The organism is Clostridium sp. LBM24168 (genome assembly GCF_052953915.1).
Genome location: NZ_CP196861.1, coordinates 1,730,144 through 1,960,829, shown reverse-complemented (window position 1 = coordinate 1,960,829; position 230,686 = coordinate 1,730,144). Strand labels below are relative to the sequence as shown.

Here is a 230,686-nt window from a genome sequence, read left to right as displayed (position 1 = left end):
ACCCTGTCATTGAATTTTATATTCTGGAGCTTGTTTCCCTCAAATGCACAGTGAAAATATATGGAGTTATTAAAGTATACGTAATTCAGAGGTACGGCATAAGGATAATTGTTCTCGCCAATGGTTGCAAGTACACCGTATTCACCGTGTTTTAATATTTCCTGAATATCACTTTCTTCCAAAGTCCTTTCTGATCTTCTCATTTTACTAAACATATTGTTGTATTCACTTCCCATCTTTTAGTATAGATAATTACAAATTAAATTTTACCATATTTTCATTTTTACTTCACTGCGGTTATGATAAAATAATAATGCAGGCCTTTTGTGGTATAATCATAAAACTAAATAGAAAAGAGGTTTTAGTACATGAAGTTGAAAAATATTGTAGGCAGGTTATTGCTGGTGTTTATGGCTCTAACTGTAATGATACCTTTATATCAGAATAAAGTTTACGCAGATTCCTATAAGGTAGTTACATTGGGAGGGGACCTTACAGACAGCCAAAAGGAGGATATGCTTAAGTATTTTGGAGTAAATAGACAGGATGCAGATGTCATAGAAGTTCACATTGACGAAGAGAGAAAGTATTTAAGTGATGTGGCAAGCAGTGACCAAATTGGGACAAAGTCCATATCCTGTGCCTATGTAGAGCCAACTACAAGTGGAGGTTTGAATGTTTCAACAAATAATATATCATGGGTAAGCAGCAGTATGATAAAAAATGCTTTAATTACGGCAGGTGTAAAAAATGCAAATGTCAAAGCGGCTGCACCTTTTAATGTATCAGGCACCGCAGCACTTACAGGAATTTTAAAAGGATATGAGAACAGTAGTGCAGGTAAAAAAATCGATGAAGACAAGAAAAAAGTTGCAAATGACGAGCTTATGACTACAGGAGAAATCGGGGATAAGATAGGCAAAGACAAGGCAGCCGGACTAATTAATGATATAAAGACACAGGTTGTAAAAGAAAAACCAAAGAGTTCAGAGGACATGAAGCAAATAGTTCAAAATGTAACCAATAACTACAATGTTAACTTGAGTTCAGAGGACATGGATAAAATAATTTCACTTATGAACAAGATAAATGGTCTCAATTTGAATTTTGGTGATATAAAAGGACAGCTTGGGGATGTAGCAGACCAGCTTAAAGGTACTTTGTCCAGTCCTGAGGCTCAGGGATTTTTTGCTAAAATTATAGAAGCAATCAGAAACTTTTTCTCTAGCTTGTTTTAAAGTGTATAGATAAAAAAATATACTGCCATGTGCAGTATATTTTTTAGTGCCTAATTTACTACGTTTACAGGATTGCCATTGATAAATGATTCTATATTGTCAGTCAAAAGTTCAATGAGTCTCTGCCTGGATTCAATACATTTGCAACCTATATGGGGAGTAAGTATAACATTTTTCATGGAAAAAAGAGGGCTTTTTGTATCAAGGGGTTCAACTTCCTGGACATCCAGAGCCGCGCCTGCAATCTGACCGTTTTGTAGAGCCTCTATTAAGTCGGGCTCATTTATTATAGGTCCTCTTGCAGTATTTATTATAAAGGCAGAGGGCTTCATGAGTTTTAATTTATTTTTGTCTATTAAGTGTCTCGTACTGTCTGTAAGAGGGCAGTGTATAGTAACGAAGTCACTTTTTTTAAGAAGTTCTTCCAAATCCACAAATTTTACATTTTTAATTGGTTTTATACTCCTGTTGTAGACTAATACATTCATATCGAGATTCAGGGCTGTCTTTATTACGCGCTGGCCTATGGAACCGGCACCTATTACACCCAGGGTCTTGCCTTTTATTTCGAAGTGGGGAACTTGAAGATCTTTGGTAAAATTGTCAAAATTGTTTTGTTTTATCATGACCTGTTGAAGGGCAAGGGATGAACTTAAATTCAGCATGAAAGTAATTGCAAGTTGTGCAACTGCATCAGTACTGTAGCCCGGCACATTGCATACTGTTATGTTTTTCCCTTTTGTGGATTTTATGTCTATATTGTTGTAACCAGTTCCAGCTTCACATATGAGTTCTACTGAAGATGGAAATCTGGAGATAAGGTTTTCACCAAGGGGAAGTTCTTTGGTAACAACTATATTTTGTCCCTTTACTTTTTCCAGAATCTCATCTTCACTGCTTGTATCATACTTTGTAACTTTAGTAAATCTGTTCAATCCGGAAAAATCAATTTTGTTGTCAAAATTCAGTTTTTTGGAATTCAAGAACACTGTATTTTTCATGATATACCTCCTAGTATTTATATTTTAATTTAAGTATAGCCTCCATAAAAAGCAATGTCAAAATATCTAGATAGTGTTATTATGATAATAATGAATATCAAATTTGAAAGGGGATGTTTATAATGAAAAGCTTAATAATTTATACATCTACGGAGCATAAGAATACTGAAAAAATTGCAAGGGAGATAGGTGCTGGATTGAAAGCCGATGTAATTGAAGCCGAAGAGGCAGATATAGGTAAATTGAATCAATATCAATTGGTTGGATTTGGATCAGGAATATTTTATGGTAAATTTCACAAGAATATTTTAAAATTAATTGACGAAATGCCGCGATATGAAAAAAAGAAGGCATTCATATTCTCTACAAGTGGACAGGGAAAAGTGGAATATAATGATTCCCTTAAGAAAAAACTCGATGAACATGGATTTGATATTATTGGAAGCTTTGCTTCAAAAGGCTTTGACACCTATGGTCCCTTTAAATTAATAGGAGGAATAGCTAAGGGAAGACCAAATGAAGATGACTTGAAGGCAGCAAAAGAATTTGCAGCTAAATTAATTAAGGAATTGGGGGAATAAATTTGGGAGTTGAAAACTATAAAATAGAAACTTTTATTCCGGAAGAATATGTCGATAGGCTGAGAGAGAGTCTAAACGCAGTAGGAGCACTGAGTATAGGTGGAAATTATGACAGCTGTATTTCTGTTTCAAAAGTGACAGGATACTGGAGGCCCCTTGAAGGAGCTAATCCTTTTGAAGGTGAAATTGGAAAGGTGAGCATGGAGGAAGAGTGTAAGGTTGAATTTTGCTGTAAAAGTGATCTTGCGAAAAAGGCAGTGGAAACCATAAAACGGGTTCATCCATATGAAGAACCTGTTATAAATATACTGCCTTTGTTGACAATAGCTAATTTATAAGTATACAATATAGGTGAATCTTTAGTTATAGATATTCTGTTTCTGAGGAATAAGTAAAAATCTATGCCAGATTGCAAAGAATTATCTGAGCAAAATGCTGATAGAACATATTTATGACAAAAATGTATTTGGGGAAAAGGTAGTCTTTGTATATTTGTTATATATTTGACAACCTGCCTGCTGTTTAATACGGATTTTGTGTGAATTGGTTAAACTTTCAGCATTTATTTAGAGAGTTTAATTTTTTTTTATTGGGAGGAAATCAATGAAGATGGATGAAAAATATCTCAACCCTAATTTTAAGGATTTTATCGATGATGATAAAATCTGGGAACAGTTAAATCAGGCAAAGAATCCGGAAAAAAGTGAAATAAGGGCAATATTTGACAAGGCCAGAAGCAAGGTGAGACTTGAACCGGAAGAGACAGCGAAATTACTTCAAATAGAAGATAATGATCTGCTTGAAGAGATGTTTGCACTTGCAAGGCAGATAAAGGAAGAAGTATATGGCAAGAGGATAGTTTTTTTTGCACCGCTGTATGTTGGTAACAAATGTATAAACAATTGTCTCTATTGTGGATTCAGAAGGGACAACGGTGCAATAGAGAGAAAAACTCTTACCATGGACGAGCTTAGAAGTGAAGTAGAAGTACTTGAAAAGGCGGGACATAAGAGATTAATACTTGTATATGGTGAACATCCAATGTATGATGCAGATTTTATAGCCAAAACTATAAAAACTGTTTATGACACAAAAGTCGGAAGAGGAGAAATAAGAAGAGTCAATATAAATGCTGCACCTATGGATGTGGAAGGATATAGGAAACTCCATGAAGCCGGAATAGGAACATTCCAGATATTTCAGGAGACCTATCATCATGATACTTATAGAAAACTTCATCCACACGGAGATGTAAAGGCAAATTATGACTGGAGGCTTTACGGACTTGACAGAGCTATGGAGGCAGGAATTGATGATCTGGGCATAGGTGCATTGTTTGGACTGTATGACTGGAAATTTGAAGTCATGGGACTCTTGTATCATACAATTCATTTTGAACACATGTTTGGTGGGGTTGGTCCACATACTATATCTTTTCCAAGGATAGAACCTGCACTTGATGTGCCATTTACACTGGATCCAAAGTACAGGGTATCTGATAATGACTTCAAGAAGTTAGTTGCAATTCTGAGACTTTCAGTACCATATACCGGAATGATTTTAACAGCAAGGGAAAGTACGAAAGTAAGGGAGGAAGTATTGCCGCTTGGAGTATCGCAGATCGATGCAGGATCAAGAATTGCAATTGGAGGATATACCCAGTATGATAAAGGATTGATACCTGAGAAGGAACAGTTTCAGTTGGGAGATATGAGGAGCCTTGATGACGCTGTCCAGGATGTATGCAGGCAGGGATGTATTCCTTCATTTTGTACGGCAGATTATAGATGTGGAAGGACAGGATCCCACTTTATGAGTATAGCGAAAAAATCTTTAATTCACAATTATTGTATTCCAAATGCCATATTTACTTTTAAAGAATATCTTCTGGATTATGCATCTCCTGCCACGAGAAGTGCAGGAGAGAAGGTTATAAATCAGACTATAGGGGAATTTGATGAAGTAAAACAAAATATAATAAAGAAGAAATTGCAGCTCATTGTAGATGGACAAAGGGATGTGTATATATAGAGTGGATTTTAAAGAATTTATAGCACGTAATCTTGAAGAAATACTGGAACATGGGAATATAAAAGAGATGTTTAAGCTTCTCTGCAAAAATACGGCGGAGTTTTATAGTGGAACCCAGATAATATTTTCAGAAAAATTTATGAAGAGGATTGCCTATGTGACAGGAGCCGGAGAGGAAACATTTATGCCCCAGGAAAAGATTGAGTTAGATGACAGATATGTAATATTCCTACAGGGATTTGAAAATGTATCCCGGTATGAAAAAGATACACTGATATCTATTTTTAAAATAGCTGTAGCATATTCAAGGTGCTCAGGTGAAAATAGTTAGTAAAATAGAGATTTTATGTATAATTAAGGAGAGACAGAATAAAATCTGTCTCTCTTAGCAGCGTATAGGATTATAAAGTATAAAAAGATACGAAAATACATCAAAAAAAGTAAATTTATGTTGGATTTTCTTCATAATTAGGGCTTTTAGTTAGATTTTCTATGAATATCACCACTTTTCTCTTATCTTTTTCATTTAATCTTCGGTACGTCTTTATAAGATTTATTTCCAGGTTTGTTAATTTAACATCGATAATAATACCTTCAGGAATTTTGACAAACATGTTTCCGACGCCATCTATAAGCCATTTCTGTGAAATGCCATATGTATTTTCTATATTTATTAATGCTCTGCTGGATGGCTTGTATCGACCTTTTATCCAGTCAGTTACATTTCCTGGAGAATATTTTATAGATAGAGCAAAATCTTTTTTTGTAGTGTTGAAGTACTTTAGAACATGCTCCAACCTTTCACCTAAAGTATGCATTGAACAGATACCTCCTTTACATTTACTGATTTCAGTATTATAATTACACTAAGATATGGTATTATATCATAATTTTAACACACTTCTAATTTAAAATATAAGTATAGCACAACTATTTCAACACTATAAATTAGCAGTACACTTTTAAAATAATTGTTGATTTATAAAGTTAGGGGGGTGATATTATCAGAAGTAAAAGAAAAACAACTTTATTTGGCATTAAAGTAAAAAAGAGGCTCATAGACCTCAATATGACTCAAAGGGAGTTATCCAGTGAAATAGGGGTAAATGAAAATTATCTTACAGATATTTTAAATGGAAGACGTTCTGGGAAAAAGTACAGGAATCTAATTGTAGAAAGATTAAATATTGATAGCAGTAGCAATTCAGAGGACAGCTTTTAGGATATTATTGTAATCGTTGCATCATTCATATTTGTAGTTAGCATGTCTAGAGTACATACAAATTAGGTTTGCATAGTCTCAACTATATATAATAATATACCTTCTATATACTTTAGAAGGTTTTTTAATAGTTGGATATTGACTATGGTAAATTGACAGGATCATAAATATTTGTTATATTTGATTAAAACAACAATATAATAAGTTATAGGTAACAAAGTTATAAATTACTTTGGATTAAAAGGGAAGCCAGGTGAAAATCCTGCACGGTCCCGCCGCTGTAAAAGAAGAGCCTTTATTAAAATACCACTGGGAAACCGGGAAGGTTATGGAGGCAATGATGCTTAAGTCAGAATACCTGCCTATGATAATGCACAATTAACTCTACGATGTATAGGGGGTGTCTGGAATGTATTTTTATAATTTCTGGTACTTTTTATCCTCTTGACTATTGGGTTAAGAGGATTTTTTGCGTTTGACAAAAATTTAAAGGGGGTGGATTATGGGGAAAATTGTTATTTTTAAATGGAGACACAATTACACCCGCAGTAGTAGACTGCATCATCATGGTGAAGGGTTTCCAATAGACTTTTATGCTTATAATTCCAAAATGAAGGAATGGAACTCTACTTTCAAGGTACTTTTTTCTATTTTGACATTGGTGCTCTGTGTTTCGTTGGACAACCAATATGTATCGGCTGCTGTCATTATTGCAATGGCTTATCTGACAGTTGTAAAAGGGGGGCTTCCAATATATGAGTATCTCTCGATATTGACCATTCCCATTGCTTTTATTATACTTGGGACTTTCCCAATTGCCATTGATTTTTCAAGGCAGCCAATAGGACAATATAACCTGTATCTTGGTTTCTGCTATGCATTTACCTCCCGGGAAAAACTCAAGGAAGTGCTTTTTTTAATCCTGAAGGTATTTGCATCTGTTAGTGCCCTGCAGCTGATGGCGTTGTCTACTCCGTCTTCCGAGATCATCTATGTATTTAAAAAGGCGCATGTGCCGAAGATTATTGTAGAATTGATGAATATCATCTATCGTTACATTTTCATTTTGATGGAAGTTTATACTAATATGAAGAACTCTGCTAAATCACGTGAAGGATATTATGATTTTAAGACTTCCTGTGCCACCTTCGGAGGTATTGTAAGCAATATATTGATTGTTTCCCTTAAAAAAGCAGAAGCCTATTATGATGCAATGGAAGCCAGATGCTATGACGGGGAGCTTGTATTTTGGAGGGAGGATAAAAGTGCAGATATAAAGCATATTGTCGCAGCGGTATTATTCATATTTTTTTTGATTTTGCTTTGGGCTTTTACATAATAGAAAGGGGCAGCTATGAAAGAAATAATATTGAAGGTTGAAAATCTATGCTACACTTATGGAAATGGAAATCATGCGTTAAATGGAATAGATGTAGATATTCATGAAGGTGAAAAAATTGCCGTCATTGGATCAAATGGATCGGGTAAATCCACATTTTTTTTGAATGTAAATGGAGTCCTTACTGCAGAACATGGGAAAATTATTTATCGAGATACAATTATAGATAGAAAGAATTTAAAAGAGCTCCGAAAAAATATTGGGATTGTATTTCAGGATGCAGACAATCAAATTATAGCATCCACAGTTATGGCGGAAGTTGGATTTGGACCTATGAATTTAAGGCTTCCTCAAGAAGAGGTAAAAAGACGTGTTGAAGAAGCACTAAAATATATGAATATTTCGAATTTAAAAAATCGTCCCCCCCATTATCTGAGCGGCGGTGAAAAGAAGCGTGTTACAATTGCAGACATAATAGCTATGGAATCAGAAATTATCATATTTGATGAACCAACGGCAGCACTGGATCCTCTAAATACAATGATGCTGGAGGAAGTTCTGGCAAAACTTTCTGAAGAAGGAAAGACGATGCTGATTTCCACTCATGACGTGGATTTCGCATATAGATGGGCTGAAAGAATACTTGTATTTTTTAAAGGAAAGATCATCGCAGATGGAACACCACTGGAAATTTTCAAAAACATGGAGGTATTAGAAAGGGCAAATCTAAAGCAGCCGACAATGCTTGAGGTATATGAACTGCTTGTAGAGAAACGTATCCTGGAAGATAAGAAAGATTATCCTAAAAATACACTCGAGTTAAAAAAAATACTTGAAAAAAAGGGAGGAAAATAGAATGAATCTGAAAGAAAAGAAAATTGTTGCGATTACAGCAGTCTTTGCGCTGGTTTTTGGAATAACTCCGGCGGCAAATGCAATGCACATTATGGAAGGATATCTTCCGCCGAAATTCTGTATTATATGGGCTGTTATATGTATTCCATTTTTAGTATCAGGTTATTTTTCAATCAAGAAAACACTGTCTGAAAGCCGCAAATCCATTACTATACTCGCAATGGTAGGTGCATTTATTTTTATAGTTTCGTCTTTGAAGATTCCATCAGTAACAGGAAGCTGTTCCCATATGACGGGTACGGGACTTGGTGCAATATTATTTGGGCCTACCACAGTAGGAATTTTAGGTATTATTGTATTGATTTTTCAGGCAATACTGCTTGCCCACGGTGGATTGACCACTCTTGGTGCTAATACGTTTTCCATGGCTATTGCAGGGCCACTGCTATCCTATGCAATTTATAAATTGTGTCAAAAGTTGAATGTGAATAAACATGTAGGTATTTTTCTTGCAGCGGCAATTGGAGATCTATTTACATATTGTGTAACCAGTTTTCAGCTTGCACTTGCATATCCGTCTTCAAATGGTGGAATACCGGCATCAGCAGTTAAGTTTCTCGCAGTATTTGCACCTACACAGGTTCCTCTGGCGATTATTGAAGGTATTTTGACTGTTGTCATAGTCATGTGCCTTGAAGTATATGCAAAATCTGAGCTGACAGGTATTGGATTCCTAAAAGGAGGGAAAAATTAATGGATAAAAAAACGAAAAAAAAGATTATAATCCTACTGCTTATTGTTGCATTAATTGCCCTTGTGCCGCTCTTTACACTAAAAGGTGCTGAATTTGGAGGCTCCGATGATGCAGGAAGTCAGGTGGTTTCACAGATCAAAGGCAGCGAATATAAACCCTGGGCCACTCCTGTCATGGAAAAGTGGATTGGTGGAGAACTGCCTGGGGAAATTGAAAGCTTGCTATTTTGTGTGCAGACAGGAATAGGCGTGGGTGTTCTTTTCTTTTTCCTGGGAAGATTTGTGGAGAGAAATAAAAAGGAAAATAACAGATATACAAAGTAGATTTGCATAATTTTCATTATATATATATAATAATTTTGAAGTTTAAACTTTACTATATTACCTTCTATGTATTTTTAGAAGGTTTTTTTAATAGTTGCGATTGTGCAGTGAACAATTTTGGAGGGAAAAATATGGAGCATATGAATGCAGATGGTGAAGTCTATGACGTTAATTCTCTGACTTCCCTTGAAAAGCTGGAACCAATCAGGGTAAGACCTGGAATGTATATAGGATCGACAGGGAGTAAGGGGCTTCATCATTGTATATGGGAAATTTTAGATAATTCTATAGATGAGATTTCAAATGGCTTTGGGAATTGTGCAGCAGTTGTTTTGAATAAGGATGGAAGTGTAACTGTAGAGGATAACGGTAGGGGAATTCCTACAGGAGTCCATCCTGTGAAGAAAAAGACAGGGGTTGAGATGGTATTTACGGAGCTTCATACGGGAGGTAAATTCAACAACAACGTATATAAGACTTCAGGAGGTCTTCATGGAGTTGGAGCTGCTGTTGTAAATGCCTTGTCCAGATGGATGGAGGTTGAGGTCAAACAAAATGAATACCTCTATAGGCAGAGATTTGAATATGCCTATGACAGGTCACTTAAAAAGAATATGCCAGGGACTCCTGTGAGCGGACTTGAAGTGATTGGAGCTTCAAAATCTACAGGGACTAGGGTTACATTTATGCCTGATGACAGAATTTTTTCCACAGTTGATTTTAAACTGGATATAATAGATCAAAGGTTGAGAGAGCTTGCATTTCAAAATAAGGGAATAACTTTGAAACTTGTTGATAACAGGTCACATGAGCCGGTTATAAGAGAATATCATTCCAGCAGGGGACTTCTTGATTTTATAGATTACTTGAATGAAAGTAAAACTCCGATTCACAAGGAACCCATACTATTTGAAGGAGAAAGGCAGATAAATGGAATAAGCATGCAGGGAGAAGTGTGCGTTCAGTTTACCGATTCAACTACGTATAATATAGCAAGTTATGTAAACAATATCCCAACCACGGAGGCGGGAACTCATGAAAGTGGTTTCAAAAATGGAATGACCAGGGCATTTAAAGATTGCGGGAAAAAATTGAATTTATATAAAGATGGGGATTTTGAGGGCGACGACCTGCGTGAGGGAATGACAGCCATAATTAAGGTGAAGATAAGTAATCCTGTATTTGAAGGGCAGACAAAGACAAAACTAGGAAATACAGAAGCTTATACAATTATGAATGATCTTTCATATACTGAATTTTCAAAGTGGATAGAGGACAATAAGGATATGGCCTCTGCAATAATAAACAATGCACTTCAGTCTGCGGCGAGAAGGGAAAAGATAAAGAAAATAAATGATGCGGAGAAAAAGAAAATAGGCAAAGGAGCCGCCCCTCTTGCGGGGAAAATTGCAGTTTGTACGTTGAGAGATGCCTCAAATTGTGAATTCATAGTGGTTGAAGGTGATTCCGCCGGTGGATCTGCAAAACAGGCAAGAGACAGGAGATTCCAGACGATAATGCCTTCCAAAGGAAAGATAATGAACACCGAAAAGCAAAATCTGGAAAATGTGATTGGCAGTGAAGAACTTAAAATATTCAATGCCGCTATAGGTACGGGTATACTTGAAAATTATAATGAAAAAGATTTAAAATACGATAAGATAATAATACTGAGCGATGCTGATGTAGACGGCTATCATATAAGAACCTTGTGGATGACTTATATATACAGATATATGAGACAGCTTATTTCAAACGGGCATCTTTATATAGCTCTTCCTCCCCTCTATAAAGTGTACAAGGAGAGTAAAACGAAGCATATTATAAAGTATGCCTATAGCGACGAGCAGCTTTTGGATGCAAAAAAGGAAGTGGGCTCTGGTGCACTTATTCAGAGATATAAGGGACTTGGCGAGATGAATCCGGATCAGCTTTGGGAGACAACTTTAAATCCGGAAAGCAGGACACTTCAGCAGATAACCATAGATGATGCTGCAAAAGCGGAAAAAATGGTTTCACTTCTTATGGGAGATGTAGTAGCACCGAGAAAAAAATACATGTATAAATATGCACAATTTTAAAATAGTATATTCATTAATTGTAAATTGAGAAAAGATTGCAAACTGGAAAGAAAGGGCGGTTAGATTTGACTACGAAGACAATAATTCCAAGAGACAACAATATAATAAAGATTTCAATAGAGGAGGCTATGCCGGACAATTATCTCCCATATGCAGTTGAAGTGGCCAAGGACAGGGCGCTTCCAGATGTCAGGGATGGCCTGAAACCGGTCCACAGGAGGATAATATATGGAGCGTATATGCTGAAGGCCTTTCCAGACAGGCCGTATTACAAATCTGCAAGAATAGTTGGGGATATTCTAGGTAAGTATCATCCTCACGGGGATTCTTCCGTATACGATGCAATGGTAATACTCGCTCAGAATTTTACTACGAGAATGCCGCTTATAGATGGACATGGAAACTGGGGAAGCCAGGATGGAGATAATGCTGCTGCCATGCGTTATACAGAAGCAAGACTTACGCCAATTGCCATGGAAATGGTAAAGTATATAGAGGACGATGTAGTAAATATGGTGGACAATTATTCTGGTTCTGAAAAGGAACCTGAAGTACTTCCGGTTGGATACCCGAATTTACTTGTAAATGGTGCTTTTGGCATAGCCGTAGGGCTTGCAACTAATATACCCCCTCATAATTTAAGGGAGGTAATAGATGCATCGGTGGCCCTTATAAACAAACCTGATCTGGATATAGACGGACTTATGAAGTATATCAAGGGTCCGGATCTTCCTACAGGTGGAATAATAATAGGCAGGGAATCTCTAAAATCCGCCTATAGTACTGGAGAAGGAAAAGTTACGTTGAGGGCAAAGACATCCATAGATAAATTGGAAAATGACAGATTTGCAATAATTATAACAGAATTCCCCTATAGGAGAAGCAAGGCAAAGCTCCTTCAGACAATTTCGGAAATGACTGCAGATAAAAAACATTCCAGAATTCTTGATACAATTTATGATATAAGGGATGAATCAGATAGAACCGGAATCAGGGCTGTAATTGAATTCAAAAAATCGGTAGACCGTGACGGAGTGGAAAAAATTTTAAAATATCTTTTTAAAAAGACAGACCTCCAATGCAGTGTTTCTTTTAATATGGTGGCACTTGCAGATGGGAAACCGATTGTACTTTCACTGAAAAGGATACTGCAGTATTTTATAAAATACCAGAAGGATATACTCGTAAGGAGAACTAAAAAGGAACTTTCCGCGGCTAAAAAGAGATTTCATATAGTTGAAGGATTTATAAAAGCCATTGGAATTATGGATGACATCATAAAGAGCATAAGGAGTTCAAGCTCAAGAAAGGATGCTTCCAATAATCTTGTAGAAAGATTTGGTTTTACGAAAATGCAGTCGGAGGCGATACTGGAGCTGATGCTTTACAGGCTTACGGGGCTTGAAATAGTTGAATTTGAAAAAGAACATAAAAAACTATCGAAATACATAGATAAATTGGAACTTATACTGTCTAGTGAAGATGAACAGCTCAGGGTTATAAAAAGTGAATTGAGAAAAATAAGGGATAAATACGGTGATGATAGAAGAAGTTCTATTGTGGAAGATGACAGCAAGGCAAAAATACTACTGGAGGAAATTATAATCGAAGAAGATATAGTTGTTACGATGTCAAATGAGTGCTTTATAAAGAAAGTATCGCGGAAAAGTTATAGCCGTTCCAGCAAGAGTATTGATGAAATAGATTATAGAGAGGGAGATTATAACAGATTCCTTGTAGATTCGAACACAAGAGATACAATTATGTTTTTTACAGACCATGGAAACATGTATCAGCTGAAGGGAATGGATATACCGGAGTTCAAATGGAAGGAAAAAGGAGAAAAACTTGATAACATCATAAAAGGGCTGGATACTTCCCGGGAGAAGATAGTTTCTGTAATAAATCTTAGAAATGAGGATTACGGAAAAATTTTCATGCTGTTTACAAGCACAGGTGGTATAAAGAAAACTTCAGTACAGAAGTTTAGTACTACATATACGAAGCTTTCCGCTATCAAGCTTAAAAAAAATGAAAAACTTTTAGATGTTAAATTAGTCCTGCAAGGCAGAAAAGAAAAATTCCTCAATATAGTTACAAGTCTGGGGCTCGATTTTACAATACCTGAATTGAAAGTCGACCTTGAGGATAGAAATATAGTAAGTACAAGTATGTTTGCCCTGCCTTCGAAAGATAGAGTTCTGAAGGTGGATTTTGCAGAAAGTCAACATATTGAAGCTTTCTACGTATCCATAGATAAAAATGGAATATTAAAATCATCTTCAAGTGGCAGAAAGACTTTTGGAGTACATACAGATTCTTCCTGTACTTTATTGGTATTTGAAGAAAATGGAGAAGTATTCTCAATACCTTCAGTTATGCTGCAAAATATTAAAGACCATATAAATATAGAAGATCTATTTGGAATCCGCCAGAGATCAGGTATATTGAAATTGTTGTCCGTTAATAACTTCAATAGAGGATACATGTATTTCTTTACGAGGAATGGAATGGTTAAGAAAACAGAACTGTCCCAGTTTGAAGGTATTAGAATAAGAGAGACTGCGTATAAGTTTAAAGGTGAAGAGGATATTCTAACAAATGTAGAATTTTCAACGGGTGAGAATTCGGATATAGTTGTATTTACGCAAAATGGAGCAGTTATTAGATTTTCAGGTTCCGATATAAATCCTACCGGAAAAATTGCATCTGGTTCAATAGCAGTGAATTTAAAACTTCCGGATAAGATAATCTACTCTGCCGTGATTGACTGTGGCAATAAGGCTTATTTTGATGTTCACTGCAAAAGTGGAAAAGAACTTAAGCTGGGTATTCATGATATCAAGCCACAAAGCAGGGGCGGAAAGGGCAGGATGATTGTTGAAAATGACAGCATTAAAAATGTCCATTTAAAAAGTTTGTAAAATATAAATGATATACTATTGAAATGTGTCAGCATATATATTATAATTAACTCATGTTAATAAAAGGCGGAGACAAGAGAGCCATTGCTAAACAAGCTATACATATAGCTTGTTTAGCAATGGCTCTCTTCTTAATTATCTTTATATTTTATGTAATCGATTTATAAAGATAATTAAACATAAGAGAGCTTGCCTTAATAGATAATTCAATATGTGGGAGGGGAATAGTAATAAAATGACGACAAAATTAATAGCGGAATTTATTGGTACTATGATTTTAATCTATCTTGGGGACGGGGTATGTGCAAACTGCACTCTTACAAAGAGCAAAGGACAGAATGCAGGCTGGATGGTAATAACTACAGGGTGGGCATTTGCAGTTGGAATACCTGCATTTATATTTGGAAACGTCAGTGGCGCACACTTTAACCCTGCACTTACAATAGCACTTGCTGTAATAGGAAAATTCCCGTCATCTGAAGTATTTGGCTACATATGCGCACAGATGCTCGGTGGAATAGCAGGAGGAATACTTGTGTGGCTTACTTATTTGCCACACTGGGAAAAGACAGAAGATAAAGCGGCAAAGCTTGGCATATTCTGTACGTCACCAGCTATAAGAAAACTGCCTTTTAATTTCTTGACTGAGTTTCTTGGAACCGCAGTTCTGGTATTTGGAATTCTTGGAATAGGAGTTCAGAAGGTTGTGCCGGGATTTGGAGTATTCTTTGTCTCTCTTTTGATATGGTCACTTGGACTGTCAGTAGGAGGTCCTACAGGATATGCCATAAATCCTGCAAGGGATCTGGCGCCTAGAATTGCCCATGCCATATTGCCTATAGCAGGTAAAGGTGATTCAGATTGGAATTATTCCTGGATACCGGTGTTTGGTCCAATAACGGGAGGGATAGTAGGAGCACTTTTATTTGTTGCAATATTTTAAATATTTTAAATATAACACGTAGTCCTTGTTTGCTGCAATTGTGATATTATTATTAGGAACGGTGTTTGAATAAATTAATTTGAAAGAGGTATATGTGGATGATTAAACTCAAAGAAATGCTCATAGAAAATCCGGTTATAGCTGCTATAAGAGATGAAAAGGGACTTGATGCTGCAGTGAAAAGCAATGCAGGTATAGTATTTGTATTATATGGTGATGTACTCGGAATAAAATATATATGCTCCAGGCTAAAGGGAAGCAACAAACTGGTGTTTGCCCATATGGATTTGATAGATGGACTTAGGGGAGACCAGTCGGCTGTTAGGTTTATAAAAGAATTTGCAGGAGCAGATGGTGTGATAAGTACAAAGTCTTCAAATATAAAATATGCAAAACATCTTGGTTTATATGCTATACAGAGGATGTTTGCAATAGATTCACTTTCTCTTAGAACCGGAATAAGGAGTATTCATGAGACAAATCCTAATGCAGTGGAAGTTATGCCAGGGGTGGCAAATAAAATAATAAGTGTGATTGAAAAGGAAATAAAGGTACCTATAATTGCAGGTGGACTTATAACAAAAAAGAAAGATGTCATAGATTCTCTGTCTGCAGGAGCCGTAGCGGTATCAACAACAGACAGTGAATTGTGGAATCTATAAAGTGATTGTGTCACTGCCGCAGTAGGTGGTGTTAAAATAAGAAAACGTTATAAAATAAAGGAGGTAATAAAATGGCTAAATATATTATGGCGCTGGATCAGGGAACTACAAGTTCAAGATGTATATTGTTCAATGAAAATGGGCTTCCAGCAAGTATTTCACAGAAGGAGTTCAAACAGATATATCCGGAAGGAGGATGGGTTGAGCATGATCCCATGGAAATATGGGCTACTCAATTTGGAGTTGCAACGGAGGCACTTTTAAAGTCGAATATAAGTGCAGAGGATATAGAGGCAATTGGAATAACAAATCAGAGGGAGACTACGATAGTATGGGATAGAAGAACGGGGCTTCCAATATACAATGCAATAGTGTGGCAGTGCAGGAGAACTTCCAATTATTGTGATGAACTTAAGGAGAAGGGAATTGACAAGATAATAAAGCAGAAGACGGGACTTGTACTTGATGCGTATTTCTCTGCTACCAAGATAAAATGGATACTGGATAATGTTCCTACTGCAAGAAGGGAGGCAGACAGGGGAAATCTTGCATTTGGGAATATTGATACCTGGCTTATATGGAACCTTACTAAAGGCAGGCTTCATGTTACGGACTATACAAATGCATCCCGGACAATGCTTTTCAACATACACGAACTGAAATGGGACAAAGAACTGCTTGAACTGTTCGACATACCTGAATCCATGCTCCCTGAAGTAAAGCCCTCCAGCTGTGTTTACGGGAACAGTGATAAGTCTCTCTTCGGAGTGGAAATCCCAATAGCAGGAGATGCCGGAGACCAGCAGGCTGCGCTTTTTGGTCAAACATGCTTCAAACCTGGAATGGCGAAAAATACTTATGGAACGGGATGCTTTCTGTTAATGAATACAGGAGAAAAGGCAGTTGAATCAAAAAATGGACTTCTTACTACCATAGCCATAGGTATGGATGGTAAGATTCAATATGCCCTTGAGGGAAGTATATTCATAGGTGGAGCTTCCATACAGTGGCTCAGGGATGAACTTAGAATGTTGAAATCAGCACCTGAATCCGAAAAATACTGTGAAGCTGTAGAAGATACAGGAGGAGTATATCTTGTACCTGCATTTGTAGGCCTCGGGGCCCCGTACTGGGATCAATATGCAAGAGGAATACTGGTTGGAATTACCAGGGGAACGAAAAAGGAACACTTTATAAGAGCTACAGTTGAGTCACTTGCATATCAGACATATGATGTACTAAAGGCAATGGAAGAGGATTCAAAAATAGAACTTAAGTCACTTAAAGTTGATGGAGGGGCCTGTGCAAACAATTTTCTCATGCAGTTCCAATCCGACATATTGAATGTTCAGGTTGACAGGCCCAAGGTAATAGAGACTACAGCACTTGGTGCGGCATATCTTGCCGGCATTGCAGTAGGCTACTGGAAGAACAGGGATGACGTAATCAAAAACTGGGCCATATCAAAGAACTTTACCCCGGGTATGGATGAAGAAAAAAGAAATAAGCTTGTAGAAGGATGGCATGATGCAATAAATAGGTCCATGGGGTGGGTAAAAAACAAATAAAAGCCAGAAAAGATCCTGTAGAATACTGCGGGATTTTTTCTGGCTTTTGAATTTGTAAGTGTAGATGATAATCATTATAATGATAATATCAGATATTTGATTGAGGAGGATATTACATTGAAAAATGCAGTAGTTTTATTGGCTGACGGATTTGAAGAAATTGAAGCTCTGACATCCGTTGACATTTTAAGAAGAGGGGATGTAAACTGTGTAATTGCATCTGTTGATAATAACAGGGAAAAGACTAGTTCCAGAAACACAACTGTGGTAACAGATGAAATACTTAAAAATATAGATTCAGACAAATATGATGTTGTAATACTTCCTGGAGGTATTCTGGGGGCGACCAATTTGAGAGACAATGGAGATGTAGTGGAACTTGTGAGGGAATTTTACTCAAAAGGTAAATTTGTGGCTGCAATATGTGCTGCACCTATAGTTTTGAAAAAGGCAGGTATTATTGATGGAAAGAAGGTAACTTCAAATCCAAATTTCAAGGATGAGCTTGGAAAAGTTGATTATAGGGAGGATCTTGTGGTTCAGGATGGAAACATAATAACGAGCAGGGGTGCTGCAATGTCAATTTATTTTGCATTTAAGATACTTGAAAATATTACAGATAAGGTGACACTGGAAAGAGTGGAGAAATCAACTCTCATGAATCTGGTAAAACAGTATTATGGTGAATAAAATGGAATACTGTATTTTAAAAAATGGAATGAAGCTTATATATGAACATAGGAAAGGTGAAATAACCTCCCTGTGCATTGGATTTAATGCAGGAGCACTTGATGAAACAGACAGATTTAATTTTGGAACAGCACATGCTCTTGAGCATATGATATCTAAGGGTACCAAGCACAGAAGTGAAAATGATATAAATAATACATTTGACAGTATATTCGGATTTGAAAATGCCATGACCAACTATCCATATACAATATATTACGGAAGTTGTTTGAACCAGGACGTTGAAAAGGCTATTGAGCTGTATTCCGATATACTTCTGAATCCACTTTTCCCTGAAAACGGATTTGCAGGTGAAATGGATATAATATCTGAGGAGTTAAGGGAATGGAGAGGGGATCCATACCAGAGCTGTGAGGATGTTCTCTTTATGAATTCCTTTAAAAAGAGGAGAATAAGAGAAACTATAATAGGTTCTGAATACAGCGTAAAAAATATTGGGTTAAAAGATATAATTGATTTTTACAATTGCTTCTATGCACCGGATAATTGTGTAATAAGCTTTTCATCTTCTCTTGATTTTAAGCATATACTCCATCTGGTGGAGTATTATTTTCAAGAATTTGAAAATAAAACTTCACTGCCGATAAACAGGGGAAATCTATATGAAAAGAATCTGCCAGGCATATATAAAAGCAGTACTAATAATACATGTGGGGCTAAAATTCAATATATTTTTGATATAAGTGATTTAAATTTCAGAGAGTTTAAAGCACTTATGTTGTTTAATTGTGCTTTTGGAGAGGGAACGAGCAGTTTCCTGTTTGACGGTATAAGAACTAAAGATGCTGCGGCTTATGAAATAGGAAGTCATATAAAAGGTGAGACCGGCATAAAACTTCTATCTATAAGCATGGGTACATCTGTAGAAAAAATTGACAAATCCATTTACAGCATAAATAGTATTATCGATAGAATTAAAAATGATGAAAATCATTTTGGAAGCAGTATTATGAAGGATTTGTCAAGGAGGATAAAGATAAAGAGAGAACTTAAAGTGGAGAGGTCAGTTCAGCTCTGCAAGGAGCTTACTACCTATGAATTGATGTATGGAAGCTTTAAAAAATTCTATGAAGAAGCTGAAAATCTTGATACTATTTCAAAAAAAGAAATATATTTGGTAATAGACAAGGTTATGAACAATCCGTCTATACAGATATTATATTAGAGGGCGAATATCAAATAATAAGGTGGGGATTTTTTGGAGAAAAGATGGATGCTTAGGGTACATAAAATAGATAGAAATGTTTCCCGGGAAATAGGTATAGATGAGATTATGCAGTCCATACTTGCAAATAGAGGAATAACCTCAAAAAGTAAAATAATGGATTTTATGAATCCTACCATAGATAAATTGCATAATCCAATTTCTATGAAGGACATGGAATTGGGTGTAGATATAATATGTGATTCCATAGCAAGAAAAGATAAAATTGCAGTTTATGGAGATTATGATGCAGATGGAGTAACAAGTACCTATATACTTTACAGTGCACTCCGCCGATGCGGGGCTGATGTAAAATATCACATACCGGACAGGATCAAGGAAGGCTATGGAATGAATTTGGAAAGAATAGAAAAATTGAGTTCGGAAGGTGTTTCTACAATTATAACCTGTGACAATGGCATATCTGCCTTAAAAGAAATTGAGAGGGCACATGAACTCAATATAAAGGTGATTGTAACGGATCATCATGATGTGCCACCTGTAATACCTTCTGCGGATGCAGTTATAGATCCGAAACAGAAAAACTGCCGCTATCCTTTTAAAATGCTTTGTGGGGCAGGAATTGCATTTAAGTTTGTTCAAGTGCTTTATAAAAAAATAGGTATTGACATGAGGGAAGCCTTGAAATTTATTGAATATGCTGCAATTGGTACAATTTGTGATGTGGTGGATCTTCTGGATGAAAATAGAGTCATTGCAAAACAGGGAATCCAGGCATTAAACAGTACTCAAAATATAGGAATCAAGGCACTTTTGAAGGAAAATTCACTGGAACCAGGTAATATTACAGCCTATCATGTAGGATTTATACTGGGCCCGTGCATAAATGCAGCAGGAAGACTTGAGAGTGCAGAGACAGCTTTGAAACTTTTGATGGCAGAAAACTCTGAAGATGCGATTTTCCTTGCAGGTAAGCTGAAAGAACTTAATTCGACAAGACAGGATATGACCACCAAAAGTTTTGAAGAAATAGCGGACATAGTGGAAAACTCACAGTTGAAGTATGATAAGGTGATTGTAGTGTATAAGGAAGACGTACATGAGAGTATTGCCGGTATTACAGCTGGAAAGCTTAAAGAAAAATACAATCTCCCTTCTATAGTTATTACGAAAGGTGACATATTCGACAAAGGATCTGGAAGATCCATAGAAGGATATGACATGTTCAGTGAGCTTTCCAAATGCAAAGAGCTGATGGAAAATTTCGGAGGACACAAAATGGCCGCCGGAATGTCCATAAAAAGGGAGAATGTAGATAAACTTAGAAAAAAATTAAATGACAATTGCAGCCTTACAGAGGAAGATATTATACCCAAAATAATAATAGACAGGAGACTGCAGCTTGAAAACATAACCTCAGGGCTTATAAAAAATATAAGCCGCCTTGAACCCTTTGGTAGCGGAAATCCGTCTCCTGTGTTTGCCGAAAAGAATATAGAGGTTTTTAAAGTATACCTTATGGGAAAAGATAAAAATACAGTCAAATTGTTTTGCAGGTTGAAAAACAGCCTGAATAAGATGGATGCCCTGATTTTTGACGGGACAGAAAAATTTAAGGATATTGTAGGAAGATCATGGGGCATTGATAAGCTCCATAGAATTTTGGCAAATGATTTTAAACGTATTTATATGGATATCGTATTTTTCCCTGTTTTTAATGAATATAACAATAACAGGAATATCCAGATCATAGTGAAGGATTTTAGAATTTCAACCAATTGATTTTCGGGAGGAATAAATTTTGAAAAAGATAATATTAACAGGTGGAGGATCAGCCGGGCATGTAACTCCAAATCTGGCCCTTGTACCAGGATTAAAGCAGAAAGGTTATAGTATAGAATATATAGGAACCAAGGATGGAATTGAGAGAAAGATAATAACTGCACAAAAAATAAAATATTATGTCATATCCAGTGGAAAACTCAGAAGATATTTTGATATAAAAAATTTTACGGATCCATTTAAAGTAGTAAGAGGGGTATTTCAAGCCTTGCTCATAATCAGGAAAGTAAAGCCCAATATAGTGTTTTCAAAGGGAGGGTTTGTTTCCGTACCAGTGGTAATTGCTGCATATCTGAGTAAAGTACCTGTTATAGCACATGAATCTGATATTACTCCGGGGCTTGCAAATAGAATTTCTGCACCTTACTGTAATAAAATATGTGTAACTTTTCCAGAATCTTTAAATAAGATAAAAGATGGAAAGGGTATCTTGACAGGAACGCCCATTCGCAGGGAAATTATAAATGGAAGCAAGATAATAGGTAGGAGAATATGTAATTTTAAGGATGATAAACCTGTTATTCTTATAGTCGGTGGAAGCCTGGGGTCAAAGTTTATAAACAACATGGTGAGGAACTCTCTTGATGTTCTTCTTCGAAGGTACAATGTAATTCATATATGCGGGAGAGGAAATATTGATAAAAAAATGGAAGGCAAAACAGGGTACCTGCAATTTGAATATGTAAATGAGGATATGCCGCATATATTGAACATATCAGACATAGTTATATCAAGGGCGGGTGCAAATGCTATATTTGAACTTCTTGCCTTGAAAAAACCCAATATGCTTATTCCACTGTCAAGAAAATCCAGCAGGGGAGACCAGATATTGAATGCTGCCTCCTTTGAAAAAAGAGGCTATAGTATGGTATTGAGCGAAGATATATTGGAACAGGATATGTTTGTAAAAAAGATAGATGAACTCTATTGCAACAGAAATAATTATATAAACAAAATGGCCAGAAGCAATATTGGAAATGGCTCTGATAGAATAATCGAGGTGATTGAAAAATATAGCATAAAATAAATTGAAACTACATATTTTATAAAATATTATTTTGTTAAATAATATTTTATGCTATAATAACTATACAGATAAATTTAACAATAAATTTTAAATAAGTAAAATATATAGTTAAAAAAATATTAATATTCCTTTTGTAGCTAAAGGGGATATTAATAAATATGTTGAAAGGTGGAGATGTTTACATGAAAAAAGTTGCGATAATATACTGGAGCAATGGTGGAAATGTAGAGGTTCTTGCTGATACTATTTCAAAGGGAGCCAAGAGTGCCGGTGCCGAAGTGGTTTTAAAACAGGTTCAGGATGCAAAAGTAGAAGATGTGACTTCTGCTGACGCAGTTGCTTTTGGAAGTCCTTCAATAGATAATAATAGGATCGAGCAGAAAGAATTTCTCCCTTTTATTAAAGAATTTAAATTGTTGCCTTCAAATAATAAAAAGACTGTATTGTTTGGTTCATATGGTTGGGACAAGGGAGTCTTCTTGAAAGATTTTAAAAAGATTGTAACAGACTATGGATTTGAAGTGGTAGGTGAACTTGCAGTCAATGAAGCACCTGATGACAAAGAACTTGCAAAAGCTGAAGAATTAGGCAAGTTACTTGCAGATTAGTATTTATACTTAAATAAAATTAGTTTTATATTTAGTGAACTATTTATGCTTTTTTAACAGGCTGAATACGTTCACTATTTTAACTAATATTTATGAAAAATATATATGATATAAATGATACAGTATTCTTATACGCCTGAAATTACTATAATATTATTGGTATACAAAACAAAAATAACTAATACAGCATAAAATTATAATTTACAGATTAAGTTTTTTGTTGTATAGTGAAAATATAAACTTAATAATTAAGGTGTTTTTATAATTTGCTAGATATATAAAACTAAGTATTAAAAAAGGAGAGGAATTTTTTATGGGAAGAAAAATGAAAACTATGGATGGAAATACAGCTGCAGCACATATTTCCTATGCTTTTACTGATGTAGCAGCTATTTATCCAATAACTCCATCATCACCAATGGCAGAACATGTAGATGAATGGGTAGCCCAGGGAAGAGAGAATATATTCGGTCAAAAGGTAAAAGTAATGGAAATGCAATCTGAAGCAGGGGCAGCTGGTGCTGTACATGGTTCACTTCAGGCAGGAGCATTGACTACTACTTATACTGCATCACAGGGCCTTTTGCTTATGATACCTAATATGTACAAGATATCCGGTGAACTTTTACCAGGAGTATTTCACGTATCTGCTAGAGCACTTGCAACAAATTCACTTAATATATTTGGAGATCATCAGGATGTTATGGCCTGCAGACAGACAGGATTCGCACTACTTGCAGAAAGTTCAGTACAACAGGTTATGGATCTTTCAGCAGTTGCCCATCTTGCAGCTATAAAGGGAAGAGTTCCATTCTTGAACTTCTTTGACGGTTTCAGAACTTCACATGAAATTCAAAAAATTGAAGTGTTGGAGTATGACGAGCTGGCAAAATTAGTGGACAAAGATGCTGTCAACGAATTCAGGAGAAGAGCATTGAATCCTGATCATCCAGTAACCCGTGGTACAGCTCAAAATCCAGATATATACTTCCAGGAGAGAGAAGTAGTAAACAAATATTATGATGCAATTCCAGAAATAGTTGAAAATTATATGGCTGAGATAACTAAATTGACTGGAAGAGAATATCACTTGTTCAACTACTATGGTGCAAAAGATGCTGACAGATTGATAATTGCAATGGGTTCAGTCTGTGAAGCGGTGGAGGAAACCATAGATTATTTAACTTCAAAAGGAGAAAAAATTGGTCTGTTGACAGTTCACTTGTATAGACCATTTTCAATAGAGCACTTCTTTAAATATATACCAAAAACTGTTAAGAAAATAGCAGTTCTTGATAGAACTAAAGAGCCAGGCTCAATAGGAGAACCATTATTCCTGGATGTTAAAAATGCATTCTACGGAAAAGATTGGCAGCCAGTAATAGTTGGTGGAAGATATGGATTGGGTTCAAAAGATACACTCCCATCAGATATTGCAGCTGTATATGAAAACTTGAAAGCTCAGAATCCTAAAGACGGATTTACTATAAGTATAGTAGATGATGTTACAAATACATCACTTCCAAGAGGAGCAGAAATAGATACTACACCAGTTGGAACTAAGGCTTGTAAGTTCTGGGGACTTGGATCAGATGGTACTGTTGGAGCAAACAAGAGTGCTATAAAGATCATAGGAGATCATACAGACATGTATGCTCAAGGCTACTTTGCATATGACTCAAAGAAATCAGGTGGTATAACAGTTTCTCATTTAAGATTTGGTAAATCACCGATAAAGTCACCATATCTTATAGACAAGGCTGATTTCATAGCAGTTCACAATAAATCCTATGTTCACAAATATAATGTACTTGAAGGACTTAAAAAGGGCGGTAACTTCTTGTTGAATACAATCTGGACTCCAGAGCAATTGGAAAAGGAATTACCAGCTTCAATGAAGAGATATATAGCAAACAATGACATAAACTTCTATATATTAGATGCTGTTAAGATAGCTCAGGCAATTGGACTTGGCGGAAGGGTAAACATGATATGCCAGGCTGCATTCTTTAAAATTGCAGATATAATACCAATAGAAGATGCTGTTAAGTACTTGAAGGATGCCGTTGTAACTTCTTATGGCAAGAAGGGACAAAAGGTTGTTGATATGAATAATGCTGCTATAGACCAGGGTGTTGGAGCAGTAGTTAAGATAGATGTTCCAGATTCATGGAAGGATGTAGAGGATGAAGCAGCTGCAACAAAAGAAGTTCCGGAGTTCATAGAAAAGATAGTTTATCCTATGAACAGACAGGATGGAGACAAACTTCCTGTAAGTGCCTTTGTAGGTATGGAAGATGGTACATTCCCACAGGGAACTGCAGCTTATGAAAAAAGAGGAGTTGCTATAAATGTTCCAGAATGGGATGTTAGCAAATGTATTCAGTGTAATCAGTGTTCATTTGTATGTCCTCATGCAGCAATAAGACCAATCCTTACTACCGATGAAGAATTGGCCAAAGCACCAAAAGAGTTTCAGTCTAAACCAGCATTGGGAGCTAAGGGACTTAACTTTACAATAGCAATTTCACCTCTTGATTGCGCAGGATGTGGAAACTGTGCTGATGTATGTCCAGCTAAGGAAAAAGCTCTTACAATGAAACCGGCAGATACTCAGCTTAAGAATGCAGAAGCTTGGGATTATGCAATGTCAGTATCACATAAAGATAATCCAATGAGCAGCAAATACAATGTAAAGGGAAGCCAGTTCGAGCAGCCACTGCTTGAGTTCTCAGGAGCCTGTGCAGGATGCGGAGAAACTCCTTACGTTAAACTTGTAACTCAATTATTTGGTGACAGAATGATGGTTTCAAATGCAACTGGATGTTCATCAATCTGGGGAGCATCTGCACCAGCAACTCCATACACTACAAACTATAGAGGACACGGTCCATCCTGGGCTAATTCATTATTTGAGGATAATGCAGAATATGGGTTGGGTATGTTCCTTGGAGTAAGTCAGACAAGAGAAAAGCTTATAGAAGATGCTAAGAAAGCTTCAGAATCAGGAGTAAGTGCAGAATTGAAGGCAGCTCTTGAAGATTGGGCAGCAAATGCAAGTGAAGGTGAAGGCACAAGAGAAAGAGCTGATAAATTGGCAGCTTTGCTTGAAAAAGAAAAAGGAAATGACATTTTATTGAATAGCTTGTATGAGAATAAGGACTTCTTCGTAAAGAGATCCCACTGGATATTCGGAGGAGATGGTTGGGCTTATGATATAGGATATGGCGGATTAGATCATGTTCTAGCATCAGGAGAAGACGTAAATGTTCTTGTGCTTGATACAGAAGTTTACTCAAATACAGGTGGACAATCATCAAAAGCAACTCCAGCAGCAGCTATAGCTAAGTTTGCAGCAAGTGGTAAGAGAACCAAGAAAAAGGATCTCGGAATGATGGCTATGTCCTATGGCTATGTTTATGTTGCTCAAGTATCTATGGGAGCAGACAAGAACCAGACATTGAAGGCAATACATGAAGCAGAAGCTTATCATGGACCATCTCTTGTAATAGCTTATGCACCATGTATCAACCATGGATTGAAAGCAGGCATGGGAAAGAGCCAGAGAGAAGCTAAGAAAGCAGTTGATTGCGGATACTGGGCACTTTACAGATACAATCCAGAATTTAGGGGAACTGGAAAGAACCCATTTGCACTTGATTCAAAAGAACCAACTGGAGATTTCAAGGAATTCTTGTTAGGCGAGGTAAGATACGCTTCACTTAAAAAACAATTCCCAGATCAGGCAGAAGCATTGTTTGAAAAAACTCATAAAGATGCAATTGAAAGACTCAACGGCTACAAGAAACTTGCAGCAGAATAATATAAAGTATGTAAAAAACCGGGTAGATTTTCTACCTGGTTTTATTTTTTTAAAAAAAGCTTTTAATATTTATAGATTAAGGGTAAAATTAAAACATAACACTAAAAGGAGGTCCAATATGGATAAAGAAAAAATGAAGGACTATAATGAGACTGAAGGAAGCTGCAACTGCGGACAGGAGCATGTACATGATGAAGGGTGCAGCTGTGGCTGTGAAGATCATGAACCGATAATGGTGGATTTGGAAGATGAAGATGGAAATGTAGTTCAGTGTGAAGTTGTGGATGGATTTGTATATAAGGAAAATGAATATGCCATAGTTGAAAATTCTAAAAACGGCAGTGTATACTTATTTAAAGTTGTTGGAGAAGGAGATACAGGAGAACTTGTAATTCCAGATGACAAAGAATTTGATGAAGTGTCGGAATACTATGCATCCTTAAGTGAATAAAAATCATTAATTGAATAAAATGTGGAGATAAATCTGGAGTTTGTATGAATTTATCTCCATTTTATGTATATTAACTATTTCCACTGGAGTACTTTTATTCCCTTTGTGTCTTTATGTCTGAAATTTATGAGATATGGATTTCCCACAAGCTTTAACAGGGGAAGATCTGAAAGGGAATCCGAAAACATATAGGAATTTTCAAAATCCACTTCTATATTGTGTGCCTGAAGGTAATTTTTAAGTCTGCGAACTTTTTCGTCACCTTTACAATTTTTTCCCACTATTTTGTTTGAATATCTTCCATTGGATTTTAAAAATTTTGTTCCTATTATCTTGTCAACTTCTTTTATATTATACAATGTATTTAAATAGAATTCTGCCGAAGCAGAAATCAGATAAATTTTAAACCCTCTTGATTTCAATTTGCGCATTTCAGAAATAGCATCTTCATAAAATATTTTGCTGAGCCTTTTATTATAGAATTCATTTACAAGTGAATTCATTTCTTTCTCATCGATTCCATTTATAAAGCCTATGAAGATTTCTTTGGTTCTTTTTGTATTCATAAACCCTGTTATAAATAAAATTGAGGATATTAATGATATAGGAACATGTAGTATTAAAATAGGATGCTTTTTTATCATGAACAGATAGAATTCCAGAAGTGTCTCCCTTTTAGTTATAGTAAAATCTACGTCAAATATTGCAAACCTTTCCAAAATAAATCTCCACCTCAATTATGTATTGTTAATAGCCTTGAGCATAACTCTAAGGCACTCATTTCTCTAGCCCGATAAGGGCTATTTTTTTCTATCACTAAAATTTATATCATAGGATTTCCTCAACTTTTGTCGAATTTTTAAAATATCACATAATAAAAACACTAAAAGGAGGAAATCTCTATGTACCAACGTCAAGAAATCTTTAATATAATTGAGCTTTTCACTTCACAAAACACAATAAACTTCTACACAGATATTTTTGAAAATATTAATTTATCTTCATTACCCGATAGGGTTCCTTCCAAATACGGACCTGTCGGTTTCTCAAGACACGCTCTTTTCAGAGCTTTTATAGTCATGAAATGTGAGAAGTTTGCTCAAATTACTGATCTTAAAGATTTTTTAGAAAATAATTTAATCATTGCACAACTTTGTGGCTTTGACATTCTTAAACCACTTCCTTCATACAGGACCTTTCAAAGGTTCATAAAGAATATCGAAAACTCTTGTTTGAAAGAAATTATGAAACATCAGGTAAATACTCTCAAGAAACTTGGCTTTATAGACAACAACTTTATATCTGTTGATACAACTCCAGTTAAAGCAAACACTAAACTTAATAACCCTAAATGCTTCGCATCAAACAAATTTTCAAAGAAGAATAATCCAAAGTCTGATAAAGATTGTAAACTTGGAGTACATACTGCAAATAATTCCATGAACGTTAAAATCAATGATAACTCCAATAAATCAAGTAAGAAATATGAATTTTACTGGGGTTATAAAAACCACGTTATCTGTGATGCAATATCCGGACTCCCTATAGATGAATATACAAGTACTGCTGATATCAATGAAATTTCTACCTTGACTAAATTTCTTTCAGGTACAAATAGCTGGTTTTCACTTAATGGAAGTTATGTTGTCGCAGATAAAGGCTATGATTCAAAGTTAAATCATAATTTTATAAAAAACAACTTGAAAGGTCTTGCCTTTATTGCCATTAACAAAAGAGGGAAAAAAAATCCTAAATTAACTTCCACTGGCAACATTATTTGTCAAGGCGGTCTAGCCATGCATAAAGATGGACGACAGTATTTTGATTCATACATCAAGCAAAAATTTTGCTGCCCATTTAAAAAATCTAAAGATGATTCACTGTGTCCCTGCAAACATGAAAAATATTTCAATGGCAGGAAAAACAGAGGATGTATCCGTTATATCAGCAAAGGTACTGACTACAGGGCTTCAATTAATCATGAGTCTAAATTTTTTAAAACCATCTACAGCCTGAGGACAGAATCTGAAAGATATAATTCCAGATGGAAAAAGCTTAATAACGAAAGAGCTTATGTCAGAAATATAAATTCTGTATCAAACTTAAATACTGTAGGACATATATGCCTTCTGACAACTGCGATAGCAGCTATAAAATCTGGTAACTCTGATAAAACCAGATCCCTATCGGGATTAAAAAGAATAGCTTAATTTAAAACCTATTATTTTTTAGCATCAACTTTTACCCTAGGGATACTCTGCCAATTTTTATATTGTAATTAATTGTAAAGTATATTTTTCATAAAAAGCTGTAATTTTTATTCTTCAATCAATAATATTTCCTTTTTCTTGTATTTAATTTTTTAGTTATGTTCATGTCTATATTGTTAATCGTTAACTGTATTGTGTTAATTATAACATAAAATTTTGATTATGTGGAAATTATAGCGGTGATAATGATAGAATATAATAGGATGAATATGCAAATGTCTTTATGACAAAATAATGCAGAGGTGATATTGTTGGAAAATAACTGTAAGTTTTTTTTGCTGAATGATAAAATTAAGGATTGTAAGGAATTTAAGGATATATATGTGACAGAAGGTAAATCATTATATGAGGTAATACGTATTGTAGATGGTAAACCTCTATTTTTAAAAAAGCATCTTCATCGCTTGGAAAATTCCGCTAGGGTATCTGATTTAAAATTATGGATTTCCATGGAAGATATAAAGGAAAGAATACTTAAGCTTATAAATGTAAATAATTGTATTCGGGGAAATATGAAGCTCGTATTTAATTATAATTATGAGAATAATTTTCTGCTGTATTTTATCAAATATTATTATCCTAGTATAGAAGAATATAAAACGGGAGTGGATACAATTTTATTTTTTGGAGAAAGAGAGAATCCAAATGCAAAAATTATCAACCTGGACTTTAGAAAACAGATAGACATTCGAATAAAAGAGAGAGGTGTATTTGAGGCTATACTTGTGGATAGAAATGGAAATATAACAGAGGGAAGCAGATCAAATGTGTTTTTTGTAAAAGACAGGAAATTGATAACTGCTCCGCTGGAACAGGTTTTGCCCGGTACTACAAGACAGGTCGTAATGGAAGTATCCATTAAGATGGGAATTGATACAATAGAAAAAAAAGTAAGCTACAAAGATATAGATAAATTTGATGCTGTTTTTATATCAGGAACCTCTCCAAAAGTGCTTCCTGTAAAATCAATAGATGACTTAAAATTTTCTTCTTCGGAAAATAGAATTGTTGCTCAGATAATGAGGGCATATGATAAACAGGTACATGATGATATAAAAAGTTTTAAATTATGATATTTATAGGGGAGAGAAAATTATGAAAAAGGTATTTCATGGGAGTTCACTGGAAAATTGTATTAACGATGCACTCAGCCAATTGAATATAAAAAAGGAAGAGCTAAAGTATACAGTTCTGGAAAACAAAAGGGGCTTTTTTAAGAAAAAGGTAATAATAGAAGTGGAAATTGATGAGGCAATTGCTAACTCAAAATCATCCGAAGATATGTCTGAAACAACAAGTGAAAATAATGGAACTGTAAAAGTTGAAGGTGGAAATATAATTGTAAAGGATCCTAAAGATGGTGGGAGTCCTGCAGTTATAAGAAAAGGGGAAAATATGACACTCGTTGTGGACGGAACTGAAATAAAAAATCAGGCAGAGGTATTTGTCGGAAATAAAATAGAAGTGGTTTTTGAAGAAAATGAACCTCAAAGACAGCTTAATATATATACATCAGATGATAAAATGGAGGCATATGCGGAAGTCATCTACAGTCCAAGGATTATATATGGCTTGAAGGATGAAAAGGAGAGAGAAAAGCTTACACTTCATTCGAATATAGTACAGAAAACAGATCCGCCAAAATATACGCAAAAGGATGTAAAGGAAGAACTTTCAAAAAATAATATAATTTATGGTATAATAGAAGAAAATTTAAAAGAGGTTATAGAAGGCGGAAACAAAAGGATAGTAATAGCACAGGGGAAAAAAGCCGTAGATGGTGAAGATGACTATATAGAAACTAAATTTGAGGTATCTTCATCTTTCAAAGAGGACAAGGTTGGAAATGTAGATTTCAAAAGCATAGGTCTTGTGAATGCCATGAAGAAGGGTGAAGTTGTAGCTGTATGTCACAGCGGAAAGAAAGGCGAAAATGGATCGGATATTACAGGAAAGACAATAAAGTGTAAAAATGGGAATAAGATCAGTATAAAAGCTGGTGCGGGATGTAGTATGAAGGATGATTGTACTGTGGTGGCCGCAATTGATGGCAAACCTTCCAGAAAGGGAAATGTTTTTTATGTATATCAAGTTCATGAGCTGAATAATGACGTGGATTTGAAAACGGGAAATATATGCTTTATGGGAGATATAACTGTTCACGGAAGCATAAAGGAAGGTATGGGAATAGAATGTGGCAACAATCTTGTCATAGACAAGGATGTGGAGAGATCCGTTTTGAGTGCAAGAGGAAATATAGTTGTAAGAGGCAGTATAGTCGCTTCAAAGATATGCGGCGGTGGTGAAGATGTAAAGAAGATAAAGTCTTTGGAGCATTTGAAAGATTTCAGCAATAATATGAGAGATCTTGTAACTGCTGTTAATGAGATAAAGATGTACAATTTATTTGGTCAGGAAAAAAAAGATGGTGAAATTATAAAAATACTTTTGGAGAACAAATTCAAGAATGTAGTGAGATTATGCATAAACTTGATTTCAGATTTGAATTTCCAATCAGAGTCCGAAAATCACGAGGAAGATGATCTTGTAAGACTTATAAGGTCAAAGCTTATGGGAATTGCACCTGTAAATATAGAAAGCTGTACGGAATTAAATGAAATAGCGGATTGTGCAGATTCAAAAATAGAAGAATTAAAAAATACACTTAAACTGCCGGTAAAGGTAGTCATAGCATATTGCCAGGATTCCAGCATAGAGAGTTCCGGTGATGTAATTATAACAAGCAGAGGTGAATACATTTCCAATATTACTGCCAATGGCTCAATTGAATTCCTTAAGGAAAGGTCAGTCGCAAGAGGAGGCTATTTAAAGGCAAAAAATGAAATAAAGTGTAGAATTGTAGGGAGCGTGGCAGGAGTTACAACTAGGATTGAAGTTGAAGATCAAGGAAATATATGGGCTGATATCGCTTATCATAATACCGTCTTTAAGGTAGGTGTAAGGGAGCTTGTTTTGGATTCCCCAAGTAAAAATGTACATGCCTACCTTAAAGATGGGAATATAGTAGTAGATAAATTTGTACTATAAATTTTATTTATACAATGAGGAGGTTTATAAAATGGATGAAAAAGAATTAAAAGTATTAATATTTAGCATAAATGGAGAATTCTATGCTACAGATATAATGGAAGTGGAGAGAATATTGGGTTATGAAGAAACTACTAAAATCCCTGATTCACCGGATTTTGTAGAAGGAGTCATAAATTACTCCGGAAATATACTTCCTGTTGTATCGCTGACAAAAAAATTTGGATTGGAAGATAGTGAAAACAAAAAGGATTCCAAGATTATTGTAACCAAGCAGGATGAAAATAAAATAGGTATTGTGGTGGACGTTGTTTCAGAAGTAAGAGATATAGATCCATCAACTATAGAAGTCCCTCCTGACATTGTATCGGGTATATCCAAAAGATATGTAAAGGGGCTTATAAAAATAGATGAAAGAATAATAATATTTTTGAATTTTTCAACGATATTAACTGAGGAAGAAAAGCAGCTCATACAATAATAATTGGAAGGTGCAAATATTATGGGTATAAAAGAGATAAAAGTTGGAATTGCAGATATGAATACTGCATCTTCTCCTGATGTGATTATGACTATCGGTCTAGGCTCATGCATAGGAATAGCTATGTATGACAGGGCTAAGTCCATAGGCGGGTTGGCACATATAATGCTCCCGGATAGCACGCAATTCAGCGCTGTAAAAAATCCTATGAAATTTGCAGATTTGGCTATTCCAATGCTCATAGAAAAATTGGAGAAACTGGGTGTGAAAAAGAGGAATCTAGAGGCCAAAATAGCAGGAGGAGCCTCAATGTTTAATTTTTCTGACAAGAGTATGGTAATGGATATAGGCAATAGAAATGGAAAATCGGTGAAAGTTGCTCTGGAAAAGTACTCTATTCCTATACTGGCAGAGGACCTTGGTGGAAATAAAGGCAGGACAATGATATTTGATACTTCCAGTGGAATTGTAAAAATACGTACTGTAGGATTGGGTATCAGGGAATTGTAATATATATTTTATATTAGTGGAGTGATAGTGACTTGAAAAAGATAAAAGTTTTAGTGGTAGATGATTCAGCGTTAATGAGAAGAATTATTTCAGATATGATAGGTGAAGAATCCGACATGGAAACTATAGGGACAGCAAGAAATGGAGAAGATCTACTGGATAAATTATCCAAGAAATATTCCGGAGTAAATATGCCGGATATAATAACACTGGATGTAGAAATGCCAAAAATGGATGGTATAACTGCATTGAAGGAAATGCACAGGAGAAATATAAATATACCTACAATAGTGCTCAGCAGTATTTCAAAAGAGGGAACAAAACTCACCATGGAATGTCTTGATGCAGGTGCTCTGGATTTTCTTCCGAAACCTTCTGGAAACATTTCTCTTGATATAGATAAAGTCAAGGATGAGTTAATTAAAAGGATAAAATTGTCCTACCATATATCTTCAGATGCTTCACAAAATCAGTCTGATTTAAAAATTCAAAATATAAAAGAAAAGAAAAGTATATCTAGCAACACAGCAAATAGTTATAAATCTGAGGTAAAGAGAAACATAGAAGCTATTGTAATTGGTGCTTCCACAGGAGGACCAAAAGCACTCTACTCTGTTATAACAAAACTTCCGAAAAATCTTGGAATACCTACATTTGTAGTGCAGCACATGCCGGTAGGATTTACAAAGGCATTTTCAGAGAGACTGGACTCAAATTCATATCAAAAAGTGGTGGAGGCTTCAGATAACATTAATATAATACCGGATACCATATATATAGCGCCAGGTGGATTTCATATGGAGATAGGGCAGGACAGAAAAATACACCTGAATAAAGAACCTGCCATATGGGGTGTAAGACCTGCGGTGGATAAACTTTTTATATCAGCTTCAAAGGTATACGGAAAGAATTTAATAAGCGTAGTTCTGACCGGTATGGGAAAGGATGGAGCAGAAGGAACTTCTGTAATAAAAGATAATGGAGGAATAACCATATCTGAAGATGAGTCAACCTGTATCATTTATGGAATGCCAAAAGCAGCTTATTCTACAGGAAAAGTTGATATGGTTTTGAAGCTGAATGAAATAGCTGACAAACTGGTAAAATTAGTATCAATTAGGAGGCAGACTTTATGATTATGGATATGGAGTATTTCAAGCAATGGGTTTTAAGGGAGTTTGGTATAAATTTGTCAGCTTATAAGCCCAATCAGCTGCACAGGAGAATAAACAGTCTTATGTCCAGGGTGGGAGCGGAAAGTATAGAAGAGTACATAAATTTATTGAAGAAGGATGAGCCGCAGAGGCAGCGATTTTTGGATTTTATTACTATAAATGTATCGGAATTTTTTAGAAATCCCGAGATATTTGAAGAATTGAAATCTAAATTAAAAAATGAACTTATAAAAAACAATAACTCCATAAAGATATGGAGTGCAGCCTGTTCAATAGGTGCAGAACCCTATTCTGTGGCCATATATCTAAAAGAATTGTCTCCACGGACGAGACATACCATAATTGCCACTGATATAGATAATACAATAATTTCAAAGGCAAAAAGAGGAGAATATCTTCAGCAGGAAGTAAAAAATGTTAAAAAAGAATATTTAGATAAATATTTTATAAAAAATGACGATAAATATATCATAAAAGACAGTATAAAAAATATGGTCGTTTTTAGAAAACATGACCTTATACTGGATAGATATGAAAAGGACTTTGATCTCATAATATGTAGGAATGTAGTAATATATTTTAATCAGGATATAAAGGATAAAATTTATGAAAAATTTAGTCAATCTTTAAAAAAAGGAGGATTATTATTTGTCGGAGCCACTGAAAGCATATATAATTATAAAGAATATGGTTTCGAAAAGGCCTCTACCTTTATATATAGGAAGCTATAAGGAGGGAATCAAATGGACACATCGCAGTACATGTCTATGTTTCTGGAGGAAGGAATGGATAATTTGCAGACTTTGAATGAGTCACTCCTTCAACTTGAACAGGAACCTGACAACATAGATAAGGTAAATGAAATTTTTAGGGTTGCGCATACTATAAAGGGAATGGCTGCCACTATGGGATTCAACAAGATGGCAGAGCTCACACATAAGATGGAAGATGTATTGTCTGAATTTAGAGAAGGTGAACTCAAGGTAACTCAAAATGTAGTTACGACTTTGTTTAAATGCCTTGATACCCTCGAGCAGATGTTGAAGAACATAGAAGACGGAATTGATGATGAGACTCCAATTGAGGGAATTATGGAAGAACTTGAAAAGATAGCTGATGGCAGCCGGACAGATGCAGGTCAAGTTTCTGAAAAAGCTGCTGACCAGAAGTCAGTTAAGGAGAAGGAAGTACCTAAAGGCGAGGGACATACTCCAATAGTAAAATTGAACGAGTATGATATAAATGTTATAAAACAGGCGAAGGACAAGGGATATGATGCCTACCAGATAAGAGTAAAATTGAGTGAAAATACCCTCCTGAAGGCTGCAAGAGCATTTCTCATATTCAAGAGCCTGGAAGAAGTTGGGGAAATAATAAAATCAGTTCCCGGTACAGAGGATCTGGAAAATGAAAATTTTGACCTGGAGATAGATATAGTAATATTGTCTACAAAGACACTAGATGAGATAAATAAAATTCTTGTGGGAATATCAGAAGTAGAGAGTGTGGAAGTTCAGAGTGTAGATATAGAAGCCGAGAAGGAAAACAAAATAAAAGAGGAAAGTAAAAAAGCTTCTCCGCCAAAAACTGTAAAGCCAAAACCTGCTGATGCGGGAAAGCCTAAAAGTCAAAAACCTCACAAAAGAGTTCATCAGTCGGTGAGAGTCGATCTTGAAAGACTCGATAAATTCATGAACATGGTATCTGAACTTGTAATACACAGGACAAGGCTTGAACAGATAAGCAGTAACTATAAATCCGTAGAATTGAATGAAACACTTGAGCAGGTTGCCAGAACTACATCTGATCTGCAGGATTTGGTCATGAAAATAAGAATGCTGCCGCTTGACACCGTATTTAGCAGATTCCCGAGACTCATAAGGGATCTTTCCGTGGAACTTGACAAGGAAATGGAGCTAGTAATACAGGGAGCCGATACAGAGCTTGACAGAACTGTAATAGATGAAATAGGGGAACCTCTCATACATCTTATAAGAAATGCAGCTGACCACGGAATTGAATCCAAGGAAGAAAGACTTAAATCAGGAAAGAATCCTGTGGGACAGGTAAGGCTTATTGCATATCAGGAAGGAACCCAGGCAGTTATAAAAGTTGAAGATGATGGAGCAGGTATAAATGTTGAAAAGGTAAGGGAAAAAGCTGAAAGTATAGGTATAAACACCAATGGAATGTCAGAAAATGACATCAGGAATCTCATATTCATGCAGGGATTCAGCACAAACAAGGAAGTAACCGACATATCTGGAAGAGGAGTCGGTATGGATGTTGTAAAGAACAAAATATCTTCCTTAAATGGTACGGTCGATCTTATAAGTGAAGAAGGAAAAGGTTCCTCCTTTATAATAAGGCTCCCACTTACATTACAGATAATACAGGCACTTCTTGTAAAGGTTGGAGATGAAACCATGGCAATTTCTCTGGGATATGTAGACAGAGTTATAGACTACAGTGATGATCTCATAAAGATGTCCAATAATAGGGAAATCATAATTTACAATGAAAATGTAATACCTTTTATAAGATTGAATGGAAGATTGGGATTGAAAAAATCAAAGGAAAGCAAAAATTATATAGTAATAGTAAAAGTTGGTGAGAGAACGGCGGGACTTATGGTGGATTCACTTTTCGGACAAAAAGAGATAGTTATAAAGCCGCTTGGCAAGACACTTAAATCCATGAAGGAATATATTGGAGCTACAATACTTGGTGATGGGCTTGTAACACTTATATTGGATGTTGCAGCTCTTGTTTAGGGAGGGTATAATTGTATGAGCTATGATAATCTTACCCCGCTGCAGATAGATGCTTTAAGAGAAGTAGGAAATATAGGAACAGGAAATGCTGCCACAGCACTTTCGCAATTATTGAACAAAAAAGTGGATATGACAGTGCCATCTATAAATATAGTACCTTTTAACAACATATTTAAAAATGTAGCTGAAGATGAGCCTGTTGTGGGTACACTGGTTAGAATCCTCGGCGACACTCCGGGAAATATACTGTTTATATTTGAAAAGAAAACAGCTCTTAATATGATATACAAGCTAACCGGAGAAAAAAATGAGGAACTCACAGAAATAGGAAATTCTGCCATATGTGAAATAGGAAACATAATATCAAGTTCATACATGAATGCAATAGCCAAATTCACGGGACTTTTCATAACACCTTCTGTTCCAGCGGTTACCTATGATATGTTGGGGGCAATACTGTCCACCACTTTTATAGAAGCAGGACAATTTGAAGAGCATGTTCTTGATATAGAAACTCTATTTATAGAAGATAATTCAGAGATAAATGGACATTTTTATTATATACCTATGCCGGGTTCACTTGAAAAGATACTTGGAAGCCTGGGAATAGGATGATAATATATTAGTTAAGTAGTAAATAATTTTGGAGGGAAAAAAATGGCAAAAGTATTAATTGTAGATGACGCAGCTTTTATGAGGATGATGATTAAAGATATACTGGAGAAAAACGGCTTTGAGATTGTAGGAGAGGCAAACAATGGCATTAAAGCTGTAGAACTCTTTAAAAAAGAATCACCGGATGTGGTTACAATGGATATAACCATGCCGGATATGGATGGAATTGAAGCCGTAAAGGAAATAAAGAAAATGGATCCGAAGGCAAAAATCATAATGTGTTCTGCCATGGGTCAGCAGACCATGGTCATGGATGCTATAAAAGCAGGAGCGAGAGATTTTATAGTAAAGCCATTTCAACCTGATAGGGTGCTTGAAGCAATAAACAAGGTACTTGGTTGATGGCACTTGATTCATGAATTTGAAAGTACGATGCTGTATGTGGAGGTATAGTATATGCAAGTAGTTATATTTAAATTGAACAACGAGCAGTTTGCCGTAGAAACTTCAAAAGTTCAGAGCATAAATGATTCTATGAAAATAACAAAAGTGCCAAGGGCACCTGCCCATATAAAAGGAATAATAAATTTGAGGGGAAATGTTATATCCATTCTGGACATAAATCTTCTAATGGATGTTCCCAAACAGGAAAACAGTAAAGAAAGTGAAGAAAGTATAATAATACTTGAAATGGAAGAAGAATTGGTCGGCATAGTTGTGGATCAGGTAGATGAAGTGTTGGATTTAGAAGAAAGTATGATTGAAAAAGTAGCTGATGAAAATAAAAAGGCATACATAGATGGAATCATAAATTTTAAAGACAGAGTAGTTACACTAATTAATATTGACAAGCTTTTTTCAAATTAGAATTTCACAGGAAATGAGGGAAAATAATGGCAGATGTATTATCACAAAGTGAGATAGACGCCCTTTTAGCTGCCTTATCTGCTGGAGAACTTACTCCAGATGAAGTACCTAAAGAAGAGGAAAAGCAAAAGATAAAACCTTATGATTTTAGAAGTCCCCAGAAGTTTTCAAAGGAGCATATAAGGACTCTTGAGCTTATCCATGATAACTATGCCAGGATAATTTCTAACTATTTGACCGCCCAGGTAAGGAGTAATGTAAAAGTAAAGGTAGAATCTGTACAGCAGATTACTTATGAAGAATTTATTCATTCGGTACCAAACCCGACTATTTTGACCATATTCAAGATGCCGCCTTTGAGTGGATCGGTATTATTTGAAATAAATCCTCAATTTGTATTTGAGGTAATAGATCTGCTCCTCGGAGGAAATGGGGTTGGAAAATTCAAGGCTAGAGAATTTACGGACATAGACAAAAATATCATAAATGTTGTAAATGCCGGACTTATATCAAATTTAAAACTTGCATGGGAAGATGTAATAGAAGTAGAAACAGAAGTAGAGGGAATTGAGACAAATCCTGCATTGAACCAGACGTTGGCACCTAATGATCCCGTAGCGCTTATAACTTTCTCGGTGGAGATGGGAGGAAGTACTACATTTATCAATATATGCATACCATATCTGAGTATAGAGAAGGTACTGGATAAATTGGTAGTACAATACTGGTTTCAGGACAGTGATGAAGCTGTACTCAGTGAATCACGTCAGAAGCTGAGAAATAGGCTGAATATAGTTGACATGAAGCTCTCCTGCGTTCTTGGAACCGCAGACATTACTATAAGAGAATTCTTAAACTTGCGTGTAGGTGACGTTATTACATTAAATGAAAAGACCAAGAGCCCTGTAAAGTTGATGGTGGAAGATAAGGTATATTATCATGGGAAGCCCGGTACTATTGGTAAGAACATGGGCGTTGAGATACTAGATATAATAGATAAGGATGTGGAAGATTATGAGTAACGGGAATGATAATGGAGGTAACGGATTTCTTTCCCAGGAAGAAATAGATGCACTCCTAAATGGAGGGGAAGACAAAGGGAATCCGCAGGAAGATAAAAAAGAAAATGACAATGAAGTCCCACAGCTGTCGGATGTGGAGAAGGATTTACTTGGAGAAATTGGAAATATATCTATGGGTTCAGCCTCCACAGCACTTTCTACTATAATAAATCAACCGGTGAATATAACTACTCCTGTAGTTACGGTAACAAATCTTGAAAATTTGAAAAGTGAGTTCAAAGTACCTAATATAGCACTTGAGGTTAAATATACAAGTGGTATAGTAGGAGAAAATCTGCTCGTAATGGAAGTGGGAGATGCTGCTGTAATTGCAGATTTCATGATGGGTGGAGATGGAAAACTGGAGGAGGAGAACCGTAAAAAACTCTCCGAAATTCAGGAAAGTGCCGTATCCGAGGCAATGAACCAGATGATAGGTTCTGCTGCAACTTCAATGGCTACAATGTTTATGAGGGAAGTAAATATATCACCTCCCGTATCAAGAATATGGACGGATATGACAGAACCTCTTTCAGAATCCATATCTGATAAGGAAACAATTGTAAGGGTGTCCTTTTCATTGAAGATAGGTGAACTGGTAGACAGCCATATAATGCAGATACTTCCGATTAAAACTGCAAAGAAGATAGTTTCCATAATGATGGGACAGGAAGAAAATTCACAGGGAAAGGCAGAGAGTGCAGCATCCAGTGAAAAACCGGAAGCTAAAAAACCGGAAACTGAAAAACCATCGGCTACAATAAAACAGGCGGTTGAACAGCCGTCGCCACAGTTACAGCCAAAGCAGGAAACTATATATGAAAAACCTATAGAAACACCTTCCCGGGGTAGAGAGCAGAATTCAAATCCGGTAGATGTTCATCAGGCAGCTTTCCAGCCTCTTTCGAATAGTAGTGACACAGAGGTCGTGCCTAAAAATATAGATCTTATAATGGATGTACCACTTCAGATTTCAGTAGTGCTTGGGAGAACGAGAAAAAAGGTAAAAGATATACTGAATATGGGAACCGGATCACTTATAGAACTTGACAAACTAGCTGAAGAACCGGTGGAGATACTGGTAAACGGCAAGAGAGTAGCCTATGGAGAAGTAGTTGTAATAGATGAAAATTTTGGGGTGAGAATAACAGGTATAGTGAGTGATGAAGATAAAATAAGATCTCTTGGAGCGGATATTAATTGATAATTATATTTGAATTACAGTATATTTAGAAATGAATTCTAAATATACTGTTTTTTAATTGCAGGTATAAATGTTGAAATTATTTAATCGATAATACTAATATCAACAGCTAAGTTAGGAGTGTATTTTTATGAAAGTCAATGGGATCAGTTCAAACCAAATGGTAAACCCATATAGTGAAAACAAAAGAGGAAGGGATATAAATCATGAAGTGAGGGGCAAGGATTCCATTTCAATATCATCTATTGGAAAGAGTCTCAGCTCTTATTCACTGGATGGAAAGGCTATAGATTCCAAGGAAAAGGTTGAAGGCATAAAAAAAGCAATATCCAATGGTACTTATAATGTAGATGCGAAACTTGTAGCACAGAAGATAATAGATACGATGAAGGGAAGGATATAGTCCGGGAGGTGAGTTATATTTTGAAATTGGAGGAAATCATGCGGGAAGAATTCAAGGTACTCCAGCTGCTTTATGAAGCTCTATTGGAGCAGAACAAGTACCTTATAAAAAAGGAAGTATTTTCTCTGGACAAAATAGTCAAGGTTATAGATGCAAGAAGCAAGGATGTAGCAAAGTGGGAGATAGAAAGAAGAAAGATAACAAAGAAAAGACCCATGAGGGAGATAATAGCAGAAAAAGGAGGTAAGGATTTAGAAAATTTGTATAATAGCATAGTGGAAGTACTGAGAAAGATGCAGTTTCAAAAAGATACCAATGAGGTCCTCATAAAACAGTGGCTTGGATTTACGAACCAGATGCTCAGAGCACTGAATCCGAACAGGGGACCCAATACCTACAATGCACTTGGTAGAAGCAGATAATTGATAAAATAAGGAGTTGAATTAAATGCCCGGTTTATTTTCTATATTCAATACGTCGAAAAGTGGACTTTTTTCACAGCAGACTTCAATAAATGTAACATCCCACAATATAGCAAATGCAAATACAGATGGATACTCGAGGCAGAGGGCGGATCTTGTTACAACCACCCCATATACCATGCCCAGTATGAACAGTGCAGCTGTTGCAGGACAGCTGGGTACAGGGGTTACGGTAGCCTCAATAGATAGAATAAGAGATACCTTTATTGATTACCAGTACAGGATAGAGAATGGTGTCAACGGCCACTTTACAGGAAGGGACAAGTACCTGAGTCAGGTGGAAGGCATACTGAACGAACCTACGGATACCGGATTATCCAGTTTGATGGGAAAGTTCTTTGATTCCTGGCAGAATCTTAATACATCGCCCTCAAACAACACTACAGTGGTGGCACAGCAGGCGCTTCAGCTTACCGATGATATGAATCATACTTATTCACAGCTTACGGATCTCATAAAAAGTGCCCAGGATGGAATAAAAACAGATGTTCTGGAGATAAACCAGATGTTGGACCAGCTTACACAGATCAATCAGCAGATAAGGGACGTAAATGTATCCGGAAATAACCCAAATGATCTTATGGATAGAAGAGATCTGCTGCTGGATCAGCTGAGTGAAAAATTTGGGATAAATGTGGATCAAAAGAGCTATGACGGTATAGATGTAACCACTACGAACAGTTCCCTTTATGGAAGCGCCAGTGACAATGGACTGGCACCGAAGGGAGCGGACGGCAAAGCTCTTAATATAGTTCAGGCTGTGAAGCCAGATGATGTAAATGTGGCAACTTTTTCCTACGTGAGCACTGTAACTCCGGATACTGTAGATGAAAACGGAACTGGAACCTATAGAGTTGCCTATTATAAGAAAGGGAATATGCAGTCGGACGCCAACAAGGTTGAAATTACTGTGAACATGACTGCAGAACAGGCAAGTGACCTTTTGAAATACAGGGTGCTTTGGGCAGACCACAATGGAAATGCATACAGTGTAGATGGAGATGGCAAAATACAGGGGACTTCACCTTCAACTTTCGAACAGCTTTCAATATTCAAACCTCCTACGGGGGAACTGAAAGGATACATGTCGGTACAGGATGATATACAGGGTTATCAATATCAACTTAACAAGCTTGCAAAATCCCTGGCACTTTCGGTAAATGCAATAATAAGTCAGAGCAGTGAATTCACGGCTGATGACAGCGGGTCTCCAGAAGGAGGTATAAACAACTTCTTTGTAAATGGAGACTACAAGGACAAGAGCGGAACTGATTACACTGCGGATTATGAAAATGATATAAATGCATCCAATATAACTGTGAATCTTGCAATAATGCAGGATCCCTCTAAGATTAAAACTGATGTGAAATATGATTCACAGGGTAATTCTCTTTCAACGGATACGGATGGAAAGAGGGCACTGGCAGTTGCACAGCTGCGTGATACTCTCCTCAACATACAGAATATAGATGAAAACGGGGAAATTACCTCAAGAAAAAGTTTTGTGGATGCAGCAGGTATTTTCAAGGCGGATGATACCCTGAATGGGGTATACACACTTGTAAGTACATCAGGAGGATCAACTCTTGACAGCTATTTCAGAGGAGTAATAAATACAGTAGGTACCCAGGAACAGACCGCAAAAAATGAGATGCAAAACGGTGCAATACAGCTTGCGAACTATGAGCAGTCAAGGGCTTCCATATCCGGAGTTTCCATAGATGAAGAAATGACCAATCTGATACAGTTCCAGCACTGCTATCAGGCCAATGCAAAGATGATATCAACGGTAGATGAGCTTCTGGACGTAGTAGTGAATGGACTGAAACGATAAAGGTGGTGTAAATTTTGAGAATAACAAATAAAATGATGTCAAACAATTTCCTTTTTGACATGCAGTTTAATTTAGGTAACCTGAGCAAGATTCAGCAGCAGATGGCATCCATGAAGAATTTTTCAAAGCCCTCTGACGATCCCTTCAATGTACTCAGATCAATGCAGCTGCAGACGGATATAAATGCAAATACACAGTACAAGGCGAATATAACCACTTCGCTTAATTTTATGAATACTACTGATACTGCACTGGATAAGATAGGAAAAGTAATTTCAAACATAAGGGAAAAATTGAATGCATCAGGTGATGCAGCTTATGGTTCAGATGAAAGAGACAAGATAAACGATGAAGTAAAACAAAATGTGGAACAAATAGCACAGCTCTTAAATACGAGTTTTGATGGAGAATATATTTTTTCAGGAACAAGGGGACTTTCAAAGCCCGTTAAGATTACTACAGATGGGTCCATTAAATATTCTGATAAAGATGGAGCTGAGCTGGTAAATCAGAATTTGGATCCTGTGCAGACAAGCAGTATTGATTTGAACAATTGGAAGGGCAACAATATAACTTTTACTCTTGACCAGGAGGATCCACTTGAGGATATATCAGCAACTGTTTCCATCCCGGCAGATCCTACCGAAGAGGGTGCAGAACCTAAAATAAATTCTGTGGATGATCTTGTAAAAAATATAAACGACCAGATACAGTCAGGTGCTCTTAAAGACAAAGTAATTGCTGTAAAGACAGATGAGGGCAATATAAAATTTCTGACTGTAAACAATAGTGATGATATAGAAATAACCGATACCTCCATAGATGACTTGTCATCATTGACAGATAAACAATTTTCAAGTGTTGAAATGGACAATATATCCTCCAAAAGAAAAATGGAAGTATCACAGGGGGTTGTAATAGAATACAATGCATGTGCTACAGATATATTACGATACGGGACAGGTGCTTATAATGATACGGCAGCACTTCTCGACAGGATAGTCCATCATTTGGATGGACAGGTTATTGATATGGAAAGCAGTGTAGAAGAAGGTACTGAAGGAGCTGTACTGGGATCGGACGGAAATTGGCACAGCTGGAAGAAGAATGAAGCAGCAGCTACAAGAGAGCTTATTACTACTGATCTTTCAGAAATAGATGAATCTGCAAAACAGCTGCTTAAAGTAAGATCCGAAGTAGGTGCCAAGGCCAGCAGGATGGAGAGCCTGGCGGATCAGAATGATGATACCAAGATAAATATGACAGACATACTCTCAAAAACAGAGGATATTGACATAACTCAGAAGACAATAGAGTACTATACCATGTCTACAGTGTACATGGCATGCCTTCAGACAGGTGCAAAAGTAATGCAGCCTACACTTATGGATTATATTAACTAGGGTGAAGATAATGGAATTAAGGACAAAATATCATGGAACAAGGCATTATGAAGAAAAAGATGTAATAACTTTTGAAAAGGGAATTCCTGGATTTGAAGACTTAAAAAAATTCATCATATTTCCTGCAGAAGAGAACAACTTGTTTTATATATTTCAGTCAATTCAAAATCCTGATATAGGGATTGTGCTTATATCTCCATTTAACGTATTGGACAATTATGAATTCGAGCTGGATGGTGATAAGCTGGAAGAACTGAAAATAAAAAGTCACAAGGATGTGCTTGTATTAAATACAGTTACACTTGATCGAAAACTTGAAAATATAACAGTGAATTTAAAGGCTCCTTTAATTATAAATATAAATTGTAAAATAGGGGAACAAATAATACTGGATAATGAGGATTATTTAATAAAGTACCTGCTTTTTAAGGAGGGAGCATGATTTGCTGGTTATAAGCAGAAAAAAGGGAGAATCATTTCTGATAGGCGATGATATAGAAATTACTGTTTCAAAAATTGAAGAAGGCTCAGTAAAGCTTTCAATATCGGCTCCAAGAAATGTAACCATACTCCGGAAGGAACTTTATAAGGAAATAGAAAGTGAAAATAAAAGTGCAGCATCTTCTGATGCAAGTATGCTGAAAAAGTTAAAAAATAAAAAATGAAAATGTTGTGATTAAACAAAGGAGTGTTTATCATGGGAATCAATAATATAAGTCAGGGAGGACAATTACCAGTGGATAATACATCAGCTGCGTATGTAGAGGAAGGTTATTCAGCTGGCAGTATCAATGGCAAAATAGCAGAAAAAGTGTTTGTAAAGGAAAATAAATCTACTAAACCGATAACGGAAGAAAATGTAAAAAAGGCTGTGGATAAATTCAATGCATTATTGGAGGAAAATCCTACCCATCTTGAATATGAAATATACGGAAAATTTAAGGATACTGTAATAAAGATAGTTGATGACAACAGCAAGAAGGTAATAAAGGAGCTGCCTCCGAAGAATATAATAGACATGGTTGAAAAGTTCTGTGAACTGGCAGGCTTCTTCGTTAATGAAAAAGCTTGATTCAATGTACAATTGTGAACTGTGAATGAGCAAGGGGGTGTTTTTGTGGAATTCAGATTGAATAAAATAGACCCGGAAGTTCGCCAGAGAATAAAAGAAGTTACGAGATCGGGAAAAGTTCACAACAAATCCGAAATTATTATAGACAGGGACTACAAGGATGGGCAAAAAAGACAGCAGGGGGATTTCAAGTCTGAACTTTCCAAATACAGAGGTAAAAACAGCAAAAAGCATTTACTTGTGGAAGCAACTAAGGTAGAGGAAGTAAAGGTGAATGCTTTTAAGGAGGAAAAGGGGTCAACTTCAAAGACCGACAACAGGGGAAGTATTATAGATGTAAAGAAATAAGGGAGGCTGAGATCATGTATGCACAAAATGCATATAATTCATATAAGACCAACAGCATAAACTATGCTTCAAAGGATCAGCTGCTTTTAATGCTGGTGGATGGGGCTGTGAAATACGCTAAAATAGGCAGGCAGGCAATTGCAGATAAAGATATAAAAAAAGCACATGAAAATATAACCAGAACTGAAGACATATTTTATGAACTCATTGCTACGCTGGATATTTCAAAGGCTCCCCAGTGGGGAACAAATCTTATGAATGTATACAGGTTTATAGTGGAAAAGCTTATTCAGGCAAATATGAAGAAGGATTTAAAGATAATGGATGAAATTGTTCCACTTGTTGAAAATGTAAGAAATATGTGGAATGAAGCTTATAAGGCATCTGTAGGAATGAATAAAGTGCACAATTAATTATAAATTAAAAAAGGAGGAGATATAATGACAAGTGTAAACAGCACATCAAGTACAGCTGCAAGCAACATGCTGAGAATTACAGGTATGGCTACAGGTCTTGATACGGATTCATTGGTAAAAGCTATGACCTCAAATATCCAGAGCAAAATAGACAAAGCTACACAGGATGAGCAGATTGCGGAGTGGAAGCAGGAAATGTACCAGGATATTATAAAAGATGCAAAGGGACTGCAGGAATACTTTGATCCACTTTCGGACAAGTATATTCTGGGAGACAGCAAATTCAATCCTGTGGAGATTACTAACTCAAGTGAAGGCACCGTGGGAATTACAGCATCCTCAAAAGCACAGGCGGGAAACTACAATATAACTGTAGCAAAACTGGCACAGTCAGCAGTTGTAGAAAACCAAGCTGTCAGTAAGGCAGATAGTACTTTGTCTACTAAATTAACAGATATTAATGGAAGCTTAAATGGGAAAATTATTACTTTTAATATTAAGGGCAATGATGTTAAAATTGACTTAACAACTAATCCGGATATGACTATACAGGGTGTACTGGATAAAATTAATAATGATTCCAATATAACGTCAGCAGGAGTAACAGCAAGTTTTGATGAGCTTTCAAAGAAATTTGTGTTCACAACTAATGATACTGGTTCAAGTGAAAATCTCCAAGTTAAAGTAAGTGATAATGACAGCAGCGCTGATTTAGTAAGTTCATTAGGATTTACTGAAGGAGCTAATTATTCAGATTCAGGGCAGAATGCTGAGTTCACAATAACCTACCCAGATGGAAGGACGGAATCAGTTACCCAGCAGAGCAACAGTTTTACGGCAAATGGAGTAACCTATAGTTTGAAATCTACTGGAAGTGCATCAATATCCATAGAGAAGAACAATACAGATGGAATAGTGGACAATGTAAAAAAATTTATAGATGACTACAATGCACTGGTAGACAAGATACAGGGAAAGCTTACGGAGAAAAAACAGTATACCTACAAACCTCTTACAGATGATCAAAAGGAGGCTATGAGTGATTCTGACATAGAAAAGTGGAATGAAAAAGCACAACAGGGTCTGCTTAGAAATGACAGCAACCTTGAACAGCTGCTTTCAGATCTTAGAGGAACCTTCTTCAATACAGTGTATTCCGATAAAACTGATAATAAAGATACATCTGTGAAAAACTCATATTATATGGGAACTTATGGAAGTAATGCTTTAGGCCTGGATACATCTTCTGATCTGGATGACTATGGAAAAATACAGATAACGGATGAAACCAAGCTGAAAAATGCTATATCCAATAATATAGAAGACTTTACCAAATTCTTTATCGGCACATCTTCCAAAGAACTCGGAGAAGATGAAAAATACATTGGCTCGGATACCTATTATGAAGATGGGCTTTTTACAAGGATGGATAAAATACTGAGAAATTATGTAGGAGATCCTGGAGTTGGAACAGATGGAACATCTTCTCTTAAAGGTACTCTCAACATATATGCAAACAAGCAGTATGATTACGGTATTTCAGGATATTCAAGCCGAAATACGCTGCCGGATCAGATATATGAGCAGGCTTTGAATATAACTGACCTTCAGACGAAACTGACGGATGCAGAAGACAGGTATTACCAGAAATTTTCACAGCTGGAAACTACCATGAGCCAGTTGAATTCCCAGATGAGCAGTTTTTATTCCCAAATGGGAATAAGTCAGTAATATTTTGGGGATGATTTTATGAATATAGAAGAGCTGTTTCAGAAATATAAAAATATATCTTTAGCTGTAATTTCAGCAGTAGAGAATGACAATATGGATTCAATGGATGAGCTTGTTTCAGAAAGGGGAAAAGTTCTGAAATTGATATCTGAAATTGATGTTGAAAAAAAGGAACTTAAAAAGTTGTATGAAAAATACGATTTGTTCAGCCTTGACAGGAAGATAAATGAAAAATTTCAGCAGGAAATGGATGATTTGAAGCAAAAGATACGCAGAGTAAAGATATCAAAGGAGGCTTCAAAGAGTTATAATAGCGTAAATGCAAAGTCGGTTTTCCTAAGCAGAAAAATGTAGATGAAAAAATATGTGAAAAAATGATTGCAAGAGGTAAAGTTTGCTGGAAGAATTACGATAAATTTTATGTAAAGATGAAGATGTATAGTCTTTGAATCTCAAATAAAATATGGACATGGATGTCCGGATAAAAATCAGGGAGGAATAAAAAATGATAATTAACCACAATTTAAATGCAATGAATGCACACAGACAGATGATGATCAACAATAATGCAACAGGAAAATCCATTGAAAAATTATCTTCAGGACTTAGAATAAACAGAGCTGGAGACGATGCAGCAGGATTGGCAATATCCGAAAAAATGAGAGGACAGATAAGAGGACTTAACCAGGCTTCAAGAAATGCCCAGGATGGTATCTCCTTAATCCAGACTGCTGAAGGTGCATTAAATGAAACTCACTCAATTCTTCAGAGAATGAGAGAGCTTGCAGTACAGTCTGCCAATGAAACAAATGTATCAGTAGATAAGGAAAATCTTCAGAAGGAATTTTCACAGCTGCAGAAAGAAATAACAAGAATAGCCAGCCAGACTGAATTCAATACTAAAAAATTATTAACTGGAGCAGCTTCAGGCGTTGATTTGCAGATTGGAGCTAATGAGAATCAATTTATTACTTTAACAATAGCTACAATGACTGCATCAGCTCTGTTAGTAGATGCTAGTAAAATGTCTATAGGTTCAGCTAATACAGCAACAACTATTTCTGGTTATATCACAGACATAGATACTGCTATAAATAAAGTATCCGGAGAAAGAGCTAATCTTGGAGCTAACCAGAACAGGTTGGAACATACTGTAGCTAACGTTGACAATGCTTCTGAGAATCTGCAGTCAGCAGAATCAAGAGTTAGAGACGTTGATATGGCTAATGAAATGGTGAACTACACAAGATCAAATATACTTACCCAGGCAGCTCAGTCAATGCTTGCACAGGCTAACCAGGCTCCACAGAATGTATTGCAGTTATTGAGATAGTTTGAATATCGATATTTGATTAGGTAACAGAATAAGGGACTTTACATGTAAATATGTAAAGTCCCTTATTTTTATTACGATAATAAAGTAAATATAACTTGGAGAGGATCAGATGAACGATATTACTAAAAATACTTTAAAAAGTTTGAATACTTACAGTAATAATGATAATATAAAATGCACTGTTGAGAAAAGTAAGGATTACAAATACGTAGTAAAAGTTGAAAAAGACAATAAAAAAATGTATATAGGGAGCAGATATTCCGTTTTCAGGGATGTAGACAGTTTTATAAAAGAATTGGGAAAAATCAATCCAGAAGCCACAATTATAATTTTTGGTATTGGAGCTGCGGAACATTTAATTGGATTGAAAGAAAAATTGGAAGAGAAAAATAGGGTATTGGTAATAGAGCCGTACATCAATATTATCCATGAACTTAGAAATTTATCCAATTTTAACATTTTTGAAGATGAAAGGTTTACCTTATGTTTACTGAATGACGTGTATTTAAATGAAATATTGTCTACATTTGTAAATGTGATTAGTTTAAAAAATATCAAAATTGCACTATTCTCTAATTATACAAAAATTTTTCCTGAAGAGTCAAAAGAATTTTTTCATAAGCTAAATATAATATTTACCAAGGTATCCATAGACAGGAATACAAGCAGATATTTTTCTGTACAATTTACAAAATGCTATCTAAAAAATATATGTCAGATAATTAAATCCTCCAGTATAAATGAATTTAAAAATGTATTTACAGATAAACCGGCTGTAGTGGTTTCCGCGGGGCCTTCATTGTCCCAAAATATTCATGAATTAAAAGAAGTACAGGATAAACTTATCATAATTACAGGGGCAAGAAGCCTAGAGGCATTATTGGATAATGGCATTAATCCGAATTTTATATGCCTGGTTGATCCTGGGGATATAAATTGTAACTTCATAAAGGATAAATTGGATTTGAAGGTTCCCATGGTTTTCCATGAATATTCCAATTATAAGGCAGTTGGCATTTACGGCGGTGGGAAGATATTCTTTTCGTCACACTATATCACCCAAAATATGATAAATAGAAAAATTGATTCTTTAACTGCAGGAGGGTCTGTGGCACACACCTGCACCTCTATGGCCCTGTATATGGGCTGTAATCCTGTGATATTCATAGGACAGGATTTTGCCTACACTGGAGAAAAACTTCATGCGGATATATCTGCCCATGGTGAGAGAAATAAAGTAGATGACAGCAAAGAGTATATTGAAGTGGAAGATATTTATGGTAACAATGTAAAAACTGATAAACTGCTTAATAACTATAGATTGAATATGGAAAATATTATAGAATTCAACAAAAGCACCATTTTTATCAACAGCACTGAAGGCGGAGCCAACATGAAAAATACTTTAGTTATGTCACTGCAGGAAACCATTGACAAATACACTCTGGAAATTATTGATAAGAGCACAATAAAAAATATATTAAACAATACGGAAAATTACAATGAAGATAGATCAAATGCAGTAAATTATTTAAATGATACAGTAGAAACCTTAAAAGAAGTAAATGAGAAATGTGTGAAAGCGCTGGATTATAATAATGATCTATACATGTACTATAAGGATATAAAAAAAATCAATGTAAAAAATATTACAGGAAAGCTGGATGACATCGACAGCTTTATAAAGGAGAAAAGAAATAATATAGGTATGATAAATTTTCTTCTTTTTGATGTAGTGGAAAAAGTTTTGACGAAGCCTGAATATATGATTTCAGATAAGGATAAGAAAGACAAAAAAGCAGGAAAAGTATATAAAAAGAGCAGGGAACTCTATGAAGGAATAAAGGATAAAATTGACTTCTTTATGCCGATGTTGGAGAGTACAATAGAGGAACTTCAGAAAGAAAAAGTTGACAATTGAAGAGGTAATATTCTATTAATAAAGAAAGGGAACAACATGAATATAGTATGTATAGTACAGGCAAGGACAGGTTCTACAAGATTGCCAGGTAAAGTGCTTAAAAAAATTTGCGGGAAAACTGTACTTGAGCATGTTATTGGCAGATTAAAAAGAGTAAGGAATATAGATAAAATAGTGATTGCAACCACCACTAAGAAACAGGATGATATTATAGTTGAAATTGCTGAAAAATCCTTGGTTTGTTATTTTAGAGGTTCGGAACAAGATGTTCTGTCAAGATATTATTATGCGGCAAAACAGTATGATGCGGATATAGTAATAAGAGTTACAAGTGACTGTCCTCTTATTGACCCAGAGGTTATAGATAACATGATAGAAAAATTTAAAAACTTAAATAAAAAAGAAAATATAGATTATTTAAGTAATAAGATAAAGCCAACATATCCAAGGGGTCTTGATGTAGAAATTTTTACATTTGATGCATTAGAAAAATGTTTTAGAGAAGCAAATAAAGATTATGAAAGGGAACATGTAACACCTTATATTTATTTGAATCCTGATAAATTTAAATTTAAAAATTACGAGAATAAAGAAGATTATTCTACGTTTCGATGGACATTGGATACTAAGGAAGATTTAGAGCTTATAGAAATAATATATAATAATTTGTATAAAGAAAATAGCCTTTTTTATTTTGAAGATATTTTAAAATTTGTATTAAGTAATCCAGAGATTTCGAAAATAAATAAAAATGTTATGCAAAAAGAACTTGGAGAATAAGGGGAGGAAAATAAATTATTTATGGAATATTGTAAAAAAGTTTTGATTACAGGTTCAAATGGTATGCTTGGAAAAGACATTGTAAACATATTTCTGGAGAATAATAAATTTGATTTATATGGTATTAATAGGACAGGAAATATCTTTACAAATAAATATAATTTAATACTGGGTGATATTACAGATTTTAATAAGCTTAATGACATTTTGAATGATATTGTCCCTGATATAATAGTACATTGTGCAGCAAATGTTAATGTTGATAAATGTGAAACTGATAAAAATTATTGTTATAAATTGAACTCTGAGGCTGTAAAATTTTTGTCCAGTTATAATAGTCCTAAAACAAAATTTGTATATGTCTCTACTGACTCAGTTTTTGATGGAAAAAAAGGTGATTATATGGAGAATGATGAAACAAATCCGTTAAATTACTATGCTTTTACTAAAAGAGAAGGAGAGAGATTTGCTTTTAATGAGAATGAAAATTCTATAATTGCCAGGACAAATATATATGGATTTCATACGAATAAAGGAAATTCTCTTGCGGAATGGGCGATAAATAATTTGTCTAAAAAAAATAGGATTTCGGGATTTGATGATGTATTTTTTAATCCTGTATATACAAAACAATTTGCTGAGATATTAGTAAAATTACTTGATGTTGATTATAAAGGCTTGATACATATTGGTTCAAATAAATATATTAGTAAATATGAATTTTTAATGTATTTATGTAGAAGGTTTAATTTTGATGATACTCTAATAAAAAAAGGATTTGTAGATGATGTAGATTTTAATGCTGAAAGACCTAAAAATGCAACATTAAATGTATCAAAACTTGAAAAAATTACAGGATATTCAGTTAATATTAAGGATGGATTAGAATCTTTTTATCATGATTACAATAATTTTAGGGAGGCATTCTATGCATAAAATTAAAATAGGAAATAGAATTATTGGATTAGGAGAAAAGCCTTATTTTATAGCAGATATTGCTTCTAATCATGATGGTGATATAAATAGAGCTTTTAAACTTATAGAACTTGCAAAAAGAAGTGGTGCGGATGCTGCTAAATTTCAGAATTTCAATGCTGCCCATATAGTAAGTAAAAATGGATTTGAATCACTTGGAGGACAGCTTTCACATCAATCTTCATGGAATAAATCAGTTTATGAAGTATATGAAGATGCCAGTATTCCACAAAAATGGACTGAATTACTGAAAAAAAAATGTGACGAGGTTGACATAGAATATATGACAAGCTGCTATGATTTTGATTCTGTAGATTTAGTTGATCCATATGTAAATGCATTTAAAATTGGTTCAGGTGATATAACCTGGATTGATATGTTAAAATATACTGCTTTAAAAGGTAAACCTATAATTATTGCTACAGGTGCATCTACTGTTGAAGATGTTAAAAGAGCAGTTAGTTCTATTGAAAATATAAATAAAGATATAGTTCTTATGCAGTGTAATACAAATTATACTGCAAATAAAGAGAACTTTAAATATATAAATTTAAATGTGTTAAAGCAATATAAAAGTTTATTCCCAGATGTTATTTTGGGATTATCAGATCATACATATGGAAATACTACAGTGCTTGGTGCTATTGCACTTGGGGCATGTGTTATAGAGAAACACTTTACGGATGATAATGATAGGAAAGGACCGGATCATAAATTTTCAATGAATCCCAATACATGGAGGCAGATGATAGACTCGTCTTTAGATCTTTGGAATGCAATGGGTGATGGATTGAAAAAGATAGAAAAAAATGAAGAAGATACAGTTAAAATTCAAAGAAGAGCTTTGTATTTTACAAGGAATGTGAAAAGTGGGACAGTTTTAAGAAAAGATGATCTGTTTCCTGTTAGACCAATTAAAGAAGATGGAATACCTCCTTATAAAATAGAAGATGTTATAGGAAAAAAATTAATTCGGGATGTAAAAAAAGATGATTACGTTAAATGGAAGGATATAAAATAATTGTTAAAAGGTAAAAAAGTCTATTTGACTGCAGTGGAGAGAAAGGATTTAGCTCTTTTTATGAATTGGAGAAACAGAGAGGACTTTAGAAAATATTTTAGAGAATATAGAGAAATAAATTGTGATATGCAGAATAATTGGTATGAATCTAAAGTGTTAAATGATTCTTCTACTATTATGTTTTCTATAAAAAGAATTGATGATAATAAATTATTAGGTTGTTGTGGATTATGTTATTTAAATTGGATCTATAGATATGCAGAAATATCTATTTATATAGGAATGGATAATGTCTATATAGATAATAAAGGATATGCAGAAGAAAGTTGTAAATTACTCTTTGAGTATGGATTTAATAGTTTGGGTTTAAATAAAATCTGGACAGAAATATATGAATTTGATACTTTGAAAAAGCAGCTTCTTGATAAATTTAATTTTCATTTAGATGGTGTACTTAGAGAAAATTATTTTTATAATGGAAAATGGTATGATTCATTTATACTATCTTTATTAAGTAGAGAATTTAACAATTAGAAAAATATCTTTTCAATAAGTTGTTGTTAATGGAGGAAAATATGGGATACTATACAGGGAAAAGTATACTGGTTATAGGTGGAACGGGAACTATAGGCAGAGGGCTTGCAAAAAAGCTGCTAATTCAGAAGCCAAGAGTAATAAGAATTTTTAGCAGAGATGAGTATAAACAATTCATTATGGAAAAAGAGCTTGACCATATATCGGAATTCAGGTATTTAATTGGCGATGTAAGGGATTATGAAAGAGTAGAAAGGGCAATGAATGACATAGATGTGGTATTCAATCTTGCTGCCATGAAGCATGTACCTTCCTGTGAATATAATCCCACAGAAGCCATCAAGACAAATGTGCAGGGGATGGAGAATGTTATAAAGGCAGCTGTATACAATAATGTGGATTCTGTACTTTTTACAAGTTCCGATAAAGCCATAAATCCTACCAACACCTATGGGGCTACAAAGCTTCTGGCTGAAAAGCTGGTTCAGGCTGCCAATTTCAGCAAAGGTAAGGTTGGAACAAGATTTGCAGCAGTGAGGTTTGGCAATGTCATGGGCTCTCGTGGTTCGGTTATTCCATTATTCAAGAAACAGATATTTGAAAATAGACGTATAACTGTTACTGACAGTAATATGACTAGATTCATGATGACCTTATCCCAAGCTGTTTCATTGATAATGGATGCTGCAGAAAAATCACATGGGGGTGAAGCCTTTGTGTTGAAAATGCCAGTTATAAAGTTGTTAGATTTGGTACAAGTAGTGATAGAAGAAACCTGTAAAAAATTTAATATTGATTTAAACAATGTAAAAATAGAGAATATAGGCTTGAGGGCGGGAGAAAGAAAATTTGAGGAACTTATGACGCATGAAGAATCGGAAACTGCCTATGATTTAGGCAGTATGTATGTAGTAATACCTAATACTTATGCAGATGAATTAAATGGATATTATAAAATGGAAAAAAAAGCTGCTGTAGGAAGTTATAATTCATCTGATGCCATGCCAGTAGAAAAGGAAAACGTGAGGAAGCTTTTAGTAAATGAAGGTTTAGTTTAACTGAGGGCTGATGTTTAATAAATATAATAATAAATTATAAAGTGGATACTAAGGTGGAATAAATGTTATGGAAAACATACTTAGAGAGATAGATAAAAATATAAATCTGGAAGATAATTTTAGTAAACTTATAAGCATGTGTAAAAATGACGAAAATACTTTAAATAGACTTTTTAAATTAATCGATGATGATATTGTAGAAAACAAAGTAGATGTTCTAAATACATTAGGTGCATTGTGTTATTCGAGAGGGATATTTGAAGTAGTTATACCGATTTTAGATAGAGCACTTAGATATGACAATAGTAGTTATGCTGTTTTGATGAACTTGTCAGAAGTCAGTTTTGATATAGGTGAGTATAAAATGGCTTTAGAATATTTGGGTAATATAAAAGAAGAATCTGAAGAAAGAGATGATTTAATAAAAAAAGTTGAAGAAAAGTACAATTTTCAAAGAAAGATAAAATTTGCTTTAAGGAGGATAGAGAACTCCATATGTGAGAATGAAGCTATTGAGTATATACTAAAACAATTAGCTGATAATAAAATTGATGACAGATATATAATAAATATAGTAAATAGGGATATAATTAAAAAAGTTTATATCCTTAATTATGTTGCTATGAAATGCTTTGATTTTAAATTATATCATTGCGTAATGCCTTTGTTGAATAGAGCCATAGAAATAGAACCAGGGGATGTGGAGTCTATATATAATATTGGACGCATATTATATACTTTTGGAGAAAAAGAGAGGGCAATTAAATATTTGTCTAAAATTAAAGGTATAAATTCGGAAATCGATAAATTTATTATGAGTATTGAAAGGTAAATATAAAATGGATGATAAAAAAATATGTTTTATAACCTGTGTAGATGATGAAGTGCAATATAATGAAAGCCTTCTTTATATAAAAAACTTAAATATACCGGATGATTATGGAATAGATACTATTTCTGTAAAAGATGCCGATAGTGTTGCTTCGGCTTATAATAGGGCAATGAAAAGTACCGATGCAAAATATAAAGTATATTTGCATCAGGATACCTATATAATAAATAAAAATTTTATCTATGATATGTTGAAAACTTTTGATAAAAATGAAGATATAGGAATAATAGGTGTAGTAGGGGCCAAATGTATGCCTACAAGTGGAATATGGACTGAATCTCGTCATAAATATGGACAAGTTTATGATAGCCACACAGGAGATATGGAATTAGCATCATTCAATACATCAGATGATGATGTCTATGTAGATGCTGTTGATGGATTGATAATGATAACACAGTATGATGTAACTTGGAGAGAAGACATATTTAATGGATGGTGTTTTTATGATTTATCGCAATGTGTAGAATTTTCGATGAAGGGGTATAAAATTATTGTACCAAATCAAGAGAAACCCTGGTGTATACATGATTGTGGTTTTTTGAACAAGAATAATAAATATGATGAATATAGAAAAAATTTTTTAGATGAGTACTCAAAAAATATTTTTCCACTGGTCAGCATTTTAATTCCAACCCATAACAGACCGGAATATTTTAAAATTGCCTTGGAAAGTGCTATAAAGCAGACATATAGGAATGTTGAAATCATTGTGTGTGATGATTCAGATGATGAAACAACATATAAGTTAATTCAACCTTATTTAAATAGATATAATAATATTATATACGATTTTGAAAGAGGAAGAGATGGAGGAAAAAATTGGAAAAAATGTTTAGAGTTATGTCGGGGTGAGTATATAAATTTTTTGATGGATGATGATGTTTTTCATATAGATAAAATAAATAGGATGATAAACTACTATATTCAATATCCGAATGTTTCTCTTGTGACTTCGTATAGACAGGTTATAGATAAAGATGGAATTAGAATGTCACCCACATATTCAACCAGAAAATTATACGAAAAGGACACGATTGTTTCTGGGAAAACAATTGGTAAAATTGTATTATTAAATGTATTAAATTTTATAGGAGAACCAACAACAGTTTTGTATAGAAGGAAATATTATAGGGAGCTTGTTCTTTATTGCAATAATGAAATTATAAATTGTAATTTAGATATAGCAAGGAGCTTGCTTGCTCTTAAAGATGGAGATTGTATATATATAAGTGATCCGCTAAGCAATTTTAGAATTCATGAAGGGCAATCACTAAGTGATACAAAAATTATAATCTTAGCTACATTGGAATGGCATAGTATAATTTTTGAATATTATAAAAACAGCAATTTTTATGATAGTGAAAAGGAATTTATACAATCATTGTTAAAATGGGTACAATTAGCAACCATGAGATTAATGTATTTTAGAAGTAGTGATAAAGTTTATGCTAATAAATTATTTAATATGCTTAGTAATGCGATAGGAATTATTTTAAATGTAAATAATTAAATTGGAAAAGCGTGGTGTTGACATTGAAAGTTGTAATTTTGGCTGGTGGATATGGAACAAGAATTAGTGAAGAATCAATTTTCAGACCAAAGCCAATGATTGAAATTGGAGAATATCCTATTATTCATCATATCATGAAATGCTATTCATTTTATGGATTTAATGAATTTATCATATGTTGTGGATATAAAGCGAATATAATAAAGGATTATTTTGCAAATTATTTTCTTCATACCTCAGATGTGACTTTTGATTTTCGCTTTGGCAGTAATATGCAAATTCATGAAAATATAGCAGAACCTTGGCGTGTTACAATTGTGGACACGGGACTAGATACACAAACCGGCGGGCGTATTAAGCGTATACGCAAATATACTGAAAATGATACTTTCTTATTAACGTATGGCGATGGAGTTTCAAATGTTAATTTAGATGAATTAGTCAAATTTCATAGAAATAATAATGCCATGGTTACACTTACAGCAGTCCAACCTTCAGGCCGATTTGGTGCATTAGACATTGATAATGATGGGATAATAAATTCTTTTAAAGAAAAGCCAAAAGGTGATGTTGGCTGGGTAAACGGAGGATTTTTTGTATGTGAACAGGAAATATTTGATTATATAGACGGCGATAATTCAATTTGGGAACACGAACCTCTTGAGCGCATAGCAAAGATTAAGAAACTTATGGCTTTTAAACATCATGGATTTTGGAGTCCCATGGATACAATGCGTGATAAAAGTTATTTGGATAGGCTATGGAAAACAGGTAATGCACCGTGGAAAGTTTGGTAAAGTTACTTGGTGAATCATATGATTAAATATATGCTAAAAAAATTAAATTTTAAATGTTAGGAGAAAAAATATGAGTAGAGTATTTTTTATTGCAGAAATTGGTATTAATCATAATGGGGATATAAGTTTATCTAAAAAACTTATAGATTTAGCTGTTATTGCAGGATGTGATGCTGTTAAGTTCCAGAAGAGAACAATTGATAAAGTATATACTAAGGAATATTTGGCAAGTCCCCGCGTTAGTCCATGGGGGAATACGCAAAGAGCACAAAAAGAAGGATTGGAATTTAATGAGAAAGAATATGATGAGATTGATAGATATTGTAAGGATAAAGGAATAGAATGGTTTGCGTCGGCTTGGGACATAGAGTCACAAAAATTTTTAAAAAGATATGATCTGAAATATAATAAAGTTGCATCAGCAATGCTCACAAATTATGAAATTCTTGAAGAAATTGCAGGAGAAGGAAAATATACATTTATTTCAACTGGTATGAGTACATATGATGAAATAGATAGAGCAGTAGAAATATTTAGAAAGTATAATTGTCCTTTTGAATTAATGCATTGTAATAGTACATATCCGATGAAAGATGAAGATGCCAATTTGTTATTAATTAGTAAATTAAAAGAAAGGTATAATTGTAAAGTTGGATATAGTGGGCATGAAAAAGGAATTTTGGTTAGTATTTGTGCAGCTGTTATGGGAGCATCTTCTGTTGAAAGACATATTACACTGGATAAAAATATATATGGATCAGATCAAGCAGCATCTATTGAACCATATGAGTTATGTAAATTGTTAAAAGATATTAGAAATATTGAAAAAATATTAGGTGATGGAGAAAAAATTTTAAGTGAAGAAGAGTCAAAGGTAAAAAAGAAATTACGTGGATAGATAAAAATTAGTAACTAATATTGAAAGGTAAAATTTAGCATGATAAAATTGATAATTTTTGATATAGATGGTGTTATAACTGATGGAACATTTATTGTGGATGAAAGTGGAACTGAACAAAAAAAAATTAATTTAAAGGATGTTGATGCTATTTTTGAGTTAAAATCTCGAAAATTTATTTTGGCAGCTATAACGGGTGAATCATCTCCAATAATAAATTATTTTAAAAGCAGATTTCCATGGGATTATTTTTACAGTGGAGAAAAAAATAAAGTAGATTGTATAAAAGAAATTCAGAGTAAATGTAAAGTCAATACAAATGAAATTTGCTATATAGGTGATGGAAAATATGATGTAGGTCCATTAGAATATGTTGGATTAGCAATATGTCCTTTAGATTCCATAGATAAAGTAAAAAATGTTTCAGATATAATTCTCCAAAGTAAAGGTGGACAAGGATGCTTATGGGAGTTAATTTCTATTTTGGAAAGCTATAATGATAAGAATAGTTCACATAATTATTTTTATAAAAGATTAGAAGAGCATGAAGAAATTTTTAAAATTATGGCATCTGATATGGAACTCATAGATGATGTAATGAAAATTGGTGATAATATTGTACAGCTGCTAAAAAATCGTGGCCAATTGTTTTTTTGTGGGAATGGAGGAAGTGCAGCAGATGCACAGCACATAGCAGCAGAATTTATAGGTAAATTTTATAAGGAAAGAAAAGCCTTAAATGCTGAAGCCTTGACAGTAAATACTTCAACGTTAACTGCAATAGGTAATGACTATAGTTATGAAAGAATATTTGTAAGGCAGTTAGAAGCTAAAGCCAAAAGAGGAGATATTCTTATTGGAATATCAACTAGTGGAAAATCTAAAAATGTTATTGAAGCTCTAAAATATGCTAAAAAAATAGGAATGATTACTGTTATGTTAACTGGAAACCATGTTAATAGTGAGGAGCTAAATGATATTATAAATTATATAATAAGAATTCCATCTAATATAACACCTAGGATACAAGAGGCTCATATATTTATTGGACATTTAATAGCTGAATATGTTGAGCATAAGTTTTTTGAAGGAGAAAAAATAGATGATTAAATTATCGGATTATGTATTTAAATTTATTGAAAGAAAAGGAATTAAACATGCTTTTATGCTTCCAGGTGGTGGTGCAATGCATTTAGTTGATTCTATAGGAAAGTCCAATATAGAATATATATGTTGTGGACATGAACAGGCGGCGGCAATTGCAGCTGAAAGCTATGGACAACATACAAATGACATAGGAGTGGTACTGGTGACATCTGGACCAGGAGCTACCAATGCAATTACAGGTGTCACAGCCGGGTGGCTGGATTCAACTCCTATGTTTATTATATCAGGACAAGCTAAGCGTTCCGATTTAGTTGGAACTACCGGTGTCAGACAGATGGGTTCCCAAGAAGTTCAGATAATTGATATGGTTGGGCCGATTACTAAATATGCAGTTCAGGTATTGGAACCCAATAAAATTAGGTATTATTTAGAAAAGGCTTATCATGAAGCGACTAATGGAAGGATGGGACCTGTCTGGCTGGATATTCCCTTAGACGTTCAAGCAGCAATGCTTGATGAACAAAATCTTATTGGATATAATAGCAAAAATATAGAAAAGGATATAGATAATATTTCTAGTAAAGCGCAGGCGACATTGAGATTATTAAAAGGCTCAAAGTGTCCGTTGGTGCTGGCTGGAAATGGTATAAAACTTTCAGGAGCAGAGAATGAATTTTATAAATTTGTAAATAATTACCATATACCGGTGCTGACTACATGGAAATCAATTGATCTATTAGATGAAGATAATGAGTTTTATGCAGGGCACCCAGGTATTATGGGTGATAGGGGAGCTAATTTTATTCTTCAGAGCTGTGATTTGCTAATTATATTGGGAAGCAGGGTTGATACTAGTATTACTGCATTTAATCACAAAAATTTTGGAAAAAATGCAAAAAAGATTATGGTCGATATAGACAAAAATGAAATTAAAAAAATGCAGATGGATATACAAATCAAATGTGTTTGTGATGTTGGAGATTTTATAAAAGAATTAGATAGTAATTTTGACAGTGAAAAATTGGAATATAATAATGAATGGCTTACTTATTGCAATAATATAAGAGCAAAGTATCCTGTAGTTACGGAAAAGCATAAATGTGTAAAAAATTACGTAAGTGCTTATTATTTCATTGATGAGTTATGTAAGCAATTGAATTCAGATGATATTATTGTTCCGGAAAGTTCAGGTGCTGCAGGAGAAATAACATACCAGGCATTTAAGATAAAAAAAGGTCAAAAAATGAAAAATGCAGCAGCACTTGGTTCCATGGGATTTGGCTTACCTTATTCAATTGGAGCATGTCTTGCTAATAATAAAAAAAGAACTATATTAATAGATGGTGATGGAGCTTTTCAATTAAATATTCAAGAATTGGAAACTTTGGCAAGATTAAATTTACCGATAAAGATATTTATTTGGAGTAATGATGGATATGCAAGTATAAGGGCTACACAGAGAAATATGTTTAATGGACATTATGTAGCAAGTGAGAGAAATAGCGGACTTACAATTCCTAATTTGATTAAGATTGCAAATGCGTATGGAGTTAAAACATTTCAAGCAAAAAATAATAGTGAGATGGTTAAAATTTTGCCAAAGGTTCTAGAAAGTAATGGTCCGGTTTTGTGTGAACTTATGGTATTACCGGAGGAAACAGCATCACCACGAACTAAATCTATAAAAATGGAAAATGGAAATATGATTTCTAAACCCTTAGAAGATATGTGGCCATTTCTAAATGATGTTCGAAAAAATTTATATTTATTTGTAGAATAGAAGCATTGTTGTTTAGAGGAAAGGAATGGTCATAATAATGAACAGCAGAATTGATATTAATAAAATTTTAAAAGAATATATAGGAAATAGAAAAATTATTTTATTTGGTGCAGGAAATAGAGGAAGGCAAGTTTTAAAAATTATAAAGAAAAATGAAATAGGAGATGTAATTTGCTTTATAGATAATAAAGTTACTAAAAATGATATTTTTTCTGTACCCATATATAAGGCAAATCAACTTACTAAATTAAATAAGAATAGTTTTAAAATAATAGTTTGTACTAATGATTTTAGAGTATATTTGCAAATATCTGAACAGCTGTTAGTACTAAACTTTAGTGAATATGAAAATTTTATAAGTAGTAATATTTTAAAAAGTGAATTTATTAGTGATGAGAATAATCCATATGAAGATATATATCCAGCAGCTACTTATGCTCCGTGGTTAAGAGATTCACAGTTTATTGAATGTTTTAAAAATATAGAAAATAATACACTTGTAGATATATATAGATGCTATGAGCTTTGGCATTTAGTAGAACAAGTATATAAATTGAGTGAAGGAATTATTTTAGAAATTGGAGTTTGGAGAGGTGGAACAGGAGTTTTAATGGCAAAAAAAGCTAAATTATTAGGCATAAAGGAGAATGTTTATTTGTGTGATACATTTAGTGGAGTTGTAAAAGCATGTGAGATAGATAATGATTATAACAATGGAGAGCATTCGGATACATCAGAAGAATGTGTAAAAGAACTTATAAATAAAAATAATGTATTTAATAGTGTTGTAATAAAAGGAATATTTCCAGATGATACTAAGAATTATATTAATGGACAAAAAATAAGATTGTGTCATATAGATGTTGATGTTTATCAATCAGCAAAAGATATAGTGAAATTTATATTACCTAATTTGATTATAGGTGGAATAATTGTTTTTGATGATTTTGGATTTAAAGGATGCAATGGGATAACTAGACTTGTAGAAGAAATTAAAAATGAAAACAATTTAATAGTTATTGAAAATTTGAATGGGCATGCAATTTTTTTAAAAATAAAGTAAATTGATATTTTTATGTATAGAAATATCAATATTATTATTGTATAAATAATATAATTTTATAATATAAAATTTGAAAGGAATTTTTTTTATGAGTAAGGAAAATATTGTGAATATACTTACAAAAATTACATCAAATAAATTAATAAAAAGTAACGTAATGATTTATGGTACTGGTACTATAGCAAAAGGAGTATATGAATTTTTAATAAATAGGAATTATAATATAAAATGTTTTTTAAACAAGAATTTTGAATATCCAGATGCAGTTTCAAATTTGGAGGATATAAAAAAAATAGACGATGATTCTATAACGGCTAACATGAAAAATGATTTTACAGTTGTGGTTGCAATATTTAATCCCTATGCTGATGTATGTAATATAATAAAGAATTTAAGATACTTAGGATATAAAAATATTATTACTTTTGCAGAATTAATTGATATCTTTGAAGGAGAAATCGAAGGAATATTTTATTTGAATACAAGTAAAAATTTTATTAAAGATAAGTCATATATAGTAAAGGCTTCAGATTTATGGAGTGATGATAAAAGCGGTAAATTATATGAGTCTTTAGTCAATTTTAGAATTACCAAGGACTACAAATACTTAATAGATAAAGATCCTCTTGAACAGCAGTATTTCCCAAATGATATAGAAAATATTTATACTGAAAAAAATATAAGATTTGTTGACTGTGGAGCATTTGATGGAGATACAATACATTCTTTAATTAGTAAATTTAAAAATGTACAGGCTATTGTTGCATTTGAGCCTGATATTGAAAATTATAAAAAGTTGATTGAAGTAATAAATGATATTAGATCAAAACATATTTTAGAAGATATCAGTGCCTTTCCCTGTGCGGTATACTCTGATGCTATACAAGTAAAATTTGACATGAAAAAATCTGAAGGAAGTAATATATCAGATTCAGGAAGTAATATTGTACAATGTATTTCAATAGATGATAGTATAGGAGGTATTAAACCAACCTTTATAAAAATGGATATTGAAGGGGCAGAATATGAAGCTCTATTAGGAGCAAAAAAGACTATTTGTAGCATAAAGCCTAATTTGGCGATTAGTTTGTATCATACTCCAAGTGATTTATATAGAATACCATTGTTAATAGATAGTTGGAATTTGGGTTACAAATTTTATTTGAGAATTTATAGATATAGTGCTCATGATTTAGTTATGTATGCAGTTAAGTAGATAGATGGGAGATAATTTTATGAGGGAATTCATGGATAAAAGAAAAGAAAATAGTAATTTGCTCAATATTTTAAGTAATGGTAAAAAAAATGTTATTTTTGGAGCTGGATCAGTTGGAAGTATGTTTAGAAATGTGTTAGATGATTTAAATATTAGTGTATATTCGTTTTTAGTTAATAATGGTCATAGAACTAAAAATATGTACTTAGGAATTCCAATTTATGAATTATCAGATTTTCCATTAAATAAATTTGAGTGCAATGTATTTATAGCAATTCGAACAATAGATGAGTCAATTATAAATCCTATTAGATTGAAAATGGATAATAATATAATATATGTTGACTATGTGAAAGATTTAGCTTTTTTGGAGAGTGTGTATTATACTAATTATTTTAAAGAAAATGGTATAGATATATCTAAGGATGTTTTAAATATAAATGGATTTAAAATGATAAACCCATTTATAAAAAAAGTTGACTATATGTTAGCAAGTTTATTCGAACTAGGGGATATAATGCTTCCTGAAATAATGTCTGATGATTCTAAAATAGATGAGGGTAATTATGAATATGGGGATGTAACTTTAAATGAAAATGATATTGTTTTTGATTGTGGAGCAAATATTGGGTTATTTTCTGCAGTATCAGCATTTAAAAAATGTAGAGTATATGCATTTGAACCTTTTCCTAAAACACAGAATTATTTAAAAGAGATGATAGATTTATATCCTGGACAGATTTATATTTCTAAATATGCATTAAGTAATTATATAGGTTATAGTAATTTTAATATATTAAGTGATTATATAGGTGGAAATTCTATGCTTGATATTGAATTAAATTCAAAGGATTATGTTATAAAAGTTGAAACAATTACAATAGATAAATTTATTGAGGAAAATAATATAGAAAAATTGGATTTTATTAAAGCGGATATAGAAGGTGCAGAACGATATATGTTAATGGGGGCTAGAAAATCAATTAAAGAATTTAAGCCTAAAATTTCAATATGTACATATCATTTGAAAGATGATCCTGAAGTATTGGAAAAAATAATAAAAGAAATTGAGCCTAAATATGTAATAGAACATAAATGGAAAAAATTATATGCACATGTTCCTAAAGAATAGAGGTTAATTTAAATGAAAAAAATATTGATAACAGGTTCTAATGGATTTATTGGTAAGAATTTATCAGAAGGCTTGATGAATAATTATAAATTGTATACCCCTAAAAGAAATGTACTTAATTTATTAGATACAGAATTAGTAGAAAAATATTTAAAAGAAAATGAATTTAATGTAATAATTCACTGTGCAAATCAAAACGCTACGAGAGATACTTCTGTATCTAATTATGAAATATTAAATAGAAATTTAACAATGTTTTTTAATTTGGAACGATGTAAAGATTACTATGAAAGAATGTATTATTTTGGATCAGGAGCAGAATATGATATGAATAATTATGTTCCCATGATGAAAGAAGATTATTTTGGAAAATTTATACCGACTGATCCTTATGGATTTTCTAAATATGTAATGTCTAAAGCCGTAGAACAAAATAATAATATTTATGATCTCAGGTTATTTGGAGTATTTGGTAAATATGAAGAATGGGAACATAGATTTATATCTAATGCTATTTGTAGGTGTATTTATAATTTATCAATTACTATAAATCAAAATGTGTATTTTGATTATCTATATATTCAGGATTTAATAGAGATAATGAAATGGTTTATTGAAAATAAGCCTAAGATGAAACATTATAATGTATGTACAGGTAAAAGGATAGATTTGTTGACTATTGCAAAAAAAGTAATCAAAATATCTAATAAAAAATTAAATATATTAATTAAGAAGAATGGATTAAAAAAGGAATACACAGGAAACAATAGCCTTTTATTGGATGAAATAGGAGATATAACATTTACAGATTTGGATATGAGTATAAAAAGTTTATACAAGTATTACGTTTATTATAAGAAAAGTATAAGTGTAGAGAAATTAGTTTAGTTATTCAAGAGGGAGAAAATCAATTGATATATATACAAATGAGAAAAAAAATTATAGACATCATAGATAGAATTAATTGCAATTCTATGATATATATATTTGGAGCAGGATGGGTTGGAAGATTAATATTAAGAATATTAAGGAATAATGGAGACTTTAAAATTTGTTTTTTGGATAATAATAAAAATTTAGTAAATACATTTATAGATGATATAGAAGTATATAACCCTGAAAGATTAAAATATATAGATAAAAATAACTTTATAATTTTAATAGCAACATTTGATCATGGAAAAGATTTGATTGATCAATTAAAAAACTATGGATTTATTGAAAATCAAAATTTCTATAATTTATTAGAACCACTAAAAAATCAAATGATAAAAGGGCTTATAAATTATAAAAAATCAAATATTTATATACTTGGTGATTCTGTTATGAATATTATAAGTTGTGATGATAATGATATAAGAACTCTATATAATATGATAAAATGTAAAATCAGATATAAAACTGGAATGAGCGTAAATGGGTTCTATTTTCCAGCATGTCATCTAGGAATTTATTATATAGTTTTACACTATTTGAAATGTTTTAATAAGTTACCTAAAATTATAATTTTACCAATAAATATGGGGAATTTTTCTTCATATTGGGATATTAATCCTAAGTGTGAAAATGTTGATGTATTTAATGAAATATATAATTATATAAAGGAAAATAATTATACAATTAATAATTTATATCAATTAAATATACATACTTGCTATGAAGATTTTTTAAGTCATGAAGAAGAATATAATAATGGGGTTTTAATTAAAAATGAGGTTTTTGAGAATTGGTGGAATTGCAACACTAAATCAAAATCAGAATATATGGAAAGATATAAATATATTAGCACATGGTTGTATAATTATAAATTAAATCTAAATAATAGAAAAGTAGTTATTCTAAAAGAAATATTAAATTTTTGTAGTAATAATAGTGTAAAAGTTATAGCTTATATAACTCCTATTAATTATGAACATTGTGTTAAATATGTTGGAAATAATTTTAATAATTTTTATAAAATGAATGTAAAAACTATTAAGGGATTGTTTAAAGATTATAACAATACAAGTTTTGCTGATTTTAGTTATGATATAAAAAGTATTGATTTTGTGCATCCAAATGATACTGTTCATTTAAATGAGAATGGAAGAGAAATTTTATCAAATAATATTTATTCATTATTAAATAAATAATAAATGGCTAATTATAATATTTAAGAATTAATTAAATTTAAAGAATCGATTATCTTAAATTATGAGGGGTGAAAAATATAAATTGTTTTAATAATATATATAATAATAAGAAAATATTAATAACAGGGAATACGGGATTTAAAGGCTCATGGCTTTCCATATGGCTTGATAAACTCGGTGCCAAAGTTGTAGGATATTCTCTGGAACCTCCAACTGTGCCTTCCATGTTTGAAATATGCAAATTGAGTGAAAAAGTAACGAATATAAATGGAGATGTAAGAGATTATTCAAAATTATTTGCTGTAATTAAAGAATACAAGCCTGATATAATATTTCATCTGGCAGCACAGCCATTGGTGAGATTATCTTATGAATTTCCCAGAGATACCTATGAGACTAATGTTATGGGTACAGTTAATCTGTTGGATGCTGCACTAAAGGTGGATAGTGTACAAGCTGTTGTAGTTGTAACCACTGATAAATGTTATGAAAATAAAGAATGGGCATACGGTTATAGGGAAACAGATTCAATGGGAGGTTATGATCCTTATAGTTCAAGCAAGGGTTGTGCGGAACTTGTAGTATCTGCCTATAGGAATAGTTTTTATAAAAACAGCGGTAGAGCACTTGCTTCTGCAAGGGCGGGAAATGTAATAGGCGGAGGAGATTGGGCAAAGGACAGGCTTATACCTGATTTTATAAAGGCAGTATCGGAAAACAAACCTGTAATTATAAGAAATCCAAGTGCTATAAGACCCTGGCAGTATGTTCTGGAGCCGTTATCAGGCTATCTATGGCTTGGTGCACTTATGCTTGAAAATACTGAAAAGTACAGCAGCAGCTGGAATTTTGGCCCTGCTGATAGCTCTATATTGAGAGCCCAGGATATTTTAGAGCTTTCTTCCAAAAGCCTTGGAAAAGGATCAATTGTAGTCGATAGATCTGTTCAGCCTCATGAGGCAAATCTTTTGAAACTTGACATAAGTAAGGCAAATACCTATTTGAATTGGCATCCTGTGTATGATATAGAAAACACTGTTGGCAGTACTATGAATTGGTACAGAGAATATTATGAAAATAGAAACGATGATATGTATGAATATACTGTAAAACAAATAGAGCAATATGAAAATGAGGCTGAAGTACATAACTTGATTTGGAGTGAATAAAATGGACAATTTAAGTTTTGATGAAAAATATGCCAGAAATGATATTATAAATAGAGCTAAAGAGTTTTACAAAAAGAAAAATTCAATAAATAGATTTATACCGGGAAAGACATATATACCGGCATCAGGAAAAATGATCGATGAAGACGATATTGCTTCTTTAATAGATTCCTCCCTTGATATGTGGCTTACATCTGGAAGATATGCTTCTGAATTTGAAAAGAGATTCCCTGAATTTCTTGGGGCTAAATATTGTTCTCTTGTGAACTCTGGATCCTCGGCAAATTTACTTGCTATAACTGCACTTACTTCCAGTAAACTTGGTGACAGAAGACTTAAACCAGGTGACGAAGTTATAACAGTGGCAGATGGTTTCCCAACTACAATAACACCTATAATTCAAAATAAACTTGTGCCTGTCTTTGTTGACGTAGATCTATCAACCTATAATATAAAATCGGAAGATATTGAAAAAGCGGTATCTTCAAAAACTAAAGCTATATTTTTAGCACATACTTTAGGAAATCCGTTTAATTTAGGAAAGGTTGTTGAAATTGCCGAAAAATATAATCTATGGATTATAGAAGACAACTGTGATGCACTTGGATCAAGGTATCAAGGAAAATTTACAGGAACTTTTGGACATATTTCCACCTATAGCTTTTATCCAGCACACCATATAACCATGGGAGAGGGTGGAGCTGTAGTTACAAATGATTTGAAGCTTCACAATATAATCCGTTCTATAAGGGATTGGGGAAGAGACTGCATCTGCCCTCCCGGCAGGGATAATTTATGTGGGAAAAGATTCTCCCAGCAGCACGGCAAACTTCCCTTTGGCTATGATCATAAATACGTCTATTCACATTTTGGATATAATTTAAAGATAACTGATATGCAGGCTGCATTAGGTGTATCACAACTTAAGAAATTACCCGACTTTATAAGAAGACGAAAAGAAAATTTTGAAAAATTACATAAGGAATTAAGGCAGTTTACAAATTATTTGATTCTACCAGAGCCTGAACAAAATAGCGATCCAAGCTGGTTTGGTTTTCCTATAACACTCCGTAAAAATAGTAATTTTGACAGAAATGATATTGTAAAATTTCTGGAAGAAAACAAGATAGGGACACGTCTTTTGTTTGCAGGGAATATACTTAAACAGCCGTTATTTACCGAAAATAGTGTTGATTATAGAATTGCTGGCGATTTGAAAAATACTGATACAGTTATGAATAATACCTTTTGGATAGGTGTATGGCCGGGAATTGACGATGAGAAAATTAATTATATATCATCTAAATTTAGAGCATATTTTGATTGAATTTAGTGGAGAAAAGGATTGGTACAGTGATAATGAAAAATATTTTATTATGTTTTATTGAATGTAGTGAAGATAGCGGCTTAGAAAATTATTTAAAGAGATTTGAGGACATGGAATTTGAAATACATATTTTTGATAACTTGAATTTTAATAATATAAAACCGCATAATATACCAGATATTTTAGACTATTATTTTAGAGAGGAATATACTAATAATAATTTCTATTTGCTTTCTGATGTAGAAGATTTTATTAAACTTGTTTGTAGAATATATAATCAGTCTTTTAAATGCTTTATATATTATCAGAATAACAATAAAGTTCACTATGATGTGAAATTGGAAGATATATATAAATGTATTTTAAATAGTGATATTGTTGAAAATGAAATTGATACATGGATTTATACCAACATTGAAAATGTTGAAATTGATATGATTTATCTTGATGATATTAATAAAATATTAAATATAAAGGATAATGTTAAATTTTCAAAATACTATCATTATAACAATAAATATTACTTATTTGAACCAATAGATGGGGATAGAAAAATTATTGATATTGACAATAGTATTGAAGAAAAGCTCAATTTTTTTAATGTTGTTATTATGAATAAAAGTCTATCATATGATAAAATTTTCGATCTATTAAAGAAAATTAATTCTTCTAAGGTATTTTTTATAAAAAACTATGACTATATTGATAATTTTTTAAATGATTTATGTGAATGTATTTTAAAGCAGCCATATTTTCAGAAAAATTTTTATAAAATATTATTGGAAATATTGTCTTTTACCTTTAATGATTACGTGAGTATATTTTTAAATTCAGTATTTTTAAAGACAGAAATGTGCAGCAAATACTCCAAAAGAATGCTTACCTGTGCGCTAGGCAGTAGTATGATGACTCTAAATGAAAAGAATTTTTTAATGTGGCAGATAATAAGATTTGGTTTTCTCAATACCGGTAAGAATGACTATGAAACAGACATATTAATAAGAAAATTATATAAAAATATATTACATGGATTTTATGAACAGCTTCCATATAAACTGCATAGAATACCTAAAAATGAAAGAGATCATGGTTTTGTCATGGTAATTACAGGACAGTTTTTAGGTCTGGATCATGGACCTACTAAGACAACTCTTGATAGATGTTATAGCTTAATTAAATCTATGAATAAAAGAGTACTTCTTGTAAATACAAGAGATGTAATACCACTTACGGGATTTATACCTTATTTTTCTATTCAGGGAGGTGTATTTAATGAAGATTATGTGAAATTACATAATTTCAATTATAAAGGTATTAAAATACCATTTTATCAAAGTAGTGTAAGTATGCCTGAATTAGGTGAAATTGTAAAGATAATAGACATTGTAAAAAGACGTAGGCCTTATTTTATATTGAATATTGGAGGTACAAATATTGTTTCTGATTTATGTAATAATGTAGTACCTGTAATAACATCTGCAACTGTAATGGGGATTCCTATAAGTGAAGGACAGTTTTCATTAATTGGCAAAAAGGCTTCTGAAAAAGATCTGAGAATTTTAAGAGACACAGGTAAACCTCGCGAATATGCAGTAGATGGCAAATTTACTTTTGAATTTAAAGAACAAACTCATAAATATAAAAGAAGTGAATTCAACCTCCCTGATGACAAATTTTTGATATTGATAGTTGGATCAAGGTTGGATTACGAAGTTACTGTAGAATTTATTCATGAATTGGAGAAGACTATAGAATATGGAACTCATATTGTATTTGCAGGAAATTTTGATAAGTATGAAGAATTAACTGAAGAGGATGATTTGCTTAAATATAATTCCACTTATCTAGGATTTCAAAAAGACATGCTGGCAGTTGCTGAACTGTGCGACGTTTATGTAAATCCGCCGAGAGCTGGAGGACAGACTTCTGCTGCTGAGGCCATGTATAAAGGGCTGCCGGTAGTTTCATTGAATTATGGAGATGTTTCTGTTTGTATAGGTATAGAAAATTGTGTGGATAGCTTGGAAAAAATATCTGTTGAAGTTTTAAAACTTATAAATAACAGAAGTTTTTATAATAAAATGTCTGAAAAGGCAAAGAAGAGAGCTGATGAATTGCTTGACACGGACAAGGAATTAAAAAGAGTATTAAATATAGTTGAAAACAGTGAGTTGTTTTTTTAGTAATTTATATATGAAGATAAACGGAAGGATGTATTCAACTTGAAAATAGCTATCAGGGCAGAAGGCGGAAAAAGTATAGGTATGGGTCATGTGATGAGAACTCTTGTGTTGGCAGGAGAATTGTCTTTAAACAATGAAGCTTTTTATATATACAAATATAGTTTGGAAAATGAAAGTGGAATAGTTAAAATAGAGAACAGTGGATTTAAAGTATATACCTTTAAAAAAGAAATCTCGGAAGTGCTGTCTGGAATGGATGTAGATCTGCTTATAACGGACAGCTATGATGTAGATGAAGATTATTTTATGCAGACAAGAAAGTATATTAAATACACAGCTTATATAGATGATATTGCTTCCTTTGAATATCCAGTGGATTTGATTGTAAACCAGAATATAAATTCTCTTGATTTCAATTATTCTCAGAAATATAAGTTACTTGGGCTGAAGTATCTCATGATCAGAGATGAATTTAAAAATTTGCCTCCAAAAGCTATTGAAAAGCAGGTAAAAGATATAATGGTGACTGTAGGAGGTTCGGATCCTGCTGAGTTTACGAAAGTGCTCATTGGATGGATAGTGAATTTGAATTTTACATTTCATGTGATTATTGGACCCTCCTTCAAAAACAAAGAGTATTTTAAAAATATGGATTATGATAACATAAGGTTTTATTTCAATCCCAAAATGTCAGATATAATGAAAAAGTGTGATCTGGCTGTATCGGCATCCGGAAGCAGTATATATGAACTTCTTGCATGTGGAGTGCCTGCTCTTGGCGTTGTAATTGCAGACAACCAACTGGGTGTGTCCAAGAAGCTGGAAAATATGGGCCTTGTGGGAAACCTAGGATGGTATGGTGATTTAAATGAAAGCAACTTCAAAAGCAGGCTTATTGATTTATGTCATAATTATGCTTTGAGAAAGGAAAGATCTGTCAGGGGGCAGAAGCTCATAGACGGCCTTGGAGCTAGGAGAATAACTGATTTTATTGAAGATAACTTTATTCTATCAGGTCAAATCCCTTCGTCATAAAAAGCGTTATGCGGAAATAACTCAATTCTATTCTTTAAACTTATATAAACAGCAGCAATATCGCTTGATGGAGCATTTTTGGCAAGATTGTCAGCGTTGTTTATTACAGTCTGGTTAGGTGCAGCAACAAAGTTTCTAAATGTTGAAATAACACCCGTTAAAGTTGACAGGGATAAATTTGATGAATCCTTATCATTAGTTCCGTTGTTCATTGCTGAAAGTAACTTTGAAGCATCTTCTGAATTTTGGGGATCGTATTGCTTATTATTTATATAATCAATCCCTTTTTCTGTGAGTTTTGCAGCACTTAAAACGATATTCACAGCAGTTGTGTAAGATGAATTATCATCGGAGAAAATATTTTCTGCCTTTGTGCCATCGCTGTACATTATCCATAACGTTCTTTTTTCCGCTGAATAATCAGGACTCTTTACAAATGTAGTATTGCTCTGGGTCATATCATTTGCGAATTTATTAAGCGAAGTTCCAACTGACCATTCCAACGAATTCTCAAGCTGCTGGATTTGAGTCTCAGCGTTTGGTAAATTACTGGCTGAAATACTGCTTTTTAATGCGGCATATTTATTTAATGCGGCTACAAATACATTATTTCCGGTTTTCAAATCGCCATTTGAATCCTTTAATATCGTATTGAATTGGTTCACGTAATCTTGATTGATGATACCTTTTTGAACAAAATCATCTTGAGAAGCTCCATTAAAGGCACAATGGGGAAAATTAGCCGGTGCTGAAGTATTGAAATTACCTCTGTCTTCACTAAATTGCCCAGGCGATTTCGGGATTAAAATAGGCGTCATTATGATGCCTCTGTTTTTAGCGGCTAATTTCTCTATGGCTTCTTTACTAATTTCAACTGTATCAATATCAATCTTACTTAGATCAAGTGGTGGATTATTTGGCTTATTTTCAGGTGTTAACTTAATCACATTCGAACTATGAAAGTAATTATACGCAAAAAGACTAGAAGTTATGTTTTCTACGGTCATTTTATTCCCTCCTCAATTATTAAACCTATTCATCTAAATATATCGTCAATATTATATTAAACTTAAATTTTTATGATAGGATGACGATAATAAAATCATGGGTGATGGTGTTTAACTTATAGATAAAAGGTGATATTATGCAAAACAGAAATATACAAATAGAATACAGCAGGGATGGAAAGCCTGTATTAAAAGTGGACAAAATATATCTTCACAGCAGATTTTATCCTGAAAGGGAAGCTGAAAAGTATGTTGAAGGAAATAGAAATATATTTGAGAATAAAAATATTGTAATAGTATATGGTCTGGCACTTGGATACCACATAGTGCAGCTCCTCAAAAAAATATCCTCCAGCTGCCAGCTTTATATTTTTGATGTGGATACTGAAATATATGATATAGGCAGTAAACTTGGATGTTATGATGGTATATTGAAAGATAAAAGAGTCAGGCTTTTTATAGGAATTGATGCCTTGAAAAATATGTCCGGAATAGAGAATATGGATAATATTATGATATACAATCCCAGCTTGAAAGTATTGCCCGAGAAATATGGTAAAGTTGAATTTATATTCAAAAATTTTATAATGGCGAGGCAGGGAATAGAGAAATCAAAGGATATAATGAAAGAGAATTATGTACATAACTTAAGAGAAAATGCAGCTCCTATTAATGAATTTTTTGAGAAATGTAATTTTAAAGGTAGGCCTGTTATAATGGCTGCAGCAGGTCCTTCACTTGATTATGAACTTGATTTACTTAAAAAACTCAATGGAAAAGTAAATATATTTTGTGTGGGGAGTGCCTTGAGAACTCTTGTAAAGAATGGAATAATGCCGGACATGATATGTATAATTGACTGTCAGGAAATAGTGTGTAATCAATTGAAGTATTATGAAGATTTGAAGGTCCCACTGTGCTTTTTGAGTACTGCCTCAAGGTGGGCTGTATCGAGGTATCAGGGGCCAAAATATATTTTTTACAATGATGAAGCTCAAACTGAGGATATGGTCATAAATACTGCCAAAACGGTTGCTGTATCTACTATTGATATAGCAGTAAAAGCTGGTGCCAGTGAAATAGTGCTTGTTGGTCAGGATGTGGCTTTCTTGGATAACAAAACTCATACAGATTCTTATAGTGAAATTTATGGGGTGAAAGATGAAGTACAAAAGGAATCCCCAATATATAAAAAAGTAGAAGGTGTAAATGGAGAAATTTTAAATACCAGCTCGGAATACTTGAATTTCAAATATTCAATTGAAAGAGAGATAGAGGACAATCCACAGGTAAAGTTCACAAACTGCAGCAGAGGTGCCAGGATAGTTGGGGCCAAGCATACAAAATTATCTGAATGGATAAATAAAAAATTTTAAAGTATGTGATTTTTCGTACGATAAACAACTAAATTGAATTTACCGGAGGAATAAAAAAGCATGAATGAAAAAGTACAGTTACTTAAAACAGCAAGTGATTATATAATAAATCTTAAATCTGGAATAGCAAAAGCTGCAGATTGCTTTCAAACTGGAGATGATCAGAAAGGCTTCAGCCTTGTGACTTCTATTTCAGAAGGCCTCAACTGGCTGACTCAGGCCCTTGAGGCATCAAAGGATGCCTTGAAACGGGAAATATCTATAAATGAATTGAATGAAAAACTGGAGGAAATAGTTGAAGCTATGGAAAATCAGGATACCATACTTGTAGGAGATCTTCTGCAGTATGAACTGATCCCCGTAGTTGAGAATATAGAAGAATCCGTAAATGAGTCTATATTGAATTAAAATATAGCAGCATAGAGTGTGAGATCTATGCTGTTTCATTTTCATCAAAAGTTTCAAGACTGCTTATAGCCTTGTAGGCATCGGTATCTACTACAGTTTCAGGATTCCTGGATAGTTTATCCTTTGCATCCCGATCATTTTTCAGTTTGTCCTTGATTTGTGTTAGGTTATCTTTGCAGGAATCGATCATCCTTAAATATATAAGTATCATGTTCATTTTATTTTGTCCCTGGGCTTCTTCTAGCTTTTTGTCATATTTATCGTATTGGGATTTTAATAATCTGTAGTAACTGTCATCCTTGTTGATTTCCTCCTGAAATTTATCTGACTGGAATCCAAATGCAAATTTTTTATGATATGCGGATATATTTTTTAAAACGGTGTTGTACACATTTTTGGCTGTATCATTGGATATATTTCCCGATCCCAGAAAATCTTTAGCAAGGTTATATTGCTTGTTTATAGCGTCTGCAGCGTCTGATGTGGACCAATTATCGGTGACAGGACTGTAGGTGCCGTCCTCAAAGTATTCCTTCATGTGATGCTTGAATTGGGGCAGGCTTTTTAAAAAGCTGTCAACTTCCTCTATATCTTTATAATTCATATTTTCTACAGTTGTACCTGATTTTATGCTTGAAAGTTTGTTATCGATATCGGACTGCAGAGTATCCAAATTATTATCCTTGAAGGCCTGTTTTACTATTGACATAGCTTCATTTGACATGGATAATACATTATTTTTGAAGTCCTCTTTATCAAATGTTTTAGATGCTGAAGTACCCTCCGACCATTCCATAGCTGAATAATCAAAAAAGTTTTGAAAATTTCGGGAGAGTCTTTCTGCTGCATTATTTACAGCATCATTATAGGACTTGTCTAGAAGACTTATTTTTTTATCGATTTCATCTTCAGGGGATTCCTTTAAAATTTCCGATCTTATCTTTGCATATCTTAAAGCATAATTTTCAATAAATTCGGGATCATCAGGATTAATGGAATCTTGAAATTCTTTTATATATCCGTATTGAATTTGTGCATCATCGGATATTTCGCTTACACCCTGTGAAAAGTCAATGCTCGATATTGGTGATAGGTTGAGGTCTGGCTTTGAAGATGATATTCTATTAAAATAAAAGTTCATATTGGATCTATTGTAAAAAATTTTATTGTCCGTTATGTTCAAATTCATAATTGCTTTCCTCCTATAATTTAGGATAAAATAAATTTATTAAATTATCGGTATATTCCTGAGAAACTTCAATTATAAATTTTTATAGTAATACAACGATAATAAAATCATGAATATTTTTGTAACTTCAAGAGGAGGTTGATTGCATATGAAAATGCTCGTAACAGGAGGAGCTGGATTTATAGGAAGATGGGTTGTAAAAAGATTATTGGATGAAAATCATTCAGTTACGGTTATGGATAATTTATCTAATGGGAGACTTGAAAATATAGAGGAATTTAAAAACAATTCCCATTTTAAATTTATAGGCGGCGATATAAGAGACAAAGGAAAACTGGATGAAATATTCAATGACAAATTTGATATAGTATATCATCTTGCAGCTTCAATAAATGTTCAGGACAGCATTGATGATCCTGAAGCCACTTTTTTCAATGATACGGTAGGTACCTTCAATATACTTGAGAAGGCCAAGTTCCAGATGTTCGGAAAAAATGGAAGGATGGACGGAAACAGCTGGATACTTGATCCGAAGGAAGACACCTACCCTTGTAAAGTGGTGTTTATGAGTACGTGCATGGTATATGATGTATCTGGAAGTGAGGGAATTTCGGAAAGTCATCCTACAAAACCGGTATCACCCTATGGTGGAAGTAAAATTGCAGCTGAAAACATGGTACTTTCCTATTATAATGCCTATAAGCTTCCAACTGTTGTGATAAGGCCCTTTAATACCTATGGACCATTTCAGAAAACTGGTGGTGAAGGTGGAGTTGTTGCCATATTTATAAATAATATGCTTCATCACAGGGATATAAATATATACGGCTCCGGCGAGCAGACAAGAGATCTTCTCTATGTAAAGGACTGTGCCAATTTCATAGTTGCATCAGGTTATTCACAGAATGTCAATGGGCAGCTAGTAAATGCAGGTACGGGCAGGGATGTAACTATAAATGAACTTGCAGATATTATAAATCATGGTAAAGTCAAAATAAGTCATGTAAAACACATACATCCACAGAGTGAAATAATGAAGTTGAAGTGTGACTATTCCAAGGCTAAGAAGCTTATTGGATGGGAGCCTGAATATACCCTGGAGCAGGGAATTGAGGAGACAAGGAAATGGATTGAGGGGACTAAGCTGCTGGAATAGTGGAGGCAATGGAAAACTAGTTAGGTCTTTAAATTATTGAATATAGGAAGTTTAATTATAAGTACAATAAATTACAATGTGAAAATTTTTTAAAGGTTAATTAAAATGCACTTTCGAGGGGTGCATTTTAATTTTTTGAGTTGTGCCTTTTTACTTCCTGTATATTTCCAATTTTAGGGGGACTTTATAATGAAAATAAAGTGTAAAGGAAGCAGAAAACTATTATATATACTATGTTTATTTGAATCATGGATAAGCTATTATCATAAAGAAAGAAAGATACATTATGTTGTTTTAATAAACTTAATTTTTTTATTAATTTTAGATATAGTATTAACGTTACTGACTCTTATAATCGCTATGTTTTTTAATAATATTCTATTAATTTCTTTTATATGGGTATTTTTATTTTATTTATTTGTTATGATTATAATAACTTTTCAAAATTTATTTGACACTAATTTTAATATAGCTTCTAAAATTAAGATTTTAATTCTTTCTGTATTTAGTGGTTTGAGCTTGAAAAAATGTATAATTAATTTTGTCTTTTATGTATTTAGTTGGATTATATTACTAGTATTTTTAATTTATAATATAGACGATTATATGAAAAATGCAGGAATAAAAAATATTAATTATAATGTACTTATTAGTCTAATTATGATAATTTCATTTATTATTATATTTATTATATATGTTTATGGAATAAACGATCCGTATATAAAATGTAGGAGAAAATTATTGTTATATAGTATATCAACTATTGTTGCTTCAGTAAGTACAATAAATTCAATCGAAGGTATATATAAAAATAATTTTAATTATGTTGATATTTTTAATTTTCAATTTATATTGTTATTATTTGCTTTAATTTTATCAGTTGATAGAGTTATGGGAAATTTTACAATTTTATTCAAAGAATATAATAATAGTAAGTTAGCGATCAGTAGTAAGATATGTGAAAATTGTATTATATTAAGTGTTACTTTTCCAGTTGTTAGAGATAAAATAAAAAACTATGTAATTAATTTTGTGAGAGAAGTTAAAAAAACATTTACGATATATAAAGGATTTAATTTTGGAAAAAAGCTTCTGGTGATTATATGTTTTATATTTAGTATAGTATTTTTAATTTTTGTATTAAAGCTTGAATACTTATTAGAAAGTAAGTCGGGAATAATAATGTTTAAGTTTACTGATGTCATAAGGAATATGTTTTATTCACTTAATGAATTAGTTGGATATAAAATTTCAAATATACTATGGATGATCTTGGTGGTAATAGCTAAAGTATTTTTAGTTGTCTTAATAATAATAGTATCAATATTTTGCTTAATATATATTGGTGATACTGGATTAAATATAATAGGTATTTTCAAAGATAGTTTTTCTAAAAAAAGTTTGGATTTTTTTAGGATTCAGATAAATTTAAAAAAGTTATCTATTGGTATATCTATTTTGGGTTTTATAGTTATTATGCTATTTGCATTCCTTGACAAAAGAGAGATTATACCAAATGAAATTATTCTTCAAATAATAATTTTCATAGATTTACCTGTAATTATATTATATGTTATATGTATTATTAGTAATAAAATATATAGTATGGTAAAAAAATATAAGAATAAATAATAATTTGATAATCAAAATAAATGGGCCTTTCTTGAAAAAATTGATGTTTTAGAGTTAGAAAAATCTCAAAATTCTATTTTCAAGTTTTAACCTTTTGACTTTATCTATCGACTTCTTACTTGACGGTTAAAAATGTATTTTTAAATATATGAGTTTTTCAAAAAAAGAAATAGGAACTATGCTGGATGATTATATAGAGGATAGAGGTATGGTAAAAGATTTAATTATATATGGGAGCAAAATTACCTATAATGAGGATAACCTTATTGTAATGCTTGGTATAACTTATGGAATTTTCAAAAATGAAAGAGGACAATTAAAAATTCACAATAGAATATATGAGCAGTGGAAGCTCAATCAGAGAATATGATATAATAAAAATAATGGTGCGGTGTGCGGTTGATGGAACTGGCACAGATTGTGTAGATGATTGGATATGAGAGGTGTGTTTATTGAATATAGATGATGGAAGTATAGATAAAATAATAAAATTTCTTACAGAAAATATAAAGCCATATTTGATATATTTATTTGGTTCCAGTGTAAATGGAATTTTTAGAAGTGATAGTGACGTTGACATTGCGTTTATAAGTGATGCGAGGACTTCTGACTATGAAATATTTATGTTGGCACAAAAACTTGCAGATATATTGAAAAGAGATGTTGATTTAATTGATTTAAAAAAGGCATCTACTGTATTTAAAGTTCAAGTAATAGCCGGAGGAGAACATATATACTGTAGTGATAATAAAAGAAGGGCTTATTTTGAAATGTATGCATTTAAGGATTATGCAATGTTAAACGAAGAGAGGGAAATAATATTGAAAAATATAAAAAAAAGAGGACATGTATATGAATGATGTTATATTAAACAAAATATCTGTTATTGAAAGGTGTATAAATAGGATAAATGAAGAATATAAAAATAATCCTGAGAATTTGAAAAATTATACTAAACAAGATTCTATAATTTTAAATATTCAAAGAGCCTGTGAAGCTTCTATAGATTTGGCGATGCATGTAGTTTCAGAAAAAAAGCTTGGTATTCCACAAAATAGCAGGGATGCATTTGAAGTACTATTTCAAAGTAACATCATAGATAAAAAACTCATGGATGATTTAAAATCTATGGTTGGGTTTAGAAATATAGCAATCCATGATTATCGGACCGTAAACCTTTCTGTAGTAAAGAAGATAATTGAAAAGCACATATATGATTTGAAAAAGTTTGCAGAGCACATGTTTCGGTTTTATAATAAGTAGCTAGATACAAGATTTAATGTCTCTTGTATAGCTTCCTAATCTTTTGCACTTAACATAATGACATCACCGTTCTTGCTAGTTATCTGAAATGGCTTTGAATTTACTATAGTTTGATTTATTATATTATATATATCATTTCTTGCTGATGTAACATTATAAGTTTTCATCAGTATAACCTCATAACTATTCCCAAGTAGCTTCTATTTAAAAGAGAAGCTACTTCTTTATTTGTTATTAATACAGAGGAGTCAAACATTAAGTATATAGATGATGCAAGCAGATATAGTTTGTATAAGAAATATTGATTCTCTTATATATAGATATTTCAAACAATATTGTAATGAAAATAGACTTGACTTAAGTATAAATAGCAATAATTCAGATATTACAAATATATTTGCAAAATCAATAGCTGAAGTTGGCAAATTTTATGATGATATAAAAATTATTGATCAAAAAAATCTAACTTTCATCATGGAGGAAGTTTTTTGGATAAAATCTTGTAACTATTTGGAAATAGAAGAATATCAAAATGCAGACAGAGTTGGAAGAATGAGCGGTAATAAGAGTGAAGGACTACATAAACTTCAGAAGAATTCAAGAACAAGAAGTGCAATATTTAAAGTGCTGGAAATGTATAACTATTATATTAGGGCAAAACACAAGGTGGATTTTTCAAGGATACAGCTGGAGTTCATAAAATATATGTCCAATAATAAGGATTACTCTTCCTATACTTATTAAAGATAAAATAAAGGATATGTATAGCCTTGAAGAAAAAGTTAGACAATGGATAATCAAAGAACTTGAAATAACTTATAAATATCCAGAGAATTTTATAGATATAGAGTATCAGGTAAATAATTTTTCGAAAATTGGCTTTGTGGACATATAAAGAGTTATATGGGTACAACAAATACTTGTAAATATGGAATAGCTTCGGACGGAATGGATCTTGTCGTCTTAAATAAAGAATTTAAACGAGAAAAGGATATACCTTCATTTGATGGTTCTATGCTTCCTTCATCTATGGGAAATTATTCATATATGGTAGTGTCAGAATTTTTGCTCCCCACGTTTTTTAGATATATAGTTATTATTTGTCAAGTGTAGTTAAGATATTCCGATAATTAACCAAAATAATAATTTTTGATACAAATAAGACAACATATTTAAATCCAAAAGAGGGAGATTCTTATGAAAAACATATTAAGTTTGGTTATTACGTTGAGTATTATTTTAGGAGGAGTATCTTCTGTATTTGCAAAAGATACATTTAATATAGAAAGGTTGTGGGGTAATAATAGGTACTCTACATCTGTAAAAATAGCTAGTAAATTTAGTCCTGATAAATTGCAGAATGTTATATTGGCAAGTGGAGATAATTTCCAGGATGCGTTATCTGGAAGTGTACTTTCAAAGAAGCTTAATGCCCCAATATTATTGACAGGTTCAACACTGGAAAGTTCCTCGGATGCAATAAACTATATAAAACAGAACCTGGACAAATCAGGTACAGTGTATGTTATAGGAGGTTCGGCATCAGTAAGTAAAGATGTGTGTAATCGGATAACAGGACTAGGATATTCTATTAAGAGGATTAGCGGCAGTAACAAATTTGCTACTGATAGTGAAGTTATAAAGACTTTGGACATAGCTTCAGGAACTCCTGTCGTAATAGCAAACAGCTCTGTATTTGCCGATGCCTTAAGTATATCAAGTATAGCAACTATGAAGGGCTATCCTATAATACTTAGCAGTTCTGGTTATTTGTCAGATGAAATGTCACAGTCGATTAAAAATATACAACCTAGTAAAGTATATGTTATTGGTGGAGAGGGTTCTATAACTTCTAACGTAGTAAGTCAGATTAGAGGTTTAGTATCTGCATTAAAGGATGATGATATTATTAGAATAGGTGGATTAGATAGATATGAAACTTCCTTAAATATCTGTAAATACTTTAATATAAAAACCGATACAGCTGTACTTGCAAATGGAGAAAACTTCCCTGATGCATTATCTGGAAGTGCACTTGCGGCTAAACTAAGTGCACCTATAGTTTTAACTAATGGTCAAAATATAAATAATCAGAAAGAGTATATGAGAAATGCTAAGTATTCTAAGTTGATGATTTTAGGCGGAGAAGGAGCCATAAAAGAGTCATGTGCTAATATATTAAATGATAAAGCTGTGGAAATACCTTCAACAAATGAAAATATGTCAGATTATATGGAAAAAGGTGAATGGTACTACTATCAAGATAGTACAGGTTCAATATACAAAGTAAAAACAGATGGTACGAAGACAGTTCTTGTATCTAAGTGTGAACCTAGTTCAGATCCTACTCAAAAATGTTACCGCTGGCTGCTGACAGTCAGGGATGGATGGGTGTATTACAAAGATGTGTGGGGCGATCCTAAGTATATGCAGTCAGTAGGAAAAAACAATGAACTTCATAGGGTAAAAACAGATGGTACATCTGATACTGTGATTCTATCAGCTGAAGTTATAAATGGGGGCACTATCATAGGTGATTGGATTTATTATAATGACTTGGACAATTTCTATAGAATAAGGCTTGATGGCACAGATAATGCTCTAGTAGAAGATAATATGGATGCAAGTAATGTAGTTTCAGATGGTAGTCACATTTACTATAGTAATGGGCATTACACATTGAATTCTTCATCTGAAACGGATACAACAGAACCTACTAAGCATAGCATATATAAATGTAATCTTGATGGGTCAGACAAAGAAGAGCTGATTACAGATGTAGATAGAAATCCAATTATAGAAGGGTATGATGTGAAAACAAATGTTTTATACTACTACTACCAAAAAGTAATTGGGTCATCTGATGAATTTTTGTACAGTATGAATACTGATGGTTCCAATTCTAAACTGTTTTTTAATGGTATTAATGATATGAATGGAGTTTCTGTAACTATAGGTAATGGGTATTTGTATATTCCTTATAGTAGACTTATACAAGGTGGACGTATATTTAAAGTCAAATCTGATGGTACAGAAACGGTGACTTTAAATTCACCAGTACTTGTTTTGAATTTAGCTGCCTATGGAGATTGGCTTTACTATAAAGGTGGGGATAATGGAGTGTATAAGATGAAGACAGACGGGACTGGTTTTTCTAAAATTAAATAGATTAAGATAAGTATGGATTATCATAGGACATTCTGATAAAATAAAGCTAGAAGATAGATAATCAGTAGGGAAGTGATTATTTTATTATCATTTGTAATTGCTTTATTAATTTGCTACTAAGTTATAAGTAATGAGGGTGAGTATTATAAAAGTAAATGAGAAAACTTTGATAAAAGATATTATAAGTATGGGGCCTAAGGCAGTTGAGATATTAAAAAAATCTGGCCTGGAATGTATTGCATGTTCGGCATCTCAAAAGGAGAGTATAGAAGAGGCTGCAAAAATTCATAAAATTAATCTGGATGAGCTGATTAAAAGTCTGAACAAAATTCCATTAGGAGAAAAAATAAAATGGAAAATAAAAAGTAAAATTATAAATAGTATGAAGTCGAGATATTCTAAGTAAAATAAAGAGTTTTAATAATTAATTAAAGAAACTAATTAATGTGATTAGTTCTCAGATTGTTCAAAAACCCGGAACTTTTTAAAGTTCCGGGTAAATTATTGACCTGAAATAATGCAGGTCTACTCTTGATATCTTCTTTTTTAATTGAGTATGATTTTTCATTGTAAAATATAAACACAAAAAAATGATAAAAAAGATGACTTTAACGAAAATTCATTTGTAAATACCATTAGGGGAGATCTAGAAAGATTAAACAAAGGAATTTAAGGAAAAGGATCCTACGAGATATTGGAGGCTTGATTATCTTGAGTATTGTGAAGATACATATGCAGGCATAAATTACTAAGTAACACGTATGTATGTTTACCTATATACTGGAAGATGATATTATTTATTCTATAAAGAAAGGTGAATTTATATAATTTTCTAGTACAGGGGGAATTTTTGTGACAGAAAAGGAAGATTGGAAGAAAAAGGGTAAAATTAAGTGGAAGAGCATTTTATGCTGGATTTTTATTTTAGCTGTAGTTTGTATAGGAATATGGTCGTTGTTCATGGATATTAGTACTATTAGTTACAAACTTAATAAACCATATTTTTTAAGTGAATTTTTTAATAATATAGAGGATGAAGAAGCTGAAAGTACAATGTTTCAGGTACAGGCTTCTGTTGCAACACTTGGGATAGCTATTATAGCTCTTTTATCTGAGTCATACAAGCAATACTATTTTGGAATATCTGTATCTAATTATATTATGAATGATAGATATTCGGCTAGTAAATCCATGGGTATACTTAAGTATAAGAATGTTATAATAATGGAAATGGTACTTGTATTTGTAAATTGTTTTTTAGTTTCGAGTGGTTTTAAGAGACTACCTATTCTAATATTTGCAGTAAGTATGTCACTTATGATCTTTATGTGTCATTCAATTTTAATTATATTTAATGGTACAAGAAAATTAAAAGATGATATGCAAGAATTTTATATTGGATATTTTAAGAATATAGATAGGAAAGAAAATAAGAGCAGAATTGAATACATACTAAATGATTTAGATAAGGATCTTAAAGAAAGTTTTGTTGGAAACTATTTATTGAATTTCAATGATGATTTTAAATTTTTATCTTCATTATTTGAATCTATAATCTATAAATATGATAAAAATATAATGGATAAATGGTGTAATGTATATTCTAGTAACTGTATTCTAGTTTTTAACAAAAAGAATCTTGAACAGGTGAAAAAAATAATTACAGATATATTTAAATTATATGAGAGATGTAATAATTATAATTATAAAAATAGTAAAATTGTGTATCTAAAAATATGGGACAATATTGAGATGGATTTTTTTGCAAATGTTCCAAGTATCATAGATAGGGAAATGATTAGTGACTTAATATCACTTCATGCCACACTGTATAAAAATATTATTCCTGGCCAAGAAAATTCTTTTAACCATGATTTAATAAATTTTCCTTATAATATAAATAAATCTATATATTTGGATAAAAATATTAGATTTTATAATGAAGCTTTCTCTGGTATACTAAGAAAAGATTTATTTAATGATATTATACTGTATATAACTAATTTGGAATCACATTCTGTCCGTGAGATTGCATTTTCTGAGCTTCTTAATCATACAAGAGTTTTAATAGATAGCTTTGATAATGATGCTTTGAATAAAACATTTTTTAACGATACACATATAAGTGGAAATGTTATAAATAGTAAAAATGAGTACTACATTAAGTATTTTTGTGGTATATTAATTTATTTTTATTATGTGCGTGAAAAAGGTGTAGATAAAAAAATAAGTAAATTTGTTGAAGATGTAATGACATCTAATGAAAGTACTATAAGAAATTTTATTGATATTATATGTATGTATTTATATGAAGACAGTTCCAGTTTTGATTTCGGATATGTAAAGGATCTTAAATATAAATTGAATTCATGGAAACAGGAAGATAAAGGTCAATTTATTGCTATTGATGATATGATAGAAAAATTTTTCTTGTTTTCTTTATTATATACAGCTAGCTATATAAATGAATTTGTAGATAAAGTTTCTCTTGTAATAAGTGAAGAAGAAATTGTCTTCTATTATTTTTATATTGGTTATAACGATGAGAACTTGAATAATATGAAAGAATCTTTTAAGAAGTTTATTGAAATGTTTTTTAAAGATAAAATTAGTAAGGATAAACTTGATAAAAAAATGTCTGTACTTAAAGAAGGTCTTAAAAATGTATATAAAAAGAATGAAATTGAAAGAGCTGAAAATAATAACTTAGAAGGAGAAAAGCTAAGTGAAATTAAATCTGAATTACAAGATAATATTAAATTTGAATTAGACAAAATTACAAATAATTTTAATAAATTTAAACCATGTGATATAAGACAATTTTCAATTAATAAATTTAATGAAAGCCGATTTTTTATAGATTTTAAATTACTAAAAATGAGATATAAAATTGAATCTATAAAAAAGGATGCAATATATAATTTTAACTTAGAAATAATTAATATTTTAAAAAATCAAAATTTATTAGAAGTTAGAAACTGTGGGATGAGAGAAGTACTGGGTTATTTATTTGATTTGTTCCAACAAGGCAATTTGAATTTAGACACAATTATAAGATCTAGACATATACTTTGGGAAGATAATCAGGCAGGATTTAAGGAATTTATTAAAAATAAAAATGATATATTGGTACCTAATTTAACTAATGAAATTATTGTTTTAGATAGTAGCAGGCTATATATTAGTGTGAAAAGTATTAATGTAGATATCAGAGAATTAAATAGAAATTATATAGAAATTAAATTGAAAAAGTTAAAAATAGATTACCAGGGAAAATATCTATATAATATTGTCAATGATATATATTTGCCTTTTGAAAAAGAAGAACTTATCAGATATATATCCAGTATTAATAAAAATATTCATATAAAAGTAGATATCGAGTATGGACATTCTGGGAAAAAGGCAGGATATATATTGAAGACCAGCTAGTAAAAGTCAATTCTTTTTAAGAAAAAGTTTTTTCTTAAAAATATGTATTCATTGCTGAAATAATGAACAATAAAAATTTAATATATTTTGGAGGTACACTTAGATTTGTGCAAACCAAATTCAGGGCAGAAGCCATTTGAGGTCATAATATAGCAATTTCTAGAAGCATAAATAAAAAAGCATCTAGGATAGGAAAAATATGCAAGATTGGACAATAGAAACGGATACAGCTCTAAAAATATCAAGACTTCATGAAAGATTTAAAAGAATTATATGAGTCAGTTAATGAAACAATGGCGGGACAGGTAGTATAATTACTGGATAATAAATGGATAGATAAATATTCTGTAGTTGTACAATCATAGAAAAATAGCTGGTAAAACCTATCTATATATAATGGAACTATATATAGAATATAGTAATTATGCGATATTGAGAGAATTTCTAATTCCTGATTGTCTATTTTTCAGAGAAAAGCTCAAAGTAAAGGGGGACTGGAAGTTGGAAAATCCAAGTATAGAATATACACTTGAAAAACATTTAAAATGTTTATGTGAAGAAAATTATCAATATGGGGAATTAATTGCAACATGGGAAATGGATAAAAAAGTATATGAGGATATGCTTGAAGCAGTGGTTTACAATTTTCCCCATTACAGTATGCATGAGTCCAGCCATTCAAAAAGTATTATAAATAATATAGAAATGGTATTAGGTAAAAATAGGATAAAGTTGCTTGGACCAACGGAAACATGGATGATATTGGAAAGCTCGTATCTTCACGATTTTGGTATGATACTACAAAATGAATATGTAGAAGATATATGGAAAAGTGATGCATTTCAGGAGTTTTTGCAGGAAAATTGTAAATCCCTAGATAAGGATTTAAAAGAAGCAGCATCTTATATTTCAAATTTAAAAAATTCAATTAGTAATGATAATCTTGATAAAGATTGGCCGGTAAAAATAAGAAGATATATAGTTGAAATAATAGCTGCTTATTTTAGAATAGATCATCCAAAGAGAAGCATGAATTATATAAATGATTTTGATAAGAATCTGAAATTTGATTTAACCCATGGAAGCTTGATAAAATCAAGGCTTATTAAACTTATAGGCAAGGTGGCTTTTTTACATGGTCAGTCCTTTGAAGAAGTTAAAGAACTTGAATATAAAGCTGCAGGCTTAAAATCAGATTACATACATCCAAGATTTATAGCTGAAATGATTAGAATTGGAGATGTACTGGATATAGACAATGGAAGGTTTAATGAGATTTTGATAAGAGTTTTTGGAAAACTTCCGGGAATGTCTAAAATTCACTTTAAAAAACATGGCGATATTACACATATATTGATTAGTCCGACTGAAATAGAAATTACTGCAGATTGTTCAGATGATGATGAAATAAGAGAGACAAGGAAATGGTTTGATTGGATAAGAGATGAAATAAGAAATATTACTGCAGATTGGATGGATATAGTTCCAGAAAACTTTGAAGGTTATCCACCTAAAATAAGGTTACTAAAAATATTAAAAAATGGCAAGGATGATGAGGGAATATCAGATTTAAAACTCGATATACCGAGAAACAGAATGTTTGAAATATTAGAGGGGGCTGGAATTTATGAGAATAAAATCGATTTTCTTAGAGAATTGATTCAGAATGCATTGGATGCATCTAAAATTCAACTGTGGAGAGATTTGAAAAGTGGCATTTATGATCCATGGATTAAGAAAAAAGATGTTGAATTGAAAAATTTAACTCCGTTTGATATAGATAAAGAAGTTTATGATGGTTATAAAGTTTCTATAAAAATTGAATCTATCAAAGATGATAACGAAAAAATTAGAATAAAAGTAATCGATAGAGGAATTGGAATTAGTAAAGACAATTTAAAGAATATGTCATGTGTAGGTAAGAGCTGGGACAAAAGAGATAAGTTTAAAGATGAACTTAAAGATATGCCGTCTTGGCTTAAGCCCACAGGTGGGTTCGGTATAGGAATTCAATCCTGTTTTATGGTTTCTAATCAAATAATTATAAGAACAAAAACTGATGAAGACAGGCATAATGTAAGAAAAATAAAAATTGAATCTGGAAAAGGAAATGGTTATATAACTTCTGAAATTTATGAATACGATAATTTTAAAAATGGTTCTGAGGTAGTATTAGACATACCTAAAGATTTCAATAAATCCTATACATTAGGCGGATATGCAGACTCAAAATTTAGAGAGTATGATTCATTTTCAAGTCCGGATGAAGATAGATTTTATCTTTGGAGCATAATTGAATATATAGGAAATCAATTTCAAAGTCCATTATTTAAGCTAGAGTTATTTTGTGATAATAGGTTTGAGGAGTCCTATAATTGTTTTATTGAAAGTTATGAACAGTATTTTAATGAAGATGAAAAAGATGAATTTGAATCTACAAGTAGGTATCTATTTAAGTTTGATAAAGAAGATTCAAATAAAATATATTTATGGGATAGAAAATACAGTTTTTTTGTATACATTCAACTTTTACCTATAAAAGATTATAGATATAATTCAAATAGATTTTGTTTTAAAGGTGTTGCAATAAAAGGATTATCCGGGTTTTATATTGGTGTATGCAGCATATATTGTGATATTAATGGAATGGATGTTAATGAAATATTGACTTTGAACAGACAGAAAATAAGAGGTGAATCCCAAAGATTGATATGCCAAATATTGGATGAAGCTATAAAGTTTATAGCTGAAAAATATAAGTATAAAATAAATAAAAATGAAGAATTCATTCCTAAAATAAATACTTTATCCTTGAAAGTGTTATTTGATCAGTATAATATCAACGAAGATGGTATTGATAGGAAACTTATGGAAAATTGCAATGAAAAGATAATTACCTTGGAAAACAGGGAAAATAAATTGTATGAAACGATTGTTGATATTAAAGATATTTTGAATGAGGGTAGAGTAAATTTTATTCATATTGAAGACTTTACATATAAAGATGAAATTTTAAGTTATTTAAAAAAATCTGAATTTAATTCTGAAATGATTTATAAATATATCATGAATAATGAAAATTTAGAACATATAATTATAAATCGTTATAACTTAGAGTATATAAACAAAATTAATATTAATATTAATGATTTTAAAAATAAAAATGTATATATTTATACTTATGAGTTATCAAAAAAGAGAATTTTCCGTACAATACAAATGGATAATAATGTTAAAAAGGATTTCTTGAAAAAATTATGTGATCGATTTTCTAAAAGAAAAGCAATTGTAGTAATAGAAGGATATGAAAATTTAGCTGTTACAGAATTACCAAAAGAATATTCTGATTTTAGATATAATGGGATAAGAAATTCATATGCTATCATATCGCCTATAACAAGAGAAGATGGTAAAAGAATAAAAAACAATAGTATATCTAGGGAAAAAATAAAAGAGGAAATCAAATATAGAGATGATTTTAAGAATCTTGTTGATTATGTCTATGAAAATAGAATTAATATTGAAACAACAAAAACAAGTATAGTAGAGGGTTACGTTAAGTTAATTGATAATTATTATGATGTTGTAAAAAAATGAACTAAAATTCAAAATGGATTATCCTGAAACATTTTGATAAAATAAAGATAACAAACGCACTTTTCCTATGTATAAGAACTCATGTTCTGGAAAATACTAATAATACTGAAAAATACTTCTAGGAATGACAGGAGGAAAAAAGATTTCAAGCTTCCTTCAATTATTCCAATGGTTCTTTATAATGGGAAGAACACATGGACTGCTTATAGAAATTTTAAAGATGTATTGAGTGGCAGCAAACTTTTTAAAGAAAATGTAATAGACTTTAGGTATATACTATTTGATATTTACAGATATGATGAAAGACATCTTGATATGGCAAATATGGTTTCTACAGTATTTCTGTTTGACAAAGAAATAAACAGGAATCAGGCCAAGATTAGACGGAGAATTTAAAATGAAAATAGAACAAATATTAGAAAAATCAGGTCAAGGGGAGGTGGATTCCATGGTATCTAATCTGGGAAAAACTATAGATAATATCATAAGAGAAGGTAAAAAGACAGGGCTTGAGGAAGGAAGAAAAGAAGGTTAGACTAAACATCTAACCTTTTTTATAACTAATAGCCAACTGCTGCAGGTTGCCTGTAATGAGGATAGCCTCCGGCGGGATATCTTGAAATATGTCTCGGTAAACTATCGGGTCTGTGTCTGAAACTTGGGGTGCTGTTGATATTGCTGGTATCACTTGAATTGGTGGTTGCTGTAAATGATTCACCATCTGCTCCGATTTCAGAAGGATATATTGCAATATTTCCGCTCTTTGATACCATGGCAACAGGACTGACATTGCTGCTTGAATTATTTGGTGAATTGCCATTGACCTTCATGGATTGGTATTTTACCTTATCCGTATTTGCCAGAGGCAGGAGCTGGCTGTACTGATCTGATGGATCCTCACTGATCCATTCTGCCGATGTTCCGATTCCCTGTTCATAGGAAGAATCAAGAGTAGTGGATATGGTTTTGGTTATTGTTTTTACTTCAGGTGTAGTTGCAGTAAAGGTTAGATTCCATTTGGAATCCGTGGCCTTGGATATAGTTACGCTGATGCTGGATCCAATTGGAATGCTTATTATATTTTGGGCAACATCAGGTAATTTTTCCCAGAAAACTTCTGCAACAGGTTGTCCATTTTTAATTTCTTCTATAGTTCCCATTTGAAGAAGATCTTCAGAGTCTACTCCACCGAGGCCTATCCATTGTGCAGCTGAAGCGTTTTGATAATTGGATGAAATGCTAGGTACCGTCCAATTCCCGGAAATGCTTGTATAAGCATTGTCCTTGGAAGTAGGTGTAGCTATGTAACCTGCCCAGTTGCTGGATTTTTCAGTGTTGGCTGGAAGGTTTATGGTATTTGTAGTATTTTGAGGTTGATAGCTGTAAATTGATTGAATTGTGTCCCGCCTTGGGTAATAACTTGACAGAATGTAGCTGCTTCCGGTGGTACTGCTGAATTGCTCTTTGGCGATTACAGAACTGGCTCCACATCCTGATATTATAAATAATGCCAGTAATAAAATTTGAAACTTTTTAAAAATATTCTTCATTGTTTGATTTCCTCCTCTCTCCATCTTTATATACATTTTCCTGCTGTTTTATTACAAAACCGTGGTGAAAATATTACTATATTGTAAACTTTTTATTGCTGTATAAATTGAAAAAGGCATCTATTGTATTTAAGGTTCAAGTGATAGCCAGAGGATAGCATATATGAGGAAAATAATATTAAAAAATATAAGAAAAAGAGGACATATATGTATGAATGATGTGATATAGATAAAAAACTTATGAATCAAAAAAGCCGGAGTATTGAAAAGTAACAATTTTAAGTACTCTGTTTTTTTTATTTTGGAAGAAACCATTTTATTCGGCATTGTATAATTTCTCTGGAGTAAATCCAAACTATTATGGGTGATATTAATGGATGATTTCAATATAAACAGCAATATAAAAAAGATTATTGATGGTCTTGGAAATACAGATACAGTTATAACAAGATTCTTTGAAATAGGGAATAAGTTTCCGATACAGGCGGTACTTCTTTATGTGAACTCCCTTGCGGACAGGAAATCCATAGACATGAATATACTTAAGCCTCTTATGCTGTATACAAATGACAACCTGAGGTTCTCGATGGATATATGCAGCATAATATGCAAAAAGTATATAACCTCAAGTAGTACATCTATAGAAAAAGATATCCATCAGGCAATATTTGCGTTGAAACGTGGAGATACTGTATTAATTATAGAACGTACAGATGATTTTATAATAATAGATACAAGAGATGGGGACTACAGGCAGATATCGGAACCTTTAAATGAGTATGCAGTCAGGGGTTCAAGAGAAGGATTTGTTGAAAATCTGGAGACAAATGTAAGTATGATTAGAAGAATGATAAAACATCCGGACCTCACTATTGAAAACTTTACTCTTGGGAAATATACTCAGACAGATATAAAGCTTATATATATAGACAGTATTGCAGATAAAAAGATAATGAAAAACATACATGATAAATTATCTGTTATAAATGTGGATTCAATAACGGGAGCTGGTATTATAGAACAATATATAGAAGGCCATCCCTATAGCTTGTTTCCACAATGTTTTGCAACTGAGAGGCCGGACATAGTCATAAATGATTTGATGGAGGGGAGGGCTGCAATATTGTGTCAGGGTACTCCCTATGCCCTTGTGGTTCCTGCACTGTTTATAGAATTTTTTCAAGCGATAGAGGACTACTATGAAAGAAGCATATTGTCTTCTACAATTAGGATTTTAAGATTGATTGCAGTTGTCCTAGTTATAACTCTCCCTGCGGCCTACCTGTCATTTATAAAATTCAATGCAGAGCTTATACCAATAAAATTTCTTCTCCCTCTGGTGTCTACAAGAAGAGGACTCCTGCTGACGCCTCTAATTGAAATATTGTCCATGGAGATGATAGTGGAGTTTTTGAGGGAGGGAGGACTTAGGCTTCCTGGTAAGATAGGTCAGACTCTCAGTCTTGTTGGAGGCTTCATAATTGGTGATGCAGCACTAAAAGCACGGCTTGTGAGCCCTGCCACTCTTGTAGTTGTAGGAACGGCTGTAATCGGAACATTTGTTATTCCGAATTATGATATGTCACTTTCCATACGTATAGTGAGATTCCCAATGATAATGCTTGCAGATATATTTGGAATCGTAGGTATTGCTGCCGGGTGGTATCTGATTTTACTGCACTTGTTTTCAATGAAAAGCTTTGGAGTTCCCTACCTATCTTTAAAAAAACATGATTTGGAGGATACCTTTATAAGGGCGCAGTTGTGGAATATGGACAGAAGACCTGAAGCCATACCGAATAAGAACAGTACCAGACACGGAAAGTTCATGAAAAAGTTTAGGAGGAAACATTAATGCAGAACAGTCTGGAAAACAAAATAACTTCATATCAGCTGCTTTGCATTTTAACAGGTACTGCCATAGGTATAGGCCTGATTAATCTTCCAAATGAAGTAACTCAAATTGCCAAACAGAATAGTTGGATTTCAGTTATTATTGGAGGAATTTATCCTCTGTATATAGTATTTATTGCATGCATACTGCAAAATAAGTTTCACGATATGAACATACTTCAATTAAGCAGAAAATTTTTTGGAACCATTCCTGGAAATTTCCTTAATTTAGTTTTTATGTTTAATTTCATAATATATGTTACCTCTATTGCATCCGGACTGACTATTCTTTTGACCACCTTTATAATGAGTTTTATGTCGCCGGTAAAATTACTCATATTTGTAATTTTCCTTGGAGCCATATCAAGTTACAGTGGATTAAAACCTCTGGCAAGTATAAATGAAGTGATCTTTGTAGTTACTATAGTCGTTTGTCTTATTTCTCTTGTTGCACTGGGTAAGGGTAAGATTTTAAACGTACTTCCAATATTTGATCCAGATATTGGATCCCTGCTCAAGGCGAGTTTTGAATCATGCTTCTCATATGGGGGTGTAGAGATAATATTCTTGTTATATCCGCTGCTGAGTGATAAAAAAAATTTTAAGAATCATGCTCTGAAAGGGGTATTGTTTCTGGTAGTTTTGTATTCGTCAATAACTTTTTTGACAATATACTATTGCGGGATAGATTTGATAAAAAAATCCTTCTGGGCGATACTTATATCTACTAGATCCATTGAAATACCAATAATAAATAATTTCAGATTTATATTCATGTTTTTATGGAGCATAATAATTTTTAAAACTATTTCCAATAATTATTTTGCATCTGTATTTATATTACAAAATTTACTTAAAAAGTTTTCAATAAAGAAACTGTCCATGATTATGTATCCATTTATAGTACTAATGTCTTTTAACTATATAAATGAGGAATCCAGGAGAACTTTTTTAAAATTTATAATCCCCAAATATGCTTTGTTCAATATAGTATACTTGACTACAGTATGCTGTATGGCACTTGTAAAAAAGGATGATTTAAATGAAAAAAAATAAATTTTTAATTATAATAGCCATGATGGCTCTTATATTTTCATTTTTTATGGCGGGTATTAAGAGTTCAGATACAGTTGAGGAGCTGGAAATAGTAGCTGGAATAGGTTCGGATATTGAATACAAGACTCCGGATTTGGTATTGTACAATATACCTTTATCCACCTATGTATTTGGAGAAATGGGTGAAAATGGTGAAAATACGAGAATAAGCAGTACAATAAGAAAAGGTGTCGGGAAAACTCCAGGTGAAACCAGGGAAAATAGACAATCCATATCGGATAAAAAGAGTATATTGGGATTTGAAAAAGTATATGTAATAAGTGAAAGTACTGCTGTTTATGGAATCGAGCCAATAATGGATGTATTATTCAAAAACCCGCAATTGAACGATACCGGTTATTTTGTAATATGTAAAGGTAAGGCTGAAGATATGCTTTCCCATAAGGTAAAGGGATATCCAAGTTCCTCTGATTTTATAGAAGGACTTCTGAAAAATGAGTTTAATTATTCCTTTTTCCCAAAGGATACAAAAATAACGGATTTATACACTTCACTTTATGTCGAAGGTGTCAATCCTGTCGTACCATATATTGAAATATGTGATAATAAAATAAAAGTATCAGGTATGGCCCTGTTTAAAGATGCAAATATGGTTGCAAAATCAAATTTTAACGACAGCAAATGGCTTAATCTTATGAGGAACGATAGAAGCTTTGGTATTGTGACTTTGCAGAAGACTTCGAAAAATTATACAGACTTTTATGCGGATTCATCAAAAAAAGTCCATGTAGATAAAGTGGATGGAAAACTCCATTTCACAATAGAATTGAAATTAAAGGGAAATATAATTACAAATACCTACTTTAAAGATCTTTCAACAAATAAGAAAACTAGAAAACTTTTTGAAAAAGAAATTGGAGAAATAGTACGTAAAAATTGTTATTTGATTATAAATAAAATGAAAATGGAATATAAGACAGACTGCATGGGACTCGGGCGTTATGCCGTAGCCAAATATGGAAGATGGAGCGGCACGGACTGGAACAAAGAAGTGCTTGATTCCAGCATAGATGTAGATGTAAAAGTATCTGTAGAAGGCTGCGGACGTGGTGCTTTTCAAAAATAATAAAGGAATTGTATATAAGAACGATAATAAATATGTGTGGGTAATCAAATATTTATCAGGGAGATGATGATATGGATGTAGCAGCACTATCAATTGTGATGAGTCAGTCAAAGGTTCAGCAGGATGCAGGAATGGCAGTTATGAAAATGGCCATGGACAGTGGAAAGGAAACTGCAGCACAGATGACCAAAATGATGTCGGATATTTCAATAGACCCCAATCTTGGCAATAACGTAGATAGATTGGTATAAAACAAAATTGCAACAATGAGCTTGATTGATTGTAGAGAGATGGTATCATCTCTCTATTTTACATGCTTAAAACATATCTATACAGGATAAAAATGTGGACGTGATTCTTTTCAAAAATAGTTGCATTTGATATGATATAAATAATACAATAAAATGCTGTCTGGAGGTTTGTCTTATGAAAAATAAGAAATATATTAATTCTGTTATTCAGGGTGATAGCATTGAGGTTATGAAAAAACTTGATGATAATTCCATTGATATGGTTCTGGTTGATTTACCCTATGGAACTACCCAGAATAAATGGGACAGCGTCATTCCACTGGTGGAATTGTGGGAACAATATCATAGAATTGTAAAAGATGATGGGGCAATGGTTTTTACTGCATCTGGAATGTTTTCCGCCAAACTGATGATGTCCAATCCGGATGAATTTAAATATAAGTATATATGGGAGAAATCTAAAGCTACAAATTTTCTTAATGCAAAAAAGCAGCCTTTAAGAAAATTTGAAGAAATACTGGTTTTCTATCAAAAACAGCCAGTTTACAATCCTCAAATGACGCGGGGTTCGGCATATGACAAGGGGACGAGAAAGAATCAATTGACTGGAAGTTATGGAGATTTTTCACCTGTGCAGGTAAAAAGCGACGGGTATCGTTACCCCACTGACATTTTGTACTTTAAAACGGCAGAATCTGAAGGAAAGGTGATACATCCAACCCAAAAGCCTGTTGCACTCGGACAATTTTTGATTAGGACGTATACAAATCCAGGAGATGTTGTGCTGGACAATACATCAGGAAGTGGATCATTTTTAGTTGCTGCATTGCGTGAGGGGAGAAATTTCATAGGTATAGAGAAAAATGAATTTTCTGAGCAATTTAAAACTAAAAATGTTGACTATGTAAAAGAATCCTCCGAACGTATTTGTGAAGAATACTTGAAGCTTGGAATGATTGAGCAATCCACATTGATCCAGGATAATTTATTGAAAGTGGGGGGAACATCTTGGCAAATCTCAGATCAAACGAAAGAAGCGAAGCTATTGAACTGATTAAGCAGTCACAAATGCAATTTGAGCATTCCGACTTGGTTTTTAAATCTGCAAGTGGAGAACTGACTCTTGATAAATCTTCAGGCGATGAAGATCGCAGAAATAAAAGTTTGTTTCCTGATGTTGTGTTTTTTTCAGATAAATACCGTATGAATGTACTACTTGGATGGGAACTTAAAATGCCTGATACAGATATTACTAATTCTGAACTGATTTCCAATGCAAAGGACAAAGCGGAAAGATTGGGAACCAGTGTCTTTGTAATATGGAATTTTCGTCATGTATCAGTTTATCATAAATCCGATGTATGGAAATTGATTAAAACATGGATGGACCTGGACGATATTAGAGATAGGGAACAAGTGCGATTGAATGAAAAGCGATGGATAAAATTGTTGAAGGAAGTTAACCTTTATTTGAACAAATTATTCATAGAGAACAGAATTACTGAAATACCATTGACATTATCCTTAAAATCATTTATTACGGATATAGCTGATAAATATTCTATTGTATTGAGAAACCATTATTTGGGATTGAACAATAGAAGCATACTGGCAAAGATCAAACTCTGGTATGATAATGAAAAAGTCGAATTTTCATTAAATGCTTCTTCAGTAAAAGCAGAAGAGAAAGTTTTTCAATTTTCAAAGAACATACTGATAAAATGGCTGAACCGTATTACATTTAGCTGTTTGATCAGGACCAATTATAATTCAATCAATGAAATTTTACATTCAATGTTTTCTGGAGAAACCGTTACTCAGATCTCACAAAAATTTAATGCTGCTACTGAAATCACTGATTTTTACACCATTTTTCATGCCGATGGAATTGAATCGGAAATTCCGGAAGGCATCTTCTCTGTGATTACCCAGTATGCCTATTATCTGTTTCAAAAAGATTTTTCTACAATCAACACAGAAGAATTTCAAAAGATACTGGAAAATTCCATTCAGGTAAGTAAGAGGGAATTAATGGGCTTATACACCACTCCGAAAGAGTTGGCAGAATTGTTGGTAAAATGCACTATTTCCGATATGGATAAAGATGTATATGATCCTACTACTGGTTCAGGAACTATTGCAGCAAAGGCCATGGATTTGGTTTCCTCCCATAGGGGCATGGATAGGGCGCATGAATTAATCTGGGCTTCGGATAAATACGATTTTCCATTACAAATAGCAAATTTATCTATGTCATCTAAAGAAAGTATACATTTGATAAATAAAGTCTTTAGAAAGAACATTTTTTCTGTAAGAGTTGGTGATAAAGTTAGTATAGTTGATCCAAATGATGGATTGAGGAAAGACTATATTATTCCTAAATTTGGATCGATTGTCGCAAATTTACCCTTTATACGGAGTGAAAAAATATCACCTGAAGATGCAGAATACAGGGTGAAGATTAATTCCTGGATTAGCAAAATGGGATATGAAACTATGAATTTGAAATCTGATTTATATCAATTTATATTGATTTATTTATATCAGTTGCTGGATGAATATGGACGAGTCGGAGTTATTGTTTCCAATTCATGGATGAAAACCAAGAAAAAGAAAAACTTTTACAATATTTTGAGTAATTTTTATAATGTCCAATCGGTAATTATATCTTCCGGAAAAAAATGGTTTGATAATTCAGATGTAATAACAACCCTGCTGATTTTATGTAAAAAGAATACCAGGGATAGATTAACAGGCACTACTAAATTTATAAAGATAAGCAAGAACCTGTGTGAAATAGGAGATTCCATCAATTCAATTTCTGATTCGATTTTACTTAATATTGACATACCGGATGAATTTGGATGTGAATACTCATATTCGGAAACCGAAATAAAGGGATGTATTTCAAGCGGTTTGTCATTAAATATTTTATTTAGTGACGTAAGCTGGTTTCAGGGCATAAAAAATATTTTAATACCTATGAAGTCGGTATTCAACAGCAAACGTGGGACCAAATCTGGAAATAATTCTTTCTTTTACAATATTGATTCTTCTGAAGGGATTGAACAGGAATTTATCATTTCTATTTTAAGCTCTTCCGATTCAATAACAGGATTTTTTGCAACTCATGACAGCAATGCTTTCGATGCAAAAGGTTTTTCAAAAGAAGAATTAGATTCTTTTGGGAAAAGTGGAGCATTGGGATATATAGAAAAATATGAAAAAATGCCAAAATCAAAAACACAGAATATGTATGATAGATGGTATCAGCTCCCGAAGGCTACTACAGGGGATTTTGTCACCTCCATCAATCCCGACCAGCGTTTATTTTGGTCAAGAATACCAGATGACTTATATATAGATCAAAGATTATGCGTCTTTTCACTTAAAGATGGGGTAACTTGTAAGAAGAAATTATTACATGCTTTGCTGAATACATATATTGGGCAGTTTTTCATCGAGGCTACAGGATTTGGGAGAGGACTCGGAGTATTGGATACTACCAAGGACGGTCTATTGGATGGCAGTATTCTTGATTATAATTTATTGTCCTGTGAAGACAAAACCAGTATAATGAATATTTGGGAAAAATTATCCTTATCAGATGTTCCAACTGTAACAGAATGTTTAAGCAATAGCGAATGGATTCATTTCAATAAACTTGTTTTCAAAGCTTTTAAGTGCGAAGGAATTCTGCCTAAGGTGATGAATACTCTAAAACAGGCAATTGAGCTGAGAAAGATGTGAAAGCATGGAATAATACGGTAATTTTGGGAGCAGTTAATTGACTGTTCCCTTTTAATATTAGTTAAATGTAGTTTTCTTGCCAAAAATTTGATAAAATAAAATAGGTTGATGATGCAACAGACCAACTAATTTTTAAGAGGGATTTTTATGGTAAGTATAATAATACCTACATTCAAGAGAAAAATGAATGTTGTAAAGATTGCAGAAGGAATAAGAACTACAGTTGACAATGTTAATGATTATGAATTCATATTTGTAGATGACAATATGGATGATACGACTAAATATATGGACAGGTTAAAATATACCTATAAAAATATAAGGTGGCTTCACAGTGGTGAACAGGAAGACCTTGCGACAGCTGTAGCTTCTGGAATAAGTATAAGCAGGGGAAGTATCATTGTAGTTATGGATTCTGATTTACAGCACTCATCGGAATTGTTACCTGAAATGGTTGACGATATAAAAAATGGTTATGATATAGTGATTCCCAGTAGACATTTATCTGGAACTTCTCATACTGCTGCTTTTGTTGGAAAGTTCTTTTTAAAAGAATTGAGGAATATAAGTGATCCTACCGGAGGATTTTTTGCATTTAGAAGGGAAATATTGAATGGCATTGCATTGAGTGCCATAGGATGGAGGATACTTGTGGAAATTCTGGTTCTTGGAAAGTACACGAAAGTAAAAGAAATACCATATAAATTTGGAATAAAGGACTATGATAATTCAAATATGTCTTTTTCCTGTTGGATGGACTATTTGAAACATATATTTAATCTGGTGAGATACAGCGTTGAAGACAGGAGAATATTCCTGTTTGCCGTTGTAGGATTCCTTGGTATACTTGTAAATATGACATTCTATAATATCTTTGTGCTTTGCGGCATTGCAGTAGGTCTTTCAGGAACATTCTCAGCGATTATTGCCATGGCTTTAAATTTTGTCCTGAATAGAAATATTACCTGGAGGGACAAGAAAAGTAACAGGTTATTTCAGGAGGCCATGAGATTTCTGGTTGTATCCTCCTTCGGCATAACCATTAATATAGTCATACTGAGCTTTCTCCATTACAAATTTAAAGTTAACTATAATATCGCCAATCTAACAGGTATCTGTGGGGCTGTATTCTGGAATTACAACCTCAATAGATTGTGGACATGGAAAAATGATTAAACAGCTTTGAAAAGCTGTTTTTTTGCTGATAAATACTAAAGTAGGACAAATAAGGTTTCGATAACTTATTAAGGGAAAATTATTTTAAATCAAAAGTTACGGGGAGTTTGGAGGAAAGACTGTGATTATAAAAAGGAAATTTATAATTGGTTTAACATTGGCTGCTATATTCAGCCTTGCTTCATTACATAAGGTTAGTGCTTCTATTCCAACTATAAAGAGACTGGCAGGAGCTGAAAGATATACTACATCCTTGAGGATTGCACAGGATGGCTGGTCTTCCTCGTACTATGCTGTTCTTGCTTCCGGGGAGAATTATCCGGATGCATTGAGTTCAGTTCCTCTGGCGAAAAAGTATGATGCACCAATACTCTTGACTCATAGAAATTATATAGACAGTTCCATAGTTGAAGAACTTAAAGGTCTTAATGTGGGAAAAGTATTTGTAATAGGTGGAACAGGTGCTGTTAACGATAGCGTATTAAACAGGCTGAATTCACTTGGCATACAGACGGAGAGAATAGGCGGGGCTGATAGATATGATACCTCTGTGAAAATTGCTGAAAAGTTCGGCAAGGTGAATACTCTTGCAGTTGCTACCGGACTTGATTATGCGGATGCACTATCCATAGGGCCGGCTGCTGCATTGATGGGAATTCCCGTGATTCTGGTACCTAAAAATATCATACCGGATAGGACAAAGGATTATATAGAAAAGCTGGATACTACGGTAAATAAGGTTTTTATTGTAGGTGATAATAGTGTAATAAGCGACAATGTGGCCATGGAGTTTGGAAATGTGGAGAGAATAACTGGAAAGGACAAGTATGAGAGAAATATAAATGTAATAGCAAGGTTCCTGATAAAGTCAGGCAGCAGTGGAGATTATAACAGCAGCAGTGACCTGTTCAGCTTGAATAATCTGTATATTGCCTCAGGAGAAGGATATGCCGATGCACTGTCGGGTGCAGCTGAAGCGGCTAAAAGCAGTTCACCTGTCATACTTTCGGGAAAATCCAATTCGGAACTTATAAAGAATTTTATACTGACCAAGATACCGAATTATGATTATGACAGTGATATACCTGAATATCTTACAGTTTTAGGTGGAGAAGGAGTAGTTCCGAATTCCAGGGTAGGCGATATATTTGGTGATGTATTCGGCGACAAAAATTCCAGTACTGGAGATTCATCAACTACTGTTTTCAAGGACAGCAACCTGGAAAAGCTTATAAGGGAAAAGGTTGGGATGCCTACAGGAACCCTTAATTATTCGGACTTGGAAAATATAACATCCCTGGATTTAAGCAACCAGGGTATAAAGGATATCAGCGGACTTCAAAATTGTGTCAACTTGAAGAGTCTGGATTTGAGCTATAACCAGATAACAAGTGTAAAACCGCTCTTGAAATTGTACAATCTTCAGGATCTTGATTTAAGTCACAATAGGATATCGGATGTTTCATATTTATCCAATCTTACAAGCTTAAAGCAATTAAATTTAAGTGATAATGATATAAGTGTTCTTGGCTATTCAAGGGAGAGCACAAAAGATGAGGATGATACTGACTATGACAAAACAAGTGACAGTGTATTTAAATATATGATAGGACTGACTTCTCTTGATTTGAGCAATTCCAATACAAATGGAAGCTACAAATATAAGAACTCGATAAATAGCTCTGATTTAAGCAATTTAAAATATCTCACAGGGCTTACGTCTTTGAATTTGAAGGGAACAAATGTAGGAAGTCTCACCAACCTTGAAAAACTTACAAACTTGAATACTCTCAATTTGAGTGATACAAATGTAAGCAATCTGGATACCCTGAAAAAGCTGACAGATCTTACTTACCTGGATTTAAGCAGTAATGACAGCATAGACGGAAATGACCTGAAGCCGCTGCAGAATCTGACAGGGCTTAAGTATTTGAACCTGAGCAATAACGATATTGACAAACTGACTTATATAAGCGGTCTTACAAATTTAAAGACACTTTATCTGGAAGACAATCCGATACTGGACTATACTCCAATACTGTCCTATGAAAAATCGCTCTATTACAGGGACTTTGATGTAAGTTCCATAAGTGATGATGTTGTATATTCCGATGATGCTGCAATAGATGCTGAAATAAAAAGTCAGATAAGTAATCTTCAGAGTTCATACAGCTATGGCGATTACAATAAACTCAGGTTCAGGGTGCTGTATCGATCCTATGCTTCCGGTGTCTATAATGGGACACTTCAAAATTTGAAGAAGGAGATGTCCTGGCTGAATCAAAGGATAGCTTCCGGCGGACTGTCCGACCTGGAACTAAAAGATGCAAATGAAAGCCTTTCAAGTGTTCGAAATGAGATGGCGGATATAGATAAAAAGGACAGCATGAATACAAAAGTCAAAAGTCTTGAAAATCAGCTTTCAACTTCCTACAAGGCAAATGACATGGAAAAGATAATAAATAAAATCAACTATGTATATTCCGATTACAGATATGATTATTATAGAACACTGGCAGCCAGGTATGCCGATGATATACACAATATAGAAGCAGAGATCCAGACAATAGGGCTGCAGGGCCCGGGTTCCAGTGGAAGCGATACTATTGACAGCCTTCAAGACATGCTTGAAGATAAGAAAAAGGACAGGGATTCTGCTGAGGGAAAAATAGATATGTACGATAACTACAGAAATTTCTTTAATGCGGTTAATTCGGTACTTGAAGAGAATTAAAGAAAGGAGTGCCTATATATTAATGAATAATCTAAAAATGCAGGGAGTGCTCAGAAGTAAAAAATTGGCTTTATTGGTTGCGACTGCGGCAATTGCAGGTATTTTGAGTACTACGAAAGCATATGCGGCACCATCAGTTGAAAGATATGGTGGTATTGATAGATATGAAACAGCTGCAAAGGTGTGTGATGCAGGCTGGAATACCGATACAAAATATGCAGTTCTGGTAAATGGGGAAAACTACCCAGACGCCCTTTCTGCAGCTCCGCTTGCTAAAAAATATGATGCACCTATACTTTTGACCGGCCGTAGTGCTATGAGTCCGTATATATCTTCGGAACTTACAAGGTTAAATGTAAAAAATGTATTCATAGTTGGAGGAAAAGGTGTCGTATCCCAGAGTATAGAGGATTCGCTGACAGCTAGAAATATAAAAGTTACGAGAATCGGAGGGGATGACAGATACGAAACCGCCCTTAAGGTTGCGGCGAAGGTTGGAAAATCCGGCGAGGTGGCCCTGGTCAATGGAAATGATTTTAAGGATGGCATGACAATAGCCTCAATAGCAGCTTTAAAGGAGATGCCCATAATATTGACGGGCGGGAATTATATGCCTGCTTCTGTAAAGAAATATCTTGGAAATGGTTCCAAAATGGATCAAATATATGTAGTGGGCGACAGCAATACTATAAGTGACAGTGTCATAAGTGGATTGTCAAATGTAAAGAGAATAGGGTCAGGAAATGCATACAGTAAAAATGTAGGAGTAATACAGGCTTTTCAAAATGAAATAGATACGGGTACTTTATACATAGCTTCTGCCAGGGATTTTCCCGATTCTCTTGGAGCTTCCGCACTTGCTCCAAAAACTTCATCGCCAATACTTTTTGTAGACAGCCCCATGGATGAAGCTACGTCAAATTTTCTTAAAACCCATATAGTGAATAACTTGAAGGTGCTTGGTGGTACGGGGGCCGTAAGCTATGAATCGGAAAGCATAGCAAAGAGCCTTTCTCTTGGAGTGGGCAATACTGACAATATAACCGATACGATATGGCAGAATGAAAAGTACACTCCAAGGGAGACTATAGTTATAACAGCTACGGATGGCACTAAAAAGGAAATGCCCGTTGAATGGAACCTCACCAAAATAAATACTACAAAACCTGGTATCTATACATTTACCGGGACGGTGAAGGGAACTGACGAAAAAGTATATACCACACTTACGGTAAAACCGCTTCCGTATAAGATCAGCGATTTGACTGAAACTGCGGTCAGCAGGGAAAAATTTGACCTGCCTACCACGGTTTCAGCACAGATGACCGACGGCACTACAAGCCAGGTGCCTGTAACCTGGGACTATGGAACACAGTCAGGTAACAAGCCAGGTGTCTATATCTTTTACGGTACAGTTGATAAATACAGTAAAAAGGTCAAACTTACGTTGACAGTAACCGACAACGGATCGACGACCAAAACTATAAAGACCATAAACAATATAAAGAAAACTGTAAGCAACAAGTCCGATTATAGCCTGCCAACCAAGATACCTGCCATAATGACAGATGGTTCAACAGAAAATGTATCTGTAACCTGGGGACCTGAAAATGATTATGCCAAGGGTGTCTATACCTATGAGGGAACTGTAAGCGGGTACAGCAAGAAGGTAGGACTTATGCTCATAGTTACCGGTGAAGGTGGACAGGATCCTAATGATCCCAACTATCCTGATAACCCGGACAATCCGGATAATCCTGACGATAATGCAGTTGATTTAGGGGAATTGGACGCCATAGTTCAGGGAGATTCTTATCCGGCTACAGTAACAGATCCAGTAACCAGGAAAGAAGTAAAAGTGAGCTGGACAAGAGTAATTAATATAGATGCTACTTATGTGGACAGGAACAATGTAGATGACTGCAGAATTTCAAAAGTGACTCTTGAGGGTATTACAGGGTCTGGCACCACGGTTAAAGCTACGATAGGTATAATTCCTAAAATACTTGGAATTACAACGAGAAGTAATGTAAATAACAGTCCTATACCTGTAGTTATATCTATAGATAATACTGGAATTTATGATATGTCAGAAGCAACAAAAGAACTCAGAGCAATTATAATAGGACCTGATGGAAATAAAATTCAAAAGGAGGTTACGGTTCTTCTCTGGAATCCACCTTATATAAGCGTGGGAAATTCGCAGAGTTATAATGTAACTGCATCGGTAAATCACTATACAAATTCTGCTGGCACTAATACAGTGGATGTTATTTTGCAAGTCAGGCGTTAAATGACTAAGTAAAAAATAATAATTATTTTCTACTAAAAATTTTTAATAAATATACGAATATAATAACTAGATATTTAAATAAGGGGGAATAATCATTGAAAAGGACTAGGATGTTAGTCATGACTGCAGTTATTGTTCTTGGACTAGGATCAGTTGTATATGCTAAGCTGCCTTCCAACTCCATAATGATAGGTAGTAATGTCTATGATGCAGCGTACCTTAACAATCCAACTAACTTGGCGAATATAAATGACCAATTGATGAACAATCTGGGAAACATATATTTTATAAAGGATTCAAAGGCACAGGACATATTCACCGGTTCACCCGTTGATGATAGTCAGCTTATATCGAAAGTAGGAAGTACGTTAACCTATTATACTGCTACGGGAGCAAGACAGAAAATTGTTGCAGGTGCCGATGGTGAATATGGAGATCCAAGTAGTGTAAATACTAATATGTTTGCCATAGTAAATGTAACATATAATACTATTACTACAGGACTCAACATGTATACAGTTAAAGTACCTCAGGTTGAGGGAGTGAGCAATGCATCCTATTTTAAGGCAGGAGACAGTGCTATTACACCTCTTACGGATATGGCGACATATATAGGAAATAATTCATCAGGCAGTGGAATTTTACTCTCTATCTTTGCAAGTGACGGAACAACCGAACTTGCAAATGGATATATGAGATTAAATGAAGGAACTTCTACATCGGGAAGTGTTAATTCTTCCGTAATATTAACTGCCACAGCAGCACAAAATCCACTGGATGATACAGTTCATGGAAATACTGCTGTAAATCTGTCCAATACTGGTTTTGCAGCCATAGACGAGGATAACAGCTGGATCTACTATGAAAATACAGGAGATAAAAATAAACTTTACAGGAAAAGCGTAACCGGAGTAGAAGATGAGGTTATAAGCAATGATGAAGTTCAGTATATAAATGTAGTAGGCGATTGGGTATATTATAGCAATTATAGTGATAATGGAAAAATATACAAGATAAGAACAGACGGAACCCAAAGACAGAAGATAAGTGATGACATGGCTTCCTGTATAAATGTAGTAGGCGATAAGATATACTATATAAATAACTCTGACAGGGCGAGAATATATGTACAGGATTCCCAGGGCAGAAGGCAGGTATTGTCGGATTCGGCCAGACAACTGAGTGTAGGGGATAATTTCCTATTTTATATAAATACTTCTGATGGAAACAAATTGTACAGCTCCAATTTGTTGAACAACTATTCCAAAACAAAATTGAGTGATATAGATACTGAATCCATAAGTGCAATCAATGACTATTTGATTTTCTATACGGGTAAGGACGGAAATCTATACAGGTCCATGGGTTCAGCTACCAATAATCCAACTCCACTTGGCATAATTACAAATGTGCCTCAAAAAGGAGGTAGTACTTCAGGTTTAAATGCTGTAGATGATAAAGCCACAGTTATATGTGCACTGGATGATAATAATATATACTATACAAGCTATGCGGATGGTAACAAAATATACAAGCTGGATAGTACGGGAAATGGTTATAAAATAGCTGATGCTCCTGCAAGTTATTTGAATGTAGCAGGCGACATGCTCTACTATATGAATAAGGGAAAAGCATATGTTATTTCCAAGGATTCAGATGGAACTGCAAAGGGTACGGCGATTAAAAAGCCTAAACTTACGGAAAAAGTAGTTGATGTATATCAGCTGCCGTCATATTCAACTGATGATATATCAAAGTTTAATTTCCCAGAGAGAGTTGCAGCTATAATGAGCGATGGAACCATACGCCAGCTGGTTGTGAATTGGGATAAGGATAATCCTAAAATAAAAAAAGGAGTGTATAATTTTACAGGAACCATATTAGGGTATGGTACAAAAGTTACCATGACTGTAGCTATTGATTCAGGTTCAATAAATGCAGATAATGTAACTGTTGTAAATGAAGCCGGTAAAAAGGATAGTGTGACTGTAGACGGAACAAATACAAAGCTTAAGCCGGGAGATATAATAAGCGTCTATACTAACATGTCTGATACTAAACCAGTAAAAACAGCAGTAGTAGATGACAATTACAAGGCTGTTCTGACAGGAATGGACTTTGATCCGGATGGAACTACCATATATGTAACTGTAACTTCTGCGGATAAAGCAGAGGGAAGTAAAGTTGCAGTTCCTTGTCCTGCTGAAGCACCTACAGGATTTTATGTAAATGCACAGGAGGAGAAGATAACTGGATTAAAGGCAGGAAAAACCTATAAAGTATATATACAGGATGAAAATTCAGATGGTACGGTACCTGAACTTCCTTCAGATTTTACTGAAGCTACTGCAAATGGAAATGGTGCAATAACGGTAAGTAATATTAAATCTAAGATAACAGGGCCGGATGGCAAAGATAATAAAAAGCAGATGCTTAGAATTGTACTTGAAGGAAATGTGGACAGCAAGCCGTCGGATCCTGTAGAGATAAGCAAGGCGGTAGTGCCTGATTATGTATCAATAGATCTGAACTACGGAAGAATCGTTGGAAGCACTGCTGGAATGCAGTATAGATATAAAGAGGGTGAAGACTGGAAGGATTGCCAGGGAGGCAGCACACCTATATCAATGACATTGTCACTGCAAGTCCAGGTTCAAGTAAAAGCGGATGGTCCAGTACTTGAGAGTGATCTTGTAACATACGGATTGTTCCCGATGCCTGTGATAACTGGAATTGAGAATGGAAAGATATATTCAACAGGTCTTGATGCTAACGATAAAAGTACTTTCCCTGATGTAAGCTGGAATACTGATACCGATACTATAACATATACTGCTGTTCTAAAAAAGAAAGATGGAACGGTAGTAGATAATTCAGTGACTCCTTCAACACTACTGAGTGATTTAGAGGCATCGGGAAATGGAGATTACGTATTAAGTGTAACTGGGACTAAAACCCAAGTTGGTATGGATCCATCTACTGCTACAAATACCACCACTGTCAATTTTACAATAAATTCCTCTGCACCTTCAAGTGTAGATATAAGGTTTGTAGAAAAACCTGGAACAGAAAAAGATTTAACAGCTAATCCTGAACAGTTGGATACTTATTACCAGGCAACACCGCAGTGGACAGACTTGGCAGGAACCTACAGTACGGCTACACTTACCAGAATGAAGGATGCTTTTGGTGATCCAGGCAGTGTGCATTATGATACAATAGATCCACCTGCACCAGTAGCTTTTGTACCAGGCAATACCATAACTCAGGATGGAGAATACGAGCTTGCTGTTACCACAACCAGCAGAGAAAATGGAGCGGTTAGTGTTTCTAAAAAAACCTTCAGGGTTGACCCTATTGATGAGGCTGAAACGCCTTCTGTAGGTGGAGTATACAGTGGAGGAGTTTATACATCTTCAGTAATTCCAACATTTACAGATGTGCCTCCATATGAAACGGAAGCATCCATAATGCTCAATGGATATACTACTCATTATGTATCAGGAAATGAGCTGACGGTTAATGGAGCTTATGTGCTCATATTGAATACTACAAATACCATCAATGGGCATACAAGAGAGACGAGAATTCCATTTACCATAAGTGATACGAGCACTGTATCCAATGTTATACCTGTAGATAAGATAACAGTAACTAATAATACTTCTGGCAGTGATATTGTAGGAATAGCCGATATTCCATATGGAGCTACAGTGAAGGTATACAGCAGTTCAGGCAGTCTTATAGGCAGTGCGACACAAAATAATTCAAGCAGTGATCCTTTAGATGTAACCATAAATGGCGGAATACCGGCCGGTGATACCAAAATATATGTAACTAGAACGGATCAGGGAAAGCAGGAAAGCAACAAAACAGAAAAACCTGTAGCTTTGGTTCCAAGTATAAAGTCAATTTCTCCAACGACATTTACAGAAACCTCAGCTGATGATGGTTCGATTTCTGGAACTGGGTCAGATGGTTCATCTACAAAAAGAGTAACTGTAGAAATACAGAATGGCAAGATAAAGGATAGTATAAGTAGTTCGGATATAGCTGCAACAAATCTACCGTCAGGATTAAGTTGTACTGTAACTAAGCTGGATGACACTCATCTGGGAATAACTATTAACGGTAATGCAGCTTCTAATGATATTCCAGACAGCATAAGTAATTTGACATTTACTATAAAGGCATCGGGAATGGATGCAGTAAGTGGAGGAAGCACCCAGGATGTTACTACAGATCCTATTACCATAAACTTTAATGGTGCACCAGCTGCTGTGACCAATATAGCGGCTTCAGATATTGCCGATACCGGTAACGGAAGCGATTTAAAGGTAACTTTTGATAAAGCAGCAGATGAGTCAAAGGTTGAATCCTACAGAGTTATTGTGGTAAAGAGTGGACATACACTTGATCTGGAGCAGGCAAATTCATTGTCGGCATCAAAATATACTGAAGTTCCAAAGACGGGTTCAAATTTGGAAGTTACATTAAATGCTTCAGCTAGAGATAGTGATGGAGGTCTGATTGCATCTGGAGATTATTATGTATATGTATTGAGCGTGGCAGATGGAACAAATGCCAATCTGAACAAACTATCATCACCAGTAAGTGTTAATCTTACTACACCATAATATCTAATATGGCAATTTGTTAAAAAGTAAAGACAGCCCTGAGCAATGGGACTGTTTTTACAGATTTGATTCAACATCAAAACTCAAAAGGAGGGAAAGAATTGAAAAAATCCATAAAGAGGACTGTGTTGATTTTGATTCTTGCATTGACTTGTGTTGTTTCATGGGGCAATTTTAGTACCATGGCGGAGGATAGTTATAAAGATATGGGAAACAAGGTCATAAGTGATGTAAACAAAATCTGGACACTTAGGTTCAGTGCACCTGTAAATGTAAATTCTTTAAGAGGCAATGTAAGTATTGAAGATATTACAGATAAAAGTACCATCAATGCAAGTGTTTCGGCAGGAGATGAGGATGATCTGACGGAGATCAAACCACCTTCCGGAGGCTACAAATTGTCACATGAATATAGATTGCATATAGAAAAGGACGTAAAGTCCAAGGAAGGTAAAAATCTGTCAAAGCCCATTGTATTCAGCTTTAAGGTAGTTTCTGACGATAGTTATAAAGCTTCGGCAGATGTGGTAGTTTCTCCGGTTCTTCCAATGTTGAAGCAGATAACTGTAAATACGGATTTGCCTTCTGCTGCAAAGTACCAGATAGAGGGAAACAATAATTTGTTTGATATTGGCAAAGCCGCAGTTTCAATTTCATCCGGAAATACAGTACAAATTTGTATGTATGATGCCAAGGGAAATTTACTTGGAACTTCCAGACTTGATGTAAGTTCAACCAAAAGCGATATAAGCATGGATATAACTTTGGCAAATTAGAATTATAACTGCAGATGAAAAACGGGGAAATGTATAAAGTACATTTCTCCGCTTTTTCATATATTTTGAATGTTTAATTCAATATAAATGTGTTAAAATATATATATTATCAATCATGGGAATGTCCCCATAAAATAGAAGGCGGTTTTCCAATGAAATCTAATGGCATAAGGCTGTTTAAAATAAATGAACTTCATATTTTGATATTTGGTTTTTTGACGATAATATTTATAGGGGCGGTACTGCTCTGTCTTCCCGTAGCCTCTCAAAGTTACAAACATACGAATTTTATAGATGCTCTTTTTATGGCTACATCTGCAACCTGTGTGACGGGGCTTGCAATTGTGGACACGGGAACCTACTGGAGTTATTTTGGAAAGTCTGTAATTCTGGCACTTATTCAGATAGGTGGTCTTGGTTTTATGGCATTTTCCACTCTGCTGGCACTGTTGTCGGGAAGAAAAATAACATTGAAGGAAAGACTTCTTATACAGCAGTCACTTAATTCCTTCAGCATACAGGGACTCATAAGGATGTCCAAATACATATTGATATTTACTTTTTTAATAGAAATTGCAGGAGCTGCTGTACTGTCCATCCAGTTTGTTCCTGAATTCGGGCTTGCAAAAGGTCTGTTTTATTCCATCTTCCATTCAATTTCCGCTTTCTGTAATGCGGGAATGGATCTTATTGGAAGGGACAGAAGCCTGACACCATATTATAACAACCCTCTGGTTATATTGACCGTAAGTGCACTTATAATTACCGGAAGCCTTGGCTTTTATGTATGGCAGGAAATTTACAGCCTGAGAAGCTTCAGGGACATAAAAAAAATTTCACTCAATTCAAAGGTCTGTATAAGTATGACTGCAATACTCATTGTTTCCGGAGCTCTGCTGTTCTTTCTGTTTGAATTCAACAATCCTGGTACCATGAAGGACATGACCCCGGGAAACAAGCTACTTTCTTCATTTTTTACCTCTGTCTCTTCAAGAACTGCAGGCTTCAACTCCATTTCTCTCCAGGATATGACCGGCAGCAGCAAATCATTGATTATATCATTCATGTTTATAGGCGGCGCACCCGGTTCTACTGCAGGGGGAATAAAGATAACCACTGCAGCACTTATTGTAATGACTGCAGTATCTGCAGTGAAAGGGAGACAGGAAACTGAAATCTACAAAAGGACGATAAAGAAGGAATTGGTTTACAAGGCCATTGTCATACTGGTTATCGATCTGTTTCTGGTTCTCATTTCCTTTATGATATTGGGAGTAACTGAAAGGGGTGAGTCACTTCAGACTATATTTTTTGAATGTGTGTCGGCTTTTGGAACTGTAGGACTGACTGCCGGACTTACAGCTGAACTCAGTGATATAGGTAAGATTGTAATAATTGTAGTCATGTTTTTTGGAAGATTGGGAGGTCTTACAATAGTACTGTCAATGACAAATAGAAAGATTCCTAGGTCTATAAGATATCCCGAGGACAGGATATTGATTGGATAAAACTTGGAATCCGGAGGTGGATTTATGAAAAAGAAACAGTATATCGTAATAGGACTTGGAAGGTTTGGAAAATCAATGGCAAAGACGCTTTGTGAACTTGGAAATGATGTGCTGGCAGTTGATTCAAACGAGGACAATATCCAGTACATATCCCATTATGTAACAGAGGCGGTTCAGACGGATGTAACCGATGAGGAAAATTTGAAGGCCCTTGGTGCAGGCAATTTTGATGTTGCAGTAATAGGTATAGGAAACGATATACAGAGTAGTGTGATAGTTACGCTTCTGCTGAAGGAAATGGGCGTGAAATACGTCATTGCCAAGGCAAACACAGAGCTGCACGCGAAAATTCTGTATAAAATAGGTGCGGATAAGGTTGTTTTTCCTGAAAAGGATACTGCCATCAGGGTTGCACACAATCTTGTATCAAGCAACATACTGGATTTCATAGAGCTGTCCTCTGAATACAGGCTGACGGAAATACTGTGTATGAAAGAATGGATTGGAAGGGATCTGAGACACCTTGACATAAGGGCCAGATATGGAATAAACATTATAGCCATAAAAAGGAACAACAAGATAAATGTATCGCCTGCTTCAGACTTTGTACTGCTTGAAGGTGATATAATCATAGCTATTGGAGGACAAAAAGAAATAGAAGAACTTGAAAAGCATTTTTAAATATTGGGGTTTACTATAAAATGGAGGTATATTGAATGGAAGAGGCGTCATACGAAAAGAATATATACATAGGACTTAGAATTGAATTTGTAAATGGCAAAAAGTTTTTTGAAGGAATTGTTATAAAGGTATATGACAATTGTTTCGCTGTAAATGTGCCTGTTGATCAGGATAATTATTCCACTGTAAAACTTGATGATACCGTGAATTATCTTGTTGCATACAAAGACAGAGCTTTTAAATGCCAGTCAAAGATACTCGGGCTCAAACTTGGTGACAAATTTTCACTTCTCATAATTGATAATCCTAATATATTGAACAGTATAGAAAGAAGAAGGTATCCTAGAATAAAAGCTGTAATGGATATTGGATATTATTTTATAAATGATAATTTGGAGTATAAAAAAATTCAGGAGGTACCGAAGGCCTATTTTTCAAAAGTGAAAAAAACTTTCAGCATAGATTTAAGTTCCAACGGTATAAATATTATAACCTATGAAGACAAGGTTACTCCTAAATACGCCCTGGTTTCTCTGTTTATCAAGGAAAAAATTGATATATTGTGTTCCATAGTAAGAAGCGAATACGATGAGAAAAACAAAAACTACAGGACGGCAATGCATTTTGAAGATCTTGATAGTAATAAATGGCAGTATATAGATGAATTTGTACATTCAAAATTAAAATAGAATGAAAGGGGAGATAGATATGAAAAAAATTAGAATAGCTTTGATGGGACTTGGAAATGTAGGCATGGGAGTCTGGATAATATTATATTCCAACAAAAAGGAGATAATGAAGAGATCAGGCTATGAAGTGGAGATTGCCAAAATTCTTGTTAAAGATAAAAACAAGGATAGGGATGTTGATGTCCCTGATAATGTCATAACCACGGATATCAATGACATACTTGAGGACGATTCAATTAAAATTGTAGTTGAAGTTATGGGAGGTATAGAACCTGCAAGAGAGTACATGCTGAAGTGCATGGACAGGAAAAAGCACATAGTAACTGCAAACAAGATGCTTATTGCAACTGATGGTGATGAACTTTTCGAAAAGGCGGACAACATGGGGGTAATGTTCAACTATGAAGCAAGTGTAGCCGGTGGTATTCCGATAATAAACGGCATAGAAGAGAGTCTTACCGCCAATAAGATAAGGGAATTGTACGGTATAGTAAATGGCACTACCAATTATATTCTTACAAAGATGGAACTTGAAAGGATGGATTTTAATGTGGCTTTGAAGCAGGCCCAGGAAATGGGATATGCAGAGGCGGATCCTACTTCCGATATTGAAGGCTTTGATGCACAATACAAGCTGGCTATACTTTCATCACTGGCCTTTGGAACTAAAATTGATGTCAACAATGTATACAGGGAGGGCATTACAAAGATTGAATCCATAGATATGAAGTATGCAAAGAGGTCCGGCATGGTAATTAAAATGCTTGCAATCGCAAAGGACAACGAGGGTAAACTGGAACTTAGGGTGCATCCTACAATGATTCCAAAAGAACATCCTCTTGCAAATGTATATGATTCCTTTAATGCTATATTTATAAAGGGAAATGCAGTAGGAGATCTTATGTTCTATGGAAGGGGAGCTGGAAGTCTTCCTACGGGAAGTGCCGTTGTCAGTGATATCATTGCAATGTTGAGAAATAATGTGGATATTGAAAACAGCAATCCGGTGGTGAAAAACAATTTGTGGGACAGAAAAATAAAGGATATTGGAGAAAGTGAAAGCAAGTTCTATATAAGAATAAATGTGATTGACCAATCCGGAGTGCTCGGAGAGATAACAACCATTTTAGGAAAGCATGATGTAAGTCTTCGTTCCGTAATACAAAAAGGTGATGAAAATTTAAAAGGTGAAGTTACCGTAGTTATGATTACACATAAAACAAAGCAGACAGAGATAGATGCTGCAGTAAGGGAAATTATAAGCCTTGAATCGGTTCTCAAAATAGATAATATTATAAGAATAGAAGATTTTAAATAAATATGCAGTTGGCATTTAGGATTACCAATAATGTTATTGCAGCTGTTGTTTCCATAATTTTTTTAGTGTATGTTGCAGATCATCTGGATAAAATTGACAAGAAGAATCGAATATATCTTCTGCTATTTATCATAAATACGGCTGAAATTATTATTGAAACCATAACTTGTATTATAGACGGAATATCCTTAGGTTGGCTTATACCGATATCAAAGCTATTGAATATGATATCCTTTGTGCTTGGTCCAGTCATTTCCTATCTGTGGTTTTTATTTGTCATGGAATGGATAAAAGAAAATAGAAGCGCTAAGCACCGATCCGTAAAAAAGGCAATTATGCTTTTACCCTTGATACTCAATACTGCTGTTTCGATTCTTACCCTGAAGTTTGATTTTATATTTAAAATCACCCCGGAGAACGTATATGTAAGGCAGCCTATGATTTTTATACCTGCAGTATGTACTTATTTTTATATGATATGCAGTTTGATATATATTTATAAGAACAGAAAAGTAATATTAAGCACAGAGTTTATCCCACTTATCATGGCCCTGATCTTTGGATCCATTGGCGGGATAATTCAATTGAGTGTATATGGATTACTTGTTATATGGAGTATTGCTGCTTATTCCTTTATCATAATATATATACTTTTTCAGCATGAGATGTCACAGATGGACATGCTTACCGGAACTTGGATGCGCAGCAGGCTGAAAGCCTATCTTGACAATAGAATGAAGAAAAACAATCTCAGGGCTTTTTCCATTGTTTTTATAGATCTTGATGAATTCAAGAATATAAATGATGTATATGGTCACAAGGAAGGGGACAGGGCGCTTGTGACCATAGTTAAATTAATAAGGTCAAGTATACACAGAGGTGATTTTATAACCCGGTTTGGCGGGGATGAGTTCATATTATTTTTAAATGTAGGTGATAAAAAAACCGTTGAAGAGGTTATAAAAAGGATATACGACTCTCTTGAAAGATACAATTTATCGTCAAATAAGCCTTACAATCTGAGTTTTAGTTATGGATATGAAATATATGATTTCAATAATCCTGTAACACCGGATGAGTATATAAGCCATGTTGACAAGCTTATGTATAAAAATAAAAAACACAAGAAATTTATAGACAGCTCCATAAAAAAAGGAGGTACTGGATGAAATGCCATTTTAGACTCTCATCCGGTAACCTGCCCCCCAGACTGTTTCTATATATTGCGGCTCAGAAGGTGATGCCTCTATTTTTTCACGGATTCTCCTTATGTGGACAGTGACAGTTGCATTGTCTCCCAAAGAATCCAGCCCCCAGATCTTCTCAAAGAGGCTTTCCCTGCTGAATACCCTGTTTGGATTTTCTGCCATATACAGTAGAAGTTCAAATTCTTTTTGGGCCAGATTTACTTCATTTCCATTTACAAATACCTGCATGGAATCCTTGAATATCTCAAGTCCACGTATTACTATACTGTTTCTTTTTGTGGTAAATTTGTTTTTTATTCTCTCATAATTGTTAATGTGTGATTTTACTCTTGCCACAAGTTCACCAGGACTGAAAGGTTTGGTTATATAGTCATCCGCTCCAAGGCTAAATCCTTTTATTTTATCAATTTCTTCCTTCTTTGCAGAAACCAGGAGAACCGGTATGTCTTTTTTGTCGCGTATATTCTGCAGTATACTGTATCCATTTATTTTTGGAAGCATGATATCCAGAATCAACAGATCAAAATCCTCTTTATTTAACATATCCAAGCCTTCTAAACCATCCGTACATATGGTGACTTCAAATTCATTGATTTCAAGATAGTCCTTCTGAAGTTCGGCTATACTTAAATCGTCTTCAATTATCAAAATTTTTTTCATGATATTCTCCTCTATGTTTTCCAAGTGATATTATTATACTCGTACCTTCCTCTGCCCGGGAAGTAGCCCATATATTTCCACTGTGGCCTTCTACAATCTGCTTTGCTATTGCAAGACCAAGTCCGCTGCCTCTGGCATTGCTCCTTGCAGAATCGGCCCTGTAGAATCTGCTGAATACTTTATTTAAATCGTCCTTGCTGATACCGGAACCATTGTCTTTAATTTCTATTATAACACTGGTCTTTGTTTCCCTTAAAATTATTTTTATTGTACCGGATTTTTTGCCCATATATTTTCTGGCATTGTCTATAATATTCAGTATAACCCTCATAAATCTCACTCTGTCAATCATTAAAAAAGGTGAGCCCTTTAGATTGTTTTCAAGGGATATGCTTATATTTGACTTTTCAAGTTCCGGTTTGTTTTCCTCAACACAGCATTCGAAATATTCTACAATATCGGTTTTCTCATATGTGAATGGAATTTGATTTAAATCCAGCTTTGAATACAATAGGAGGTCGTCAATCATGGAATCAACCTGTTTTGCTTTTATGTGTATGGTATTCAGATAATGCTTTAATTTCTCCGGAGTATTTGCCACACCATCCAAGATTCCCTGTACATAACCTTCTATTGAGGTTATTGGGGTCTTCAGGTCATGTGATATACTGGATACAAGCATTTTCCTGTTTTCATCATATTTCACTCTCATTCTGACAGAATCCTTGAGCTGTATTCTCATCTTTTCAAAATCAGCGCATAATTCTTTTATTTCCATGTCACCGCTCTCTGCAATTTCAAAATCCAGATCCCCACGGCTTATTTCTTCCATGGCTTTTTTCAGATCCGAAACGGGATCCAGTATTTTTTTGGAGAATATATAGGATATGATTATGCTCATTGAGATAAAGCAGATAAAAAATGTAAGTAATATGGTTATGATAAAATTTTTAAAAATACTGGATTCAACTGCAGCGGGAACTAGAAATACAACTTTGCCTTGGGAGCCGTCTTTAAATGCCAGTGGAAAACTGTCGATGGAGTAATGGGTACTTTTTATTTGCAGAAGACTTCTTCGATTGCCATCTGACTCTTCCAGAGATTTTGCCACATCGATTTTTCCAAGATCTCTTGAAGAAAATACAATATCACCGCTTTTGACTATTATGATTTTTCCATTTATAGTCGAAAGCTTTTGCAGCATATATTTTTGGAATTGTTCATCCTCTTTAATATTTTTGGTATCTGATTTTGCTATATCCTTGGATACATTCAGCAGCTCGGATTTTGTAAGGGAGGCCCTTTTAAAATCATTGTAGGTTATACTGCCGTTGAAAAACTTTGAAGAAACAAATATAAATATGAAGGCAACTATGGCTGTAATTATAAATGGGACTATTATAGTTAAATTATTGTAGATAATGAGACGCTTTTTAATATCCATTTTTATCCTTTCTATAATCTAGAAATCTTTATTGTCAAATATATAATATCCAGCTGTAAACAATATTATAGCATAGCTGAGCATCATCATAAATTCACGGAAAATTTTAAGAAGAGGGATGTTGTCCATAATCCATACATTGTACCATCCGAACATTGATGTAAAGAAAATACCCGAATAGGCAGGTAAAAAAATTTCAAGTGCCTTGAAACCTATAAAAACGAGTATTGACAGAAAAAATACAGCTATTCCGCTCTTAAATATGTTGGCAAGCAGTGTAATTACAAGACACAGAACTGCCATGGGAAGCAGAGTTACCACATATGAAATTATTATTTTAAATATATCCAGAAGATTAAAAGAATTTGAATTGAATATAAGTCCGGATATTATGGAAAATACCATTGATAACATTAAAACTGAAAATATAAATATGCATATGGATACTATTTTTGCCGAATACAATTTCAATCTGCTGATAGGTCTTGTCAGGGTTATTTTCATGGTGTTCTGGGAGAATTCACCGGAAAAACTGTCTATGGTAACAAGTGCTGTAAAAAGAGGGAGCAATGTATTTATAATTATGGAGAGTATCAGCAGGGGAAATTCACTGCTGGAAACACCCTGGACACCAAAATTATTTCTTACTACGGATATAAAAATCTGGCCGAATATTATAAAAACAAGGGAAAGTATGACTGCTGCCATGGCCTTTTTCTTTTTATACAATTTTTCCATTTCATTTATAAGAGCCCTTTTAAAGTTTCCCATTTCTTTCCACCTCGCTGACAAAATAATTTTCAAGGGAAGCATAATTGTTCAATATGTTATTTGTAGTATCTACATTTATAATTTTTCCGCTGTATAAAATACCTATTCGGTTACAGGTCAGTTCGATATCATGTATAAGGTGACTTGAAATGAAAAAAGTGGTTCCTTCATTTTCTGAAAGATTTTTTATTATATTTCTTACATTTATCATTCCCTCCACATCCATTCCGTTCAGTGGTTCATCCAGAATTATGACCTGTGGCCTGGACAATAATACAGCTGCAATTCCAAGCCTCTGTTTCATTCCAAGAGAGAATCTTACAGGTTTTTCGTCCTTGTGCTTTAAGAGCCCAACAATTTCCAGAACATCTTCAATTCTGGAATTGTCTACATCCTTGTAATATCTTGAAAATTGCTTCAGATTTTCAAAAGCCGTCAAGTATGGATAAGCTTCTGCAGTTTCAATAATGCATCCAACATTGTGAATTGCCTTTTCAAATTCCGTCAAAATGCTGTATCCAAGTATTTTGACATCACCAAGGTCCGGTTTCATTAGGCCTGTCATTATTTTCATGGCCGTAGTTTTTCCGGCACCGTTTGGACCGAGAAACCCGAATATTTCGCCTCTGTGTATGTCAAGATTTATATTGTCTATACCCCTTCCATTTTTATATTTTTTACATAGATTTTTTATTTCAATGACTGTTTCCATCTGTACACCCCGTTTACGGTATTTTAAATTTATTTAATATCAAATAATGGAGATTTTCTGCATGAGCAGAAAATCTACCAAAATTTGAACTCTCATATTTAGTTGAATACTTTATTGTACTGTGAGTCAGAACTCATTGGACCGCTTCCATCTATATAAAAGCTTATATTTGCATTGGTGGAATTGAGATAAAGGCTTCCCTTTGCAGTTTCCTTTGAACCAATATCAGCAGTAATATTTGCATTGAAATCAGGACCGCTGTTTTGCTTGTCAGGGCTGCCGCTGAATTTGAATTTTTCATTTTTATCCTCATAGCCCTTTATATATTTTGCTTCATAGGTTCCGCTTACAGTATTCGAGTTTATTTTTTCAATAGTTACAGTTCCCTCTCCAATTTTCACAAATTTGCCGTCCTTTTCGATTACTATATCCTGATTGTATTTTCCAATGTATTTTTCCGGATTTGAAAATTTTTCCGGCGAGGACTGACCAGTTTGAACTATTGTCTTTTTACCTGAAAGATCGGGTTTTTTTACTTTAGTGGAATTGATGTCAACTATTTTTACAAGTATTTCAAAAGTCAGATTGTGATTCTGTCCATTTTTATCCGTACCCGATATAACTCCTGATCCAAGTACAGTTTTAATTAATCCATTTTTATCTACAACAGCATTTCCTTTGACATTTTTTACAAAAATGTTGTCTGTGAGTTTTGGAATTTTTATATTGTCATTATTTCCTTCAAATGAATTTTTGAATTGAAAGGACACCAGTGCATTTATAAGTGACGGAATCTGTGTATTGTTTAAGGAGCCTGAAATTTCCTTGCTTCCATCCTGTTTTACACTAACGGCAACAGAATCCTTGAGGTTTCCAACAATGGCATCTGCTATTTTTTCAATGTCGGAAGCTCTGTCCTCCTCAAAAGGATTTTTTATATCCCATTTTGTATTATCTGAAAAATTAGTTACATAGTAGGAGAGTGAATTCGGCTCTTTTACTATGGTGCTTTTTTTGTCAATATAGTAATAGGAGTCATTCTTCTTTGAACCATTATAGGTTGCAGTTGATTCTTCTTTTGATTTATTTGATATGTCGAATTTGGATAAATTGTTGCTGGAATATACTGTATTTGTTCCGTCCTTTATGACAAAGGACATATCTACAGTATAACTTGAAAGTTCACCGGTGCAGGCTTTTGCAGTATATTTCAATGAATCCTTCAACTGGTCATAGCCGCTTTTGGATTTAACTTCAGCAAAAGCAGTAGTGGCAAACATCAGTATTCCTACAGTAAAGCTTATTGCAATAGCTGTTTTTTTACCTAGTTTCATTTTTACATCTCCTTGTATTTTTTTATCCGGAAGTACCTCCTGATTATATTTTAAAATACAGGTATCTACTTTGTATAAACTAATTATAAACAAAAGCTAAACTTTGCAGATGTTTATCATGTCAGACCACCTTCTGTATTATTACAGAGTATTTGCCCTCAGGTGATGTGACAGTAACCTTTTCTCCTGCAGTATGCCGGTATATGGCGGAACCAAGGGGTGATTCTATGCTTATTTTGTTGTTTACAGGATCTGCATCTATTGTAGTTACTATGAAAAATTTTTCTGCTTCATCCTCGTCTTCAAATTTGAGGTATACCGTTTTGCCAATGCCGACTTCATTATCCGATGTGGTATCCTCTATAATTTTTGCGGTTTTTATCATTCTTTCAAGGTATCTTATTCTGCTTTCGTTATGGGCTCTGTCCCTTTTGGCAGATTTATATTCGAAATTTTCGCTTAAGTCTCCCTGTGCCCGTGCTTCCTTGAGATCCTCGTTTATTTTCCGCCTTACAACTACTTTTCTATGTTCTATTTCCTTATTTAGCTTGTTTATAGCTTCTTTTGTAAGATAATTATACATGTAAATACATCCCTTTTCAGATTTTATAGGAATATGATATCATATTCTAGATTATTTTCAATCTTAGTAGTAATATATTATTAATTGTAAGCTATGAATTGTATAATTGGGTGGTGAAATATTGGCTGATACTTACACTATATTGATTAAATTGATGGAAAGGGCGGCTCTCCTTATAACCTGTTTGTTTGTTATAACCAGGATACAGGGCTTTAGAAATATATTTCTGGAGGAAAACTACAAAAAGAAGGATATTGTAATAATCTCCCTATTGTTTAGTGTTTTTGCTGTAGCTGGAACATATACGGGGATCAATGTGGATGGATCTCTTGTAAATGTAAGGATAGTGACCATAATATCCGGCGGTATACTGTTCGGACCGTTTGTAGGAATAACAACAGGTGTTGTATCCGGACTTCACAGATATCTGACGGACATAAACGGAGTAACCTCACTTCCGTGTCTTATAAGCAGTATAACGGCAGGAGTGACTGCAGGGTTCATAAACACCAGGGTTAGAAGGAACTACAGATGGTTGATTGGAATAATTACGGGAATGCTCTGCGAGGTTCTTACAATGCTTCTCATACTTCTATTTTCCAGACCTCACAGTATAGGACTTGAGATTGTGTCTAAAATTGCCATACCCATGATACTCGGAGAAATAAATGTAGGTTTTATAGTGCTACTGGTTGAGAATCTTGAAAATGAAAAAGAGATGATAGCTGCAAAACAGGCTAAATTGGCTCTTGACATAGCAAATAAGACACTTCCCTATTTCAGAAAGATAAACAGGGATTCCCTAAATACCATATGTACTATTATAAAGAGGGATATAAAGGCAGATGCGGTATCCATAACAGACAATAAATACATACTTGCCTATATAGGGACTGGAGAGGAATACTACGGCATAGGAAATAACATATTGAACAACACTACAAAAGAAGCTATAGCCAGCGGGAATATAATTATAAAGGAAGATCACATAGACAGCAAGAGTCCTGAACTGAAGTCTGCAATTATAATACCTCCTAAAGACAAGGAGGAGGTTATAGGTGCATTGAAGATATATTACATAAAAGCTCATAAAATAACCTATTCCCTCAGGACACTTGCCATAGGACTTTCCCAGATTATATCGACCTTGATGGAGGTTTCAAAGGTGGAGCAGGTTAAGGAAATGGCAGACAAGGCTGAAATAAAGGCCCTCCAGACGAAGATAAATCCACACTTCCTGTTCAACGCATTGAATGCCATAACTTCATTTATAAGAATAAATCCTAACAGGGCAAGGGAACTTATAATAAACCTGTCCAGTTATCTTAGATTCAATCTAGAGCTAAATGATGAATTTATTCCTGTAAAAAGTGAGCTTAAACAGGTCAGAGACTATATAGAAATAGAAAAAGCCAGGTTTGACGATAAACTCAATGTTATATACGATATAGACGAGGTGGATGTAAAAGTGCCCAGCCTTATAATACAGCCCCTTGTTGAAAACGCCATAATTCACGGTATACTAAAAGTCAAGGGGCCTGGTACGGTGAGGATAAGCTTGAAAGACGAAAAAGACAGGGTAAAGGTGTCCGTGGAGGACAGCGGAATTGGCATAAGTGAAGATATGATTGAACGTGTATACAATGATGATGTTCCTGACAACAAAATAGGACTTTATAATGTACATTCCAGACTGAAGCTTATATATGGGCAGGGGCTTAGAATCAAGAGACTTGAGAAGGGAACCAGAATAGAATTTTATGTCAGGAGGTTTGAATCGTGAAGGCAATAATAGCAGAGGATGAGTTCCTGGCAAGGGAGGAACTGAAATATTTCATAAAAAATTACAGCAGTATTGAAATCGCAGGGGAGTTTGAGGACGGACTGGATGTTCTTAAATTTATCCAGCAGCATGAGATTGACGTTATATTTTTGGATATAAATATACCTTCCCTCGACGGAGTGATGCTGGCAAAGAATATAAGCAAATTTTCCCAAAAACCTTATATAGTATTTATAACTGCCTATAGGGAATATGCAGTGGATGCTTTTGAACTTGATGCCTTTGATTATATATTGAAGCCCTATGATGAATCCAGAATTAAATCTATGCTGAAAAAATTGGAGATGGATTACAAGGAGAAGACTCATAATTCTCCTGAAAGCAGCATGGCAAACAAGATAAATTTATGGAAAAATGATAAGATAATGGTAGTACAAATGGATGATATATTTTATTGTACAGCCAGAGAGAGAATAACCATTGTATTTACAAAAACAGAAGAGTATTTTGTAAATAGCAGCATATCCGACTTTTACAACAGTCTTCCCAAAAATAAATTTTTCAGATGCCACAGGTCTTATATAGTCAATATAACTAAAATAAGGGAAATAATACCATGGTTCAACAATACCTATAACTTGAAATTGGATGGCATAGAATTTCAGGTACCAGTAAGTAGAAGCAATATAAAGAAATTCAAACAGATTATGAACATATAAATGTATTCCATGTAGTCTTTTTTGCATTTCATTCATAAAATGGGAAGCTCAAATTTTATTTATTTATAATAATAAATGAAGAGGTGAGTGAAATGCAAAATATATCAAAAAATAACCGCTGGCTAATAGTGATTGGATCTATAATTGTTCAGCTGGTACTTGGGACAATCTATACATGGAGTCTGTTCAATCAGCCTATAGTAAACAAGTTTGGCTGGGATCTGAACAGGGTTGCATTGACATTTTCCATTACTAGTTTTGCACTATCGTTTTCTACACTTGCTTCAGGCAGACTCCAGGAAAGGTTAGGCATAAGAAAACTTGTTTCCATCTGTGGAATAGCACTGGGGATAGGACTGATTTTGACTTCTAGGGTATCTTCACTTCCTATGCTGTACATTACGGCAGGTGTAATAGTTGGAGCTGCAGATGGTATAGCCTATATGACAACTCTTTCTAACTGTATAAAGTGGTTTCCAGAAAAGAAAGGGCTCATATCTGGTGTATCTGTAGGAGCTTATGGGTGCGGAAGCCTGTTGTTTAAATATATAAATGGAGATATGATTGCTTCTGAAGGTGAAGCTGGAGCCTTTTTATTCTGGGGAATCATAACCATGATATTGATATTTTCAGGCGCACAGCTTTTAAAAGATGCAGTTATTGCTGAAAGCACGGAGACCTATGATAATAATTTTACTGTTGGTGAGATGCTGAGGACTAAAGAGGCATATTTGCTCTTTATAGCTGTGTTTACAGCGTGCATGAGCGGGCTTTATCTAATAGGAGTTGTAAAGGATATAGGGGTCAGCTTGGCAGGACTCGACCAGGCAACAGCTGCAAATGCAGTGGCAATGGTTGCTGTATTCAATACAGTTGGGAGAATAGTACTTGGAACAGTTTCCGATAGAATGAAAAGGACAAAATTGCTCTCATTGTCTCTTCTGGTAACGGCGGCTGCTACTTTTACACTCAGCTTTGTAGATATGAACTTTATGATTTTTTTCACCTGTGTAAGTACAATAGCATTTTGCTTTGGAGGAAACATTACGATTTTCCCACCCGTCGTCGGGGAGTTCTTCGGACTTAAGAATCAGACCCGGAATTATGGAGTTATATATCAGGGCTTTGGAATAGGAGCTCTTTCGGGATCCTTTATAGCAGGTATTGCTGGAAATTTCAGAGGGACTTTCATAGTAATAGGTGTGCTTTGCATAATATCATCCTTGGTTCTGGCCTTTATAAAATTACCTGAGATCAGAACGGCTGAATCTTCTGAATCCAAATTCAAGAGAAATGTAGCCTAGTGTAAGGCAGTGTTTGGTCGGGGAACGAATCTCCGGCTGTTTTTCTGCCTGGCTTTATTTTTTGTATAGATTATTTTTAATTCTCGTAGTAATATAAGGTCAGGGGTTTTGGAGAATTGAAGATGATGAAAATCTATAAATTGCCAAGGAACTTTCCAAATGATATAAAGGTTCCTGTCCATATAAAGGCTCCCAAGTAGGCACTTATCATGAATTTTTTAAAGGGGAGTTTTATCATTCCTGAAAAATATCCCATACAATGTCGCACACCAGGTATGAAATAGGATATGAACAGCAGGAAAACACCATATTTTTCAAAGGCATTGGATATTTTGTCAAATGTAGTATGTTTTAAATGAATATAATGACCGTATTTTTCAACAAAAGGCCTTCCAAGAATTCTGCCTACAAAATAGGAGATGGTGATTCCTGTAATTCCACCTATGGATGCCATTAAAATTCCAAGTACCAGGCTCATGTTTTCTTCGTGTATTATATATCCGCAGTAGGTCATGATGGTCTGACCGGGAAGAGGAAGTGCCAGCAGTTCAAGAATTAAAGATACTGTTAATATTATATAGCCATATTGATTGAATAAATGTGCTATTGAATCCAATACAAATTCACCCCGATTTCTTTTACAATTAGTTTAGCATAGTATGTTTTCTGTGTAAATAAATGTTGTAACGAAAGGAGATGCAGTTGTTATGAAATTACTGATACAAAGAATAAATGAAAAAGCCATAATGCCATTCTATGCACATAAAGGAGATGCAGGTCTCGATCTTTTTTCTGTGGAGAGGGTATTGATAAAACCAATGGAAAGAAAGCTTGTATCTACAGGTATAAGAATACAGCTGCCTGAAAATACTGAAGCACAGGTAAGACCAAGGAGTGGACTTGCATTAAAAAATGGAATAACCCTTTTAAATTCTCCTGGAACAATAGATGAAGGGTATAGAGGAGAAATAAGAGTTATCATGATAAATCTTGGGGATAAACCTTTCTTGGTTGAGGAAAATATGAAAATTGCCCAGATGGTGATAAAACCTGTAGAGAGGGTACAGGTGGAAGAGGTCAGCGAATTGACTGATACGGAAAGAGGAGAGGGTGGTTTTGGTTCCACCGGATTCTGATATGGAGAGGGACTGTTCTATACAGTCCCTTTTTAGCTGATATCTAAGATAAATCCTTTATTTCAAGACAGAATACTTCACCTGGACTGTGAAGCTCCATTACTTTTGTACTGTAGTTTTTCATGGCCTCCCTGAATTTTGTGGAAATTGACACACGGCTCCAGAAATGCATTGGGAAAAATATCCGTGGCTCTATTTCCTTTATAAAATATTCACCACCGGATAGATAATATTCATCCAGTCTTGGGTCTACAGGGAAAAAGGCTATGTCAATTTTTTGACCTTTTAATTTGTCTATTTCATCTTTAAAATTTATTTCTGCAGATTTCCTGTCTTCAGCTGGATCTTCCTTCCAGTGCCACCAGTTTAAATCGCCGGAGTGAAAAAGGGTAATTCCTTCAAGTTTTATCAGAAATGAAATCCCTATATCTGTTGAACCGAAGGCCTTTATATAAACACCCTCCTCTTTTAAGGTGATATCTTCATATGTTGATAATTTATAATAATTTTCTTTTGAATCCACTACCGGTACATCACTGCTCAATATATACTTGATTTTTTTATTCGATTTGTTCCATTTGAATATTACCGGATTGAAATGATCAGGGTGACTGTGGGACACAAATACAATTGTATTTTTTTTATCTTTAATAAAATCTTCGGAAATAAGTCCATTTTCTATGGATTTTTCCTTTCCGGTAAAGCTGTCTTTGTAGTAGTCAAATACCAGGAAATGCTCTTCAGTTTCAACTGCAAATCCGCTGTGGTACAGGTAATGGATTTTTATGTTATGATTGCTCAATGTAAACACCTCATTTTATTATTTACTATATAATATCATAAATACAGTATATATTCACAAATATATGTATATAGGTTATAATGGGGGTAATTTGTAAAATGCGAGTTGAATAAATGGGAGGGATATGTTTTGAAATTCAAATTTGATCACAACAATATAAATGTACTGGATATTCAAAAATCAAAAAGATTTTATGAGGAGGCACTTGGATTCAGGGAAATCGATAGAAAGATTCCCGACGACAACAGTTTTATACTTGTCTATATGGGAGACGGGAACAGTAAATACAAAATAGAGCTTACCTGGCTTAGAGATAGAAAAGAACCTTATAATCTTGGAGACAACGAAATACATATGGCGGTGAGGACGGACGATTATGATGCTGCCTACGAGCACCACAAGAAGATGGGATGTATATGCTATGAAAACAAGAAAATGGGATTATATTTTATAGCTGATCCAGATGGTTACTGGACGGAAATACTGCCTCGGAAATAAAGTCCATTACTTATTAACATAGGGTCATAAGTATGCCTTAATTCAGACTTAGTAAAGATGCCGACTTAAAATAGATAACTTCACTAAGCTGGTGTCTTTATGCTTTCATATCCGCTCTTGCGGCAGTGTAGGCTTCATGATAAATTGCTGTTGTTTCATCATAAAACTGATCTTCTGCTCTTGTATGTCCTTCTGCCCATCCAGTATTAGAGCTATAAGATAAAACTTCGTCACCATTTTGATCATAAATAAACATAGATGATCCAGTTGCACCAACGCACATTTGCCCTGTAAAAGGTAATCCAGTAATCCTAAAAAAGTATGGTAAGCCATTTGTATATTTTGCGTTCATTATTGTAGGTGTCATTAATGAGATAAGCTTTGAACGATCAGGAGATACATGTTGTTTTTTATAGGAATTGATATAGGGATATATAATCATTTCCTATGTATACACCTTTCGCCGCGCCTTCCTGTGCCATTTCCTGAATTTTTTTTACAACACTATCTGACAAGGAAGTTGTATTTTCCTTTTTAGAAGTAGCCGAAGTGCTTTCAGTAGAAGTACCTTTATCTGTTTTTGATGCTTCCACTTTTGTTTTGGAAATAGTATGAGAATTCATATGTAAGAAGCCTCCCATACCAACAGAATGTATAATCATAACGTTCCCTCCTTATATATTTTATCGCCCATTTTGAGAGAAACTAAAGATATAGGAAATTATTTAGGAATTAAATCAGAATGTAATATAATAAATTACTATAATATTTGCCTTCAAAGGAAAATATGGTAAAATTAAAGTATAAAGATGAATTTTATAAATAGTAGAGGTATTAATGTTATATTTAAATTATTTAAGTGGAATAATATCTTTATTGATAACCATATTTTTCATTGCACTGGGTGAAGCTAATAGCAGCACACCAGTAAAAATATCTGTTATTTTGCTTATAATTTCTATACCATACACAGAAATTCATCTAAGGAAAGTGTTTAATAAAGATGGAGTAAAAAAACTATAATTGGCACATTATCAATTATATTATACTGTCGTAATTTTAAAAATTTTTTTGGAGAAATACATTATGAAAATAAAAAAGAAACTGCCGATTAAAATAGCAGTTATAATTGTTTCAGCTGTTACTGTGTTATTTGCACTATTATCCATTAAAGACAGCAGCAATTATGTATTCCGCCTTTTGGCTCAAGGGAGTCTATGTTTAACAATGTTTTTAAGTGGCGTTAATTATTTTGGGTATCAAAAGCAAAAAGCATTAGGAATTTTCCTGTGGATTGTTTCTGCATTTATGCTGTTTGTAATTGTTGATACGATAATTAGATCAGTTAATGTTTAAAATAGGTTATGTTTTAATATAATGTTGAAATATAGCCTAAAAAATTATAGTTGGGATTGCCTGCCTATAATACTCAATATAAGAAGATTGCGTACTATATAATTTCTGCAAAAATTTCATGTATATTTCCATCTGGGTCAGCAAATAGTGCTGTTCTTTGATTCCAAGGCATATTTTGTGGTTCATGAACAGAAATTGCTCCTTTGGAGATTAACTTCTTAAATGATTCATCAACATCATTAGGATTTTCACATGGAAAAGCAAGTTCAAAGCCTTGTCCAGAGGACTCTTTCCTATATTCGCTACTATACACATACATAACATCTCTCATACAAATAGCAAATCTTACTCCATCGTTTTCAAATTCAACATAATTACCAAGGTCATTCTCAATTCTAAACTCAAGAACTTGATTGTAGAAGTTTTTCATTTTATCTATATCATTTGTCCAAATTGTAATAAGATTAATTTGTGCTTTCATTGTATATTTCCTCCCTTTCTTAATTTAACTTATAGTTCACTCTAATATAATATTGTTCATTAGAGTATAATTTTGCATAATGCTTATTATAACATAATTTACAAGATATCATAGTGAGGAAAGGCATGAACAGACCAAAGAAACACTGAAAACTCACAATAAGAGACTGACTAGGGGCTATTTTTTAATTGTTTTTGTTATATTTTTTATGTATTAGCCAAATTATTATTTTTATATAAAAAAAAGCCAACCCGAAGGTTGGCAAAGAAAGGGAATGTAAAAACATCATTAATTAGTATATCCAAAATGTAGAATTTTATTTAAGATATAAGTAGTAATATATAACTTAGTATTTTTATAAATATCTGCGAATATCTCTTAATCTCAGTATATTCTGTACGGAAATATTACCTCTAAAATAAAGTCGACATATATTCACAAGATTATATCTATTGGAATAATATGTATGGGTGAATATTAGATATCGGAGGAATTTTGGTGGGTTATTATGTTGAGGTAGAGCCCTGGGTGAAGGTTTATGTTGAGGATCTCAATCCTCATGGAAGAAAAACCATAGTGTTTTTACATGGCTGGCCTGGAAATCATAATTTATTTGAATATCAATTTAATATACTTCCTAAAGAGGGATATAGATGTATAGGCATAGATCAAAGAGGATTTGGCAAATCTGATAAACCATTTACAGGGTATGATTATAATACGCTAGCAAATGATGTTAGGCAGGTGGTGGAGACACTACAATTGAAGGATTTTATGCTGGCGGGCCATTCCACAGGAGGAGCCATTGCTGCCAGATATATGTCAAGGTATAAGGGATATGGTGTATCAAAACTTATGTTTTTTGCGGCAGCAGCCCCAAGTCTTATCAAGCGTCCGAATTTTCCATACGGGCTTGATAAAAAAATTGTAACTGACATTATTGATCAAACATATGAGGATAGACCTAAAATGCTAAGTGATTTTGGTGATATATTCTTTTTTAAGCATATAACCAGATCCTTTGCTGATTGGTTCCTGGATTTGGGATTACAGGCAGCAAGCTGGGCAACTATTGCAGTAGCAGATACATGGCTGCGGGAGCAGCTGTTTGATGATTTGCTTTCAATAAATGTTCCAACATTGATCCTTCATGGAATTCACGACAGGATTGTGCCTTTTGAACTGGGGGAAATACAGAATGAATGTATTGAGAATTCAACCTTAATACCGTTTCAATACAGCGGGCATGGCTTGTTTTACGATGAGAAAGATAGATTTAACGAGGAATTAGTGAAATTTATTGGATAATAGAGCTCAAGAATTAATTTCAGGATATAAAATTGTCGATTGTCAAGGGAATCAAGTTGTGTTAAACTAAAACTAAGTAGTTAAATAAAATTAAATAGACAAATAGATTTTTACTGGGTGTGCCGAAGTGCTGAGAGAGATTTTCGAATCTCAAACCTTAGAACCTGATGTAGTTAATTCTACCGTAGGGAAAGTATGTATATTGCGAGTTAGACGGAGTATATTTCAGCTTTCTTTAGGGGAAGGCTGATTTTTTTATGAGAAATTTATAGATATAAAAGGAGGAAGGTATTATGAACTATTCTACTCAGATGGATGCTGCTAAAAAAGGTATAATTACAAGAGAAATGAGGGTAGTAGCTGAAAAGGAAAATATAGATATAGAAAAATTGAAAGAACTGATCGCAGAAGGACAGGCTGTAATTCCTGCCAATAAGAATCATGCTTCACTTGATCCGGAGGCTGTGGGAAGTGGACTTAAGACAAAGATAAATGTAAATCTGGGAATATCAAGGGATTGTCCTGATGTAGACATTGAACTTGAAAAGGTTAAGAAGGCAATTGAAATGAAAGCCGAGGCCATAATGGATTTGAGCTCTTTTGGAAAAACCGAGGAATTCAGAAAGAAACTTATAGATATGAGCAGTGCCATGATTGGAACCGTTCCAATATATGATGCAGTTGGATTTTATGACAAGGAGTTAAAGGACATAACCGAGGAGGAATTCATAAAAGTCATCGAAAAGCAAGCAAAGGACGGAGTTGACTTTATGACGATTCATGCAGGCATAAACAGGGAAACTGCTGAGGTGTTCAAGAGAAACAGGAGAATCATGAACATAGTTTCAAGGGGCGGATCACTTATGTATGCCTGGATGGTGCTTAACAACAAGGAAAATCCATTTTATGAGCATTTTGATAAGATACTTGACATATGTGAAAAATACGATGTAACCTTGAGCCTTGGAGATGCCTGCAGGCCCGGGTGTGTCTCCGATGCGACAGATGCTGTTCAAATAAAGGAACTCATAACACTTGGAGAACTTACCAAAGCTGCATGGGAGAGAAATGTACAGGTTATGATAGAGGGACCGGGACATATGGCATTGAATGAGATAAAAGCAAATATGATTCTTGAAAAAAAATTGTGCCACAATGCTCCATTTTATGTCTTAGGGCCTCTGGTTACAGATATTGCACCTGGCTACGATCATATAACAAGTGCCATAGGAGGGGCTATTGCAGCTGCCTCCGGTGCGGATTTCCTGTGTTATGTTACTCCTGCAGAGCATCTTAGACTTCCTACACTGGATGACATGAAGGAGGGAATTATAGCTTCAAAAATAGCTGCACATGCAGCAGATATAGCAAAAGGTGTAAAAGGAGCAATTGACTGGGACAACAAAATGGCAGAGGCAAGGCAAAAACTTGACTGGAAAAGAACTTTCGAGCTTTCAATAGATCCGGAAAAAGCTATAAGATATAGAAGGGAATCAACTCCGGAATGTGATGATACATGTACAATGTGTGGTAAAATGTGTGCGGTTAGAAATATGAACAGGGTAATGAGTGGAAAAGATGTAAATATACTTAGAAAAGATGATTAATTGTGATTAAAAACTCCCGACATGGATATAATTATTAAAAAAATAGTTGGGAGGTAATCTACTTGAATAATGTTACTCTTATAGGAAGGCTTACTAAAGATGCTGAGCTTTTCAAAATAGAAAACAGCAAAAGGAGTATTTTAAAATTCATATTGGCAGTAGATAAAAACTTCATAGGCAAAAAAGGAGAAGAAAAACAGGCTGATTTTATTTCAGTATCCTATTTTAGCGGAGGAGCTGAAAAGCTTCAGCAGTATCTGAAGAAGGGAAGACTTCTTGGAGTAAGCGGAAAAATAACTACAAGGAGCTGTATAAAGGGAGATACCAAAAGGTATTATACAAATGTGGAAGCTGATACAATTCAATTTCTTGAATATAAGAAGGAAACTCTTGCCTAGGGCTTATACAAACTGGCTAAAATTTCATAATTTATTGATATCAGGGGAAATGAACTTTATGTACATTTCCCCTATATATATGACAATTATATGCAATTGACATATATATAGGATTGTTGGTAATATTAATTTATAAAAACAATCTTTGGATTTATTTCAGAGTTTTCATATAGGTGGCATATTAATTGAATTGTAAGGACGGTGACAAATTTGGATAATGAAGATAAAGTATTGATAAGTAGACAGTGTATAGACAGGATAGTATCGGGATTGAAGACAATTAAGATAAGTGAGAATAATAAAATGATTAAAAAACAGATTTCGGACATGCTAAATATGTTGGAGTCACAACTTAATTATGAAAATCTGTCTCTTGAGGATAAGATATTGAAAAAAATGAAAGAGACAAAGAGCTCCGACCCGGATATGAATGCAAATCTATATATATTGTATCAAAACCTTGTAAATGGACGTATCAGTGAAGAACAGGCCCTGGATAGATATAATCTGTATGTAAAGATAGAGCCTTATGAAAAAACTATAGAATAGACACTAAAGTAGTGTTGTGGTATTTCCGATAATGACTATATACAGATATACGGAATTCTGGTTTTAACAAACAGGAGAGGTGAGTTTTTTATGAGGATAAGCTATAATATGCCTGCCCTTATCATGCATCGGCTTCAAAACAAGGCACTTGGCAGACAAAGTGCAAATCTGCTCAAAATAAGCAGTGGGTATAAGATTAACAGTGCCAAGGATAATCCAAGTGTACTTGTCAGAAGTGAAAATATAAGGATGCAGGTTGGAGGACTTGAGGCCGCAGCTAAAAATGCCCAGGATGGCATAAGTATGCTCCAGACGGCAGAAGGAGGCCTTCAGGAGATTACAAGCATGATTCAGAGAATAAGGGAACTTACAGTACAGGCAGGCAATGGAGATACTACAGAGGGTGACAGGAAGATAATAAAAAATGAAATAGACCAGCTTCTGGATGGAATAGATAACATGGCAGATAGTTCGGAATTCAATGGACTGAAGCTGCTGTCCGAGGAAAAAACTCTGGAAATGCCAGTAGGTGCCAACCCGGGGGAAACTGTTAAAATACCACAGGTGAATCTAAGCAAAGATGCTGACATCAATGGTGCTGGCAGCAGAATTGCTGAAATTTATTCAATCAAGGATAATACTGATATAGTAGAAAATGCTGATATTGATACGGCACTTGGTGCAATTGATAATTCCCTGAATGAAGTAATTTCAATAAGAAGTAAATATGGGGCACTTGAGAATAGATTTGAAAGCACCTATGACTGTATACAGGATATAAGCCAGAGGATGGTGGGTGCCGACAGTGATTTAAGAGATGCGGATGTAGCGGAAGAAATGATGAATTATACCAAGGAAAGCATAATTGTAGATGCCTCCAATGCAATGATAGTACAAGCAAATGAGCTTCCGCAGGATGTTCTTAGAGTACTGGAAACTGTTAAACGTTGATGCTAATAAAATAATAATAGGATACCTAATTTTACTAATGACAGGGTGTCTTATTTTTTTGCTTTGTATAGTTTGCTTCAAATTACATAATATTACATTAAATTACATAATAATAGAAAATTTTTTACATAAATTATGTAAAAAATATAGAATGTAGAGTACAATTATGATAAAATAGGTTATATTGACAAATAAGTTTAATTAAAAGTAAAGTTATATTAAAAGTTAACTTTTAACATGCATTTAACAAGGAATTTTGTAATAAATGTCTAATACATATTATAATAGAAATGTAGAGAAAGGAGAAAATTGCATTGAATATACAAAATATGTCAAATGATGAAGCTGTAGGCAGTCTGCTTGGAAGGGCATTGGATGCTTCATCAGCCAGAAGCAGAGCTATATCAAACAATATAGCCAATATAAATACCAAGGGATATAAACGGCAATATGTTACCTTTGAGGAGAATCTGAAAAACAGCATGGATAATATTGAATTGAAGACAAATGATGACAGGCATATAAAGCTTGGAAATGGTTATGGGTCTATAACTACAAAAGTGGATAATTCAACCAGTATGAGGGAAGATGGAAATAATGTAGATATTGATATTGAAACTGTGAATCAGGCAGCAAATGAGTTAATGTACAATGGTCTTATAACTCTTGAAAATAATAGATTGAATATGAGAAAAAATGTGATAAACGGAAATTAGGGGTGATTTTATGATTCAGGCTTTTAATACACTGAGGATAAGTGCCAGCGGACTTTCTGCGGAGAGGCTTAGAATGGACACTGTGGCCTCAAATATGGCAAATGCAGAGACAACACACGGCGCAAATGGACAGCCTTATAGAAGAAAAGTTGCGGTATTCCAGGAGAATTTAAACAGAGTATTGGGAAGCAGTGGAAATTATGAAAGTATTCCAATGGGAGTAAAAGCTATAGGAATAGAAGAAGACAATTCACCTTTTAGGAGAGTGTATGATCCTTCCAATCCAGATGCAGATGCTTCAGGATATGTGTCCATGCCAAATGTAAATATACTCAATGAAATGGCTGACATGATGGTTGCAACCAGATCCTATGAAGCTAATGTCAGCGCAATAAATTCCGAGAAGAGTATGTTTTCAAAAGCATTGGAAATAGGAAAGTAGGAGGTTTAAAAACACATGAAAATAAACGAATTTACACCTGATACCAGCATATTTGAAAAAATAGGTGCCGGCATTTCAGCCAATAATGTGAATAGCGAAAATGATTTTGGAAGTTTGCTGAAGAATAAACTGGATGAAGTAAACAGTGAACAGATAAAGGCGGATGACGCTGTACAGAGCTTTATAGAAGGAGATAGAACGGATATACATAATGTAATGCTGGATGCTGAACAAGCTAAAATGTCACTTGAACTTGCAGTACAGATCAGGAATAAGTTTGTGGATGCATATCAGGAATTGAATAGAACGCAGATGTAGAAGGAGAGCTAGATTAATGGGTAGGCTATCACAATTCTTTAAAAATTTAATGGGCAAATGGAAAGATTCTAGTAAAAATAAAAAGATAGCCTTTGGTATCATAACTGCAGGAATTATAGCAGCTTTGATATTTGGAGGAATAACACTTGGAAGGACAAAATATGCTGTATTGTTTTCAAATATGAACAGTACGGATGCTGCAGCGGTTTACAAACAACTGCAGAGTGACAAGATAGATGTAAAGGTAGAGGGAAATTCAATTCTTGTTCCGGAGGATCAGGTGGACAAAGCCAGACTGCAGGTACTTTCAGAAGTACAGCTGACCAATGGAAGTCAAGGATTTGAAATTCTGGATAAAAGTAAATTCGGCGAAACAGACCAGCAGATGAAAATTGACTATCAAAGGGCACTTCAAGGTGAACTTGAGAGAACTATAAAGGCTCTTCCTGAAATTGACAATGCCAGGGTGCATCTGGTCCTACCAGATGATACTGAATTTGTAAAAGACACGGAACCTGGAAGTGCTTCTGTAACTATAAAACTCAAATCAGGGCAGAAGCTTTCAAATGATCAGGTAAAGGCACTTGTATCTTTAGTATCTGGAAGTGTGAAAAATCTGCCCAAGGAAAATGTGGAAATAGTGGATGACAAATTAAATCTTCTTTCCAGGGATTTATATAAAGACGATGCAAAGGGTGATGACCTGGAAAATTCATCTGTTTCAGCTGAAGATCAGCAGCAGCTTCAGAAAAAATATGAAGATGAAGCCGAAAAAAAACTTCTTGCACTACTTGAGCCTGTATATGGCAAGGATAAAGTAAAGGCGACGGTGAATGCAGATTTGGATTTTGATGCGGTCCAGCAGGACAGCAAGACCTATGACAAGAATCATGTTGTGGTAAGCGAGCACACCATAAATGATAGGAACACAGGCGGCACGGACAATGCAGGTACAAGTCCCGTTGACAACAATATGAGCAATACTACCGTAAATACCGCAAATGGTGGTAATTCCACCCATAACGAAGTCACTAGAAATTATGATGTACCTACCGTAGAGCAGAAGACAATAAGAGCTCCTGGAAGTGTAAAAAGACTTACAGCATCTATTGCGCTTGATGGTAATGTAGATGATGCCACAAGAACCTCCATAAGAAATCTTGCAGTATCTGCCATTGGATATGATCCGGCAAGAGGAGATACCATAAGTGTGGAATCACTTCCTTTTGATACTACAGCACAGGACAATGCAAAGAAAGATATAGATGCTATGCAGAAGGCTGAACAGCAGGATAGATTGAGAAAGCTTATAATTGCGGGCTCGATTTTAGGAGCAGCTGTAATAGCAGGCATAGTGGCATTCATTATATGGAGAAGAAGACATAATGAAGAGGAAGAAGATCTATTTGGAGAGGAAGGTATAAATCCACAGGATATTATGGATCAGGATAATGATGTTACGGCAGAACAGATTAAACCTAAATTCAAGCCTGTAGAATTCGAACAGGAAAGTGAAGATGCTCACATTGAAAATGAGATAAAGAAGTATGCTAAGGATAAGCCAGATCAAGTTGCGGACATAGTTAAATCATGGCTGGCAGAGGATGAGAGGTGATTATAGATGGCTAGAGACAACAAGCAGTCTTTGACTGGAGTACAGAAGGCAGCCATACTTTTTATAACATTGGGACCTGAAGCTGCCGCCGGGATAATAAAGAAGCTTCCGGAGTCTGAAATACAAAAGATAACCTATGAGATAGCCAATATAAGTTCTGTCAAATCAGATCAGAAAAAGGAAATATTAAGTGAGTTCATAGAAATGAACAAGGCAAAGGACTATCTCATAGAAGGCGGCGTAGAGTATGCAAAAAATCTTCTCTCAAAAGCACTAGGAAGCCAGAGGGCAATGGAGATTCTGGATAAGGTAACAGAAGCAACTCAGCAGTTTAGACCATTTGCAATAGCCAGAAAGGCAGATGCACATCAGCTTCTGAATATAATATCCGATGAGCATCCTCAGACAATAGCGCTTATACTATGCTATCTTCAAGCTGACAAGGCAGGACAGATACTGTCGGCACTTCCGGAAAACATTCAGGCTGAAGTGGCTTACAGGATAGCAACCATGAGAAATACGTCCCATATGGTAGTCAAGGAGATAGAAAAAGTTCTGGATGATAAGTTGTCATCTGTGGTAAAGTCCGATATGAAGATAATTGGTGGCGTATCTACTATTGTTGATATATTGAATCAAGTTGACAGGACTACAGAAAAGAATATAACTGAAGGACTTGAAAAGCAGGATGCAGAACTTGCAGAGAAAGTCAAAGAATCCATGTTTGTATTTGAAGATATTATCACTCTTGACGATGTATCCATACAAAGGGTACTTAGGGAAGTGGATACAAAGGAACTTGCTCTTGCACTTAAGGGTTGCTCTGAAGATGTTGCAGATGCTATATTCAGGAATCAGTCCAAGAGGGCTTCTGCTACATTGAAGGAAGATATAGAATTCCTGGGACCTGTCAGACTTATGGATGTTGAAAAATCACAGCAGAAGATTGTCAATATAATAAGAAGACTGGACGAAGCGGGAGAAATAGTTCTGTCAAGAGGAGGAGAAGATGCGATCATCGTATAATAAAGGCATATTTAAAGGTGACAGCATAAACGAATATGGGAAAAAAGAGATATTTACAGAGTTTACAGTCAAAAAGAAGGCAGAAAAGGATAAAGAGGAAAATCAGATAGAAAAAAGTCCTATAGTGGAAAGCTATGAAAATCTTGGAAAAGCTATAATTGAAGATTCAAACAGAAAAAAAGAAAAGATAATTTCAGAAGCATACGAAAAAGCTTCAACTATAGAAAATGAGGCCTATAAAAAAGGGTATGCGGAAGGAATGGAAAAAGGCAGGCAGGATGGTTACAAGTCAGCTTACGAAGAAGGCTACAGAAAAAATTATGACAAGGCAAAAAAAGAAGGAGAAATTATAAGAAAAAATGCAGATGAGGTACTTAAAAAGGCTGTAGAGGAAAAAGATAATTATTTAAGGGAAAATGAGGAGAAGATAAAAGAGCTTATATTGAATTCCATCGAGAATATATTAAAGCATGAAGTGAAAGATAAAGAGAGTTTGAATGATGTAGTCTTCGAGTCCTTGAAACAGATGATGGGTACAAAAACTTTTATAATAAAAAGCAGGCAAAAGTACTGCAACAAGTTTAAGAAAAAGGTAGATACCTGGAAAGAACAGATTCCATTCAAAGGAGATATATTTATAATACCTGATGAATCAATTGAAGATGGAAGTGTGGTAATTGAACGGGACAATGGCAAAATGGTTTTTAGTGTGGACATTGCCTGTGATAAGATAAAGGATATTTTCAAAGACGATGATTGATACTGCCTCAGAGGTGATAATTTGATAAATATAAATTTTGACAGGCTAAACAGAAAAATATCAGAATCAAGCTACAATTACCAGGAAGGGATTGTAAAAAAACTTATAGGACTTACTGTTGAAGCGGAAGGCATAAAGGCATTTGTAGGAGAAGTGTGTACTATCTACAACGAGATAAATCACAAAATTGTATGTGAGGTTGTAGGATTTAATGAGGACAATGTAATTTTAATGCCCTTGGGCGAGCTTAAAGGCATTTCTCCGGGATGCAGGGTTGTACCGGAGAGAAAACCACTAAGTGTGAGATGCTGTGACGATCTCTTTGGCAAAGTACTTGATGGTCTTGGAAAGCCAATAGATGGTTCGGTTATATCTTCTGGAATTCCATATCAGCTTGATGCAGAGCCTCCGGATCCTTTGAAAAGAAAAAGGATTAAGGATGTAATTCCAACCGGAATAAGGGCTATAGATGGTTTCTTAACCTGTGGACAGGGACAGAGAATTGGCATATTTGCAGGAAGCGGTGTAGGAAAGAGTACGACTCTTGGCATGATTGCAAAATATGCGGAGGCGGATGTAAATGTAATAGCCCTCATCGGAGAAAGGGGCAGGGAGGTCAGAGACTTTATAGAGAAAGACCTTGGCGAGGAAGGAATGAAAAAATCCGTTATTGTATGTGCTACGTCGGACAAACCTGCTCTGGTAAGACTGAAGGGAGCGTTCACTGCTACTGCCATTGCCGAATATTTCAGGGATAGAGGCAAGAAGGTAATTCTCATGATGGATTCAGTTACAAGATTTGCCATGGCACAGAGGGAGATAGGGCTGGCAATTGGAGAACCACCTGCTACAAAGGGTTATACTCCTTCCGTGTTTGCGAAGCTACCAAGACTTATGGAAAGAGCAGGTATGTCAGAATCAGGATCCATTACGGCATTTTATACGGTACTTGTAGATGGAGATGATTTGAATGAACCTATTGCAGACTCTGTAAGAAGTATACTTGACGGGCATATAGTTCTCTCACGTGAGCTGGCAAACAGAAATCATTATCCCTCTATAGATGTTCTTGCAAGCATAAGCAGGCTCATGTCTGAAATAGTAACTAAAGAACATAGGGAAAAGGCATCATTTGCAAGGGATATGTTGTCAACTTACAGAAATTCAGAGGATCTTATAAATATAGGTGCCTATGTTAAGGGAAGCAATAAAAAAATAGATATGGCAATAGGTTGTCATGATAACATAATAAATTATCTTAAACAGGGAATAGATGAAAATTCATCATTTGAGGAAAGTGTAAATGGCCTGGAGGATATGTTCAGCTAGGGCCTGGGAGGAAACTTATGAAAAAATATGAATTCAGACTTCAAAAGCTTCTGGATATTAGGTTGGACAGAGAAAAAGAAAGCATAATGAATTTCCAGAAGGCAAGGAAGGAAAGTATTGAGGTAAAGAGGAAACTTGATAATCTAAAGGATAATTATGACAGATACAGGGACATGAATAAGATAGGAAATACGGTAGAAAGAAAAATGGCAAAAATGTATTTGAGTACATTGACTTATAACATAGAGGAGACAGAAGGTGAATTTAATACTAAAGAAGAGATAGTTGATTTAAAAAGACAGGAATTGAAGGAAAGACAGATAGAGAGAAAAACTGTAGATATTTTAAAGGACAAGAAAAAGGCTGCTTTTATAAAAGAACAGAACAGGCTGGAACAGAATGCAAATGATGAGTTTGCACTGTATGGATTTATAAGAAAGTCTTATAAACATTATTGAAAGGAGGTGAGATACATATATGAACATGGATACAGTAAATCTAAATACATCTTTGTCAAATGTAAAGGACAATGTGAACAATGAGGTATCAAAAATAAAGTCTTCAGACAAAGACAATAATAATTTTAGTTCCGTAATGAAAAAGGCACAGGTTGACAAGGACAGTAAAAAGCTTGAAAAGCCGGATTATACGGACAACCAACATGAACAAAAAGAAAAAATTGAAACCTATCTTAAAAAAGCTGGATTTACAGATGAGGAGATAAAGAGTATTGAAGACAAGATAGATAAAGGGCAGATAGACAAAGACAGCATTTTGTCACTTTTAAGCTTGTTATTCAGCAGTGATGCTGATATTCAGCTCCAGTCAAATGATCTGCAGAATGGTAAAAGTATACTGTCTGATGTTGATATCATAAAAGATATTGGTAATGTTACCGAAAACTCCACTGATGGGAAGCTAGACCTTTTGCAGAATATTTTGGACAGTATGAATAAGAGTGAGCAGCTTATAGCAGATAAACTGTCAGGCGGCAGCACATTTCAGGATGTCAAGAATGTAGTAGACAGTGTAGTTGATGAAAATATGGGATTTTTAAAGGAAGTTTTAAGCAACTTGGGAAATTCCGATAAAAGTAAACAACTTGCAGAAAAATTATCAGAAAAAATAGCAGACAGCATAATCCTGAAGCTGAATCAAGGTGTTTCCAGCAGTAAAATCAGCATTGATACATCGGATATAAAGTCCAGAATATACGAAGAACTGCTTTCAAAGCTCAGTTCAAATTCCCAGGACATTCCGCAGGCACAGGATGATTTAAAAAATGTTAAATTGTATCAGTCGCTTGATGTTAAAAATGTACCAACTGAAAATCTTAATATGCAAAATAGCAAGGACTCCGGCACTGGGGATAATCTAGAGAAGAATAATGACAGTGAAACACTCAATAAAATACTGGGTGAAAGTAAAGGAGAAGGTAAAATTTCCAGAGTGGTTAATTTTATGACACAGTTTAACAATATCAGAGGAGATAATTCTGCTGCTGAAGCCGGAACACAGGCTCTGACCATAAATAAAAATGCCTTCAGCTCTGACATTATAAAGAGCATAAAATATATGGAATTAAACAATATTAAAGAGCTTACGGTAAAAGTTACACCTAAGGAACTTGGAAGCATAACAATAAACCTTGTAATGGAAGAGGGAAGAATGAAAGCAGTTCTTACAGCATCAAACAAGGATGCCTACAATATTTTGAATTCCAATCTCCAGGATATGTCAAACAAGCTCCAGAACAATGAAATAAAGGTCCAGAATTTCTCGCTTAATTTGTATCATGAAGACACAACCTTCTTCAAGGATCAAGGCAACAGAGATCAACAGGGCAATGAAAGAAAAAAAGGGCATTTAAATTCCATTGGAAACATTTCTGAAGAAGAAGAGCCAGAAAATGACTATTACAGCGAAAACAATGTAAACATACTGGCATAATAAAATTGTATAAAGGAGGGGAATAATGGCAACATCAGTAGATAATTCAAATTCAGTTGTTTCACCTTTGGATTCTACGAGGACCACAAGGGGAACAAAAATAGTAAAAAAAGGTCAGGATATAGATGAGAACATGTTCCTTAAAATACTGTCTGCAGAGCTTGCCAATCAGGATCCAACCAACAGTAGTTCCCAAAGTTCAACTGAGTATGTAAGTCAGCTTGCACAGTTTTCAGCACTGCAGCAGATGGCAAACTTGAACAGCTCAAACAAGCTCAATACAGCTAATTCACTTGTAAATAAATATATTACCTTCAGTGATATAGATTCAAATGGAAATATGTACAATGGTCAGGTTGTTGGAGTTGTAAAAGACGGTGATGATATATTCTTAAATACAGTTATAGGAAATACAACTGATGACAGTGGAAATACTACAGATAACTACAAACTTTTCAATATAAATAATGTAGTAAAAATTGATGACATGGGAGATATATTTGATTCGACTACAAACAACAATCTTCTAATGAATGCGTCGGCACTTATAGGCAAAAAAGTGGAAGTAAATGAAAAAGACGATAATGGAAACTACTATGGAGGAATTGTCGAATCCGTATCCAGAGGTTCACTTGGAATTCTTGTGAAAGTGGATGTTGGAAATGGTGAAACCAAAGATTTCTACCTGGATGCTATTTCAAATGTAGAAAATCCATAGGAGAAAAGTGAGTGTGATATCCATGGGATATAGAATTGTTAATGGTAGGTTGCATTTTGCCCAGGATTTGTCACAGCTTTATGATAATAAAAGCAATCTGAAAAGCAATGTATCAGGCAAAGAATCCTTTAAGGATGTATTGAACAGACAAATAGACGGGAAAAATGGGTTTACCATATCGAGTCATGCTGCGGAAAGGCTTAAAAACAGAAATATAAATTTCAGCGAAAATGATATGAAAAATATAAATTCCGCAATAAATAGAGCGTCAGACAGGGGATGCAGCGAATCTGCACTACTTTATGGAGATACTGTACTTATTACTTCCATAAAGAATAGGACTGTTATCACTGCTCTGGACAGAAAATCAAGCAACGGAGGAGTATTTACAAACATAGACAGCATGGTTATAGTGTAATGAAATAAAGTGATAGAAATCGGCTGGACCGTATTGGAGGCCGGGTCCTGTGGAATGAAGGAAGCAGGACAATAAATAAAAAATGGAGGGAAATTTTAATGTTACCATCATTGTACTCTGGTATTAGTGGACTTAGAGCTAATCAGCAGAAATTAAATGTAATAGGAAACAATATAGCCAATTCAACTACTACGGGATTCAAATCCCAGAGCATGAATTTTCAGGATATGATAAGCCAGACACTTTCGGACCCAAGTGCACCAAGTAACAGCACCGGTGGAGTAAATGGGAAGCAGAGTGGACTTGGAGTCAAAGTGGCAGGCATAAGTACCGATTTTTCAACCGGAAGTATGCAGACTACAAACAGAACTCTTGATTTTGCTATAGATGGTACCGGATATTTTGTAGTAGGTACGGGAGCAGTATCAGGACAAACTTCTGATGGTATTGGCGGAATAGCTATAAATGAAGAAAATAATGCACTTGGTGGAAATGAAGGTGCTGAATATCCAATAGATGCTTCTTATACGAGAGATGGGGCGTTTTTCCTTGACAGCCAGGGGAATCTTCTTACAGTGGATGGCAAAAGGGTTATGGGATATCAGATGGGCGATGCCATAATTTCATATGCTGCTGATCCTAATACTCAGAATTCAGTTGCATTTCAAGATGCCAATGCAGATGGCATAGAAGCAGATACGACACATTTGGTACCGCTGTCCATCCCTGATGCGATAGGCGAAGAAGGAGCAAAAGTAAAAGTTAATTCATTCTCTGTATCCAAGGATGGATATATAACGGCACAGCTTGCAGATGAAACTACGGCGGCACTTGGGCAGATAGCAATGGTTTCATTTGTAAATGAAGGAGGACTCATAAAAAATGGAGGAAATACCTATTCCGTTTCTTCAAACTCTGGAGAGCCTATAGTCAGAAGTGCCAGAGGTGTGGATGCTGATGTTGATAATAGTGGAAGCTATGGCGATATGGCAGAAGGAATGCTGGAGATGTCAAATGTTGATCTGGCACAGCAGTTTACTGATATGATAGTAGCCAGCAGAGCTTTTCAGGCAAATGGAAAGATAATAACGACAGATGATGAGATACTTCAGGATCTTATTAACCTCAAGAGATAAATATAATTGAAATATTTTGAATGTGCACTGGCAGGATGATGGCGTTCCATCCCTGACATGCACATTCATATAATTAAAGTTTTATATTGATAATTATATACATATATCTGCATTTGGACTTATAATATAACTATATTATTTTTAGGAGGATTTTAATGATAAAATTAACTGGACTTGATAATAAAGAATTTATCTTGAATGCAGATAAAATAGAGAGATTGGATGCCATTCCCGAAAGTGTAATAACTCTTACCAATGGGAAAAAGTTTCTGGTAAAGGAATCAAATGAGGAAATAGTGGAAAAAGTCATAGATTATAAGAGAAAAATATACAAAGGCAGCTTCCAGATTGAATAGTTACATTCAGCTGCTTCTGTCTTATTATAAATTACACATTGTGAATTGAATATGGGAGGTATATAGAATGGAAAATAAAGTTGAAAAAGCTGATTCCTCAAAAGTTAAAGTGGTTTTAATTGGAATATTGATACTGGCAGTTATAGGAGCAGGTGCTTATTTTGGATACAATAAATTTCTGAAAAACGGTAAAACTGATGCAGCCCAAAACACAATTCCACAGACTAATAGTGTGCAGCAGGCCACAAATCAGGTGCAATCCCAGAGCAGCAATGCTTCATTTTTAAGCCAGATAGTATCAGCCAAAACTTTTGGAATTGATGAAATAACTGTAAATTTGGCAGACAAGGGTTCGAGCAGATATTTGAAGGCGGCAGTTTCCTTAGGCTATGATGATAAAAAACTGGATTCAGAGTTGAATGATAAAAAACCTATTATAACGGATGCGGTTATTGGAATACTTAGCAGTAAAAAGGCAGAGGATATAAGCCCTAAGAATATGGAAAATATAAAGATGGAAATAATTCAGAAGATAAATCCGATGCTTGAAAAAGGAAAATTGAACAATGTATATTTTACAGATCTTATAGTACAATAATCTGGAAATTGCCCCAGAGGAGAATATAAATGGATTTACAATTTGTATGGATGATATTTAAAACTTTGCTGGCTCTTGTGTGTGTGTTACTGCTCATATACATTTCGCTGAGGTACGGCGGAGCAAAGTTCCAGAGTACCCAAAAAGGAAAATTTATACACATACTTGAGAGATCCCAGCTGTCAAAGGAAAATACATTGCTTGTAGTTAAAATGGGAGAAAAAGTATATGTGGTTTCTTCCGCATCGGGAAGAATTGAAATAGTTCATGAATTGAACGAAGAAGAGATATTGAAGCTTAAGGACAGAAAAGCCATACCGGAGTATAAGGATTTTAAGGATTTTTATAGAAGATCAGGTATGAAAAAAATTATAAAAAACTTAATTGCAAAAAAGGAAGATAAACATGAACAATAAAATTAACAGGAATTTTATAGCTATTTCAATCTTGGCATTTGCGGTAGTTGTTATGGCCTCCACCAATGTATATGCAGCACCGGATCCATCCCAGACGATGCCTATACCAAATATAAATATATCCATGGACAATGCAGGTGCATCGACTCCACAGCAATATGTTCAGAATATAAAACTGCTCATAATGCTGACGGTACTTACACTGCTTCCTTCCTTTATAATGATGATGACAAGTTTTGTGAGAATAATAGTTGTATTTGGTTTTTTAAGAAATGCCATTGGAACCCAGCAGTCACCTCCAAATACGGTATTAGTTGGACTTGCTTTATTTTTAACTGTTTACATAATGTATCCTGTATATTCCACTATAAATTCAAATGCTCTTCAACCCTATATGCAAAATAGAATTACACAGGAACAGGCCATAGAGGCAGGTGCAAAGCCACTTAGAAGTTTTATGCTGAAGCAGACAAGACAGAAGGACTTGAAATTATTCGTGGACGAGGCAAAATTGAATTACAATGTTACAGCGGATAATGCACCACTCAATGTAGTTATTCCAGCATACATAATAAGTGAATTGAAGACTGCCTTTGAAATAGGATTTTTAATATACATACCTTTTATGATAATAGATCTGGTAGTTGCCAGTGTACTAATGTCCATGGGAATGTTCATGCTCCCTCCTGTTATGATATCCCTTCCGTTTAAACTGCTCTTGTTTGTAATGGTAGACGGATGGTACTTACTTGTAAAATCGTTGATTTTAAGTTTTTCATGAGGTGAATTAAATGAGTGAGAATATGGTAATGGGAATTATAAAAGACTCAATACAAACTGGGCTTTTAGTATCGGCACCTATTCTGTTGGTTTCAATACTGGTTGGATTGATAATAAGTATATTTCAGGCTACTACGCAGATACAGGAGCAGACACTTACCTTTGTGCCTAAACTTATTGCGGTGGCTGTAATAGGGCTTATTACCGGAAGCTGGATGCTCCAGCAGATTGTGAGTTTTACTGAAAGAATTTTTACATATATAGCACAGATAACCCAGTAGACACAAATAGGAGTGGAATGATGTGATAGATACTTTATATTTTACAGCATTGGTGCTTGTATCCATAAGAATATTTTGCTTTTTTGCACTGGTACCCATATTTTTCCCGAGTGGAACTCCAGGGGCCGTGAAAGTTGGACTTACATTGGTAATAGCATATATACTTATGCCCGGTATAAATTATTCTTCTATAAATGATATAAATAGTACACTGCCATTTATATTGAACTGTTTAAATGAAGTATCTGCAGGACTTACCCTTGGATTTTTAACAAATCTCTGTTTTTCGATGGTCAGATTTGCAGGTAATGTTATGGATATGCAGGTTGGTTTCGCCATGATGAGCATGTTTGATCCTTCTTCAAGCAGTAACACTACATTGATTGAACGTCTATTATATTGGTTCAGCATGGTGATTTTTCTCATAGTTGATGGACATCATATGCTTATAAGATCAATAATTGAGAGCTTTGATATAATAAAACTTGGGAACTTTTTTCTGGCACAGGGCTCCATTAATTTGATAATAAAGGCATTTATAGAGTATTTCAGTATTGCAGTGCAAATAGCCGTACCTATAATTCTCATAATTCTGTTTACTGATTTGACAATGTCACTTATTGCCAGAACAGTTCCACAGTTAAATATAATGATACTGGGACTTCCAGTCAAGATTATGGTTGGGCTTGTGTCTTTCTGCCTGGCTCTTCCAATACTGTTGAAGCTTATAGAGAATTCATTTAATGCAATACCTGATTCAATGAGGGGATTTTATAATACACTTCCACTACTTTTGGTATTTGCAAAGGATGACAAGACTGAACAGGCGACACCGAGGAAAAAGAGCGATGCAAGGAAGAAGGGACAGATTGCAAAAAGCAAGGAAGTAGGATTGGCTGTAACGCTTCTTGCATCAACCCTGGCTATTGCAGTTCTTGGAGGATATGCGGGATCACAGCTTGGATATACAATGAGGGCCTTCCTCAATGACTATATAAAGACTTCTCTTAATTACAACAGTCTGAACCAAATATTATTTATAACCATATGGAGATCGGCAGTTGTATTCCTGCCGCTGGTACTGCCAATACTTGTGATGGGTGTACTTGCAAATTTATTGCAGACAAGAGGACTCGTAAGTTTTGAACCTTTAAAACCTGATTTTACAAAGCTGAATCCCATAAATGGATTCAAGAGAATGTTTTCGCTTAGGTCTGTAGTGGAGCTTTTGAAGGATACACTGATAGTTGTCATTGTAGGATATATAGGGTATAAATTTATAAAAGACAACTATATGTACATATTGACTTTAGGACAACTGAATGTACAGGCTGTCGTAAAGGCTGCAGGAAGTCTGGCCGTAAACATATTTTTTAAAATAACTCTTATTCTGATAATAATTGCTGTTATAGATTATATGTTTCAGATATTCCAGTATAACAGGGATCTTAAAATGTCAAAACAGGAAGTAAAAGAGGAGTATAAACAGGACGAGGGAGATCCCCAGATAAAGGGAAAGATAAAGCAGAAACAGAGAGAAATTGCAATGAGGAGAATGATGCAGGAGGTTCCGAAAGCTACCGTAGTAGTGACAAATCCTACTCATGTAGCTGTAGCACTTAAATATGAGGATGAACAAAATGCTCCTGTTCTTGTGGCCAAGGGTTTGGATGCCGTGGCTCTCAGAATAAAGCAGGTTGCAAAGGAGAACAAAGTACCAATATTTGAAAACAGGACACTGGCAAGACTTATATTCAAACAGGTGGAAATTGATGAAGAAATACCAGTGGATATGTACCAGGCAGTAGCTGAAATACTGGCTTTGGTTTACAAGATGAGGTGATATTTTGGAAAGCAGTAAGAAGAGATTCAATTTAAAAAACAATGTTGATATAATAATGGCAATGGTAGTTATACTGGTAGTGTTTATGATTATAATTCCACTTCCTGCTGAATTACTGGATATATTCATTGCTTTCAATATAACTTTATCAATAATTATCATACTTTTAACCATGTTTACTACGGAAATTTTACAGTTTTCGGTATTTCCTACACTGCTTTTGATAACTACCCTTTTCAGGGTTGCTTTAAATATTTCATCTGTAAGACTTATACTTAGAGATGCATATGCAGGTGAAGTAATAAATGCCTTTGGAGGATTTGTTGTAGGTGGAAATTATGTAGTTGGAATAATTATATTTTTGATAATAATAATAGTACAGTTTATTGTAATAACCAATGGAGCAAGCAGGGTTGCAGAAGTTTCGGCAAGATTTACACTGGATGCAATGCCTGGAAAACAGATGAGCATAGATGCAGATTTGAATTCAGGTCTTATTGATGAAAAAGGTGCGAGAGACAGGAGATCAAAGCTTCAGAGAGAGGCGGATTTCTATGGTGCCATGGATGGTGCTTCAAAGTTTGTAAAAGGAGATGCAATAGCTTCACTTGTAATTGTGGTAATAAATATAGTAGCTGGAATTGTAATGGGCGTGATGTTCCACGAAATGGATGCTGCTACTGCTGCACAGACTTACACAACCCTTACTATAGGTGATGGACTGGTATCACAGATACCTGCTCTTTTGATATCTACGGCATCAGGTATACTTGTTACACGTTCAGGGAGCAATGAGAATTTTGGTACTCTTGCAGTTAAACAGCTGACGGGTTTCCCGAAGGTAATAGGTATTGCCGGTGCTGTACTGCTGTTTATGGCAATGATACCGGGACTTCCACATATAGCCTTTTTAATTCTGGCTGCGGCGTGTATAGCATCTGCATATTTATTGTATAAGGATGAACTTCAGAGGAATATGGAGCAGATTCAGGTGGAGCAGCAGCAGATTTCTGAAATAGAGGACAAAGAACCGGAAAATGTGATGAATCTCATATCTGTAGAGCCTATGGAGGTGGAAATAGGTTACGGGCTAATTCCACTTGCAGATGAAAGCTCTGGAGGAGATCTTCTCCAGAGAATAACTTCTGTAAGGAGACAGTGTGCCATAGAAATGGGTATTATAGTACAGCCAATAAGGATAAGGGACAATCTGCAGTTAAAGACCAACGAATATGTTATAAAGATAAGAGGTACTGTTGTGGCAAAAGGTGAACTCATGCCAAGCATGCTTCTCTGCATGGATCCAACCAATGGAGAAAATGCAATTGCAGGAATAAGTACAAAGGAACCTTCTTTCGGACTTCCTGCGACATGGATAAACAAGGATCAGAGGGAAGAGGCAGAAATAAAGGGGCTTACCGTAGTAGATCCTACGACGGTAATGGTAACTCATCTTACTGAAACAATAAAAAAGCATTCTCACGAATTAATTGGAAGACAGGAAGTCAAACTTATTCTGGATTCTGTCAAGGAAAAGTATCCTACTGTAGTTGAAGAACTTATACCTGATTTGCTGACAATAGGTGAAGTACAGAAGGTACTCCAGAATCTACTTAGGGAAAGAGTACCTATAAAGGATATGGTTACCATACTGGAGTCCCTTGCGGACAATTCAAGAAATACAAAGGACATAGAACTGCTTACAGAATATGTGAGATTCGCACTTGGAAGGAGCATATGCAATTCACTGATTGATGATAATAATGCCATAACTGTTGTTACACTTTCACAGCAATTAGAGGATGTTGTAGGACAGAATATACAAAAGTCGATGCAAGGATCCTTCCCGGCCATAGATCCTGATACTACAGGTAAAATACTGGCTTCCATAAGGAAAATACTGGACTCTGTATATTTTTATGAGAATCAGCCTGTAATTCTGGTATCCCCAAAAATACGTGCAGCCTTTAGAAAATTGATTGAAATGGTGTTTCCTTCAGTTAATGTTCTTTCACTAAATGAAATACCAAATGATGTGGAAATCAAAACAGAGGGAGTGGTTTCAATATAATGATCATAAGAAGATATAAGGTTAAAAATATGAATGAAGCCATTACAAGAATCAGGTATGAACTTGGTAGAGAGGCAGTTATAATAAGTCAGCGAAAGATAAGAAAGGGAGGCTTTTTAGGATTTTTCTCTAAGAAGATCCTGGAGGTTACAGCAGCTGTGGATAATTCCAGAGAAAAAGATGACAATGGGGATGAGATGAGGGGAAGCATCGAAGCCTTGAAAAAAGCTGTAAATGATAAAATAAAGGATACAAACATTAAAAAAATACAGCCTGTGTATAGTTCCCAGAATAAAAATGATGACAATCTGGTCGAAGAAGTCAGGAAAATGAGGGGAATGCTTAATGATATGATGAACAATCAGCATGTATCAGTAGGCAAGAGCAAACTTCAACTCAGATTGGAAAGTAGTGATCTAAATGAGGCTGCAATCAAGAAAATAATGGTAAACATGGATAATACGGATGATGAAGCGGAAGAAAAAGAGAAACTTGACAGCGTAATAGCGAGCATGATAAAGGTTGAAAACAAGAAGCTTGAAAATGTAGTGGTACTTGTAGGACCTACTGGAGTTGGAAAGACTACTACTATTGCAAAACTGGCTGGAAGATTGTCTCTGATTGAAAAGAAGAAAGTCGGACTTATAACTATTGATACATATAGAATAGGTGCAGTAGAGCAGCTTAGAACTTATGCCGACATAATGAATATACCATTTAAAGTAGTTATAAGCATTAAGGAAATGGAAAATGCAGTGAATAGTATGAAGGAATGTGATGTCATTCTTGTAGATACGACGGGAAGAAGCAGTAAAAACAAGATGCAGATGTCGGAGCTGAGGGCTTTTATAGATAAGGTTAATTCACAGAATATACACCTGGTAATAAGCTGCACTACCAAAAATAGAGATATTGATGTAATAGTAAATGGATATAAGGAACTGAATTACAGCAACATAATAATAACAAAACTTGATGAAACTTCTACTTATGGTTCCATATTAAATATTGTAGAGGTGGCAAAGAAACCTATAAGTTTTGTAACTACTGGACAAAATGTTCCCGAAGATATTAAGTTTATGAACTCTGATGAACTTGCAAAGCTTGTGATAGGGGAGGATATAATATGCTAGATCAAGCCGAAAAATTGAGAAAACTTGCAGAGGAAAATAAAAAAAAAGGCGAAAAAAATATCAGTAGTTCAAAACCTATCATAATTACAGTTACTTCTGGAAAAGGTGGAGTTGGTAAGAGTAATTTTGTTGTAAATGCTGCTATATGCCTGCAAAAAATGAAGAAAAATGTACTTATATTTGATGCGGATATGGGTATGGGAAATGATGATCTATTAATGGGTTTTTTACCTAAATATAGTGTATATGATATAATGTTTAAAGACAAAAGTATGGAAGATGTAATTATAAAGGGACCCTTTGGAATACAGCTGTTGCCTGGCGGAACCGGTGTACCTAAATTCAGTGATGCCGGTGAAAGTGAGAGAAATAATTTTATTAAAAAACTCTCGAAACTTGAAAATCTCGATTACATAATAATGGATACGGGAGCCGGCATAAATAAAACAGTACTTGGATTTATTGGATGCTGTGATGATCTATTTGTAATTACAACCCCTGAACCTACATCCCTCATGGATGCCTATAGCCTGGTCAAAGCTGTAAATTATTTCAAAATCAAAGATTCTATAAATTTAATTGTAAATAAGGTTGAAAGTAAAAAGGAAGGCCGGAGAACTTTTGATAAATTTAGTGCAGTTGCAGGTAAATTTTTAGATATTGAGCTCAATTATTTAGGATGTATATCGGAAGATGAAAAAATAGTACGGGCAGTCAGAAATCAGGTTCCATTTATAATCAACTATCCAGTATCGAATGCATCTAGAGATGTAAATTTCATAGTAAACAAGTTGATTGGAGCCAAGTCAATAGAAAAACAGAGTGGAGTTCAGGAGCTATTCAAAAAAATTTTTAATATTTTTTCATAAGGAGAAGATTGATATATGGACTGTAATATTGAGTTTGTTGTAAATAGCAGGATGGAGATTGAAATGGAAGATGGTTTTTACAAGAGCAATATCCAGGATGTCGGTGAAGATACCATAGGAATAAGCATCCCGGTAAACAAAGGAAAGTATCTTCCTCTCAAGAAAGGCGATAATATAAAATGCATATATTTTTATAAAAATCAGATGTACAGTTTTAATACTGTTGCGGTTTCACGAAAAATAGATAGGGTGCTTATAATAGAGATCAAAAAACCGGAGGATGTTAGATTCTATCAGAGAAGGAATTTTGTAAGAGTTCCTCTGGTCGTGGATATATTGTGTGCCAATGTTCCAATGGTTAAAGATGTAAGACATCTGGATGACCAGATAGATTTTTTTAATGCCACCTTACTTAATATAAGTGGAGGGGGAATGAAAGTTTCCATAGATGTTAGTTTGGAGAGCAAGCTTTCCTACGGAAGAGTACTAATGCTTACAATACCCGCCGGCGATGAGAATATAACGGTAAAGGGAAGACTGGTTAGAATTGACAGGGATATAAATAAAAGAAAAATAATATGCGGGGTTTCTTTTGTAGAACTTGATGAGAGAAATAGGGAAAAAATAATATCATTGGTATTTAAAATTATGAGAGAACAAATAAAGAAGAGAACGAAGGGGGATTAATAATGGCTATATCAAATGAGTCGAATGTAAAAGAAGAACTGGTAAAGAGATATCTTCCTCTTGTAAAATATATTGCCTCCAGAGTTATAATAGGAAAGACAAAATATATAGAATATGAAGATCTTGTGAGCTATGGGATAGTAGGACTTATGGATGCCATAAATAAATTTGATAAGAGTCGTGGAATGAAGTTTTCGACCTATGCATCTATACGTATAAAAGGTTCCATGATAGATGAGCTTAGAAAAAACAGCCCGATTTCAAAGGGCGCCATGGACAAGCTTAATAAATACAATCGTACTGTAGAACTATTACAAAAAGAACTTGGCAGGGAACCCACAGCCATTGAGATATCCAAAAAACTCAATATTTCTATAAAGAATATGATTGAAATAGAAAACTATATAAATTATATATCCGTAGTGTCCCTGGAAAATTTGATATTTTCAGAAGATGACGATATTCCGATTATGGGTACCATAGAAGATAATAAGAGTCCAAGTCCCGAGAAAGTTCTTGAGGAAAAAGAAGAACTGGAATATCTGACTAAAGCGTTGAAGCTGTTGAATGAAAAAGACAATCTTGTACTTACATTGTATTATTATGAAGGACTCACACTCAAAAAAATAGGGCATATTTTAAGTGTTTCGGAATCTAGGGTATGTCAGCTTCACAGCAGAGCCATCCTGCATCTTAGAAAAGCAATGTCAAAACTAAAATATAGGGCATAGGAGTTGATATATTTACATGGAAGCAATTGTACTTTTTTTAATAGGAATAATACTTATAATTTTTAATATAAGAGCTGTATTTAAAGAGAAAAATTCTTTTAAGAATCAACTTGATTCAAAACAGGGATCAATTGAAGAATTTGATGTAAAGATAGGAAAGCTGAGGCAGGAATTTGGTGAAACAATTTTTGAACTCCAAAAGGAAATGGAGGATTTAAAAAAAAGTGTTGATGTAACCAGAAATCTATCAGATAATAATATAAAATCTGATAAAAAAAATTTCAATGGAGAAAATGAAGACAAGAATTCTAAATTTGAAAATTACAATAATGTTAAAATAGATGAAATAAAAAAGATGATTGACGATAAAGTATCAATAGATGAGATAGCAGAAAAAACTGGCATAGGGAAGGGGGAATTGCTATTAATAAAAGAATTATACATAAAATGATTGGAATTATAGACTTTTTAAGTGATAGGAAGGTACTCCTGGGTATTGGAATTGGAATAGTACTTGCAACTGCAGTGATGATACAGGTTCAAATTCAATATCAAATGAGTAAAGGCCAGATAGAACAGAAAGCAAGATCTATGGGTATGCAGTATCCTGAAGATATGAAAGTTATAAATAAAGATAATGGGGGTAAAAAATGATTAGGAGTTTTTACACAGCAGTTTCAGGAATGATAACACAGGAAGCCAAACAAGATGTGCTCACTAACAACATTGCAAATGCCAATACTGTAGGTTTCAAGCAGGATGATCTCTCGGTAGGGGACTTTGGAGAAATGCTCCTTCAGAACTATGACAAGGTAGTCGGAGGAAAAAATGTAAGGAATATTATAGGGGATATAAGTCTTGGAAGCAGAGTAAATGGTGTAAATACTGAATTCAGCAGTGGCACTATTCAAGATACAGGTGTATCTACGGATTTTGCCATAGATGGGAGAGGATTTTTTACCGTATCAAGGCAGGAGGGAAATGGCAACAATACATATTATACTAGAGATGGTCATTTCCATGTAAATATAAATGGTATTCTTGTAAATGATGCAGGAGATACGGTACTTGCGAGAAATGTTCAAACGGGTGCCATTGGGCCTATAGATGTGGGAAATGGGAAAATAGTGTGTGATTCTCAAGGAAATATAAGTATAGATGGCAATACAAGATACAAATTCTATACTGTTGATTTCAATGACTACAATAATCTTACAAAGGTTGGAGACAATTTGTATAGAGGAAATGGTGCAACAGCCTCCAATAATGTCAATGTAAAACAGAATTCACTTGAGAGTTCAAACGTAAATATAGTAAATGCCATGGCAAACATGATCACAACAATGAGAACTTTTGAAACAAACCAGAAGGCAGTTCAGTCCATAGATGAAACCCTGGATAAACTTATAAATGAAGTTGGAAGAGCCTGATATTTAAATTTTAGGAGGTTGGTAATATGCTTAGAGCCATATGGAACAGTACGAGTGCAATGAATGCACAGCAGGAAAAATTAAATAGCATATCGAATAATCTGGCAAATGTCAATACTGTTGGATATAAATCCGAAGATGTAAATTTTCAGGATTTAATGTATGAAACTCTGGACAGAAAGGGATATCCTGTAAATCACAATTCTGATACAACATTGATAAGTGGAGATGGTTCAAGAGCTTCAGAATGGATTAGAAATACACAGGAAGGAAGCTTTATTGAAACTGGAAAGAAAACAGATCTAGCTATAGATGGACAGGGCTTTTTTAGAGTCACTCTTCCAAATGGTCAGGCAGCCTATGAGAGAGCAGGAGATTTCAATGTAGATAGTACAGGAATATTAGTTGATCAGAATGGGAACAGGGTCAATATAGTACTTGCAAATGGTGCCCGTGCAGGTGAACTTACAAAGGACAATTTTCTCGTAGATAAGGAAGGAAATGTATATATAGAAAATGGAGATAGGGATATATTATACGGGAAAATAAATATTTACAATGTTATTGGACAGGATTCTATGATTTCGATAGGCGATAATTTGTATTCTCCAAAGCCTGGAGCACGGGTATATCAGAATAATGATGTATCCATATATCAGGGATTTCTGGAACAGTCAAATGTTGATGTGGGAAAGGAAATGTCTGAAATGATACTTTCACAGCGTGCCTTTGAGCTCAGTTCCAAAGCATTGAGTACATCAGATGAAATGTGGGGACTTATAAACAGCATGAAGAGATAAAATTCTATTTTATAGTAAACTTATGGTTTGTGCATACATATAATATATTGATTTAATATTTTGGGGGGAATTTTGTATGTACAAATATCCAGATAGAGGATATGGCTATGCGCCTTGTACCTATTACGGTGTGCCATTTATATATCCTTCAATTCCAATTTATACTGTGGATCCTTATATGTATCCGCCAGTGAATTATATGCAAAATATGCAGGCACAAACATATCAACCGTTTTCAAGAGGGGAAATAGACGATTATGACGATTATACTGAAGAAGATCAGGTTGACTGTGAAGACAGTAGCTTTAAAGGGAGCTTTGGAAACCAGAGGATGAGGACTGTAGATATAAGTGAAATAAAAGATTAAAATAAACCCGAAGAGACATATTATGTTCATCTTCGGGTTTGTTTTAATCTCTATGTTTTCCCATGGCAGTAGTAAGTGGCGGAATTATCTGTTTTTTCCTGGACAATACTCCTGGAACATAAGCACTGTGATCAACTAATTTTACATCAAATATTGATGATATTATGTCACTGTATTTGCCTATGGAAATCAATTCTGAGCCGCTTTTCAATATATCGGTAACCATGAATACCATTAGGTCAAAGCCTTCACTGCTGCACATCGATTCCATAAGTTTTATAACACTTTCTCTCGCAGGAGAAAAGCTTTCGGGATCAGTGGTTGAGATCTGTGATACTCCTACTTTTACACCCTCCAGGTTAAATATTTTAAAATCCTGGTGTAATATTTCTTCAGGAGTTTTTCCTTCTAGAGAAGAACCGGCCTTGAACATTTCTTTTGCAAATTCCTCTGGATCTATATCTGCTATGGCAGCCAGCCTTTTAAGCATCATTTTGTCAGTTTCGGTGGATGTAGGTGATCTGAAAAGTAGGGTGTCAGATATTATGGCACCGCACAAAAGTCCAGCAGCTTTTTTAGAAGGTCTTATGCCATTTTCGAAAAACCTGGCTCCTACTATGGTTCCAGTACATCCTACGGGTTCATTTCTGAAGTAGATAGCAGAACCGGTCTGTATATCGGCTATTCTATGATGATCGAGTATTTCAAGTATTTCTGCATCTTCAAGACCGTTTACAGACTGCGATTTCTCATTATGATCTACAAGTATAACCTTCTTCTTGTTTCTGGATATCAGATGATATCTTGATAGGTTACCAACTACTTTATTGTTTTCATCTACTACTGGATAGCTTCTATATCTTGTATCCAGCATAACTTGTCTTGCATCATCTATAAAATCATATGTTTTAAAGGACAGTATGTCTTCTTTTTTCATTACATAGCTTATTGGTATGCTCTGTGGAATTAGTCTTGCTGTGGTAAAAGTATCATATGGAGTTACTATTATTGAGCAATTTACTTTCTTTGCCTTGTCTATAATTTCTTCGGATACTTCATGGTTTCCAGTAAGTATCATTAAAGATGCATTGGAATCAAGTATTACATTCTGGGCATCAATCCTGTCCCCACATATTACTATGTCACCGTCTTCGATTACTTCATCTATACTCTCCGGTTGCATGGCAGCAACTATTACTTTGCCCTTGAATTCACTGTTTTCGCTGGAAGCATATATGCATTTTGCTGCCAGAGTGTCAAGTATATTGTCAAGGGTAGTGCTGCTTTTCTGGATTACATTGCTATCCCATATATCCATGTAGGATGAAGTTATATTCGATTGAGATGCAATTCCGATCAGCCTTTCATCGTCATCTACTACAGGTAAAGTTTTTACACTGTTTTTTCTTATCATTGCCCAGGCCGTTTTAAGTGAAGTTTGTGGAGAAATTGGATTTACGCTATCAAAATTCAAATCCGCTATTTGTGTTTTTACTGTTTCCATTAATTTTTGCGGTTTCACCCCAAAGTAGTCCAAAACAAACTGGGTTTCTCTACTGGGTTCCCCCAATCTTATAGGTACTGCATTTACTCCGGTCTTATTTTTAAATTCAGCATAAGCTATGGAAGAGCATATTGAGTCTGTATCCGGGTTTTTATGCCCGGTTATATATACGGTATCGTTCATTTATATTTTCCTCCTAACGTCTTATTTGGTGCAGGGTTATTCAGTTAACGTATATGCGAATGAATAATCAAGCTTATATAATAATATATTATCATATATATTATATATTATTATATATAATAGTTCCAGTTTATAGGTAAAGTTTCATCACCTAATTAGAATAATGTACATATATTTTTGCATATACATTAATAAAAACGAACATAAATAGCACATGGAGGTATCAAAATTGATAAATGAGAGGGAAATTCAAAGTGGTTTAACCCAAGCTGAAGCGTTAAGAAGATTAAAGAAATACGGCCCCAATTTACTGGAAAAAAAGAGTAAGATATCACCTTTTAAAATATTTTTATCCCAATTCAACGACTTTATAACCTGGGTTTTGATTGCGGCCACGGTTATATCCGGGTTTATGGGAGAAAAGGCTGATGCTGTAACTATCATAATAATTATAATTATGAATGCGGTGCTTGGCTTTGCACAGGAATTCAAGACGGAAAAGTCACTTGAAGCACTTAAGAGTATGGCATCTCCAACTTCAAAGGTTATAAGAGATGGAAGAATAAAAGTAATAAATGCTGAGGAGCTTGTAACTGGAGATTTGATAATTATTGAGAGTGGGGACAAAGTACCGGCAGATTGTATATTGGTTGAAGGTGGCAATATTATGGTAGATGAATCTCTTTTGACTGGAGAATCTGCGGGAGTGAGCAAAAGTTTTAGAAAAGATGAAAATTCAGTTTATATGGGTACCATAATCCTTACTGGTAATGGAAGGGCAAGAGTAGTAGGAACGGGTATGAAGACAGAGATGGGAAAGATAGCAGGAATGCTCCAGAGTATAGAAAAGAATACATCTCCACTTAAAGAAAAGTTGAACAATCTTGGTAAAATTCTCGTGGTATTGTGTCTTATTGTATGTGCCATAGTAACTGTTACGGGAATATTTAGAGGAGAGGATAAATATGAGATGTTTCTGCTCGGAGTCAGTCTCGCAGTGGCAGCTATTCCAGAAAGCCTTACTGCCATAGTTACTGTTGCTCTTGCTCTTGGGGTATCCAGGATGCTCAAGAGAAATGCACTTATAAGAAAACTGCCTGCAGTTGAGACACTGGGGTGTACTTCCATAATATGCAGTGATAAGACAGGTACACTTACGGAAAATAATATGACTGTAAAAGCTGTATATTTTAATGGAAGTATATATAATGTAGATAGAGATACAGTACCTGAAAACAAAATGCTTAAAAGTATATTTACATATTGTAATGACTGTAATCTTGACATGGATAAAAAAAATATATCGGAAAGTGTAATTGGTGATCCTACAGAGGTTGCACTTATAAAAGCATACTTTACACAGAATAAAAGCCTCAAAAGCTTTTTGGAGAAGTCTAAAAGGTTATATGGCATACCTTTTGATTCAGATAGAAAGATGATGTCGGTTATAGTTAAAGAAGGTTCGAAAGAGATAGGCTATGTAAAGGGAGCACCTGAGCGGGTAATAAAAAAGTGTAAATATATACTTGATAGAGGTCAGGTTAGAATTTTAAATATTACAGAAAGAAATAAAATACTAAAGGCTATAGAAAACATGTCACTCAATGCACTGAGGTGTATAGCAGGTGCCTATAAGGATAAAAATCTGGTAAAAGGTAAATCACTTGAGGAAAATCTTATTTTTGTAGGAATTGCTGGAATTATTGATCCTCCTAGAAAGGAGGCAAAAGATGCAGTATTAAAGTGCAAGATCGCAGGGATAAAACCTGTTATGATAACCGGCGACCATAAAAATACCGCATTTGCAATAGGAAAGGATCTTGACATATGCAAGTCGCAGGAGCAGGTAATAACAGGAGAGGAACTTGACAAACTGTCGGATAAACAACTCTCCAGTGCTGTGGAAAGCAAGGTTATATTTGCAAGAGTTACTCCAAAACATAAACTCAGAATAGTGAAGGCCTTTAAATCCAAAAATAAAGTTGTGGCTATGACGGGGGATGGAGTAAATGATGCACCGGCTGTGAAGGAGGCCGATATAGGAATATGTATGGGAATTTCAGGTACTGATGTTACAAAAGAGGCTTCATCTATGATATTACTGGATGATAATTTTGCGACTATAGTATCTGCAGTAGAAGAAGGAAGGGTTATATATGACAATATAAGAAAGTTCATAAGATATCTTCTATCCTGTAATCTTGGTGAGGTTCTGACCATGTTCCTGGCCTCTGCTTTCAATCTTGCCATACCACTTCTTCCTATACAGATACTTATGGTAAATCTCGCTACAGATGGACTTCCTGCCATAGCCCTTGGAGTAGATCCACCAGAAGGAGATACAATGATGGAAAAGCCAAGGGCAAAAAATGAGAGCATATTTGCAAGGGGACTTACGGAGAAGATAGTTGTAAGGGGTGCATTGATTGGTACATGTACTGTTCTCTCTTTTGCAGTAGGCACTTATCTCGGATTTGGAATAAAAACAGCAAGAACTATGGCACTTACAACCCTGGTAATGTCTCAACTTGTACATGTTTTTGAGTGCAGATCTGAAAAGCACTCCATATTTGAAATAAATTTGTTTACAAATATGTATCTTTTAGGTGCAATATCAGTATCCATATGTATGATTATGGCAATATGTTATGTTCCATTTCTGCAGAATGTATTTCATACTTCTGCAATGAGTCTAATACAGTGGGGTATAGTAATCTTTTTCTCTGGAATAATTGCACTTATAAATAGCCTTTATCTTTATTTTAAGTAAAAAATAAGAGGGATTAGATTGATTCTAATCTCTCTTATTTAAATCTCTGAACTTTTCTTTGAACTTTTGGTATTTTTCCTTCTATTGGAATGAGATCCTTCTTTGTAGTCATATTCCTTACATTTATAATTTCAACCTGTTCCCTGTTTTCTTTGCTTCTCTGTCCTTTTAAACCTTGAACCAATACAAAATTTCCCTGATTAATAGGAATGAAATCAGGCTTTTTAAACCATTGTTTTTTGATGTAGGTGCATTTTGATATATTTTTACTTCTTTCAGGTCTTACAAGAAGAGTTACTACTAATTTGTTGAATATCCACAATATAGTCTTCCTTTTTACCTTTACAGATACAACAGTACCTTGAAGCTGTGTTAATCTATCCCCATATTTTTTTAAATATCGTCTTGTGTAATATTGCGAAATTTTTTCTTTAAGACTCATTTATATACTAACTCCTTTGCCATATATTTTATAAGATATAATTGATTCCATAAGAATTTATTATATTATATCATAGTTTTAAGTCTAATAATAGTTTTCATGGATGAAAGCAGATTCTATATTAATATATAAAAGATAGTCTTCTTAATTCGATACCATTTATGTGACGACTAATATTATAAATGAAGATAGTAGTATAAAACATATAATTGAATGTGAATAGATACTTAAAGAATTGAAATTCTGATAGGACATATATAATATTATATTGATTTCATTTACAGGCATGATATAATAAAATTATCATCTGTGTAAATAATATAAAAATACAATTATACTATATCATAAAACAGAGCGTATGTCAAGCACTCAAAAATTAAAATTTTAGGGGGGGAAAAATAATGTATTTGCCGGAAATTTTTAATTCAGTAAACATATCTCAAGAATATGGCAGGACAAATGAAATTATAAAATTAAATGAGCAATTGAAGAAAGAAGGTATTGTACTTACTGTAAAAGATGCAAAAGAAATAATTGAAGCAAGGGACAAAACTTTAAGATCTACAGGCAGGATAGAAATCAATATGGATATTATCCATTCAATTATAAAAGAAGTTGGGAGATCACCCTATGTAAATCAAGAAAATGTTGTGGAAACTGTAAATGATATTTATGAAGTTTTTCACTATTTAAAAAATTCCACATCTGATCTTCTGCCTGATAGTGAAATTCTAGAGAGCATAATGTTTTTTTATAATGAAATTTATAGAGGATCAGTTGAACTTGTAATGGGAAAGGGAGTTGAAAAGATAGTATGCAATTTTAAAAATGGCAGAGATCTTATCAACACGAATGAGGGGGAAGATTAACATTGGAAGAATCCATTTCATTTATTCTTCAGAATTTGATAAAAAGATATACGAAAGGAAAGTGCAGTTCTTTGAAAGAGGATACTGTTTTTCATATGTTAAATTCGATTTATTATACTATTGAAGCAGGAAAGAGAGAAAAGATATATGCTGAAGCTTTATATTCATCAAATTTACAAGATGAATTTGATCTCTACAATAGAGGAATTAAAGTTATTGAGAAGGCTGTAGATGAATGTAAATTGCTCTATGAGGATATAAAGGAGAACAGGCTTGATGTTCCCGTTCTTATATATAATAATACAATAGATAATGCACTTCCCGAGTTTTTCAAGAATTATGATATAGTTTTTGCAGCCCAGGACACAGTTTCCAGCATGGATTATCCTCTGACCTTTGATGATATGAGTATAAAAGGCATTTTTTATATAAAACAGTATCTTGAAAAGTTGAAACTTGAAACAGATTTCTGCAGACTTTTTGGAGATGCCCTTGTTAAAAAAATACTTTTGAATTATGGGATAAAGTACAGGGCAGATGTTTTTGAATTACCGGTTAATGTATTTCAAGTGGTTTTTGACCAGTGCTTTTTCCTGGTTTTATGCGGAAGTTCTGAAAAAAGGACTGCGGTATCCATAGTTGAATTTAATATGGTAGAAAAGATTCTCTCAAGTAAAAATCAAGATGAGCTTCTTAATGCTGCAGATAATGTTTTAAAAAAAATTATAGACAAATATCATATTAAAGATTCATTACTTGTGGATTATCTGAATAAGTATGGAAATTCATTTAGGATAAGATTCTCCAAAGCCTGCAGCAGTGGTAATCTTTCCAGTATGGTTATTGTAGAGGAACAGGAAAGCGTAGAGAAAAAATTTATTTTTCAAGATGGAGCGAGGATGAGTAATTATGAATTCAACAAAGTTGTAGATGAAATCTCAAAATCTCAGGATGTAAAAAACAAAGTTGCCATTATACAAGAAAATGTACATTCCCTGGAAGATTATATAGACATTTTGAATTCTGAATGCTTCTTTGGAGATGAATACAGTATTGTCATGCGAAATGCTGATGACATTTATCTTGCCTTGCTTGGTGCAAATGTATTCTATGATGATCTGGAAGATGACGATTTTAAGCTTTCCTTTGAGTACTTGACAAACTACAGGGAAAGTTTTGAAGATGAATGGAAAAATTACTATGTGGATTTTTTGCTGGTACAGAAAGAGGAGAGAATAGAGAATATATCAAAAATTATTATGGATATTCACACATAAAAAGTTAGAAGACTGCATCATTTTACTGACAATGTATGGATAAGTAAATCATATTTTACACGATAAATTATATATATTTTAAGTATAATATAAAGGACGGAAAATATGGATATAAAGCTAATTTGCGATAAAAATAGGCAGAAGATCAATGAATTCATAAGGAATAACTGGTTTTCCACAGATATGGTAGTTAGAGGAAAGATAATAGATATGACAACGCTGAATGGTTTTGTTATGTATGACAATGAAATAATTGTTGGGCTTGTAACCTATAAAATTGAAAATTGCGAGTGTGAAATAATATCCCTGGACAGTTTAAGAGAAAATCGTGGAATTGGAACTACTCTTTTGAATAATGTAATTCAAGCAGCAGTGAAACAAAAATGTAGAAAAGTAAAGCTTATTACAACAAATGATAATATAAATGCTCTATGCTTTTATCAAAGGCGTGGATTTGATATGGTGCATTTATACAGTAATTCTTTGGAATATGCAAGAAAATTAAAACCATCAATTCCCAGCACCGGTAAGCATGGTATACCATTAAAACATGAAATTGAATTGGAAATAAATCTGCTGGAATAGAAACTATTTTGAATGGAGAATGAAAATATGATTGACTATGGTAAAATTTTAAAAGATAATATTATATTGGAATCTGACAGACTTCTTTTGAGACCATTTACATTGGAAGATTCAGAGGATGTATTTTTATATGCTAGTGATGATGCAGTAACAAAGTATTTAACGTGGACATCCCATAAAGATATAGAAGAAAGTGAAAAAGTGTTAAAAGAAGCTTTTATTGATAAGCCTGGAATCTTTGCAATTGAGTTAAAATTAAATCATAAGTGTATTGGATGTATTGGCTTAAGATTTTGTGCCCAGCACAACAAGGCGGATGTAGGGTATGTACTCAACAGAAGGTGCTGGAACAATGGTTATATGTCGGAAGCATTGAATTCCTTGCTTGAATTTTCATTTTTGAAATTGAAGTTGAATCGTATTGAAGCGGAGTATTATGCTGGAAATGAAGGATCTGGAAAGGTAATGCAGAAATGTGGAATGAAATATGAGGGAACAGGCCTGCAGGAGGTAAAAATCAAAGGAATCTTTTATGATGTAGTCCACTATGCAATTTTAAAAGATGACTGGATGCAAATGAATAGTTGAAAAAGGAGAATTGCTTATGGAGATTAATTTTGAACTGCTTGAAAAGGAAATTTTTAACTTGCTTGATGACAACAAAATAATGGTTCTTGCAACGAGTTGCAATGATCTAGTCACAGCTAGAAGCATGAGCTGTGTAATAATTAAAAATAAAATTTACTTTCAAACTGATAAAACATTTTTAAAATATAGGCAGATGCTTGAAAATCCCAATGTGGCATTATGTGTAGATAATGTTCAAGTTCAAGGTGTTGCATCCATAAAGCAGCATCCTTTTTCAGGTGAAAACAGAGAATTTATTGATAAATTCAGAGAAAGGTATAGAAGTTCCTATGATAAATATTCACATATGACAAATGAAGTAGTTATAGAAGTTGAACCTACGTTTATAGTTGTTTGGAAATATGAAAATAATCAGCCTTTCAGGGAGTTCCTGGATATAAAAGGGCATAAGGCTTATAAGATGAATTACAACATAAATATTTAGATAACTTAGAAGAGAGGAATGAAACTGTTTATGAAGGGAAATTTGAAGATAAGGTTACTTAAGGAAAAATTTTGTGTTTGCAGGTTAAACCGAGATGAGGACATTCCAAAATGGATAAAAGATGATGAATTTTATTCAGTAACAAGAACTTCTGAAGAATTGTCCATAGTATGTGTACAAAATGATATTCCGGATGATATACAATGTGAGAAGGACTGGCGAATTCTAAAGATTCAAGGACCACTTGACTTTTCTTTGATAGGTGTCCTGGCTTCAATCAGCAATATATTATCTGAAAATGATATAAGCATATTTGCAATTTCTACATATGATACAGATTATATTCTTGTTAAAAATTCGGATATATCAAATGCTGTGAATAGTCTTTCAAATTCGGGATATGAAATATTATTTAATTGATGGGAATATAAATATCTAGAATAGGAGTCCTGAAAATGATTAAAAACAATAAATATGATTATTTGGTTCAGTATATGAGAATGCTGATTGGATGTATAATAGTGGCATTGGGGTTCAATTTGTTTTTAAAACCCAATCAGATAGCTGGTGGCGGAATTGTGGGAATATCATTGCTGACACAAAAGTTATTCAATATAGAACCGGCTATTGTACAGTGGTGTGGAAATATTCCAATACTTTTTTTAGGATTATTTGTAATGGGTAAAAAATATACTGCGAGAAGTGTATTCGGATCATTGGTTTTGCCCTTATGTATATTTTTTACGAGGGACTTACATTATATGACCATAAATCCACTTTTGGGAACTATATTTGGAGGAGCGGTTTCGGGGATAGGCCTTGGTTTTGTATTTAAAAGCAACGGCTCTACTGGTGGTACTTCAATAATAGCCAGTATTGTCAATAAATATACGGGAATAAGTATAGGAAATTCCCAAGGAATAATAGATGCTACCGTAGTAGTTGCCGCAGGCTTTGTATTTGGTGCAGACAGGGCACTATATGCCATAATAGCACTATTTATAACTAGTAAGTCTATTGATTTAATACAATTGGGATTTACAGCATCAAAGATAGCATTTGTAGTTTCCGATAAAACAGAGAATATTAGAATTGCAATATTGAAAAATTTAGATAGAGGGGTTACGAAGATTTCAGGTTTTGGAGGATATACTGACGAAAAACGTATGATATTAATGGTTGTTATGAGCCAGTCGGAATTAAATAAGTTTGAGGAACTGATAAGGAATATTGACCCCGGTGCATTTGTAATAATAAGTAATACTCATGAAGTATTAGGGCAGGGATTTAATATGAGTAGAAAAACAGGATCCCAAAATGACTTTAGATGATAAGGGGCTGTCTTTGTAGAGTAAATAAACTACTAAAAGATAGCTCCTTGTAAAATTTAATTAGAGTTCAAGTGCAATTTCATTTAGTCTTTCGCACATTGTGGTGATTTCTTCTATGCTTGCTGTAATTTCTTGTGTAGCAGCAGCCTGTTCCTGACAGGAAGACAGGGATCCTTTGCTTTTCTCACCGGATATAGTAACTTTATTTTTAATATTATCTGTTAGTTTTGTAATTTTAGGAATTGTACTTTTAGCTTGATCTGACAGTTTTCTAATTTCATTTGCAACGACTCCAAAGCCACTACCTGCCTGTCCAGCTCTAGCTGCTTCAATTGCAGCATTCAGACCCAGCATTTTTGTGGCATCAGAAATGTTGGCTATGAAAGAAGTTACCTGATTTATTTCTTCTGATAGTTCTGTTATCTCGTTGATGCTGTTATGTAGCTCCTGTTCATTGGTATGAATTTGAGATGCGGATGCTGCCAACTCCTCGATGGCAGAAGATATTCCTGTAATATTTTCTGTAAGGTTACCGGACATATCCCTTAAATTTACAGCTATTTCTTTTGGTGTTATTATAGAAAATGTTCCCACAACTTCTTTAGTATCTTCGTCAAGTAATGGGAAACTTACATCTCTTACAGGAATTCCATATATTGAAGCATCCAGTTCTTTTTCCTCCAGCCTTCCTGTTTTTATAACCTCACTGCCTAAAAAATTACTTTTAAATTTGTTTCCAACTTTTATAGATGGTATGTCAAATCTTTGCGAAGATTGTATTTTTACAAATTGTTCTAAGTCGGTCAAACATAAAAACACACCTTCTGGAAACATCTGAGCTAGTATTGGCGCAAAGCCTTCGAAAGCTATGGCCACTGGATGCAGTTTTGGGAAGGCCATGGAAAATGCACCAACAACTTTATCAGTTTCATCTACAATTGGAATCGAAATTATTTCTAGTCTTGTTCCGTAGACGGAACGTGGAATTTCCTGGGTTAGTATCTTTTTTTCACGAATTGACATAATAGTAACACTGTTTTCATTTAATTTTTTGCCTGTGTGGAATATATCCATATTTAAATATTTGGAATATTTTACCCATTCCATGGTATCTCCTTTTGTAATTCCATATACAATTCCTCCAGGTATTAAATCAGCTTGAACCTCTGACAGTTTTCTTAAATCCTTCAATGCATTTGCTGAGATCATAATATCATCCCCTTTTCCATGATGTAATTTAAGTTTTAGTGTTGTTTACATTATTTTCTTGTATTTAATTTGACAAATTGTGATATTTATTTAGTACAAAATAAATATTTTGTTATATTATTGCTAATTCAAATCCATATTATACTATAATATATAAATATTTGTCATATTTTTTAGATAATTTTTTAAATAATTAAAACCTATTTATTAATATACCATTTTTGTGTAAATATATTAATAAATAATATATTTTTATGTAATTTATGGTATAATAAATTAAACAAAATATTTATTTTGTACAGTTTTACATATGGAGGCATTTATGAGAAAACAAGTAAATAGAAAAATAAAATACTTTACCCAGCAAGAAATGAAAAAGATTTTCTCCGCAATCGAAAATTCCCGAAACAAACATTCTTGTAGAGATTTGGCTATTTTCAGGGTGGCCTATAGGTGTGGATTACGAGCATCTGAAATAAGTATGATAAAATTAGATGATTACAATATGCCAAAAGGGGAACTTTATTGTAAAAGACTAAAGGGAAGTAGAAACAATACAATACGTTTGGATTCCAAAGCAAAGCTTGCTTTGGATAAATATATAAAAGAACATAATATAACTAATAGTTCTGAAAGCATATTTAAGAGTCAAAAAGGGAATCCCATTTCAAGGCATACACTTGATTATCTGACAAAAAAATACTGTAACATTGCGCATATAGATGACAGATTGAAATTTCATTTTCATTCAATCAAGCATACTACGGCAGTTCATCTGGCCGAATCAGATATGGATATTAAAGAGTTGCAATGGTGGCTTGGACATAAATCTGTTTCAAATACGGAAATTTATTTTCAATTTACTACTAGACAACAAGAAAAAATGTATTCGAAGCTTGAAGAAAAAAGTGAAATGGTTTAGATTGAAAATCAAAGAAAGGGGGGGTAGAAGTGGAACGATACGTTATTGTATGTGTTATAGGAGGCCAGGCATTAAAATTTCATGAAAAGCTAACCAGTAATGTGTGTTATAAATTTAATAAAAGGCGAACTAAACTTCCTGCACATTTTACGATAAAGGCACCTTTTGAGACTGATAGAATTGAGGATGTAAAGGACTTGCTTGAGAAATTTTCCACAAACAAACATAGAGCTCCTATGCAATTGAAAGGATATGGAAGATTTAGAACAGATGTAATCTATATAGATGTGAAGATGTCACCTGAAGCAAAAAAAGTTCATGACGATCTTATATCCCAATTGGTGAGAATACCATGGATGAAATTTAAAAGCAATGAGGGAAAAAATAAGGTGTTTCACTGTACAATAGTTTCTAAGAAAATAAAGGATAATTTTAAAGACATATGGAATTATGTATGTAAGTACCCTTGTGATTTCAATGAATATTTTGATAATATATCCCTTTATCGATGGCAAGATACTACATGGGTACTGCTAAAAAGATATGAAATTATTTAAAAATTTTTATTGGAGGTATCTATATGTCTGATTGTATTGATGGAAAAGTTAAAACTTTTGATGGTATTGAGTTATTTTATAAAAAGAATCTGGTGGAAAAACCAAAAGCTGTGCTGATAGTTGTTCATGGATTGTGCGAGCATTTGGGACGTTATGACTATTTTACTAAAAAATTAAATGATTTTGGCTATAACGTGTATAGATTTGATAACAGAGGTCATGGTAAATCTGGTGGTGAAAGAGGCTATGTGGAAAACTTTCAGTACTTTTTTGACGATGCCGATTTATTTGTAAATATGGCGAGGAGTGAAAACGAGAATGTACCAATATTCATGTTTGGTCATAGCATGGGAGGTTTTATAACTGCCGGTTATGGAATGAAATATCAGAATAAATTGAGTGGACAGATACTTTCGGGAGCCGCAGTAATAGATCTGCCTGCATTTAAAACTATCAAAAACAGCATTGACTTTGATAAAAATCCATTTGAAAAGGTACCCAATGCTCTTTCAAATCTTATATGCAGGGATCAGGAAGTTGTAAGTGCGTATAATGAGGATCCTCTTGTTCTGAAAGAAAGTAATGTCAAGCTTTTGGGGGAGGCTTTTGTAAAGGGACCAATCTGGATTGAAAATAATGTAAAAAAATATAACTATCCCTGTCTCATACTACATGGAGGCAATGATCAGATAGTGATAAATGAAGCATCAAAATGGCTTTATGAAAATGTATCTTCCCTAGATAAAAATCTAAAGATATATCCCGGGTGCTATCATGAAATTTTAAATGAGAAAGACGAAAAGAATGTTGTAATAGATGATATTCATCACTGGATTGAGAAGAGAATATAGATAAAAAAGTCCATCTCCATAGGATCTCCATATCTTTTTGATAAAATCTTACTGTATTAATATTTAAAGTTATTGGAGGTTATAATCATGAACATGACACACTATATGTCATTGCTGATGGACAACCAGCCATGGAATTTGATTATATTTATGGCTGTACCCGTAATATGTGCTGAAGCTCTCACTATTACAGAATTTTTTATAATATATAATAGAATTAAATCAGGTGGAATAAGAACCTTAAATAAAATTGTTGGAATTTTTGATGGTTTTTATTTTACAGGAATATTCATTTACTTATTTGTAAATGCAGTTATACCGCTTACAAGTGGTGGTGGATGGCATACCTGGGTGGATGTAGTTGCAGTAGGATTTTATTTAAGTGGGGTAGTGTTCTTACTACCAATAGCACTTATGGAGTTAGGATTAATATATAGAAACAGGAGCAGTGAAGAAAAACTGAAAATTCATTTTATCCTTGTAGGGGGATTTTTAATAGTTGCTCATGTTGCAATGATATTTGGTATGGTAAATCCTGAAATTATAAGTACCATGCCTGGAATGGACAAAATGTGATAGATCGATGAAAAAAGTAGAAAGGTCATCAGCAGTCTGAACTGCTGATGACCTTTTTTATTATATAATATCAAATGGAAAAATGTTGCTAAGTTAATGGTATTGACAGAGCTAAAAATATACTATAAAATGAAGTAAACTATAAGTTTACTTCATGACATTTGGGTGAACTTGAGATTGAAAGAGGTGTAATTGTTGGGAATAAATGAACGTAGGGAAAAGGAAAAGGAGATCCGCAGGAAAGATATTATCGAAGCAGCAGAGAAAGCCTTTTTTACAAAGGGATATGACAATACTACCATGGATGATGTGGCAAAGGAGGCTGAATTCAGTAAGAGAACGGTGTATGTGTATTTTAATAGCAAAGAGCAAATTTATTTTGAAGTTATGATAAGAGGATATAAGTTATTAATCAATATGCTGCATGATGGATTACAGGAAGAAAAAGAATGCAATGCAATTGAAGAAATCAAGCGGATGTCTTTTGTAATATATAAGTTTAGTAACAACTATCCGGAATATTTTAAGGCAATTATGGAATATGAAAATGGTGAAATGGATTTTGAAAGAGGAATTTCAGATCAATCAAGAGAGGAATGTTATGCTCTAGGAGAAAAAATACTGGGATATTTGACAGGGACATTGAAAAGGGGTATTTTGGAAAAATCCATACGCAGTGATATGGATGTTGTAAAAACAGCACTTGTATTATGGTCTTGCATGCTTGGGGTGTACAATACTGCGAATAAAAAAAAGAACTATATTGAAAATTATCACGGAACAACACCTGAAGAGCTAATATCATTAGCTTTTGAGCTTATTATGAGATCAATAAAAGCTGAAAGCGGAGGAATTGTAAATGAACAGAAAGAAGGTTAAAAGAACAATGACTATTATATTTTCTTGCTTTGTAATAGTGCTTGCTGGTGTTTTCGTATTTTTACTTTTGGTAAGCGGAATTTTTGAAAAATCAGAGTATTTGGAACCATGGCAAAAGGCATATTCTCAAAAATTTAACGATCCTAGGATACGTCTTACAGCCCATGGCCTGTTGTCATCAAACGGCCATAACATGCAGCCATGGAAAATACGGCTGGATAAAAATAACCGCGAGGTGTTTTATTTATATGCTGATAATGAACGCTTAACATCTGCGGTGGATCCTTTTGCACGGCAAATGATGATTACCCAGGGAACATTTCTGGAGTATGTAAATGTAGCGGGAGATGAGTTGGGGTATAAAACTACAATGGATTTATTCCCTGAAGGTGGTTATAATGAAAAGGAATTATTGAAAAGCATGGAAACCAAACCAGTAGCAAAAATTACATTGACGAAATTAAGCCCTAGAAGCAATCCTCTTTATAATTTTATTTTTTTACCAGATACTAATAGGATGGCATACATGTCTACTAAGTTAACTTTCGGGCAGATAAATCAGTTGAAAAAAATCAATACCGATGGTGGAATGTGGATAAAAATTTTTCAAGATAAGAAAGATATGGATAAATTGAGCAGCTATGCAATACAGGGAGCAGTCGTTGAGGCAAATGTGACTGATGCGATGAAAGAATCACAGACTATATTTCGTTCCAATGAATATCAGAAGAACAAATATAGATATGGATTTTCTGTTGAAGGGCAGGGCACATCAGGAATTATGAAGCACCTTATTCAAGGGGTAGTCACTCTTTTCCCATGGATGAATACTGGAAAAGCTGCATCGGATAATTTTATTAAGTCTACTCAGGTATCTGTGGATAATACTCCAGCTTACGCAATGATTATTACAAAGGATAATAGTCGTTCTAGCCAGATAAAAAGTGGCATGCTTTACAGTAGATTAATACTTAAAGCCCACAGCATGGGACTTGTCATGCAGCCTCTCAGTCAGGTTCTGGAGGAATATCCTGAAATGAAAGAGCTATATAAAAGCGTTCATCAAAACTATGCTCCAGATGGATATACCATACAGATGCTTGTACGTTTGGGTAAAGCATCAAAGGAAGTTCCACAAAGCATGAGGAAAGATGTGATGGATTTTGTCATAATGAAATAAATTTTACATTGTTTTAACGCATCTTGAATTCTAAAATGATACAATAGCTTAAGGAAGACTTCATAGTTTTGGAGGGTAGAATAATGATAGTGCTGATGCGGGAATTTGATACATGCATAATGCTTTTTATCAATAAATACTTAAAAAACAAATATATGGATATATTCATGTGCATGATGACAAAGCTGGGGAATATGGGAGCTATTTGGATTGCAATATCTACTTATTTATTGACACATAAACAATATAGGTATGAAGGAAAAGCTGTATTAATCACTTTGATAATAAGTACAATTGTTGGAGAAGGAGTGCTGAAAAATTTGATAAAACGTTCCAGACCTTTTAATATGGCAAAGAATATCAAGGTGATAATTGCAAAACCTATATCCTATTCTTTCCCTTCCGGTCATACTTTATCATCTTTTGCTGTTGCAAGTGTTCTTTCTGAATATTTTGTAGAATATGAAATAATTTTCATGGGTCTGGCATTTTTAATATCCATTTCAAGAGTATATTTATGTGTTCATTATCCTACTGATATTATAGGCGGAATTGTGATAGGAATGGTGTTGTCTAGAGTGATTTTTATATTCTTGTAATACTTAAGTAAGGAGAATTTTATGAAAATTGTGGCAGTATATGGTACGGAACACAAGGGAAGTACCTATAATATTTCGCGGTTATTTTTGGAAGAACTAAAATCGGAAACGAGTGAAATTATAGAGTTTTTTCTTCCAAAAGATATGTCCAATTTCTGTTGTGGATGTAGTTTATGTTTTACTATAAGTGAAAAATCATGTCCTCATTATAATCAGGTTAATTTGATAAGGGAAGCAATTGAAAAATCTGATCTAATCATATTTGCAAGCCCCGTATATGTTTTCCATGCAAGTGGACAAATGAAAGCACTACTTGATCATTTTGGTTTTCAATGGATGGTACACCGTCCTAATAAGACTATGTTTTCCAAAATGGCTCTAGTTATTTCAACAGCTGCCGGAAGAGGTATGAAATCGGCCAATAGAGATATTGTGGATAGTCTAACTTTTTGGGGAGTGGGCAGGATATTTGCCTACGGCAAAGCAGTTGCAGCTGTTAATTGGCAGGGCGTAAGTGAAAAGAGAAAAGACAGGATTAAAAAAGATGTGGTAAAGCTGTCTGCTAAAATTTTACGTAAATGTCATAATATAAAACCGAGCATGAAAATAAAAATCCTCTTTTATACAATGCGTTTTATGCAGAAAAGATTTACTATCAATCCTGTTGATAAAGAGTACTGGCGAAATCAGGGATGGCTGGGAAATAAACGGCCATGGAAATAAGAGGAAAAATTGATGCAGTATTGTTATTATGGTATTATTAATTTATATTATAACAAATACATGTGTTAAGGTTTGGAGGATGATATTATGGGCTTTTTTTCAAGATCATCGGATAGACGGCGCTATGGAGATTATAAGAGAGGCAGCAGTTATTACAAACGAGAGGGATTTTTAAGACGGCTTTTAAGGGGCTTCGGCTCATTTTCTAGATCCTATTCCGATGACTCTACAAAAAGACGTAAAAGGTACTACAAAAGTTCACGGTCATGATTTCGTTTTTTAAGAAAAAGATATGCCCACCAGGTTCTTTTTATGGTGGGTATGTAGTTGTAAAATTTTTAGGAGAAGGACGATTTGGGATATGTTATCTGGTCGAGTTGGATGGAAGGCAGTATGTACTTAAAGAAATCAAACCTAAAATGGTGAAAAGGCAAGGAAACAAGATCCTGCTTGAAAATAAGATACTTGCTTCGATAAATCATCCTTCAATTCCAAGAATATTTGATATGGTAAAAAATAATACGACTTATGCCTATATTATGGAATTCAAGAAGGGGAAAACCTTGGAGGATATGCTGTTCAATGATATGTATAAATTTAATCGGAGAGAAATTTATAAAATAGGAATTAAAACAATAAATATAATGCAGTATCTTCACGAGAGAAATATTGTGCACAGGGATATAAGAATACCCAATATAATTATAGATGGAGATAGGGTCAATCTTGTAGATTTTGGACTTGCAAGACAGGTTGATAATGTAAAATATAAATTTTATGATGATTTTTTATATTTCGGGCACTTACTTCTTTATTTACATTATTCTTCTTTTGTAAAAAAGTCGAGAATAAAAAAGCCCTGGTATGAAGAACTGGAATTATCATGTCATGAGATAAATTTCATAAAAAAATTATTTGACTTGAGTGGGGGATACAAAAATATTTATGATATAAAGAAGGAGTTCTTGAAATTGTATCAATGAACTATAAGCAATTATTTATTATAAATTTGTATATAGGTGTTATCATTTAATATTATCAGTACATCTTGTAATCCTCCACAGACATCTTTAGTACAACTTTTTATGGAGGATAATTCTATTTCAAATTTATTATCTTTTTGTACAGAATTTATTACAATGCTTTTAATATTTTTATGAAATACAGGTCTGTCATAGGATAATAACCTGCTTGATTTTCCTTCTATACTTATGCTTATATTCTTGTCTTTAAAATATTGAAGGTATTGTTCCAGTCTTTTAATTATATCTTCATTTTCTAAAAAAGTTGTCATCTACTTTTCTCCTCTTTTGTGTATAATCAAATAAAAAAAGTACTTATATGGAAGAATAAGCACTTTAAATCAATTAAGATAATTTGCTTGCTCCCTACGCCAGTATTAACTTAACAGGTTCCAAGAGTCAGGTTTTAACCTTCTCAACCAAAATGGTTCCTCCGCAAACATGTACATATTAATTTTATAACCATTATATCATACTTTGAATATTGACTTAAAGTATTTATTTCACTATATTTTAGTATATATTTATATTACGATTGGAGCAGTAAAATGAAATTATTGATACATGATTTGGAAATTAATGAATTTGAAAAAGCATTTTTCAATTTATCAGATGAAGTAAAAGTTGTTTCAAAGGATAGTATGATACATCACTGCATAGGATGTTTTGGATGCTGGGTAAAAACACCAGCCAGGTGTGTGATACGTGACAAGTATAGTGATATGGGAGAATATCTGTCAAAATGTAGAAATTTTATCATTATAAGCAGGTGCTGCTATGGTGGATATAGTCCATTTGTTAAAAATATATTGGATCGGAGTATTTCATATCTGCACCCTTATTTTGTAATGAAAAATGGGGAAATGCATCATAGAAGGCGCTATGACAACCGCATGGATATGAAGGTATGGTTTTATGGTGAAGATATAACTGAAAAAGAAAAATGTACCGCACAAAAGCTGGTGAGGGCAAACTCCATTAATCTGGCTTGCAGTGCAAATGAAGTTACATTTATTCATGACATTAATGAAATGAAAGGACAGATATTATGAAAATAGCTCTTATTAATGGAAGTCCCAAAATTGAAAATAGTGCTTCTGGTTGTATATTACAGGATTTGAAGCCGTTTTTAGATTGCAGTAACAGTATAATTTCTGAATATCACTTTAACAAAGGACAATTAAGTGTAAAAGAAATGAAAAAATTAGCTGACTGTAATATTCTTGTATTTGCTTTTCCTCTGTATGTAGATGGAATTCCATCTCATTTGTTAAGCTGTCTTGTTCAGCTGGAAATGTTATTTGCATCTATAGGGGAAAAAGAAATTACAGTTTATTGTCTGGTGAATTGTGGATTTTACGAAGGCCATCAGAATAAGCTGGCAATTGAAATAATGGAGAATTGGTGCATGAAAGCAGGACTTAAATGGGGACAGGGAATTGGAATTGGTGCAGGAGGAATGCTTATATCGTTAAAAAATGTACAAATTGGTCATGGACCTAAAAAGAACCTGGAGAAAGCATTTAAACAGCTTGCAGATAATATATTGAAGTGTACTTCAGAGGAAAATATATTTATTACAGCAAATTTTCCGAGGTTTTTATATAAACTTGCTGCAGAAATGGGATGGAGAAGGTTAATTAGGGGAAATGGGTTAAAAACAAGAGATTTGTTTCTGAAAAAATAAAGACTAAATGGAGTGAAAAAAGACTAAATGGAGTAGTCAGTATAATTAAATATCTGTATAATGATAATGAATATCATTTGATATGGCTTTGCTGACAAATTATATTCAAATCAAGTATTAAAGGGGGAATCTATTTGAAGTTAAAAAAAATGTTAGGATTAATAGTGGGTGCGGTAATGTTATTTTCGACAACTGTTTTTGCAGAATCTTCATATTCTTTAAACCAAAAAAGAATTTTTGGAAAAGATAGATATGAAACTTCATCACTTATAAGCAAAAATGGTTGGGAAAGTGCTTCCAGTGTAGTAATATGCAATGGAGAAAATTTTCCAGATGCACTTTGCGCCTCATCTCTTGCAAAGAAGTATAATGCACCAATTCTACTTACAAGTAAATCAGGTTTAAGTGAAAGTACAAAGGAAGAATTATCAAGGTTAAATCCTGATAAAGTGGTAATTATAGGTGGAAATGGAGTTATATCTGACAAGATAATATCTGAAATAAAAACTGCAGTACCTAAGGCTAGTGATGTAACAAGACTAGGAGGAACTACAAGATACGATACTTCAAAAATAATTGCGGATAAAGTTGGAAAAAGTTCTTCGGTAGTGTTGGTTTCGGGAAAAGCTTCATCAGATGCACTTTCTATAAGTTATATAGCTGCTAACAAGGGCATGCCTATTCTATTAGCAGATAGAAGGGAAGATGTATTAGAGTATTCAAAAAATAACAGTGTAGAAAAAGCCTACATAATAGGGGGAGAGTCCCTAGTATCAAAAGATATAGAGGGCATATTTAAAAATACCGAAAGAATATATGGAAAGGACAGATATGAAAGCAACCAAAAAATACTTGACAAATTTAAAAATGATATAAATTTTGGTAGTGTATATCTTGCCTCTGCCCAGTATAATGGAGTGGATCAATTTGCAGATGCATTATCTGTTTCAGCTCTGGCATCTAAAGATTGTAACCCTATAATATTAGTAAATGGTACTATAAATAAAGATACAGTTAATATAATAAAATCCAAAGTTGATAAAAACAGCAAAGTAATAGCAATAGGAGGAACTCAACTTGTATCTGAAAATATAGTGACTGCTTTAGTTAATATAAACTCTTCTATTGAGAATGATAATCAAGGGAATTCAGGAAGTTCTAGTGACGGTGGAGGTGGAGGCTCTTCTGGTAGTAATTCATTTGCAGGAGGAAATGGTACTGTATCTTCTCCATATAAAATTGCCACTGCAGCTCAGCTCAGTAAGGTGCGAAGTTATTTAAACAAAAACTTTATTCTCACAGCAGATATTGATTTATCCAGCTATGCAAATTGGGAACCTATTGGTGCTTTTAAGCCTCTATCCGATAAACCGGAGGATGCAGAAACACCAGATCCTAAGGTGGCATTTAGAGGCAGCTTTAATGGTAATGGACATACGATTTCCAATTTAAAGATTGACCGTAAAGATATGGCAATAGGTTTATTTGGCTGCATCACTCAAAATGAAAATAAATCCAATGTCATTCATGACTTGACTGTGAAAAATGTAAATGTAACTGGATACAGTGATTTAGTTGGAGGGGTAATAGGACATCAGGCAGCGGGATCTCCAATAGAAAAAATTGAACTCATTGGTGACAACAAAATCACTGGAAATGACAAAAGTGCCAACGTAGGTGGAATTGTTGGTGGTACAATGAATTCTAATATCACCGATTGTAAAGCACAGGCAGATATAATTATTAATGGTGATGGAAATAATTTAGTAGGAATATTAGCTGGAGGTCTTGGAAATTGTTCTTTAAGCGGTTGTAGTGCTAAAGGCAGTATTACTGTTAATGGAAAGGAAGCTTATTCTATAGGTGGATTAGCAGGATGCGTTCACGAAGGGGCATATGTAAAGAACTGCAGTTCAGATGTTACTATTTCTGCAGCTGAAAAGAATTTTATGATTGGTGGCCTGATAGGACATGCAGGAACCTTTGATGAAAATAATCCTACTGTAATTTCAAACTGCACTGTAAAAGCAGATATAACTGCACCGGAAAGTGCTTCACGCATAGGTGGTGTGGTAGGCAGCGGTTTTTATATAGAAGGCCTTGATTACTATCCTACTCCTTCTGTGTATACAGTTGAAAGTTGCAGTGTTGAAGGCAGTATTACCGGAGGTAGGGAAGTTGGTACTGTTGCAGGTTATGCCTATAATTCTACCGTGAAAAATTGTACAAGTACCATGACTATTGATGGCAATGCAGGCGGAATGCAGATTGGAAAGGCCGATACCGAAGCTTCACTATTTGCAGGGGGCAGCGGCACAGAAGCTGATCCGTATCAGATTGCTACTGCTAGTCAGTTGAATAGAGTGAGAAGATATTTAAATAAGAGTTATGTATTAACGGAAGATATAGATTTGGCAGGTTATGCAAATTGGGAACCTATTGGCATCTTCAAAGCTGTATCTGACAAACCGGAGGATGAAGAAAATCCTGTTTTAAACCTTGCTTTTTCAGGTACTTTTGATGGTGGCGGACATAAAATTTCAAATATCAATATCTCAAGAAGTGATGATTCAGGCGTAGGCTTATTTGGCTGTGTTGCAGGAGATAATGCATCAATTAATAATCTTGTAGTTGAAAATACTACAGTTTCCGGCAACAAATTGGTTGGAGGAGTTATAGGATACGCTTCATTTAAAAATGCTGCAGAATCAATTTCACTTGTTGGAGAAAACAATATTACAGGAAGTTTTTTGGTAGGCGGTATTGTAGGAGGCGGATTCTGTGATATTAAAAATTCTAATGCAAATGCAGATATCACTTTGATTGGAGATAATGTACAGGGTGCAGGAGTGCTTGCTGGCGGTATGGAAGCATGCTCTTTGATTAATTGCAGTGCAACTGGCACTGTAACTGCAGTGGGAAACGGAAGCTTTAGTATTGGCGGTTTGTCCGGTGCGGCACAGGAAAGTCCATCTGTGGAAGATTGTAGTGCAGATGTAACAATAACCGTTGGAGAAAACAGCAGTATGACTGGTGGACTTGTAGGAAATGCAGGTACTTATGACATAGAAAATCCAACGTTTATTAAGAATTGTTCTGCCAATGCTTCTATCAAAGCAGCAGACAGTGCTGAAAGAATAGGTGGTATAGTAGGAGGAGGTTTCTATCTTGATGCATATAAAGAGTACAGACCAGTTCCTACCGTTTACAAGGTAGTAGATTGTAAGACTTTCGGCAGTATTGAAGGCGGTAAGATTGTAGGTACTATTGCAGGTCATGCCTATAATTCTACGGTAGAAAACTGCACAAGTACTATGACTGTTAACGGAAATGCCAATGTACCACAGATTGGAAAATCAGAAACAGAAGATATTGAATTATTTGCAGGTGGAAGTGATACAGAAGCTGATCCATATCAGATTGCTACTGCTGATCAGTTGAATAATGTAAGAAAATATTTAGATAAACATTTCAAACTGATAGCAGATATTCTAATTTAAATACAAACAGCAAAGGTTCTGTAGGAGTAGGAATTATAGGAACTACTACAAGTTCTGCCCTGGTAAAAGATCTTAAAATGAAAAATGTAACAGCTGAAGGTACGATAATCTCCAAAGGAAGCAATGCTATGGGCCTTGGTGGAGTAGGAGGCTGCCTTGTTGGTTCAGGCCTGTACATGAATAAGTACGATATGGAAAGTAGATTTATAATTTCTGGTTGTGAAGTTAATGCAATGTATATAGAGAATGCCTCCTTGTGCAGGCATTCTCTATATGTGTATTTTTATGGTATAATCTAAGCAAATGGGTTAAGTACAAGAAATTTTTCCTGAAGAAATAAAATATCTAAGGAGCAAGCTATGAAAAATAAATATAGAGTTTTAATACTTATGTTTTTAATAATAAGTTGTTGTTCTTTTTTAGGTTGTAGTAAGTTATCTTTTAGTGATAAAAAACAATCAACGACAGCATCCAATGATTTATTAGAGGAATCAAATCAACAGTTAATGATGAATACTATTAAGGTACTGGCTTCCAGTAATAGACAGGCTGGTTCAAATAATGAGAAGAAAGCCTGTGAATATATAAAAAATAAAATCCAGTCCTATGGATATGAAACGCAGATACAGACATTTTCTAGTTCTATCCTTGAAGAAAGTAATAGAGGAGGATTAAGCACAAGTCAGAATTTGATAGCAGTTAAAGAGAGCAATTCAAATAATAAAGGTGTAATAATTATTTGTGCACATTATGATTCTGCGAAAGACTCTGCAGGTGCAAATGACAATGCTTCTGGGGTTTCAGTGGTTATGGAAACAGCCAGGCTGCTGAAAAATGTATCAAGTGATTATGAATTGAAGTTTATCTTTTTTGGAGGCGAAGAAATTGGGGGAGGAATAGGCTCACGATATTATATAAATAGGTTGTCATCTAATGAAAAAGAAAATATAAAAGCAGTAATAAATATTGATTCTATAGCCAAAAAAGGTGCCAGTAAGCCATATATATTTACTATGAATGGCAAGAAAAATTTTGCTGTTACATTATTAAAAAGAAAGCCTGAAGATATGAATGTAAAGAAAACAGATCGTGAATTTAGTGATTACACTATTTTTGACGATAATGGAATTCCGTCATTATGTATAGGACAGATCTACGATAAAAATTTAAAAATAAACGGTCCGCATGATACAATTTCAACTATAGATCAATCGAAGCTCAAATTGGTTGCAGATGCCATTATAAATTCATGTATAAATTAAGATTATTGTAATTTTGCTGTAACTTTTTTTGACATATTTCCCCAAAAATCAATAGTTCTTATTTCATATTTTGATTTTAACGGGGAATTCTTGTGTATGAATTCTCCCAAGGGTTGTTTTTTATTGCCGCCGTAGTTTCTTTGGACTGCGGAAGAGTAAATTTCCTCCCCGTTGCAATATAATTTGTATCCTGCTGCATCTCTGGATATTTCCCATTGAATCAAAGTGTTGTTGTTCACTTTGCTGATTTTAAACCACTTTGGTGTTTCAGGAGGTTCGTTATAAATTTTATGCTGGTATATGTATGTTTTATAGGCTCTATGGAAACCGTTTTTTATATTATTCGGGCTGTAGTAGTGGCTATAGGAAAAGGTCATTATATTGTCTACAAAGTGATTTTCAATTTTCATCTGTCTTATGAATCTCTTCATGGGTGCGCTGCACCAGTTATTATGATCAAAGGTTTCAACATTAGCCCAAAATAAGAGTTCCTTTGTTGATCTTACAGCTTTATTAAGATGTTTAAACCATTCTCTCAATTCTGATATATTCAGACCACCTCCTCCTATGGAATCCTGGGGACAGAAGATGTCTCCTTTTTTGAAATTGCACAGTTTGAAAAAATATCTCCAGTTGTCGGCATAAGTTTCTGGAGATGAATATTTTGAGTTCATAAAAGGTGATATCATAACGGGCAGTCTTGTATTACTTTTTCCCATATAATTCAAGTTTATATTGACAGCGTTGGCCAGTATCTTAAAATCATTCCGCTTTTTAAAATTGAGATTATCAACTTCATATACCCAGTACCAGCCAAAGAAGGCATTTTTATATTTTTTATGGTATTTTTCGTATAATTCCTGAATTGCAAAATTATCCTTTCTCATTTGTTTATACAGCCAGGTGGGTTTCCGAGGTCCTATTTTCCACCACATGGTATTATAATTGATTCCAAGGAATATTTTAAATCCAGATTTTTCACAGTTTCTTAGACAGATATCCACTGTATCACGGGAACCTGTTTCAGATTCATCTTTTATTGAGGTCTTATATACTCTTCTAATATTTTTATCCTGGACAATAAAAGTGTTCATGACAATGTATTTCATTCTGATTTCTTTTAAATATGAAAGCTCCTTCTGCCATTTTGAATCATCCCAATCCATTACCATGTCCGGCTGAATAAATGTACCGGATGCTTGTGGAAAATGGTTACTTTTAATTTCGTCATAATAATTGATTAGTGTATAGAAAAACCTATTAAACATATAGTACCTTCCAATAAATTTATATCTTTTATTAATTAGTATTACTTTTGTTGCCTTTATAGAACCTAATTTAACTTTAAATCAAAGAATTTATGCTATAATCTAACCAACAACTTTTAAAGTTTAAATGTTTTATATGATTTGGAGGATGTAAAATGAGAACTGTTGTAGTATACAGGTCAAAAACGGGCTTTACGAAAAAGTATGCCAAATGGATTGCAGAAGAGCTTTCGGCAGATATTTTTGAATTTACCAGAGTTACTGTGGATATGATTGTAAAATATGATACTGTTATCTATGGAGGCGGCTTATATGCTGTCAGCATCAACGGAATAAAATTTATAACCCAAAATCTGGATAAAATTAAAGGTAAGAAAATTGTTGTATTTGCAACTGGGGCATCTCCTTTAAGAGAAGAAGTTATGACTGAAATTAGAGATAAAAATTTTACTCCCGAGCAGCAAAAATATATATGCTTTTTCTATTTGAGAGGTGGATTTGATTATAGTAGACTGAATATTTTTGACAAACTTCTCATGAAACTGCTTAAATTAACATTAAGATTCAAAAAAAATTTAACGGCTGATGAAAAAGGGATAATTGCCATGTACGCTAAATCTGTGGATTTTACAAGAAAAGACAATATAAAAGGAATAATTGAATATATAAAAAATGAATGAGGAGATGGACTCTTGTTTGCAATTATAATATATTTGATAATAGTATTTATAATACTTGCTGCTTTTTCAATTATATCAAGCTTAAGGAATAATGGTGAAATAAAAAATACAATAGAAGAACAGTGGGGTAAAAGATCGGATAAAAAATATGGCAGTGAAGAGATTGATGAAATATCGGGGTACTTTCAAAATATAAGACGGCATGAAAAAGAGAGCTTTTTTATTGACGAAATAACGTGGAATGATCTTGATTTGGATGAGGTGTTCAAAAATATGGATACTACATTGAGCACTCCTGGTGAGGAAGCATTTTATACTATTCTTAGAAAACCCATTTATGATGAAAAAGAACTTCAATATAGAAATAGAATTATAGAGTATTTCAGGAAAAATATCGAAAAGAGAAAAAGTATACAATACATGCTGGGCAAACTCGGAATAAAAAGACAGATTTCAATAAGCAACTACTTTTACGATTACAGCGGTGTCAAAAATGGAACTTCCAATCTAAACATGTACAGGGTGCTTAGGATACTTCCCGTTATATCTATTGGTCTAATGTTTTTAAATTTATATTTTGGTATAATATGTATAAGTATATGTTTTATAACAAATGTTCTGGTTTATTATTTTACGAAGACAAATCTGGATTATAAACTTAGAGATTTTACCTATATAAACAAGATAATAAAATGTGGCTATTCCATATTAAAGGTCAATACGGATGAGCTGGGTGAATACAATGACAAATTAAAAAAATCCCTTGATTCCATAAAAGGTATTAAGAAAATTTCCTTTAACTTGGAAAGCAATACATCGGATATAGGTTTGATGATGGGTTATTTTAATATGCTGTTTCTGACGGATTTGATTAATTATGAGAAAATGAGCCGGATCCTCAAGGAAAAAAGTGAAGAGTTTAGAATTGTTTATTCAATAATTGGCAATATAGACAGTTTTATATCAATTGCTTCATATAGAGATAGAATAAAAAATTATTGTATTCCTGAACTGTACAGTTGCAGCAGCAAAAAAAATCAAAGTATTATAATTAAAGATATGATGCACCCGCTTATAGACAAAGCTATACCTAATTCTTTAAAAGTTGAAAAATCCATTTTGATTACAGGATCCAATGCATCTGGAAAGTCAACTTTCTTGAAAGCTATGGCACTCAATATTATATTTTCACAGACAATATGTACATGCACCGCCAGTTATTTCAGGGGTTTTTATGTTAAAATCTACACGTCAATGGCTTTGAGGGATGATGTGTTGAGCAGGGAGAGTTACTATGTAGTTGAAACCAAATCATTAAAAAGAATTATTGACAATATAGATGAATCATTGCCGACTATTTGTTTTGTGGATGAAATACTTAGGGGTACAAATACCGTTGAAAGAATAGCAGCTTCATCACAGCTGCTTAAGTATATTACTTTGGAAAATTGTATATGTGTAGCTGCAACTCATGATGTGGAATTGACTTATATACTCGAGAATTATTTTGAAAATTATCATTTTCAGGAAAATATCCTGGACAATAAAATATTGTTTGACTATAAGATTTACAGGGGAAGATCCATGACTCAAAATGCCATAAAGCTTTTAAGTATTCTGGGGTATAAAGATGATATCGTATATAGGGCCCAGGAAAAAGCTGAAGAGTTTTTGAAAAGTGGAATATGGAAAGTAGAATAAGATTTATTAAAAGATAATTAATTTAAATTAACCATATTGGGTTTAAATAGAAAGGGAGATACTGTATAATTAACTTATGAGGGGAGATGATTTCAATGAATTTTAAATTGAACGATGAACAGAGTGCAATTAAAAATACTGTTAGAGAATTTGCTGAAACGAAAATACAGCCTATTGCTTTTCAACTGGATGAAGAAAATATGTTTCCAGAAAAAATTGTAGAAGAAATGGGGCAATTGTCTCTTATGGGAATTCCATATCCGGTAAAATATGGCGGTGCAGGCAAAGATGTATTGAGTTATGCTATTGCTGTAGAGGAATTGTCGCGAATAGATGCAGGTGTGGGTGTTATTTTATCTGCACATGTGTCCTTGGGATCATGGCCGATTATGGAGTTTGGGACAGAAGCTCAAAGGGAAAAATATCTTATACCACTGGCTTCCGGGAAAAAAATTGCTGCCTTTGGTTTAACTGAAGACAATGCCGGAAGTGATGCCGGTGGAACTGAAACTACAGCTGTTCTAGAAGGCGACTATTATATTCTGAATGGTTCAAAAGTCTTTATAACAAATGGTGGATATGCGGATACTTATGTTATATTTGCAGTTACAACCCCTGGAATAGGTACAAAGGGAATTAGTGCCTTTATAGTTGAAAAGGGCTGGGAAGGATTCACTTTTGGAACGCATTATAATAAGATGGGAATCAGATCTTCTGCTACTGCCGAATTACTTTTTCGTAATGTAAAAGTTCCAAAAGAGAACCTTCTTGGAAAAGAAGGACAGGGATTTAAAATTGCCATGCAGACTTTGGAAGGTGGACGAATTGGTATTGCGGCTCAGGCACTTGGAATTGCGCAGGGAGCTTATGAAAAAGCCCTTGATTATGCTAAAAAAAGAATTCAATTTGGAAAGCCTATTGCAAGGCAGCAGGCTGTTGCATTCAAACTTGCGGATATGGCAACCAAAATTCGTGCAGCAAGATTTATGGTGTACAGTGCAGCTGAATTAAAAGAGGAACATGCTGTATATGGAAAAGAATCTGCAATGGCAAAATTGTATGCTTCGGATATTTGTCTTGAGGTTGTCAACGATGCTGTACAGATATTTGGAGGCTCCGGATACATAAAAGGATTTGACGTTGAACGTATGTATCGTGATGCTAAAATATGTACAATATATGAAGGTACGAATGAAATTCAACAATTGGTTATTTCAAATTTCATTATAGGAAGACCAAAGAAAAATCAACCTGAAAAAACAACTAAAACAGAACCGAAAGCTATAACTGGAAACCGCAAAAAGATTGTTATAAAAGAAGGATCACCGGAGGAAAGAGTAGCTGAATTCTTGAAATATCTTCAGAATGAAAATATAAAAATAGAAGCCCGTTCAATTACAGATGAGAGTATCAGCAGTGCTGATATAGTCTGCAGCGTAGGGCGTGGACTGGATTCAAAAGAGGATCTACCTATAATACAAAACTTGGCTGAAACCATGGGAGCGGCAGTTGGATGCTCAAGACCTATTGCTGAACAGAAAAAATGGATGCCGCTTGATCGTTTTGTAGGTATATCAGGCCAGAAGTTCAAGGGATCATTATATGTTGCCATTGGAATATCAGGTCAGATTCAACATTTGGGCGGTATTCGTGATGCCGGTATTATTACTGCCATCAACATTGATGAAAAAGCCCCGATATTTGCCCAGGCCGATTATGGCATTGTAGGTGATTTGTATGAAATTGTGCCTCTCCTTACTAAAGCTTTGAAGGAGAAAGGGCTATAAAATATTTGTTGTTAAAAATAGCTGTATTGGTTATATCCATGCAGCTATTTTTTTATTAAAACATGGCAATGAATTTTAGCAAAGATGCAGGCATAAAATTTTCCTTTCGATAAATGAATACCACCGGAATTTCTGCATAAGAACTTTCAATTGGGTGATATCTTAATATGCCGGACTGGATATATTTTTTAACTACGGAAACGGGGAGAAGGCTTATTCCTAAACCGGCACATACACAGCCGATGATAGCTTCCAAAGTATCAAATTCCATTACTTTGTCTGGTATTTGTCCATTATCATGCAACCATTGCTCTAATATTCTACGGTAAGAACATCCAGTAGGAAATACAAGCAATGTCCGTTTTTGAATATCATTAATGGAAGATATATACGGATGTGTGGTATCTGTGATAAGTACCAGCTTTTCCATAGTAAAGTTTTTTTGGATTATTTCGGAATGGTTAATTGGCCCTGCCACAAAAGCCCCATCTAGATTGTATTGAAGAACTTCCTGTATGTTTTTTTCAGTTGTTCCTGTTTTTAAAGTCAAATTTACATTTGGATAATCCTTATGATATTTTGAAAGCAGTTGCGGTAGATAGACAGCTGCGGTTGTTTCCATGGATCCTATATGTAGAGGTCCCCTTGGAATATCATTATCTCTTATTAGTTTAGTGGTTTCATCCATAAGCTGAAATATTTTCTCAGTGTATCCCAGCAGCATTTGTCCTTTGAGTGTCAATGTAACACCACGATTATGTCTATAAAATAGAGAGGCCTGAAAATAGTCTTCCAACTGTCGTATTCTAGTTGAAATATTGGATTGTGCATAGTTTAGTTCACGCGCAACTTGAGAAATGTTTCCTCTTTGTGCAGTTAACTGAAAAATCATTAAGGATTGTAAATCTATAAAATTATCCACCTTTAAATATTCCCCCTGTATACAATATTGCTATCGATATTATTGATAGCAAACATCTATTTTTTATATTATATCATATAGCAGGATAGATGTATAATAAGTGAATGGAGGGATTGTAATGATGAATGTTAAAAATTATATATATGTGGCAAGCTGTGTATTTACTAGAGAGGAACCAATCTTGAGTGTAAAAATTCAAGACTATTTGAAGCAGAGATTTAACATGCAGATAATAAGGTGTTGTGTGCCAAACTATAAAGTAGAAGAATTCACGGCTGATATGCCAGAATGGCTTCAACCTAGATGGAAAGACATTCCCGATTTCAAAGCTTTTAATGCAGATAACAGAATGGTATATGTTTGCCATAATTGTGCGGCAATTTTTCAGGAAACAATGCCGGAGCTAAAAAGAATTTCACTGTGGGAACTTATTTTAAATGATACAAAATTTTCTTTCCCGGATTATTCACATGAAAAAATGACCTTACAGGATTGCTGGCGTTCCTATGATAACCATTCAGAGCAAGAGGCTGTTCGTGCACTGCTGAGAAAAATGAATGTAGATATTGTAGAGCAAGATGAGAATTATGAAAAAACACAGTTCTGTGGCATATCCTTGTATGCTCCATCGCCGAAACGAAATCTGAATTTGGCCCCAAAAAGATTTGTAGAACATGCGAGAGGAAAATTTATACCACACAAAAAAGAAAGGCAAATAGAATTGATGCAGGAACACTGCCGAAAAATCACCACAGATAAAGTAGTTGCATACTGCCATTATTGTGTCAAAGGGCTAAATTTAGGTGGGAAACAGGCAAAGCATCTAGCTAGTTTGTTATTTGACGGATAGTAGATGTCATTAGATTTATTTATACTTGACAATGATGTTAGGATTGTATAAAATGAATCTATAATTTAAAGATGCTATAATTATTTTATGTGGAGGTATAGATATATGTTAAAGGAAAATATGTATATGGAAAAAGAAAATAATTATAGCTGTTGTATGTGTTGCTGTAGATCATCAATTAATTGTGGTAAAATTAACTGTAGTGGTATTTATGTTTTTTTATAAATATAGATATTAGTGCAGTTTTTTATATTTGAATTAAAACGGCTGACTAGAAAGACTAGAGGCCTATCGATATAGAAAGTATGATATTATTGACTAGAAAAACTAGAGATAAACTTACTGGATATACCAGAGGTAAAATTATACTTTTAATTATGAAAAAGGTAATAAAACAGTATAATATTTCAGTAATTGTGTATACTAGCTGTGAATTATACTGGAAGGTAGAACAAGCAGTAAAAGTATAACGGGGTATGCTGACTGGATATACCAGAGGTAGGAACTATTTATACTTCAAACAAATTAAATTTGTAGGAGGAATAAAAATGGAAATGACGAAAATGAACATGATGATGGGAAAAGGAATGATGATGAACAATAATATGGGTATGAATATGTCGATGCCTATGGGTCAGATGAACATGATGATGATTCCACGTGCAACTATGAAGATGGAAAAGTGCGAAAACGGAATGAAAATGATGTGCATGACTAAGGATGAAACGGCTGCTGCAATGATGCAGAATCTCTGCTCTATGCTAAATGGCGGAATGATTAGCATGTGTATGATGATGAATGGTATGAAAATGATGGAATGCAACATGATGATGGGAATGTGTAAATGCGATATGACTATGGATGGTATGATGATAACATGGACTAGTGGAGATGACATGATGTGCAAAATGATTCAACAATGTTGTGATTGTATGATGAGTATGATGAAATGCGGATGCACTGCTGTAATGTGTATGAACAATACTCCAGTTTGCTGTTGTTGCTAATAAAACATAAACAATATAATTTCCTAAAGATTTAACAATAAAGAAATTGTAGGGATTTCTTTATTACTTGTGGCAAAGTATTTACCTTCTGGTTAATACTTTGCTTTTTTTAATTAAACACAACAGCAAATTTTATATCGCTACATAGTAAAAAGCTATTTCCACATAAGGAAATAGCTTTAAATATCTTAATAATTAAAAGCATTATTACTAATATCCTTATCTGTCAGGAACAATATCCTGTAGGAATTGACACCACTGCATTCTAATGAAAAATGCTGGTTGTCGGGCTTCATCGGGCCAGTCCCTCTACCTCTCTTGATAAGTTATTTAAATTATATGCCAATTATATAACAATTAAATTGGTATGTCAATAAAATCTTAATATTAATTTTTATTAGAATAAATAAGGCTTTTTTAGCTAGAATATATGTTATGAGAGGTGTTTTGCAATTATGGATAATAAATTATTGAAAAGTTTTAGAGATAAATTAAAATCTCAAAGAAGTGAAATTTTAAGATTATTAAAACAAATGGAAAAGAATGAAACAATAAAATCGAATTCAGAGATGGCTAACGAATTGTCTTTTTATGACAATCATCCGGCAGACAGTGCAAGCAGTGTATATGACAGGGAGAGGGGACTGGCATTTCAGAAAAATGAAAGAGCTATTATAGGAAAAATAGACAATGCACTAAAGAGTATTGAAAATGGTACTTATGGAATATGTAAAAAGTGCGGAAAGAAAATAGATACGGAAAGATTAAAATGTATTCCATATTCGGAATATTGTATTGAATGTCAGAAAAGTATTGATGATTTAAAGCCTGAGGAGAGAAAAAACAGGCCTGCAGAAGAAGATGTAATTAAAAATACAATAAATCGTGGAAATAGCAGTCAGACTGAATTTGATATGAAGGACAGCTATCAATCGGTAGGAAAGTTCAATAGGAGAAAAAACATAGTTGATGAATATGCCGATGAAGAGGAAGAATATGTTGAACCCATAGAAGAAATAAGCAATGATCAATACAAGAATCAGCTGCCTTGATTGAAAAAGATATTCCATGTGATATATTTATGTTAATATAAAAGTGTATTGCAAGGAGGATTTTAATAGATGAGAGTTTTATTTATGAAAATTACACTTCGGGCATCCTGGGTAAATTCTTTGAAAGGAAAAAGAGCCATTGTAAAAAGTATAATTCAAAAACTCAAGAATAAATTTAATATATCAGTATCTGAAATAGAGAAACAAGATGTTCACAAGATTATAGTTATAGGTATAGTTGGAATGTGTGCAAACTCACTTCAGGCAGATGCCATCATGGAAAATATAGTGAATTTTATAGAATGTAATACAGATGCTGAGATAATTGATATTAGAAGGGAAAGTAATATAGTAAATATGGTAAATTAATAGAAAAACTGGCTTTAAGGCCAGTTTTTTAGTTTAAAATTATTTTTGTATATTATAAAATAAAAATAGGGAATTTGTACTAGAATTAAATAAAAAGTTTGGAGTGATATATTTATGGATCATATGGATTATGAGATACTGGAATGCTTAAAATATAATGCCAGAATCAAAGCATCGGCAATAAGCAAAAAAGTTCATCTGTCTGTTTCAGCAGTTCTTGAACGCATTAAAAAGATGGAAATAGGTGGTGTGATAAAAAATTATACCATAGTATTAGATGAAATTAAAATGGGTAATAATACAAGTGCTTTAATGGAAGTTAGTTTGGATCATCCGAAATTTTATGATTTATTTACAAACGAGATAAATAGAAATAACAATGTAGTTTTTTGTTATTACCTTACAGGAGATTTTGATTTTATTTTAAAGATAATTTGTAAGTCGCCGGAAGATCTGGAAAGAATACACCGTGAAATAAAAAGTATAGATGGTGTGTCCAAAACAAAGACTTACTGTATTTTAAAAAATATAAAAGGTGATTATTGAAATAGTTTATATTTTATCAAACTAAAAATTTTTTGTGATATATAGTAAAATAAAATAAATATTTTTGCACAAAGTATGATAAAAACTAAATTGAACATAAATTTAAGGAAATATTGAAAAAAAATATTTATTAATATAATATGTATTTATAATTAAAGATTATCAAAAAATGTACATATTTAGATAGAGAAGTGAAAAAATTTTATATCTAAAATTATAATTTTCTTAATTTAGAGGAGGAAACATTAAATGAAAAATTTAGGATATTACAACGGGAAATATGATTTGATTGAAAATATGACAATACCTATGAACGATCGTGTTTGCTATTTTGGTGATGGGGTTTATGATGCAACTTACAGTAGAAATCACATCATATTTGCACTGGATGAACATATTGACCGTTTCTTTAACAGTGCAGGCTTACTGAGAATTAAAATTCCATATACAAAGGACGAGCTAAAGAAGCTTCTTACTGAGATGGTTAAAAAAGTTGACTCTGGAGAACAGTTCGTATACTGGCAGATTACAAGAGGTACAGGCATGCGTAATCATATTTTCCCTGGAGATGATGTAAAGGCAAATTTGTGGATTGTGTTAAAACCATTGGAAGTAAAGGATATGTCGCAGAAGTTGAAATTGATTACTTTAGAAGATACAAGATTTTTACACTGTAATATAAAAACATTGAATTTACTACCGAGTGTTATAGCGGCACAAAAGGCTGAAGAAGCAGGATGCCAGGAGGCAGTATTCCATAGAGGTGACAGGGTAACGGAATGTGCCCATAGCAATGTATCTATTCTAAAAGACGGTATATTCAAAACAGCGCCAGCTGATAATTTGATTTTGCCTGGTATAGCAAGAGCTCATATTATAAAAATGTGTAAGAAGTTTGATATTCCGGTAAATGAAACTGCATTTAATTTAAAAGAATTGATGGATGCAGATGAAATTATAGTCACAAGCTCAGGACAATTTTGCATAACTGCCTGCGAAATAGATGGAAAACCTGTAGGCGGAAAGGCACCGGAAATAGTTAAAAAGCTGCAGGACGCGTTACTTGAAGAATTTTTAGAAGGGACAAAGGCAGAACAGGGGGCTATTTTATGAATCAGGAAGAATTGACTATATTGAATATAGGAGAAAATCTGGACAATCTAATGAATTTAGATCCTAGAGGATACGGGATATGCAGAATCTTATACAGTGCAGCAAGGGAATATACGAAAGAACCTTTAACGATGAACAGTGCGAAAAAGTTGTTAAGTACATTGAAAGAAGGCGATCTGGTATATATAATGACAGGCTTTGTTCTTCTTCCGTTTAAAAAGGCAGAAATGGATGGAATTGTAAGTACAATGCTTCTAGCAAGAGCTCTTGTAAAAGGATTTAATGTGAAGCCTGTAATAATATGTCCGGAGGACAATATTAAAGCAGTAAAAAATCTGGCTTATGTAGTTGGACTTCATTTTTATGACAATATTGATGAATTGAAAGAGTACCCACTATCAATAGCAGGAGTAGTATTTACAAAGGATGTAAAGAAATCGGAGAAGCAGTCGGATGAAATTATTGCAAAAGGGCTTCCAAGTGCCGTCATAAGTATAGAATGTCCAGGTGCCAATTCTGTTGGAGTATATCATAATGCTGTTGGAGTGAACGTAACTGAAATAGAAGCAAAGAGAGATATACTGTTTACTAAATTGAAGAAAAAAGGTGTATTAAACATAGCAATAGGAGATCTTGGAAATGAACTTGGTATGGGAACTTTAAGGAACCATATTGAAAAATATGTTCCATATGCAGCCAAAGGAAGTTGTGCATGTGGATGCGGTGGAGGAATACTGGCAAATGTAGGAGCTGACAATATTATAACGGCTACAGTTTCAGACTGGGGATGCTATGGACTTATAGCGGCGCTTTCATACTTGAAGAAGGATTTGAACATAATGCATACTGCTGAGATGGAAAAGGAAGTAATGGTTACTGCGTCAAGAAGTGGAATGATAGATATGTATGGAGATTTGATTCCGGCTATAGATGGATGTAATATGTCAATGAATACATCAATAGTAAGTTTGATGAGGGAATGTATAGAATCTGCCTTGAAACTAAAGAAAACTTGTGCCACCTGGTTTGAAAAAGTAATCGAATTGGGATTTTATGAAAATGAAGCTTCAAAAAGTTACGAAGAACAAAAATTAGAGAAGATAATTTAGAGGTGTTTAGGATATGGACTATTCGAGTATGGAACCCTATGACGTTCGTAAATTGATACGTGAAGAAAAGATTACCATCCCGACGGCAGGAATGTGTGCTGGTTATGCCCAGGCCAACCTGGTTGTTCTGCCAAAAGATCTGGCCTATGATTTTCTGCTTTTTACCCAGAGAAATTCTAAGTCATGTCCATTGCTTGAAGTAAGCGATATCGGATGCAAAAAGCTTAAATACTTGGGAAGAGATATTGATATTACTAAAGATATACCAAAATACAGGGTATACAAAAGAGGAGTTCTGACTGGTGAATATACGCATATAGAAGATATCTGGAGAGATGATTTTGTCAGTTTTTTAATTGGATGCAGTTTTTCTTTTGAATCGGATCTCATTGAGGCAAATGTCACAATAAGACATATTGAAGAAAAACGTAATGTCCCAATGTTCATTACAAATATCGATTGCACACCAGCAGGTATATTCAATGGCAAAATGGTTGTAAGTATGAGACCTCTCCCCTATGAGCAGATAGTAAAATCAGTTCTCATAAGTGGAGAAATGCCCAAGGTACATGGGGCACCGGTTCATATAGGTGATCCATCAGTCATAGGCATAAAAGATATAACAAAACCGGATTTTGGAGATGCTGTTACTATAAAAAAAGGTGAAGTACCTGTGTTCTGGGCCTGCGGTGTTACTCCGCAGTCTGTAGTTATGAATGTAAAGCCTGAAATAGTTATTACCCATTCTCCAGGACATATGCTTATAACGGATATAAAAAATATAGATCTTAAATATTGAGGAGATATATATTATGTATAAAGTGGATTTGAATTGCGATCTGGGTGAAAGCTTTGGAAATTATAAAATTGGTTCGGATGAAGAAGTTATACCTTATATTTCTTCCGCAAATATTGCCTGTGGTTTCCATGCTTCTGATCCTGTAGTCATGAATAATACAGTTGAATTATGTAAAAAGTATAATGTTTCCGTAGGGGCACACCCAGGGTTGGCTGATTTAGTTGGGTTTGGAAGACGCAAAATGGATATTTCATGTAATGAGGCCAAATTTATTGTACAGTATCAAATTGGAGCACTTGATTCTTTCTGCAGGGCAAAGGGGATAAAAATGAACCATGTAAAATTGCATGGGGCACTTTATAATATGGCAGCAAGAGATTTAAAACTTGCTACATCAATTTGTGAAGGAATATATGAGGTGAATCCCGAGTTAATATTGCTTGCTTTAAGTGGGAGCAGGATGATTGAGGCTGCTGGAAATATAGGATTGAAATCAGCAAGTGAGGTTTTTGCAGACAGATCCTATGATGATGATGGTTCCCTTGTGGACAGGAAAAAGGCAGGGGCAGTTATAACAGACGAGGAAATTGCCATTGAAAGAGTGTTCAGAATGATTAGAGAAAAAAAGGTAAAAACTATAAATGGATGTGATATTTCACTCAAGGCAGATTCCATATGTGTTCATGGAGATGGTTTAAAAGCACTGAAGTTTGTAAAAAGAATAAAAGAGGCTTGTCTAAGAGAAAATATAAAGATAGCTTCATTGTAAATATAGAAAGAAGGATGATATATTTTATGGGAAAATATTTGAGAACCTATGCCAAAATAAATCTAGAGGCTATAGGTCACAATATAGATGAGGTAAAAAAAAAGTAGATGGCCATGTAAAGGTAATGGCTGTAATAAAGGCAGATGCGTATGGTCATGGCGCCGTAAAAGTAGGCAATTTTCTGGAGAACAGAGTTGATTATTTTGCAGTGGCAACTATAGAAGAGGCAATAGAACTCAGAGAAAATGGTATACATCTTCCAATATTGATTCTTGGATATACTTCTCCAAGTCAGTATTCGGATATAGTTGAATATGATATTACTCAGACTATATACAACATGGAAACTGCTAAGGTATTGTCGAGATGTGCAGTCCAGTATGATAAAAAAGCAAAAATTCATATTGCCCTGGAAACAGGAATGAACAGAATTGGTTTCAAGGTAAATGAAGAAAGTGTTTCAGCCGTCAAGAAGATAATAAATATGGACAATATAGTTGTTGAGGGATTGTTTACTCATTTTTCCTGTGCGGATGAAAAAGACAAAAGTTATACCGGAATGCAGATGAAAAAATACGATGAATTTTTAAATATGCTTGAGTGCAGCAATATAAATATTCCATTTAAGCATGTTTGCAATAGTGCAGGGATTATGGAGTTTAATGATCATCGTTTTGATATGGTAAGAAGCGGAATAATTACCTATGGATTGTACCCTTCTGATGAAGTGGACAAAACTTCTATAAAATTGATACCGGCACTGGAATGGAAAGCTCATGTTATAAATGTTTCAGAAGTCAGCAGGGGCTGCGGTATAAGTTACGGGAAAACTTATATCACACAGGAAAAGACTAAGATTGCAACTGTTTCAGTAGGATATGCAGATGGATATATGAGAACGCTTTCTTCAAGGGCAAGAGTATTGATTCATGGACAATATGCTTCTGTAATAGGAAGAGTATGTATGGATCAAATGATGGTTGATGTGACTCATATAGATGATGTAAAAATTGAAGATGAAGTAACTTTAATTGGACATGACGGGAAAAATCAAATTACTGTGGAACAATTGGCTGAAATAGCCGGAAGTTTCAATTATGAATTTGTCTGTGGAATAGGAAAAAGAGTGAAAAGGGTCTATGAATAAGCAATGGATGTGATAAAAATGGTAGAGAATGAATTCAATATCTTACAGGTGAGTGAAACTTCAGCATTGGTTGAGTTTGAAAATAAAATCGACGAAGGCATAAATAGGAAAATAAGGATATTCTGTGATTACATTGATCAAAATCCATTTAAGTGGCTCATAGAATATATACCATATTTTTCAAGCGTTTCCCTAATTTATAATCCTTTGAAAATAAGAAGTGAGGAACCTTTTAAAGTGGTGAGGTCAAAATTGGAGGACATACTATCAAAACTAGATTTTTCCTGCAATTATGAAGAAAATGTAATTGAAATTCCAGTCTGCTATGGAGGAGAATTTGGGCCGGATATAAGATACGTAGCAGAAATGAATAATCTTACTGAAGCTGAAGTAGTAGAAATACACAGTAATGGAAAATATTTAGTATATATGATTGGATTTGCTCCAGGGTTTCCCTATCTTGGAGGACTGTCAGAGAAAATTTATACGCCAAGGCGTAAATCTCCAAGAACGGCAATACCTGAAGGCTCTGTCGGAATAGCAGGGAAGCAGACAGGGGTTTATCCTATAGAAACTCCTGGGGGATGGCAGATAATAGGAAGAACTCCCTTTAAATTATTTGATTTGCAAAGCAGTAGTAAAACTCTTTTAAAATGTGGTGATATAGCAAAATTTTATCCTATTTCCAGCAATGAATATTTAAGGTTAAAGGAGAAGATGTTATGAGCATAACTGTATTGACCCCTGGACTTTTGACAACAATTCAGGATTGTGGAAGATATGGATATCAAAAATATGGAGTTATTGTCAGTGGGGCTATGGATGTTTATTCCATGAGGCTTGCAAATATTGTTGTTGGGAATGATGAAAATGAAGGAACTCTTGAAATTACATTAATGGGCCCTTCACTGAAAATAACGAAAGGAAATTTAATTTCTATAACTGGAGCAGACATTTCTCCCGAAATTAAAGGCAAAAGAGTTCCAATGGGAAGGCCTATTTATTTGAATGAGGATTCAGTATTGAAATTTGGAAGATGTTCAGCTGGTTGTAGATGTTATTTATCAGTAGCTGGAGGTTTTGATGTCCCGGTTTTTATGGGAAGCAGAAGTACGTATATTAGAGCGAACATAGGAGGAAAAGAAGGCAGAACTCTTAAAAAGTGTGACATACTTAAAGTTGGGAAAAAATCAGAGCTTTCTTTGAGTATAATAGATAAATTGAAAGAGTTTGACAAGGGTGAACATTTTATTGCTGCAAAGTGGTATGTGAAGAACTTTATTCCAGAAGGTACCAATGAAACAGTTATAAGAGTGTTTGAGGACAGGCAGTTCAATTATGTAAAAGGAGATAGCATTCGCAAGTTTTTTAGTTCTTGTTTCAGTATAGATGTAAAATCGGATAGAATGGGGTATAGATTAAAAGGACCTAAAATTGAATTTGAAAAAAGTATTGAGATGATATCAGGAGAGGTGTCCTTTGGGACTGTTCAAATTCCACCAGATGGTAATCCAATAATTCTTCTGGCTGACAGGGCAACGGCAGGAGGTTATCCTAAAATAGCTCATGTTATTTCCCATGATATTCAGAAATTGGTTCAGCTTAAGCCTTCTGACAAAGTTAAATTCAAAAAAATAACGCTTAAGGAAGCAGAAAGCTTGTATTTAAATAGAGAAAAATATATAGAAGAACTAAAAAAATCTGTTAGATTGATAAGTATTTGAATGTATCAGGAGGTACGAAGATGATTGAAATAGATGATTTAGATAGAATAATGGGAATTATTGAAAAACATGATTTTTCTCATTTTGAATTCGAGCATGGAGACAGCAAAATAGTCATAGAAAAGGGAGATTCTAAAGGAGAAGGGTTTAAAGAACATAATAGCTGTAGTATTGAAGGCCATAGGGATGATGAATTACATCTGAAGAATAATAAAAGTGATCCAAAAAAGGACTATATTAAATCAACTCTTGCAGGAACTTTTTATTTGAGAAAAGAAAAAGGTGAAGAGCCTTTTGTAAAACTTCATGATATGGTGAGGGAAAATACGGTAGTAGGTCTGGTTGAGGTAATGAAGCTGTTTAATGAGGTTGATGCAGGTATTATCGGAGAAATTGTTGATATATTAGTTAAGGACGGAGACTTTGTGGAGTATGGACAACCTTTATTTGAGGTAAAAGGAAGTGAAGAATAATTATGTTTAAAAAGATCCTTATAGCAAATAGAGGTGAAATTGCAGTTAGAATTATACGGGCCTGTCATGAGTTTGGAATTGCTGCAGTTGCAATTTATTCAGAGAGCGATAGAGAGTCGCTTCATGTGAAACTTGCAGATGAAACCTATTGTATAGGAAAAACTTCTGCAAAAGATACATATTTGAATATGAATAGTATAATAAATGTGGCAATTCACTCAAATTCTGATGCAATTCACCCAGGATATGGATTCCTTTCAGAGAGTTCAACTTTTGCCAAAGCATGTAAAGAATTCAATATATGTTTTATAGGACCTGAATATAGAATTATCGACAGCCTTGGAGACAAATCCAATGCAAAAGAAACCATGAAAAAAGCTGGTGTGCCTGTTGTAATGGGGACAGAAGGTGAGGTAGAGAATAAGGACAGGGCAATTGAAATAGCTGAAAGAATAGGATACCCTGTTATAGTCAAAGCCTCCGCCGGAGGAGGAGGCAAGGGCATGAGGGTTGCACGAAATGAGGAAGACCTTGCAGCTGCAATTGAGGAATCGGAAAAAGAAGCTGAAAATTATTTCGGCAATCCTGCAGTTTATCTGGAAAAGTATCTTGAAGATACAAGGCATGTTGAAATACAGATAATTGGAGATAATTATGGTAATGTGGTCTATCTGGGAGAAAGAGATTGCACAATTCAGAGACGGCATCAAAAACTTTTAGAGGAATCGCCATCTCCAGCCATGAATGATGAGCTTCGTAAGACAATGGGAAATGCTGCAGTCAGAGCCTGTAAAGCGGTGAACTATAATAGCCTTGGAACAGTGGAGTTTCTCCTTGACTCAGACAACAAGTTTTATTTTATGGAAATGAATACACGAGTCCAGGTTGAACATGGAGTTACTGAAATGACAACGGGAATAGACTTGATAAAAGAACAGATATCAATAGCAGAAGGAAAAAAATTATCCTTTTCGCAGGGTGATATCAAAAGAAATGGGTGTGCTATCGAGTGTAGGATAAATGCTGAAAACCCTTATAAAAACTTTATCCCGTCACCTGGAAGAATCAATGATTATATAGCGCCCGGGGGGATTGGAATAAGGATAGATAGTTCTGCATACAGTGGATATACTATTCCTCCATTTTATGATTCCATGATATCAAAGGTCATAGCCTGGGGAAGAGATAGAAATGAGGCAATAGAAAGAATGAGAAGGGCTCTTGATGAATTTGTCATTGAAGGGGTGGATACTACAATAGACTTTCACAAAAAGCTCATGCAGAATGATATATTTAAAAGTGGAAATTTCAACACCAAATTTCTTGAAAAAAACAATATTCTATAAAGGACCTGTGTCGTATATCGGCCAGGTCCTTTTATTTGACTAAAAATTACAAAAAATTAACTTAAATATTACATAATTAAATCCATTTTTATGTATAGTGTAATAAAGTAGATTTTAATTTTTATTTGAGTAGTAAGAGGGTAATGCCAATGAATAAAAGAAAATTATATTTGTGTATTTGCATTTCATTAACAGTAGGATCGCAGGTAACATTGCATAATAATGTAGTAGTATATGCTTATAACAACAAAAATTTTGATAAAATCAACATTACAAATAAAAAATTAAGTTCTATTAAATTGATGTCCTACGCCATAGATGACACATGGACTGTAATTGATACAACATCCATTCCTGAGACTGAAACATTGGACAAGGTTATAGGTGACTACATGGCGGATGGGAAAATGAAATTTTATATTAAGAATGGAGAATATATACTTAATGAAAGTATAAACATAAATAAATCTGGTATTATAATTCAAGGTGAATCAAAAGAAAATACAAAAATTATACAGAATAACAGTGCAATCAATGCAATAACTGTAACAGAGAATGATGTTGAAGTATCCAATTTGACTATTGACAGTTCCCATGGAAGAACAGCCTTTTCTACAAGTGATTCCCAGACAATTAATAATGTCAAGCTTCATGATTGTATAATATATGGATCTCCCTATGTTTTTGCTGTGGCATTTTATGGAACACCATATACAAATGATGTCGAGGATAATGCTGTAGTTGAAAGTGGAAACTTAGCTCAGGGAAATATTATTGAAAATAATGAGATACATGCAGAATTATCGGAAGTATCAAATCCAGAAGCGGATGGAATACTGTTTACAAAGCAGAAAGGTGGTACCATAAACAATAATAAAATCTATGGACGCAGGATAGCATTTTATCTGAGTAGAGATTCTAAAGTTACAAATAACGAAATCCATGATTCGTCTACCAATGGAATCAGGTGTGCGGTACCGGCTCTTGATAATGAAATTTCAGGTAATACTATAGACAACTCAAAAGCATCAGGAATTTCTTTAGTTAGAAATAATGGTAGTGTAGCTGGTGATTATAGAGCTTCAAATATAGACATAAAGGGCAATGTGATCAGCAATTCAAAATATTTTGGTATTGAAATAAACAATTTAATGAATTCTGAGATAAGTGGTAACAAATTGTCCGATATTGCCTTTAATGGAATATATATTGTATTATCAGATGAATTAACTGTAGCCGAAAATAAAATAGATAATTGTAGCTTATCGGTTTCAGAAGGTTCTGATTGGGATTGGGATCAATCGCGTAATTCAGGAATTTTTTTAGACTCTGATGTCAAAAATTCAAATTTTAATAATAACATAGTTTCACAATTTAAGGTTGATGTAATAACGAACAAACCTTTTGCCTGCCCTTATGGTATTAAAATACAAGCGGGAAGAAATAATTTGGACAATACAATTTTAAGTAATACAATTAAAGGATATTTTAAAGATGGAATAGATGTACCTGAAATCGAAACCGTTATTTCAGGAAATTCAATAAATTTAATTCCGATAAATTTAACAGCAGAAGGTATAAGTGCAAGTGAAATACATTTAAGCTGGGATTCAATTGACGATGTAGACAGTTACAACGTATATAGGTCGGACAGTGAAAATGGAGAATACATCAAGGTAAATACAGCAGGAGTTATATCGAATACATATGAGGACACGGGGTTGGAGCCAGGGAAGACATATTATTACAGGATAACGGCAGTTAATGGATCAGGAGAATCAGAAAATTCTTTAACTGTAAGTGCTGCTACCATACATGAAATTCCGATTCCAACTTTGCCTGGAATACCTGTTGATTTGCAAGCAATTGGGATGAATGAAAGCACAATAAGACTAAACTGGGGGAATGTTTCAGGAGCTCAAAGCTACAACATATACAGGAGTGACAGTGAGAACGGTGAATATGTGAAAGTGAACAATAATGAAGTTACAGCAAACAGCTATGAGGACACAGGACTGGAGTCAGGACAGACATATTATTACAGGATAACGGCAGTTAATGAGACAGAAGAGTCGGATAAATCCACAAGTGCAAATGCTGCAACTCTTGATGAAATCCCAATACCAGTTTTACCGGGAGTACCAGCAGGTCTTCATGTAACAGGAACGGACAAAAGCAAAATAGGGCTCAGCTGGGACATTGTTTTAGGAGCAGACAGTTACAACGTATATAGGTCGGACAGTGAAAATGGAGAATATGTCAAGGTAAATACAGCAGGAGTTATATCGAATACCTATAAAGATACAGGACTGGAGTCAGGACAGACATATTTTTACAAAGTAACGGCAGTTAATGAGACAGACGAATCTGCAAAATCTCCTTTTGCAAGTGCGACAACCGTAAAAGAAACTGTACCTCCTCCAGTTCCGCCTAAGGTGTTGCCAAAAGTACCTGAAGGACTAATTGTAGAGAGTATGGATGAATATAAAGTAAAACTTAGCTGGTATGCTGCCATGGGAGCAAAAGGTTACAATGTATACAGGAGTGACAGTGAGAATGGTGAATATGTGAAAGTGAACAATAATGAAGTTACAGCAAACGGCTATGAAGATATGGGGTTAGAATCAGGAAAGACATATTACTATAGGATAACAGCAGTAAATGAGGCAGGAGAATCTGAAAAATCTGAAAGTGTAAGTGTAACAACACTGCCAGAAGTACCAAAAGGATTGAAGATAGAAGTAATAGATAAAATTAAAATAAGTTTAAGTTGGAATATTGTACCTGGAGCAAAAGTCTACAATGTATACAGGAGTGACAGCGAGAACGGTGAATATATGAAAGTGAATAATATTGAAGTTACAGCAAGCAGTTATGAAGATACAGGACTAGAACCAGGAAAGACATATTATTATAAAATATCTGCAATCAATGAATCGGGAGAATCAGAAAAGTCTGAAAGTGTAAGTGTCCTGACACTGCTGGAGATACCTGGAGGACTTGGTATAGAAAGTACAGATAAAGACAAAGTAAAATTGAAGTGGGATTCTGTATCTGGAGTAACGGCTTACAATGTATACAGGAGTGACAGTGAGAATGGTGAATATGTGAAAGTGAATAATATTGAAGTTACAGCAAGCAGTTATGAAGATACAGGACTAGAACCAGGAAAGACATATTATTATAAAATATCTGCAATCAATGAATCGGGAGAATCAGAAAAGTCTGAAAGTGTAAGTGTCCTGACACTGCCGGAGATACCTGGAGGACTTGGTATAGAAAGTACAGATAAAGACAAAGTAAAATTGAAGTGGGATTCTGTATCTGGAGTAATGGCTTACAATGTATACAGGAGTGACAGTGAGAATGGTGAATATGTGAAAGTGAATAATATTGAAGTTACAGCAAGCAGTTATGAAGACACAAGACTGGAATCGGATAAAACATACTTTTACAAAATAACGGGTGTAAATGAGTCTGGAGAGTCGGATAAATCAACATGTGTAAGTTGTACGACAAAAAGTAAGTATGTCGATAATGATGATGGTAAAACATCGAAAACTATAATAAAAAGAATATATGGAAATAATGGAATTGAAGCTTCTGTATCAATAGCTGAAGAACTGTTTAAAAATGGAAAACCCGATGCTGTAGTATTAGCATCATCGGCTGATTTCCCTGATGCATTGTCTGGCTCTGTATTGGCTTATAGAAATAATGCACCACTTTTGCTAGTTGGCAAGTCTCTTAATGAGAATAAAAAAGTATTAAGTTATATTTTTTCAAACCTAGAAAAAAGTAAGAATATATATGTTTTAGGTGGTGCTGCTGCTGTAAATATGGAAGTATCAGATTATCTGGATAAACAAGGCTATAATATAATAAGGCTTGGTGGAAAAGATCGTTATGAAACAAATTATAAAATTATTGACAGTCTGGGTGTTAAAAAGGGAACTCCAATAATAGTTGTAAGTGGAAATAATTTTGGAGACTCTCTTGGAATATTAAGTGTAGCCTGTAAGAATGGATATCCAATATTAATGACTAATAATACTTTGTCGGCTAATGCCATTAAATATATACACAGTATACAACCAGATAAAGTATATGTTGTTGGAGAAAAACAAGTATTGTCTGATAATATTGAAGCTGAAATAGGAAATTTATTTAGAGATGTATATATAACGAGATTGGAAGGCGGAAACATATATGAAACGTCTATAAGAATAGTTGATGAATTTAGTATAAATAGTAATATAATTACAATAACCTCAGGAATGGATTTCCCATATGCAGTAACAGGTTCTTTATTGGCTGCAAAAAATAATTCAAATATACTGCTTGTAGATAATAATAATATAAGAATACAAACAGAATTGTTGAAACACCGGGACATAAAAAATTTAATTATATTGGGAGGAGAAGATGTAATAAATATAAATACCGTCAGGTTGTTGATGAAAAATAATTTCAATTTTTAAGTTTGACTACGTAACTATTTGCTAAAGAAATAAGTTTATGTTCCATGCTTGGTAAATAAAGGCACTGGAGGTTACACCTCCAGCATATTATTTAAGGTTGGTAAGGTTTATCAATATGTTAAATTCAAATCATTGAGCATTTCAAAATCTTTATTTATTTTCTGTCCACTTGTAGTTAAATAGTCACCTATTAGCATACCATTTATACCCGCAATGAATCCAAGAGATTGAAGGTTCCTGAGGTTTTTTTCTCTTCCTCCAGCAAATCTTATATTTTTATCAGGTAATATAAATCTCATTATGGCAAAAGTTTTGATTATTTCCATGGGAGTAAGAGAAGTTGCATTTTCAAGTTTTGTGCCTTTAACCGGATTCAATACATTTAAAGGTACGGCATCAACATTCAGTTCCTTTAACAAAAATGCATGTTCGATACGTTGTTTCATGGTTTCACCCATACCTATGATCATTCCAGAACATACTTCCATACCGGCTTTTTTTGCATAGCGTATTGTATCAATTCTTTCATCATATCCATGAGTTGTAACAATTTTAGGGAAAAAGCTTCTTGCCGTTTCGAGATTATGATTATAACGTTCAACTCCTGCATCTACCAGTTCTTTTGCCGCATCCATGGTAAGAGTTCCAAGACAGGCACACAACTTTAAATTTGTATTTTCCTTCATTTTTCTAAATGCATTTAATATTATTTTAAAATTCTTTTCTTTTCCGGTATATCCAAGACCGCTTGTACAAATGTCACAATGTCTTGCACCTGCCTTTTCACGTCTTATTGCAGTTTCAAGAATCTTATCTTCGTCCACAAGTGAATAACATTTTGCATTTGTATGGTGATGGGCAGATTGAGCACAAAATGCACAATCTTCAGGGCAGTTCCCTGATTTTGCGTTGATTACCGAGCATAGATCTACATTATTTCCATTGAATTTTTCTCTTATTTTATTTGCAAAACTACATAACAGAAATATGTCACTTTCATTGGATTTTCCCAGTGTTTCAGCTTCTTCAGCTGTAATGTTTCCTCCATTTAAGATCCTTTGTCCTATTTCCAGTATTTCATTCCATAATTCATCCATAAAAATATCTCCTTATGCAACTTATTGTAAACTTGATTCTATATAAAAGTTAACAATATGATTATAGCAATACAAAAAAAATATATCAAGGTAAATATGAATTATGGATTATTTTGCCTTGTCACTTTATATGTAGTCTGGCATAAAAATATGTTGACTTTAGTAAAATTTAATAATAAAATTATTTTATTGAACGCTTGATTAATGAAATGGAGGATTATATGCGTAGTACTGAGAAACGCTTGACTAGCAGGGATTTGCAGGCTATTAAGAGAAAAAAACAGTTGTTGGACTCGGCTAAAAAATTATTTGCAAAAAATGGATATTACAATACTCCTGTTCGTTCCATTACTCAGAGTATAGGGATGGCAGATGGATTGATCTATCATTATTTTTCGGGTGGGAAAATAGAGATTTTGCATACCATATTTGAAGAAGGTTATGAAATTTTGAATAAACGTGTGGAAGAAACTTTAAATGGGATAAATGATGAAATGACATTAAATGAAATAATGGTCTATTTTTGTAAAAACTTAAGGGAAACTTTTAAATTAGACAGCGATTTGATTGTTATTATGTTTCATGAAAAAGATCTATTGGGGAAAGAAATAAATGAATTACTTTTACATACATTTGCCAGGATTTGGAGTAGTATAAATAACTTATTAAAGCAAAGGACTGAAAATGGTGAAATTGAAAAGCTGGATTTTGATATGGCCACACATCAATTTATGGCTACAGTTTTTAGTACTGTTGCCATGAATCATTTGGCGGCTAGTATGTCGCAGGATAGTAGTGATAGTTGTATAAAAAATTTATTGACAGCTAATATGCTACAGGATAATAATGATAATTATAGTTATATAAGAAGATTAATGGATTTTACAATAAGTTTATGGAAAAAACCAAATTAATAATTTAGTTTGGTTTTTTATTAAAATAATTAAATTGATTGTATATTCAATGAATTAATTTAAGCGCCAAAATTATTTATAAGGGAGGGCAAAATGATTATAAAAGAAAAGTTAATTCCTATGATTGAAATGATTAAGAAAAAGAAACGAATTTGTGTGATTGTACTAGCTGCTGTTGATGTTGCAGTAGTTTTAGGAAGTATTTCTTTAGGTGAAAAAAAGTTCTAAAAGTTTCAAGTAATACGGATAAAGTTTCTGTAGAGGCAATTAAAGCAGATATAGGTACGGTGGCTTCAAAGGAGTCTTTTAATGCTTCGTTAGAAGCGTCTGAAGAAGGGGATATAAGCAGTAAATTGGCAGGTAAGGCAACTCAGGTTTTATTTCATGATGGACAAGCTGTATCTGCAGGACAAAGCTTAGTAAAACTGGATGATACTGGTATTAGAAATAATATAAGATCAAGTGAAGCACAGCTTGCAGCAGCAGAGGCTCAATTAAAGGCAGCGGAAAGCACAGCCAGCTCTGCACAGCTTGGAGTCAACAAACCGCAGATCGATTTAGAAACTGCCCAAAATAATTATAATAGAACAAAGGCACTTTATGTTCAAGGAACAGCTACAAAAGTTGATTTAGAGACTTCTCAAGCTCAGCTAAAAACAGCTCAGAGTGCCCTGGAATCAGCAAAAGCCAGCGCACAAGCTTCAAGCAGTTCTGTTGAGACACAAAGAGCTAATATACAAACGGCTCAAACAAATTTGGATAATGTGAAAGAATCATTGAAAGACACAGTTATTACGGCTCCAACTAGTGGAGTTATAACCGGAAAAAATATTAACGTAGGCCAATACGTAAATCCAGGAACGATTTTGGGAAAGGTGGAAACAATATCTCCCATATATGCTGTCATAAACATAAGAGAAAGTGATTTGAATTATGTAAAACCGGGAGCCAAAGTTAAATTTAAACTTGATGGTGATAGTTTAAAGAAATATGATGGCGTTGTTAAAAGTATTGATGGGGCAGCAGATCCTACTTCCAGAACATTTAAATGTAAGGTTCAAATTGACAATAAGGATGCTAAACTAAAACCGGGTGTCTTTGGAAATATAGAAATTGATACTAATGAAACAAAAAAAGCAATTACAGTGCCATTGAAAGCAATAGGCGGCACTGAAGAAAACTATTATGTATTTATAGATGATAATGGTGTAGCAAAAAAACAAAATATAACCATAGGAGAATTCAATAAAGACAATGTAGAAGTAAAATCAGGAGTGCAAGCGGGTAATTTTGTTATTTGTACTAATGTAAGCACTTTACAAGATGGTGATGCTGTGAAGATGGTATCAGAATAGGAGGCTATATTTAAGTATGTTTTTAACAGATGTCAGTTTAAAAAGACCAGTATTTGCTACAGTGATAATTATCGTCCTATTGACTTTAGGTGTAGTTAGCTATACAAATTTACCTGTTGACCAGTTCCCGGATGTTGATACTCCTACTATATCTATTACAATAATTCAAGGTGGAGCTTCTCCTGATCAAGTTGAATCAAAAATAACGAAGAAAGTTGAAGATGCTGTTGGTCAGATATCTGGTATGCAACATATTAACTCATCCATAACAGAAGGAGTTTCCAATACTGTTATTACGTTTGAATTAGACAAGTCTTCAACTGAAGCATTGCAGGATGTGAAAGATAAACTATCCAATATTCGTGGTGATTTACCAAAAGATATTAATGATCCTGTAGTTGCAAAATATGATGCCAATGCACAACCTATTATTTCCCTTGCTGTTACCGGAACTATGTCCAGTAAAGAGTTATCACAGCTCGTGGATGATAATATTACAAAAAAACTGCAAACTGTAAATGGAGTTGGAGCTGTTAATACTTATGGGAAACAGGAACGTGAAATTCATATAAAACTTGATAAAGAAAAAATGAATTCCTTCAACATTACAATTTCAGAACTTACCAGTAGTTTGAGCAATGATAATATTAATGTGTCAAGCGGCAAGATCTCTGATGGAGATACGGAAATAGGCCTGAAAACCAATGCAGCTGTAAAGAATGTAGATGATTTTCTTAATGTTTTAGTTACAACCCGTAATGGAAGTGAAGTTAGACTCAAGGATATTGCGGAGGCTAAAGATGGGAGCAAGGAAAGAGATAGCTTGTCTTTTTATAATGGCAGGGAAGCAATTGGTATTGATATTCTTAAACAATCCAATTCAAATACTGTACAAGTAGCTGATGAAGTAAAGAAAAAACTTGCCGATATTGAAAAAAGTTTGCCATCAGGAGCTAAAATTGAACTTGTTCGTGATAATTCGGCATCTATACGTGATTCAGTCAAGGATGTTCAGAAAACACTGATAGAAGGATGCATACTGGCGGTAGTTGTGGTTTTTGTGTTTCTTAGGAATTTTGCCAGTACAGCAATTGCTGGAATTGCCATTCCGGTATCCATAATTTCCACTTTTGCAGTGATGAAAGTTATGAAATTTTCACTTAATACAGTATCCTTAATGGCCTTATCAATTGCTGTGGGACTACTTATAGATGATGCCATAGTTGTCATTGAAAATATTGTACGTCATTTGCATATGGGCAAAAGTGTAATCCAGGCTGCAAAAGATGGTACTTCCGAAATAGGACTTGCAGTTATGGCCACCACTTTTGCCATAGTGGCAGTATTTGTCCCTATTGCCATGATCAATGGTCTGGTGGGAAAATTTCTTGTGCAGTTTGGTTTGAACGTTGCTGCCAGTGTACTTGTATCATTATTTGTAGCTTTTACTGCAGTACCGATGTTGTCTTCCAGGTACTTGAAAAGCAAAGAAAAGAAGATACCTGTAGTAGGGAAGTTCCTGGAATATTTCAACAGATCCTTTGACAAGCTGGCTGACTTTTATGCCAGGGCTTTAAAGGTCTCATTGGAACATAGAATTTTAGTTGTGGCAATGTCGATGATATTATTAATAGGAAGCTTGCTGCTGGCTACAAAATTGAATACGGGTTTTATTGCAACAGGTGATACTGGAGAACTGAATATAGAGGCGAATCTGGATTCAGGTTCTACATTGAATAATGCTTCAAAGGTTACTAATAGTATGGAAAGTATTATAAAAAAGAATAAAAATGTAAAGTACATATATTCTACGGTGAAGGCAGATAAAGTTGTTCTGCTTGTAAAACTTTCAGATAAACAGGACAGGAAAGAAGGCATCGATGAAATTGGATCAGACATGAGGCAGAATTTAAAAAAAATTCCGGGAATTGATATATCGGTTGTTGTAGGTGGAGGTTTTATTCCGGGCAAACTGGTTCAATATCACATCAAGGGTGATGATTTTGCAAAACTTCAGAAATATGCCTTGAAGGCTGAAAAAGCAATGAAAAATACTCCTGGAGCTGTGGATGTGAGCCTTAGCTATAGGGCTGGGAAACCAGAAGTGGATTTTGATGTGGATCGTGATAAGGCTGCCGATCTAGGAGTGAGTCCAACTGCAATTTCCAGTACGCTGACGACTGTGCGCCACGAAGGCGCTTCCAGGAAACCCAAAGGGTTACCTGAAGATAGCTATGCTATACAAATGATGGTGGTAGGCCCACCGAAATCGCCATACAGGTGGAGATTTCAAACTACCCTAAGATGCTGTAGTCAAAAGCTATGGTATTAAGCGCTAGGGAAAAGGCAGTACATAACTGTCAAGTGGGTGCTAAAGAGATGAATGACCATATGAACCACTTATGAAAGTGTCGAAAGCGTATAGATTCCATCAAAACTAGGGGGTAGTCGTTAACCTAGGATAAGTCTAGAGGAAACCTGTTTACCGATTAGGCGGTGGACGGCATAAAGGTGGCATGACTTTAGCATAGGCGTTTGTATGGAACGTGGGAACCCACGGCTCGATGTTAAGAGAGTATTTCAAGCGGAAGAACCGTAAGAAAAGAGTATCAATGCGAGTATGGGGACAGATTGAGTCATAGTAGTAATGAAGCTTCTGTAATGGAGGTGGAGCGAAGGACTTCAAGTTATTCAGTTTCGAGAATAAGTCAACTTTGAAAGGAGGAGGAACTTATGCAAGAAACAAAGCCGTTTAATATCTCTAAAAGAGCTGTATTTACAGCCTACAAGAAAGTGAAAGCAAACAAAGGAACATATGGAGTTGATGAACAATCCATAGAAGATTTTGAAAAGAACTTAAAGAATAATCTCTATAAAATATGGAATAGGATGTCATCAGGAAGTTATTTTCCTAAATCTGTTAAAGCTGTAGCAATTCCAAAGAAGAATGGTGGAACCAGAATATTGGGTATTCCTACTGTTGAAGATAGAATTGCACAGATGGTAGCAAAATTATACTTTGAACCACAAGTAGAGGCTATATTTTACAAGGATTCTTACGGATACAGACCAAATAAATCAGCAATACAAGCATTACAGGTCACTAGAATGAGGTGTTGGAGGAAAAACTGGGTTCTTGAATTTGACATTAAAGGCCTATTTGATAACATTAGGCATGATATTTTAATAAAAATGGTAAAGAAGCACACTCAAAAAGAATGGGTTATTTTATACATTTAGAGGTGGTTGACTGCACCATTTCGAATGAAAGATGGAGCAATAGTTCCGAGAAATTCTGGTACACCGCAAGGTGGTGTCATTAGCCCAGTACTTGCAAATCTTTTCCTACATTATGTATTTGATGATTTTATGGTGAAAGAATTCAAAACGATTCCTTGGGCCAGATATGCTGATGATGCAGTAGCACACTGTGTATCCTTGAAGCAAGCAAAATATCTACAGAGAAGAGTGCAGGCAAGGTTTGAACAATATGGATTACAGTTAAATCTTGAGAAAACAAGAATTGTATACTGTAAAGATGATGATAGAAAAGGAGATTATCCTAATATATCATTTAATTTTCTTGGGTACACATTTAAACCGAGAGGTGTCAAGAACAAATATGGTAGATATTTTACAAGCTTTTTACCTGCGATAGCAGAAAAGGCAAAGAAAGCAATTCGCAAGGAAGTAAGGGAATGGAAACTGCAACTTAAGGTAGACAAGGATTTGTGGGATATATCGAATATGTTTAATAGACAGATACAGGGATGGATTAACTATTACACACATTTCTATAAATCTGAAATGTATGGAGTACTTAGATATATCAATGGATGCTTAGTTAAATGGGTTCGTAGGAAATACAAGAAACGAAAACATAGAAGGAAAGCAGAGTATTGGTTAGGAAGTATTGCACTAAGAGATAGAAAATTGTTTGCACAGTGGAAATTAGGGATATTACCAACGACTGAATAATGGGAGCCGTATGAGCTGAGAGGTTCACGTACGGTTCTGAAAGAAACTAAGGGGGAAGTTCCCTTGGTTTACTTACTTTATTCAATGGAACTGTGGTAAGCCAGTATGAAACGGAAAAGGACAGGTATGATGTTCGCGTACAGCTTCAAGATGCTGATAAGAAAAACCTTGACAGTTCGGAAGGAATTTATGTGCCAAGTACAAACGAGGATAAGGATATGATTCCAATTGATCAAGTAACTAAAAAAGTTTTTAATACTTCTTCATCTACTATTAACAGATATGATAAAGAAAGGGAAATTCAGTTAACAGCAAATTATATTGGAGTGTCACAGGGAAATTTTAGTAAGAACTTTACCGGCAAATTAGAAAGTGAAGCTCCTGTTCCAGCGGGAATAGAATTGTCTACTGGAGGAACTCAAGAACAAATGACAGAGGGAATGACAGGACTGGTTACAGCACTTGTTATGGGAGTTTTATTTGTATTTCTTGTAATTGCAGCTCAATTTGAAAGTTTTATAGATCCGCTTGCTATTTTGCTTTCACTACCGCTTGCTATTATAGGTGCCATTTTAGGATTGCTTGTTGGTAATAAGGAGCTGGATATGATGTCCATGATAGGTGTTATCATGTTAATGGGTCTTGTTACTAAAAATGCAATTTTGCTTATCGATTTTGCAAAACAAAATTATAGCAGAGAGATGAATTTGAAGAAAGCCTTAATTAAAGCAGGGCGTACGCGTCTGAGACCAATTATTATGACAACATTGGCAATGATTTTTGGCATGCTCCCTACGGCATTGGCAAATGGTTCAGGTTCGGAGCTCCGTGCGCCCATGGCTTTTGCAATTATTGGAGGATTAATTACATCCACGTTGTTGACACTGCTATTTGTGCCTGTTGTTTATACATTTTTAAATGATTTTAAACGGAAAATTGGAAAAAGACCAAGGAAAATATAACGTTATTTATATATTAATCATATGATGTTCTAGTTCAATTCTTTATACGATCTTTATACGAATTGCTGTAATCTTAACGTCAGTTTTATATTTAAGGTGATAATATAATAAAAGTACAAGTGAAAATTTACTTTTAGGGGTGTTAAGATGAGCTCGAAATTAGGAAATTTTTTAAATAGATTGACAGGAAAAAGCCTGAAGACCGAAGAATTGAAAAGAGAAAAATTTAGTGTATTCTGGGGACTCCCGATAATGTCCAGTGATGCTATTTCATCTGTGGCTTATGCTGGAGAGGAGATATTGTGGATACTTGTTCCGGTAATCGGCTTAATGTCTTATAAATACATGCTATATGCCTCCATGATCATTGTATTCCTAATGTTTATGCTTACTTTCTCTTATAGACAAACTATAGATGCCTATCCCTCAGGAGGGGGATCCTACGTTGTAGCCAAGGACAATCTTGGAACTACTGCAGGACTTATAGCAGGTGCTTCTCTTACCATAGATTATATATTGACTGTTGCAGTAAGTGCTTCTGCCGGAACTGCAGCCATTACTTCTGCAATGCCTTTTTTACTTCAACATAAAGTTGGAATAACATTGGGACTCATAATTTTACTTGTTATAGGGAACTTAAGGGGGGTAAGGGAATCCTCGAAATTATTTGGAGTACCAACTTATCTTTTTATAATTTCCATATTGTCCATGATAATCTGGGGAATAATTAAGATACATTTTATGGGATATACTCCTACACCGACCTATAAGATACCTGAAGCTTCCGGGAACATAACTCTTTTTCTTTTTTTAAAGGCTTTCGCAGGTGGATGTACAGCTTTGACTGGCATAGAGGCGGTGAGCAACGGCGTTCCGAATTTCAAGGAACCTTCACAGAAACATGCCAAAATGGTACTGGGGCTTTTAGCTCTTATTGTGTTTCTGGTGTTTGGAGGTATTTCCTATCTGGCTACACTTTATCATGCTGTTCCGAATTCAGAGGTAACTGTAGTTGCCCAGATTTCCCAGCAGATATTTGATAAAAATATTATGTTTTATATAATTCAGGCAACTACTGCCGTCATATTGGTTTTAGCTGGAAATACAGCTTTTGCAGGACTTCCGCTGCTGATGGCATTTATGGCAAAGGATGGTTATGTACCAAGGCAATTTGCTAAAAGAGGAAAGAGACTGAATTATTCCAATGGAATAGTGATCCTTGGAATACTATCCTGTATATTAGTTATAATTTTTAAAGGTGACACACATTATCTGATACCTCTTTATGCCGTAGGTGTATTTATATCATTTACGTTATCTCAAGCAGGCATGCTTAAAAGATGGATAAAAAACAAGGGCTTTGCATGGAAGCATAAAGCATTTATAAATGGGCTGGGTGCTCTTATGACTTTTATCACTGCGATTGTCATAGGAGTTACCAAATTTATTTATGGAGCCTGGGTTGTTTTTATATTGATACCTTTGGTAGTATATGTCATGAGGAAGATAAAGCTGCATTATATGGAGGCAGCTAGACAATTAAAGCTTTCTATGGATGAAAAACCAAAAAAAATAGATTTTGCTTCACAAAAAAGATATGTAATAGTGCCTATAGATACTCTCAATAAATCCTTTTTAAAGGCATTAAATTATGCTAGGACCATATCGGACAATATAATAATATTTCATGTCTCTGTGGATGACAGTGCCACGGAAAGACTTCTAGAAAAGTGGCAGCAATATAATGTGGATATACCTATAATAGTAAAGAAATCACCCTATAGGAGCATAGTGAGGCCTTTGGTTAAATTCATAGAATCAGAAGAATATGCTGCAGGATCAAATGATACTATAACAGTAGTCATGCCCCAGTTTGTGGTTACAAAATGGTGGGGAAATATACTTCATAACCAGACATCGCTGTTTATCAAGACAATGCTTCTCAGAAGAAGGAATATAGCAATAGTTACTGTGCCATATATAATAGACGAGGGTTAGAACAATTGAAAAAGATATTTCAATAAGTATAGATTATTAATGGGTATGGATTTGTGAAAAGATCAAATCTATACCCATCATTCAAATGATTATTAAAAACTAACTATATACCAGCAGATTATATATGTATAACTAAATAATTAACTTGCCATGAAATTGGAAATTGGTCCTATGAGGTATTTCTATTTTGAAATTTTCAGGTATATAATATAAGTATAGAAACTATATACATAAAATATAAAAATATCTACAATTTCTATAAATTTATAAAGATTATGTATTTTTAAAGAAAGGATGAATATGCAATGACTCAAAAGTTACGGTTATGGTTATGGCTATCTGTTGTTATGGTTATTTCCGGTGTATTGTTGCTGTATCCTATTGGAACATCAGACTTAAATATCATATTTGTTGTAGTTAAAATTGGCATGTTGGCAGGTTTAGCTGTGCTTCTATTTTTGAGAAAAAAACTGGGATTTTATATTTGGGCCTTATTTTCTATGGGTGCCGTTATAATGACTATAATTAAGTGGAGCATGGTGGGAAGAGTTTCTTTCCTGATAATCGCCAGTATTGCTGTGGACATACTTATGCCAGCTGTGGCATATGTGCTTATAAAAAAATATGGGATAAATTTCGATAATTCTAAAATATAATTTTGATTTTAAAATAAATGACAGGAAAAAACATAAAAATATGAGGGGTTGCCTTCAGTGGAAGATTTATATGACGATGAAAATATGCAGAACAATAGATTCATGTCCTGAATTGACACACTAGCTATTACGTGATACTATATAGTAGTAGTAAGTGATACAGCATACAAGTCATACAAAGTATCAAAGGAGGGATTATACTGAAGAATCTAACGGAAATGCTAAAAGGCGTACTTGAGGGCTGCGTTCTTGAAATTATAAGCCGTAAAGAAACCTACGGCTACGAAATCACTCGGCGGCTCAACGAACTTGGCTTCACAGATGTTGTGGAGGGAACAGTGTATACCATCTTGATCCGGCTTGAAAGAAGCAAGCTGGTAGAGGTCACCAAAAAGCCATCGGACATGGGGCCGCCTCGAAAGTTTTTTGCGCTCAATAACGCGGGGCGTGAGGAACTGCGGAAGTTCTGGAAGAAATGGGAGTTTGTATCATCAAAAATTAATGAGTTGAAGGAGAGAAAACAATGAATTTTTTGGAAAAAATCACGGGTAGTGACATGACTAAAGAATTAAAAACTTTTGAAGTGCGAGCCAGAAAGCTACCAGCAGATTATCAAGCGGCATGGGAAGAAATTAATGCCAATCTTTGGCCGTACTCAGATTTCACCGGACGCAACCTCATACCAATTCTTGACGGGATACTTGGCCTGCTTGAAGAAGCAGCAACGGACAGTGAGAGTCTCCAGAAGGTTTTGGGTGGCGATATGAAAGAATTCTGTTCGGCACTGGCTGGTGAAGGTAGTGGCTTTCTGCGACGATCTTATAAAAGATTCAAAAACTTATGCTGACATCTATCAAGAATCTGTTGACCAGAAAGTTTACAAGGCTATAAAAAAAGACACGGATAAAGGAGAATATGGAAATGGAAAAAGCAATTCAGGTGAAAGGACTTAAAAAGTCATTTAGAACGCCATTTGATGGATATTAATCGAACAGATGGCGTCTTTCATGGCTTTATGACATAATCGCCATAATTATTTAATCAATGCCTCTATAGCATTTTTCACAGGGAAATCCGTTTAATATACAAATATCCATATCACATTTTTTCGTTTTTTTAATATATCCAGTTCCCCATTTTATAATTTCAATCATTATAGGAATGAAGCTTATACCAATTTCCGTCAAGGAGTATTCCACTTTAGGCGGTACCTCTCTATATACCCTTCTATTTACAAGTTTGTCACGTTCAAGTTCTCTCAATTGTTGTGTGAGTACTCCTCTCGAAATGGTCGTCATCAATTTTTGGAGCTCATTAAAACGCATTGTCTTGTTATGAAGAGCCCATAAAATTGGTAATTTCCATTTTCCCATTAATACGTTTTGAGTTGAAGATACAGGGCAAAATTTAATTTTATCATTCATCTTAAATCCTTATCCTATCATAATAGTCTATATTATATGACTATGTAATATAAATATGCGTACTTGTAATATTATGCATATACTTATACTATTATATTTGTAATAGATAAAAAAATCAAGGAGGAAAATAAATGGATGAGATAATAAAACTTTTCGAGAAGAATGGATTTGGATTTTTAGCAACTGTAGATAATGGGAAGCCTAGAGTAAGACCTTTTGGTTTCATGACCTGGGATGGAGGTAAACTTTATTTTTGCACTAACAGCACAAAGAAAGTTTATAAACAATTGATTGAATCGCCGTATGTTGAATATAGCACCACGTCAAAGGACATGGTTACGGGAAGAATAAGCGGGAAGGTTGTATTTTCAGATGATAAAGACAAAAAAGAACTGGTACTAAATTCATCAGAACTTGTAAAAAAGATATATAAATCTTCAGATAATCCTATTTTTAAAATATTCTATATTGAACATGGTACAGCAACAATTTCAGATTTAACGGGAGAAAATTCTAAAGAAGTAGAGTTCTAGTTCAAAAGTATATTGACATGTAAGGGAAATAAATATAAAATACAAATAAATAAATGTTTATTTATTTGTATTTTTTGGATGGTGATATTAAATGGCTAGAATTGCAGACCCTAAAAAAATGGATAATATCAAGAAAGCGGTGATGGAGTGTATAATAGATTATGGCTATTCAGGGGTGTCAATTGCTTTAATTTGTAAAAAGGCAGGAGTTTCACCTGGATATTTATATAGATATTATAATAGCAAAGAAGAATTAGTACAGGAATTGGTAGATTTGGAAATGAGTGTAATAGTCAATAACTTTATATCAGATATTGAATCTTCTGATACCTTGTACGAAGTTGGATATAAGACAATAAAGAAATTGTTTATGAATGCGAATAGGGAACCTATGCTGGCAAAATTTGATGCCTCAGTTGTGATGGACCTAAAAATACTGACGGAAGAAAAATTTAATAATATCTTGAATTTGGCAAAGAAATGTATTGATTTAGGGAAAAAGACAGGTGAAATTAATTCTGATGTAACTGCTGCAGAGGTATTGGTCGTGTCTTTTACAATTCCATTTAGGTATTTATCATTTTCGCTGGAATTAGAAAATAATAAAAAATTTACAGAAGAAGAAGCCAGGAGAATAGCAAAAATATGTATTAATGCATTAAAGTAATTTTTTTTGCTTAATTAATGAATAAATGTTTATTTATCAATAAAGTAAAAAAAAGTAAGAACCCATATTGTGAATTTAAATATAAGAAAGTTATTAGGAGAAGAGTCATGAAATTGAAGAATACAAAACGAAATTTACAAGTTTTATTAGGAAGCACTAAAGTAAGCAGTGAAACTAAAATTGATGTACATGTCCACTATTTACCTAAAGCTTATAGGGAAGCCTTACTGAACAGTGGAGAGGAAAAACCGGATGGCTTTCCAACTCCGGAGTGGAATGTGGATAAACATTTAAGGGTAATGAAACATCTTGGAATTGCTACAACTATGCTGTCAATTTCTTCACCTCATGTTAATTTTGGAGACGAGAAAGCTGCTAGAATACTGGCACGAAAGGTCAACGAAGATGGGGCAGAGATTGTAAAGAAATATCCCGATAAATTCGGGTTGCTTGCTTCTCTGCCGCTTCCTGATGTAAAAGGCAGCATAGAAGAAATTGAATATGCCTTAGATATTTTACATGCAGATGGTTTCACATTACCAACGAATACCCAGGGTGTTTATTTGGGAAATCACTGCCTTGATCCAATATTTGAAGAATTAAATAAGCGTAAGGCAGTAGCCGTTCTCCATCCCAATAAACCAAGCAGTGTTCCGGAAGGTGTTAATGAAGGATTGCCTGTGCCGGCAATGGAGTTCCTGTTTGATACAACACGTACTGTTATAAATATGATATTAAAGGGAACTTTAAAGCGTTATTCTGATATTAAATTTGTTATTCCTCATGCCGGGGCCTTTCTGACAATTTTGGCAGACAGACTTGATCCTTTCCTTGAACATATTCCTGTTGGAGGAGAAAAAGTCAATGTAGATGTATATGCTGCACTAAAAGGTATGTACTATGATGTTGCAGGATTCTGTCTTCCCAGGCAGTTGGAAAATCTGCTGCAGATTGTTGATGTAGATCACTTATTATATGGAAGTGATTATCCCTATACACCGGAATTTGGCAGTTTTGCCTTAGCAGCTCTTCTTGAAAAGACAAAGCTGCTTACTGATAAAGAACGTGGTGCCATTTACTATGATAATGCATTGAAATTGTTCCCTAGATTAAATTCTAAAGTTAATTAGGTGCATATTTTGTTTGGAAAAATAAACGCATAAGAAATGGAGAGAAGCTTTGATGAAAAATGGAATAAAAATTAAGCCACTCGATTTAGTAGTCAATTTTATTATAAATAAAAGTAAATACATTGAAGTATTTTTTGCGATTATGGTTCTAATCAGCATGTTTTTATACCTATTTGTGAGGGTTAATTATGATCTCACCAAATACTTGCCGGATACGGCTGTATCCAAAGCTGGCTTGAATCTTATGGAAAAAGAATTTGGTTATCCAGGCACTGCACGTATTATGATAAAAGATGTATCACTGTATCAAGCAAAGCTGTATAAGGAAGAGATAGCGGCAGTAGATGGCGTGGATACAGTTTTCTGGGCGGATACGACAGATGATATTAAAAAATATACTGATGTATATACGTCCGACAGCTTTATAAAAGCTGAAGACATACAGGATTATTATAAGGACAACTGTGCGGTGATGGACATTTCTTTTATTGAAGGTGATTCTGACACTAGGACATCGAAAGCATTGGACAAGATTCAAAAAATAGTAGGAAACAAGGGGAGGTTTACGGGTCCGGCTGTTCAAAATAAATCCTTGAATGAGAGCTTGAACAGGGAAATGAAGAGTGCTACAGTAATTGTTGTCATTGTTGTGGCATCGGTACTGCTTCTGACAACAACATCATGGCTGGAGCCGCTATTGTTTCTCCTAGTCATGGGAATTGCCATTGTGATCAATATGGGAACAAACGTGTTCCTGGGGAATATATCATTCATGACGGCAAGTGTGGCTCCCGTCCTGCAAATGGCAGTTGCAATGGACTACTCTATTTTCCTGATGCATGCTTTTACCAGAGAGAAAGATGCTGGAAAAGAGCCCAAAGAGGCTATTAAGATCGCCATACGCCAATCCTCCTCTTCCATTATCGCATGTGGTATGGCAACCATTATCGGTTTTCTGGCGCTGACAATAATGAAGTTTTCCATAGGCTATGACCTGGGAATTGTTCTGGCAAAAGGAATTTTTATCAGTCTGCTGACTGTTTTGTTTTTGATGCCTTCCATGATTATCCGAAGCCAAAAGATGATTCAGAAAACTGCACACCGAAAGCTGGTAAAGCTTCCTAAAAATCTGGCCAAAAGTATTTTCAAGGTCAAATATGTGGCATTGGGGCTTGCAATATTTTTAGCAGTGCCATGCTTTATTGCAAAAGACATGAATAGTTTTCTTTTCGGAAATTCGGCGGTGGGTGCAGGAGAGGGAACTCAGGTTTATAAAGACGAGCAGGAGATTGACAGGATTTTTGGAAGAAGCAATATGCTTATGGCTCTGGTACCGAATGATTCCATTATCAAGGAGAAGCAGTTGTCTGATGAATTGGGAAAACTAAGTTATGTTAAAAAAGTAACCTCGTTGGAAAATACACTGCCCGATGGTATACCGGAAACTATCATTCCCAATCAAATAACCAAGCAGTTTCACTCTGAACAATATGCTAGAATACTAGTTTACATAAGGACACGGGAGGAAAGCCCTGCAGCATTTCAGTATTCTGATGAAATCAAGTCCATAGTTCAAAAGTATTATCCACATCATTCAGCACTGGTTGGAGCTACACCTTTTACGCAGGATATTAAAACCATTATAACCAGAGATTATACTTTTGTGGACAAACTTTCTCTATTGGGAGTTATAATTGTAGCAATAATTGTGTTTCGCTCATTCCTGATTCCAGTCCTCATTGTAGTACCCATCGAGATAGCCATTTTTTTAAATATGGCAGTACCTTATTTCGTTGGACAAGATATGATTTTTATGGGTTATATTATTGTCAGCTGCATCCAGCTGGCTGCGACTGTGGACTATGCAATATTGATGACAAACTACTATCTGGAATACCGAATGCGGTTGGATAAAAAGAAAGCCATTCTGGAAATGATCTGGGCTGCAGTTCCACCTATTATGAATTCAGGAATTATTCTGTCCTTTGCGGGATATACACTTTACTTTACTTCCAGTATTGCGGCCATTGGTGCTATGGGACGTCTTATCGGGCGTGGTGCGCTGCTGAGTATTGCAATGGTAGTTGTATTGCTTCCGGCATTACTGTATATTTTTGATTCACAAATCTACAGGCATATTTTGAGGATGAAACGTATGAAAGATAAAATTACGAAAAAACTTCAGGATAAGTTTATGTTTGTTGGAATGTTATCAGAGACATTGAAGAAGACAACACATTATAAAAGCAATAGTGATGAATCTGTTGAAAGTTTGGAGGGATTGAAGGATGAAAATTAGAAAAAAAATTCTATCAGTTATACTGGCACTACTGATTTTGCCGGTTGTCACATCTACAACGGCCATGGCGGCGGCACCAAAAGTATCGGTGGATGAATCCGCTTATGTAAATTTGGATTACTATGGGGTGCCCACCAACATAAATATTGTAAAAAGTTTAAGTTTGAATGGGAATCAACAATTTACAGACTATGGTAAATACGATAAAGTAGTTAATATGTCCAACAATGCTGTTCCAGCGATGAAAGATGGGGAAATCAACTGGAACTTGAAAAATTACAGTGGAAAGTTTTATTATGAGTGCACACCCAAGAATGGAATGGTGGTTTTACCATGGAATGTTGATGTGTCCTATTCTCTCAACGGTACTCCTATAGATGCATCCAAGCTGCCTGGAGTATCAGGGCTGGTGCAGATTGATGTAAAAGTAACGCCCAATACCAAGGCCAATATATATTATAGAAATAATATGCTCTTGCAGATGCAGACCATAGTGGATATGTCAAAGGCATCCAGTGTGGATGCACCGGGGGCACAGGTCCAGACTATAGGTAATAAAAAGATAGTTATCTTTGCCGCGCTTCCAGGAGAGAAGGATACCTTTACTCTTCGTATCGGTACGGACAGCTTTGAAACTGATGGTATTCTGCTGACCATGGTACCTGGAACCATGAAACAGCTGCAGGATGTGAAGGAACTCAAAGATGATATCGACACATACAAAGGTTCCCTGGATGATATATATGACAGCACAAATACACTTTTACAGACAGTTGAAAACATGCAGAGCGGTCTGTCACAATCAAAGTCAGGTTTATCTTCACTGGATCGTGCCAACAGCAGTATAAATGCGTCCAAGGACAGCCTGTTTGATAAATCAGAAACAGCGCTGGCTGATCTTTCAAAAATTACTGCCAATACGGCAACACTGATTCCACATATCAATGAGGGTGAAAATGCTATTGAAGATCTGAACTATGATTTGAATGCCATGACAGAAACTATTGAAAGTACGAAGACAGAGTTGGAGCAGTATAAGACTTCAATCAAAAATGTACAGGACGACATTAATAAACTGCGTGATGTTGTGAAAAATGTACAGGACAAATCCGACGAAAGGGATAATCTGCTGCAGCGTACAAGATCGGATATAGGAGATATGAAGGCAGACCTGGAGGATTTGAGTGACAGTAGTTCCGACTTGAGAAACAGTCTAAATGAAATGAGTTCTGACATATCTGACTTATCGGACGTGATGAAAGCTGCAGCATCTGTCACCACACCGGACTATTCTTCCTATTTTACATCAACGGATGGCCAGATTCTGTACAAGACACTTATGGCAATGAATGACAGCTTGAAGGCAATGAGCTCCTATATTGCTTCAACGCTTTCATCCACAGCTGAAGTATCCGATTCTGCCGGTGATATGTTGAGTGAAACATCCAATATATGTGAAAATGGAGAAGATTACTTGAATACTGCATCCAGAAGCATATCTTTGATGGAAGATTATTTCCAGGACTTTGATAAAGCAAATGAAGTTACGGATGATATGCTTGGTGAACAAAAGCAGATACTGTCAACGACCGACAGCATGCTGATAAAAAGTGGAACTCTTATTGATAATATTTCCACAATCAACAATACAGCCAACAAGTATAAGAGCAGCTCAATAAAAACATTACAGGATATGGAAGTTCTGCTGAAAAGTATGGTGAAGGGCCTTGACAGTTCACAGAACTTCCTGGGCAGTTTTGAATCTACGCTCAAAAACAGCAGCGGCGATATTAGCAAGGGCAACAGTGATACGCTCAAGGGCCTCATCAGTGTATTGAAGCAAAGTCTTGAGGGAATTAAAAGTACACCTGTAATGAGAAAGGCAAATGATTCTATCAAGTCTACCGCAGATAAGGAAATAGACAAATTTGAGAATAAGAACAGGCTGCTGTACCTGAACCCTGATGCAGAATTAATTTCATTTACTTCCAGCAAAAACCCTTCACCCAGGAGTATCCAGGTTATCATGAGAACACAGGAGATCAACAAGGACAGCGGTAATGATGATATTTCGAGTGCAGATAAGGACAAGCAAGATAAAGGGGTACTTTACAGAATCGGTCGTGTATTTGTTGAACTAAAGAGTGATGTGGTATCAATTTTCTCAAATATAAATCAGTAAAATTCCAAATAAATAAAATTTCTTTTGAGCTTATTCATGTGCATATATTTGACACCTGAATAAGCTTTTTCTTTTATTTAAAACTGCTGTCGATTTTTAGAATATAAATTGATAAATAAGAATACCATAATTTTAAAATAATATATAAATCAGCAGAAAATATTATAAATGCTGTATTGTTTTATTGGAGTGGTATAAAGTGATAAAGAATATTACAAATATATTTAAAAGAGATGTAATAACCATCATAAAAAATAAAGCGGCACTTGCAACTTTAATAGGAATGTGTATAATGCCATGTCTATATACGCTGGTAAATGTAAGGGCAATCTGGAATCCTTATTCTAGTGCTAAATTGAGCAATATTTCCATAGCTGTGGTAGACAAGGATCGGGGTGCTATATTTCAAAACAGGAAGGTAAATATGGGAGATGAAATCGTAGATAATCTTAAAAAAAATCATAATATCGGATGGAAATTTGTTGACTCAAAAGAAGCTGATCGGGGGATGATGTACGGAAAATACTACGCTGAAATTGAGATACCGGAGGATTTTTCTTCCAATCTTTCAAGTATAATTACAGATAATCCGAGGAAAGCTCAAATACTTTACAAGGCAAACACAAAGACCAGTCCTATGGGAACCAAAATCACTGAAGGTGCAGCTAACTCTCTTGTAAGTTCCATAAAATCCAATTTTATATATTCAGTAAACAAAACCATATTTTCTTCCCTGAATATTATAGGAAAAAAAGCAGACAAAAATAAATTTCAGATAATGGATCTTAAAGATTCTATAATAGCTTTAGGTAACAATATGGATATTGTTACAGCTGCACTTGGAAGTATAAATGACAGCTCCAGCAATATTGCATTGATTTTTAGTCAATTAAAGCCGATTATTTCTGCATCAGAAAGTACTAGTATGATTAATCAAGTACCTGTAAATAATGGAGAACTCATAAAATCAATAAAATCTTCCTTGAACAATTCCTTTGACAATATTCAAGTAAATTTGAACAATGCTAAAGCAGATATTTATAGACTTCAGACACTTGTAACCAATTTGAATTCACTGACTGGAGATGCCAATTCTTTGAACGTAAATTCCATAGCAAACATGATAAATTATCAGATTGACATATTAAACAACGAGGTAGGTTCTGTAACAGATTTTTTACAGGAAATAAACAGCTTTGCACATAATGGCAGAATATCAAATCTTTTAAATTCTCTAAATAATGTAAAGAATCTATTGAATACTGAAAAGAATACTGTAAATAATCTACAGCAGAATTTGAACAATAAGGATCGGATAAGCAGCAGTTTGAAAAATTCTCTAGTTTACAATACATCGGATGTGAGTTTGAAGCTCATTGATTCTGCTGACCAGTACAACAATGAAATAAAGGGAGAATTGAATTCCATAGCCGATGATTTGATTGCATCTTCAAATAATTCTGTTGATATTTTAAAGACTGCAAGTGATATGAATAGCCTTGGCACAAAATCCGTAGATACTTTGATAAATGAAAGCAAACTTGTAGCAGATTATTCCGGAAAACTTGAAAATAAGCTCCTTCAATTCAAGGACCCCATTATAAATGTCAGCAACAAGCTAAAGCTTACAAGTAACAATGATATAGTGAAAATAATAACCATACTTCAAAACAATCCTGAGCTCATGGGAAATTTCATGGCCAATCCGTTTAATATAAAAGAGGAAAATATTTATACAATTCCAAACTTTGGATCAGCTTTTGCACCTACTTATATGACAATTTCCATATGGGTGGGATGTACTATGCTTGCAGCAATGCTTAAAACAACTACTGCCAAATTTAAAGGATCCGAAAATCTATCACTGAAAGAAGAGTATTTTGGAAAGATGCTGCTTTTTGTTTCAATTTCCATAATACAATCCCTTATAATTGTATTTACTACAAAATTTATACTTCAGGTTTATACTAAAAGTTTTTTTCTCATGATAATGTTTGGATTATTTTCATCTCTGGCATTTTCAACAATAGTATACAGTATGGTGTCAATATTTAAAAATCTTGGAAAGGCAATGGCAGTTTTATTAGTTGTAATACAGATGGCAGGAAGTGGAGCTACTTATCCTATACAGCTTAATCCATTAGTTTTTAGGATATTTCAACCTTTGGTTCCATTTACCTATAGTCTAAGTGGATTCAGAGAATCAATTGGGGGACCGCTCATAAGTACTGTGGTTATGGACTTTTCAATACTTATTCTCATGACTGTAATTGCTGTATTATTGGGATTATTTTTGAAAAGGCCTCTCAATGGGATGATGGGTAGACTTCAAAACAAATTTATTGAGTCAGGTATTGGAGTATAAATATGGGTAATGGGAGTGACACGATATGAAGATTGTACTTAAAATATTAAAGAGGGATTTTAAAAGTATAACAAAAAGTCTTGCTGTGCTCATAACAATTATAGTATTCTGTTTTCTTCCATCTTCTTATGCAATTGTAAATATAAAAGCATCCTGGGATTCCTATTCAAAA

At 34.1% G+C, this 230,686-nt stretch carries 223 protein-coding genes, 1 pseudogene and 4 riboswitches (2 of these 228 cut by a window edge); of the genes and pseudogenes, 197 read left to right on the top strand and 27 right to left on the bottom strand.

Translation table 11 applies throughout. From position 1 onward, the window contains the following. Positions 1 to 203, bottom strand: the 5' portion of a protein-coding gene (locus ACSVC9_RS09670; RefSeq protein ID WP_446897284.1) for a pyridoxamine 5'-phosphate oxidase family protein. The gene continues 256 nt to the left of window position 1, outside the view; the window shows 203 of its 459 coding nt (coding positions 1-203); it begins with the start codon at positions 201 to 203; the stop codon falls past the left edge of the window. A 165-nt stretch (positions 204 to 368) separates the two neighbouring features. On the opposite strand from ACSVC9_RS09670, the gene ACSVC9_RS09665 reads away from it, so the two are divergent. After that, positions 369 to 1,238 carry a DUF1002 domain-containing protein gene (locus ACSVC9_RS09665; RefSeq protein WP_446897283.1) on the top strand — a complete coding sequence of 290 codons (870 nt, stop codon included), beginning with the start codon at positions 369 to 371 and terminating at the stop codon, positions 1,236 to 1,238. 50 nt (positions 1,239 to 1,288) lie between these two features. Here ACSVC9_RS09665 and ACSVC9_RS09660 read toward each other — a convergent pair whose 3' ends face one another. Beyond that, positions 1,289 to 2,239, bottom strand: a complete 951-nt coding sequence (locus tag ACSVC9_RS09660; protein ID WP_446897282.1) for an NAD(P)-dependent oxidoreductase — start codon at positions 2,237 to 2,239, stop codon at positions 1,289 to 1,291. 122 nt (positions 2,240 to 2,361) lie between these two features. Between ACSVC9_RS09660 and ACSVC9_RS09655 the strand changes: the two genes are divergently transcribed. The 4 genes from ACSVC9_RS09655 (at position 2,362) to ACSVC9_RS09640 (ending at position 5,182) form a co-directional block, all read left to right on the top strand. Then, the gene (locus ACSVC9_RS09655) at positions 2,362 to 2,820 is read left to right on the top strand and encodes a flavodoxin family protein (RefSeq protein ID WP_446897281.1); all 459 of its coding nucleotides are present in this window, start codon (positions 2,362 to 2,364) and stop codon (positions 2,818 to 2,820) included. Positions 2,821 to 2,822: 2 nt separating this feature from the next. Further along, a complete protein-coding gene (locus ACSVC9_RS09650; protein WP_446897280.1) occupies positions 2,823 to 3,158 on the top strand; it encodes a cytochrome C biogenesis protein in 336 nt (111 codons plus the stop codon). 265 nt (positions 3,159 to 3,423) lie between these two features. Further along, complete coding sequence (gene hydG / locus ACSVC9_RS09645) at positions 3,424 to 4,851, top strand: [FeFe] hydrogenase H-cluster radical SAM maturase HydG (protein ID WP_446897279.1); 1,428 nt, start codon at positions 3,424 to 3,426, stop codon at positions 4,849 to 4,851. Then, positions 4,838 to 5,182, top strand: a complete 345-nt coding sequence (locus ACSVC9_RS09640) for a hypothetical protein (RefSeq protein WP_446897278.1) — start codon at positions 4,838 to 4,840, stop codon at positions 5,180 to 5,182. The genes hydG and ACSVC9_RS09640 overlap by 14 nt, the downstream gene beginning before the upstream one ends. 115 nt (positions 5,183 to 5,297) lie before the next feature. Here the strand turns inward: ACSVC9_RS09640 and ACSVC9_RS09635 are convergent, their stop codons facing one another. Then, positions 5,298 to 5,669, bottom strand: a complete 372-nt coding sequence (locus tag ACSVC9_RS09635) for a helix-turn-helix domain-containing protein (protein ID WP_446897277.1) — start codon at positions 5,667 to 5,669, stop codon at positions 5,298 to 5,300. Between the two features lie 251 nt (positions 5,670 to 5,920). Here ACSVC9_RS09635 and ACSVC9_RS09630 point away from each other — a divergent pair, with 251 nt between their 5' ends. From ACSVC9_RS09630 to ACSVC9_RS09550, 17 genes are all read left to right on the top strand, one after another. Further along, on the top strand, positions 5,921 to 6,073 hold the full coding sequence (locus ACSVC9_RS09630; RefSeq protein ID WP_446897276.1) for an XRE family transcriptional regulator: 153 nt from the start codon (positions 5,921 to 5,923) through the stop codon (positions 6,071 to 6,073). Positions 6,074 to 6,265: 192 nt separating this feature from the next. Further along, a riboswitch (cobalamin riboswitch) is annotated at positions 6,266 to 6,453 on the top strand. 122 nt (positions 6,454 to 6,575) lie between these two features. Further along, positions 6,576 to 7,412 (top strand): cobalt ECF transporter T component CbiQ, encoded by an 837-nt coding sequence (gene cbiQ / locus ACSVC9_RS09625; protein WP_446897275.1) that lies wholly within the window; start codon positions 6,576 to 6,578, stop codon positions 7,410 to 7,412. Between the two features lie 15 nt (positions 7,413 to 7,427). After that, positions 7,428 to 8,267: an energy-coupling factor ABC transporter ATP-binding protein gene (locus ACSVC9_RS09620; RefSeq protein WP_446897274.1), complete on the top strand. Its 840-nt coding sequence runs from the start codon at positions 7,428 to 7,430 to the stop codon at positions 8,265 to 8,267. A gap of 1 nt (position 8,268) precedes the next feature. Further along, a complete protein-coding gene (locus ACSVC9_RS09615; protein WP_446897273.1) occupies positions 8,269 to 9,021 on the top strand; it encodes an energy-coupling factor ABC transporter permease in 753 nt (250 codons plus the stop codon). Next, positions 9,021 to 9,344 (top strand): energy-coupling factor ABC transporter substrate-binding protein, encoded by a 324-nt coding sequence (locus ACSVC9_RS09610; protein ID WP_446897272.1) that lies wholly within the window; start codon positions 9,021 to 9,023, stop codon positions 9,342 to 9,344. Before ACSVC9_RS09615 ends, ACSVC9_RS09610 begins: the two co-directional genes overlap by 1 nt. 140 nt (positions 9,345 to 9,484) lie before the next feature. Next, positions 9,485 to 11,425, top strand: a complete 1,941-nt coding sequence (locus tag ACSVC9_RS09605) for a DNA gyrase/topoisomerase IV subunit B (RefSeq protein WP_446899839.1) — start codon at positions 9,485 to 9,487, stop codon at positions 11,423 to 11,425. A 65-nt stretch (positions 11,426 to 11,490) separates the two neighbouring features. Then, complete coding sequence (locus tag ACSVC9_RS09600) at positions 11,491 to 14,349, top strand: DNA topoisomerase IV subunit A (RefSeq protein WP_446897271.1); 2,859 nt, start codon at positions 11,491 to 11,493, stop codon at positions 14,347 to 14,349. Positions 14,350 to 14,584: 235 nt separating this feature from the next. Further along, entirely contained in the window at positions 14,585 to 15,292 is a 708-nt protein-coding gene (locus ACSVC9_RS09595; RefSeq protein WP_446897270.1) for an MIP/aquaporin family protein, read from the top strand. A 101-nt stretch (positions 15,293 to 15,393) separates the two neighbouring features. Next, positions 15,394 to 15,954 carry a glycerol-3-phosphate responsive antiterminator gene (locus ACSVC9_RS09590; RefSeq protein WP_446899838.1) on the top strand — a complete coding sequence of 187 codons (561 nt, stop codon included), beginning with the start codon at positions 15,394 to 15,396 and terminating at the stop codon, positions 15,952 to 15,954. Between the two features lie 71 nt (positions 15,955 to 16,025). Further along, entirely contained in the window at positions 16,026 to 17,522 is a 1,497-nt protein-coding gene (gene glpK, locus ACSVC9_RS09585; protein WP_446897269.1) for a glycerol kinase GlpK, read from the top strand. Positions 17,523 to 17,639: 117 nt separating this feature from the next. Then, positions 17,640 to 18,212, top strand: a complete 573-nt coding sequence (locus tag ACSVC9_RS09580) for a DJ-1 family glyoxalase III (protein WP_446897268.1) — start codon at positions 17,640 to 17,642, stop codon at positions 18,210 to 18,212. After that, a complete protein-coding gene (locus ACSVC9_RS09575) occupies positions 18,202 to 19,437 on the top strand; it encodes a M16 family metallopeptidase (protein ID WP_446897267.1) in 1,236 nt (411 codons plus the stop codon). The genes ACSVC9_RS09580 and ACSVC9_RS09575 overlap by 11 nt, the downstream gene beginning before the upstream one ends. Before the next feature lie 33 nt (positions 19,438 to 19,470). Next, positions 19,471 to 21,219 (top strand): single-stranded-DNA-specific exonuclease RecJ, encoded by a 1,749-nt coding sequence (gene recJ / locus ACSVC9_RS09570; RefSeq protein WP_446897266.1) that lies wholly within the window; start codon positions 19,471 to 19,473, stop codon positions 21,217 to 21,219. A 19-nt stretch (positions 21,220 to 21,238) separates the two neighbouring features. Beyond that, positions 21,239 to 22,306, top strand: coding sequence for an undecaprenyldiphospho-muramoylpentapeptide beta-N-acetylglucosaminyltransferase (locus tag ACSVC9_RS09565; protein ID WP_446897265.1), 1,068 nt, complete (start codon positions 21,239 to 21,241; stop codon positions 22,304 to 22,306). Positions 22,307 to 22,488: 182 nt separating this feature from the next. Then, positions 22,489 to 22,914 (top strand): flavodoxin, encoded by a 426-nt coding sequence (locus tag ACSVC9_RS09560; RefSeq protein WP_446897264.1) that lies wholly within the window; start codon positions 22,489 to 22,491, stop codon positions 22,912 to 22,914. Between the two features lie 313 nt (positions 22,915 to 23,227). Next, entirely contained in the window at positions 23,228 to 26,737 is a 3,510-nt protein-coding gene (gene nifJ, locus ACSVC9_RS09555; protein WP_446897263.1) for a pyruvate:ferredoxin (flavodoxin) oxidoreductase, read from the top strand. A 118-nt stretch (positions 26,738 to 26,855) separates the two neighbouring features. Beyond that, complete coding sequence (locus tag ACSVC9_RS09550; protein WP_446897262.1) at positions 26,856 to 27,188, top strand: DUF1292 domain-containing protein; 333 nt, start codon at positions 26,856 to 26,858, stop codon at positions 27,186 to 27,188. A gap of 74 nt (positions 27,189 to 27,262) precedes the next feature. Here ACSVC9_RS09550 and ACSVC9_RS09545 read toward each other — a convergent pair whose 3' ends face one another. Further along, positions 27,263 to 27,907: an HAD-IB family hydrolase gene (locus ACSVC9_RS09545; RefSeq protein WP_446897261.1), complete on the bottom strand. Its 645-nt coding sequence runs from the start codon at positions 27,905 to 27,907 to the stop codon at positions 27,263 to 27,265. Positions 27,908 to 28,090: 183 nt separating this feature from the next. Between ACSVC9_RS09545 and ACSVC9_RS09540 the strand changes: the two genes are divergently transcribed. The 46 genes from ACSVC9_RS09540 to pseG all read left to right on the top strand — a co-directional run bounded on the left by ACSVC9_RS09540 (position 28,091) and on the right by pseG (position 74,751). Continuing rightward, positions 28,091 to 29,398 carry a transposase gene (locus ACSVC9_RS09540; RefSeq protein WP_446897050.1) on the top strand — a complete coding sequence of 436 codons (1,308 nt, stop codon included), beginning with the start codon at positions 28,091 to 28,093 and terminating at the stop codon, positions 29,396 to 29,398. A 311-nt stretch (positions 29,399 to 29,709) separates the two neighbouring features. Next, positions 29,710 to 30,531, top strand: a complete 822-nt coding sequence (locus ACSVC9_RS09535) for an aminotransferase class IV (RefSeq protein ID WP_446897260.1) — start codon at positions 29,710 to 29,712, stop codon at positions 30,529 to 30,531. 22 nt (positions 30,532 to 30,553) lie between these two features. Continuing rightward, on the top strand, positions 30,554 to 32,506 hold the full coding sequence (locus tag ACSVC9_RS09530) for a flagellar assembly protein A (RefSeq protein ID WP_446897259.1): 1,953 nt from the start codon (positions 30,554 to 30,556) through the stop codon (positions 32,504 to 32,506). 31 nt (positions 32,507 to 32,537) lie between these two features. Beyond that, a complete protein-coding gene (locus tag ACSVC9_RS09525) occupies positions 32,538 to 32,987 on the top strand; it encodes a chemotaxis protein CheW (protein ID WP_446897258.1) in 450 nt (149 codons plus the stop codon). A gap of 21 nt (positions 32,988 to 33,008) precedes the next feature. Further along, a complete protein-coding gene (locus tag ACSVC9_RS09520; RefSeq protein ID WP_446897257.1) occupies positions 33,009 to 33,497 on the top strand; it encodes a chemotaxis protein CheD in 489 nt (162 codons plus the stop codon). Between the two features lie 32 nt (positions 33,498 to 33,529). Beyond that, positions 33,530 to 34,633, top strand: a complete 1,104-nt coding sequence (locus ACSVC9_RS09515; RefSeq protein ID WP_446897256.1) for a protein-glutamate methylesterase/protein-glutamine glutaminase — start codon at positions 33,530 to 33,532, stop codon at positions 34,631 to 34,633. A gap of 2 nt (positions 34,634 to 34,635) precedes the next feature. Next, entirely contained in the window at positions 34,636 to 35,403 is a 768-nt protein-coding gene (locus tag ACSVC9_RS09510; RefSeq protein WP_446899837.1) for a CheR family methyltransferase, read from the top strand. Positions 35,404 to 35,415: 12 nt separating this feature from the next. Further along, a complete protein-coding gene (locus ACSVC9_RS09505) occupies positions 35,416 to 37,446 on the top strand; it encodes a chemotaxis protein CheW (RefSeq protein ID WP_446897255.1) in 2,031 nt (676 codons plus the stop codon). A gap of 15 nt (positions 37,447 to 37,461) precedes the next feature. Then, positions 37,462 to 38,061, top strand: a complete 600-nt coding sequence (locus ACSVC9_RS09500; protein ID WP_446897254.1) for a chemotaxis protein CheC — start codon at positions 37,462 to 37,464, stop codon at positions 38,059 to 38,061. A 42-nt stretch (positions 38,062 to 38,103) separates the two neighbouring features. Continuing rightward, positions 38,104 to 38,463 (top strand): response regulator, encoded by a 360-nt coding sequence (locus ACSVC9_RS09495; RefSeq protein ID WP_446897253.1) that lies wholly within the window; start codon positions 38,104 to 38,106, stop codon positions 38,461 to 38,463. A 54-nt stretch (positions 38,464 to 38,517) separates the two neighbouring features. Further along, positions 38,518 to 38,928, top strand: coding sequence for a chemotaxis protein CheW (locus tag ACSVC9_RS09490; RefSeq protein ID WP_446897252.1), 411 nt, complete (start codon positions 38,518 to 38,520; stop codon positions 38,926 to 38,928). A gap of 26 nt (positions 38,929 to 38,954) precedes the next feature. After that, positions 38,955 to 39,950, top strand: a complete 996-nt coding sequence (gene fliM, locus ACSVC9_RS09485; RefSeq protein ID WP_446897251.1) for a flagellar motor switch protein FliM — start codon at positions 38,955 to 38,957, stop codon at positions 39,948 to 39,950. Beyond that, positions 39,943 to 41,193 carry a flagellar motor switch phosphatase FliY gene (gene fliY, locus ACSVC9_RS09480; RefSeq protein WP_446897250.1) on the top strand — a complete coding sequence of 417 codons (1,251 nt, stop codon included), beginning with the start codon at positions 39,943 to 39,945 and terminating at the stop codon, positions 41,191 to 41,193. Before fliM ends, fliY begins: the two co-directional genes overlap by 8 nt. Positions 41,194 to 41,323: 130 nt before the next feature. After that, positions 41,324 to 41,596, top strand: a complete 273-nt coding sequence (gene flgM, locus ACSVC9_RS09475; protein ID WP_446897249.1) for a flagellar biosynthesis anti-sigma factor FlgM — start codon at positions 41,324 to 41,326, stop codon at positions 41,594 to 41,596. Between the two features lie 20 nt (positions 41,597 to 41,616). Continuing rightward, complete coding sequence (locus ACSVC9_RS09470) at positions 41,617 to 42,018, top strand: flagellar protein FlgN (protein ID WP_446897248.1); 402 nt, start codon at positions 41,617 to 41,619, stop codon at positions 42,016 to 42,018. 25 nt (positions 42,019 to 42,043) lie between these two features. Beyond that, entirely contained in the window at positions 42,044 to 43,912 is a 1,869-nt protein-coding gene (gene flgK / locus ACSVC9_RS09465) for a flagellar hook-associated protein FlgK (protein WP_446897247.1), read from the top strand. A gap of 14 nt (positions 43,913 to 43,926) precedes the next feature. After that, positions 43,927 to 45,315 (top strand): flagellar hook-associated protein FlgL, encoded by a 1,389-nt coding sequence (gene flgL, locus ACSVC9_RS09460; protein ID WP_446897246.1) that lies wholly within the window; start codon positions 43,927 to 43,929, stop codon positions 45,313 to 45,315. A gap of 10 nt (positions 45,316 to 45,325) precedes the next feature. After that, a complete protein-coding gene (gene fliW / locus ACSVC9_RS09455) occupies positions 45,326 to 45,757 on the top strand; it encodes a flagellar assembly protein FliW (RefSeq protein ID WP_446897245.1) in 432 nt (143 codons plus the stop codon). 1 nt (position 45,758) lies between these two features. Then, the gene (gene csrA / locus ACSVC9_RS09450) at positions 45,759 to 45,980 is read left to right on the top strand and encodes a carbon storage regulator CsrA (protein WP_446897244.1); all 222 of its coding nucleotides are present in this window, start codon (positions 45,759 to 45,761) and stop codon (positions 45,978 to 45,980) included. 32 nt (positions 45,981 to 46,012) lie between these two features. Next, the gene (locus tag ACSVC9_RS09445; protein ID WP_446897243.1) at positions 46,013 to 46,387 is read left to right on the top strand and encodes a flagellar protein FlaG; all 375 of its coding nucleotides are present in this window, start codon (positions 46,013 to 46,015) and stop codon (positions 46,385 to 46,387) included. 45 nt (positions 46,388 to 46,432) lie between these two features. Next, positions 46,433 to 46,735, top strand: a complete 303-nt coding sequence (locus tag ACSVC9_RS09440) for a hypothetical protein (protein ID WP_446897242.1) — start codon at positions 46,433 to 46,435, stop codon at positions 46,733 to 46,735. 14 nt (positions 46,736 to 46,749) lie between these two features. Further along, positions 46,750 to 47,148 carry a flagellar export chaperone FliS gene (gene fliS / locus ACSVC9_RS09435; RefSeq protein WP_446897241.1) on the top strand — a complete coding sequence of 133 codons (399 nt, stop codon included), beginning with the start codon at positions 46,750 to 46,752 and terminating at the stop codon, positions 47,146 to 47,148. A 27-nt stretch (positions 47,149 to 47,175) separates the two neighbouring features. Beyond that, positions 47,176 to 48,882 carry a flagellar filament capping protein FliD gene (gene fliD / locus ACSVC9_RS09430; RefSeq protein WP_446897240.1) on the top strand — a complete coding sequence of 569 codons (1,707 nt, stop codon included), beginning with the start codon at positions 47,176 to 47,178 and terminating at the stop codon, positions 48,880 to 48,882. Between the two features lie 18 nt (positions 48,883 to 48,900). Then, a complete protein-coding gene (fliT, locus tag ACSVC9_RS09425; RefSeq protein WP_446897239.1) occupies positions 48,901 to 49,236 on the top strand; it encodes a flagellar protein FliT in 336 nt (111 codons plus the stop codon). Between the two features lie 151 nt (positions 49,237 to 49,387). Continuing rightward, positions 49,388 to 50,215 (top strand): flagellin N-terminal helical domain-containing protein, encoded by an 828-nt coding sequence (locus ACSVC9_RS09420; protein ID WP_446897238.1) that lies wholly within the window; start codon positions 49,388 to 49,390, stop codon positions 50,213 to 50,215. A gap of 112 nt (positions 50,216 to 50,327) precedes the next feature. Next, positions 50,328 to 52,139, top strand: a complete 1,812-nt coding sequence (locus tag ACSVC9_RS09415) for a motility associated factor glycosyltransferase family protein (RefSeq protein WP_446897237.1) — start codon at positions 50,328 to 50,330, stop codon at positions 52,137 to 52,139. A 36-nt stretch (positions 52,140 to 52,175) separates the two neighbouring features. Next, on the top strand, positions 52,176 to 52,919 hold the full coding sequence (locus ACSVC9_RS09410) for a cytidylyltransferase domain-containing protein (RefSeq protein ID WP_446897236.1): 744 nt from the start codon (positions 52,176 to 52,178) through the stop codon (positions 52,917 to 52,919). A 21-nt stretch (positions 52,920 to 52,940) separates the two neighbouring features. After that, a complete protein-coding gene (locus tag ACSVC9_RS09405; protein WP_446897235.1) occupies positions 52,941 to 53,855 on the top strand; it encodes an SDR family oxidoreductase in 915 nt (304 codons plus the stop codon). Then, a complete protein-coding gene (locus ACSVC9_RS09400) occupies positions 53,848 to 54,915 on the top strand; it encodes an N-acetylneuraminate synthase family protein (protein WP_446897234.1) in 1,068 nt (355 codons plus the stop codon). Before ACSVC9_RS09405 ends, ACSVC9_RS09400 begins: the two co-directional genes overlap by 8 nt. A 60-nt stretch (positions 54,916 to 54,975) precedes the next feature. Beyond that, positions 54,976 to 55,449: a GNAT family N-acetyltransferase gene (locus ACSVC9_RS09395; protein WP_446897233.1), complete on the top strand. Its 474-nt coding sequence runs from the start codon at positions 54,976 to 54,978 to the stop codon at positions 55,447 to 55,449. A 41-nt stretch (positions 55,450 to 55,490) separates the two neighbouring features. Further along, positions 55,491 to 56,507, top strand: a complete 1,017-nt coding sequence (locus ACSVC9_RS09390) for an SDR family NAD(P)-dependent oxidoreductase (protein WP_446897232.1) — start codon at positions 55,491 to 55,493, stop codon at positions 56,505 to 56,507. A 67-nt stretch (positions 56,508 to 56,574) separates the two neighbouring features. Continuing rightward, complete coding sequence (locus ACSVC9_RS09385) at positions 56,575 to 57,339, top strand: tetratricopeptide repeat protein (protein ID WP_446897231.1); 765 nt, start codon at positions 56,575 to 56,577, stop codon at positions 57,337 to 57,339. A gap of 7 nt (positions 57,340 to 57,346) precedes the next feature. Beyond that, on the top strand, positions 57,347 to 58,912 hold the full coding sequence (locus ACSVC9_RS09380; RefSeq protein ID WP_446897230.1) for a glycosyltransferase: 1,566 nt from the start codon (positions 57,347 to 57,349) through the stop codon (positions 58,910 to 58,912). A 23-nt stretch (positions 58,913 to 58,935) separates the two neighbouring features. Beyond that, a complete protein-coding gene (gene rfbF, locus ACSVC9_RS09375; RefSeq protein ID WP_446899836.1) occupies positions 58,936 to 59,709 on the top strand; it encodes a glucose-1-phosphate cytidylyltransferase in 774 nt (257 codons plus the stop codon). A gap of 70 nt (positions 59,710 to 59,779) precedes the next feature. Then, the gene (locus ACSVC9_RS09370; protein ID WP_446897229.1) at positions 59,780 to 60,607 is read left to right on the top strand and encodes an N-acetylneuraminate synthase family protein; all 828 of its coding nucleotides are present in this window, start codon (positions 59,780 to 59,782) and stop codon (positions 60,605 to 60,607) included. A gap of 39 nt (positions 60,608 to 60,646) precedes the next feature. Continuing rightward, positions 60,647 to 61,717: an SIS domain-containing protein gene (locus ACSVC9_RS09365; protein ID WP_446897228.1), complete on the top strand. Its 1,071-nt coding sequence runs from the start codon at positions 60,647 to 60,649 to the stop codon at positions 61,715 to 61,717. Then, entirely contained in the window at positions 61,710 to 63,494 is a 1,785-nt protein-coding gene (locus tag ACSVC9_RS09360; protein ID WP_446897227.1) for a thiamine pyrophosphate-binding protein, read from the top strand. Before ACSVC9_RS09365 ends, ACSVC9_RS09360 begins: the two co-directional genes overlap by 8 nt. Before the next feature lie 37 nt (positions 63,495 to 63,531). Further along, entirely contained in the window at positions 63,532 to 64,557 is a 1,026-nt protein-coding gene (locus ACSVC9_RS09355; protein ID WP_446897226.1) for a TylF/MycF/NovP-related O-methyltransferase, read from the top strand. 88 nt (positions 64,558 to 64,645) lie between these two features. Further along, positions 64,646 to 65,773: an FkbM family methyltransferase gene (locus tag ACSVC9_RS09350; RefSeq protein ID WP_446897225.1), complete on the top strand. Its 1,128-nt coding sequence runs from the start codon at positions 64,646 to 64,648 to the stop codon at positions 65,771 to 65,773. A 19-nt stretch (positions 65,774 to 65,792) separates the two neighbouring features. Next, positions 65,793 to 66,905, top strand: coding sequence for an FkbM family methyltransferase (locus tag ACSVC9_RS09345; RefSeq protein WP_446897224.1), 1,113 nt, complete (start codon positions 65,793 to 65,795; stop codon positions 66,903 to 66,905). Between the two features lie 12 nt (positions 66,906 to 66,917). Then, complete coding sequence (locus ACSVC9_RS09340) at positions 66,918 to 67,793, top strand: NAD-dependent epimerase/dehydratase family protein (protein WP_446897223.1); 876 nt, start codon at positions 66,918 to 66,920, stop codon at positions 67,791 to 67,793. Positions 67,794 to 67,831: 38 nt separating this feature from the next. Beyond that, positions 67,832 to 69,037, top strand: a complete 1,206-nt coding sequence (locus ACSVC9_RS09335; protein WP_446897222.1) for a hypothetical protein — start codon at positions 67,832 to 67,834, stop codon at positions 69,035 to 69,037. Between the two features lie 68 nt (positions 69,038 to 69,105). Beyond that, positions 69,106 to 70,206, top strand: a complete 1,101-nt coding sequence (rfbG, locus tag ACSVC9_RS09330; RefSeq protein ID WP_446897221.1) for a CDP-glucose 4,6-dehydratase — start codon at positions 69,106 to 69,108, stop codon at positions 70,204 to 70,206. 1 nt (position 70,207) lies between these two features. After that, positions 70,208 to 71,533: a lipopolysaccharide biosynthesis protein RfbH gene (rfbH, locus tag ACSVC9_RS09325; RefSeq protein ID WP_446897220.1), complete on the top strand. Its 1,326-nt coding sequence runs from the start codon at positions 70,208 to 70,210 to the stop codon at positions 71,531 to 71,533. 32 nt (positions 71,534 to 71,565) lie between these two features. Further along, a complete protein-coding gene (locus ACSVC9_RS09320) occupies positions 71,566 to 73,716 on the top strand; it encodes a glycosyltransferase (protein WP_446897219.1) in 2,151 nt (716 codons plus the stop codon). Between the two features lie 39 nt (positions 73,717 to 73,755). Beyond that, on the top strand, positions 73,756 to 74,751 hold the full coding sequence (pseG, locus tag ACSVC9_RS09315) for a UDP-2,4-diacetamido-2,4,6-trideoxy-beta-L-altropyranose hydrolase (protein WP_446897218.1): 996 nt from the start codon (positions 73,756 to 73,758) through the stop codon (positions 74,749 to 74,751). On the opposite strand, the gene ACSVC9_RS09310 is transcribed toward pseG, so the two are convergent. After that, positions 74,733 to 75,758: a hypothetical protein gene (locus ACSVC9_RS09310; RefSeq protein ID WP_446897217.1), complete on the bottom strand. Its 1,026-nt coding sequence runs from the start codon at positions 75,756 to 75,758 to the stop codon at positions 74,733 to 74,735. The two genes, pseG and ACSVC9_RS09310, sit on opposite strands and share 19 nt — an antisense overlap. A 137-nt stretch (positions 75,759 to 75,895) precedes the next feature. Here ACSVC9_RS09310 and ACSVC9_RS09305 point away from each other — a divergent pair, with 137 nt between their 5' ends. Further along, positions 75,896 to 77,134, top strand: coding sequence for a motility associated factor glycosyltransferase family protein (locus ACSVC9_RS09305; protein WP_446897216.1), 1,239 nt, complete (start codon positions 75,896 to 75,898; stop codon positions 77,132 to 77,134). A 60-nt stretch (positions 77,135 to 77,194) separates the two neighbouring features. Continuing rightward, positions 77,195 to 77,542 (top strand): hypothetical protein, encoded by a 348-nt coding sequence (locus ACSVC9_RS09300; protein ID WP_446897215.1) that lies wholly within the window; start codon positions 77,195 to 77,197, stop codon positions 77,540 to 77,542. Positions 77,543 to 77,567: 25 nt separating this feature from the next. Here ACSVC9_RS09300 and ACSVC9_RS09295 read toward each other — a convergent pair whose 3' ends face one another. After that, a complete protein-coding gene (locus ACSVC9_RS09295; protein ID WP_446897214.1) occupies positions 77,568 to 78,731 on the bottom strand; it encodes a hypothetical protein in 1,164 nt (387 codons plus the stop codon). 148 nt (positions 78,732 to 78,879) lie between these two features. On the opposite strand from ACSVC9_RS09295, the gene ACSVC9_RS09290 reads away from it, so the two are divergent. The 5 genes from ACSVC9_RS09290 (at position 78,880) to hepT (ending at position 82,782) form a co-directional block, all read left to right on the top strand. Next, positions 78,880 to 79,887 carry a dTDP-glucose 4,6-dehydratase gene (locus ACSVC9_RS09290; RefSeq protein ID WP_446897213.1) on the top strand — a complete coding sequence of 336 codons (1,008 nt, stop codon included), beginning with the start codon at positions 78,880 to 78,882 and terminating at the stop codon, positions 79,885 to 79,887. A 741-nt stretch (positions 79,888 to 80,628) separates the two neighbouring features. Beyond that, the gene (locus tag ACSVC9_RS09285; RefSeq protein ID WP_446897212.1) at positions 80,629 to 81,519 is read left to right on the top strand and encodes a hypothetical protein; all 891 of its coding nucleotides are present in this window, start codon (positions 80,629 to 80,631) and stop codon (positions 81,517 to 81,519) included. A 148-nt stretch (positions 81,520 to 81,667) separates the two neighbouring features. Next, on the top strand, positions 81,668 to 81,889 hold the full coding sequence (locus ACSVC9_RS09280) for a hypothetical protein (RefSeq protein ID WP_446897211.1): 222 nt from the start codon (positions 81,668 to 81,670) through the stop codon (positions 81,887 to 81,889). A gap of 82 nt (positions 81,890 to 81,971) precedes the next feature. After that, positions 81,972 to 82,379, top strand: a complete 408-nt coding sequence (gene mntA / locus ACSVC9_RS09275) for a type VII toxin-antitoxin system MntA family adenylyltransferase antitoxin (RefSeq protein ID WP_446897210.1) — start codon at positions 81,972 to 81,974, stop codon at positions 82,377 to 82,379. Further along, positions 82,372 to 82,782 carry a type VII toxin-antitoxin system HepT family RNase toxin gene (hepT, locus tag ACSVC9_RS09270; RefSeq protein ID WP_446897209.1) on the top strand — a complete coding sequence of 137 codons (411 nt, stop codon included), beginning with the start codon at positions 82,372 to 82,374 and terminating at the stop codon, positions 82,780 to 82,782. The genes mntA and hepT overlap by 8 nt, the downstream gene beginning before the upstream one ends. A 35-nt stretch (positions 82,783 to 82,817) precedes the next feature. Here hepT and ACSVC9_RS09265 read toward each other — a convergent pair whose 3' ends face one another. Continuing rightward, a complete protein-coding gene (locus ACSVC9_RS09265; RefSeq protein ID WP_446897208.1) occupies positions 82,818 to 82,949 on the bottom strand; it encodes a hypothetical protein in 132 nt (43 codons plus the stop codon). Positions 82,950 to 83,049: 100 nt separating this feature from the next. Between ACSVC9_RS09265 and ACSVC9_RS09260 the strand changes: the two genes are divergently transcribed. From ACSVC9_RS09260 to ACSVC9_RS09220, 9 genes are all read left to right on the top strand, one after another. Beyond that, a complete protein-coding gene (locus ACSVC9_RS09260) occupies positions 83,050 to 83,526 on the top strand; it encodes a hypothetical protein (RefSeq protein WP_446897207.1) in 477 nt (158 codons plus the stop codon). A gap of 16 nt (positions 83,527 to 83,542) precedes the next feature. Then, positions 83,543 to 83,677: a type I restriction enzyme HsdR N-terminal domain-containing protein gene (locus ACSVC9_RS09255; protein WP_446897206.1), complete on the top strand. Its 135-nt coding sequence runs from the start codon at positions 83,543 to 83,545 to the stop codon at positions 83,675 to 83,677. 8 nt (positions 83,678 to 83,685) lie between these two features. Next, positions 83,686 to 83,895, top strand: coding sequence for a hypothetical protein (locus ACSVC9_RS09250; protein ID WP_446897205.1), 210 nt, complete (start codon positions 83,686 to 83,688; stop codon positions 83,893 to 83,895). Between the two features lie 84 nt (positions 83,896 to 83,979). After that, positions 83,980 to 85,950: a cell wall-binding repeat-containing protein gene (locus tag ACSVC9_RS09245; protein WP_446897204.1), complete on the top strand. Its 1,971-nt coding sequence runs from the start codon at positions 83,980 to 83,982 to the stop codon at positions 85,948 to 85,950. A gap of 136 nt (positions 85,951 to 86,086) precedes the next feature. After that, complete coding sequence (locus tag ACSVC9_RS09240; protein ID WP_446897203.1) at positions 86,087 to 86,356, top strand: DUF1858 domain-containing protein; 270 nt, start codon at positions 86,087 to 86,089, stop codon at positions 86,354 to 86,356. Between the two features lie 446 nt (positions 86,357 to 86,802). Next, positions 86,803 to 89,382 carry a hypothetical protein gene (locus ACSVC9_RS09235; RefSeq protein WP_446897202.1) on the top strand — a complete coding sequence of 860 codons (2,580 nt, stop codon included), beginning with the start codon at positions 86,803 to 86,805 and terminating at the stop codon, positions 89,380 to 89,382. A gap of 501 nt (positions 89,383 to 89,883) precedes the next feature. Next, positions 89,884 to 92,979 carry an HD domain-containing protein gene (locus ACSVC9_RS09230; protein WP_446897201.1) on the top strand — a complete coding sequence of 1,032 codons (3,096 nt, stop codon included), beginning with the start codon at positions 89,884 to 89,886 and terminating at the stop codon, positions 92,977 to 92,979. Positions 92,980 to 93,060: 81 nt separating this feature from the next. Continuing rightward, complete coding sequence (locus ACSVC9_RS09225) at positions 93,061 to 93,375, top strand: Rpn family recombination-promoting nuclease/putative transposase (RefSeq protein WP_446897200.1); 315 nt, start codon at positions 93,061 to 93,063, stop codon at positions 93,373 to 93,375. A gap of 1 nt (position 93,376) precedes the next feature. After that, the gene (locus tag ACSVC9_RS09220; RefSeq protein ID WP_446897199.1) at positions 93,377 to 93,514 is read left to right on the top strand and encodes a hypothetical protein; all 138 of its coding nucleotides are present in this window, start codon (positions 93,377 to 93,379) and stop codon (positions 93,512 to 93,514) included. Between the two features lie 25 nt (positions 93,515 to 93,539). On the opposite strand, the gene ACSVC9_RS09215 is transcribed toward ACSVC9_RS09220, so the two are convergent. Then, complete coding sequence (locus ACSVC9_RS09215; RefSeq protein ID WP_446897198.1) at positions 93,540 to 94,529, bottom strand: G1 family glutamic endopeptidase; 990 nt, start codon at positions 94,527 to 94,529, stop codon at positions 93,540 to 93,542. Positions 94,530 to 94,902: 373 nt separating this feature from the next. Here ACSVC9_RS09215 and ACSVC9_RS09210 point away from each other — a divergent pair, with 373 nt between their 5' ends. From ACSVC9_RS09210 to ACSVC9_RS09135, 16 genes are all read left to right on the top strand, one after another. Next, the gene (locus ACSVC9_RS09210; protein WP_446897197.1) at positions 94,903 to 96,384 is read left to right on the top strand and encodes a spore germination protein; all 1,482 of its coding nucleotides are present in this window, start codon (positions 94,903 to 94,905) and stop codon (positions 96,382 to 96,384) included. After that, positions 96,384 to 97,478: a GerAB/ArcD/ProY family transporter gene (locus ACSVC9_RS09205; protein WP_446897196.1), complete on the top strand. Its 1,095-nt coding sequence runs from the start codon at positions 96,384 to 96,386 to the stop codon at positions 97,476 to 97,478. Before ACSVC9_RS09210 ends, ACSVC9_RS09205 begins: the two co-directional genes overlap by 1 nt. Then, on the top strand, positions 97,465 to 98,604 hold the full coding sequence (locus ACSVC9_RS09200; protein ID WP_446897195.1) for a Ger(x)C family spore germination protein: 1,140 nt from the start codon (positions 97,465 to 97,467) through the stop codon (positions 98,602 to 98,604). The genes ACSVC9_RS09205 and ACSVC9_RS09200 overlap by 14 nt, the downstream gene beginning before the upstream one ends. Positions 98,605 to 98,675: 71 nt before the next feature. After that, the gene (locus tag ACSVC9_RS09195; RefSeq protein WP_446897194.1) at positions 98,676 to 98,855 is read left to right on the top strand and encodes a YjfB family protein; all 180 of its coding nucleotides are present in this window, start codon (positions 98,676 to 98,678) and stop codon (positions 98,853 to 98,855) included. A 175-nt stretch (positions 98,856 to 99,030) separates the two neighbouring features. Continuing rightward, positions 99,031 to 99,909: a DNA-methyltransferase gene (locus ACSVC9_RS09190; RefSeq protein ID WP_446897193.1), complete on the top strand. Its 879-nt coding sequence runs from the start codon at positions 99,031 to 99,033 to the stop codon at positions 99,907 to 99,909. Further along, a complete protein-coding gene (locus ACSVC9_RS09185; RefSeq protein WP_446897192.1) occupies positions 99,864 to 102,605 on the top strand; it encodes an N-6 DNA methylase in 2,742 nt (913 codons plus the stop codon). Before ACSVC9_RS09190 ends, ACSVC9_RS09185 begins: the two co-directional genes overlap by 46 nt. A gap of 147 nt (positions 102,606 to 102,752) precedes the next feature. Beyond that, positions 102,753 to 103,781 carry a GtrA family protein gene (locus tag ACSVC9_RS09180; RefSeq protein ID WP_446897191.1) on the top strand — a complete coding sequence of 343 codons (1,029 nt, stop codon included), beginning with the start codon at positions 102,753 to 102,755 and terminating at the stop codon, positions 103,779 to 103,781. Positions 103,782 to 103,902: 121 nt separating this feature from the next. Then, complete coding sequence (locus ACSVC9_RS09175; protein WP_446897190.1) at positions 103,903 to 106,515, top strand: cell wall-binding repeat-containing protein; 2,613 nt, start codon at positions 103,903 to 103,905, stop codon at positions 106,513 to 106,515. 22 nt (positions 106,516 to 106,537) lie between these two features. Further along, on the top strand, positions 106,538 to 108,808 hold the full coding sequence (locus ACSVC9_RS09170) for a cell wall-binding repeat-containing protein (protein ID WP_446897189.1): 2,271 nt from the start codon (positions 106,538 to 106,540) through the stop codon (positions 108,806 to 108,808). Positions 108,809 to 108,903: 95 nt separating this feature from the next. Further along, positions 108,904 to 113,445, top strand: a complete 4,542-nt coding sequence (locus ACSVC9_RS09165) for a DUF5050 domain-containing protein (protein ID WP_446897188.1) — start codon at positions 108,904 to 108,906, stop codon at positions 113,443 to 113,445. A 101-nt stretch (positions 113,446 to 113,546) separates the two neighbouring features. Then, entirely contained in the window at positions 113,547 to 114,221 is a 675-nt protein-coding gene (locus ACSVC9_RS09160) for an Ig-like domain-containing protein (RefSeq protein WP_446897187.1), read from the top strand. Positions 114,222 to 114,373: 152 nt separating this feature from the next. Beyond that, positions 114,374 to 115,729, top strand: coding sequence for a TrkH family potassium uptake protein (locus ACSVC9_RS09155; protein ID WP_446897186.1), 1,356 nt, complete (start codon positions 114,374 to 114,376; stop codon positions 115,727 to 115,729). Positions 115,730 to 115,753: 24 nt separating this feature from the next. Further along, entirely contained in the window at positions 115,754 to 116,410 is a 657-nt protein-coding gene (locus ACSVC9_RS09150) for a potassium channel family protein (RefSeq protein WP_446897185.1), read from the top strand. A gap of 35 nt (positions 116,411 to 116,445) precedes the next feature. Beyond that, a complete protein-coding gene (locus ACSVC9_RS09145; RefSeq protein ID WP_446897184.1) occupies positions 116,446 to 117,099 on the top strand; it encodes a flagellar brake domain-containing protein in 654 nt (217 codons plus the stop codon). Between the two features lie 19 nt (positions 117,100 to 117,118). Then, positions 117,119 to 118,417 carry a homoserine dehydrogenase gene (locus tag ACSVC9_RS09140; protein WP_446897183.1) on the top strand — a complete coding sequence of 433 codons (1,299 nt, stop codon included), beginning with the start codon at positions 117,119 to 117,121 and terminating at the stop codon, positions 118,415 to 118,417. Positions 118,418 to 118,419: 2 nt separating this feature from the next. After that, entirely contained in the window at positions 118,420 to 119,586 is a 1,167-nt protein-coding gene (locus ACSVC9_RS09135) for a GGDEF domain-containing protein (protein ID WP_446897182.1), read from the top strand. 9 nt (positions 119,587 to 119,595) lie between these two features. On the opposite strand, the gene ACSVC9_RS09130 is transcribed toward ACSVC9_RS09135, so the two are convergent. The 6 genes from ACSVC9_RS09130 to greA form a co-directional block, all read right to left on the bottom strand. Next, positions 119,596 to 120,285 carry a response regulator transcription factor gene (locus tag ACSVC9_RS09130; protein WP_446897181.1) on the bottom strand — a complete coding sequence of 230 codons (690 nt, stop codon included), beginning with the start codon at positions 120,283 to 120,285 and terminating at the stop codon, positions 119,596 to 119,598. Further along, positions 120,263 to 121,729 carry a sensor histidine kinase gene (locus ACSVC9_RS09125; protein WP_446897180.1) on the bottom strand — a complete coding sequence of 489 codons (1,467 nt, stop codon included), beginning with the start codon at positions 121,727 to 121,729 and terminating at the stop codon, positions 120,263 to 120,265. The genes ACSVC9_RS09130 and ACSVC9_RS09125 overlap by 23 nt, the downstream gene beginning before the upstream one ends. Before the next feature lie 18 nt (positions 121,730 to 121,747). Next, positions 121,748 to 122,500, bottom strand: a complete 753-nt coding sequence (locus tag ACSVC9_RS09120) for an ABC transporter permease (protein ID WP_446897179.1) — start codon at positions 122,498 to 122,500, stop codon at positions 121,748 to 121,750. Beyond that, a complete protein-coding gene (locus tag ACSVC9_RS09115; RefSeq protein WP_446897178.1) occupies positions 122,487 to 123,212 on the bottom strand; it encodes an ABC transporter ATP-binding protein in 726 nt (241 codons plus the stop codon). Before ACSVC9_RS09115 ends, ACSVC9_RS09120 begins: the two co-directional genes overlap by 14 nt. A 98-nt stretch (positions 123,213 to 123,310) precedes the next feature. Further along, complete coding sequence (locus tag ACSVC9_RS09110; RefSeq protein ID WP_446897177.1) at positions 123,311 to 124,546, bottom strand: hypothetical protein; 1,236 nt, start codon at positions 124,544 to 124,546, stop codon at positions 123,311 to 123,313. 121 nt (positions 124,547 to 124,667) lie between these two features. Then, positions 124,668 to 125,129 carry a transcription elongation factor GreA gene (greA, locus tag ACSVC9_RS09105; protein ID WP_446897176.1) on the bottom strand — a complete coding sequence of 154 codons (462 nt, stop codon included), beginning with the start codon at positions 125,127 to 125,129 and terminating at the stop codon, positions 124,668 to 124,670. Between the two features lie 121 nt (positions 125,130 to 125,250). Between greA and ACSVC9_RS09100 the strand changes: the two genes are divergently transcribed. The 3 genes from ACSVC9_RS09100 (at position 125,251) to ACSVC9_RS09090 (ending at position 128,935) form a co-directional block, all read left to right on the top strand. Further along, on the top strand, positions 125,251 to 126,912 hold the full coding sequence (locus ACSVC9_RS09100; protein ID WP_446897175.1) for a LytS/YhcK type 5TM receptor domain-containing protein: 1,662 nt from the start codon (positions 125,251 to 125,253) through the stop codon (positions 126,910 to 126,912). Further along, positions 126,909 to 127,631 (top strand): LytR/AlgR family response regulator transcription factor, encoded by a 723-nt coding sequence (locus ACSVC9_RS09095; protein ID WP_446897174.1) that lies wholly within the window; start codon positions 126,909 to 126,911, stop codon positions 127,629 to 127,631. Before ACSVC9_RS09100 ends, ACSVC9_RS09095 begins: the two co-directional genes overlap by 4 nt. A gap of 92 nt (positions 127,632 to 127,723) precedes the next feature. Further along, the gene (locus tag ACSVC9_RS09090) at positions 127,724 to 128,935 is read left to right on the top strand and encodes an L-lactate MFS transporter (protein ID WP_446897173.1); all 1,212 of its coding nucleotides are present in this window, start codon (positions 127,724 to 127,726) and stop codon (positions 128,933 to 128,935) included. A 133-nt stretch (positions 128,936 to 129,068) separates the two neighbouring features. On the opposite strand, the gene ACSVC9_RS09085 is transcribed toward ACSVC9_RS09090, so the two are convergent. Continuing rightward, entirely contained in the window at positions 129,069 to 129,551 is a 483-nt protein-coding gene (locus ACSVC9_RS09085; protein WP_446897172.1) for a DedA family protein, read from the bottom strand. 91 nt (positions 129,552 to 129,642) lie between these two features. On the opposite strand from ACSVC9_RS09085, the gene dut reads away from it, so the two are divergent. Further along, positions 129,643 to 130,071, top strand: coding sequence for a dUTP diphosphatase (gene dut / locus ACSVC9_RS09080; protein ID WP_446897171.1), 429 nt, complete (start codon positions 129,643 to 129,645; stop codon positions 130,069 to 130,071). A gap of 43 nt (positions 130,072 to 130,114) precedes the next feature. On the opposite strand, the gene ACSVC9_RS09075 is transcribed toward dut, so the two are convergent. Continuing rightward, positions 130,115 to 130,873 (bottom strand): MBL fold metallo-hydrolase, encoded by a 759-nt coding sequence (locus ACSVC9_RS09075; RefSeq protein WP_446897170.1) that lies wholly within the window; start codon positions 130,871 to 130,873, stop codon positions 130,115 to 130,117. A 129-nt stretch (positions 130,874 to 131,002) separates the two neighbouring features. On the opposite strand from ACSVC9_RS09075, the gene ACSVC9_RS09070 reads away from it, so the two are divergent. Next, a complete protein-coding gene (locus ACSVC9_RS09070) occupies positions 131,003 to 131,371 on the top strand; it encodes a VOC family protein (RefSeq protein ID WP_446897169.1) in 369 nt (122 codons plus the stop codon). A gap of 97 nt (positions 131,372 to 131,468) precedes the next feature. Here the strand turns inward: ACSVC9_RS09070 and ACSVC9_RS09065 are convergent, their stop codons facing one another. Next, positions 131,469 to 131,654, bottom strand: coding sequence for a hypothetical protein (locus ACSVC9_RS09065; RefSeq protein WP_446897168.1), 186 nt, complete (start codon positions 131,652 to 131,654; stop codon positions 131,469 to 131,471). A 127-nt stretch (positions 131,655 to 131,781) separates the two neighbouring features. Beyond that, positions 131,782 to 132,033, bottom strand: a complete 252-nt coding sequence (locus ACSVC9_RS09060; RefSeq protein WP_446897167.1) for a hypothetical protein — start codon at positions 132,031 to 132,033, stop codon at positions 131,782 to 131,784. A 424-nt stretch (positions 132,034 to 132,457) separates the two neighbouring features. Here ACSVC9_RS09060 and ACSVC9_RS09055 point away from each other — a divergent pair, with 424 nt between their 5' ends. Then, positions 132,458 to 132,727, top strand: coding sequence for a hypothetical protein (locus tag ACSVC9_RS09055; protein ID WP_446897166.1), 270 nt, complete (start codon positions 132,458 to 132,460; stop codon positions 132,725 to 132,727). A 94-nt stretch (positions 132,728 to 132,821) separates the two neighbouring features. Here the strand turns inward: ACSVC9_RS09055 and ACSVC9_RS09050 are convergent, their stop codons facing one another. Then, positions 132,822 to 133,208, bottom strand: coding sequence for a VOC family protein (locus ACSVC9_RS09050; RefSeq protein WP_446897165.1), 387 nt, complete (start codon positions 133,206 to 133,208; stop codon positions 132,822 to 132,824). Positions 133,209 to 133,706: 498 nt separating this feature from the next. Here ACSVC9_RS09050 and ACSVC9_RS09045 point away from each other — a divergent pair, with 498 nt between their 5' ends. The 33 genes from ACSVC9_RS09045 to ACSVC9_RS08885 all read left to right on the top strand — a co-directional run bounded on the left by ACSVC9_RS09045 (position 133,707) and on the right by ACSVC9_RS08885 (position 160,811). Next, positions 133,707 to 134,516, top strand: coding sequence for an alpha/beta fold hydrolase (locus tag ACSVC9_RS09045; RefSeq protein WP_446897164.1), 810 nt, complete (start codon positions 133,707 to 133,709; stop codon positions 134,514 to 134,516). Positions 134,517 to 134,621: 105 nt separating this feature from the next. Continuing rightward, positions 134,622 to 134,725: riboswitch (TPP riboswitch) on the top strand. Positions 134,726 to 134,809: 84 nt separating this feature from the next. Further along, entirely contained in the window at positions 134,810 to 136,123 is a 1,314-nt protein-coding gene (gene thiC / locus ACSVC9_RS09040) for a phosphomethylpyrimidine synthase ThiC (RefSeq protein ID WP_446897163.1), read from the top strand. Positions 136,124 to 136,185: 62 nt separating this feature from the next. Continuing rightward, complete coding sequence (locus ACSVC9_RS09035) at positions 136,186 to 136,521, top strand: single-stranded DNA-binding protein (RefSeq protein WP_446897162.1); 336 nt, start codon at positions 136,186 to 136,188, stop codon at positions 136,519 to 136,521. A 210-nt stretch (positions 136,522 to 136,731) separates the two neighbouring features. Then, positions 136,732 to 137,070, top strand: coding sequence for a hypothetical protein (locus ACSVC9_RS09030; RefSeq protein WP_446897161.1), 339 nt, complete (start codon positions 136,732 to 136,734; stop codon positions 137,068 to 137,070). Positions 137,071 to 137,160: 90 nt separating this feature from the next. After that, on the top strand, positions 137,161 to 138,021 hold the full coding sequence (locus ACSVC9_RS09025; protein ID WP_446897160.1) for a flagellin: 861 nt from the start codon (positions 137,161 to 137,163) through the stop codon (positions 138,019 to 138,021). A 314-nt stretch (positions 138,022 to 138,335) separates the two neighbouring features. Continuing rightward, a complete protein-coding gene (gene flgB / locus ACSVC9_RS09020; RefSeq protein ID WP_446897159.1) occupies positions 138,336 to 138,737 on the top strand; it encodes a flagellar basal body rod protein FlgB in 402 nt (133 codons plus the stop codon). 10 nt (positions 138,738 to 138,747) lie between these two features. Next, positions 138,748 to 139,179, top strand: a complete 432-nt coding sequence (gene flgC / locus ACSVC9_RS09015) for a flagellar basal body rod protein FlgC (protein WP_446897158.1) — start codon at positions 138,748 to 138,750, stop codon at positions 139,177 to 139,179. 15 nt (positions 139,180 to 139,194) lie between these two features. Next, complete coding sequence (gene fliE, locus ACSVC9_RS09010; protein ID WP_446897157.1) at positions 139,195 to 139,497, top strand: flagellar hook-basal body complex protein FliE; 303 nt, start codon at positions 139,195 to 139,197, stop codon at positions 139,495 to 139,497. Positions 139,498 to 139,513: 16 nt separating this feature from the next. Continuing rightward, positions 139,514 to 141,112: a flagellar basal-body MS-ring/collar protein FliF gene (gene fliF, locus ACSVC9_RS09005; RefSeq protein WP_446897156.1), complete on the top strand. Its 1,599-nt coding sequence runs from the start codon at positions 139,514 to 139,516 to the stop codon at positions 141,110 to 141,112. 6 nt (positions 141,113 to 141,118) lie between these two features. Continuing rightward, complete coding sequence (fliG, locus tag ACSVC9_RS09000) at positions 141,119 to 142,138, top strand: flagellar motor switch protein FliG (protein WP_446897155.1); 1,020 nt, start codon at positions 141,119 to 141,121, stop codon at positions 142,136 to 142,138. After that, positions 142,122 to 142,898, top strand: a complete 777-nt coding sequence (locus ACSVC9_RS08995; RefSeq protein WP_446897154.1) for a FliH/SctL family protein — start codon at positions 142,122 to 142,124, stop codon at positions 142,896 to 142,898. Before fliG ends, ACSVC9_RS08995 begins: the two co-directional genes overlap by 17 nt. A 21-nt stretch (positions 142,899 to 142,919) precedes the next feature. Continuing rightward, positions 142,920 to 144,227 (top strand): flagellar protein export ATPase FliI, encoded by a 1,308-nt coding sequence (fliI, locus tag ACSVC9_RS08990; RefSeq protein WP_446897153.1) that lies wholly within the window; start codon positions 142,920 to 142,922, stop codon positions 144,225 to 144,227. Positions 144,228 to 144,244: 17 nt separating this feature from the next. After that, positions 144,245 to 144,685: a flagellar export protein FliJ gene (fliJ, locus tag ACSVC9_RS08985; protein ID WP_446897152.1), complete on the top strand. Its 441-nt coding sequence runs from the start codon at positions 144,245 to 144,247 to the stop codon at positions 144,683 to 144,685. Positions 144,686 to 144,704: 19 nt separating this feature from the next. After that, on the top strand, positions 144,705 to 146,177 hold the full coding sequence (locus ACSVC9_RS08980; protein ID WP_446897151.1) for a flagellar hook-length control protein FliK: 1,473 nt from the start codon (positions 144,705 to 144,707) through the stop codon (positions 146,175 to 146,177). A 25-nt stretch (positions 146,178 to 146,202) separates the two neighbouring features. Further along, a complete protein-coding gene (locus tag ACSVC9_RS08975) occupies positions 146,203 to 146,895 on the top strand; it encodes a flagellar hook assembly protein FlgD (protein ID WP_446897150.1) in 693 nt (230 codons plus the stop codon). Positions 146,896 to 146,917: 22 nt separating this feature from the next. Beyond that, positions 146,918 to 147,313 carry a TIGR02530 family flagellar biosynthesis protein gene (locus ACSVC9_RS08970; protein ID WP_446899835.1) on the top strand — a complete coding sequence of 132 codons (396 nt, stop codon included), beginning with the start codon at positions 146,918 to 146,920 and terminating at the stop codon, positions 147,311 to 147,313. Positions 147,314 to 147,411: 98 nt separating this feature from the next. Continuing rightward, entirely contained in the window at positions 147,412 to 148,449 is a 1,038-nt protein-coding gene (locus ACSVC9_RS08965; protein ID WP_446897149.1) for a flagellar hook-basal body complex protein, read from the top strand. Positions 148,450 to 148,604: 155 nt separating this feature from the next. After that, entirely contained in the window at positions 148,605 to 148,805 is a 201-nt protein-coding gene (locus ACSVC9_RS08960; RefSeq protein WP_446897148.1) for a flagellar FlbD family protein, read from the top strand. A gap of 67 nt (positions 148,806 to 148,872) precedes the next feature. Beyond that, a complete protein-coding gene (locus tag ACSVC9_RS08955; protein WP_446897147.1) occupies positions 148,873 to 149,403 on the top strand; it encodes a flagellar basal body-associated FliL family protein in 531 nt (176 codons plus the stop codon). A gap of 29 nt (positions 149,404 to 149,432) precedes the next feature. Next, positions 149,433 to 149,819, top strand: a complete 387-nt coding sequence (locus ACSVC9_RS08950; RefSeq protein ID WP_446897146.1) for a flagellar biosynthetic protein FliO — start codon at positions 149,433 to 149,435, stop codon at positions 149,817 to 149,819. 52 nt (positions 149,820 to 149,871) lie between these two features. Further along, positions 149,872 to 150,600, top strand: coding sequence for a flagellar type III secretion system pore protein FliP (gene fliP / locus ACSVC9_RS08945; protein ID WP_446899834.1), 729 nt, complete (start codon positions 149,872 to 149,874; stop codon positions 150,598 to 150,600). 10 nt (positions 150,601 to 150,610) lie between these two features. Next, positions 150,611 to 150,880, top strand: coding sequence for a flagellar biosynthesis protein FliQ (gene fliQ, locus ACSVC9_RS08940; RefSeq protein ID WP_446897145.1), 270 nt, complete (start codon positions 150,611 to 150,613; stop codon positions 150,878 to 150,880). Positions 150,881 to 150,902: 22 nt separating this feature from the next. Beyond that, positions 150,903 to 152,723, top strand: coding sequence for a fused FliR family export protein/FlhB family type III secretion system protein (locus ACSVC9_RS08935; RefSeq protein ID WP_446897144.1), 1,821 nt, complete (start codon positions 150,903 to 150,905; stop codon positions 152,721 to 152,723). A 55-nt stretch (positions 152,724 to 152,778) separates the two neighbouring features. After that, positions 152,779 to 154,794 carry a flagellar biosynthesis protein FlhA gene (gene flhA / locus ACSVC9_RS08930; RefSeq protein ID WP_446899833.1) on the top strand — a complete coding sequence of 672 codons (2,016 nt, stop codon included), beginning with the start codon at positions 152,779 to 152,781 and terminating at the stop codon, positions 154,792 to 154,794. Further along, entirely contained in the window at positions 154,794 to 155,927 is a 1,134-nt protein-coding gene (flhF, locus tag ACSVC9_RS08925) for a flagellar biosynthesis protein FlhF (RefSeq protein ID WP_446897143.1), read from the top strand. The genes flhA and flhF overlap by 1 nt, the downstream gene beginning before the upstream one ends. After that, positions 155,921 to 156,796, top strand: a complete 876-nt coding sequence (locus ACSVC9_RS08920) for a MinD/ParA family protein (protein ID WP_446897142.1) — start codon at positions 155,921 to 155,923, stop codon at positions 156,794 to 156,796. The genes flhF and ACSVC9_RS08920 overlap by 7 nt, the downstream gene beginning before the upstream one ends. Before the next feature lie 15 nt (positions 156,797 to 156,811). Next, complete coding sequence (locus ACSVC9_RS08915; RefSeq protein ID WP_446897141.1) at positions 156,812 to 157,483, top strand: flagellar brake protein; 672 nt, start codon at positions 156,812 to 156,814, stop codon at positions 157,481 to 157,483. Between the two features lie 2 nt (positions 157,484 to 157,485). Beyond that, a complete protein-coding gene (locus tag ACSVC9_RS08910; RefSeq protein WP_446897140.1) occupies positions 157,486 to 158,214 on the top strand; it encodes a FliA/WhiG family RNA polymerase sigma factor in 729 nt (242 codons plus the stop codon). 16 nt (positions 158,215 to 158,230) lie between these two features. After that, positions 158,231 to 158,665: a hypothetical protein gene (locus ACSVC9_RS08905; RefSeq protein WP_446897139.1), complete on the top strand. Its 435-nt coding sequence runs from the start codon at positions 158,231 to 158,233 to the stop codon at positions 158,663 to 158,665. Next, positions 158,662 to 158,868, top strand: coding sequence for a hypothetical protein (locus ACSVC9_RS08900; protein WP_446897138.1), 207 nt, complete (start codon positions 158,662 to 158,664; stop codon positions 158,866 to 158,868). Before ACSVC9_RS08905 ends, ACSVC9_RS08900 begins: the two co-directional genes overlap by 4 nt. Continuing rightward, positions 158,865 to 159,644, top strand: a complete 780-nt coding sequence (locus ACSVC9_RS08895) for a flagellar hook-basal body complex protein (RefSeq protein WP_446897137.1) — start codon at positions 158,865 to 158,867, stop codon at positions 159,642 to 159,644. Before ACSVC9_RS08900 ends, ACSVC9_RS08895 begins: the two co-directional genes overlap by 4 nt. 26 nt (positions 159,645 to 159,670) lie before the next feature. Continuing rightward, the gene (locus ACSVC9_RS08890; protein WP_446897136.1) at positions 159,671 to 160,444 is read left to right on the top strand and encodes a flagellar basal-body rod protein FlgG; all 774 of its coding nucleotides are present in this window, start codon (positions 159,671 to 159,673) and stop codon (positions 160,442 to 160,444) included. 76 nt (positions 160,445 to 160,520) lie between these two features. Beyond that, a complete protein-coding gene (locus tag ACSVC9_RS08885) occupies positions 160,521 to 160,811 on the top strand; it encodes a hypothetical protein (RefSeq protein WP_446897135.1) in 291 nt (96 codons plus the stop codon). A 43-nt stretch (positions 160,812 to 160,854) separates the two neighbouring features. On the opposite strand, the gene ACSVC9_RS08880 is transcribed toward ACSVC9_RS08885, so the two are convergent. Next, the gene (locus ACSVC9_RS08880) at positions 160,855 to 162,498 is read right to left on the bottom strand and encodes a putative manganese-dependent inorganic diphosphatase (RefSeq protein WP_446897134.1); all 1,644 of its coding nucleotides are present in this window, start codon (positions 162,496 to 162,498) and stop codon (positions 160,855 to 160,857) included. A gap of 232 nt (positions 162,499 to 162,730) precedes the next feature. On the opposite strand from ACSVC9_RS08880, the gene ACSVC9_RS08875 reads away from it, so the two are divergent. After that, positions 162,731 to 165,268 (top strand): cation-translocating P-type ATPase, encoded by a 2,538-nt coding sequence (locus ACSVC9_RS08875; RefSeq protein ID WP_446899832.1) that lies wholly within the window; start codon positions 162,731 to 162,733, stop codon positions 165,266 to 165,268. Positions 165,269 to 165,302: 34 nt separating this feature from the next. Here ACSVC9_RS08875 and ACSVC9_RS08870 read toward each other — a convergent pair whose 3' ends face one another. Next, positions 165,303 to 165,710 carry a hypothetical protein gene (locus ACSVC9_RS08870; RefSeq protein WP_446897133.1) on the bottom strand — a complete coding sequence of 136 codons (408 nt, stop codon included), beginning with the start codon at positions 165,708 to 165,710 and terminating at the stop codon, positions 165,303 to 165,305. A 401-nt stretch (positions 165,711 to 166,111) separates the two neighbouring features. Here ACSVC9_RS08870 and ACSVC9_RS08865 point away from each other — a divergent pair, with 401 nt between their 5' ends. The 7 genes from ACSVC9_RS08865 to ACSVC9_RS08835 all read left to right on the top strand — a co-directional run bounded on the left by ACSVC9_RS08865 (position 166,112) and on the right by ACSVC9_RS08835 (position 170,844). Beyond that, positions 166,112 to 166,579 carry a DUF6323 family protein gene (locus ACSVC9_RS08865; protein ID WP_446897132.1) on the top strand — a complete coding sequence of 156 codons (468 nt, stop codon included), beginning with the start codon at positions 166,112 to 166,114 and terminating at the stop codon, positions 166,577 to 166,579. A 2-nt stretch (positions 166,580 to 166,581) separates the two neighbouring features. Then, positions 166,582 to 167,856, top strand: a complete 1,275-nt coding sequence (locus tag ACSVC9_RS08860) for a DUF6179 domain-containing protein (RefSeq protein ID WP_446897131.1) — start codon at positions 166,582 to 166,584, stop codon at positions 167,854 to 167,856. A 105-nt stretch (positions 167,857 to 167,961) separates the two neighbouring features. Next, complete coding sequence (locus ACSVC9_RS08855; protein WP_446897130.1) at positions 167,962 to 168,441, top strand: GNAT family N-acetyltransferase; 480 nt, start codon at positions 167,962 to 167,964, stop codon at positions 168,439 to 168,441. A 12-nt stretch (positions 168,442 to 168,453) separates the two neighbouring features. Continuing rightward, entirely contained in the window at positions 168,454 to 169,029 is a 576-nt protein-coding gene (locus tag ACSVC9_RS08850; protein WP_446897129.1) for a GNAT family N-acetyltransferase, read from the top strand. Between the two features lie 16 nt (positions 169,030 to 169,045). Beyond that, a complete protein-coding gene (locus ACSVC9_RS08845) occupies positions 169,046 to 169,513 on the top strand; it encodes a pyridoxamine 5'-phosphate oxidase family protein (protein ID WP_446897128.1) in 468 nt (155 codons plus the stop codon). Between the two features lie 30 nt (positions 169,514 to 169,543). Then, positions 169,544 to 169,933: an ACT domain-containing protein gene (locus ACSVC9_RS08840; RefSeq protein ID WP_446897127.1), complete on the top strand. Its 390-nt coding sequence runs from the start codon at positions 169,544 to 169,546 to the stop codon at positions 169,931 to 169,933. A gap of 35 nt (positions 169,934 to 169,968) precedes the next feature. Continuing rightward, positions 169,969 to 170,844, top strand: coding sequence for a YitT family protein (locus ACSVC9_RS08835; RefSeq protein WP_446897126.1), 876 nt, complete (start codon positions 169,969 to 169,971; stop codon positions 170,842 to 170,844). Between the two features lie 60 nt (positions 170,845 to 170,904). Here ACSVC9_RS08835 and ACSVC9_RS08830 read toward each other — a convergent pair whose 3' ends face one another. Then, positions 170,905 to 172,053, bottom strand: a complete 1,149-nt coding sequence (locus tag ACSVC9_RS08830) for a methyl-accepting chemotaxis protein (protein ID WP_446897125.1) — start codon at positions 172,051 to 172,053, stop codon at positions 170,905 to 170,907. Positions 172,054 to 172,375: 322 nt separating this feature from the next. Here ACSVC9_RS08830 and ACSVC9_RS08825 point away from each other — a divergent pair, with 322 nt between their 5' ends. The 9 genes from ACSVC9_RS08825 to ACSVC9_RS08785 all read left to right on the top strand — a co-directional run bounded on the left by ACSVC9_RS08825 (position 172,376) and on the right by ACSVC9_RS08785 (position 179,323). Next, positions 172,376 to 172,975 carry a tyrosine-type recombinase/integrase gene (locus ACSVC9_RS08825; RefSeq protein ID WP_446897124.1) on the top strand — a complete coding sequence of 200 codons (600 nt, stop codon included), beginning with the start codon at positions 172,376 to 172,378 and terminating at the stop codon, positions 172,973 to 172,975. A 29-nt stretch (positions 172,976 to 173,004) separates the two neighbouring features. Further along, entirely contained in the window at positions 173,005 to 173,532 is a 528-nt protein-coding gene (locus tag ACSVC9_RS08820; protein ID WP_446897123.1) for a 2'-5' RNA ligase family protein, read from the top strand. 23 nt (positions 173,533 to 173,555) lie between these two features. Beyond that, positions 173,556 to 174,383, top strand: a complete 828-nt coding sequence (locus ACSVC9_RS08815; RefSeq protein WP_446897122.1) for an alpha/beta hydrolase — start codon at positions 173,556 to 173,558, stop codon at positions 174,381 to 174,383. 87 nt (positions 174,384 to 174,470) lie between these two features. After that, positions 174,471 to 174,959 (top strand): DUF6803 family protein, encoded by a 489-nt coding sequence (locus ACSVC9_RS08810; RefSeq protein WP_446897121.1) that lies wholly within the window; start codon positions 174,471 to 174,473, stop codon positions 174,957 to 174,959. A 195-nt stretch (positions 174,960 to 175,154) separates the two neighbouring features. Further along, positions 175,155 to 175,838 carry a TetR/AcrR family transcriptional regulator gene (locus tag ACSVC9_RS08805; protein WP_446897120.1) on the top strand — a complete coding sequence of 228 codons (684 nt, stop codon included), beginning with the start codon at positions 175,155 to 175,157 and terminating at the stop codon, positions 175,836 to 175,838. After that, positions 175,819 to 177,018, top strand: a complete 1,200-nt coding sequence (locus ACSVC9_RS08800; protein ID WP_446897119.1) for an Acg family FMN-binding oxidoreductase — start codon at positions 175,819 to 175,821, stop codon at positions 177,016 to 177,018. The genes ACSVC9_RS08805 and ACSVC9_RS08800 overlap by 20 nt, the downstream gene beginning before the upstream one ends. An 83-nt stretch (positions 177,019 to 177,101) precedes the next feature. Further along, entirely contained in the window at positions 177,102 to 177,617 is a 516-nt protein-coding gene (locus ACSVC9_RS08795) for a phosphatase PAP2 family protein (RefSeq protein ID WP_446897118.1), read from the top strand. A 21-nt stretch (positions 177,618 to 177,638) separates the two neighbouring features. Then, positions 177,639 to 178,340, top strand: coding sequence for a flavodoxin family protein (locus ACSVC9_RS08790; protein WP_446897117.1), 702 nt, complete (start codon positions 177,639 to 177,641; stop codon positions 178,338 to 178,340). Between the two features lie 266 nt (positions 178,341 to 178,606). Beyond that, on the top strand, positions 178,607 to 179,323 hold the full coding sequence (locus ACSVC9_RS08785; RefSeq protein WP_446897116.1) for a serine/threonine protein kinase: 717 nt from the start codon (positions 178,607 to 178,609) through the stop codon (positions 179,321 to 179,323). An 11-nt stretch (positions 179,324 to 179,334) separates the two neighbouring features. Here the strand turns inward: ACSVC9_RS08785 and ACSVC9_RS08780 are convergent, their stop codons facing one another. Beyond that, the gene (locus ACSVC9_RS08780) at positions 179,335 to 179,634 is read right to left on the bottom strand and encodes a hypothetical protein (RefSeq protein WP_446897115.1); all 300 of its coding nucleotides are present in this window, start codon (positions 179,632 to 179,634) and stop codon (positions 179,335 to 179,337) included. A 74-nt stretch (positions 179,635 to 179,708) separates the two neighbouring features. Beyond that, positions 179,709 to 179,807: riboswitch (TPP riboswitch) on the bottom strand. Between the two features lie 103 nt (positions 179,808 to 179,910). On the opposite strand from ACSVC9_RS08780, the gene ACSVC9_RS08775 reads away from it, so the two are divergent. From ACSVC9_RS08775 to ACSVC9_RS08755, 5 genes are all read left to right on the top strand, one after another. Next, positions 179,911 to 180,414 carry a flavodoxin family protein gene (locus tag ACSVC9_RS08775; protein ID WP_446897114.1) on the top strand — a complete coding sequence of 168 codons (504 nt, stop codon included), beginning with the start codon at positions 179,911 to 179,913 and terminating at the stop codon, positions 180,412 to 180,414. Beyond that, positions 180,411 to 181,049: a hypothetical protein gene (locus ACSVC9_RS08770; RefSeq protein ID WP_446897113.1), complete on the top strand. Its 639-nt coding sequence runs from the start codon at positions 180,411 to 180,413 to the stop codon at positions 181,047 to 181,049. Before ACSVC9_RS08775 ends, ACSVC9_RS08770 begins: the two co-directional genes overlap by 4 nt. Positions 181,050 to 181,183: 134 nt before the next feature. Continuing rightward, positions 181,184 to 184,549: a cell wall-binding repeat-containing protein gene (locus ACSVC9_RS08765; RefSeq protein ID WP_446897112.1), complete on the top strand. Its 3,366-nt coding sequence runs from the start codon at positions 181,184 to 181,186 to the stop codon at positions 184,547 to 184,549. A gap of 77 nt (positions 184,550 to 184,626) precedes the next feature. Further along, positions 184,627 to 184,848 (top strand): hypothetical protein, encoded by a 222-nt coding sequence (locus ACSVC9_RS08760; protein ID WP_446897111.1) that lies wholly within the window; start codon positions 184,627 to 184,629, stop codon positions 184,846 to 184,848. Between the two features lie 60 nt (positions 184,849 to 184,908). Then, complete coding sequence (locus ACSVC9_RS08755; protein WP_446897110.1) at positions 184,909 to 185,811, top strand: M28 family peptidase; 903 nt, start codon at positions 184,909 to 184,911, stop codon at positions 185,809 to 185,811. Between the two features lie 2 nt (positions 185,812 to 185,813). Here the strand turns inward: ACSVC9_RS08755 and ACSVC9_RS08750 are convergent, their stop codons facing one another. After that, the gene (locus ACSVC9_RS08750; protein ID WP_446897109.1) at positions 185,814 to 187,079 is read right to left on the bottom strand and encodes a DUF4434 domain-containing protein; all 1,266 of its coding nucleotides are present in this window, start codon (positions 187,077 to 187,079) and stop codon (positions 185,814 to 185,816) included. A gap of 155 nt (positions 187,080 to 187,234) precedes the next feature. Here ACSVC9_RS08750 and ACSVC9_RS08745 point away from each other — a divergent pair, with 155 nt between their 5' ends. The 3 genes from ACSVC9_RS08745 to ACSVC9_RS08735 all read left to right on the top strand — a co-directional run bounded on the left by ACSVC9_RS08745 (position 187,235) and on the right by ACSVC9_RS08735 (position 191,247). After that, entirely contained in the window at positions 187,235 to 187,759 is a 525-nt protein-coding gene (locus tag ACSVC9_RS08745; RefSeq protein ID WP_446897108.1) for a flavodoxin domain-containing protein, read from the top strand. A 12-nt stretch (positions 187,760 to 187,771) separates the two neighbouring features. Next, complete coding sequence (locus ACSVC9_RS08740; protein WP_446897107.1) at positions 187,772 to 189,460, top strand: MutS-related protein; 1,689 nt, start codon at positions 187,772 to 187,774, stop codon at positions 189,458 to 189,460. Between the two features lie 95 nt (positions 189,461 to 189,555). After that, a complete protein-coding gene (locus ACSVC9_RS08735) occupies positions 189,556 to 191,247 on the top strand; it encodes an acyl-CoA dehydrogenase family protein (RefSeq protein WP_446897106.1) in 1,692 nt (563 codons plus the stop codon). A 55-nt stretch (positions 191,248 to 191,302) separates the two neighbouring features. Here ACSVC9_RS08735 and ACSVC9_RS08730 read toward each other — a convergent pair whose 3' ends face one another. After that, positions 191,303 to 192,169, bottom strand: coding sequence for a LysR family transcriptional regulator (locus ACSVC9_RS08730; RefSeq protein ID WP_446897105.1), 867 nt, complete (start codon positions 192,167 to 192,169; stop codon positions 191,303 to 191,305). A 118-nt stretch (positions 192,170 to 192,287) separates the two neighbouring features. Here ACSVC9_RS08730 and ACSVC9_RS08725 point away from each other — a divergent pair, with 118 nt between their 5' ends. From ACSVC9_RS08725 to ACSVC9_RS08650, 16 genes are all read left to right on the top strand, one after another. Then, complete coding sequence (locus ACSVC9_RS08725; RefSeq protein WP_446897104.1) at positions 192,288 to 193,019, top strand: hypothetical protein; 732 nt, start codon at positions 192,288 to 192,290, stop codon at positions 193,017 to 193,019. Between the two features lie 305 nt (positions 193,020 to 193,324). Further along, positions 193,325 to 193,489: a hypothetical protein gene (locus ACSVC9_RS08720; protein WP_446897103.1), complete on the top strand. Its 165-nt coding sequence runs from the start codon at positions 193,325 to 193,327 to the stop codon at positions 193,487 to 193,489. A gap of 78 nt (positions 193,490 to 193,567) precedes the next feature. Next, complete coding sequence (locus ACSVC9_RS08715) at positions 193,568 to 194,026, top strand: hypothetical protein (protein WP_446897102.1); 459 nt, start codon at positions 193,568 to 193,570, stop codon at positions 194,024 to 194,026. A 216-nt stretch (positions 194,027 to 194,242) separates the two neighbouring features. Then, positions 194,243 to 194,354, bottom strand: a riboswitch (SAM riboswitch). Positions 194,355 to 194,481: 127 nt separating this feature from the next. Beyond that, positions 194,482 to 195,078, top strand: a complete 597-nt coding sequence (locus ACSVC9_RS08710) for a TraR/DksA C4-type zinc finger protein (RefSeq protein WP_446897101.1) — start codon at positions 194,482 to 194,484, stop codon at positions 195,076 to 195,078. Positions 195,079 to 195,147: 69 nt separating this feature from the next. After that, entirely contained in the window at positions 195,148 to 195,447 is a 300-nt protein-coding gene (locus tag ACSVC9_RS08705) for a DUF503 domain-containing protein (RefSeq protein WP_446897100.1), read from the top strand. 114 nt (positions 195,448 to 195,561) lie between these two features. Beyond that, positions 195,562 to 195,993 carry an Lrp/AsnC family transcriptional regulator gene (locus ACSVC9_RS08700; RefSeq protein ID WP_446897099.1) on the top strand — a complete coding sequence of 144 codons (432 nt, stop codon included), beginning with the start codon at positions 195,562 to 195,564 and terminating at the stop codon, positions 195,991 to 195,993. 249 nt (positions 195,994 to 196,242) lie between these two features. Then, on the top strand, positions 196,243 to 197,106 hold the full coding sequence (locus ACSVC9_RS08695; protein WP_446897098.1) for a D-amino acid aminotransferase: 864 nt from the start codon (positions 196,243 to 196,245) through the stop codon (positions 197,104 to 197,106). Continuing rightward, a complete protein-coding gene (locus ACSVC9_RS08690) occupies positions 197,103 to 198,215 on the top strand; it encodes a DUF4392 domain-containing protein (RefSeq protein ID WP_446897097.1) in 1,113 nt (370 codons plus the stop codon). The genes ACSVC9_RS08695 and ACSVC9_RS08690 overlap by 4 nt, the downstream gene beginning before the upstream one ends. Positions 198,216 to 198,228: 13 nt before the next feature. After that, on the top strand, positions 198,229 to 199,014 hold the full coding sequence (locus ACSVC9_RS08685) for a putative hydro-lyase (RefSeq protein ID WP_446897096.1): 786 nt from the start codon (positions 198,229 to 198,231) through the stop codon (positions 199,012 to 199,014). A 13-nt stretch (positions 199,015 to 199,027) separates the two neighbouring features. Continuing rightward, entirely contained in the window at positions 199,028 to 199,783 is a 756-nt protein-coding gene (locus ACSVC9_RS08680) for a 5-oxoprolinase subunit PxpA (RefSeq protein WP_446897095.1), read from the top strand. Positions 199,784 to 199,907: 124 nt separating this feature from the next. After that, positions 199,908 to 200,930 (top strand): alanine racemase, encoded by a 1,023-nt coding sequence (alr, locus tag ACSVC9_RS08675; protein ID WP_446897094.1) that lies wholly within the window; start codon positions 199,908 to 199,910, stop codon positions 200,928 to 200,930. Between the two features lie 18 nt (positions 200,931 to 200,948). Beyond that, positions 200,949 to 201,656, top strand: a complete 708-nt coding sequence (gene pxpB, locus ACSVC9_RS08670) for a 5-oxoprolinase subunit PxpB (RefSeq protein WP_446899831.1) — start codon at positions 200,949 to 200,951, stop codon at positions 201,654 to 201,656. Beyond that, complete coding sequence (locus tag ACSVC9_RS08665; RefSeq protein ID WP_446897093.1) at positions 201,653 to 202,654, top strand: 5-oxoprolinase subunit C family protein; 1,002 nt, start codon at positions 201,653 to 201,655, stop codon at positions 202,652 to 202,654. The genes pxpB and ACSVC9_RS08665 overlap by 4 nt, the downstream gene beginning before the upstream one ends. A 20-nt stretch (positions 202,655 to 202,674) precedes the next feature. Further along, positions 202,675 to 203,127, top strand: a complete 453-nt coding sequence (locus ACSVC9_RS08660) for an acetyl-CoA carboxylase biotin carboxyl carrier protein (RefSeq protein ID WP_446897092.1) — start codon at positions 202,675 to 202,677, stop codon at positions 203,125 to 203,127. A gap of 2 nt (positions 203,128 to 203,129) precedes the next feature. Beyond that, positions 203,130 to 204,473, top strand: a complete 1,344-nt coding sequence (accC, locus tag ACSVC9_RS08655; RefSeq protein WP_446897091.1) for an acetyl-CoA carboxylase biotin carboxylase subunit — start codon at positions 203,130 to 203,132, stop codon at positions 204,471 to 204,473. A gap of 149 nt (positions 204,474 to 204,622) precedes the next feature. Continuing rightward, a complete protein-coding gene (locus ACSVC9_RS08650; protein ID WP_446897090.1) occupies positions 204,623 to 208,954 on the top strand; it encodes a fibronectin type III domain-containing protein in 4,332 nt (1,443 codons plus the stop codon). 110 nt (positions 208,955 to 209,064) lie between these two features. On the opposite strand, the gene bioB is transcribed toward ACSVC9_RS08650, so the two are convergent. Continuing rightward, entirely contained in the window at positions 209,065 to 210,051 is a 987-nt protein-coding gene (gene bioB, locus ACSVC9_RS08645) for a biotin synthase BioB (protein WP_446897089.1), read from the bottom strand. Positions 210,052 to 210,272: 221 nt separating this feature from the next. Here bioB and ACSVC9_RS08640 point away from each other — a divergent pair, with 221 nt between their 5' ends. From ACSVC9_RS08640 to ACSVC9_RS08595, 10 genes and pseudogenes are all read left to right on the top strand, one after another. Further along, the gene (locus ACSVC9_RS08640) at positions 210,273 to 210,965 is read left to right on the top strand and encodes a TetR/AcrR family transcriptional regulator (RefSeq protein ID WP_446897088.1); all 693 of its coding nucleotides are present in this window, start codon (positions 210,273 to 210,275) and stop codon (positions 210,963 to 210,965) included. 287 nt (positions 210,966 to 211,252) lie between these two features. Next, the gene (locus tag ACSVC9_RS08635) at positions 211,253 to 212,320 is read left to right on the top strand and encodes an efflux RND transporter periplasmic adaptor subunit (RefSeq protein ID WP_446897087.1); all 1,068 of its coding nucleotides are present in this window, start codon (positions 211,253 to 211,255) and stop codon (positions 212,318 to 212,320) included. A 16-nt stretch (positions 212,321 to 212,336) separates the two neighbouring features. Further along, on the top strand, positions 212,337 to 214,652 hold the full coding sequence (locus ACSVC9_RS08630; RefSeq protein WP_446897086.1) for an efflux RND transporter permease subunit: 2,316 nt from the start codon (positions 212,337 to 212,339) through the stop codon (positions 214,650 to 214,652). Between the two features lie 401 nt (positions 214,653 to 215,053). Continuing rightward, positions 215,054 to 215,857: pseudogene (gene ltrA / locus ACSVC9_RS08625) on the top strand (group II intron reverse transcriptase/maturase); the annotation flags it as partial. A 192-nt stretch (positions 215,858 to 216,049) separates the two neighbouring features. Then, positions 216,050 to 216,298, top strand: coding sequence for a group II intron maturase-specific domain-containing protein (locus ACSVC9_RS08620; protein ID WP_446899786.1), 249 nt, complete (start codon positions 216,050 to 216,052; stop codon positions 216,296 to 216,298). A gap of 92 nt (positions 216,299 to 216,390) precedes the next feature. After that, entirely contained in the window at positions 216,391 to 217,260 is an 870-nt protein-coding gene (locus ACSVC9_RS08615; RefSeq protein ID WP_446897085.1) for an efflux RND transporter permease subunit, read from the top strand. Positions 217,261 to 217,407: 147 nt separating this feature from the next. Continuing rightward, positions 217,408 to 219,258 carry an APC family permease gene (locus ACSVC9_RS08610; protein WP_446897084.1) on the top strand — a complete coding sequence of 617 codons (1,851 nt, stop codon included), beginning with the start codon at positions 217,408 to 217,410 and terminating at the stop codon, positions 219,256 to 219,258. Positions 219,259 to 219,563: 305 nt separating this feature from the next. After that, positions 219,564 to 219,914 carry a hypothetical protein gene (locus ACSVC9_RS08605; RefSeq protein ID WP_446897083.1) on the top strand — a complete coding sequence of 117 codons (351 nt, stop codon included), beginning with the start codon at positions 219,564 to 219,566 and terminating at the stop codon, positions 219,912 to 219,914. 218 nt (positions 219,915 to 220,132) lie between these two features. After that, complete coding sequence (locus ACSVC9_RS08600) at positions 220,133 to 220,441, top strand: PadR family transcriptional regulator (RefSeq protein ID WP_446897082.1); 309 nt, start codon at positions 220,133 to 220,135, stop codon at positions 220,439 to 220,441. Further along, positions 220,438 to 220,761 carry a DUF1048 domain-containing protein gene (locus ACSVC9_RS08595; protein WP_446897081.1) on the top strand — a complete coding sequence of 108 codons (324 nt, stop codon included), beginning with the start codon at positions 220,438 to 220,440 and terminating at the stop codon, positions 220,759 to 220,761. Before ACSVC9_RS08600 ends, ACSVC9_RS08595 begins: the two co-directional genes overlap by 4 nt. 190 nt (positions 220,762 to 220,951) lie before the next feature. On the opposite strand, the gene ACSVC9_RS08590 is transcribed toward ACSVC9_RS08595, so the two are convergent. Further along, positions 220,952 to 221,338 (bottom strand): winged helix-turn-helix transcriptional regulator, encoded by a 387-nt coding sequence (locus tag ACSVC9_RS08590; protein ID WP_446897080.1) that lies wholly within the window; start codon positions 221,336 to 221,338, stop codon positions 220,952 to 220,954. Between the two features lie 131 nt (positions 221,339 to 221,469). Here ACSVC9_RS08590 and ACSVC9_RS08585 point away from each other — a divergent pair, with 131 nt between their 5' ends. From ACSVC9_RS08585 to ACSVC9_RS08555, 7 genes are all read left to right on the top strand, one after another. Next, positions 221,470 to 221,871, top strand: a complete 402-nt coding sequence (locus ACSVC9_RS08585) for a pyridoxamine 5'-phosphate oxidase family protein (RefSeq protein ID WP_446897079.1) — start codon at positions 221,470 to 221,472, stop codon at positions 221,869 to 221,871. Between the two features lie 91 nt (positions 221,872 to 221,962). Beyond that, positions 221,963 to 222,538, top strand: a complete 576-nt coding sequence (locus tag ACSVC9_RS08580) for a TetR/AcrR family transcriptional regulator (protein WP_446897078.1) — start codon at positions 221,963 to 221,965, stop codon at positions 222,536 to 222,538. 107 nt (positions 222,539 to 222,645) lie between these two features. Next, positions 222,646 to 223,668 (top strand): amidohydrolase family protein, encoded by a 1,023-nt coding sequence (locus tag ACSVC9_RS08575; protein WP_446897077.1) that lies wholly within the window; start codon positions 222,646 to 222,648, stop codon positions 223,666 to 223,668. Positions 223,669 to 223,720: 52 nt separating this feature from the next. Further along, positions 223,721 to 225,967, top strand: a complete 2,247-nt coding sequence (locus tag ACSVC9_RS08570; RefSeq protein ID WP_446897076.1) for an efflux RND transporter permease subunit — start codon at positions 223,721 to 223,723, stop codon at positions 225,965 to 225,967. Then, positions 225,957 to 228,149, top strand: coding sequence for a hypothetical protein (locus ACSVC9_RS08565; protein WP_446897075.1), 2,193 nt, complete (start codon positions 225,957 to 225,959; stop codon positions 228,147 to 228,149). Before ACSVC9_RS08570 ends, ACSVC9_RS08565 begins: the two co-directional genes overlap by 11 nt. Before the next feature lie 199 nt (positions 228,150 to 228,348). Continuing rightward, positions 228,349 to 230,514: a YhgE/Pip family protein gene (locus ACSVC9_RS08560; RefSeq protein ID WP_446897074.1), complete on the top strand. Its 2,166-nt coding sequence runs from the start codon at positions 228,349 to 228,351 to the stop codon at positions 230,512 to 230,514. Positions 230,515 to 230,539: 25 nt separating this feature from the next. Next, positions 230,540 to 230,686, top strand: the start of a protein-coding gene (locus ACSVC9_RS08555; RefSeq protein ID WP_446897073.1) for a YhgE/Pip family protein. 1,995 nt of this gene lie beyond the right edge of the window; 147 of the gene's 2,142 nt are visible here — the first part of the coding sequence; it begins with the start codon at positions 230,540 to 230,542; its stop codon lies beyond the right edge, outside the window.

Excerpts from the sequence above, each read along its gene's own strand:
- ACSVC9_RS09665 (WP_446897283.1), top strand. The coding sequence starts at position 369 with ATGAAGTTGAAAAATATTGTAGGCAGGTTATTGCTGGTGTTTATGGCT.
- ACSVC9_RS09660 (WP_446897282.1), bottom strand. The coding sequence starts at position 2,239 with ATGAAAAATACAGTGTTCTTGAATTCCAAAAAACTGAATTTTGACAAC.
- ACSVC9_RS09655 (WP_446897281.1), top strand. The coding sequence starts at position 2,362 with ATGAAAAGCTTAATAATTTATACATCTACGGAGCATAAGAATACTGAA.
- hydG (WP_446897279.1), top strand. The coding sequence starts at position 3,424 with ATGAAGATGGATGAAAAATATCTCAACCCTAATTTTAAGGATTTTATC.
- ACSVC9_RS09640 (WP_446897278.1), top strand. The coding sequence starts at position 4,838 with ATGTGTATATATAGAGTGGATTTTAAAGAATTTATAGCACGTAATCTT.
- ACSVC9_RS09635 (WP_446897277.1), bottom strand. The coding sequence starts at position 5,669 with ATGCATACTTTAGGTGAAAGGTTGGAGCATGTTCTAAAGTACTTCAAC.
- ACSVC9_RS09630 (WP_446897276.1), top strand. The coding sequence starts at position 5,921 with ATGACTCAAAGGGAGTTATCCAGTGAAATAGGGGTAAATGAAAATTAT.
- cbiQ (WP_446897275.1), top strand. The coding sequence starts at position 6,576 with ATGGGGAAAATTGTTATTTTTAAATGGAGACACAATTACACCCGCAGT.
- ACSVC9_RS09620 (WP_446897274.1), top strand. The coding sequence starts at position 7,428 with ATGAAAGAAATAATATTGAAGGTTGAAAATCTATGCTACACTTATGGA.
- ACSVC9_RS09615 (WP_446897273.1), top strand. The coding sequence starts at position 8,269 with ATGAATCTGAAAGAAAAGAAAATTGTTGCGATTACAGCAGTCTTTGCG.
- ACSVC9_RS09610 (WP_446897272.1), top strand. The coding sequence starts at position 9,021 with ATGGATAAAAAAACGAAAAAAAAGATTATAATCCTACTGCTTATTGTT.
- ACSVC9_RS09605 (WP_446899839.1), top strand. The coding sequence starts at position 9,485 with ATGAATGCAGATGGTGAAGTCTATGACGTTAATTCTCTGACTTCCCTT.
- ACSVC9_RS09595 (WP_446897270.1), top strand. The coding sequence starts at position 14,585 with ATGACGACAAAATTAATAGCGGAATTTATTGGTACTATGATTTTAATC.
- glpK (WP_446897269.1), top strand. The coding sequence starts at position 16,026 with ATGGCTAAATATATTATGGCGCTGGATCAGGGAACTACAAGTTCAAGA.
- ACSVC9_RS09575 (WP_446897267.1), top strand. The coding sequence starts at position 18,202 with ATGGTGAATAAAATGGAATACTGTATTTTAAAAAATGGAATGAAGCTT.
- ACSVC9_RS09560 (WP_446897264.1), top strand. The coding sequence starts at position 22,489 with ATGAAAAAAGTTGCGATAATATACTGGAGCAATGGTGGAAATGTAGAG.
- nifJ (WP_446897263.1), top strand. The coding sequence starts at position 23,228 with ATGGGAAGAAAAATGAAAACTATGGATGGAAATACAGCTGCAGCACAT.
- ACSVC9_RS09550 (WP_446897262.1), top strand. The coding sequence starts at position 26,856 with ATGGATAAAGAAAAAATGAAGGACTATAATGAGACTGAAGGAAGCTGC.
- ACSVC9_RS09540 (WP_446897050.1), top strand. The coding sequence starts at position 28,091 with ATGTACCAACGTCAAGAAATCTTTAATATAATTGAGCTTTTCACTTCA.
- ACSVC9_RS09530 (WP_446897259.1), top strand. The coding sequence starts at position 30,554 with ATGAAAAAGGTATTTCATGGGAGTTCACTGGAAAATTGTATTAACGAT.
- ACSVC9_RS09525 (WP_446897258.1), top strand. The coding sequence starts at position 32,538 with ATGGATGAAAAAGAATTAAAAGTATTAATATTTAGCATAAATGGAGAA.
- ACSVC9_RS09520 (WP_446897257.1), top strand. The coding sequence starts at position 33,009 with ATGGGTATAAAAGAGATAAAAGTTGGAATTGCAGATATGAATACTGCA.
- ACSVC9_RS09510 (WP_446899837.1), top strand. The coding sequence starts at position 34,636 with ATGGATATGGAGTATTTCAAGCAATGGGTTTTAAGGGAGTTTGGTATA.
- ACSVC9_RS09505 (WP_446897255.1), top strand. The coding sequence starts at position 35,416 with ATGGACACATCGCAGTACATGTCTATGTTTCTGGAGGAAGGAATGGAT.
- ACSVC9_RS09500 (WP_446897254.1), top strand. The coding sequence starts at position 37,462 with ATGAGCTATGATAATCTTACCCCGCTGCAGATAGATGCTTTAAGAGAA.
- ACSVC9_RS09495 (WP_446897253.1), top strand. The coding sequence starts at position 38,104 with ATGGCAAAAGTATTAATTGTAGATGACGCAGCTTTTATGAGGATGATG.
- ACSVC9_RS09490 (WP_446897252.1), top strand. The coding sequence starts at position 38,518 with ATGCAAGTAGTTATATTTAAATTGAACAACGAGCAGTTTGCCGTAGAA.
- fliM (WP_446897251.1), top strand. The coding sequence starts at position 38,955 with ATGGCAGATGTATTATCACAAAGTGAGATAGACGCCCTTTTAGCTGCC.
- fliY (WP_446897250.1), top strand. The coding sequence starts at position 39,943 with ATGAGTAACGGGAATGATAATGGAGGTAACGGATTTCTTTCCCAGGAA.
- flgM (WP_446897249.1), top strand. The coding sequence starts at position 41,324 with ATGAAAGTCAATGGGATCAGTTCAAACCAAATGGTAAACCCATATAGT.
- flgK (WP_446897247.1), top strand. The coding sequence starts at position 42,044 with ATGCCCGGTTTATTTTCTATATTCAATACGTCGAAAAGTGGACTTTTT.
- fliW (WP_446897245.1), top strand. The coding sequence starts at position 45,326 with ATGGAATTAAGGACAAAATATCATGGAACAAGGCATTATGAAGAAAAA.
- ACSVC9_RS09445 (WP_446897243.1), top strand. The coding sequence starts at position 46,013 with ATGGGAATCAATAATATAAGTCAGGGAGGACAATTACCAGTGGATAAT.
- fliS (WP_446897241.1), top strand. The coding sequence starts at position 46,750 with ATGTATGCACAAAATGCATATAATTCATATAAGACCAACAGCATAAAC.
- fliD (WP_446897240.1), top strand. The coding sequence starts at position 47,176 with ATGACAAGTGTAAACAGCACATCAAGTACAGCTGCAAGCAACATGCTG.
- fliT (WP_446897239.1), top strand. The coding sequence starts at position 48,901 with ATGAATATAGAAGAGCTGTTTCAGAAATATAAAAATATATCTTTAGCT.
- ACSVC9_RS09420 (WP_446897238.1), top strand. The coding sequence starts at position 49,388 with ATGATAATTAACCACAATTTAAATGCAATGAATGCACACAGACAGATG.
- ACSVC9_RS09415 (WP_446897237.1), top strand. The coding sequence starts at position 50,328 with ATGAACGATATTACTAAAAATACTTTAAAAAGTTTGAATACTTACAGT.
- ACSVC9_RS09410 (WP_446897236.1), top strand. The coding sequence starts at position 52,176 with ATGAATATAGTATGTATAGTACAGGCAAGGACAGGTTCTACAAGATTG.
- ACSVC9_RS09405 (WP_446897235.1), top strand. The coding sequence starts at position 52,941 with ATGGAATATTGTAAAAAAGTTTTGATTACAGGTTCAAATGGTATGCTT.
- ACSVC9_RS09400 (WP_446897234.1), top strand. The coding sequence starts at position 53,848 with ATGCATAAAATTAAAATAGGAAATAGAATTATTGGATTAGGAGAAAAG.
- ACSVC9_RS09395 (WP_446897233.1), top strand. The coding sequence starts at position 54,976 with ATGAATTGGAGAAACAGAGAGGACTTTAGAAAATATTTTAGAGAATAT.
- ACSVC9_RS09390 (WP_446897232.1), top strand. The coding sequence starts at position 55,491 with ATGGGATACTATACAGGGAAAAGTATACTGGTTATAGGTGGAACGGGA.
- ACSVC9_RS09385 (WP_446897231.1), top strand. The coding sequence starts at position 56,575 with ATGGAAAACATACTTAGAGAGATAGATAAAAATATAAATCTGGAAGAT.
- ACSVC9_RS09380 (WP_446897230.1), top strand. The coding sequence starts at position 57,347 with ATGGATGATAAAAAAATATGTTTTATAACCTGTGTAGATGATGAAGTG.
- ACSVC9_RS09370 (WP_446897229.1), top strand. The coding sequence starts at position 59,780 with ATGAGTAGAGTATTTTTTATTGCAGAAATTGGTATTAATCATAATGGG.
- ACSVC9_RS09365 (WP_446897228.1), top strand. The coding sequence starts at position 60,647 with ATGATAAAATTGATAATTTTTGATATAGATGGTGTTATAACTGATGGA.
- ACSVC9_RS09360 (WP_446897227.1), top strand. The coding sequence starts at position 61,710 with ATGATTAAATTATCGGATTATGTATTTAAATTTATTGAAAGAAAAGGA.
- ACSVC9_RS09355 (WP_446897226.1), top strand. The coding sequence starts at position 63,532 with ATGAACAGCAGAATTGATATTAATAAAATTTTAAAAGAATATATAGGA.
- ACSVC9_RS09350 (WP_446897225.1), top strand. The coding sequence starts at position 64,646 with ATGAGTAAGGAAAATATTGTGAATATACTTACAAAAATTACATCAAAT.
- ACSVC9_RS09345 (WP_446897224.1), top strand. The coding sequence starts at position 65,793 with ATGAGGGAATTCATGGATAAAAGAAAAGAAAATAGTAATTTGCTCAAT.
- ACSVC9_RS09340 (WP_446897223.1), top strand. The coding sequence starts at position 66,918 with ATGAAAAAAATATTGATAACAGGTTCTAATGGATTTATTGGTAAGAAT.
- ACSVC9_RS09335 (WP_446897222.1), top strand. The coding sequence starts at position 67,832 with ATGAGAAAAAAAATTATAGACATCATAGATAGAATTAATTGCAATTCT.
- rfbH (WP_446897220.1), top strand. The coding sequence starts at position 70,208 with ATGGACAATTTAAGTTTTGATGAAAAATATGCCAGAAATGATATTATA.
- ACSVC9_RS09320 (WP_446897219.1), top strand. The coding sequence starts at position 71,566 with ATGAAAAATATTTTATTATGTTTTATTGAATGTAGTGAAGATAGCGGC.
- ACSVC9_RS09310 (WP_446897217.1), bottom strand. The coding sequence starts at position 75,758 with ATGACCGTAGAAAACATAACTTCTAGTCTTTTTGCGTATAATTACTTT.
- ACSVC9_RS09305 (WP_446897216.1), top strand. The coding sequence starts at position 75,896 with ATGCAAAACAGAAATATACAAATAGAATACAGCAGGGATGGAAAGCCT.
- ACSVC9_RS09300 (WP_446897215.1), top strand. The coding sequence starts at position 77,195 with ATGAATGAAAAAGTACAGTTACTTAAAACAGCAAGTGATTATATAATA.
- ACSVC9_RS09295 (WP_446897214.1), bottom strand. The coding sequence starts at position 78,731 with ATGAATTTGAACATAACGGACAATAAAATTTTTTACAATAGATCCAAT.
- ACSVC9_RS09290 (WP_446897213.1), top strand. The coding sequence starts at position 78,880 with ATGAAAATGCTCGTAACAGGAGGAGCTGGATTTATAGGAAGATGGGTT.
- ACSVC9_RS09280 (WP_446897211.1), top strand. The coding sequence starts at position 81,668 with ATGAGTTTTTCAAAAAAAGAAATAGGAACTATGCTGGATGATTATATA.
- hepT (WP_446897209.1), top strand. The coding sequence starts at position 82,372 with ATGAATGATGTTATATTAAACAAAATATCTGTTATTGAAAGGTGTATA.
- ACSVC9_RS09265 (WP_446897208.1), bottom strand. The coding sequence starts at position 82,949 with ATGAAAACTTATAATGTTACATCAGCAAGAAATGATATATATAATATA.
- ACSVC9_RS09260 (WP_446897207.1), top strand. The coding sequence starts at position 83,050 with ATGATGCAAGCAGATATAGTTTGTATAAGAAATATTGATTCTCTTATA.
- ACSVC9_RS09255 (WP_446897206.1), top strand. The coding sequence starts at position 83,543 with ATGTATAGCCTTGAAGAAAAAGTTAGACAATGGATAATCAAAGAACTT.
- ACSVC9_RS09250 (WP_446897205.1), top strand. The coding sequence starts at position 83,686 with ATGGGTACAACAAATACTTGTAAATATGGAATAGCTTCGGACGGAATG.
- ACSVC9_RS09245 (WP_446897204.1), top strand. The coding sequence starts at position 83,980 with ATGAAAAACATATTAAGTTTGGTTATTACGTTGAGTATTATTTTAGGA.
- ACSVC9_RS09225 (WP_446897200.1), top strand. The coding sequence starts at position 93,061 with ATGTTCTGGAAAATACTAATAATACTGAAAAATACTTCTAGGAATGAC.
- ACSVC9_RS09220 (WP_446897199.1), top strand. The coding sequence starts at position 93,377 with ATGAAAATAGAACAAATATTAGAAAAATCAGGTCAAGGGGAGGTGGAT.
- ACSVC9_RS09215 (WP_446897198.1), bottom strand. The coding sequence starts at position 94,529 with ATGAAGAATATTTTTAAAAAGTTTCAAATTTTATTACTGGCATTATTT.
- ACSVC9_RS09210 (WP_446897197.1), top strand. The coding sequence starts at position 94,903 with ATGGATGATTTCAATATAAACAGCAATATAAAAAAGATTATTGATGGT.
- ACSVC9_RS09205 (WP_446897196.1), top strand. The coding sequence starts at position 96,384 with ATGCAGAACAGTCTGGAAAACAAAATAACTTCATATCAGCTGCTTTGC.
- ACSVC9_RS09200 (WP_446897195.1), top strand. The coding sequence starts at position 97,465 with ATGAAAAAAAATAAATTTTTAATTATAATAGCCATGATGGCTCTTATA.
- ACSVC9_RS09195 (WP_446897194.1), top strand. The coding sequence starts at position 98,676 with ATGGATGTAGCAGCACTATCAATTGTGATGAGTCAGTCAAAGGTTCAG.
- ACSVC9_RS09190 (WP_446897193.1), top strand. The coding sequence starts at position 99,031 with ATGAAAAATAAGAAATATATTAATTCTGTTATTCAGGGTGATAGCATT.
- ACSVC9_RS09180 (WP_446897191.1), top strand. The coding sequence starts at position 102,753 with ATGGTAAGTATAATAATACCTACATTCAAGAGAAAAATGAATGTTGTA.
- ACSVC9_RS09170 (WP_446897189.1), top strand. The coding sequence starts at position 106,538 with ATGAATAATCTAAAAATGCAGGGAGTGCTCAGAAGTAAAAAATTGGCT.
- ACSVC9_RS09155 (WP_446897186.1), top strand. The coding sequence starts at position 114,374 with ATGAAATCTAATGGCATAAGGCTGTTTAAAATAAATGAACTTCATATT.
- ACSVC9_RS09150 (WP_446897185.1), top strand. The coding sequence starts at position 115,754 with ATGAAAAAGAAACAGTATATCGTAATAGGACTTGGAAGGTTTGGAAAA.
- ACSVC9_RS09145 (WP_446897184.1), top strand. The coding sequence starts at position 116,446 with ATGGAAGAGGCGTCATACGAAAAGAATATATACATAGGACTTAGAATT.
- ACSVC9_RS09140 (WP_446897183.1), top strand. The coding sequence starts at position 117,119 with ATGAAAAAAATTAGAATAGCTTTGATGGGACTTGGAAATGTAGGCATG.
- ACSVC9_RS09135 (WP_446897182.1), top strand. The coding sequence starts at position 118,420 with ATGCAGTTGGCATTTAGGATTACCAATAATGTTATTGCAGCTGTTGTT.
- ACSVC9_RS09130 (WP_446897181.1), bottom strand. The coding sequence starts at position 120,285 with ATGAAAAAAATTTTGATAATTGAAGACGATTTAAGTATAGCCGAACTT.
- ACSVC9_RS09125 (WP_446897180.1), bottom strand. The coding sequence starts at position 121,729 with ATGGATATTAAAAAGCGTCTCATTATCTACAATAATTTAACTATAATA.
- ACSVC9_RS09120 (WP_446897179.1), bottom strand. The coding sequence starts at position 122,500 with ATGGGAAACTTTAAAAGGGCTCTTATAAATGAAATGGAAAAATTGTAT.
- ACSVC9_RS09115 (WP_446897178.1), bottom strand. The coding sequence starts at position 123,212 with ATGGAAACAGTCATTGAAATAAAAAATCTATGTAAAAAATATAAAAAT.
- ACSVC9_RS09110 (WP_446897177.1), bottom strand. The coding sequence starts at position 124,546 with ATGAAACTAGGTAAAAAAACAGCTATTGCAATAAGCTTTACTGTAGGA.
- greA (WP_446897176.1), bottom strand. The coding sequence starts at position 125,129 with ATGTATAATTATCTTACAAAAGAAGCTATAAACAAGCTAAATAAGGAA.
- ACSVC9_RS09090 (WP_446897173.1), top strand. The coding sequence starts at position 127,724 with ATGCAAAATATATCAAAAAATAACCGCTGGCTAATAGTGATTGGATCT.
- dut (WP_446897171.1), top strand. The coding sequence starts at position 129,643 with ATGAAATTACTGATACAAAGAATAAATGAAAAAGCCATAATGCCATTC.
- ACSVC9_RS09065 (WP_446897168.1), bottom strand. The coding sequence starts at position 131,654 with ATGTGCGTTGGTGCAACTGGATCATCTATGTTTATTTATGATCAAAAT.
- ACSVC9_RS09060 (WP_446897167.1), bottom strand. The coding sequence starts at position 132,033 with ATGATTATACATTCTGTTGGTATGGGAGGCTTCTTACATATGAATTCT.
- ACSVC9_RS09055 (WP_446897166.1), top strand. The coding sequence starts at position 132,458 with ATGAAAATAAAAAAGAAACTGCCGATTAAAATAGCAGTTATAATTGTT.
- ACSVC9_RS09050 (WP_446897165.1), bottom strand. The coding sequence starts at position 133,208 with ATGAAAGCACAAATTAATCTTATTACAATTTGGACAAATGATATAGAT.
- thiC (WP_446897163.1), top strand. The coding sequence starts at position 134,810 with ATGAACTATTCTACTCAGATGGATGCTGCTAAAAAAGGTATAATTACA.
- ACSVC9_RS09025 (WP_446897160.1), top strand. The coding sequence starts at position 137,161 with ATGAGGATAAGCTATAATATGCCTGCCCTTATCATGCATCGGCTTCAA.
- flgC (WP_446897158.1), top strand. The coding sequence starts at position 138,748 with ATGATTCAGGCTTTTAATACACTGAGGATAAGTGCCAGCGGACTTTCT.
- fliE (WP_446897157.1), top strand. The coding sequence starts at position 139,195 with ATGAAAATAAACGAATTTACACCTGATACCAGCATATTTGAAAAAATA.
- fliF (WP_446897156.1), top strand. The coding sequence starts at position 139,514 with ATGGGTAGGCTATCACAATTCTTTAAAAATTTAATGGGCAAATGGAAA.
- fliG (WP_446897155.1), top strand. The coding sequence starts at position 141,119 with ATGGCTAGAGACAACAAGCAGTCTTTGACTGGAGTACAGAAGGCAGCC.
- ACSVC9_RS08995 (WP_446897154.1), top strand. The coding sequence starts at position 142,122 with ATGCGATCATCGTATAATAAAGGCATATTTAAAGGTGACAGCATAAAC.
- fliJ (WP_446897152.1), top strand. The coding sequence starts at position 144,245 with ATGAAAAAATATGAATTCAGACTTCAAAAGCTTCTGGATATTAGGTTG.
- ACSVC9_RS08980 (WP_446897151.1), top strand. The coding sequence starts at position 144,705 with ATGAACATGGATACAGTAAATCTAAATACATCTTTGTCAAATGTAAAG.
- ACSVC9_RS08975 (WP_446897150.1), top strand. The coding sequence starts at position 146,203 with ATGGCAACATCAGTAGATAATTCAAATTCAGTTGTTTCACCTTTGGAT.
- ACSVC9_RS08970 (WP_446899835.1), top strand. The coding sequence starts at position 146,918 with ATGGGATATAGAATTGTTAATGGTAGGTTGCATTTTGCCCAGGATTTG.
- ACSVC9_RS08965 (WP_446897149.1), top strand. The coding sequence starts at position 147,412 with ATGTTACCATCATTGTACTCTGGTATTAGTGGACTTAGAGCTAATCAG.
- ACSVC9_RS08960 (WP_446897148.1), top strand. The coding sequence starts at position 148,605 with ATGATAAAATTAACTGGACTTGATAATAAAGAATTTATCTTGAATGCA.
- ACSVC9_RS08955 (WP_446897147.1), top strand. The coding sequence starts at position 148,873 with ATGGAAAATAAAGTTGAAAAAGCTGATTCCTCAAAAGTTAAAGTGGTT.
- ACSVC9_RS08950 (WP_446897146.1), top strand. The coding sequence starts at position 149,433 with ATGGATTTACAATTTGTATGGATGATATTTAAAACTTTGCTGGCTCTT.
- fliP (WP_446899834.1), top strand. The coding sequence starts at position 149,872 with ATGGCCTCCACCAATGTATATGCAGCACCGGATCCATCCCAGACGATG.
- fliQ (WP_446897145.1), top strand. The coding sequence starts at position 150,611 with ATGAGTGAGAATATGGTAATGGGAATTATAAAAGACTCAATACAAACT.
- flhA (WP_446899833.1), top strand. The coding sequence starts at position 152,779 with ATGGCAATGGTAGTTATACTGGTAGTGTTTATGATTATAATTCCACTT.
- flhF (WP_446897143.1), top strand. The coding sequence starts at position 154,794 with ATGATCATAAGAAGATATAAGGTTAAAAATATGAATGAAGCCATTACA.
- ACSVC9_RS08920 (WP_446897142.1), top strand. The coding sequence starts at position 155,921 with ATGCTAGATCAAGCCGAAAAATTGAGAAAACTTGCAGAGGAAAATAAA.
- ACSVC9_RS08915 (WP_446897141.1), top strand. The coding sequence starts at position 156,812 with ATGGACTGTAATATTGAGTTTGTTGTAAATAGCAGGATGGAGATTGAA.
- ACSVC9_RS08910 (WP_446897140.1), top strand. The coding sequence starts at position 157,486 with ATGGCTATATCAAATGAGTCGAATGTAAAAGAAGAACTGGTAAAGAGA.
- ACSVC9_RS08905 (WP_446897139.1), top strand. The coding sequence starts at position 158,231 with ATGGAAGCAATTGTACTTTTTTTAATAGGAATAATACTTATAATTTTT.
- ACSVC9_RS08900 (WP_446897138.1), top strand. The coding sequence starts at position 158,662 with ATGATTGGAATTATAGACTTTTTAAGTGATAGGAAGGTACTCCTGGGT.
- ACSVC9_RS08895 (WP_446897137.1), top strand. The coding sequence starts at position 158,865 with ATGATTAGGAGTTTTTACACAGCAGTTTCAGGAATGATAACACAGGAA.
- ACSVC9_RS08890 (WP_446897136.1), top strand. The coding sequence starts at position 159,671 with ATGCTTAGAGCCATATGGAACAGTACGAGTGCAATGAATGCACAGCAG.
- ACSVC9_RS08885 (WP_446897135.1), top strand. The coding sequence starts at position 160,521 with ATGTACAAATATCCAGATAGAGGATATGGCTATGCGCCTTGTACCTAT.
- ACSVC9_RS08880 (WP_446897134.1), bottom strand. The coding sequence starts at position 162,498 with ATGAACGATACCGTATATATAACCGGGCATAAAAACCCGGATACAGAC.
- ACSVC9_RS08870 (WP_446897133.1), bottom strand. The coding sequence starts at position 165,710 with ATGAGTCTTAAAGAAAAAATTTCGCAATATTACACAAGACGATATTTA.
- ACSVC9_RS08865 (WP_446897132.1), top strand. The coding sequence starts at position 166,112 with ATGTATTTGCCGGAAATTTTTAATTCAGTAAACATATCTCAAGAATAT.
- ACSVC9_RS08855 (WP_446897130.1), top strand. The coding sequence starts at position 167,962 with ATGGATATAAAGCTAATTTGCGATAAAAATAGGCAGAAGATCAATGAA.
- ACSVC9_RS08850 (WP_446897129.1), top strand. The coding sequence starts at position 168,454 with ATGGAGAATGAAAATATGATTGACTATGGTAAAATTTTAAAAGATAAT.
- ACSVC9_RS08845 (WP_446897128.1), top strand. The coding sequence starts at position 169,046 with ATGGAGATTAATTTTGAACTGCTTGAAAAGGAAATTTTTAACTTGCTT.
- ACSVC9_RS08840 (WP_446897127.1), top strand. The coding sequence starts at position 169,544 with ATGAAGGGAAATTTGAAGATAAGGTTACTTAAGGAAAAATTTTGTGTT.
- ACSVC9_RS08835 (WP_446897126.1), top strand. The coding sequence starts at position 169,969 with ATGATTAAAAACAATAAATATGATTATTTGGTTCAGTATATGAGAATG.
- ACSVC9_RS08830 (WP_446897125.1), bottom strand. The coding sequence starts at position 172,053 with ATGATCTCAGCAAATGCATTGAAGGATTTAAGAAAACTGTCAGAGGTT.
- ACSVC9_RS08825 (WP_446897124.1), top strand. The coding sequence starts at position 172,376 with ATGAGAAAACAAGTAAATAGAAAAATAAAATACTTTACCCAGCAAGAA.
- ACSVC9_RS08815 (WP_446897122.1), top strand. The coding sequence starts at position 173,556 with ATGTCTGATTGTATTGATGGAAAAGTTAAAACTTTTGATGGTATTGAG.
- ACSVC9_RS08810 (WP_446897121.1), top strand. The coding sequence starts at position 174,471 with ATGAACATGACACACTATATGTCATTGCTGATGGACAACCAGCCATGG.
- ACSVC9_RS08800 (WP_446897119.1), top strand. The coding sequence starts at position 175,819 with ATGAACAGAAAGAAGGTTAAAAGAACAATGACTATTATATTTTCTTGC.
- ACSVC9_RS08795 (WP_446897118.1), top strand. The coding sequence starts at position 177,102 with ATGATAGTGCTGATGCGGGAATTTGATACATGCATAATGCTTTTTATC.
- ACSVC9_RS08790 (WP_446897117.1), top strand. The coding sequence starts at position 177,639 with ATGAAAATTGTGGCAGTATATGGTACGGAACACAAGGGAAGTACCTAT.
- ACSVC9_RS08785 (WP_446897116.1), top strand. The coding sequence starts at position 178,607 with ATGATTTCGTTTTTTAAGAAAAAGATATGCCCACCAGGTTCTTTTTAT.
- ACSVC9_RS08780 (WP_446897115.1), bottom strand. The coding sequence starts at position 179,634 with ATGACAACTTTTTTAGAAAATGAAGATATAATTAAAAGACTGGAACAA.
- ACSVC9_RS08775 (WP_446897114.1), top strand. The coding sequence starts at position 179,911 with ATGAAATTATTGATACATGATTTGGAAATTAATGAATTTGAAAAAGCA.
- ACSVC9_RS08770 (WP_446897113.1), top strand. The coding sequence starts at position 180,411 with ATGAAAATAGCTCTTATTAATGGAAGTCCCAAAATTGAAAATAGTGCT.
- ACSVC9_RS08760 (WP_446897111.1), top strand. The coding sequence starts at position 184,627 with ATGAAAAATGTAACAGCTGAAGGTACGATAATCTCCAAAGGAAGCAAT.
- ACSVC9_RS08755 (WP_446897110.1), top strand. The coding sequence starts at position 184,909 with ATGAAAAATAAATATAGAGTTTTAATACTTATGTTTTTAATAATAAGT.
- ACSVC9_RS08750 (WP_446897109.1), bottom strand. The coding sequence starts at position 187,079 with ATGTTTAATAGGTTTTTCTATACACTAATCAATTATTATGACGAAATT.
- ACSVC9_RS08745 (WP_446897108.1), top strand. The coding sequence starts at position 187,235 with ATGAGAACTGTTGTAGTATACAGGTCAAAAACGGGCTTTACGAAAAAG.
- ACSVC9_RS08735 (WP_446897106.1), top strand. The coding sequence starts at position 189,556 with ATGAATTTTAAATTGAACGATGAACAGAGTGCAATTAAAAATACTGTT.
- ACSVC9_RS08725 (WP_446897104.1), top strand. The coding sequence starts at position 192,288 with ATGATGAATGTTAAAAATTATATATATGTGGCAAGCTGTGTATTTACT.
- ACSVC9_RS08720 (WP_446897103.1), top strand. The coding sequence starts at position 193,325 with ATGATATTATTGACTAGAAAAACTAGAGATAAACTTACTGGATATACC.
- ACSVC9_RS08715 (WP_446897102.1), top strand. The coding sequence starts at position 193,568 with ATGGAAATGACGAAAATGAACATGATGATGGGAAAAGGAATGATGATG.
- ACSVC9_RS08710 (WP_446897101.1), top strand. The coding sequence starts at position 194,482 with ATGGATAATAAATTATTGAAAAGTTTTAGAGATAAATTAAAATCTCAA.
- ACSVC9_RS08705 (WP_446897100.1), top strand. The coding sequence starts at position 195,148 with ATGAGAGTTTTATTTATGAAAATTACACTTCGGGCATCCTGGGTAAAT.
- ACSVC9_RS08700 (WP_446897099.1), top strand. The coding sequence starts at position 195,562 with ATGGATCATATGGATTATGAGATACTGGAATGCTTAAAATATAATGCC.
- ACSVC9_RS08695 (WP_446897098.1), top strand. The coding sequence starts at position 196,243 with ATGAAAAATTTAGGATATTACAACGGGAAATATGATTTGATTGAAAAT.
- ACSVC9_RS08690 (WP_446897097.1), top strand. The coding sequence starts at position 197,103 with ATGAATCAGGAAGAATTGACTATATTGAATATAGGAGAAAATCTGGAC.
- ACSVC9_RS08685 (WP_446897096.1), top strand. The coding sequence starts at position 198,229 with ATGGACTATTCGAGTATGGAACCCTATGACGTTCGTAAATTGATACGT.
- ACSVC9_RS08680 (WP_446897095.1), top strand. The coding sequence starts at position 199,028 with ATGTATAAAGTGGATTTGAATTGCGATCTGGGTGAAAGCTTTGGAAAT.
- alr (WP_446897094.1), top strand. The coding sequence starts at position 199,908 with ATGGCTGTAATAAAGGCAGATGCGTATGGTCATGGCGCCGTAAAAGTA.
- pxpB (WP_446899831.1), top strand. The coding sequence starts at position 200,949 with ATGGTAGAGAATGAATTCAATATCTTACAGGTGAGTGAAACTTCAGCA.
- ACSVC9_RS08665 (WP_446897093.1), top strand. The coding sequence starts at position 201,653 with ATGAGCATAACTGTATTGACCCCTGGACTTTTGACAACAATTCAGGAT.
- ACSVC9_RS08660 (WP_446897092.1), top strand. The coding sequence starts at position 202,675 with ATGATTGAAATAGATGATTTAGATAGAATAATGGGAATTATTGAAAAA.
- accC (WP_446897091.1), top strand. The coding sequence starts at position 203,130 with ATGTTTAAAAAGATCCTTATAGCAAATAGAGGTGAAATTGCAGTTAGA.
- ACSVC9_RS08650 (WP_446897090.1), top strand. The coding sequence starts at position 204,623 with ATGAATAAAAGAAAATTATATTTGTGTATTTGCATTTCATTAACAGTA.
- bioB (WP_446897089.1), bottom strand. The coding sequence starts at position 210,051 with ATGGATGAATTATGGAATGAAATACTGGAAATAGGACAAAGGATCTTA.
- ACSVC9_RS08640 (WP_446897088.1), top strand. The coding sequence starts at position 210,273 with ATGCGTAGTACTGAGAAACGCTTGACTAGCAGGGATTTGCAGGCTATT.
- ACSVC9_RS08630 (WP_446897086.1), top strand. The coding sequence starts at position 212,337 with ATGTTTTTAACAGATGTCAGTTTAAAAAGACCAGTATTTGCTACAGTG.
- ACSVC9_RS08610 (WP_446897084.1), top strand. The coding sequence starts at position 217,408 with ATGAGCTCGAAATTAGGAAATTTTTTAAATAGATTGACAGGAAAAAGC.
- ACSVC9_RS08605 (WP_446897083.1), top strand. The coding sequence starts at position 219,564 with ATGACTCAAAAGTTACGGTTATGGTTATGGCTATCTGTTGTTATGGTT.
- ACSVC9_RS08600 (WP_446897082.1), top strand. The coding sequence starts at position 220,133 with ATGCTAAAAGGCGTACTTGAGGGCTGCGTTCTTGAAATTATAAGCCGT.
- ACSVC9_RS08595 (WP_446897081.1), top strand. The coding sequence starts at position 220,438 with ATGAATTTTTTGGAAAAAATCACGGGTAGTGACATGACTAAAGAATTA.
- ACSVC9_RS08590 (WP_446897080.1), bottom strand. The coding sequence starts at position 221,338 with ATGAATGATAAAATTAAATTTTGCCCTGTATCTTCAACTCAAAACGTA.
- ACSVC9_RS08585 (WP_446897079.1), top strand. The coding sequence starts at position 221,470 with ATGGATGAGATAATAAAACTTTTCGAGAAGAATGGATTTGGATTTTTA.
- ACSVC9_RS08580 (WP_446897078.1), top strand. The coding sequence starts at position 221,963 with ATGGCTAGAATTGCAGACCCTAAAAAAATGGATAATATCAAGAAAGCG.
- ACSVC9_RS08575 (WP_446897077.1), top strand. The coding sequence starts at position 222,646 with ATGAAATTGAAGAATACAAAACGAAATTTACAAGTTTTATTAGGAAGC.
- ACSVC9_RS08570 (WP_446897076.1), top strand. The coding sequence starts at position 223,721 with ATGAAAAATGGAATAAAAATTAAGCCACTCGATTTAGTAGTCAATTTT.
- ACSVC9_RS08565 (WP_446897075.1), top strand. The coding sequence starts at position 225,957 with ATGAAAATTAGAAAAAAAATTCTATCAGTTATACTGGCACTACTGATT.